This window comes from Pseudomonas sp. R32 (genome assembly GCF_009866705.1).
Lineage (GTDB): Bacteria > Pseudomonadota > Gammaproteobacteria > Pseudomonadales > Pseudomonadaceae > Aquipseudomonas > Aquipseudomonas donghuensis.
In genome coordinates this window covers 2,897,048-3,127,733 of sequence record NZ_CP019396.1, presented here as the reverse complement: position 1 = coordinate 3,127,733, position 230,686 = coordinate 2,897,048, and the positions used below count along the sequence as shown (strand labels likewise).

The following is a 230,686-nucleotide window of genomic DNA, read 5'->3' as shown; positions in this document are numbered from 1 at the left end:
AATCGCTTGCTCAAGCGGTGCGGCGACGGTTTCGCCGATCACTTTCGGGTTGGCACCGGGGAAGTTGGCGCGCACCACCACGGTGGGCGGTACCACTTCCGGGTATTCGCTGATCGGCAGCTGGAACAGCGAGATGCTGCCGGCGATCAGGATCAACAGCGACAGCACCGCGGCGAAGATCGGCCGGGTAATAAAAAACTTGGAAAAATTCATCGGACTGATCCCTTAACCGCGCGGTGCCGAGGCACTGGCGAGTTTTACGCTGGGGGTGGCCACGGCTTTGCCCTGGACACTGGCCTCGAGCACCTGGCGTTGTTGGGCGAGGGCGGCGATGGTCGCTTCACTGGCCATCGGCGTGTCCTGCGGGTCGACCGGCGAGCCCGGGCGCACCCGTTGCAGGCCCTTGACGACGATGCGGTCATCCTTGCTCAGGCCATTGCGCACGATACGCAGGCCTTCGAGTTTCGGCCCCAGTTCAACGGCGCGATACGCGGCCTTGTTGTCCTTGTCCATGACCAGCACGAACTTCTTGCCAAGGTCGGTGCCCACCGCTTCGTCGTTGATCAGCACCGCCGAGTAGGTGGCGCTGCCGACCAGTTTCAGGCGTGCATACAGGCCCGGGGTGAACTGGCCGTCGGTGTTGTCGAACACTGCGCGGCCACGGATGGTGCCGGTCTTGGGGTTGACCTGGTTGTCGACGAAGTTCATCTGGCCCAGGTGCGGGTTGCCGCTTTCGTTGGACAGGCCCAGGTACACCGGGGTGCTCTGGCCGCGCTGGCCGTCGCGCGCCAGCTGGGTGTACTTGAGGTACACGCGCTCGTCGGCGTCGAAGTAGGCGTAGACCTTGTCGGTGGAGACCACGCTGGTCAGCGGCGTCACATCGGCGGTGACGATGTTGCCGGCGGTGAACTGGGCGCGGCTGACCCGGCCGCTGATCGGTGCGGTAACGCGGGTGAAGCTCAGGTTCAGGCGGGCCAGGTCAAGCTGGGCCTGGATTGCGGCGACTCCGGCGCGGGCTTCGGCGGCGGCGCTGGTGCGCGATTCGGCAAGCTCGGCGGAAATCGCGTTGCTGCTGCGCAGGCGCTCGCCACGTTGGGCTTCGTTTTCACTGCGGATGGCGGTGGCGCGGGCTTGTTGCAGTTGGGCTTCGAGGCGGCGGACCTCAGCCTGGAACGGACGTGGGTCGATCTGGAACAACAGATCGCCTTTTTTCACCTGGGCGCCTTCGGTGAAGGCCACCTGGTCGATCTGCCCGGAGACGCGCGGGCGCACCTCGACGGTTTCCGGCGCTTCCAGGCGGCCGGTGAACTCGTCCCATTCGTTGATCGGTTGTTCCAGAACCTTGGCCACGCTGACCTTGGTCGCTGCCGGTGCCTGCACGGCCTCCGGGGTGCGACCGCAGGCACTCATCACCACTACAGCCAATAGAGCAAGGGGGTAACGCAAAGGTTTGAGTGACTGTTCCATGGGGAGTCCGCCAATTTATTGATAGTGGGCGGATTCTGCGATCTGGAACTATTAACGACGAATCGAATGGGGCGAAGGTTATTATCATTGGGAATGATATGAGGGCATCTGGCCTCATCGCGGGTCAAGCCCGCTCCTACAGGCCTGCATCAATCCTGTGGGAGCGGGCTTGACCCGCGATTGAAATTACAGCGACCGCAAAAACGCTCGCAACGCCCGGCGATCCTCAGCCAGCAGCGCCTTGAACCGCTCCCGCGCCACAGCCCCTTCACCACCATGCCACAACACCGCCTCCTCAAGCGTACGCGCGCGGCCATCATGCAGATAGCCGGCGCCAGGGTTGATCCGCTCGATCAGCCCCAGCCCCCACAGCGGCGGGGTACGCCACTCGCGGCCGGTGGCCAGGTAATCGTCACGGCCATCGGCCAGGCCCGGGCCCATGTCATGCAGCAACAGGTCGCTGTAGGGCTCGATCTGGCGCGCTGACAACAGCGGGTACAGCGGATGCTGCCCTGTGCTCAGGTGCGGGCGGTGGCACTGGGTGCATCCCGCTTCATTGAACAGCCGCTCGCCACGCTGCACCTCGGGATTGTCCAGGCCTCGCCGCGGCGGTGGCGCCAGATGCGCCAGGTAGAAATGCAGGTCGCCCAGTTGCACGGCATCGAGCTCCGGCTCACCGCCACTGACCGCCTGGCGACAGTCCTGTTGCAACGCCGTGCAGTTCTGTTCAGGGTACAGCGCCGAGGTAATCCCCAGATCACCGTGCAGGGCGCTGGCAACCTGCTGACGCAGGTCCGGCTGGTTGGATTTGAGGCCGAAGCGCCCGGGCTCAAGGCGTTGGCGCTCGACGCTCCACACCTGGTTGACGCGGCCCTTCACGCCATCAGGCTTGGGGGCGTCGGCCAGCGCTTGCAGGGTGCTGGTCTCGATGGCTTCGAGCAGGCCCAGGCCGAACACCGGTGAGCCGACCCGCATCGAGGTGTACACGTTATCCAACGGACCATAGCTCAGCTCGCTGAAGCTCAGCCGTGGCGAACGCAGGCCGATGCGCTCAGCATCCGCCAGGGTCACAAACTGCTCTTGCCAGCGGACATGCGCCCGGCCTTCACCGGCCACACCGGGAATCCCCGACTCGTTGAGCTGATCGCCATAGGCCGGATGCGGCAGTGGCCCGCCATGGACGTCGCGCCCGGGCAGCGAGAGGCGGACCAGCAGCGTGCGCAGCGGTTCGTGTTCGCTGGCAGGTGCCTGCCCGCGACCATTTTTCGGGTGGCAGGCAATGCAACTGATGCGGTTGTACAACGGCCCCAGGCCATCGACCGCTTCGTCCCGCGAGGGGGTGATCACCCAGGCCTGGCGGAACAGGCTGCGGCCGTGGAAGAAACGCTCCCGTTGCTGCGGGTCATCCAGGCCTGGCAAGGGTTGGGCGAAGGCCTCACGGGTGATGGCGGCAGGCTCGGCGCTTGCGTTCAGGCTCAGCAGCGCGCCAAACAGCAGCCAGAGACCGCAGCGCTTCACAGGCCCATGGCCGCAAGCAGGCGCTCGGCTTGCGCCTGTTGCCTGGCGCTATGGAACTGCCAGGCGATTTCCTCACGGCCCAGCGCATCCTGATCGCTGACCGGCTGGCGCAGCATGCCGTGATCCTGGCGTTGGCCAAACAGCGCCAGCAGCGTGGCTGAGGTGGCTTGATCCTCGTCGATGGGCGGCACGCTGAGGAACTCGCGCACGGCGGTCAGGTCACGGCCCTGGGCTTCACCGGCATGCACCCGCGCCCACAAGGCGCTGAGTTGCTCATGGGGCTGGCCGAGCCATTGCTCAAACAGTGAGGTGATCAGCGCCAGGCGTTCGCGCGAACTGTCGTTCGCGTAGGCATAGCTACCTTGGCGTGCAGCGGCAAAGGGGTCGTGATAATCCGCCGGCAGTTGCGCATAGACGCCGGGGCGCACCGGCAGTTTGCGAATGTCCGGATCGGCCAGCAGGGTTTGCCCCTCGGGCGACAACACAAAGCGCACGAAGGCCCTGGCGCCCTCGACCTGCTTGGCGGTCCGGGTGATGGCGATATGCGCCGGGTTGAGGCCGCCATGGGTGGGATAGACGAACTCGACCGGCTGGCCGTTGCTGACCGCCGAGGCAACGAAGAAGTCGATCGACACCCCCACCACCGAGCGCCCGCTGGCCACCTCGTCACTGACCAGGGTGCCGCCGCGGCTGACCAGCCGCGATTGCCCGGCGAGCTCGCTCCACAGTGCCCAGCCTTTATCCCAGCCGTAGGCCTGCAGGACGATGTCCAGCAGCACCGGGGCAAAGCCGACCTGGGCCGGGTCGGGCAGGGCGATGCGCCCGCGCAGGCGGGCATCGAGCAGGTCCGGCCAGTCCCGTGGGGCGCGCAGGCCCAGCGAGTGCAATTCGCCCGGGTTGATGGCAAAGCCGTAACCGGCGAGTTCCGTGGCCTGGTAGCACGCATCGCGATCGCGCAGGGCGATGCCACCCAGGCGTGGCGGCAAACCTTGCAGGTCGACACCCAGCGGCTGCCAGCCAGCATCCTTGGCCAATCGGCTGAAGTTGCCCGGTGACGGCGCCCAGTACACATCGACACCGCCTTGATCCGCTTGACGCAAATAGGGCAGGGCATCGAAGCCCTGGCGCCAGAGGATCTGCAGGCGATAGCCGGGGTTGGCGCGCTCGAAGGCCGCTTCGAAGCGCGTCATCATCTCCTCGGGGTAGCTGGTCAACACCACCACCGGCTGCGGCGCTGCGGCTTGTGAGCTGGCCGAGCCCAGCACCAGCGCCAGCAGCCAGGCCTTACAGCGGCACATTGAACTGTACGAAGTAGTTGCGGCCAATTTCCGGATACCCCTCGCTGTATGCATAAAGACGGTCGAACAGGTTGCGCACGCCCGCCTCGATGCGCAGGTCATTGCTGAAGCGGTAGCCGCTCTTGAGGTTGTACACCGCGTAACCGCCGCTCATCTGGCTGCCATCGGACAGGTTGTAGCGCCGCGACGCGGCTTCGACGCCGGCGGTGTGGCGCCAGGCATCGAGGTTCAGGCTGGCCGAGGCGAACAGGTTGTGGCGCGGTGTGTCGATCGGGTGCAACTCGGGGTTGCTGCGGTTTTCGCGATCGAGGTAGGTGTAGCTGGTGTTCAATTCCCAGTTGCCCAGGTCACCGCGCAGGCCCAGTTCAACGCCCTGGTTACGCGCCTTGGCGATGTTCTGGTATTGCCCGCACGGTGCAGCGCAACCGGCTACCGGGGCGACGGTGACCTGCTGGATGGAATCTTCGATGTTACTGACGAACAGCGCCGCATCCAGGGCCCAGTGCGCCGCCAGCGCACCGCTGTAGCCCAGCTCGTAATGGGTGGCGCGTTCGGATTTCAGGTCGGGGCTGGGGATGACCGTGCCAAAGCGCGTCGAGTAGCGATCCTTGATGGTCGCAAAGCGGCTCTTGCGCGCCACGGTCAGGCGCACCTGGCCGTTGTGATCGATGTTCAGCAGCGGGCCGGTGTTCATGAACAGGCCCAACTGGCTGTTGAGCGCATCATCGCTGCCGGTGGGTTCGTCATACAGGGTCTTGACCCTCGGCGACGCGGCGTTGGTGCCGAAGTTCTCGGCCTCCAGGCTTTTGCGGTAGTTGTACGAGACGCCGCCGACCACGCTGAAAATCTCGTTCAGGCGCAGGGTGTCTTCCAGGGCGATGGACTGGGTCTGGTCGCGAAAGTGCGTTTGCGGGTCGCTGCCATCGTGGGAGCGGTGCAGGTCTTCCTTGAAGTGATAGGCGATGCCCAGGCGATTGCTTTGGCTCAGGGCCAGGTCGCCTTCGACCGAGAAGCCGGTGGACTCATCGTCGTACTTGCTCGGAAAACCCGGCTGCATCGCGCCAGGGTTGCCGTTGTTGTAGACGAAGCTTTCCAGCGAGTTCTTGAAGGTGTCGCGGTACACCCGGGTTTTCAGGCCGTGCTCGCCGAAGCGGGTGTTGGTGGCCAGGAACAGGCTGGTCTTGTCCCATTGCGGCCACTCCCACCAGCGTTTGCGTTGGCCGCTTGCCGGCAGGTCGCCGGCGTAGGGTGGCTGGCCCTTGCGGCCTGCCTGCTGGACATAGCCGAGCACGTACTCGTCGGTGTCGTTGGGGGTAAAACCGAGCTTGAAGCTGAACTTGCCGTCACGTTTGTTGCTGTTTTCGCGGCGGCCGTTGCCTTGCTGATTGTTGCTCGGCTCGAAGTCGTCCGGCAGCATCGTGTAGTCATAGTCAACATAGGACACGCCGCCCTGCATCCACCAGGCACCCTGGTTGGAGCCGAGGTTGGCATAGCTGCGGTAGGCGTTGACGTTGCCGTGGTCGGTCAGCTCCAGGCCGCCGCCCACTTCACCTTCGAAGGCCTCGGTGGGCCGCCGGGTAATCAGGTTGATCGCACCGCCCAGGGTGTTTGGGCCGTACAGCAATGAGGCAAAGCCCTTGGCCACCTCGATGCGCGACAGGTCGTAGGTGGTGAAGCGGCCCAGGTCGATATTGCCGTCGTAGGGTACGTAGGTGGGGATGCCGTCGATATAGACCGGTACCTGCAGACGGTCAAAACCACGCACGTACACCACCTGCTCGGCGCGCCCGCCCATGTAGGCGAGGTTCACCCCGGGCGCCAGGGCCAGGGCGCGGTCGACGGTTTCACGGTCGTGCAGGCGCATGTCTTCGAGCTCGACGACGCTGCTGCCGGTTGCCAGGGCATCATCCTGCGGGGCGCCAATCTGGATTTCGCCGAGACTGAAGGTTTTTTTCTGCTCTGCCAGGGCGGCCTGGGCACTGATGGCAGCCAGGGCGAGCAGCAGGGTAGGCGGGGCGAACGGCTTCATGGCGCTCCTTTATCGGTATCGTTATATATTTTGTTATATAGCGCATGGCGCAAAACGGCCGACGGCTCCCTCCCCGGAGCAGTCAGGTCGTATCGGTCAAGCAGGCACGCGCATCGGCAGAACGCCGCAGATACTAGAGGCAGGCGTGGAAATTGACAACGCTATATAAAAATTAATATAGCGCTTTGCTCATAGGCTGGGTTCGGCTAGCGCTTGCACTCGGCCAGCACCACCTTGCAGGTCGCCGGCAAGCCGCCCGAGCGCCCGGCATAGCGCATGCAGTTGTTCATGGATTTTTGCCGGGCGATCTGCAAGGTCGCGCCCCAGGCCAGCCCCCCTTCACCCGCGCTGGGCACGGCTTTGGCGTGGCAGTTGGAGCCTGCGTTGGCGGCCTGGTAGGAGGCTTTGGGTTTGCTCGAGCAGCCGGGCAGCAGCGCCAGGCAGAGGGCGAGCAGGCAGGTGGTGAAAGCGGTGCTGTTCATATCAAAGGCTGTCCGGACCGCCGAAGAGGGCTGTACCCGGGTGTGCCCCGGTGCTGATCAATTATAGGCAGTGGGCAACAATGTTTGTCGGGTATTTTGAGCGCAAAGCGTTCGGCCTGAGAGAGCAGGGTAGACCTGCCCCCAGTGTGTTGCATTCACCGGTTGAATCCACAGCTCAAAGCGGACGGTCGAACGCGTACGTTCCTCGATGGCTATTGCAAAGGCTGGATTGCAGCGCTCCGAGTACCGGCGAACGCACTTGTGCCAAGCCAGCGCCACAAGTTTTGCGCATCCTGCACAGCGCCGTCCACACGCAGCTCTTGCGACTGAAGAACCTCCCTTGGTGTACGGTCGCCAGTCCACACCTCGGTCAATGCACGCACGCTAGAGTCCACGACGAGCGTGAGTTCGCGTCCGGGGTCGTCGCGGCACAGATCTGCCACACCATGTTCGACCACCAGCCACCACGCTTGCTCGCCGGACCGCGCGTCGCGGAACCTGAAGTGAATGACCACCGGTCGGGACGGGAACATCTCGATGCGCGCGAACCGGCGCACGTCCCACATGAGCAGGCCCGCGTCGAGCTCGTCATCGCGAAGACGACTACCTATCCAACGGGCGCCCCAATGGCCTAGCGCCATTATGATGGGGCGCAATGCCTCGCCTGCCTCGGTCAGGCTGTACTCCCAGACTTTGCCTGTGGCTGTGCGATGTACGACACCGATATCTTCCAAGTGGCGCAGCCGCTGTGCCAGCAAGCTGGTGGACATCCGTGGTACGCCGCGGTGCAGTTCATTGAAGCGCTTGCTGCCGCATAGCAGCTCGCGCACGACCAAAGGTGTCCAGCGCTCGCACAGTGCTTCAGCGCCGCGCGCGACCGTGCAGAACTGACCGTAGCTTTCGTCCATCGCCTGTACTCCGCAACTACAACGCTTCAGATTCTGAACTAGCCTCGCGACTGCGCCAGGTGCACGCTGAAACCTGCGAAAGCCACCGCCCGAGGAGAACGCCATGACCATGATAGCCATCATTCAGCGGCCGCCCGTGCTGCTCGATCGCAGCGCGACGATCGCTCGAGCCGTGCAATCAGTTGCTGAGGCTGCGGCGGCCGGAGCCGCGTTGATTGTTTTACCCGAATCGTTCATTCCAAGTTACCCGTCGTGGATCTGGCGGCTGGCGGCGGGAAAGGACGGGGCCTTGATGGGGCAGTTGCACACGCGTCTGCTGGCCAACGCCGTTGATATCGCCAACGGTGACCTGAACGAATTGTGCGAGGCCGCCAGCGCCCATGCCGTGACCATCGTATGCGGCATCAATGAATGCGAGCGGCGTAATGGCGGCGGCACGCTCTTCAACAGCGTAGTCGTTATCGGTGCGAACGGCGAAGTGCTCAACCGGCATCGCAAGCTGATGCCCACGAACCCCGAGCGCATGGTCCATGGTTTCGGTGATGCGTCCGGGTTGCGTACGGTCGATACACCCGTCGGGCGCATTGGTACGCTCATCTGCTGGGAAAACTACATGCCCTTGGCGCGCTATACATTGTATGCCCAAGGCGTGGAAATCTACGTCGCGCCCACGTACGACGCCGGCGAGGGCTGGATCAGTACGATGCGTCACATTGCACTCGAAGGTCGATGCTGGGTGCTCGGCAGTGGCACCGCGTTGCGCGGCAGCGACATTCCCGATGACTTTCCGGCGCGCATGCAACTGTTTCCCGATCCGCAAGAGTGGATCAACGACGGCGACTCGGTGGTGGTCAACCCGCAAGGCCGGATCACAGCCGGTCCATTACACCGAGAGGCAGGCATTCTGTATGCAGACATCGACGTGTCACTCGTGGCGCCAGCGCGGCGGACGCTTGACGTCACCGGTCACTATGCGCGCCCTGACATTTTCCAATTGCAGGTGCGCCGCGCGCCGGCGACAGCGGTGCACTTCATCGACGGATGAAGCCAACCGCCCCCCTGGCGGTCCATTCCAACCTCAGCGATGTGTGTAACAACTGATCAAGGAGTCATGTCATGAGCATTCAAAAGTCTTACAAGGGCAGTTGTTTTTGCGGCGCAGTCGAGTTCACCGTCAGCGGTGAGCCAGCGGCAATGGGCTATTGCCATTGCGAGTCGTGCCGACATTGGTCAGCAGCGCCGGTCAATGCCTTCACGCTGTGGAAACCCGAGGCGGTGCAAGTAACGCGGGGGGCTGACAACATTGGCACCTACAACAAGACACCGCAGAGTTCTCGCAAATGGTGCAAGCGTTGCGGCGGGCATATTTTCACCGAACACCCGGAGATGGGGCTCATCGACGTGTATGCCGCAGTCATCCCGGATTTCGCGTATTCGCCAGGCGTTCACGTCCACTATCAGGAGACCAGGCTGCGGATCAAAGACGGGTTGCCCAAACTGAGGGATGTCCCTAGCGAATTAGGGGGATCGGGCGTCAGCGTGGACGAATAGCGCTGGTACCGTCACGGACTTCAGTAGACCCGGTTTTATAGACGCTGCGACGGGTCGTTAAGGGTCGTTTGCTGCCTGTTGCGAAGGGCAGTAAACGGCCAAAAGCGGTCAGTTTTCAGCTCCGATAACTGCCTCAAGTAGCTGGCCATCGAAGTATTCCGTGTCATCGCGGGGCTCTGTATCCAACCGCCGCCTGGCCTCAGCCAACATTTGAGGAACTGCGATTCGCTGATTCAGAAAAGTAGCGACCATGAGATCTGAAAGCTCTTTAAAGGGCGTGTCCCAGGCATCTCGACAGCGTTGTAGTAACGTTGTCGGCGCCTCTCCTTTCCAAGGGCCAATGATGCTGGTTAGTGTCGTCGGTTGGGCCATTGGCATCTGTTCGTGCTGGTTGGGAAAAGGGATCTTACCGACAGTTCATACGCAGTGCGAAGGGCAGCTTCGGGTCGAAAGCCGTCTGTCGCGAACGGCTGCTATTGACCCATCTGGCCGGCGTTACCCCTTGGTCAGATCAACCAGCGGCGTCTGCCGCACCTCGGTTTCGCGCCCACCCTGGATCTCGCCCACCTGTTTCAAGGCCTTGTCCACAGCCGCCTTATCCGTCAATAAGCTGTAGCTGATGTGGAACTGCCTGTGTTCCTTCGGCCCGATTGTCGGCACCAGGTTCAGTGGCCGCTGGTAACGGCGGTTGTAGGAAAAACTCGTTCCTGGCTCCAGCCCTGTGACATAGCCCTGGCCTTGGGTATCGGTATTTTTCCACAGGGAAAACACGGGCAGTGTCCGAGTATTGAAACCGACTGAAACGCCCAGGCTGCCTGCCTTGTTATACAACACGGCCAACGTATCGCCCTTGGCATCGGCATACGGCACCACGTTATACACCGTTTCATCATAGTCCTTGGTGGGTGCGCGGTAGACTTGCCAGTCGGGCAGATCGCCCCTGGCCTTGTCGTTGAACGGCGACACCTGTTTCACTGGCGCGGCGAAACGAGCGTCCTGTTCCAGGAACGGGGTGCTGAAGTTGCTGTGATACAGCGCCTGGTATTCCTTCGGATAGTCGCCGTTGTTGGTTAGGGTGTCGTTGAGGGTGAACCCCACGCTGCCGGGTTCGGTGACCACTTCGGTAGCGACGGAGAAGTCGACCTTCTTGAATACCTGCTCTTTCAGTTCGCCACGCAAGGTGATGGCGTACGGTGGTTTCTCATCGATGTGCAGGGTGACTTTGTTCGCAGGAATGTTGGCGGCCCGGCCGTGCAGGGTCAGCAGTTCGCCGTTGTCGACGCCGGGGTGGCCGACCCATTCGTAACCGCAGCGGGCGACCAGCTCGTTGAAACCTTCCAGCCAGCCTAGACCATTGCGCCCATTGAGTTCGATGAAGGACGGGTTGACCACTTCCTTGACCGGCGAATCCCAGCCCATGCGCACATTACCGACCGAGGCCTGCAAGACGTTCATTCCGCGAGTCGGCACGACCGAAAGTTTCATCGTACCGTTATCGATGTCGACAATGCTGACACCCTCCTGCCGACCTCCGTGCAAGGTGCGCAGGGTAACGCTGAAGGGCTTATCGGTTTTTACGCCAAGTAGCTGGCTAGTGATCTGCCAGTGCTGGGCGGCTTTGTCGGTGTCGAGCAGGACGTAATCCCAGGCCATGGCGTGGGAGGCCGCGGACAGGGCGCTGAGAGCAACGAAGAGTTTGAGGGGGGACATGGCAGCAGCCTTTCTTGGAGTTGTGCCTTTTTATAGACTTACAGAAACGTTTCAGCAAGCTGAATAAGTGAGGCTTCCGGCAAATGTCAGGAATCATTTGGAGATCAACTACGCCAGAAATCTTCGGCGCATTTGTTGGCCAGCGCAGCCTGCGGCAGCGATTAAGGTACACAGGTTGCTTGACCGCTTTGGGTCGTTAGCTGTCGTTTGCGAGTGATGCTTTCGATCCAAAACTGCCCCAAAAACGGGCATTTCAGATAACCCAGCCTCACGATGTTACTGCCCGTCAAAGACGATGAACTTCAATCTGGAGCCCCTCACCCTCATCCGGGGCGCGAAAGTAGCTAGTGATCAGATCGAACTCCGCGTCAGTCGCCGCAAACTCATGTTCGGCGCGGTTGTTGCGAAGATGCAACCTGTCTCGACAGGTGTCATCGTCCACCTCGATGTAATGGACACAATGAGAAACCTCGGCTGCATCAGCCAAGTCACGCAACCATTGTCGATCTTGAGGAGTATTAGCGGGAAAATCCAAAACCACAGTCACGCCAGCCTTCAGGACATCGATGACGAGCGGGCCCAGTACTTCCCGCATCTGGCGTGCAAGGCGCACATAATCGGTCACTGACTTGATCTGATCAGGGTAAAGCCGTGAGAGCCAATGATCCTCACTCAGCAGGATTGCGGATCGTTCGGCTGCCAAGCTTTTGGCCAGCGTTGATTTGCCGGAAGCAATCTTGCCTGACATGAGATGAAGCACTGGTTTGGTCATGGGGACGTCTCCTTGTCGAACCCCGATGATGCTTATTGAAAAGTGTCGAAGCAACAACCGAGCCGACATTCAGGAGCGAGTTGGTTCTTTATACGCAATGAGTTCTCCATCACACGCTCACGTGTCGAGACGCTCGGTACGGCTGACAGCGACCTGCCGCCCGCGCTCCAGGTCGACTCCCGCCAGGATCAGCAGACCGACGACGAAATAGCTGCCAGTAATCAGCATCGCCAGGCGGTGATCGCCTGCGGACAGCCAACTGGTCAGGCCGTAAGTCATCGGGCCGAGGATTGCCGACAGTTTGACCGCCAGCCCCCAGAGGCCGAAGAACTCCGCCAGCCGTGTCGGCGGCGCAAGCAGGCCGACTATTGCCCGTCCGGCCGATTGGCTGGCGCCCATGCACAGACCGGCAAGGTTGGCGGCCAGCCAGAACAGCCCGGGGCCGCGCGCGACCCAGACCAGAGCGACCATGCCCAGCCAGCCCAGCAAGGTCAGCGCCAAGGTGGCGCGATGGCCGAGGCGGTCCTGCAGCCAACCGAACAGCACTGCACCGATGGAGGCCGTGATATTCACCACTAGTATCAGCAGCAGCGTGTCTTGGGTACTGAAGCCCATGACCTGATTGGCATAGATGGCAGCCAGGGTGATCACGGCCGAGATACCGGCCTGGTAGCAGACCGTGCAGGCAAGAAAGCGCAGCAGGTCGCGATAGCGCCCGGCTTCGCGTAGCGTCTGCGCGAAGCGCGCCAGCACCGCTTGCGCGACAGGCATGTCGCCGCACACGGGCTGCGGCTGGCTGTGTTCGCGCAGGAACAGGAAGGTCGGCAGGCTGGCGACGGCGAACAAGGACGCGGTGATCAGCATGCACACCGGCACGAACTGCGCCGCAGTCTGGCCCTGCGCCTGGGCCCAGCTGACGAAGGCCAGGCAGGCGCCCAGGCTGAACAGGCCACCGATATAGCCGAATCCCCAGCCCCAGCCGGACACCTTGCCCAAGGCCTCCACACGGGCGAGTTCGGGCAGGAAGGCGGCGATCAGGTTTTCGCCGCTGCCGAAACAGAAGTTGGATAGCACGATGAAAAGGATCGCGACACCGAGTTCCCCGGGTCCTGCCAGCGCGAGTCCAGCGGTAAATACGACACAACCGACGGTACTGAACAGCAGCAGGCGTTTCTTGCAGGCGAAGGCGTCGGCATAGGCGCCAACCAGCGGCGCGCTCAGGATGATCAGGGCGTAAGAGAGGGCTATGGCGCTGGTCCAGGCCAGCGTACCCCAGGCTTCGCCTTTGGCGACCACGGCGACGAAGTAGGCGTTGAACACGGCGGTGATCACCACCGTCGTGTAGCCGGAGTTGGCGAAATCAAACATCGCCCAGGCCCAGATTTCTCGGCGTGTCACTCCGGGGGCAAGGCTGGCTGGCATGGCGATCCCTCTACAGGGCTGTGGCGAGGGGAAAGCCCTCGCCACAGGTGCAATGTTCGTCTCAACGTCCTTAACCGACTGGTATTGAGCCTAGCCCTGGCCCACCCTTCCTGCGAGCGTATAATGGCAATTGGCAAGGATTTACACGCAGAGTTTCCTGTCATGAGGGGCCGCCGATGTCTCGTCCGCCTCCAGACCCCCGCGCCGTTCCCCATTACGATGGGGGCGCGGAAAAATTGCTCGAAATTGTCCAGCGCACCGTGGTCGAGCTGCACCCGCAAGCGGCAGAAGGGGTGCACGTTACCTTGCACAGCGTGCTGGACCGGGACCTGGGCGTCGACAGCCTGGCTCGAGTCGAACTGTGGTCACGTATCGAGCACGAATTCGGTGTGCGTTTGCCAGAACACCTGTTCGCCTCGGCGGACACCCCCGCCGATGTACTGCGCGTGCTGCACAGCAGTCATGGCGCCGAGGCCGTCCGTCCGTTGCCCGCCAGTGACGCTAGCGAAGCCCTGACAGCAACAGTGCAGACGCCGGACGCCGCGCGGACCCTGATCGAGGTACTGGACTGGCATGTGCGTCATCAGCCGCAGCATCTCCACGTACGCCTGCTAGGTGAAGGTGACCAGCAGGAAGCGATCAGCTATGGCGCCTTGCACCAGGGCGCCCTGGCCGTTGCCGCAGGGCTGCAACGCAGTGGCTTGCGGGCCGGTCAGACCGTGGCCCTGATGCTGCCCACAGGCCGCGACTTTCTCCAGGGTTTTCTCGGCATCCTGTTGGCCGGTGGGGTGCCGGTGCCCATCTACCCACCGCTGCGCCTGTCGCAGATAGAGGAGCATCTGCGCCGCCAGGCCGGCATCCTGCACAACGCCGAGGCCAAAGTGCTGATTACCGTGACGCAAGCGAAGCTGCTCGCCCGCCTGCTCCGGCCGCAGGTCCCGAGCCTGGTCCGTATCGCCAGCGTGGCCGAGTTGACGGGCGAGGGGGGCGAGTGTGTCACACCGTTGCGGCAACCGGATGACATCGCCTTCCTGCAGTACACCTCGGGTAGCACTGGCCAGCCCAAGGGCGTGATGGTCAGCCATGCCAATCTGCTGGCCAATCTGCGCGCCATGGGCAGGGCGCTGAAGGTGGGCCCGCAGGACGTGTTCGTCAGCTGGCTGCCCATGTACCACGACATGGGCTTGATCGGTGCTTGGCTGGGCAGCCTGTATTACGGCTACAACCTGGTGCTGATGTCACCGCTGGCTTTCCTGGCACGGCCGGAGCGTTGGCTAAGGGCCATCGATAGCTTGCGCGGCACCTTGTCGGCGGCGCCCAATTTCGCCTACGAACTGTGCCTGAACAAACTCGCTGACAGTGACCTCGAGGGCCTGAACCTGAGCAGTTGGCGGCTGGCCTTCAACGGTGCCGAACCGGTCAGCCCGGATACCTTGCAGCGCTTTACCGAGCGCTTCGTACGCTACGGCCTGGCGCCCACTGCGTTGACGCCTGTCTATGGGCTGGCCGAGGCCACGTTGGGCGTAGCCTTTCCTCCCCTGGGCCGAGGGCCGCTGATCGACCGGGTGCAGCGAGAGGCGTTCCAGACCCGTGGCACTGCACTGCCCGCCGAAGCGGACGCCAGCGCAACGCTGCGCTTTGTCTCCAGCGGCCGGCCGTTGCCGGGGCATCAGATTCGTATCGTCGATGGTCGCGGGGTCGAGCTCCCCGAGCGCAGCGAAGGTCACCTGCAATTCACTGGGCCATCTACCACCGCAGGCTATTACCGTAACCCCGAAGAGACCCGCCGGGTGTTGCGCGATGGCTGGATCGACTCGCTCGACTTCGCCTACATGGCCGCTGGTGAGGTCTACCTGACCGGCCGCGCCAAGGATCTGATCATTCGGGCCGGGCGCAACATCTACCCCTACGATGTCGAAGCGGCGGTCGGCAACTTGCCCGGTCTGCGCAAAGGCTGCATTGCGGTGTTCGGCAGTCCTGACCCGGCCACCGGCACCGAGCGCCTGGTGGTGTTGGCCGAAAGCTACGAGAAGGAAGCTGCCGCGCGGCAACGCCTGCAGCAGGAGGTCAACCGCATCGTGGTCGACCTCACCGGGGTGTCGCCCGACGATATCGTGCTGGCACCGCCGCATAGCGTACTGAAAACCTCCAGCGGCAAGATTCGCCGTGCTGCCAGTCGCGAACTGTATGAGCGCGGTGAAGTAGGCCGGCCACACCTCGCTGTGTGGCGCCAGCTGCTGCGCCTGGTGCTGCAGGCCGTACGCGGGCATTTCCGTCGCAGCTGGCGGAGCGGCCGCACGGCGCTATATGCCGCTTACATCTGGCTGCTGTTCTGGTTGGTCACCCCACTGACCTGGCTGGGCGTCGCGCTCCTGCCGCGCCAGCGTTGGTGCCGCAGCTTTACCCGCGCGGCCGCACGGCTGTTCGTGTGGTTGACGGGTGTGCCGTTCAGCGTCACAGGGCTGGAGCACCTGCCTGAGTCTGGGGCGAGCGTGCTGGCGGTAAACCATGCCAGCTACCTCGACGGCGTCATGCTCTGCGCGGCCCTGCCGCCGCGATTCAGCTTCGTTGCCAAGCGCGAACTGGCTGGACAGTGGATCGCCGGCCGGTTCCTGCGCAAGCTCGGTGCCCGCTTCGTCGAACGCTTCGACCTGCAGCGCAGCGCCGCGGACACCGGGCACCTGGCCGAGGCGCTAGAGGCTGGCCAGCCGCTGGTGTTCTTCCCCGAGGGAACCTTCACCCGCGAGCCAGGCTTGCGAACGTTCCATATGGGTGCCTTCGTGCTCGCCGCGCGTACCGGCGTGCCGCTGCTGCCGGTCGCAATCCGCGGCACGCGCCGGGTGCTGCGCGACGGTCAGTGGTTCCCGCGTTACGGTGCAATTCACGTCAACGTCTGCTCGCCGCTGTTGGCGCAAGGGCCGGACTGGACGGCGGCAATCAAGCTGCGGGACACGACGATAGCGATGCTGCTAGAGCATCTGGATGAATCGGAACGCGCCCAGCGCGCTGGATAGGCGACTACTGTGCTGTCGTCGTCTGTCCAGGGCCGGTTATAGCGTGGCATACGTCAACAGCGAAACTCACCGACACGAGCTGACCAGGGCGGCTGCAGGTGCCGAGCAATAGCACACTCCAACACCCTGGCCACCACCTGAGCAGGTCCGATGACCTTGCAGACAGCCAACACCGTGACGGTTGCAAGCCCCAGCATTGGCGGCTTCAGTTTTGCGCGGTCTTTTCACCTGCTTCCAGTTTCACTGTCTCTTCCAGGGTGAAGCGCCCCAGCGGGTTTTGCAGGAAGTTCTGGATATTGCTGCGCGAAATATTGATGTAGGGGCTGTAGTACAGATCGATCCAATGGACATCCTGTTTGGCCTGCTTCTGTAGTTCCTGGTAAATCTGCTTGCGTTTGCTCGGGTCGATCTCCACCCGGGCCGCGGCCACCAGGTCCTTGACCTTGTCGTTGTGGTAGCGGGTCATGTAGTTCATGTTGGTGTCGTGACCGAGCACGAAGGTGGTCTTCTGGTCCGGGTCCAGCACGTCGTTGGTCCAGTACATCACCGACAGGTCGTAATCGCCATCGACCAGCATCTGCCAGCTCTGGGTCGGGTCGACCTTCTGCAGGTTGGCGGTGATGCCGACATCGGCCAACTGCTTCTGCACCAGCACGGCGATCTGCTCGTCGGCCTCGTTGCCGGCGTTGACGACATAGTTGACCTTGAGCCCCTCGGCGCCAGCCTTCTTCAGCAGCTCGCGGGCCTTGGCCGGGTCGAAGGGGCGTTGTAGGTTGTTGGCGTTGTGATAGAGCGCGCCCTTGGGAATGTACGAATAGGCCACGTCGCCATGGCCGAAGGTCACGGTGTCCACCAGGGCCTTCTTGTCGATCGCCAGGTCGATAGCCTCGCGCACCTCGACCTGCCCCAGCAACCCCTTCTCGTGGTTGATCAGCAGGTGGTCCTCACGGGTCGACGGGTCGATGTGAATGGTCAGGCTCGGGTCCTTGCGCAGGGTATCGACACGGGAGAAGGGCACGAAGATCGCCGAGTCCAGTTCGCCGGCCTGGACCTTGAGCATGCGGGTGTTGTCGTCGGGGATGGAGATCCACTCCACGCCATCCAGGCTGACCTTGTCGGCCTCCCAGAAGTGTGGGTTCTTTTCCAGGATCACCCGGTCACCGCGCAGCCACTCCTTGACCTTGAAGGCACCGGAGGTCACCGGCTCCTGGGCGTAGGCGTCCTCGCCGATCGCGTCCATGGCTTTTTTCGACAGGATCGAGACGTTGGCGGTGGCCAGTTGCGAGAGGAACGGCACCGACTTGCTCTTCAGGGTCACCACCAGGGTGCGGTCGTCCGGGGCGTCGGCCTTGTCGATGATCTTGTAGGAGTCGGCCCACAGCGAGCCGGGGTTGTCGCGGATGCGCAGCAGGGAGAACGCCGCATCGCTGGCGCTCAGTGGCGAGCCATCGGAGAACTTGGCTTCGCGGATCTTGAAGGTGTAGGTCAGGCCGTCGTCGGAGACCTTCCAGCTTTCGGCCAGGCCCGGGACCAGCCGGGTGCCGCTGTTGTCGACCCGGATCAGCACGTCGTAGACGTTGGCGAAGACCCAGCTGTCGCGGTTCTGTGCGCTCTTGATCGGGTCGAAGGTAGTGCTCTCCTCACGGCAGCCGATGGTCAGCACGCCGGCTGCCAGGGTTGTGCCGGTGGCCAGGGTGCTGGCGGCCAGGACGGCGGCGGTGAGTAGCTTCAATGCTGTAGGTTTCATGCTCAAGCTCCGTTTGATGGTCATGGTTGTTGTGTCAGTACGGCGGTCGCGGATGGATGCAGGCATGGCGCCGGGCACCCTGTGAGTGGCTGGGCGGCGCGGTTTCGCTGCAGGTAGGCAGCGCCTGCGGGCAGCGTGGGTGGAAGGCGCAACCCGACGGCAGGTGCAGCGGGCTCGGTGGCTCGCCGGCCAGGGGGCGTTCTGGCAGGCGGCGGGCCGGGTCGATGTCGGCGATCGACTGGATCAGCGCGGCAGTGTAGGGGTGATGGGGCGCGTCGAACACCTCGTCCACCGGGCCTTCCTCGACAATCTGCCCCAGGTACATCACCGCCACCCGGTCGCACAACCGGCGCACCACGCCCAGGTCGTGGGTGATGAACAGCAGCGCCAGGCCCATGCGTTCGCGCAGCGTCAACAGCAGGTTGATGATCTGCCCCTGGATCGACACGTCCAGGGCAGCGACGCATTCGTCGGCGACGATCAGCCGCGGCTCGATGGCCAGGGCTCGGGCGATGCCGACCCGTTGGCACTGGCCGCCGCTGAGCGAGCCGGGCTTGCGTTCGGCCATCTCGGGGTGCAGGCCGACCAGCTCGAGCAGTTCGACGACCCGCGCCGGGATCCGCTCGGCGGGCACCTTGCGCTGCACCTGCAGGACTTCGGCGAGGATCTGGCCGATGCGCTGGCCTGGATTGAGCGCGCTGTACGGGTCCTGGAAGATCATCGCAGTCTCGCGGCGCAGGCGGGCGATATCGACCTTGCGGCCCTGGGTCATGTCGATGCCGTCGAACACCACTTGCCCGGCGGTGACCGGGTTCAGTTGCAGGATGGCCCGGGCCAGGGTGCTCTTGCCGCAGCCCGATTCGCCCACCAGGCCGAGGGTCTGGCCGGCGGCGAGGGTCAGCGAGGCGCCGTTGACCGCGTTGACTTTGCGTGGGCGCAGGCCGAACAGGCCGCCTCCGGCGGCGGAAAACTGCACATGCAGGTCCTTGACCTGCAACAGCGTGGTCATGACAGGCCTGCGGCCAGCAGCGGGGTGTGGCAGGCCAGGCGGTGGCCGGGGCCGCTCTCACGCAGCTCCGGCAGTTGCTCCCGGCACCTCGGCAGGGCCTGGGCGCAGCGCGGCTCGAAGCGACAGCCCGGGGGCAGGGCATCGAGCAGGGGCGGTTGCCCGGCAATGGTGTTCATCAGCCGCACCTGGCGTTGCGCCGCGGGGTGGCAGGCCAGCAGCCCGGCACTGTACGGGTGGCGTGGATGGGCCAGCAGCTGGTGCTTGGCGCCGTGCTCGCAGAGACGTCCGGCGTACATCACGGCGATGCTGTCGCAGGTCTGCGCCACCACTCCCAGGTCGTGGCTGATCAGGATCATCGACAAGCCGCGACGGTCACGCAACTCCAGCAGCAGGCGCAGGATCTGCGCCTGCACGGTGACGTCCAGGGCCGTGGTCGGCTCGTCGGCGATCAGCACTTTCGGGTTGCAGCCCAGGGCCACGGCGATCATCGCCCGCTGGCGCATGCCGCCGGAGAACTCGTGAGGGTAGTTGTCCACCCGGGATTTGGGATCGGGAATGCCGACCTGGCGCAGCACTTCGATGGCCTCGGCCCGAGCCTCGCGGCGCGAGGCGCCCTGGTGCAGGCGGATGCCCTCGGCGATCTGCTCGCCGATGCGCATCAGCGGGTCCAGGTGGCTGCTGGGGTTCTGGAAGATCATGCCCAGCTCGCGTCCGCGTAGGCGGCGCATGCCGGCCTCGTCCAGTTGCAGCAGGTCGTGGCCCGCCAGGTGCACGGCCTTGCCCTCGATCCGCAGGTTCGGCGAGGGCAGCAGGCGCATGAGGGCACGGCAGGCCAGGGTCTTGCCCGAGCCGCTTTCGCCCACCAGGCCGAGGATCTCGCCCTGGCCAAGGTCGAAAGACAGGCGCTCGACCAGGGTGATCTCGCGCAGGCCGTTGCGGGCGATCACGCTTAGCTCCCGGACCTGCAGCAGCGGTGTGCTCATGAGCGGTCTCCAAGGCGTTCGGCGACGCCATCGGCCAGCAGGCTGAAGCCCATGGCCAGGGTCACCACGGCAAGGCCCGGGAAGGTACAGATCCACCAGGCGATGGTGATGAAGCTCTGGCCCTCGGCCACCATCGAGCCCCACTCCGGGGTCGGTGGCTGCACGCCAAGGCCCAGGTAGCTGACGGCGGCGCCGTTGAGCAGCACCAGCACCGCGTCCGACATGCAGAACACAACCGAGCCGAACAGGGCATTGGGCAGCAGGTGGCCGAACAGCGTGCGCCGGTGGCTGAAGCCCAGGCTCCTGGCGGCCAGGGCGAAGTCGCTTTGCTTGAGCACGAGGATCTGTGAGCGGATCAGCCGTGCATAGGACACCCAGCCGACCAGGGCCATGGCGATATAGAAGCTGCCAAGGCCCGGGCCGAGAATGGCCATGATCGCCAGCATCAGCACCAGGAAGGGGAAGGCCAGAACGATGTCGATCAGGCGCATGCAGGCGTTGTCCAGCAAGCCGCCGATGTAGCCGGAAATGGCGCCGATGCAGGTGCCCAGCAGGAACGGAAAGATCACCCCGATCAGGGCCATCTGCAAGTCGATGCGCGCCCCCCAGATCACTCGCGACAGCACGTCGCGGCCGAAATTGTCGGTGCCGAAGGGGTGCGCCAGGCTGGGGGCGGCCAGGCGCAGCTCGCCGTTCTGCATCAGCGGGTCGAACGGGGCGATCCATGGTGCGCACAGCGCCAGCAGGCACCAGCCGAGGACGATGGCGAGGCCGCAGTACAGGGTCAGGCGACCGTTGCGCAGGCTCCAGACCAGGCGCCAGCGGAGGGAAAGCGTGGGGCTGGGACTGTGGCTCATTGGATCTTCACCCGCGGATCGAGGGCGGTGGTTGCCACGTCGGCGATGAAGTTCACCGCCACCGTGGCACAGGCCAGCACCATGGCCACGCCCTGGACCACCATGTAGTCGCGGGTGAAGATGCCGCGCACCAGCAACTGGCCGATGCCGGGCAGGGAGAACAGGCTCTCGATTACCACGGTGCCACTGATCAGCCAGCCGATGTTGACCGCCAGCAGGTTGATTGTCGGCACCATGGAGTTGGGCAAGATGTGGCGCCGCAACAGCGCGCCTTCGCCAAGGCCGCGGGCGCGGGCCGCGGTGACGTGGTCGGCCTGCATCTCCAGCAGGATGCTGGCGCGCAGGTTGCGCACCAGTACCGCCGAGAGCGCCAGGGCGATGGTCAGGCAGGGCAGCACCAGGTGATGCAGCTTGTCGGCCCAGGTCCGGCCATAACCGGATACCGGGAACAGCCCCCAGTGCACGCTGAACAGCAGGATCAGCATCAGGCCCAGCCAGAAGGCCGGCAGGCCCAGGCCGGCGGTGGTGAACAGGCGGATCAGGTTGTCGGTCCAGCCGCCCTTGTTGCGGGCGGCAAGCGTGGCTAGCGGCACGGCGATGAGCAGTGCCAGCAGCACGCTGCCCAGTACCAGCATCAGGGTGGGCTCGATGCGGCTGGCGATCAGGGGCAGGGCGTCGATCTTGTACAGCAGCGATTTGCCCAGGTCGCCGTTGAGCAGGTTCTTCAGGAAGTACAGGTACTGCATCCAGATCGGCTCGTCCAGGCCAAACTGGGCACGGATCTTCTGGATCGCATCCGGGGTGCTGCGCGCACCCAGCAGCACCCGCGCCGGATCGCCCGGAATCGAACGGACCAGCACGAAGGTGATGATGCTGATACCCAGCAGCACCGGCAGCAGTTGCAACGGCCGGATCAAGACGAACCGGTAGCGTGCCAGGTTCATCGATCAGCCCCGGTTGCGCTGCAGGAAATCCAGCAACACCGGGAAGTAGGCTTGCGGCTCTTCGTAGAACGGCATGTGGCTGCTGTTGGGGAACACGTGCAGCTCGGTCTGGTCATGCAGTGCCAGTTTCATGCGCAGGGCGCAGGCGGGGGACAGTTCGTCGTGCTGGCCGGTGGTGATCAGGACCGGCATCTGGAACTCGCGCATTTGCTCCAGGCGGTTCCAGTCCTTGAGGTTGCCGATATAGAGGAATTCGTTGGGGCCCTGCATGGTGGTGTAGGGGCCCATGTTCCAGTCGCCCAGCGAGCGATTGACCGGCGCCGGCCACTCGTCGAGGCGGCACACGTGACGGTAGTTGAGCAGGGTGATGGCTGCCTGGTACTGGGGATGGTCGAGGTTTCCCTGGGCCTCGTAGCGCTGCATCATCGCCACGGTTTCGCTGCCCAGGGCACTGCGCAGGCGTTCCAGCTCGCTGATCAGGTGCGGGATGTCGCCGACGGTGTTTTCCAGAATGAGGGTTTTCAGCGACTGCGGGTGGTGGATGGCGTATTCGATCGCCAGCCAGCCGCCCCAGGAATGTCCCAGCATGTGTACGCGGCCCAGGTCCAGGGCCTGGCGGACCTGCTCGACCTCGGCCACGTAGCGGGTGATGTTCCACAGGCTGTCGTCGTCGGGGCGGTCGGAGGCGCCGGTCCCCAACTGGTCGAAGGCGACCACGCGGATGCCCTTGTCCTTGAGCCAGGCATGGGCATCGCGAAGGTAGTCGCAGGGCAGGCCCGGCCCGCCGTTGAGGCACAGCAGCACCTCGTCCCCTTCGCCAAAGCTGTACACCACGAGATTGTGGCCATCGACCGATACGTTGAACTGCTGGTCAGGTTGCATCTCACGCCACATCGCTACTCTCCTGTTGGCCATGGCTTACAGCTATACCCTGCACAGGAGAATGCGCCGCCTACAAGCTAGTATTTCTTATAGGTTTTGTCTGGCAGTCCCGCGCCGAGCCGTGGCATTCTACTCGGCGGACTTCAAGATGGAAATCCAACAGGGTATACACAGGGAGTGTAAGGAATGCAGGCCAAGCTGGCTGATCTCCATACCCGTCTGGCGTCGGACAGTAACCTGGACGAACAGATGGACAGCGTCGCCGAGCTGGCGGCGCAACTGGGCTTCGATGCCCTCGTGTACGACTACAGCCCGGTGCCGCTGGATCACCTCGGCGAGTTGATCACCCCCTCCGTGGTCAGGCTGCGCCAGACCCCGAGGGATTGGCAGGACCTCTGGTGCTCCGATGGCTTCTACCAGATCGACCCGGTGCAGCAATTGGCCGTTTCCTCCATCGCGCCGTTCGCCTGGTCGTACCTGCCCAAGGGCGAGACCGTCCTGCAGCGCCTGATCGATCGCCGCCATGCGCCGGTGGTCGGTTACCTGCTCGATGCGCAGCTGGCCTGCGGCGTCACCGTGCCCATCCACCTGCCGCGCGGTGGGCTGGCGACCCTGACCGGCCTGCGTCCCCAGGCCAGTCAGCGTGACCTGGACGATGCCCGGGAACACCTCGCCGACTTCAGCCTGATCGCCCATGCTTTGCAGGAGGCGGCCTATCCCTTGCTGGGCAAGGAGGCCGCCAGCCGCGCAATCCGCCTGACCCGCCGTGAGCTCGAGTGCCTGCGCTGGGCTGCCGAAGGCCTGACCGCGGCGCAGATCGCCGAGATGCTCACCCGCTCGCTGGCCACGGTCTCCCTGCACCTGACTTCGGCCATGCACAAGCTGGGGGCGAAGAACCGGGTCCAGGCGGTCGCCCGGGCGGTGCACTATCGTCTGCTCGACAATTGAGTGGTAAAAAATCCGAAAACCTAGAGAACTCTCTAGTTATGCCTCGTCGTGCGTAGGGCTATTGTGTGCTCCACGATTCGCACGGAGCCGGATGAAATGGAACTCATCAAATCGCATGAAGGTTTTGCCCCGTTCGGCGACTATCAGACCTGGTACCGCGTCACGGGTGACCTGGATTGTGGTCGCACTCCGCTGGTCATCCTGCATGGCGGGCCGGGCTGCACCTACGATTATGTCGATGCCTACAAGGATGTCGCGGCCGGTGGCTATCCGGTCATCCACTATGACCAGCTGGGCAACGGCCGTTCGACCCACCTGCCGCAGATGCCGTCGTCGTTCTGGACGGTGAAACTGTTCATGGAAGAGCTCGACAACCTGCTCGAGCACCTGGGCATCAGCGACCGCTACGCCCTGCTGGGCCAGTCCTGGGGTGGTATGCTGGCCAGCGAGCACGCGGTGCAGCGCCCGGCGGGCCTGCGTTGCCTGGTGATCGCCAACTCGCCGGCAGACATGCGCACCTGGGTCAGGGAAGCCAACCGCCTGCGCGAGAGGCTGCCCGAAGATGTTCAGGCCACACTGTTGCGCCATGAAGCTGTGGGCGACTACACCGCCGCCGACTACATCGCCGCCACCCGGGTGTTCTACGACCGTCACGTGTGCCGCCTGAACCCCTGGCCGGATGAGGTGGCCCGCACCTTCGCCCAGGTCGATGCCGACCCGACCGTGTACCACGCCATGACCGGACCCAACGAGTTCCACATCATTGGCAGCACCAAGGACTGGACCATCGTCGACCGCCTGCCGCAGATCAACGTGCCGAGCCTGCTGATATCAGGACGCCATGACGAAGCCACGCCGCTGGTGGTCAAGCCGTACTTGGACCTGATCCCGGGCATCCGCTGGGCATTGTTCGAGAACTCCAGCCACATGCCCCATGTGGAGGAGCGGGTGGCCTGCATGGGTACCGTGGTCAAGTTCCTCGACGAGAGCCTGTAGCGTTCGCAGCGGCCCTCATTCCGGCGATCACTACCTTAGGATTGGTGTAGGCAGGATTTTCCATGTGTAGGTTGAAGAAAATCCTGCGTCGCCAATCTACCTTCCCATGCAGGCAATCGCTGCACCTTCGAGCCTCGGGCTCAGCCCCCCGCGGGCAAGCCACGAACCCGGTACATGACGTGCACCTGCTGCTCATCTCAAGATCATCGTGTTTTTGAAATCACACCACTCATGTATTGATGTAGATCGCGCAGGTCCTTAACACTCCAGGCGTGCGGCGGTATCTTTACACCGTTCTCCTGCAACGTCTTTGGAATTAAGTTTCCATTGGGGCGAAGTATTATGGAAGATACAATAACACCCGGGTAATCACTCAGCCGCCTCTTGAAAGCCGATGTTGTAAGGTCAGGGGTTGGCGGATTGCTTTTATTGGCCAATGGCCCTGTCCCCTTGATATCTGCTCCGTGACACACGGCACATCTCTGTAAATAGAGACGTTTCCCATTGGTATTATCCGCGAGGGCGGGTGATGTTTGAATGAGTGAAAACACCCCGAGTAAAGCAAGGAATGGTATTTTAATTTTTATTTGTCCGTGTTGTATGAGTAGCATCCGCATCGAGGGCAAACCCAGCGTTACCAATGCAACGCTCAATGCGCTCGATAACATTTGAACCCAGAGTGTTCATTAGGGTCTTTACGAAATATGCCTGCGCGACAAGGGTGGAAACCGACCCATGGCGGCCAATGGCACACGCTCGGTTGAAAGGGCAGCTAACGGTATGACAGCCGTCTTAGAGAACCGACTCCACTCGCCATGTCCAGCGCCCCAACGGGCTATTCTGCACCGCCTGCACAAACACCCCGTAGTCTTCGAGGTAGTGGTAGCTCTCGGCCCATTCAGAAGTAGCCGTTTTGTGCTTGGAACAGCTCAGCGGCTTGGCCATGCCTTGCAAGGCGGGGTTTATCTGACTGGCTGGCAGCGCGGCGCCGACCTTGCAGGTGACGGTAGTGGTGAAAGGCCCCGTGGTGGTGGCCTGGACCAGGTCATAGGCCACTTCGCTGTGTTCCGGCAGGCGTTGCCAGTCGCCTGTGAAGCTCAAGCCGATGACGTGCAAGGAGTCTTCTACCTGGTTGCCGTTGTTGCGGTCGAACGAGCGGTTGGCCAGCTCGATCAGGCCGCGGAACGTCAGCAGCAGCTTGGTGCCCAGCACCGAATCCACTGGCTGCAGCAGCAGCTGGCCGCTCTGCGGGTCACGGCTGAAGATGTCCTTGCGCTGCACGCCGGTGATCTTCATGCCGTTGAGCACCAAGGCGTCGTAGCGATAGTGCAAAGCCTGTAGCGTCAAGCGCGGTTCGGGCAGTTGCAGGGTATTGATCGCCGCCAGCACGGCTGGCGCCGTCTTGGGTGTATCGAGCTGCGGCGGCAGTGGCGTGCGCACAGGGGGCATCGCCATCTGGGCCCAGGTGGCAGCGGGCTGGCAGGCAGCTTCGATCAGGCGTTGTTGTCCGCTGTCGGCCTGTGCCTGCGGCATCATTGGGGTGTCCAGATTGACCTTGCCGTTGTACACCCGGCCATTGTCGTCCACCTTGAAGTCGCTCAACGGCTTGAAAGTGCGCTGCTTGCAGTCGATGGCCAGGCGCTCATGCAGTTGTGCAATCTGGCCGTACCCTTTGACTGCTTGATAGTTGGCAAGTTGAATGCTCGTCCAGATCTTGAGTACGCCATCCTCGTGAATCGCGCTGTTACGGTCCAACACCAGCCAGTCTTGAACTGGCGCGGTGTCCAGCGCTCGCCAGTCAGGCACGGCGCGATAGGCGCAGGCATTTTTGAGTTGTTCGCTGCGCTGCAGCACCTGCAACTGTGGTTGCGGAAGGTTGCTGGAATCGTCGTTGTCAGAAAACGCCTGCATGCCCCGTTTGGTGGGATAGAACATGCTGCCGCTGGGCTGGCTGCAGGAGGCGTCAAAGCGGGTGACCCAGGGGTTGCTCGCGGAGGGCGCGATCATGTAGGTGATCTGGTCGCCTTGACGGATGATCGAATCGGGCGCGGCCGATTCGTTGATCACTCGTTCGAACACTTCAAGGCCAGGGTGCTTGGCCGGTGGTTGCGGCTTGGGCGGGGTGCTGCAGGCGGCGAGGGCGAGCGGCAGGGCTAATGAAAGCGAGAAACGGGCATCCATGCAAAAAAGCTCTTGGTCAAAAAAAAGCGCGATTTTACCTGACCTGCACTGGTGCTCAACTGATGAAGATAATTTTCGACACCAGCTCTGCGCTGTTCTTGGCCTGAAGTTTCTTCATCAGCCGGGCGCGGTGGACTTCCACGGTGCGGTGGGAAATGCCCAGCTTGCGCGCCACTTCCTTGCAGGTCAGGCCATTGACGATATGCAGCGAAATCTCCCGTTCGCGCGGAGTCAGCTGGATGGTCGGCGCCGGCTGGCGATCCAGGCGCTCGAAATGCCAGACCATCAGTTTGAACGGGTCTTCCACCGTCAGGGAAAACCCGTGGGCCCGGGCCCAGAACACCTCGCCGTTGCGATGCTGCATGAAGCGCTCGTCGGAGTAGAAGGCGCCGGGGCCGTTGCGCAGCCAGTGCTCGCTGCGCTCGCCGATGCTCTGGTAGTCGGCCTGGGAGGGGTACAGCAGCAGGGTCAGGTGGCCCTGCAAATGCTCGCGCTCGTAGCCGAACAGGCGGACGAACGCCTGGTTGCAGTCGAGCATCCGCCGATGGCCGGTGATCATCTGCGGCGCGGGGGAAACCTGGAAGGCCAGGCGCTCGAGGTCCTGGAATCGCGGGTCGTGTACGGTCATCAGGCATCCTGCCTCGGGTTTATCTCGGGTACTACTTACTGGCGTAAGTAGTTGCCCCAACTAGCGTGTGATTCGGGCGCTGAATCATTGTATGGAATACGCGCTTCAAGGACAGAAGAAAATCACCATGACTCACGATTCCGTATCCATCGTCGCTGCCGCCCACAGCCCTTTCGGTCGCCTGGACGGCCTGAACCTCGAGGACCTGATCGTCCAGGTTACCCGCGAAGCCCTGGCGGACGCGGCGATCGACGCAGCAGAAATCGACGCGCTGTTTCTCGGGCACTTCAACGCCGGCCTGGTGGCCGATGGTTTCCCCGCTTCGCTGATGCTCCAGGCCGACCCGCAACTGCGCTTCAAGCCCGCCACGCGCTGCGAGAACGCTTGCGCCTCAGGCTCAGCGGCGATCCAGGCCGGGATCAACGCGATTCGCAGCGGTGCCGCCGAACTGGTACTGGTGGTCGGCGCGGAGAAAATGACCGGCAACAGCACCGTCGAAGTCACCCGGGCCCTGGCCGGCGCCGGCTACCAGAATGCCCTCCAGGAAGCCGGCCTGAGCTTCGCCCAGCTGTTTGGCCAGGTGGCGCAGCAGTACGCCGAGCGCTACCACAGCCCCTTGGCCTCGATGGCCGCGATCGCGGTGAAGAATCACGCCAATGCCATGGCCAACCCCCTGGCGCAGATGCACCGGGTGATGGACTTCGAACACTGTAACAATGTTTCCCAGGGCAACCCGCTGATCGCTCCACCACTGCGCCTGACCGACTGCTCGCTGATCAGTGACGGCGCGGCGGCGATCATCCTCGCCTCGCCGCGGCGCGCCCGTTCGATGCGGCGCCAGGTGGCGATCCGCGCCATGGTCCAGGTGAACGACTTCCTGCCCTTGTCGCGCCGCGACATGCTGGCCTTCGAAGGGCCGCAACGGGCTATCCAAGGGGCCCTGCGCGAGGCCGGGGTGACCCTCGGCGACTTGAGTTTCGCCGAGGTCCACGACTGCTTCACCATCGCCGAACTGCTGATCTACGAAGCCATGGGCCTGGCGCCCAAGGGCGAGGGCCACCGGGTGCTGGACGCGGGCATCGTACGCCAGGGCGGCCGCCTGCCGGTGAACCTCTCCGGCGGGCTCAAGGCCAAGGGGCATCCGGTGGGGGCCACCGGGGTATCGATGCATGCCCTGGGCTTTGCCCAACTGGTCGGTAAACCCATCGGCCTGGGGGTGCCCGGTGCCGAGTTCGGCTTGCTGTTCAACATGGGCGGCATGGCGGTGGCCAACTACGCCAGCGTCCTGCAAGCGGTCAAGGTCTGAGGATGAACATCGCCCATTGGCTGCACGCTGCGGCCCAGCGCTGGCCGCGGCGGGCGGCGCTGTTCGAGGGGTGCCGCGAGGTTGCCGACTACCAGGCGTTCGCCGCCCAGGCCCGGGCACGCGCCCTGCAACTGCGCCATGAGTACGGCATCGTGCCTGGTGACCGGGTGGCGTTGCTGATGAAGAACAGCTGCGGCTATCTCGAATTGCTGTATGCCATCTGGTGGAGCGGGGCGGTGGCGGTTCCGATCAACAGCAAGCTGCACGCACGGGAAGCGGCCTGGATAGCCGGCAATGCCGGGGCCCGGTTGGTCTATACCGATGAGGGCGAGGTCTTTGACCGCGCGTCGCTGCCGGCTGGCTGCCGTGAGCTGGCCGCGCCCGGGCTGGCCGATCCAGGCCAGCTGCCGGGCGATGAACTGCTGGCGCCGCACCCGCGGGAGGACAGCGACCTGGCCTGGCTGTTCTACACCTCCGGCACCACCGGGCGTTCCAAGGGGGTGATGCTGTCCCATGGCAACCTGATCGCCATGTCCTTGTGCTATCCGCTGGACGTCGATCCGGTGGCCGCAGAAGACGCGGTGGTCTATGCCGCGCCGATGTCTCACGGCGCCGGCCTGTACAACTTCATCCATGTGCGCTGCGGCGCCCGGCACGTGGTGCCGGCGTCCCGGGGGTTCCAGGCGGCGGAGTTGTTCGAGCTGGCGCAGGCGCTGGGCCAGGTCAGCCTGTTTGCCGCGCCGACCATGGTCAAGCGCATGGTCGGCCAGGCCCGGCAGCAGGGCTATTGCGGCGAAGGGATCAAGACCATCGTCTACGGCGGGGCGCCCATGTACCTGGCCGACCTCGCCGAGGCCCTGGACACCTTTGGCCCGCGCCTGGTGCAGATTTACGGCCAGGGCGAATGCCCGATGACCATCAGCGCGCTGTCGCGGGAGGCCATCGCCGACCGCGGGCATGCCGACTGGCCGGTCATTGCCGCCTCGGTCGGGCGTGCCCACGCCTGCGTCGAGGTGCGCGTGGTGGATGCGCAAGGCCTGCCCCTGGCCCCCGGCGAACCCGGGGAAATCGCCGTGCGCGGGGCGGCGGTGATGCAGGGGTACTGGGACAACCCGCAAGCCACCCAGGAGGCCCTGGTGGATGGCTGGCTGCGTACCGGCGACATAGGGTTCCTCAATGAACAGGGCTACCTGACCCTTACCGATCGCAGCAAGGATGTGATCATCTCCGGTGGCAGCAACATCTACCCGCGGGAAGTCGAGGAAGTGCTGATCCAGCACCCCGAGGTGTTCGAAGTGTGCGTGGTGGGGGAGGCCGATGCCCATTGGGGCGAGTCGGTGGTGGCCTTCGTGGTCCTGCGCACGCCCCACAGCCTCGATGCACAGGCGCTCAACGATTGGTTCCTGGCGCGCATGGCCTCGTTCAAAAAACCGAAGAAATACCTGTTTTGCGCCGAGCTGCCGAAGAACAGCTATGGCAAAATTCTCAAGACCCGCTTGCGTCAGTGGCTGCAAGACCCCACGGGGCCTTTGAGCAACCTCTGAAACACTGCATTTCATGGATAGCACTACGACAGGAGTCCCCACGATGGGTGTGTCATCTTTCAACTCCCAGCGCCAGCGGCGCCGGGCCTTCATCGGCGCCACTTCCGGCCACTTGATCGAGTGGTACGACTATGGCGTCTACGGTTTCCTGGCCTTGTACATCGGCAAGGCCTTCTTCGTCTCTGACGACCCCACCAGCAGCCTGCTGGCAAGCTTTGCGGCCTTTGCCTTGAGCTTCTTCATCCGGCCCCTGGGCGGCCTGTTCTTCGGCCCTCTGGCCGACAAGATCGGCCGACGCAAGACCCTGATCACCGTGCTGGTGATGATGGCCGGCTCCACCTGCCTGCTGGGCCTGTTGCCAACCTACGCCAGCATCGGCATTGCCGCGCCGGTGATGCTGGTGCTGATCCGCTGTGTGCAGGGCTTCTCCGCCGGTGGCGAAATCGGCACCATCACCAGCTTCATTTCCGAATATGCCGGCCCCGGGCGCCGGGGGTTCGCCACCTGCTGGCTGATGGTCACCGCCGTGCTCGGCCTGCTCCTGGGCGGCGCCGTGGCCAACGGTATGACCTGGGCCCTGGGCGCCGACCTGATGCAGGACTGGGGCTGGCGGATCCCGTTCCTGATCGCTGGGCCGCTGGGCTTCATCTCGCTGTACATCCGCCTGAAGCTTGAGGACAGCCCGGAGTTCCTCGCCCTGGTAGAGGCCGGGCAGACCTCGAAGGCGCCGCTGCGCGAGGTCTGGCAGTGGAAGCGCTCGATTGCCCTGGTGTTCTTCATCATCACCCTGCACAGCTCGATCTTCTACCTGGTGCTGACCTTCGCCTCGACCTACATGTCCAACACCCTCAAGTTCGACAGCGGTACCACCTTGCTCTACGTGTTCGTCGCCAGCCTTTCGGCGGCGGTGGTCATGCCCTTCGGCGGCGCCTTCACCGATCGTTACGGGCGCAAGCCGTTCCTGATGGTGATCGGCACCCTGGCGACCCTGGCCATGTACTGGTTCTTCAAGGCCGCGCCCGGCGCCACCCCGGCCACCTTGTTCTGGCCGTTGATGGCCGTGGCGATCCTGTTCGGGCTGTACGCGTCCTCGACCTACGCGCTGATGAGCGAGCTGCTGCCAACGCGCATCCGCTCCACCGGCATCGCCGTGGCCTACAACATCCCGGTGGCGGTGTTTGGCGGCAGTGCGCCGCTGATTTCCACCTGGCTGATCAAGCTCACCGGCGACATCACCGCGCCCTGGTACTTCTACGTGGCGACCGGGGTCGCGTCGTTGCTGGCACTGGTGGTGCTGCGCAAGGAGGATTTCGTTGCGTGTGGCCATGACGTTCGGCACGAGGGTAGCGCGGCGGTGCCAGGGTTGGTGAATCTGCAGCCTTGAGCGCGTCGGTCGGCGCCAGCGTTGGCTGGCGCCGCCTGTCACAATCGAAGTTACGGTGGCGGCTGCAGCGGGAACTTCAGGGTACTGGCCAGGTCAATGGGAGCCCTGTATCGGCAATGCCGAGCAGCACTGTGGTCTGTTTACGCCAGTGCCGTCCGAGATCAGTCGAGTCCGCCCCCTGATGCCAACCAAGAGTTTTCTCCCGGGTCTGATCCTGGTGTTCTGCGCCGTCGCGTCGCTTGGTTCGGTTGCGGCTGAGCGCAGAGCGCCAGCGCACAGTAACAGCGCATCAACCACCCTCATCGAAACCGCCTCGCGGCAATATGAAAATGGCCAGTTGGACCAAGCCGCTGCCACGCTGGAGCGAGCCCTGCATATCCAGCCGAACAATCCCGCGACGCTGCATTACCTTGGTGTCTTGCGTCTTCAGCAGGGGCAGTACCAGCAGGCTGAAACCTTGGCGGTGCGCTCGAACATGCGGGTTGGTCGCAACGTCGAGTTACGCAACCGCAACTTCCAATTGATCCAGGCGGCGCAGCAGGCCCGGTCTTCGGGTATCCCGCCCAGCGTCAAGGCGGACCTGGTCGCAGCACAGAAGAGGCCGCAAGAGCAGGCGCAAAGGCGCAGCGAGGCAGCACTGGGCGTTGCCGAACAATCCACGCAGCCTGGGTACGATGCAGTTGTAATTCCCCGCAGCCATTTGCCGCCTCCGGGTAAATGCCGAATCTGGTTTCCTGATCGCCCGCCGGGGCATCAGCCCGCACCCGGCAAATGCAAGAAACTGCGGTATCGGGTTCCGTCAGGGGCTTACCTGGTGCACGGGTGAGTTTCTGCGTATCCAGGTCTGGCCGCCGCCGGCCGGTAGCGTTGCCGGCCACGTTGTGGGAGGGACAAAGCGGACGTTCATATCTATTCCACCTCACCGCTGTAGCAAATGCACTGTCATACCAACCAGCGCGCAGGCTAACAGCACTTGAATGACTCCCCGTTTGAAGCGAAACAAGGCGACGGCGGCACCGACCGCGATCAGCGCGGATGGCCAATCAAACGTGCCGTTGAAGCCGTTTGGCCAAAGCACGTGATAACCGAAGAACAGCGCCAGGTTGAGGATTACGCCTACCACTGCGGCGGTGATGCCGGTGAGCGGGGCGGTGAACTTCAGCTCGTTATGAGTCGACTCCACCAACGGTCCGCCAGCCAGGATGAAAAGGAAAGACGGCAGGAACGTAAACCAGGTGACGAGGCTGGCTGCGATTGCGCCGGCAAGGAAAGGCTGATCGGCACCAAACATTGGATTGAGATACCCGCCGACAAACCCCACAAATGCCACCACCATGATGAGTGGCCCAGGAGTGGTTTCGCCCAACGCGAGCCCGTCAATCATCTGGGTAGGCGTCAGCCAGCCGTAATGACCAACGGCACCCTGGTAGACGTAAGGCAACACCGCGTAGGCGCCGCCGAATGTCAGCAAAGCGGCTTTGGTGAAAAACCAGCCCATCTGGGTCAGGGTGCTGTCCCAGCCAAACGACCCTATCAATGCCCCCATTGGCAGTAGCCACAACCCGGCACCAATCAGCGCCAGGCGCAGTAGATGCGCCCAGCGAAAGCGCGCGTGCTCGGGCGTTGGCGTGTCGTCATCGATCAGGGCGGGGCCGTAATTGGCTTTCGCAGCACCATGCCCGCCGCCAATGACGAACTTGTCCGCGGCAAAGCGGCCACCGATATAACCAGTGATACCGGCAACCAGCACGATCACCGGGAACGGCACGTTAAGCGCAAAAATGGCCACGAAGGAGGCTGCGGCAATCGCCCAAAGCCAAGCGTTCTTCAGGGCCCGAGAGCCGATCCGGTGAGCGGCGTGAACCACAATCGCCGTCACCGCAGGCTTGATACCGTAGAAGATCCCGGCCACCACCGGCACCTCGCCAAAGGCCACATAGACCCAGGACAATCCGATCAGGATAAAAAGCGACGGCAGCACGAACAGCGCCCCGGCAATCACTGCGCCCCAGGAGCGGTGCATCAACCAACCGATGTAAGTCGCAAGCTGCTGGGCCTCCGGGCCGGGCAGCAGCATGCAATAGTTCAGCGCGTGTAGAAACCGCTTTTCACTGATCCAGCGCCGACGCTCGACCAGCTCCTGGTGCATGATCGAAATCTGACCTGCCGGGCCGCCAAAGCTGATGAAGCCAAGTTTGAGCCAGAACAGCAATGCTTCAAACAAGCCGACAGGCGGCGGAGCAGCATGCGGCTGATCGCTAATTGCAGAGGTTGTATCAACCATTGGCAACATCCTCGCTTGCGAAAGCCGCCAGGAGGCCATCAAAGATGCCCCCGGCAACCTGGGTCAGTTGATCGTCATCGAGAATACTTTCCCGCAATCCGGTGAGGACACGCTCAATCCCTGGGGCTTCAACGGGCTGGCTCCCCCCCACGTCCAGGTAGTGAACGACGGCGGCAAGTCGCGATAGCCCCGATACTTCAAGGGCAAAGCTGGCAATGAGGGTCTCGAAGGAGACTCGCTGGCCGGTGTGGCTGAACTGCGCCCCATCGAAATCGAAGCCGAGCGCATCGCCAGGACAGTCCTTCGGGCTATCCAGCCAGATGATTTTGGCGTCCGTATCGATAAAGCGGCGGATCAACCAGGCGCAGGCAAGCCGGTCTACCCACGGGCGCTTTCGGGTCGCCCATTTACGCCCTTGAAACGCGCTGCGATCAAGAACGATGATCGGCTGTTCATAGGCTGTCGGCTCGTCGGCAGACAGCGCTCGACTGATTGCCGTCTCCAGGTCTTGAAGCGCTGAGTCGGCCTGGGCTTTGGGTGCGCCAGGGAAAAAATCGATGGTCGTCAACTGGCCATAGGCCTTCCTGAGCTTTCTCACCTGCCGCGCTACTTGAAGTGCATTGTCCTGAGTCAGCGCTGCTCGGCAGCCAGCAATGTCTTCCAGCAGCTTGGTGTAGTCATCGCTTCGGTCGAACAGCGCACTGAAGCGTTCTTCCGGCGCCGAAAACGTCAGCAAGTATGCCGTGCCATTGAGGCTAAGTACGTCTCGCTCAACCGTCTCGAATGCATCTTTGCTCACGCTGAACTCGGGGAGCAGATAGACACCGTCGCGCAAAACCGTCGCGCCTGAAGACTTCAGGGTCCTCCAGGCACGCATTCGCTCGGTCGCATTCGCTGTCGGTAGACCAAGAATCAATAGCGACCAACCGACCATGTAGATCTCTCAACAATTAATGTCATGTGCTCTACATTAAACTCGATCAGGCCGAAGTCAATCTCATCCTGCCGGGATAACCAGGACGGGCGGGAAAAAACGTGGTGTATGCGCCGTGCGAGCGCAGCAGTTCATCCGCGTTCATCAGCCAATCAGCTGCATGTGCTCTTGCAACGGTGAATCCGCTCCGCTCACTGGGCTCGTAAACGCTACGCTTGATCATTGGCTGACTATTGCCCAATGCTTTAGTCCAGTCCAGGGCCGTTCTGCAAGACGCATGGGTGGTAAGGGCATTGAGGACGCTATGACTGACCGCGAACAACTTCATCGAGATGGCTATGTGCTGCTCCGTCGAGCAATCCCGGACGAGTGGCTGGGTGACCTTCGTGCAGTGTTCGATGCGGGGGTGAAGCCATCGGGCCAATGGCCAGTGCCGCGTGGCATGGGCTGGCGCCATTCGCTGTTGGACACAGACTCGACGGTTCAGGCTGTGTGTCGCCTGCCGCGGGTGCTGGCGGCGGTTGGTGAGTTGATCGGAGAACGGTTCTTCCTCTCGCAGGTGGAGGGGCGCGAACCCCTTGCAGGTGACGGTCATCAGCAGCTGCACCGCGACTTGTCGGCCCAACGGCCAGGCGACATAGTGAGCGCGCTGGCTTATTTCGACGATTATGGTCCCGAGAACGGCGCGACACGTATCGTCCCCGGCAGCCATCGCCCTGGGCAGGGAGAGCCGCCATTCGACTTCAGTGACGAGTCCCGGTCTGTGCAGCTTTCAGGCTCCGCTGGCGACATCCTGGTGTTTGATGTCGATTTGGTGCATGCGGGCAGTCTGAACTCAATCGGCGCACGCCGTCGCTCCCTCCTGATTAGCTACTTTTCTGAGCTTCTGTACGCGTCACACCTGGAAACAGTGAGCCTGCGAAGTGTTCGGATGGACACGACCGATCGGTTCGATCCCTCGGACTTTGCCTTTGGGGCTATATAACCTGACCTACCTGACGCAAAAGCCAGTTATCCCTGGCAACGCAGACGGCCCGATGCGCTTGGCTATTGGTCCAGCAGCGGTGCCAGCAGTGCACACATGCCGCGCCAGTGCGAACCCTCCCAGTAAACCCGTTGACAGGCGTCGCAGCGCAGGAATTGCGAATAGAGGGCGCCAATGCGTGGCGGCACCTGCGGCCGGGCCAGTTCCGGGCTGATCTCGTGCAGCGGCTGGTTGCAGTGAAGGCACAGGCTGAATGGCCGCGCGCTACGCGCCAGGTCGAGGCGCTCGTACAATTCGCGCAGTTGCAGCGACGGCTTCAGGGCATGCACGTAACAGCCGTGGCTGATGATCCGCCGCTTGAGGAGTTCGCGGTCGCGGGTTAGCACGATGCGTCCTTGCTGCGCAGCGATCTCGGCAATCTCGGCGTCCTCGAAGCCATTGTCGTAGAGCGTGTCGAAGCCACTCATGCGCAGCAGGCTGGCCAGCCCGCCAAGGTGCGCATCAGCGATGAAGCGCAGCACCCGTAAAGGTTGCGCACGAACCTGTAGCAGCGGGCTGATGTCCAGCGCTTCGAACTTGGGATACACCGCCAGCCGGTCGCGGTCGAAGACCACCCGCTCGAAGCCCACCGACTCGTCGTTGAGCAGCACCAGCTCGACCTCGGTGTGCGGTATCCCAAGCGCCTCGATCATGTGCTTGACCGTGGCCCCGCGCGCGCACTCGCAGGTGAAGGACTGCCGCCGCCGTTCGGCCGGCAGGAAATCGTTGAGCTCTTCGTAGAAACGGAAGGTTGCACTGGTCATGCTGATCAGTATGGCAGGGCTGCAGGATGAGCGCGTCGAGCCCGGTCAACGACTATCCGGATCCCCTCATTCAGCAACGGAACAGGCGACGCACGCCTTGGTCGCCCGTTCTCCCTCCCAGGTAGGCTGAAACTCCCATGTTGCCTAGGAGTATCGGCCGATGCGCAATCCCCGGCGCTCGTTCACAGTGGTGGATGGTAGCAGTAAAGGTCCACGCTCCGGCCTCTGGGGCCGGGATTGCTCGGGAGAAAGCCATGACTATCCGCAAAAAAATCGCATCGCCGACGAGCGACCTTACCGATGACACGGATGCCAACCTGTTTCCCATCACGATCGCCTCCACCAACCCGACAGACGCCACCCCCGCCAGCACTGCCATCACCACCGCCTGCGCCCTGAGCGTCGAGGCGACAGGGGTGAACGTTTCGCTGGACGAAACCGCCGGGTTGCAAAACAGCACGGCCACCGCAAGCCCTGCGGGAGACGCTGACGACAATGACATTCTGATCTCGGCGCTGCCCTCGGTCTTCGCTACCCGCTTGACCGCGCTGGGGGCCGGTACCGTAACAGGTGCAGCCCTGAGTGGTTATACAGGTGCGGTGGGCAACACCGGCAGTGATGCGTTCACCATCACCGCTGCACCCGGCGGCAGCGTTACCGATGTCAGCTTCACCGACAGCCTGGGCGCACCGCTCAATGGCCTGGACAGCGGACTCGATACCCTCGATGGCACCAGCATCCTTCTCTATACCGATACCAACAACAACATCCTGCTGGGCCGAGCCGGGGGCCCAGCCGGCGCAATCGTGTTCGCGGCCTACATTGAAGAAACCGGATCGCCGGTCACCGGCGGCAAGATCTGGACCGTGGAATACCAGCCGCTCAAGCACCCGGATGCCAGTAACCCGGACGATGCCCTCAACCTGCTGGACAAGGTGTTCATCGGCGCCAGCCAGGACCTGGGATTCAGCCTGGCCAATGCGCCCTCCGGGCAGAACCTGTTCCTGATGTTCACGACGGCGAACCCGACCGTGGTTGACGACGGTGGGGTCCTGCGGATTACGGATCCGACCGTTATCGCCACCGGCAAGGACCCCGCCGACCAGTCAAGCGGCGCCAATATAACGACGGGCGACACGATCAACACCAGCCAGGGGGGGGGGCCGACCACCTTTGGCACCAACAATCAGATGATCGTGGAGCAGGAAGGCATCCGTTTTTCGTTCGTCACCGGTGCCAGGCAGAATGTGACCGTTCCCAACCTTAGTCAGAACGAAGCAGATGTTGAAGCCAACATCGACTTTACCGACGTCTTCAATACGAGGTCGGCCGCGTTCGACGTCGTGCAGTTGCAAAGCGGCAAGAGCGCGGTGGTAAAAATCAGCGCATTCAGCACCGCTGCTGAACCTGGCGTGAATTTCATCAACGGTTATGCCAATGATGCGTCGGTTGCAATCAGCAATGTTCGCGTCATCAACATCAGCACCGGGCTGGTGATCGAGAACTCGGACGGCTCGGTGAATGATCCGGCCATTGTCATCAGCTTTGCTTCCGGGGTTGCCACCATCACCGGCGTTAAGGCCGGCTACCAGATTGAGTACACCACAACGGCCGACCACAACCGCGTGCTCATCGAGAATGGCGCGGCCATCGACGCCAAGGGCAATAACCACGCCGATTTCGATATCGGTGGCTTCACGATGCGCCAAGCCTCTACCACGACCGCCGAAATCGGCTCGAAGATAATCTTCGAGGACGACGGCCCGAGCATTAGCACCACTGGCACCGAGCCGACGCTGACCGTCGATGAAACCGTGCTCGCAACCGACGCCACGCAGAACTTTGCCGCCAACTTCACCTCGGCGTTCGGCGCCGATGGCGCCGGCACGCTGACCTATGCGCTGGGCGTGGTGGCCGGAGCTTCCGGCTTGACCGACACTGCTAGCGGTGAGGCCGTCAACCTGTCGCTCAATGGCACAGTGGTGGAGGGTCGCACGGCGACGACCAATCAACTGGTGTTCACCGTCAGCGTCGCTGCCAACGGTGATGTCACCCTCGACCAGCTCCGCGCCGTGGTCCATCCCGACGCGACCGATCCGGATGACTCCACCAGCCTGACCTCGGACAACCTGGTGACCCTGACGGCAACCAAAACCGACGGGGACGGCGACAGTGCCCAGGCGACCCTGAACATCGGGCAGAACCTGGTGTTCAAGGACGACGGCCCGAGCATCAGCACCACCGGCACCGAGCCAACGCTGACCGTCGATGAAACCGTGCTGGCAACCGACGCCACGCAGAACTTTGCCGCCAACTTCACCTCGGCGTTTGGCGCCGATGGCGCCGGCACCCTGACCTATGCGTTGGGCGTGGTAGCCGGGGCCTCCGGGCTGACCGACACGGCCAGCGGTGAGGCGGTCAACCTGTCGCTTAATGGCACAGTAGTCGAAGGCCGTACGGCGACGACCAACCAACTGGTGTTCACCGTCAGCGTCGCTGCCAACGGTGACGTCACCCTCGACCAGCTTCGCGCCGTGGTCCACCCCGACGTGACCGATCCGGATGACTCGACCAGCCTGGCCTCGGACAACCTGGTGACCCTGACGGCAACCAAAACCGACGGGGACGGCGACAGTGCCCAGGCCACGTTAAACATCGGGCAGAACCTGGTGTTCAAGGACGATGGCCCGAGTATCAGCACCACCGGTACGGAACCGACGCTGACGGTGGACGAAACCGTGCTCGCAACCGACGCCACGCAGAACTTTGCCGCCAACTTCACCTCGGCGTTCGGCGCCGATGGTGCTGGCACCCTGACCTATGCGCTGGGCGTGGTGGCCGGAGCTTCCGGCTTGACCGACACTGCTAGCGGTGAGGCCGTCAACCTGTCGCTCAATGGCACAGTGGTGGAAGGCCGTACGGCGACGACCAACCAACTGGTGTTCACCGTCAGCGTCGCTGCCAACGGTGATGTCACCCTCGACCAGCTTCGCGCCGTGGTGCATCCCGACGCGACCGATCCGGATGACTCCACCAGTTTGACCTCGGACAACCTGGTGACCCTGACGGCAACCAAAACCGACGGGGACGGCGACAGTGCCCAGGCCACGTTAAACATCGGGCAAAACCTGGTGTTCAAGGACGACGGCCCAAGCATCAGCACCACCGGTACGGAACCGACGCTGACGGTGGACGAAACCGTGCTGGCAACCGACGCCACGCAAAGCTTTGCCGCCAACTTCACCTCGGCGTTTGGCGCCGATGGTGCTGGCACCCTGACCTATGCGTTGGGCGTGGTGGCCGGAGCTTCCGGCTTGACCGACACTGCTAGCGGTGAGGCCGTCAACCTGTCGCTCAATGGCACAGTGGTGGAAGGCCGCACGGCGACGACCAACCAACTGGTGTTCACCGTCAGCGTCGCTGCCAACGGTGATGTCACCCTCGACCAGCTCCGCGCCGTGGTCCATCCCGACGCGACCGATCCGGATGACTCCACCAGCTTGAGCGCCGACAACCTGGTGACCCTGACGGCAACCAAAACCGACGGGGACGGCGACAGTGCCCAGGCGACTCTGAATATCGGGCAAAACCTGGTGTTCAAGGATGATGGCCCGAGTATCAGCACCACCGGTACGGAACCGACGCTGACGGTGGACGAAACCGTGCTGGCAACCGACGCCACGCAGAACTTTGCCGCCAACTTCACCTCGGCGTTTGGCGCCGATGGTGCCGGCACCCTGACCTATGCGCTGGGTGTGGTGGCCGGGGCCTCGGGGCTGACCGACACGGCCACTGGTGAGGCGGTCAACTTGTCGCTCAACAGCGGTGTGGTCGAAGGCCGTACGGCGACGACCAACCAACTGGTGTTCACCGTCAGCGTCGCTGCCAACGGTGATGTCACCCTCGACCAGCTTCGCGCCGTGGTGCATCCCGACGCGACCGATCCGGATGACTCCACCAGCCTGACCTCGGACAACCTGGTGACCCTGACGGCAACCAAAACCGACGGGGACGGCGACAGTGCCCAGGCGACCCTGAACATCGGGCAGAACCTGGTGTTCAAGGACGACGGCCCGAGCATCAGCACCACCGGCACCGAGCCAACGCTGACCGTCGATGAAACCGTGCTGGCAACCGACGCCACGCAGAACTTTGCCGCCAACTTCACCTCGGCGTTTGGCGCCGATGGTGCCGGCACGCTGACCTATGCGCTGGGCGTGGTAGCCGGGGCCTCGGGGCTGACCGACACGGCCAGCGGTGAGGCGGTCAACCTGTCGCTTAATGGCACAGTAGTCGAAGGCCGTACGGCGACGACCAACCAATTGGTGTTCACCGTCAGCGTCGCTGCCAACGGTGACGTCACCCTCGACCAGCTTCGCGCCGTGGTCCACCCCGACGTGACCGATCCGGATGACTCGACCAGCCTGGCCTCGGACAACCTGGTGACCCTGACGGCAACCAAGACCGACAAGGACGGTGACAGCGCCCAGGCCACCCTGAACATCGGGCAAAACCTGGTGTTCAAGGATGATGGCCCGAGTATCAGCACCACCGGTACGGAACCGACGCTGACGGTGGACGAAACCGTACTAACAACCGACGCCACGCAAAACTTTTCCGCCAACTTCACCTCGGCGTTTGGCGCCGATGGTGCTGGCACGCTGACCTATGCGCTGGGCGTGGTGGCCGGGGCTTCCGGGCTGACCGACTCTGCCACCGGTGAGGCGGTCAACCTGTCGCTCAACGGCGGCGTGGTGGAAGGCCGCACGGCCACGACCAATCAACTGGTGCTCACCGTCAGCGTTGCCGCCAACGGTGACGTCACCCTCGACCAGCTCCGCGCCGTGATCCATCCCGACGCGACCAATCCGGATGATTCGACCAGCCTGGCCTCGGACAACCTGGTGACCCTGACGGCGACCAAGACCGACAAGGACGGCGACAGCGCCCAGGCCACCCTCAATATCGGGCAGAACCTGGTGATCAAGGACGACGGCCCGGCACTCGCATTCGGCAACCTGATCGGGACCGGTAGCGTCCTTGCGCAATACGGCTTCTGGAGCAAGTCGGCCGGTGCCGATGGGCTGGGGGCGACGGGCCTGAACATCTCGTTGGTCAATGGCCAGTTCACCCTCGTCAGGCCCGACAACTCGACCACGACCGGGACCGGCACGCTCACCGAGCTGGTGCCCTCGCCGGACCTCAATGGTGCGTACCAGTTCGCCGGGACCTTGACCGGTGACTTCGACAACAACGCCGCAACGGCGGACACCACCGTCGACTACACGCTGACCGCCTTTGCCAATGGCAGCTATGCACTGGATCTGGTGCAAGGCTTTGCTTCGACGATCGTGCTCAGCAGTGCCGACGGCGCACTCGCTGCCGGCGGTCCGGACCCGGTGCGCACCTTGTTGATTCCAGAGCCGGATGACCCGGCTATCCCTTCGCCCTCCGAGGAGATTGTGTTCTTTTCCGCCAAGGCGCTTGCGTCTACGGCGGACATCCTGACCGGCATCGGGCTCGGAGAACCCGACCCCACTGAAGCTGCGCTGCAGACCAACCCCTTGCCAGCGTACATAGACCCGGCGGCCATGAACGTCAGCACAGCCGGCATTGGCGTTGCCAATAACCTCTTTCAAGGGGACAACCTGGCAGCCATCAGCAACGCCGATGAAAGTTTCGTCATCAACCCGGAGAGCCTGCTGACAGCCATGAGGGTGTTCATCGACAACTCCGTGGGGGGATACAACACGGCGACTGAGGACCTGTACTACAGGATCTACTACGAGGATGGCACGTTCTCCAACCTCATCGAGGTCAACACCCTGACGCCGGAGGCCGGTGGACAGGTCTCCTTCCTCGTTGAGAAGCAGGGCACGGCGCTGATCGACGCGGTTCAGCTGACGATGGCCAGGGGCGAGATCAAGATCCCGGTGATCCAGTTCATCCAGGAGACCGAGAGCCTGGCCAGCGATGTCAAGCTGGCGTTCAATGCGACGCTGACGGACAAGGACGGGGACACAGCGACCAGTGCGTTCGACGCCAACCTGTTCGCCAACGACGCGGCCAACGCAACGTTCGACTTCACCCTGATCGGCACGGGCGGTGAGCAGGATGCCTTCAACATCGATCTGTCAGTCGCCGAGAACCTGTACCAGGTCACCGGCTTCGATGTGAGCCTAAGCCTGCGCGACACGCTGGTGCTCAACGGCGACCAGAGCGCCGTTGTCCAATCGATCGACAACAGCGGTGCAGACAGCATCGTGACGGTTGCCGAGACGGGCGGACAGACAACGACCATCACCCTGGTCGGGGTCGATCTGCTCAATAGCGACATTGTGTTTGGCGGTGCCTGAGGCCGCGCATGTGTGAAAGGATGCGAGGGTGGTGCAAACCACTCTCGCATTTTTTTGCAGTTCCAATATGAGCCTTTGCTCAAAGGCTATCCGGATCCCCGAAAAACATTTGGACAGGTCTCTAGGGCGGCGTTTTTGGTTTGCTGAATCAGAAATGTACCCCCAGAAATACCCTTGATACCCCCGGCAGGGTGCGCGATCGAGAATGGCGATTTCTGACAGCTGTCGAGGTGGCGCACACTGGACTTCAGTGTACCTCCATGGCGGGGTGGCCGGAAGCAGGGCGGGGCTGCGTCCGTATGGGGCCGTTTGTCACGATCGGCAGCTATCGGTTGAATCCACAGTTAATGGCGGACTATCAGTGGCTCTGTGCAGATCGACTTCCCCCGCCTCCAGGCGGCGTTGCCCGTTCGCTTACGGCATAGACGCCGCCAAATTACTTCGTCCATAGCTGTGCGGCAGCAGCCATGTCTTCGTCTTCAGCGGCAAGCACTTCTTTAAGTGGCGTCTCTCCCACTCCCATCGCTCGCTCGATCAGCAGTTCGCTTCCATTACCCTGAAGCATCGCCTGCAGACGCCCGAACTCGTTGCACCAGATCGTCTCGATATCCTTGTCGCGCTGCGTGTCGCGATCACGGCTCAATGCCACCGCACGCACCTGCATGCGGCCGTTCTCGGCCTTGCCTCCCAGCTCCACACCATAGCCTGGCGTGGCCGACTTGCGCAGCACTATCTTGCCCGAGTCGGCCCAGGCGGTGATCATGCCTTCGCGCACTTCGTAGCCGAGTTCGGCCAGCCCCTGGAGCATGGCTTCGCGACGGGCGAGGGCGGCTTGCGCTTGCACATGGGCGGCAAGAATTGCTTCGCAGCGGCTCGTCAGCTCGCTCACCATGGCTTGCGAGGTGCTGGTCGTGCACTGGCTGACATGCTCGAGCAATGCCTCGTTCCCTGCGTCCAGGTGGGTTCGCACTTCGTTTGCCAGGTCATGGAGCTTGGTGAGCGAATCGCGACTTAGCTGGAAGTCGCGGCTATTGTCGGCCAGCTCGATCACCAGGCTGTCGAGCAGCAAGTTGCGCTGTTGCGCCTGGGGCTGCGCTTCGGCCCGGGCCAAGGCTTGTACGAAGGGCGCCGCACAGGCTGCGCCTTGCAACAGGTACAGCTCGGCGATATGCCGGTCGATCTGCTGCAGGCGTGGGTCGCGGGTCGCTTGTGCTCGCTCGGCCAGCCATGTGTTGCGGTCGGGCGCGGGTGCGTCGTCCTTGAGCCGCTGAGCCAGCGCGCGTTGCTGCTCATCAAGGGTTTGCGCTTCGTTGCTGCTGCTCAATTGGGCGAAGCCTTGGGCAAGCAGCTGCTCGGCATTGTCCAGTTGAGCGCCATCGACTAGTTGTGTCAGGGCTTGCACTACCTGCGGGGCGGTGTCGGGGCGGCTGCCCAGGGCCTTGAGCAGAAGCGCTGCATTTTCCTGCATGCGGCGTTGATGCTGACGTTGCTCGGTCGCTTGCAGAACAGCGCGTTCCTCGCGGGCCAGCTGGTCGCGCCGCAGGTGCTCGATCTCGATGGGGATGACCTTCTGCAACTCTCGGAGCTGGTCCTCAGTGAGCAAGGCGCGCAACCGCGCTTGCCGTGCCCGCGTGGCCGCGCGCTCTTGCTCGTTCAGTTGGCCAAGCTTTTCGGCCTGGGCTTCCCAACGGGACACAGCCTGATCAAGGCGGCGCAGATGGCCTTCGCAAATGGCGATGATTTCTTCACGGGTGACGATGCGCACCACCTTCGGGCCACTCATTGGCAGGTCTCCTTGTCGTTGGATGCGGCCGCTGGCTGCCCGGCTTGCATGGCGCCCTCGATGGCCGCGCGTAGGCGGGCTCGCTCATTGTCGCCGTCGTGGTACCAGGCCTGGGACGAGACGCGGTGGATCTGCGGGATCGCCCGGCGCAGCACCGAGGGCCGCCAGACTTCCCGGGCCCGGGCGCGCTCGAGCAGGGCGTGGCTGGGCGCGTCGCATTCGATGCCGATGGCATAGGTGCCGGTCTCCGGGCTTGCGATGGCGAAGTCCAGGCCAAACGCGTCGCCTTCGCTGGCCGGGGCGGCATTCCAGCCCAAGGATGCGATGAACGCGCCAACGATCCTGGCGAAACCGTCGCGGCCCTGGTCGTGCCCATGCACCTGCGTGCTGCGGTCGGTTTGCAGGCGGCCAAGCAGCTTGCCGCTGTAGTCGAATTCGCCGGCACACAGCGCTCGTGCGTATTCCAGGTAGCCTTGCAGGTAGTCGCGTGGGCTGGCGGGGGCGCGTTGGGTGTTGAGCATGTCCGAAATGTCGGCGATGGGCATCGAGGTGATCATCACCACCTTGCGCCGAGCACGGGTCACCGCCACGTTCAGGCGGCGTTCGCCACCGGTCTGGCCGAGCACCCCGAAGTGGCGGCGGAAGGTGCCCTGGCTGTTGCGGCCGAAGGTGGAGGAAAACACGATCACGTCGCGCTCGTCACCCTGCACGTTCTCGACGTTCTTGACGAACACCGACATGTCTTCACCGTCCTCGCTGCGTTCGCGCTCCTGGGAGTACGCGGCGCGGAAAGCTTCGTTTTCAGTGGCGTGGGCTTCCAGGTGCTCCTCGATCAGCTCGGCCTGCTTGCGGTTGAAGGTCACCACGCCCACCGACGGGCGCTGCGCGTAAGGGAGCTGCCAGAGCGCCTCCAGGTACTGCACGACACGCTCGGCTTCGGTAGCGTTGCTCTGGTTCTGGTACAGGCCCTCGACCTGGATCAGTTCCAGCGGCTTGAGCTGACGAATGCTCGCTTGGGGGTGGCGCACCGGCACGTTCAGGCGGTTGCCGTAGAACGAGGCATTGGAGAAACCGATCAGTTCGCGGTAGGCCGAACGGTAGTGGATCTGCAGGGTGGTGCTGGGCAGGGCGTTGCGCGCCAGTTGCAGCAGGTCCGGGCAGTCCTTGATCTCGCGGCGGTTCCAGGTGTCCTCGAAGGCCTCGCGTTGTTCTTCGTCGGCGTCCTCGTCCGGCTCATCGCCATCGAACAGTTCGGCCTCGTCACTTTCGACCCGGCTGGAGAAGAACGCCGTCGGCGGCATCTGCTTCTCGTCGCCGCTGACCACGGTGACCCGGCCGCGGAACAGGGTCGGCAGGGCAAACTCCACCGGCATCTGTGATGCCTCGTCGTAGATTACCGTGTCGAACAGGCCGTTCTTCAGTGGCAGCACCCGGCTGGCCACGTCCGGGTTCATCAGCCATACCGGGCGCAATGACATCAGCCCCAGCGGAGCACCCAGTTCGAGGAATTCACGCAGCCGGCGCGAGCGCTTGCCGGTCAGCCGGGTCACATCCTCCCACTGCTTGCGGCTGCCCAGGCGCGTCGGGTCGATGCCTGTGGCCAGCAGTTGGCGATTGAGCTCACGCATCCGTGTATCGGCTTGAGCCAGGCTGGCAACCTTGGCCTGGGCCTCATCCTGGCTGAACAGCAGCTCCGGGTTGGCCTGTTCGATGCGGTGCTTCCAGCCCAGCCGCGCTTCGCGGTTGAGCAGGCGGCGCACGGCGGCGTCGAGCTGCTCTGAGGGCAAAGCGTCGAGTTGCGCCTGGCGCTGGCGCAGCAGGGCCAGCAGGTCCAGGTCAGCCTCGGTGAGCTGCCCGGTGCGGGCCCGGAAGCTCTGGTAGGCCGCCAGGTGGGGCAAGGCGTCGTGCAGGCGGCTGAGCGCCAGTTCGTTGCTCAGGTTGTGTTCCACGGCATGCCGCAGCTGTTGAGCCAGTTCGTTGCCGAGCCAGTCGTCGAGCAGCTTGAGCTGGTCAAGGCTGGACTGGCGCACGCCTTGGCGCAGCAGCGAGGCGTCCAGATCTCCGAGCAACGCCTCCAGGTGTTGTTTGTCGCCGGTAAGCACGGCGTCGTCTGCCTGGCGTGCGCGGGGCGACTGTGCCAGTGCCTGCGCCAAAGCCTGGATCTCGACGAGCTGGCGGATATCAGCCTTGACCAAGGCAGCCAGCTCCAGGCCTGCCTGCGGGGCGACGCTATCCAGGGCCAGGGCCTGGTGAAGTGCAGCAAGTTCGGCGCGCAGGGGGCGCCACTGCTGTTCCAGGTTGATGGCCGCGCGCAGCCCTGGCAGGGCTTCATCCATACGGCCGTCACCCCGAGTTTCGAGGAAGCCGTGCAGACGCTTGCGCCTGAGCAGGTGCAACGGGTTCATGCGCGTCAGCCAGGAGCGAGCGGCCATGACCTTGGCGCAATCGCTTTCCAGGCTACGCAGCGGCTTGCTGTCGACCAGGCTCAAGGCGGGCGACAGCGCTGGCAGGTAATCGCCTTCGGGCAGTTGGTCGAACTGCTGTTGCAGTTGCCGCAGCTCGTTCAGTATCGATTCGCCACGCGGCAGCTGCTCGCCGTCCTTGCTGCGGAACAGTGGCAGCCAGCGGGCCAGGCGCAGCCGCTGTTCCTGGCTCAGATCGAGCAAGGCCGCCACATGGGTGGCCATCCATGCCCGGTACGGCGCAGGGTCTTCGATCTCGAAGCTGGCCGGGTGTGCTTGCAGGGTCGCTTGGCGCTGTAGCTCAGCCTGGCTGAAGGCCTGCAGGCTGTCGGTAAAGGCCTGCAGGGTAGAACGGTCCGTGGCGAACGGCTGCAACTGCGCCAGGGGGCTGCCTTCGTAGCGGGCAGGCAGCCACAGGCGTATCAGCGGCGCGCAGTTTTCTTCCAGGCGGGTCAGGCTGGCAACGTCAAGCACGGCCAGGCGCTGGCGCAACGCCGGGAACTCGAGTGGTGCCGGCCCGCCTTCGAGGGCGATCAGCTCGCCCAGCAGGCGCCGGTAGCTCAAACCGGTGGCCGGGTCCGGGCGGTGCAGGCTCTGGTGGAAACGGTCCAGCTCGCCTTCGAGTGTCTCGATACGCGCCGCCACTTGTTCGCGCTGGCGGAGCAGGCCCTGGCCTTCATCGCCACCGATGAACAGGGTTTCCAGCTGTTCGCGAATACTGCGGATGATCGGTTCGCGGTCGCGGTTGACGTCGTTGAGCATGACGATACGTTGGCCCAGCCCTTCGGCCACCAGGCGCTTGTACACCACCTCCAGCGCCGCGTGCTTCTGGCAGACGATGAGCAGGCTGCGTTGGCGGCCGATGGCATCGGCGACCATGTTGACGATGGTTTGGCTCTTTCCTGTGCCCGGTGGCCCCTCGACCAGCAGGCCCGGGCCTTGGCGCGCTTGCAGCACGGCCGCCTCCTGGGAGGGGTCGCTGGCGACGGTAAAATAGCGGTGCAGTTCAGCCGGCGGGGCCACGGCCTCGGCTTCCTCGTCGGCCCTGAGCCGCAGTGCGGTCTCGAGCCCGCTGCCGGCAGGCGAGAGCGACTTCAGCTGGCGCAGGTCCTCGCCGATGGCCTGGCCCATGAAGGTGACGTGGAACAACACGCCGGCACATGCTAGTTCGTCCTGGTAAGGCACGACTTCCACGCTGCTGGCCGGCAGTCCGACGATGCTGCGCGAGCGCGCAGTGGCAAGCATGCCGAACGCATCCATCACATCGCTGGCGCGGATCGAGGAGCGGCCAAGCAACTCGTCGGCCGTCTTGCGCCAGCGCTTGCAGGCTTCGGCCCCGAGTACGCTTTCCAGCGCGGGGTTCAGTCGCACCTCTTCGCGTTCGCTGTCGAAGGCCAGGGCCGCAAGGCCGCGGCTGCCCACTTCCAGCAGCAGCTTCACCGGCCACAACAACAACGGAATGATGCGTGTGCGAGTGGTGCCGCGTGGGTCGCGACTGAGCAGGAATGGGAAGCCCAGGTACAGCCCGTCGATGCCGGTGTCGCGTTTGTACAATGCGCTCTGCCGGTGCAGCGCGTGCAGGCGCGAGGCAATCTGCGGCATGGCCTGGAAGCACTCCGGGTCCAGGTTCACGGCCCGTTCGTTGCGCAGCAGCAGGTGGTCGAGCAGGGCGGCGGCCGGGTGGCGCTCGCTGTGCAGTTCGTTGAGATCGACCCGGGCGGTGGTCTTGCCGATGCTCATGCGTACCAACGGGCCGCGCATCACTGCGGTTACCACCTTCTTCTCGAAGAACTCGAGGATCTGTGACACATACTGCTGCTTTTGCGGCTCAAGCCACTGGCTTGCCGGAATGGCCAGCAGCACCAAGGCCTGGGCCAGAGGCATGCGCCGTTCCAGGCGGAACTGCTCGGCCCATGCATCCACTGCGGCGACGCCGCTGCGGGCGAACCCGCGTATGCGCTCATCGACGCTGTGGTAAAGGTCCTGGCGCGGGTGCTGAAGCAGCGCTGTGGCAGCTTCGCTGTCGAACCAGCCGACCTCGACGCTGCTGGCCAGCTCAGCCGCTTCCTGGATGATCGCATCCACCGAACGGAATTGGCCGATCGAAGCGCTGAGCAGCACGATCAGGTCTTCTTCGGCGATGATCCGTCGCTCCGCCAACGCCAGCAGGCCGGGGTGCTCGGTATCCGGCAGCAGGCGTTGGCGCGCCTGCCATTCGCTGGTCAGCTTTGCCCGCGAGGTCGAAAGCAGGTATACCCGCAAGGTCTCCTCGACCAGTTCGATCTGCTGGTGCAGGGCGCGCTGGCGAACCTGCTCGGCGCGCAGTTTGAGGCGAGAAAGCCAGTTGTCGGTCTGCAGTTGCTCCAGCAGGTCGGGCACCGAGCCACTGATCAGTCGGTAGCCTTCCAGCGGATGCTCCAGCAACCAGCCCGGGGTGACGATATCACCACGGTGGATCAGCGGGATTTCCGGGTTGAGCAGTTTCAGCGCGAGCATCAAACGGAAATCGTCCTCCAGCCCGTCATGCTGCACCACTTGGCGAAGGCCGGCGAGCAATGAGGGGGGAAGGCCGAGCTGTTCGGCCCAGGTGACGATGACGCCGCGCAGCAGGTGGTCGAGTGCCTGCTGCCAGTGCTCGGCGTGCGCGGCGGCAAGGGCGAATACCGCCGGCTTGTGGTAGCGCGCCTCGCCCAGTTGCAAGGTGGCACCTTCGCCGTCGTCACGTTCGGCGAAGGCTGAAGCCGGCGCCTGCACCGGGCGACCGTCGAGCCAGGCCTCGACCTCGGGCCATTGCCAGCGCTGGTGCCGGTCGCGTGCCAGCAGGCCGCGCAACAGCAGGTTCAGCTGTGGGTCGAGGTCGTCGGGAATCGGGACACCGTTGGCCAGTACATGGATGAGGAAGGCATTGGCATGAATGCCCTCGAAGCAGGCCCCCCCGGTCAGTTGTTCGATCAGGATCATGCCCAGGCTCCACCAGTCCGAGGCGGCCGCCACACCGCCGGCGATGGCTTCAGGGGCCATGTAGCGGCTGGTCTCCAGGGGCGAGACGATGTCAAGGTCGAACTCCGACAGGCGCGCCGAGCCGAAGCCGCTGATCACCAGGTCCAGTGGCTCATGGGCACGTACCAGCAGGCTGGCCGGGCGCAGGTCACGGTGGCGCAACCCGGCCTCGTTGAACGCGTGCAGTGCCTGGCCCAGCTCGCGCAGCACATGGCGCACGCTGTGGGCTTCACGGATCACGCCGCCGAGGTCGTCCAGGCTGCCGCCGGTCAGTTCCTCGACCACTTCGAATGCACGGCCATCCCAGCGGCCGGTGGCGATAATTTCGGGCACATGCTCGCGGGGCAGGCGGCGGATCACGTCATATACCGCAGGGTCCGGCTCTGCGCCTGGTCGATAAAGGGTGAGCACCGCTTGGCGAGCGGTTTCCTGGTGCACTGCAAGATAGCGCTCGCGGACGCCGTCGGTATTGCTGATCTGGCGGATTAGCGACCAGCCTTCGATCAATGTTTCGTTGGCTGCGGGCGCATTGTCGACTGGGGCAACCGGCACACCGTTGGTTGCAGACTGGGCGGGCGAGGCATCGCACTGCAGGCACATCAGGTCGCCGGGGTCCATGGCATGGCCGTTTTCACAGACGATGCCGGGCGCCGGAGATGTGTTCGTCGGGGGGAGATTGTCCACAGTATGGATGATCTGCGGGCGCCAGCCGTCAGCGTGGATCGGCTCGCCGGCCAGGTCCCAGTTGCACGGGTGCTGGTCGACGGTGCCCTCGCAGAACATTTCCTGTACCGGGCGTGCGGTGTTGCAGTTTGGGCAATAGCGAATCATTGGGCGAATTCCGGTCAGTGGCGGTGCGCGCTGGTGCGAACCTGGTGGCCTTGCACGTTCAAAAGGTCGCGCAGACGCAGTACGTCGTCACGCCGAGGGATCCCCGCCATCCACACGCTGCCGTTCTCGTCGAACATGAGGTCGAGGGCCTGGTCGGCGGGTTGCAGGGGACGCTGGTAGCTGGCCAGGCGTTCATGGCCGAGCGGGGTCAGCAGGTTCAGGCGCTGATTATCGCTGCCACGCAGCGCCAGGGATTGTTCGCTGCGCTCGTCGAAGGGGTCGCTGATCAACGCATCGATCAGGCCTTCGGCTTGTTGTAGTTGGGGTTGCAGGTGCTCCAGCGAGTAGCCGCTGTACACCAGAATGTCCAGAGGGCTCGACTGGCGCAGCCCTTGGAGCAGGGTGAGCAGGGCTGGGAACTGGTCGAAGGGTTCGCCGCCGGAGAGGGTGATGCCTTCAGCCTCGACCAACCAGGGCGTCAGTTGTTCCAGCAGCTGTGCGATGCCCACGCGGCGCTTGCCTGGCCCCCAGGTGTCGGCGGAAATACAACCAGGGCAGCGGATGCTGCAGCCCTGAAACCAGATGCCCAGGCGACGACCTGGGCCGAGGGTGGTGACCGGGAAGTGCACGCGGGAAAGGCTCAGCTCCATGGTCAGCGACGTTCCAGGGTCAATCCGCCGAGACCCAGTCGGCTGATGGCGAAATGCTCGCCAGGTTGAGCGTCCTGGTCGAACAAGGCCCGCGCCAGCGGGTTGAGCAGATGCGCCTCGAGCTGGTTGCGGATGCCACGGCCGCCGTTGGACAGGTCGCGCAGGCACAGGGCGTGCAACGCTTGGCGCGCCTCAGGAGCGATGGCCACGTGCAGTTCCTGCTGTTGCAGGTCCTTGAAGGTGCCATCGACCATCTGTTCGAAGATCTGCAGGCCGACCTCTTCACGAATGAAGTCGAAAACGATGACGTTTTCGCCGATACGGTTGAGGATCTCCGGGCGATTGAGCACCAGCTTGAAATGCCGGTCGATCTCGCTGTGGACTTTCTCCCGTACCTGCTCGTAGGGCTCACCCGGCAGTACGTTGGCAACGCGCTCGCCGTTATCGCCCAGGCGGTAGATTCCCAGGTTGGAGGTGAACACGATCAGCGCTTCGGAAAAGTACACCCGGTCACCGCGACCGGAGGTCAGCACGCCGTCGTCAAGAATTTGCAGGAACTTGTCGAGGATGCGCGGGTGGGCTTTTTCGATTTCGTCGAATAGCACCACGCTGAAGGGTTTCTCGCGAATCGCATTGGTCAGTTCGCCACCGACGTCGTAGCCGACATAGCCGGGTGGTGCACCAATCAGGCGTTGGTCGGCATGCTCGGCGCTGAATTCCGACATGTCGAAACGGATATACGCGCTTTCGTCGCCGAACAGCAGGCTGGTCATGGTCTTGGCCAACTCGGTCTTGCCCACCCCGGTGGGGCCGGCCAGGAAGGCCACGCCACGCGGGCGGTTGCCCTTGCGGCTGGCGCCGACGCCGGTCATCGCCCGCTTGACGATGTCAAGCATGTGGGTCACAGCGTGGTCCTGGCCTTTCACCCGCTGGTGCACCAGCTCGTCGCCCCGGCGGATGCGCTGGCGGTCAATGCGCAGCCAGGGGTCCTCGGTGACACCCACTTTATATCGGCGAACGGCATCGGCGATCTGCACCATGGCCACACCCTCGACCCGCGCGAGTTGCGCGATGGCGCTGAGGTCGAGCAGCAGCAGGCCCTCGGTGTTCTGCACGAAGGCGTCCGCGGCCTGGGCGATGGCGTCCTGACTTGCCTCCTGGCTACCGGCGAGCCCCTTGAGCAGGGCCGGGGCCAAGGCGCGGCGGGCCAGTTGGTCGGGCCTGGAGACCGGAATGTGGCGGATTCGTGGATTGTCGACCAGCAGCCAGTCCGGTAGGTCGCCTTCTTTTTCCACCAGCCACAGCAGCGTATTGAAGAATGGCTTGCGCGTTTGTGGCTGCGGCCGGCTGCGCGCCTGGTGGGCATGCACCAGGGCCTGAGTGAACAGCTGGTGCTCGGCCGCGCTCAAGGAATCGCTACGTACCGCCAGGCGCGAGGCGAAGTCGATGATCAGGGCGACCGGCGTATCGGTGCGGGCCAGCAGCCGCTGCACGGTGGCTGCCAGCAGGTCGATACCCGCAGACGCGGCACCGTTCACCGGGGTCAGGCCGAGTTCCTGGAGTAGGGTTTGGCCCGGTGCCGGGTCGCTGCTGGGCTTGCCAAGCACACGAAAACCAGCCACCGGGTCCCAAGCCAGCACGTGGCCATAGCCGGTGTCGAGCAGGGCTTCGCACAGGGTCTGGTTGAAGCTCTGGGCCGTGACTGTGCCAGGGGCGACCTCGCAGGCCTGGAGGTCGCGGATGTTGCCCGACAGGACGAATTGGCTTTTCAGTGGCAGGAAGCGGACGAGGTCACGCATCCAACGCGGGGTTTGAAACGGTGTAATCCCTGACATGATCAACTCGTCTAGGTTGTATCCTTGGCAGGGTATTGTTCCTTGCGCGTATTTTCCAGTATTGCTGTCTGAAAGTTCAGCGCGTTGGATGGCAGCATTTCAGGTATGCCTCGATACCTCCTGCATACCTCGTAAATAAGCGGCATGCGAGGTCCGTTTTGGGTTGTGGATTCAACCGGTGGATGCAACACATTGGCTGAACCTGTCCGCCGGTTGAATCCACAGTCGATAGCGGGCATTCGCGAGATCGACAGATTTCGACGCGAGCTATCTCTCATTGAAGAGGGTGAGTCAAAGGCTCATGACCTAGAAAGATTCTCAGGTGTGTCAAAAATGTCAGGGTCGGCGAAAAACATTTTGACTGCGCTCTAGAACGGCAGTTTCAGGCAGGGAAAATTGATATTTTCCCCCATTATTGCCCCCAGCCGCACTGAATATGCGAGCGATCGCTCACGGCGATTCCTGACAATATTCAGCATGGCTCCGGGTGGCTTTCGGTGTGCGCCCAAACTGGGGATAGGGTAGGGCACTGATACGCCCAGACGCCCTCCCTCAGTGACCTGAAACCAAAGCAGGTTATGCGTACCCAGTTCTTGTTCGGCCCTGCTAGCGCAAAGTGGCCATAGCGGTTTTGACATGTTTCGGGTAGCTAGCCTAACCCTGTATTGCTTACCAAGAACCGACTACTGACACATCCTTGAGCTTCACGGTGGTCATCTGGCCTTTTTCATCACCCACCGTGATGGTCGGAGGAATTGTTTTCGGCGGCCGCCTATACCAGTCACAGCATCCCTTTATCACGTCACTGAGAAATCGGCTTTCCAGGACTTTCCGCACAAGGTTATCTGTCAGCACTGGATTCGGATTGAAGAAAAAATCACCAGCCTGTTCGAGCTCCATGGGCGATAGATTCATGGTGTCGAATTTTCGCTGAAAGGACTTGGCTGGTGGGGTGAATGCGTGGTGGGAAGATTTAGCAGTCTCAGGAAAAATCGGACTCATAAAGTCGATTAGATAGCCGTCGCACGCAACCATCGCGTGGAAGGCGCTGGGGCTGCTATGGGCTTCGCTCTCTTCAATTGTTGCGAAGCACATGACCTTCGAGTCTTCGACATCCGTCATCAGGCACATTGCGCCCGCGAGGGGGTGAGCCTCCCTCCTATAGTGCTGGCGGAGAATTGCAGCGCCCGCCATGCTGAAGTACCAGCAGGCGTGAGCAGTGTCTGCCTGACACGAGTCCAGCACGCTGCGGATGACACGATGAATCCGCAAATAGTCGAGTAGCGGTATTAGCTCAGGCGATTTCTTACTCATGGTTGTCCTTTTCAATGAGGGTGACCCGGTCCCCCGGACTCCACCGGTGCACAGAATCAGTAGCCAAGCTTGTTGCTCAGGTAATGAAAAAGCGTTCTGACCGCATTGACGAACAGGAAGGCTTCTGGCGCCTCGATGAGGTGTTCGTTTGGATGAGCGACGCTTCCGTGGTTGCGGACGGTGTTCAGTGCATCCAAAGGGTGACTTTTCGAGAAGGGAACTGTTGGGCGTTAGGCTGGGGGCATCCTTTTCAAACCATCCATAGCATGCCCTCAAATATGGCCCTGGGAGCCTCATCCTCTGGAAGTGGATGGATCTCCATGGACTATGAAAAGGCAGAAATGATCAGATTATCAGCCCGCTCGACAACGACTATAGACTCTCAGGGTCGCCAAAAAACATCTGAATCCGCGACCGTAACCACCGCTCCCCCGGATCATTATCCTGCGACCCGCGCCAAGCCATGTGCAGCTCGAAGGTCTGCACCTCCAGCGGCGGGTCCTCGGCGCGCAGGCCGCCGGCGGCGGTCAGGACTTCGGCGGTGTAGTCGGGTACGGTGGCGATGATGTCGGTGCCGGTCAGCAAACTGCCCAGGCCGTTGAACTGCGGCACCGCGAGGACCACATGGCGCTTGCGCCCGACCTTTTCCAGGATCTCGTCCATGAACCCGCCCAGGTCGCCGGCAAACGACACCAGGGCGTGGGGGCGGGCGCAGAAGTCGTCAAGGCTCAGGCTGCCCGGCATGCTGTCGGCCCGCAGTACCTTGGGTTTGCTGCGCCGCAGCACCTTGCGTTTGGCGTTGGCCGGCAGGTCGTTGGTCCAGCTGACGCCCACGGAGATTTCCCCCGAGGCCAGCAGCGCCGGCATCAGCAGGTAGTTGACCCGGCGCACCACCAGGACGATGCCCGGGGCTTCGGCGCGCACGCGCTTGAGCAATTGCGGCAGCAGGGCGAACTCGGCGTCGTCGGACAGGCCGATACGAAACACCGCGGTGCTGGTGGCCGGATCGAAGTCGGCGGCGCGGCTGACCGCGGTGGAGATCGAGTCCAGTGCCGGCGAGAGCAGGGCGAAGATTTCCATGGCCCGCGCCGATGGTTCCATGCTGCGCCCGGTGCGCACGAACAACGGATCATCGAACAGGTTGCGCAGGCGCGAGAGGGCGGCGCTGATGGCCGGCTGGCCGAGGAAGAGTTTCTCCGCCGCGCGGGTCACGCTACGCTCGTGCATCAGGGTCTCGAAGACGATCAGCAGGTTCAGGTCGACGCGACGCAAGTCGTTACGGTTCATCGGCTCGGCTTCACAAGGCGGTTGGGGCAGGGGTGAATCTTACGGGTAAAGGCTGGTACCCTGCACCGCATAAATTGATGAAGGCTGAACTAGCATCAATCAATGACAGGCATGTTGACTATTAATGGCCACTGATGGTCTAACCGTCAAAGCCCGGATAGAGTTCAGGGCATTAGAGGTTCAATTGGCGAGGTTTGCGATGTCCCGCATGATCCGTTTCCACAAGTTCGGCCCGGCCGAGGTGCTCAAGATCGAAGAGCAGGCTCAGGCGCAGCCGGCCGCCGGCGAGGTGCAGATTCGTGTAGAAGCGATCGGCATCAGCTGGTACGACGTGCTCTGGCGGCAGAACCTGGCGCCGTCCCAGGCGCGCCTGCCTGCCGGGATCGGGCACGAGATGGCGGGCGTGGTCACAGCCGTGGGCGAGGGTGTCGACGACTTGGCTATCGGTGACAAGGTCGCCAGCTTTCCGGCCAGCAGTGCCAACGAGCATCCGGTCTACGGTGAAGTCATCGTCATGCCGCGCAACGCGCTGACCCGTTATCCGGACATTCTCTCGCCGGTCGAGGCCAGCGTGCATTACACGCCGCTGCTGATCGCCTATTTTGCCTTTGTCGACCTAGCCCGGGCCAAGGCCGGGCAAACGGCGCTGATCACCGACGCCAGCCACTGCGCCGGCCCTGCTTTCGTGCAGTTGGGCAAGGCCCTGGGCCTGAAAGTGTTCGCCGCGACCAAAGAGGCCGACCAGCGTGACTACCTGATCAGGCTCGGTGCCGACAAGGTGATCGTCACCGAAGAGCAGGACCTGCTCATGCAGATCAACAAGTACACCGACAACCGCGGTGTCGACATGGTGCTTGACGGCCTCGGCGGCCCGCAGATGGCCCTGCTCGGTGATGCCCTGGCGCCGCGGGGCAGCCTGGTGCTGTACGGCCTGCAGGGCGGCAACCAGACGCCGTTCCCGGCCTGCGCGGCGTTCCAGAAGAACATCCAGTTCTTCGTCCATTGTATCGGCAACTTCACCGGCAAGCCGGAACTGGGCATCAGTCAGGACCAGGTGGCGCTGCAGCGTGCCCTGCGCGATATCAACCAGTTCACCGCCGACAAACTGCTCACGCCGCTGATCATCAAGACCTATCCGTTCGAGAAAGTGGTCGAGGCACATCGCTACATGGACGAGTGTCCGTGCGGCGGCAGGCTGGTGCTGGACCTGTCGTTGCCCGGGTAATACGCGCAACGAAACGCAACAACACTGAAGCCCGAGCCGTGACTCGGGCTTTTTTGTGGGTATTTCCTAGGCTGGTTTCGGATATTTCCACGGTGACTTTTCCCGGTGTTACGACAGTATTCTTGCTATGTTCAAACAAGAGGAAAAGTGCTGTGATGTTGTCTGAATAATAACTGTTGGGTGGCAGGTTCTGAATTGTTTTTTTACCCTGATCTGTATATTTTATTCGCCCGGCAACGCCCGATAATAGTTCGTCAATGGTCGTCTCATGGAGCGAGGCAAGATGGGTCGTAAGCCGAGGGTTAGAGGCGCTGTGCTGCCAGGCTGGGGAGGGGGAGCCAGGAGGAATAATAGTTTCTGAAGTTATTTTCCGTAGGAGGTTGTAGGAAGTTTCTTAGGATGAATTTTGTTTATCCTCCTTTGCTGATTGAAAGTTCTTCGCTGGGGTATTTTTCTTTCAGGTCGCCATATTCTGAATAGCGGGTATGTGTTATGGGCAGCATTCACGATCAGGCCATGCAATATATTTATCAGCAAGTGTTGCAGCGCTTGCTGGAGCACTTGTCACAAGCCCAGCGGGCGTCCTTGCAACTGCTGATACAGCGCTTGATCGTCGCAGCCGGCGGTATCGAACGCATTGGCGGGTTCAAGCTGATGTTCACCCAGGATGGCAGCCAGAATGCCAGCCATGCGCTGGCCTGCCTGCGCGCGGCGCAGTTGAGCATTGCTGCGCGGTCGCCGGGTACGTTTCAGCTGCGCGTTGCCGTGGTCCGCCAGCCGGGCATGAGCGCTACGGCGGTGAGCAATATCGAGCACGGCTTCTCGGCGTTGTTCCTGCATGACGACCCACGGGTCGAACTGTTGATGCTCGTCGATCAGCAGTTGCTGCCTTTTGACAGCCGGCACTGTCCTTCTGCCAGTCAACAGCAGGCTGAACGTCATGAACTGCTGCTGTTCGGTCATTTGCTGGCAGGGCTGCCACGCGCAGGTTTTGGCAGCCATGGCTACTTGCGCCTGGCCGAGTTGTGTCGCCAGGCCCTCGACTGGCGTGGCGGCGTCGACGCCATCATCAGCGCCCAGCCGCTGCTTGAGCGCAGGCGCTACCTTGCCTGGAGCCGCAGGGCCCTGCGTGAGGAGGACCTGCTGAGCATCAGGCCTATCCACAGTTGCGCCGCCTCACTGTGCGAGGGCTTGAGCGAACTGCGGCGGCGCTACCTGGAGCAGTTGTACGGCCAGGCGAAAACCTTCCCTCAGGCCGCGGTCGGTGACGTGTGTGCGCCGGCGATGCGCTTCATCACCATCGATGATCTGGTTCACGACCCCGACGTGCCTCATGACGAGCGCTTGAACCGCTTCCTGGGGTATCGCTTTGATGAGCAGTATTACGCCTGCGCACGCTCGGGCACGGCCAATCCGTTGCTGCTGGCGCACCTGAGCGGGCTGCATGCGCAGTTCATCGAAGACAGCGATTACCGTGAAGGTGTCGATGCCTACCTGCGCCAGGCGCGGTTGCTGATGCAGCGCAATGGTCTGCCGCGAGCCGTGCAGGTTCGCGTGTTGGGCCGCTGGCAGAACGCCGAGCAGTTGCAGCAACGCCGGGCCCAGGCCAATGAGTTTGCCTTGCAGGCCTATGGCCTGAGCGAGGCGCAACTGGTTTGCCAGCTGTTTGCGCCATTCGTCTCCCGTGGCTTGCGGCTCGAGGTATTTCTGCGCCGCTGTCATCCCGGCATGCTGGTGGCGTTGCCCTATCTGCACAAGGCGTTGCAGCAGTTGCCCGCGCCTGAGCCGGTGGTGCAATGGATGATCGACATCAGCGGCCTGAGTTTGCCACTGCTGCAGATGCTCTATCAGCGAGAGCCGCAGCCCAGTGCCCGGCCGCGTTCGCTGCTGGCGCGTATTCAGGGCCGCGGCGCGGACCTGCAACACCTGCGCCTGGCGCCGACGGCATGGACTTGGCTCAAGGCCGAGCAGCCTGGCGGCCATGGATGAAAGCGCCGGCGCACGGCGAGTTCGCCTATCGGGCAGTGTACCGTTACCTGGTCGAACTGATTGCTCAGATGGCACCGGGCAGTTACAGCAAGCTGCCTTCGCTGCGTGACCTTGCTCAACGCCTTGACGTGTCGATTTCCACGGTGCAGTACGCCTATTCACTGCTTGAGCATGAGGGCCGGGTACAGCCGGTGCCCAAGTCCGGCTACTTTGCCAAGGTGCCGGCACTGGACGGCCAGCCGCGCAGTGGCGGTGATTTGCTTCAGGACCTGCAGGAGCATGCCAACTCGCCGCAGATGCTGGTGCTCAGCGGCGGCCAGGCGCAGGCCTTGCCATCGATCGAGGCAACGCTGTTGGGTATCGAGCGCCAGCTGTTGCGTCAGTATCCGCGGCTTGCCGGTGCGCCCCAGCCATGGGGCGATCTGCAGCTGCGCACCGCCCTGGCGGCGCGCTACACCCGCTCGGCGCAGCTGTACTGGAGTGCCGAGGATGTCTACCTGGCGCTGGATGTACGTTCGTTGCTGGAGACCACCCTGGCGGCCCTTGAGTTGCATAACAGTGCGGTGCTGGTCACCACACCCTGTTCCTGGCGTCTGTTGCGGGTGTTTCAGGCCGCCCGGATTCGGGTCATTGAACTGCCCTTGGGCCCTGAGGGTGGCCTGGACCTCGAGCAGCTCGCCCGGCTGCTACGTGAAGAGCCGGTGCGCCTGGCCATGCTGTCGTCACGCCTGAGTGTCCCGCAGGGCAGCCTGATGCCGGAGGCTGACCGCAAGGCCATGGCGCAGCTCCTTGACGTGCACGGGGTGTGGTTACTGGAGAACGACCTGGAGGCCGAGCTGTGCTTCCAGCCTGCGGCGGCGGGCTATCTGCGCGAGCTGGTCGACCCGCAACGCTTGCTGGTGTTCTCTTCGCTGGAGCGCAGTGTCGGTGCCGAGGCGCCTTATGCCTACCTGCTGTCCCGGAACTGGCATGGGCCCTTGCACCGGCAGTTTCTGTTGCGCGGTTTTCGCTTGCCGCCCTTGCGCCAGCAAGCGGTAGCACGTTTGTACAGCAAGGGCCGCATCGACCGGCACCTGGAACAACTGCGCTTGCGCTTGCACGAGCGCCTGAGCCACCTGTACCGGCAGATGCAGCTGTACCTGGGGGGCCAGTTGGAGTTCCAGATGCCGGCGGGTGGCGCCTGTATCTGGGTGCGGGCGCCGGTGGATACCCGGCCGTTGTTCCATCGTTTGCTGCAGCAAGGCCTGGTAATCGCCCCGGGCGAACTGTTCAGCTTGCGTGGCGACTTTCGTCGGCATTTGCGCCTGGGCTGGCCGCTGGGGCCGCAAGGGGACCTGCAGTACGGCCTGAGCATCCTCAGTGACGAGCTGCGGCGCACCCAGCAGGCCAGCTGAGCCCCCGCGCATCGGCGTCAGCGGCGCAATGTCGCGCAGTAGTCCTGTTCCGGTTGCGCGGCGGTGTACCAGACAAAGTCCGCGCTTTCGGCGCTGACGGTCTTGCCGGCCTCGGCCAGTATCAGCACCGGGTCGCTGCCGGGTGCTCCCAGGTCGATCAGGTGCAGCGGTACGCCCAGGTCCTTGCGCACATGGAATGCCCCGGCCAGTAACAGCGCCGGGCTGGGCGCGGCCAGCAGGCGTTCGGCCATGCGCCGGTCGCGTTGTTGCTGCACCGCCAGCATTGCCGGCATCTGGGGCTCGGGCAGCAAACCGCAATGGGACGAGCGAATGTCAGCGAGCAGGGTGGCTTGAACCTGTTGGGTGGTGGAGGCGTGGCCTTCGAGCGTCGGGCGCTGTGTATAGACCTGCATTACCTGCGCCCGGTCCAGGTTGGCGGCCAGCAGGGCATAGGGCTGGCGCAGCGCATAGGTCACCAGCGGTCCGTACAGGCTCCAATCCCAACCGGCTTGCCAGGCCAGCGCCTGGATCGGGTCGGCAGGTGGCTGCCCTGCGCGCGATGCGGCCTGCACGGCATCGACCCGGTTCTGTTGGTCGGGGTTGAGCATTTCCAGCAACAGGCTGCCTTGCGGGCGCCGGGCTGCCAGTTCGCGCAACAGCCACAGTTGCAGGGCGTGATGGTCGGGGTTGTCGTGCTGCTCGCCGACCAGCACCCGTGGTGCCGCAGCCAGGCGCTCGACCAGTTGCTGCGGGGTCAGGGTACGGCCGCTGGCCAACTCGCGGATCATGCCAACGTCGGCGTGATCGCGCCCATGGGGCGCTATCGGTGCCGGTGGTGGCAGAACCTGATGGGATTGGCAGGCAGCCAGCAGGCCGACCAGGCAGAGCAGTCCTATGCGCATGGGATTTCCTTGTCGTCATGGATCGTAATCGCCAGCAAGAGCCTACGTTGGTCGCACGCAGGTTGCCAGACCAATGAGTCTGTATGTATAACCAGTGTTCCAGTTGCCAGCCCGTACTGTCCCGTGATCGCTCATTCCGTCGACGACCCGTTCTATTACCTGCACAACTTCCAGCAAGTGCTCGACTGGATCGAGTTGCGCTATGCCGACCTGCTCGACGACCAGGAGCAGGCCTTCATCCGCCAGTTTCGCCAGCAACCGCAGGCAGCCCGGGCTTTATTGGTGCGCATGGTGATGCGCAAGGGGCTGCTGTTTCGCCCGAGCAAGCTCGACTACGCCGAAATCGGCCCGGCACAGGCAGCGTTGGCGCCCTTGCTGGCTCTGGGCTGGGTGGCCGATGACAGCCTGCTGAGCCTGGAGCAATTGTTCCATCTGCTGCGCAAGGACGAGCTGGCCAGCGGCTTTGCCGAGTGGCTCGAGCGCCCGCGGGCCGCCAAGCGCGAGCTGCTGGCCCAGCTGCAGGCACTCGATCTGCAGCCCCGGCCGCTGCAGGCATGGCTGCCCGGCTTCGATGAGCCGATCATCGAGTTGCGCCTGCAGGCCTTGTGTGACCGCTTGCGTCTGCTGTTCTTCGGCAACCTGTACCAGGACTGGTCGGAATTCGTGCTCGCCGACCTTGGCTTGCTGCGCTACGAACAAGTGGCCTTCAGCGACGACTCGCGGGCGTTGCGCAAACGCAGCGATATCGATGTCGCGCTGGCCTTGCACCAGTGCGCCGAGTTGCTGGAGCAGGGCGTGGCCCTTGAGCAGGTGGTCGAGCACATCGAGTGCCTGGACAGCGACAACCCCTGGTTGCTGCGCCGGCGCTCACGGCTGCTGTATCAGCTTGGCCAGCACAGCGAGCGCCTGGCCGACTGGCAACTGGCCTTGCGCATCTACCCGCGTAGCCAGCATCCGCAGGCGCGCATTCGTCAGGTGCGGGTGCTGGAGCGTAGCGAGCAGTGGGCACAGGCGTTCGAGCTGGCCTCGCAGATTGCCCGGCAACCGGCCAATGGCCTTGAGGTCCAGGCCCTGGCGCGGATGTTACCGCGTTTGCAGCGCAAGCTGGGCGGGCCGGCGCAGCCACGGCGGGCCAAGCCGCAGGTCAGCCTGGTCGAGCTGCAGTTGCCGGCCGAGCTGGCGGCCCTGGGGGTGGAGCAGGCCGTGCAGTTGCACCTGGGGCAGGGCGGTGGGCAGGTGCATTACGTCGAGAACGGCCTGTTCAACAGCCTGTTCGGCCTACTGTGCTGGGAGGCGATCTTCGCACCGTTGCCTGGCGCGTTTTTCCACCCGTTCCAGAGCGCGCCGCAGGATTTGCATGACGCCGAGTTTCACGGGCGCCGCAGCGAGCTGTTCGCACGTTGCCTGGGGCAACTGGACGATGGCAGCTACCGGCAGACCATCCGCCGCCATTTCATCAGCAAGCAGGGCCTGCAATCGCCTTTCGTTTATTGGCAGCTGCTCAGCGAAGCGCTGCTTGAGCAGGCCCTGGCCTGCCTGCCCGCGGCGCACCTGAAAAGCTGCTTCGAGCGCCTGCTTGACGACATCCAGGGTAACCGTTCGGGCATGCCCGACCTGATCCAGTTCTGGCCCGAGCAGCAGCGCTACCGCATGATCGAGGTCAAGGGCCCGGGCGATCGCCTGCAGGACAGCCAGCTGCGCTGGATCGAGTTCTGCGCCGGGCACGGCCTGCCGGTGGAAGTCTGCCACGTGCAATGGGCACCATGAGCTACCGTGTGGCGGTGCGGGCGCTGTGTGAGTTCAGCGCCAAGGTCGGCGACCTCGACCTGCGCTTCACGCCGTCGCCCACCGCCGAGGAGGGCATCAGCGGCCATCGCCGGGTAGTGGCCGGACGGGGTGAGGGGTATGAGACCGAAGTCAGCCTTGAGGGGCAGTACGCGACCTTGCAAGTGCGCGGCCGTGCCGACGGTTACGATCTGCGGCTCAATCGCCTCGAAGAAATCAAGACCTACCGCGGCGACCTGGCCCGCCAGCCCGACAACCACCGGCAACTGCACTGGGCCCAGGCGCGGGTCTACGGTTGGTTGCTGTGCCAGCAGCGCCAGTTGCCGGTGTTGCGCCTGGCGCTGGTCTACCTGAATGTCGACAGTGATGAACAGACGCTGGTCGAAGAACAACGCAGCGCCCACGAGCTTGAGCAGTTTTTCAATGGCCAATGCGCGATCTTCCTGCACTGGGCCGAGCAGCAGATGCTGCGTCAGGTTTCGCGCAATCAGGGCTTGCAGGCCCTGGCATTCCCCCATGGGCAGTTTCGCCAAGGCCAGCGCGAGCTGGCCGAAACCGTGTACAAGGCGGTCAGCACCGGCCGCTGCCTGATGGCCCAGGCCACCACCGGCATTGGCAAGACCCTCGGCACCCTGTTCCCGTTGCTCAAGGCGATGGTCCCCCAGCAACTGGACAAAATCCTCTTCCTCACCGCCAAAACCCCTGGCCGTGCCTTGGGGCTGGAGGCGCTTCGGCAGGTGATGGCCAGCGCTACCCAGCCTGCGCTGCGCAGCCTGGAGCTGGTGGCCCGCGACAAGTCCTGTGAATACCCCGGCACGGCCTGCCATGGTGATGCCTGCCCGTTGGCCAAGGGCTTTTACGACCGCCTGCCCGCAGCGCGCCAGGCCGCCCAGGCCGTGGCAGTGCTGGACCAAGCGGCGCTGCGCGAGGTGGCCCTGGCCCATCAGGTCTGTCCCTATTACCTGGGCCAGGAGATGGCCCGGTGGGTCGATGTGCTGGTGGCCGACTACAACTACTACTTCGACCAGAGCGCCTTGCTGTATGGCTTGGCCCAGGCCAACCAGTGGCGCCTGGCGCTGCTGGTGGACGAGGCGCACAACCTGGTCGAGAGGGCCCGGCAGATGTACAGCGCCAGCCTCGACCAGGGCCAGTTGCTGGCCCTGCGCAAGCTTAAGCCCGCAGGCCTGAGCAGCGCCCTGGACCGTCTCAACCGCCAGTGGAACGCCCTGCACAAGGAGCAGGTGGCGCCTTATCGGGTGGTTGACGGCTTGCCCGAGGCGCTGCTCAGGGCCTTGCAGCAGTGTGTCGGGGCGATCCAGGAGCAACTGAACCAGAACCCGACCGGCATTGACCCGGCTGTGCTGCAGTTCTTTTTCCAGGCGCTGCAGTTCACCCGCGTCAGCGAGTTGTTCGACGAACACTTCCTGTTTGATATCAGCAAGCGCCCGGGCCCGGGCAAGCGTGCCTTGTCGACCCTGTGCCTGCGCAATGTGGTACCCGCAGCGCTGATCGGCCCCCGGCTGGCGGCAGCGCGCAGTGCCACGCTGTTTTCCGCGACCCTCAGCCCGCGCCACTACTACGCCGACCTGCTCGGCATGCCAGCCGATTGCGCCTGGCTCGAGGTCGCCTCTCCGTTTGCCGCTGAGCAATTGCAGGTGCAGGTGATCAGCAGCGTCTCGACCCGATACCAGCACCGGGAAGCCTCCCTGGCACCGATCGTCGAGCTGATTGCCGAGCAATATGGGCGTGCGCCGGGCAATTACCTGGCGTTTTTCAGCAGCTTTGAGTACCTGCAGCAGGTCTCGGCCTTGTTGGCTGCGCGCTATCCGGCCATCAGCCAATGGCGCCAGGCACCGGGCATGGATGAGCAGCAGCGCCAGGACTTTCTCGAACGTTTTGCTCCCCAGGGCCAGGGCGTGGGCTTTGCCGTGCTCGGCGGGGCCTTTGCCGAAGGCGTCGACCTGCCCGGCACGCGCCTGATCGGTGCGTTTGTCGCCACCCTCGGGTTGCCCCAGGTCAACCCGGTCAACGAACAGATCAAGCAGCGCATGGCCCGGTTGTTCGGCGCGGGGTTCGACTACACCTACCTGTATCCCGGGGTACAGAAGGTCATTCAGGCGGCAGGACGGGTGATTCGTGGCACGCAGGATCGTGGCACGGTATTGCTGATCGATGACCGCTTCGCCGAAGCCCGTGTACAACGCATGTTTCCGGCCTGGTGGGCGCCACAGTAGAAATAATTGCCACGCCAGGGATCGTCACCGTCGCAAGCTTGTCAAAGTGCCAGTAAACTGCCTGTTTTCATTACCCTGAACATCCTTTCTTGAGGTTTTGCATGAAGCTCAGTCCTTTGGCGGGCAAACCGGCCCCGGCCTCCGTGCTGGTGGATATCCCGCAACTGTTGACCGCCTACTACACCGGCCAGCCCGATGCCAGCATCGCCACCCAGCGCGTTGCCTTCGGCACCTCCGGCCACCGCGGCAGCTCTCTGGAGCTGAGCTTCAACGAACACCACGTGTTGGCCATCAGCCAGGCCATCTGCCTGTACCGTCAGGCCAAGGGCATCGATGGCCCGTTGTTCATCGGCGCCGACACCCACGCGTTGTCGACCCCGGCCGCAGCAAGCGCGCTGCAGGTCCTGGCGGCCAACGGCGTTGAGGTCATGCTGTCCAAGGATGACGAGTACACCCCGACCCCGGCGGTGTCCCATGCCATCATCTGCTACAACCGCGGACGCAGCAGCGGCCTTGCCGACGGTATCGTCATCACCCCCTCGCATAACCCGCCGCAAAGCGGCGGCTTCAAGTACAACCCGCCCAATGGCGGCCCGGCCGACAGCGATGTCACCAAGTGGATCGAGGCCAAGGCCAACGAGCTGCTGGCGGTGGGCCTGGCGGGCGTCAAGCGCATCTCCCATGAACAGGCGCTGGCAGCCAGCACCACCCATCGTCATGACTATGTCGCCAGCTATGTCGCCGATCTGGAAAACGTCATCGATTTCGACGTGATCCGCAGCGCCAACCTGCGCCTGGGCGTCGACCCGCTGGGCGGGGCAGGGGTGCGCTACTGGTCGGCGATTGCCGAGCACTACAAGCTGAACCTGGAAGTGGTCAACACCGAGGTCGATCCGACCTTCCGCTTCATGTGCGTCGACTGGGACGGACAGATCCGCATGGACCCGTCTTCGCCGTATGCCATGCAGGGCCTGATCGGCCTGCGCGAGCGTTTCGACGTGGCGTTCGCCTGCGACCCGGACCACGACCGCCACGGCATCGTGACCCCGAATGGCCTGCTGGCGCCGAACAACTACCTGGCCGTGGCCATCGACTACCTGTTCCAGCACCGTCCGCAATGGCGTAGCGACGCCGCCGTGGGCAAGACGGTGGTCAGCAGTGGCCTGATTGACCGCGTCACCGCGCGCTTGGGGCGTCGTTTGTTTGAGGTGCCGGTGGGCTTCAAGTTCTTCGCCGACGGTCTGTTCGACGGCTCCCTGGGCTTTGGTGGCGAGGAGAGCGCCGGCGCCTCGTTCCTGCGCAAGGACGGCAGCGTCTGGACCACTGACAAGGACGGCCTGATCCCGGCGCTGCTGGCGGCGGAAATCACTGCCCGCACCGGCCGCGACCCAAGCCAGGCCTATACCGAACTTACCGCCAAGCTGGGCGAGCCGTTCGCTACCCGCGTCGAGGCCAAGGCCAACCCGCAGCAAAAGGCCCTGCTGAGCAAACTGGCGCCCGAGCAGGTCAAGTCGACGATGTTGGCCGGTGAACCGATCGAGCAGATCCTCAGCCATGCGCCGGGCAACAACCAGGCCATTGGCGGCCTCAAGGTGATGACCGCCAACGGCTGGTTCGCGGCGCGGCCGTCGGGGACCGAGGACATCTACAAGATCTACGCCGAAAGCTTCATCGATGAAGCGCATTTGCAGCGCCTGGTGGCTGAAGCCCAGGAACTGGTGGATGCGGCGATTGCCTGACCGCTAAAAGCATCGCTGGCAAGCCAGCTCCCACAGGTGTTGCAAATATCTGAGAGATATCACCTGACCTGTGGGAGCTGGTCTTGCCAGCGATGGGCCGCATAGCGGCCCTAGGCTACATCGACCAGCACGATCTCGCTGTCCTGCACCGCCGTCACCCTGAGCACCGGCTCGTCCTCGATCGCCACCCCGTCACGGGCTTCGGCGCGCAAACCGTTGATTTCAACCAGGCCCTTGGCCGGCACCAGGTAGCCACGGCGCCCGGCTTCGAAGCGGTACTCGGCGGTTTCTCCTGCCTGCAAGGTCGCTGCCACCAGGCGTGCATCGGCACGAATCTGCAGGCTGTGCTCGTCGCCCTCGCGGCCACTGGCCAAGGTCACGAAGCCTTCACCGCGCTCGCCTTTGGGGAACGGCCGGGTCCCCCAGGAAGGCGCCTGGCCAACGCGCTCAGGGACGATCCAGATCTGGAAGATGCGCGTATCGACCTTCTCCAAGTTGTATTCGCTATGGGTGATGCCGGTGCCGGCACTCATCACCTGCACGTCACCGGCCTCGGTGCGGCCCTTGTTGCCAAGGTTGTCCTGGTGGCTGATGGCGCCTTCGCGCACATAGGTGATGATCTCCATGTCGCGGTGCGGGTGCGGCGGGAAGCCGCTACCCGCAGCAATCAGGTCGTCGTTCCAGACCCGCAGGTTGCCCCAGTGCATGCGCGCCGGATCGTAGTACTCGGCGAACGAAAAGTGATGATGGGCATCGAGCCAACCATGGTTGGCATGGCCAAGGCTCTTGAATGGGCGCAGTTTCAGCATGTTGGCTCTCCTCGAAAGGTAGTGGATGGAGGAGATGATCTATCAAATAATGATCGAAAATAAGCGTAAATTTCGGCTGAATACAATCAATATTGTCGATATATAGAGCTAGGGTAATTTGTACGCTTCATCGCCTAATTCACTGATCTGCAAGCAATCGGCTGGTGATTTTTGCCCGATGGAGCGAACATGGCCGCTGGTTTTCATTGTGTTGGAGTCGGTGTGTCTGAAGAGCGTCCCAAGCTACCCCTGGAGTTGATTGCGCCCGCGCAGCTGCCGTGGCTGCGTCGCCTGGCCGCGCGCCTGCTCGGGCGTGGCCTGAGCCACTTGCAGGCGCAGCATCGCGATTCCTGGTTCCAGGGCCATGCCAGCGGTCAGCGCACCGGTCATGCCGATGGCCTGCGCGAAGGCTACGAAGAAGGGCGGATCGACGGCTATGAGGCCGGGCGCCAGGTCCTGGTGATCCGCGACACCCGCCCCGACGCTCACGCTGTGCCCGGGCTGGACGACGCGCTGTTCGATGACTGGCGCCTGGCGCTGACTGCCGAGCTGAAGAAACGCTTCAAGGCCGACGTTGCCCAGCGCCTGCCGGCCCATGCCCAGCCAAGCGCGGCGCAGTGGAAGATGATCTTCAGCGACACGCCGTCAACCTGCGTGATTGCCGGCGCCGGCGCCGGCAAATCGACCTCGCTGGTGCTGCGCATCCTGCTGCTGCGCCATTACCTGGGCTACGAGCTGGACGCCATGACCGTGGTGACCTTCACCCGCGAATCGCGCAAGGATTTCATCAATCGCCTGGTCCAGGTATTTGCCCTGTGGCAACTGGACCTCAGCCAGGCCCAGGCCCGTGAGCTGGTGCGTACCTTCCATTCGCGCATCTTGCCGCTGGTGCGCAGCTTGCCGGGCTTTAGCCAGATGCGCGCGTTCGAGACCCTGGGCAGCGAAATGCCCGGCGACAGCGAAGCCAGCGCCGAGAGCAATCCGTTCGACCTGCGCATCAACGATGCCCAGCGTCAGCAGCTCAACCTCTGCTATCGCGACCTGCTGGGCAGCAGCCCGCGCTTTGCCGAGCTGATCGCCAGCCTGCGCCGCGAGGCCCTGCAGCTCAAGGCGCTGGACCGTGATCACCCCGACGTGCAAAAGCGCGTGGCAGTGACCCAGCTGTCCGCCAGCCGCGACGAAGAGCTGTGCGACACGCTCGAAGACCTGTGGTTCGCCGCCGGCGCCTGGCCGATCAAGGGCATCGAGCCGAGCCGCGAAACGGTCGAGATCAACGGCAGCCGTTTTCACTTCCACGGCCATATCGCCGAGCTGGACGCGTACGTGGTGCTCGGCTTCGACCCCAAGGAAAACCAGCAGTACAAGCGCCCAGGGGCCAAGCTGCCGGTGTGGGCGGAGTGGGTGATAAAGCGCACCCTGTTTCAAGCTTTTTGCGATAAGCCTGTGATTTGGCTAGAAAATTACTCCGCTGCCAAGCGCCTGACTTCCTCCCTGGCGGGTGATGCCGTGGCCGGCCCCGGCTTCGATTACAAGGTCAAGGGCGAGCTGGCCGCCGCGCCGCTGCTGGATGCCTTTGTCGGCGCCGCCGGCTTTATCGAGAACCTCGGGCTTGAGGTCAACAAGGCGGTCGGCGCCATGAGCTTCCCGGCGGGTGACAGCGATGCGCTGTTCTTCGAAGCCCTGGGCCTGTACTGGAAAGCCCTGGAAGCGCACCTGCTGGGCCAGTCGCCACCGATCATGAGCTACAACCGCATGTTCGCCCTGTTCGGCGAGAACAATCCGGAGAACCTGCAGCTGTTGCCCGACCCGCTGCTGCGCCCGCTCGCGCACCTGATGATCGACGAGTTCCAGGATGTATCACCGCAGATCGTTTCCTGGCTGCGCGCCTGCCTGCGCGAGATCCGCCGCCGTGGCCCGGCCATGCAGGTCGGGCGGGTGGCGCAGCATTCATCGTTGCTGTGCGTGGGCGACGACTGGCAGTCGATCTACGGCTGGCGCGGCAGTTCGCCCAAGTACTTCATGGAATTCGCCAAGGAGTTCCCGGCACCGAGCAGCACCCGGGTGATGCTCGCCGACAACTACCGCAGCCACCAGCACATCATCGATGCCGCCGAGCACATTGTGAAATCGGCGCCGGCCATCAGCGGCAAGAAGGCCAGGGCCTGTGGCCCGGCGGCCGAGACACCGCTGCCGGTCAAGGTGCTCGAGCGCGACGAGGCCAGTCTCGCCGAGACCCTGCTTGAGCACTACCGCAACGGCGAGTCGGTGATGCTGCTGTACCGCAAGAGCAGCGACAAGGCGGCGATTGCCGACCATTTGCAGGCATTGGTCAACCACGAGGCCGGGTTGCCGGCGGCACAACGGCGCCTGCGCCAGCTGACTTATCACAGCGCCAAGGGGCTACAGGCCGATGCGGTGTTCATGCTCGGCGATTGTCAGCACCTGACCAACTCACCCTACAAGAACCAGGTGTATCGCCAGGCAGGTCTAGGCCGCAACGGCGATGCCCAGGCGTTCGACAACGCGCAGAAGGATGAAGTGTTGCGTCTGGCTTACGTCGCCATTACCCGGGCGGCGAAGCATTGTTACTGGTATGTCGAGAAGCCGACGGCAGAGGCGGCCAACCTGCCACGGGCGTCGAGCCAGGTGGATGGGCGCAAGGTGTTCTTCGAGGATGGGCGGGAAATGGCCAGCAGCTGATTCTGGCGCTGTCTGGATTACGACCGCTGCGCGCTCGATCGCTGGCAAGGCCAGCTCCCACAGGTTGTGCAGACACAGATCCAATGTGGGAGCTGGCTTGCCAGCGATGAGGCGTGAATCAGGCCTTCAGTGCCGCATCCGGCGCCACCGCCGGCACCGGCTTGCCGGTGGCCGCTTCAACCCGGCGGGCGACCGCCGGGTCGTCGGCGAAGGGGATCAGGCTGGCTTGATCGTCCACTTCGCCGTTGTGGCGCTGCAGGCAGGCACTGGTGACCAGGTAGAAGAACAGTACGCCGCTCAGGCAGTACAGTGCATACAGCCAGTCATCCATCTCCGTGCCTCCTAGGCCAGGCTGGCGTTGTTCAGCGCCAGTTTTTCATCGGCTACCCGCACGGTGCGCCAGGTGTTGTAGGCCATCAGCAGCATGCCGCTCAAGAAGCACACGCCACCGACAAAGCGCACGATAAAGCCCGGGTGGCTGGCCACCAGCGCCTCGACGAACGAGTAGGTGAGGGTGCCGTCGTCGTTGGTGGCGCGCCACATCAGACCCTGGGCGATGCCGTTGACCCACATCGAGGCGATGTACAGCACGGTGCCGATGGTCGCCAGCCAGAAGTGCAGGTTGATCAGGCCGACGCTGTACATCTGCTCGCGGCCAAACACTTTCGGGATCATGTGGTACAGCGAGCCGAAGGTGATCATCGCCACCCAGCCCAGGGCACCGGCATGCACGTGGCCGATGGTCCAGTCGGTGTAGTGCGACAGGGCGTTGACGGTCTTGATCGCCATCATCGGGCCTTCGAAGGTCGACATGCCGTAGAACGCCAGCGACAGCACCAGAAAGCGCAGGATCGGGTCGCTGCGCAGCTTATGCCAGGCGCCGGAGAGGGTCATCATGCCGTTGATCATGCCACCCCAGCTTGGCGCCAGGAGGATCAGCGACATCGCCATGCCCAGCGACTGCGCCCAGTCGGGCAGGGCGGTGTAGTGCAGGTGGTGGGGACCTGCCCAGATGTACAGGGTGATCAGCGCCCAGAAGTGCACGATCGACAGGCGATAGCTGTACACCGGCCGGCCCACTTGCTTGGGCACGAAGTAGTACATCATCCCCAGGAAACCCGTGGTCAGGAAGAAGCCCACGGCGTTGTGGCCGTACCACCATTGCACCATGGCGTCAGTGGCCCCGGAGTACACCGGGTACGACTTGAACCAGCTCACCGGAATCGACAGGTGGTTGACCACGTGAAGCATGGCGATCACCACGATGAAGGCACCGAAGAACCAGTTGCCGACGTAGATATGCTTGGCCTTGCGGCGCATCAGGGTGGCGAAGAAGACGATGCCGTAAGCAACCCAGACGATCGCCATCCACACCGCGCCGGTGAATTCGATCTCGGCATATTCCTTGGTCGTGGTCAGGCCCAGCGGCAGGCTGACCAGCATGATCACGATGGTCGCCTGCCAGCCCCAGAAGGTGAAGGCGGCGAGTTTGTCGCTGAACAGCCGCACTTGGCAGGTGCGCTGTACCGCGTAATAACTGGCGGCGAACTGCGCGCTACCGGCGAAGCCGAAGATCACCAGGCTGGTGTGCAAGGGGCGCAGGCGGCCGAACGAGGTCCACGGCAAGTCGAGGTTAAGCTCGGGCCAGACCAGTTGCGAGGCGATCCAGACGCCCATGGCCATGCCGACGATACCCCAGACCACCGTCATGATGACGAATTGCCGGACCACCTTGTAGTTATAGGCCTGCGCCTGTTGATGTGTGCTCATGGCTAGTTTCCACAGTTCCTGTATGGCTCGCCCTGCCGTGGGGCAGGGGCACAGGCGCAGACTCTAGGAAGCTGCTGGCATACAAAACAGACTCAGAAACCGGCGTTAATACCGGATCAGATAAAACCCCCGTATTCATTGGACAATGGCGCACCTGTTATGGATTGGGTGCGGCGATTTATCTCTGTTCTGCATCGAACCTGCCGGCAAAAGCGTGTCGTTGTGTCGCAGACAAAACCCCGTGGAATTATCTTGACATCACGGCAAATGCGGACGCAGAATTTCACAAACTTTGCGCGCAAAGTTTTATGTCGGGCCCACTTACTCGCCCGGCAAGTGGTGCGCAACCAACTTTGACGCCATCCCGCTATACGCCCTTGTCTCGGTGCTCTCAAGCCGGGACGGGGTACGCGCGCAGCGGCGGCACACTATAAGAACGAAGGGAGCAACAGATGAAGCTTTCCAAGGAACTGGTCCTCCAGGCAAAAGCGACGTTCGGGACACCGACCTACCTCTACGATGAAGCCGTGCTACGCAGCAGTTTCAACGAGTTGCGCGATGCATTGCCGGACTGCGTGGATATCTTCTATGCGTTGAAGGTCAACCCGAACCTGTCCCTGGTGAAACTGATCCGCTCCTACGGCGGCAATACCGAAGTCTGCTCGCTGGGCGAGCTGGAAATCGCCCTGAAGGCCGGGGTCGCTCCTGAGGACATCATTTTCCTCGGGCCCTACAAGAAACCCGAGGAACATCGGCGCGCCCTGGAAGTTGGGGTGTTTGCCATCGTCGTCGAATCTGAAACCGAACTGCGCAAACTCTCGGCGCTGGCGGGCGAACTCGGCCGCGTGGCGCCGGTGGCGATTCGTATCAACCCTAACTTCTCCGCCTCCGGTTCCCCGTGGAAGATGGGCGGGCGGCCGACCCATTTCGGCATTGAAGAAGATACGGCCGTTGCCAATTTCGGCGACTACGCGGCGTTGCCAAACCTGCAGATCAAAGGCATCCACGTTTACAACGGGACCAAGATCCTCGATGCGCAGTCGGTGTACGACAACGCCAAGTACATTCTTGGCCTCTACCGTAGCCTGACCCGGCGCTACAACCTGGACATGAGCATGGTCGATGTCGGCGGCGGCCTGGGTATTAAGTACTACGAGAACGAGAGCGAACTCGACACCCGCCAGCTCAAGCAACTGCTGGCGCCACTGTTCGAGGCGTTCAATCAGCAGTTCCCGCAGACCCGGATCATTGTCGAGTCGGGGCGCTTCGTCGCCGGCAAGTGCGGTGCCCTGCTGGTGACGGTCGACAACATCAAGGAAAACCACGGCAAGACCTTTGCCGTCACCGATGGCGGTACCAATTGTCATGGCGCCGCCGCTGGCAGCGGCCAGGTGCTCAAACGCAACTTCCGTATTGTCCACGCCACCGGCAGCACCGGCGCGCCGCTGCGCGAATACCATATCTCCGGGCCGCTCTGTAGCCCCGATGATCTGCTGGCCCGTGACCTGCAGATCGAAACCCTGCACGAGGGCGACATCCTCGCCGTCACCGCCTCAGGTGCCTACGGCCCGTCTGCTTCGCCGACCCTGTTCCACAGCCATGGCCACCCGGCCGAAGTGATTGTCAGCAACGGCCAGCTGTTCCTCGCCCGTGCCCGGCAAACCGCCCTGGACATCCGTGACAGCCACGCCGATGTACCGCTGTCGGCCATGCTCGGCGCTGCCCCGGCGGCGAGCGAGCCGACGCCGATCGCCCAGGCGGCGACCCAGCGTCAGCTCGGCGAGATCTTGCGGGTGGTGCTGAAACTGCCGGCAAACACCGTGATCAGCGCCGACTCGCATTTGCGGGACGACCTGGGGCTGGATTCACTGACCTCCATGGAGTTGCTGGTCAATCTGGAAGACGATATCGAAGGTTTCTTCGTCAACCCCGACACCATCGCCCCCGGACACTTCAATACCGTCGCCACCCTGGCCGGCTATATTGACGCCCACCGTCAACCGGCGGCGGTGCGCCGGGCACGTTTCGAGGTGCAGCATGAAGGCGTCTGACGTCCTCTTGCAGCACGTGCTGGACCGTCCCAACGGCCTGTACCCGGACAAGGCAGCGATCATCTATGCCGATGAAACCTACACCTATGCCCAGCTCGACGAAGCCAGTGGGCGCCTGGCTGCCGGGCTGCAGGTCAATGGCCTGCAGCGCCAGGAGCGGGTGGTGGTGTGCCTGGGCAACCGGGTCGAGACCGTCTGTGCGTTCTGGGGCGTACTCAGGGCCGGCGGGGTGATGGTCAACGTCGGCCTGGAAACCCCGGCCGACAGCCTCGACTACATCATCCGCGATGCCGAGGCCTCGGTACTGATCACCACCTCGGAGAAATTCGCCAGCCTGCCGGCGGGCACCTCCGAGCTGAGCTACCTCAAGGCCATCGTGCTGCTCGACGGCGAAGCCGACTCCCCGGTTACCCAGACTGTCGAAAGCCTGTTGGGGCAGGGCGCCGGCGTGCCACTGCCGTGCGGTAACCTCGACCTGGACCTGGCTGCGATCATCTACACCTCAGGGTCCACTGGCGCGCCCAAGGGGGTGATGCTTACCCACCGCAACATGCTCGCGGCGCTCAACTCGCTGCATACCTACCTGGGGTACACAGCCACTGACAACGTGCTGTGCTCGTTGCCGCTGTCGTTCGACTACGGCCTTTACCAGATGATCATGGCCTTGAGCAGTGGTGCCACCCTGGTGCTGGAAAAGGAATTCACCTGGCCGATCTTCCTGATCAAAAAGATTCGCCAGTATCAGGTCACGGTCATTCCGTTCGTGCCGACCATGCTCATGCTCCTGCATGAATACGCGCACAAGCGCGAGGCGACTTTCCCCCAGGTGCGCATGGTGACCAACACCGGCGCGGCCCTCAAGCCGACCCACATCGCCCAAATGAAAGGCCTGTTCCCCCAGGCGCAGATCTTTTCCATGTACGGCCTGACCGAGTGCAAGCGCTGCACCTACTTGCCACCGGAAGATATAGACGACAAACCAGGCAGTGTCGGCATCGCCATCCCCAACACCGAGCTGTGGCTGGTGGACGACGAAGGCCGGCGTATCGACCAGCCGCATCAGGTCGGTCAACTGGTGATTCGCGGCGCCACTGTGATGGCAGGTTACTGGCGCAACCCCCAGGCCACGGCGCAAAAGCTCAAGCCGGGCCCTTACCCGGGTGAAAGCGTGCTGTACACCGGCGACTACTGCAGCCTTGATGAGGACGGTTACCTGTACTTCCAGGGCCGTATGGACCACGTGATCAAATCGCGCGGCATGAAGGTCAGCCCCAGTGAAGTCGAGAGCTTCCTCTATGCCATTGATGGCGTCGAAGCGGCGGCGGTGGTCGGTATCGAGCATGCGTCGGTCGGCGAGGCGTTATGGGCGTTCGTCACCTTGGGCCAAGGTGTGAGCCTGAGCGTGGAACAGTTGCTCGAACGTTGCCGGCACGGCCTGGAGTCGCACAAGGTACCCCTGTCGATCAGTATCGAAGGCACCCTGCCGCGTACGGCCAACGGCAAGTTCGACCTGCAGCAGCTGCAGCACACGGCGCGCAGCGCACAACTGGCGGTGGCCGGTTGAACGGCGCCTTTGATGGGTGATTCAGTCATACAGGAGGTACGGACATGAGTCTGGGCAATAGAGGCCGCGATCAATCGCTGGACGTTAACGGCAACCATGTTGCATTGCGTATCTGGGGCAATGAGCGTGGCCATCCGGTGCTGGCCGTACATGGCTGGCTCGACAACGCGGCGTCGTTCGAGCGCATTGCGCCGCTGCTTGATGAGTGTTTTGTGGTCGCCCCGGACCTGGCCGGCCACGGGCGTTCCGAGCACCGTCGCGGCGACAGCGGCTATTACCTGTGGGAACACGCTGATGACATGAACGCGCTGGTCGAATGCCTGGGCTGGAAGCGTTTTTCAGTGTTGGGCCATTCCATGGGCACGGGGGTCGCATCGATTCTGGCGGCAATGAACAAGTCGATCGACAGCATGGTGTTCATCGACGGCATGGGGGCGCCTTTTACCATCGCCGAAGAAGACACCGTCGAGCACCTGAAAAAGTCCCAGCGCCTGCTGCGCCTGGCCCTGCGCACCCGCCTGCATGGCTTCTCGGCAGCGCAAACGGCGCAGTTCGACAGCCTTGAAGCGGCCATTGGCGAGCGGCGCAACAGTATCGACGCCACGCTGTGCGCCGAGGGCGCGCGGTTGCTGGCCATGCGCGACCTGCTCAGCGTCGGCGACGGTTACCGCTGGCGCCATGACCCGCGCCTGGTGTTGCCCGAAGCAATGCAGCTGACCGAGCGTCAGGCCTGCGATTTCCTGCGCCAGATCAATTGCCCGCTGCACCTGATGCTTGGGCGCCAGGGGCTGTTTGCCGGCGCCCAGTTCGACAAAAGAAAACACGCCTTGCCCTGGGCCACCCAGGTGCACTGGCATGACGGCGGCCACCATTTTCACCTGGAGGAGCCGAGCGCGGCCTTGATCGGCCAGATCAACGCTGCGCTGCTTCAGCGTGAGTCGGGGCCGCGGCAACGATTAGTCAATGAGTAATGGAGTACACCCGTGAAAGAGTTCTGGATTGCACCATCGATTCTGGCGGCCGATTTCGCCCGCCTCGGCGCTGAAGCCGAGCAGGTGCTGGCCGCCGGTGCCGATGTCATCCATATCGATGTGATGGATAACCACTATGTGCCCAACCTGACCATGGGCCCGCAGTTCTGCAAGGCCTTGCGCAGCCACGGGATCACCGCGCCGATCGATGTGCACCTGATGGTCACCCCGGTGGATGCGATGATCCAGGCCTTCGCCGAGGCCGGCGCCGACTACATCTCGATCCATCCCGAAGCCACCCTGCACCTGGACCGCTCGCTGCAGTTGATCAAGGACCTGGGCTGCAAGGCAGGCCTGGTGTTCAACCCGGCCAGCACCCTCGACGCGGCTCGCTACGTGCTCGACAAGCTCGACCTGATCCTGCTGATGTCAGTCAACCCGGGCTTTGGCGGGCAGCGGTTCATCCCTTCGGTATTGCCCAAGGTAGCTGCAGCGCGCAAGCTTATCGACGACAGTGGCCGGGCGATCCGTCTGGAGGTAGACGGTGGCGTCAACCTCGAAACCATCGGCCAGGTGGCTGCCGCCGGGGCTGACATGTTCGTTGCCGGCACGGCGATTTTTGCCCAGAGCGATTACCGCGCTACCATCGAGGCCTTGCGCCGGGAGATTGCTCACGCTGTGCCCAACCGCCACTGATAGGCGGTCTTTCCAACGATTCTCGCGAATCCAGTACGAGTTACCTGTCCTTGCACACTACAACTTTAATCAAGGCCTTGCTGCGTCAGCCGACTGCGCACACACCGGTCTGGCTGATGCGCCAGGCCGGGCGTTACCTGCCCGAGTACCGAGAGTTGCGGGCCCGCGCCGGATCGTTCCTGAACCTGGCGAAAACGCCGGACTACGCCACCGAGGCTACCTTGCAACCCATGCGCCGCTTCAACCTGGATGCGGCAATCGTGTTCTCCGATATCCTCACCGTGCCTGATGCCATGGGCCTGGGCCTGTACTTTGGCACGGGCGAGGGCCCGCGTTTTCGCCATCCATTGCGCGACGAGCAGGCCATCAAGCGCCTGCGTGTGCCTGAGCCCGAGTCACTGGACTACCTGTACCAGACCGTGGCCCAGGCCCGCCGGGCGCTGGACCCCAAGGCGGCGCTGATCGGCGTTGCCGGCAGCCCCTGGACCTTGGCCTGTTACATGGTCGAAGGCGGGCCGCCGGGTGATTTCCAGCTGATCAAGAAGATGCTCTACCGCCGCCCGGAACTGCTTCAGCGCATTTTGCAGGTCACCAGCCAAGCGGTGGCGGCCAGCCTCAATGCGCAGATCGAGTCCGGCGCCCAGGCGCTGATGATCTTCGACACCTGGGGCGGGGCCCTGGCCGATGGCGCCTACCAGCGTTTCTCGCTGTTCTACATGCGCGAGGTGCTGGCGCGCCTGCACAAGACCCATCACGGTCAGCGGGTACCGTCGATCATCTACACCCCAGGTGGTAGCCCCTGGCTTGGCGAAATGGCCGACAGCGGTGCCGACGCCCTGAGCCTGGACTCGGCCTGTAACCTGGGCATGGCCCGGCAACTGGTGGGCCACAGCGTCGCCTTGCAAGGTAACCTCGACCCCAGCGTCTTGCTGGGCGATGAGGCCTGCATCCGCCGCGAAGTGCAGCGCACCTTGCAGGCCTTCGGGCCGCCGGCCGCAGGCTTTGGCCATGTGTTCAACCTGGGCCAGGGGATCTCGCCGGCAACCTCGCCAGAGGCGGTGGCGACCCTGGTCGAGGCGGTCCATGAATTGAGCCGCGTGCGCGGAGGTGCCTATGCTTGACCCGACCTTCGACTTCGACCGGATGCTGTGCTTCTCGCTGTATTCGACCGCCAATGCCATGGTCCGTGACTACGCCGAACCGCTGAAAAAGCGCGGTGTGACCTACCCGCAATTGCTGGTGATGGCCGGGTTATGGGGCCAGGACGATGTCTCGATCAGTGCCCTGAGCGAGCTGACCTTGTTCGACCTTGGCACCCTGACACCGATCGTCAAGCGTCTGGCCGACAATGGCTTCATCACTGTCTATCTCGACCCCAATGACCGCCGTCGACGTAACCTGCTGCTGACCGACAAGGGCCGTGAGCTCAAGGCCGAGGCGGCGCAGGTGTTCAGCAACATGGCGTGCAAGATCGACCTGGGCGAGGGGGAGGTGGAGCAGGTGCTGGACGTGTGCCACCGGATCAGGTCGCGGTTGCGCTGAAGCTGGACTTGTCAGCGATCTCCGGCCTCATCGCTGGGCAAGCCCGCTCCCACAGGTCCTGCATCAATCTGTGGGAGCGGGCTTGCCCAGCGATGACTAGGTGCGCAAAAACTCCGGGGTATTGAAATTGCTCAGGCGCAGGTCGCCCTCAGCGCACTCCACGGCCCGCACCGGGTGCTGGCGCAAGGTCCGTTGCACACCTCTATCGCCCGCATCCCAGGCTCGCTGAAAGTCAGCGCGCAAGGCGCAGGGAATCAGGCTGAACATCGGCTGCCAGTAGCCGCCCTGGCGGATCATCGCCGGCTGCTGTTGGTCATTGGCCAGGTGCATCAGGTCGAGGATCAGCGCCTGGTCGATCAACGGCGCGTCGCAGGCCAGCACCAGCATCCATTCATGCCGCGCCACCGCCAGCCCCGCCAGCACCCCGGCCAGTGGCCCGGGAAAATCCGCTTCGGCATCCCCCACCAACTGATCGGCGTAAGGCCGGTACAGGTCCTGGTTGCGGTTGCAGGAAATGATCAGGTCGTCGGTCAGCGGCCGCACCACGGCGTGGATGTGGGCGATCAGGGGTTGGCCCTGCCAGTCGAGCAGGCCTTTGTCCTGGCCGCCCATGCGCTGGCCGCGGCCACCGGCAAGGATGAGGATGGAGCAGGGGGGAGGGGCGGCGGGCATGGTCAGGGTTCCTGGCGGTATCAGCCGATCACCTTCCCATGCACGCCGCAGTCTGTCCAGATCAGCTGTCGCTGGCTACCGGCGCGCACGCTCGGGCGTGGCCCTTGGCCCGGCGCTTGCCGGTCAGGCGCATCACCACCACGAAGAACACCGGCACGAACACCACCGCCAGGGTGGCGCTGAGCATGCCGCCGATCACCCCGGTACCGATGGCCTGCTGGCTGGCCGAGCTGGCGCCGCTGGCAATCGCCAGGGGCACCACACCGAGGATGAACGCCAGCGAGGTCATGACGATCGGGCGCAAGCGCAAACGTGCGGCTTGCACGGTGGCATCGACCAGGTCGTGACCTTCATCGACCAGGCTCTTGGCGAACTCGATGATCAGGATGGCGTTTTTCGCCGACAGGCCGATCAGGGTGATCAGGCCGACCTTGAAGAACACGTCGTTGGGCATGCCGCGCAGGCTCACCGCAATCACCGCGCCCAGTACGCCCAGCGGTACCACCAGCAGTACCGAGGTCGGGATCGACCAGCTCTCGTACAACGCCGCCAGGCACAGGAACACCACCAGCAGCGACAGGCCCATGAGGATCGGCGCCTGGGCGCCGGACAGGCGCTCCTGCAGCGACAGGCCGGTCCATTCCAGGCCCATGCCCTGAGGCAGTTGATCGACCAGGCGCTGGATCTCGTTCATCGCCTCGCCGGAGCTGTAGCCCGGTGCCGGCTCGCCCGACACGGCAATGGCCGGGTAGCCGTTATAGCGGGTCAACTGCACGGGGCCAGTGATCCACTTGGCCTGGACGAAGGCCGACAGTGGCACCATCTTGCCGTTGCTGTTGCGCACGTGAATCTTCAACAAGTCGTCGACCTGGCTGCGCTGATCGCCTTCGGCCTGCACCACCACGCGCTGCATCCGCCCCTGGTTGGGGAAGTCGTTGACGTAGTTGGAGCCCACCGCAGTGTTGAGCACGTTGCCGATATCGGCAAACGACACGCCCAGGGCATTGGCCTGCTTGCGGTCGACTTCCAGCTGCACCTGCGGGCTCTCGGCCAGGGCGCTTTCGCGCACGTTGACCAGCAGCGGGCTTTTTTCCGCGGCGGCGAGCAACTGGTCGCGCGCCGCCATCAGCCCGGCATGGCCGAGGCCGCCACGGTCCTGCAGACGGAACTCGAAACCGCTGGACGTGCCCAGGCCATCCACCGGCGGCGGCAGCACCGAATAGGCAATGGCGTCCTTGAGCTGGCTGAACGCGGCATTGGCGCGGTCGGCGATGGATTGCGCGCTGTCGTCGCTGCCGCGCTCGGACCAGTCCTTGAGAGTGGTGAACGCCAGCGCCGCGTTCTGGCCGTTGCCAGAGAAGCTGAAGCCGAGAATCAGGGTGCTGTTACCGACGCCAGGCTCTGTGGCGTTATGCGCCTCGATCTGCGCCGCCACCTGTTCGGTGCGGGCGCGGCTGGCCCCCGGCGGCAGTTGGATGTCGGTAATGGTGTAGCCCTGGTCTTCGGTGGGCAGGAACGAGGAGGGCAGTTGGCTGAAACCGTATACCAGCCCGGCCACCAGCACCAGGTAGACCAGCAAATAGCGGCCGCTGCGCTTGAGGGCCTGGATCACCCAGCGCTGGTAGCCATTGGTCATGCTTTCGAAGCGGCGGTTGAACCAGCCGAAGAAGCCGGTTTTCTCGTGGTGCGAGCCCTTGGCGATCGGCTTGAGCAGGGTCGCGCACAAGGCCGGGGTCAGGCTCAGGGCGAGGAACGCCGAGAACAGGATCGACACCGCCATCGACACCGAGAACTGCTGGTAGATCACCCCCACCGAGCCTTTCATGAAGGCCATCGGCAGGAACACCGCCACCAGCACCAGGGTGATGCCGACGATGGCGCCGCTGATCTGGCTCATGGCCTTTTTCGTCGCCTCGCGCGGTGCCAGGCCTTCTTCGCTCATGATCCGCTCGACGTTCTCGACCACGACGATGGCGTCGTCGACCAGGATACCGATGGCCAGGACCATGCCGAACAGGGTCAGCACGTTGACCGAGAAGCCCAGCGCCAGCATCACCGCAAAGGTACCCATCAGCGCCACCGGCACCACCAGGGTCGGGATCAGGGTGTAGCGGATGTTCTGCAGGAACAGGAACATCACCGCGAACACCAGGGCCATGGCTTCGAGCAGGGTGGTGATGACCTGCTGGATCGAGACCTTGACGAACGGCGAGGTGTCGTAGGGGATGTCGAACTTGGCCCCCGGCGGCAGGTAGCGCGACAGCTCGTTGAGCTTGGCTTGCACCAGGGTCGCGGTTTCCATGGCGTTGGCGCCGGGCGACAACTGCACACTGAAGGCGCTGGTCGGCTTGCCGTTGAGGCGGGTGCCGTACTGGTACTCCTGGCTGCCGATCTCGACCCGGGCGACATCGCCGATGGTGACTGTCGAGCCATCGGGATTGGCGCGCAGGACGATGTCCTTGAACTCCTGCACGGTGCTGAGCTGGCCCTTGATCACCACGTTGGCGGTGATTTCCTGGGTGCCGGTACCCGGCAGGTCGCCGATGCTGCCTGGCGCCACCTGGGCGTTCTGCGCAGCGATGGCGTCGTTGACGTCATCCGGGGTGAGGTTGAAACCGATCAGCTTGGCCGGGTCGATCCAGATGCGCATGGCCCGTTCCGAACCATACAGCTGCGCCTTGCCGACACCCTTGAGGCGGCGGATTTCGTTCATCACGTTACGGGCGAGAAAGTCGCTCAGGGTCACTTCATCGAGGCTGCCGTCCATGGCGGTGAGGGTCACCATCAACAGGAAGCCGGTGGAGACTTTCTCCACCTGCAGTCCTTGCTGGGTGACCGGGCGCGGCAGGCGCGACTCGACCACTTTCAGGCGGTTCTGCACGTCGACCTGGGCCAGGTCCGGGTTGGTGCCCGGCTCGAAGGTGGCGGTGATGGTGGCGCTGCCCAGGCTGCTTTGCGAGCTGAAGTAGAGCAGGTTGTCGGCACCGTTGAGCTCTTCCTCGATCAGGCTGACCACGCTGTCGTCGATGGTCTGCGCCGAGGCGCCGGGGTACACGGCGTAGATTTCCACCTGCGGCGGCGCCACGTCGGGGTACTGGGCCACCGGCAACTGCGGGATGGCCAGGGCGCCGGCCAGCAGGATGAACAAGGCGACCACCCAGGCGAAGACCGGGCGGTCAATGAAAAACTGCGGCATGAATCAGGCCCTCACTGGCCGTTGGACTGAACGATGGGAAGGGCGTCCTTGCCCGCGTTGTCGACCTGTACCTGGTCGCCGGGGTTGATGTGCTGCAGACCTTCGACCACCACCCGGTCACCGGGGGCCAGGCCGTCGCTGACGATCCAGCGGTCGTTCTGCACACTGCCCAATACCACCGAACGTTCGCTGATGCGCTGTTCGGCATCCACCAGCATTACCTTCGGGTTGCCAGCACTGTCACGCAGGATGGCCCGTTGCGGCACGCTGATGCCTTGTTGCTTGACCGCCTGCTCCAGGCGCACGCGGATGAAACTGCCCGGCAGCAGGTCCAGGTCCGGGTTGGGGAACTCGCTGCGCAGGGTGATCTGCCCGGTGCTCGGGTCGACGCTGATGTCCGAGAACAGCAGCTTGCCCGGCAGCGGGTAGGGCGTGCCGTCGTCCTGGATCAGCGTCGCGCTGGCCTGGTCCTGGCCCACCTGCTGCAGTTCGCCGGCACGCAGGGCGCGGCGCAGGGCATTGAGCTCGCGGGTCGACTGGGTGACGTCGGCATGGATCGGGTTCAACTGCTGGATGGTCGCCAGCGGCGTGGTTTCGTTCTGCCCCACCAGGGCGCCTTCGGTCACCAGGGCGCGACCGATACGCCCGGAAATCGGCGCGGTGACGGTGGCGTAGCCGAGGTTGAGCTTGGCCCGCTCGAGCGCAGCCTTGGCAGCGGCGACATCGGCATCGGCTTGCAGGAAGGCGGCGCGGGCGTTGTCATGCTCCTGGCGGCTGATCGCATTGATGCCGATCAGCTCGCGATAGCGCTGGTCCTGCAAGCGCGCCTGGAACAGCGTGGCTTCGGCGCGGGCCAGGCTTGCGCGGGCGCTGTCGTAATCGGCCTGGAACGGCGCCGGGTCGATGCGAAACAGCACATCGCCCTGTTTGACGTCGCTGCCTTCGCGGTACACACGCTTGAGCACCACCCCGGCCACTCGCGCACGTACCTCGGCGGTACGTGGGGCAAGGATGCGGCCATTGAGCTCGGTGCTGATCGCCAGCGGCTGCACGCGCACGGTCTCGACCTTGACGGCGCTCGGCGGGGCCTTTTCTTCGGCCGGCGATTTGTCGTCGCAGGCGCTCAGGGCAAAGGTGATCAACAACAGCGGCGCCAGGGCGCGCAGACGGGCGGGACTTGTACTGGACATGCGGATCTTCCGAAAATGACCCGGCAATGCTAAGGCAGGCGACCGACGGGCAACAGTTAAGCTGTGTAGGCCATGTGTAAAAAAGTGTGAAGCTTTATCCTGCGAGCGCGTGAGCTCTTATATCCTGCCTGACTTTCCCAGCCTGTCAAACTACCCATGCCGAATATCCTCCTGGTCGAAGACGACTGCGCCCTGTCCGAACTGATCGCCAGCTACCTGCAGCGCAACGACTTCAGTGTCAATGTGATTGCCCGTGGCGACCATGTGCTGGCCGAAGCCCGGCGCAACAAGCCGGACCTGGTGATCCTCGACCTGATGCTGCCCGGCCTCGATGGCCTGCAGGTGTGCCGGCTGCTGCGCGCCGAGTCCCAGGCCTTGCCGATCCTGATGCTGACCGCCCGCGACGACAGCCATGACCAGGTGCTGGGCCTGGAGATGGGCGCCGACGACTACGTGACCAAACCTTGCGAGCCACGGGTGCTGCTGGCCCGGGTACGCACATTGCTGCGCCGCAGCTGCATCAACGAGCCCCGGCTTGAGAGCGACCTGATCGTGGTCGGCGGCCTGCGCATCGACCTGGCCGAGCGCAACGTGTTCTGGCGCGAACAACCCGTGGAGCTGTCCAGCGGCGAGTTCAACCTGCTGGTGGTGCTGGCGCGCAACGCCGGGGTGGTGCTCAGCCGCGACCGTATCCTCCAGCAACTGCGCGGCATCGAGTTCAACGGTACCGACCGCTCGGTGGACGTGGCGATTTCCAAGCTGCGGCGCAAGTTCGACGACAGCGCCGGCGAAGCGCGCAAGATCAAGACCGTGTGGGGCAAGGGCTACCTGTTCAGCCGGGTCGAGTGGGAGTTCTAGCGGCTCATGCTGAAGATCCTCATCCGTCTGTACCTGATCACCATCGTGGCCTATGCCGGGGCGATCTTCCTGATTCCCGACGCCATCGTCGGCGCCTTTCATCAGCGCTTCATCGCCTACAACCTTGATCAGGCGCGGGGCGTGCAGCGCCTGATCGTCAAGCAGTTCGAGCAGGTGCCGGCCAGCGAGTGGCCGGCCAAGGCCAGGGAGCTGGCGGCGGATTTCGCGCCCCTTGAGATCGAGCTGCGCCGCCAGGACCAGATCGGCCTGAGCCATGAAGAACGCGATCGCCTCAACGCCGGGCAGAACGTGGTGCGCCTGGGCGACTGGGGCTACTACGAAACCGCCCTGGCGCCGCTGGACGACACCTGGCTGGTGGAACTGAGCAACCCGCCCGACCCGATGGACATCAGCCTGCTGTCCTGGGTGGTGACCGTACTGATTGGCGCCGCCTTGCTCGGTTGCCTGCTGTTCTGGGTATGGCCGCACTGGCGCGACCTTGAGCGCCTCAAGGAAACCGCACGGCGCCTGGGCCAGGGCGAGTTGTCGCAGCGCACCCATATTCCGCCGCGCTCGAACATCGGCGAACTGGCCCAGGTGTTCGACACCATGGCCCAGGACGTCGAGCGCCTGCTGACCCAGCAACGCGAACTGCTCAACGCCGTGTCCCATGAACTGCGCACGCCGCTGACGCGCCTGGATTTTGGCCTGGTATTGCTGTTCGACGAAGTGCCGCCGAACTGCCGCAAGCGCCTGCTGGAACTGGTCGGCCATGTCCGCGAGCTGGATGAGCTGGTGCTCGAGCTACTGTCCTATAGCCGCCTGCAGAACGCCGACCAGGCGCGCGAGCGGGTCGAGGTGTCGTTGCTGGAGCTGGTCGACAGTATTCTTGGCAGCTTTGCCGAGGAGCTCGATGGCCGCGGCATCGAATGGCAGGTGCGCGCCGACGACAAACTGCCGCGCTTCATCCTCGACCCACGGCTGACCGCCCGCGCCTTGCAGAACCTGGTGCGCAACGCCATGCGCTATTGCGACGGGCAGATCCTCCTGCGCCTGAGCCTGGACCCGCAGGGCCATTGCCTGCTGACCGTGGAGGATGACGGCATCGGCATCCCGCCTGATCAGCGTGAGCTGATCTTCCAGCCGTTCTACCGCCTGGACCGCAGTCGCGACCGGACCACTGGCGGCTTTGGCCTGGGCCTGGCGATCAGCCGCCGGGCCATTGAGGGCCAGGGTGGCACGCTGACTGTCGGCCAGTCAGCGCTCGGTGGCGCGCAGTTCAAGATCAGGTTGCCACGGGGCTGACCTCACGTTTGACCACCAAGGTCAGAATGTCATAACTGGCCACCAGCTCTCCCAACTGGTTGGTCACCTCCACATCCCAGGCCACCACCCCTTGCGGGATGCCTTGCGGGCTGCTCTTGCCCTGGTCGATCTTGCGCTTGCAGGTCAACCGGGCCTGGATGGTGTCGCCAATGCCCACCGGGTTGATGAAGCGCAGGGTATCCAGGCCGTAGTTGGCCAGTACCGGACCGGGAGCGGCACTGACAAACAGCCCGGCCGCGGCCGACAGCACGAAGTAGCCGTGAGCGATGCGCTTGCCGAACTGCGAGTCCCTGGCGGCGATTTCGTCGAAATGCATGTAGAAGTGATCGCCCGACAGGCAGCCGAAGTTCACCAGGTCGGCTTCGGTGACGGTACGTCGGTGGGTCAGCAGCGACTCGCCGATGCGCAGGTCCTGGAAGTAACGGCGAAACGGATGCACCTCGGTTTCAATCACCTCGGCGCCGCGCACGTACTCGCCAGTGACCGCCGTGAGCATACTCGGCGAACCCTGGATCGCCGCCCGTTGCAGGTAGTGCTTGACCGCACGCAGGCCGCCGAGCTCTTCACCGCCACCGGCACGCCCCGGGCCGCCGTGCTTGAGTTGCGGCAGCGGCGAACCATGGCCGGTGGACTCCGGCGCCGCCTGCGGGTCGAGGATCAGCAGCCGGCCGTGCCAGGCGGCTGCTACCGGGATGACCTTGGCCGCCACCTGGCGGTCGCAGGTCACCAGGCTGGCGACCAGGCTGCCTTTGCCCCGTGCGGCCAAGGCCAGGGCTTCGTCGAGGTCGTCATAGGCCATCAGGGTGCTGACCGGGCCGAAGGCCTCGATGTCATGGGCGCCGCCTTCGGCATGCGGGTCGCGGGCCTGGAGCAGGGTCGGGGCAAAGAACGCCCCTTCGCTGACCCCTTCGCCACGCGGGGCGAAACCATCGCTGGCACCGAACAGCTGCTCGCAGCTTTGCAGCAGGCTGTGCAGGCGTTCACCGACATCGCGTTGCTGCTCATGGGAGGCCAGGGCGCCCATGCGTACGCCCTCGATCGACGGATCGCCCACCACCACCTGGCTCAGGCGCTCACGCAGGGCGCTGGCGACGGCGTCGATGTGCCGGGCCGGGACGATGGCGCGGCGGATCGCGGTGCACTTTTGCCCGGCCTTGGTGGTCATTTCGCGGACCACTTCCTTGATGTACAGCTCGAACGCCGGATCGCCCGGCTTGACGTCCGGGCCGAGGATCGCGCAGTTGAGCGAGTCGGCTTCGGCGCTGAAGGGGACCGAGTGACGGATCAGGTTCGGGGTCACGCGCAGTTTTGCCGCGGTGTCGGCTGAGCCGGTAAAAGTCACCAGGTCCTGGCCTTGCAGACGGTCGAGCAGGTCGCCGGTGCTGCCAATCACCAGTTGCAGGCTACCGGCCGGCAGCAGGCCGGATTGCGCCATCAGGCGCACCACCGCTTCGGTCAGGTAGCTGGTGGCGGTGGCGGGTTTGATGATGCAGGGCATGCCGGCCAGGAAGGTCGGGGCGAATTTCTCCAGCATGCCCCAGATCGGGAAGTTGAACGCGTTGATATGCACCGCGAGGCCCGCTCGCGGGACCAGAATATGGCTGCCGACGAACGAGCCCTGTTTGCCCAGGGGGATGGCCGGGCCTTCGTGAAAAATATTGCCCGAGGGCAGCTCCCGCGCGCCGATGCCGGCGTAGGCGAACAGCGTGGCGTTGCCGCCTTCGATGTCGATCCAGCTGTCGGCACGGGTGGCACCGCTGTGGTGGGAGAGGGCGTAGAGCTGCTCCTTGCGTTCGCTCAGGTACAAGGCCAGGGCCTTGAGGCGGGCGGCGCGTTGTTGGAAGTCCATGGCCATGAGGGCCTGCAGGCCCTGAGCGCGGGCATGCTCGATGGCCTCGGCAAAGTCCGGGCGCTCCTCGTGGCTGTAACCGATGATATGGCCGTCCAGGGCACTGCGCAGCGGCGTGGCGCCGTGCTGGCCGATCCATCGGCCGGCAATGAAGCTTTGCAAGGTAGGGGCAGCAGACATCGGGTGTCCTCCGGTTTCAGGTAATCGATTGCACACGGGCTTGGCGCTTACCACAGCGCCAGGGTGTAGCCGATGATCAGGCGGTTCTCGTCCAGCGCCGTGGTCAGGCCGTTGCCCGAGCGAAACATGACATTGCGCCAGCGCAGGCTGACGTTTTTCAGCAGGCCGCTCTGGATCACGTAGGTGATATCGGTATCGCGCTCGCGCTCACGGCCGTTGTCGATGGCCCCGGCCTTGGCGTGACGGCCGTCGGTATAGCGGGTCATGAAGCTCAGGCCCGGTACGCCGAGCGCGGCGAAGTCGTAGTCGTAGCGCAGTTGCCAGGAGTCCAGCCCCGCGCGGGTGTAGGTGTTGTAGGTGACCAGGTTGACGGTGTAGGGGTCGCCACCGTTGAGAAACGGAAAGGCGCTGTCGCCAGACATCTGTTGCAGGTTGGCGGTGAACTTGTGGGCGCGCACGCCGAGGGCGAAGCTGGCGTTGAAGTTGCGGTTGTCGATTTGTCCGCCACGTTCGGCGCCATCGCCGCGGCTGTCGAAGTAACGCAGGTCGCTGCGCAGGTTCAGGCCCTCGGCCAATGGCAGGGTATGCACCAGGCCGACAAACTGCTGGCGGTAGATGTGCTCAAGCTTGCCGTAGTAGTAGCTCAGGCTCAGTTGCGGGTTGAAGGCATAACTGCCGCCGGCAAAATCGAAGCCGTCGCTGCTGGCCGCGCCATAGCCGATATCGTCGCGGCTTGAAGAGTCGCGCAGGTTGGCCTTGGTCAGGCGCCCGGCATTGACCGTCAGGCCGTCGATTTCCTGGCTGCTGAGCAAGCCGCCCTGAAAGCTTGAGGCCAGCAGGCGGGTATCGTTGTACACCACCACCGGCAACAACGGCTGCAGGGTGCCCAGGCGCAACACGCTTTTCGAGGCGCGCAGCTTGGCGGTCAGGCCCAGTTCGCTGTAGTCGTCGGCCGGCTCCAGGCTGTTGCGCCCGTAGGGCAACAGGCCAGTGCCACGGCGGTCGCGACTGGAGTCGAGCTTGATCCCCAGTTGGCCCATGGCGTCGACGCCAACGCCCACGGCCCCCTCGGTAAAGCCCGACTCCAGTTTAGCCGTGAAGCCCTGGCCCCATTCTTCGGCCTTGGCCTGGGGCGCGTTGTCCTGACGAAAATCGCGGTTCAGGTAATGGTTGCGCAGCTCGAGCTTGGCGTGGCTGTCAGCGAAAAAGTCCGCCATGGCCGGTGCGGCGACCATGGGCAGGGCAAGGCTGGCCAGCAGCGAGGCTGGCTTGAGGCGAATGTGGTTCATTATTTTTATACCCGACAATCGTTTTTGTTGTTGGTGTCAGTGCTTGCTGGCGCCGGCGGCGCCGATCCCGGTCATGGATCGAATGAACTGCGCGAGATAACGGCCACGTTCCTCGGTGGCCCGCGCCGAGGTGTCGGTGACCGAGAACAGCCAGGCGCCGAAGAAGGCCAGGCTCATCGAGAACAACGCCGGGTTGCTGTAGGGGAACAGCGCCTGCTGGTGATGCAGGACGTTGACCCACACCGCCGGGCTGAGCACCAGCAGGACGATCGCCGAGATCAACCCGCTCATGCTGCCGACCACCGCGCCGCGCGTGGTCAGGCCTTTCCAGAACATCGACAGGAACAGCACCGGGAAGTTGACCGAGGCGGCGATGGCCAGCACCAGGCCGGAGAGGAAGGCAATATTTTGCGACTCGAACATCAGGCCGAGAATGATCGCCAGCACGCCAATCCCTAAGGTGGCAAGGCGCGAGACGCGCATCTCTTCCTTCTCGCTGGCCTGGCCCTTGCGGATCACGCAGGCATACAGGTCATGGGACACCGCCGAGGCGCCGGACAGCGCCAGGCCGGCGACCACGGCCAGGATCGTGGCGAAGGCCACCGCCGAAATGAAACCGAGGAACAGGTTGCCGCCCACCGCCTGGGCCAGGTGCACCGCGATCATGTTGCCGCCGCCGATGATTGCGCCGCTGGCATCGCGGTAGGCCGGCTCGGTGCCGACCATGACAATGGCGCCAAAGCCGACCACGATCAGCAACAGGTAGAAGTAGCCAATGAAACCAGTGGCATAGAACACGCTCTTGCGCGCTTCCTTGGCGTCACTGACGGTAAAGAAACGCATGAGGATATGCGGCAGCCCCGCCGTGCCGAACATCATCCCCAGGCCCAGGGATATGGCGTCTATCGGGTTGGACAGCAAGCCACCGGGGGCCATGATCGCCGTGCCTTTGGCGTGCACCGCCGCCGCGCCGGCAAACATCGCCTCGGTGCTGAAGCCGAAATGCTTGAGCACCATGAAGGCCATGAAGCTGGTGCCCGAGAGCAGCAGGACGGCCTTGATGATCTGCACCCAGGTGGTCGCCAGCATGCCGCCGAAGGTCACATAGAAGACCATCAGCACACCGACCAGCAGCACCGCATTGAAATAGCTGATGCCGAACAGCAGTTCGATCAGCTTGCCGGCACCGACCATCTGCGCCACCAGGTACATCAGCGCCACGGTCAGGGTGCCGAAGGCCGAGGTCAGGCGCACCGGCGTCTGCGCCAGGCGGTAGGACACCACGTCGGCGAAGGTGTATTTACCCAGGTTGCGCAGGCGCTCGGCAATCAGGAACAGGATGATCGGCCAGCCGGCCAGCACCCCCAGGGCATACAGCAGGCCATCGTAGCCATTGAGGAACATCATCGCCGAGATGCCGAGGAAGGAGGCGGCGCTGATCATGTCGCCGGCAATGGCCAGGCCATTCTGAAAACCGCTCAAGCCACCACCGGCGGTATAGAAGTCACTCGCCGAACGGGTGCGCAGTGCCGCCCAGCGGGTAATGCCAAGGGTGAACAGTACAAACAGCAGGAACATTGCGATCGCGGTCCAGTTCATTGTGCACACTCCCGCTTGACCTTGTCGTTCAAGGGGTCGAGCACATTGTTGGCGCGATGCACGTAGATCCCGGTAAGGGCAAACGAGGCCAGCACGATCAGCACCCCGACCAGCATGCCGACCGTGGTGACCCCACCGCTCAATGACTGGCCAAGGGTCTCGGGGGAGAACGCCACCAGCAGGACGAAGCCGTAATAGATGCACAGCATGATCAGGGTCAGGACCCCGTTCAGACGCCGTTTTCGTTTGACCAGTTGCTGGAAGTCAGGGTGCTGGCTGATGCTTTCGATGTCGTTGGGGGTCATGGCCGTACTCTTGTTATTTTGGTTGTTGTCAGGACACGCGAGGTACCACAGGGAAAGTCGTCTTCTGCTCCTTGGGCTTAGAGTTGGTCGAAGTCCAGCACCACCTTGGCGCTGAGTGGATAGCTCTGGCACGACAGCACATAGCCGGCGGCCACTTCGTAGTCTTCAAGGGCGTGGTTGCTGTCCATTTCCACTTCGCCTTCGATGACCTTGCACTTGCAGGTCGAGCACACCCCGGCCTTGCACGAGTAGGGCAGCTCGGCGCCGATGGCATTGCCGGCATCCAGCACGCTCAGGGTGTTGCGCGGCAGGTCGAAGGCCAGCGCGCGGCCGTCGCTGATCACGGTGATCTGGCTGCTCTGCGGGTTCTCGACCCGTGCCGCTTCGCGCTGCTGGCGGCGTTGCTCATTGCCAGCGGCAGCGAACAACTCGAAATGAATCCGTTCAGCTGCCAGGCCATTGGCCTTGAGGCTGTCGCGCACCATCTCGGTCATGCTCTGCGGCCCGCAGATGAACGCGGCATCCAGGCGCGGCGCATCCAGCCAGCGGCTGAACAACAGGTTGCATTTGTCGGCATCGATACGACCGTTGTACAGATCGATGTCCTGTTGCTCGCGGCTGAACACGAAGATCAGGTTCAGGCGTTGCAGGTAGCGGTTCTTCAGGTCTTCAAGCTGCTCGCGAAACAGTGCCGAGGTGCTGGCGCGGTTGCCGTAGAGCAGGGTGAAGCGGCTGTGCGGTTCGTGCTCCAGGGTGGTCTTGATGATCGACAGGATCGGCGTGATACCGCTGCCGGCCGCCACGGCCAGGTAGTTGCCCTGGCGCGCGGGGTCGAGCTGGACATTGAAGCTGCCGGCCGGCGGCATGACCTCCAGTACGTCGCCCGCCGCCAGCACATCGTTGGCAAAGGCCGAGAAGCGCCCGCCGGCGACGCGTTTGACCGCCACCCGCAACTCGCCATCATTGACCCCGGTGCAAATCGAATAGGAGCGGCGTACTTCTTCGTTGTCCAGGTGGGTACGCATGACCAGGTACTGGCCCTGGACGAAGTGAAACTGTTCGCGCAGGTCATCCGGTACGTCGAACAGGATCGACACCGCATCACGGGTTTCATTGCGCACTTGCTTGACGGTCAGGCTATGGAACTGGCTCATGGTCGTTCTCCATCAGGCGCAGCAATGTGCGCTCAGATGCATTTGAAATAGTCGAAAGGTTCACGGCAGTCGCAGCAGCGATACAACGCCTTGCAGGCGGTCGAGCCGAACTGGCTGAGCAATTCGGTATGGCTGCTGCCGCATTGCGGGCAACTGATCAGCGGGCTGTCACCCAGCAGGCTGCGTTTGCTGGCACTGCCCTGGGGCGCCGCGATGCCGTAGGCCTGCAGGCGCTCCCGGCCGCTGGCGCTGATCCAGTCGGTGGTCCAGGCCGGGTGCAATTGGCGCTTGAGCCGTGGCGTGACAAAGCCTGCGTCCTCCAGGGCCTGGCAGATGTCCTGCTCGATCACCTCGGTGGCCGGGCAGCCGGAGTAGGTTGGGGTGACCACCACCTGCAGGTGGCCGGTTTGCCAGCTCAGCTCGCGAACGATCCCAAGCTCCACCACGCTGACCACCGGCACTTCCGGGTCCATGACCTGGGCCAGTACCGCCCAGGCCCGGCTCAGGTCGTCGCCGCGCGCCGCCCGGGCGCCGCCATCGCTGGCAATCAGTTCACCAGGTTGCATCGGGGTAGGCTCGTGGCAGGAACTGCATTTCGGCCAGCAACAGGCCCAGGTGCTCGCTGTGGATGCCGCGGCGGCTGTCCAGGTAGAAGGGGCTGGCGGCGGCCGGGACGGGCAGGGTGGCGCTGGCGAACGTGCTGGCCACCTGCTGCTGCCAGGCGGCGGCGATGGCCTGCGGATCACCGATGATGCCGGCCTCGAACAGGCGTTGTTCGAGCGCGTCGCTGTTGACCAGCTCAACGGTAAAGCGCCACACCTGAGGGATGGCTGCCAGCATGCGCTGGTGGCTTTCTTCGGTGCCATCGCCCAGGCGTTCGATCCACTCGCCCGAGCGGCGCAAATGGTAGGTGACCTCTTTCAACGCCTTGGCGGCTATGCCCTGGATGCGCGGGTCGAGCGACTGGCTCAGTTGCTCAAGCACCTGGAAGTGCCAGGCGTCGTAGAGAAACTGCTTGAGCATGGTCACGGCGAAATCGCCGTTGGGCTGCTCGACCAGCAGCAGGTTGCGGTAGTCGCGCTGATCGCGACGAAACACCAGATGATCGGCGTCGCGGCCGTCGTTGCTCATTTCGGCCGCGTAGTCCAGCCAATTGCGGGCCTGGCCGACCAGGTCGAGGCCGACGTTCATCAGCGCCAGTTCTTCTTCCAGCGCCGGCGCATGGCCACACCATTCACACAGGCGCTGGCCCTGGATCATGGCACTGTCGCCCAGGCGCAACAGGTAGGGGATCAGGTCCTGGGTCATGTTACATATGCCCCACTTCGGCCGGCAGCTCATAGAAGCTGGCGTGGCGGTAGACCTTGTCCTGCGACGGATCGAACAGCGGCTCTTTCTCGTCGGGCGAGGAAGCAATGATCAGCGCCGAGGGCACCACCCACAGGCTGACCCCTTCGTTGCGGCGGGTGTACAACTCGCGGGCGTTCTCGATCGCCATGGTGGCGTCGGCGGCGTGGACGCTACCGACATGCTTGTGGTTCAGGCCGTGCTTGCTGCGCACGAATACTTCAAACAGGGTCCATTCGGACATGGCGGGCTCTCCGGTCAGGCGGCAATCTTGTTGTGTTTTTTGCGGGCATGGGCGACGGCGGCGGCGCGGACCCAGGCGCCATCCTCGATGGCCTGGCGTCGGGTGGCGACGCGTTCCTGGTTGCACGGGCCGTTGCCCTTGAGCACTTCGTAGAACTCGTCCCACTGGATTTCGCCGAAGTCGTAATGGCCGCGCTCGGCGTTCCACTTCAGGGCCGGGTCCGGGACGCTGCAGCCGAGCAGTTCGAGCTGCGGGATGGTCTGGTCGATGAAGCGCTGGCGCAGTTCGTCGTTGCTCTGGCGCTTGATCTTCCAGGCCATGGACTGGGCGCTGTTGGGCGAGTGCTCGTCGCTGGGGCCGAACATCATCAGCGCCGGCCACCAGAGCCGGTTGATGGCGTCCTGGACCATGTCCTTCTGTACCTGGGTGCCGTGGCGCATCATGGTCAGGAGCATTTCGTAGCCCTGGCGCTGGTGGAAGCTCTCTTCCTTGCAGATGCGAATCATCGCCCGCGAGTAAGGGCCGTAGCTGGTGCGCTGCAGCACCACCTGGTTGACGATGGCGGCGCCGTCCACCAGCCAGCCCACCACGCCCATGTCAGCCCAGCTCAGGGTCGGGTAGTTGAAGATGCTCGAGTACTTGGCCTTGCCGTTGTGCAGCTTGGCGATTTCGCTGTCGCGGTCGGCGCCCAGGGTTTCCATGGCGCTGTACAGGTACAGGCCGTGGCCGGCTTCGTCCTGGATCTTGGCCATCAGTTGCAGCTTGCGCTTGAGGGTCGGGGCGCGGGTTACCCAGTTGCCCTCCGGCAGCATGCCGACGATTTCCGAGTGGGCGTGTTGCGAGATCTGCCGGATCAGGGTCTGGCGGTAGGCGTCGGGCATCCAGTTCTTGGCTTCGATCTTAATTTCGTCATCGATCCGTTGCTGGAACGCGCGCTCTTGCGCGGACATCTCATCCAGGCTCTTGAGGCGCTTGACGCCGGTTTCTACCAGTTGTGCGTACATGGTGTTCTCCAGCCTTTTATGAAGGGGGCTTTGAGGCTGAAGACAGTTATATGTGATACAGGGCAAAATATCAAACATAAAAATGTGTATCGAGTTCGTCTTGTGTATCGCTTTATTCGGGCATGAAAAAGCCCCGACAGCGCGGGGCGTGACCTGCGAAGAGGTTGCGGGCAATGGGCCGCGAGGCGGCCCGCGGCTGTATTACTTGCGCTTGTCGAAGACGTGACAGGCCTTGCCTTCCGAGCGTTTGATCGAATAGGCGGGCTGCAGTACCACTCGCGAGCTGATACCGATATGCGTCTTGATATGCCGGCTCAGCTCGCTGCACAGGTCCTGCTGCCGGGCCGGGTCCAGGTGTTGGTGTTCGCTTTTCAGTTCGACATGCACGTCGACGCTGTCCAGATTTCCATTACGATACAGATGTATTTCGTAGACTTCTGAAAACTGTTTGATTTTAAGCAGCTGTTCCTCGACCTGCGTCGGGAACACGTTCACCCCGCGAATGATCAGCATGTCGTCACTGCGGCCGGTAATCTTGTCGATGCGCCGCATCGGCCGCGCCGTGCCTGGCAGCAGGCGAGTCAGGTCGCGGGTGCGATAGCGGATCATCGGCAGGGCTTCCTTGCTCAGCGAGGTGAACACCAGCTCGCCCAGCTCGCCGTCGGGGAGTACCGCGCCGCTCACCGGATCAATGATCTCGGGGTAGAAGTGGTCCTCCCAGACGGTCGGGCCATCCTTGCTTTCGGCGCACTCCATGGCCACCCCGGGGCCCATGATCTCCGACAGCCCGTAAATATCCAGGGCTTCAATACCCAGGCGTGCCTCCAGGGCGCTGCGCAGTTCCGGGGTCCAGGGTTCGGCGCCAAAAATCCCCAGGCGCAGGGCCAGCGAATGCGGGTCGATGCCCTGGCGTTCGATCTCGTCGGCCAGGTTGAGCATGTACGAGGGGGTGACCATGATGATGTCGGGCTGGAAGTCGCGGATCAGCTGCACCTGTTTTTCAGTCTGGCCGCCGGACATGGGGATCACCGTGCAACCCAGGCGCTCGGCGCCATAGTGCGCGCCCAGCCCGCCGGTAAACAGGCCGTATCCGTAGGCAACATGGACCTTGTCGCCACGCCGCCCGCCGGCGGCGCGAATCGAGCGGGCGACGACATTGGCCCAGGTGTTGATGTCGTTCTGGGTATAGCCGACCACGGTCGGCTTGCCAGTAGTGCCGCTTGAGGCATGCAGGCGCACCACATCGTGCAGCGGTACGGCAAACAGGCCATAGGGGTAGTTGTCGCGCAGGTCGGCTTTACAGGTAAAGGGAAAGCGCGCCAGGTCGTCGAGCGAGCGGATGTCATCAGGGTGCACGCCCAGCTCATCGAAACGTTGCCGGTACATGGGCACGTTCTGGTAGGCATGGCTCAGGCTCCAGCGCAGGCGTTGCAGTTGATGCTGGCGCAGTTCGTCGATACTGGCGGTTTCCAGCGGGTCGAGCACGGGGGCATTGGGGATCTGCATGTTCATGGTTTCACTCTAATTGTTGTTGTTTGTTGCCGTCTGCACGCGGCTTGAGTGTGGAGCTAGGGTACGGCTTCAGTCCTCCAGGCGCTCGATAATCAAGGCAATGCCCTGGCCGACGCCGATGCACATGGTGCACAGGGCATAACGCGCCTGGCGTTGCTCCAGTTCATGCAGCGCCGTGGTCACCAGGCGGGCACCGCTCATGCCCAGCGGATGCCCCAGGGCAATGGCGCCGCCGTTGGGGTTGACCCGCGGGTCGTCGTCGGCAAGCCCCAGCTCGCGCAGTACTGCCAGGCCCTGGGCGGCGAACGCTTCGTTGAGCTCGATCACCTCCATGTCGGCCAGGCTCAACCCGGCGAGGGCCAACGCCTTGCGTGTCGCCGGCACCGGGCCGATGCCCATGATCCGTGGTTCGACCCCGGTCGTGGCCATCGCCAGCACCCGTCCGCGGGCTTTGAGAGCAAAGCGCTCGGCCTGTTCGCGGCTGGCCAGCAGCAGGGCGCAAGCCCCGTCATTCAGGCCTGAAGCATTACCGGCTGTCACCGTGCCGTTGTCCCGAAAGGGCGTAGGCAGTTTCTGTAATTGCGCGAGGGTTGTTTCTGCGCGGGGGTGTTCATCATGCACGACCACGTGTGCCGGCCCTTTGCGCTGGGCGATGGTCACCGGCACGATCTCCCTGGCCAGGCGTCCGCTGGCCTGGGCCGCCGCGGCGCGCTGTTGGCTGCGCAGGGCAAAGGCATCCTGATCGGCCCGGGAAATGTTGAACTGCGCGGCGACGTTCTCGGCCGTTTCCGGCATGGAATCGATACCGTACTGCTGTTGCATCAGCGGGTTGACGAAGCGCCAGCCCAGGGTGGTGTCATGCAGTTCAGCCTGGCGGGAAAACGCCTGTTCGGCCTTGGCCATGACCAGCGGCGCCCGCGACATCGACTCGACGCCCCCCACCAGCAGCAGCCCGGCCTCACCGCAGCGGATGGCGCGGGCGCCGCTACCGATTGCATCCAGCCCCGAACCGCACAGGCGGTTGACGGTGGTGCCGGGCACGCTGGGCGGCAGGCCGGCCAGTAGCGCCGACATGCGTGCGACGTTGCGGTTGTCTTCGCCGGCCTGGTTGGCGCAGCCATAGATCACATCGTCGACGGCGCTCCAGTCGACCTGCGGGTGGCGTTGGCACAGGGCGCGCAGGGGCAGGGCGCCGAGGTCGTCTGCACGCAGGCTGCTCAGGGCGCCAGCGTAGCGGCCGATTGGGGTGCGCAAGGCGTCAATGATCAGGGCGTCGGTCATGCCTGGGGCTCCTCGGGCAACACAGTGCCGCGTACTTTGTAGGACTTGCCGTGAAACAGGGCGATCAACTGGCCCTGCTGGTTCTCGATGCGTACGGCGTAGTTGCCGGTACGCCCGCTGCGGCTTTGCTCGCTGCAGGTGGCGGTGAGGGTATCGTCCAGGTGCGCCGGGGCGACGTAGTCGATACTGCAGCCCAGGGCGACGGTGGCTTCGTTGTGGCTATTGCAGGCAAAGGCAAAGGCTGAGTCGGCCAGGGCAAACAGGTAGCCGCCGTGGCAGGTGCCATGGCCCTGGAGCATGTCCTTGCGCACGCTCATGCCGACCCGGGCGCTGCCGGGGCCGGCGGCCAGCAGGCGCATGCCCATGCCCTGGCTGGCCGGGTCGCGTTCGAACAGCGCCTGGGCGCAACGGCTGGCGAGGTCCAATCGTTCATTCATGAAAGCAGGCTCCTTCGGCCAGCAGCCGACGCAAGTGCAGGGAGGGGCGGTAGCGTTCTTCACCGTAGGCGGCCTGCAGGTTGCTCAGCACCTGCACCGTGTAGTCGATGCCCAGGGCGTCGGCCCAGGCCAGTGGGCCGCAGGGGTAATTGACCCCGGCGCACATCGCCAGGTCGATATCCGCGGCCGAAGCCACCCCGTGCAACAGGGCGTCGGCGCCTTCGTTGGCCAGGCAGACCACGGTGCGCAGCACGCACAGGGCCGGACTGTCGCGCAGAGCGGTTAGCGCAATGCCGGCGGCATTGAGCAGGGCCACCACCTGGTCGATGGCGGCGGGCGAGGTGTCGGCTGCCCAGCTGATGCCCAGGCGCCTGGCGCTGGCGTAGTCGAGTGCCAGATCGAGCAGGACCAGGTTGCTCAGGCCCTCATCCCTGGCCCGCTGGCTGGCCAGGCGGCCATCGCTCAGGGCCAGTGTCGCCTGGCCAATGCGCAACAGGCCGTTGCCGGGGCGGTGGCTGAGCACCAGGCCTGCGCTGGCCAGGCGCTCAAGCAGGGGCGCGAGCAAGCCAGGCTCGCCTTCGACGAACAGGGTGTCGGGCACGGCCTGGCTTTCCAGGCTCAGCGGTTGTGGGCGCAGTGCGTGTTGGTGATAGTCATAGAAGCCCCGGCCGCTCTTGCGCCCCAGGTACCCGGCGTCGACCAGCGCCTTTTGTACCAGCGACGGCGTAAACCGCCGGTCCTGGTAGTAGGCGTCGAATACCGAACAGGTCACGGCGTAGTTGACGTCGTGGCCGATCAGGTCGGTCAGTTCGAAGGCGCCCATGGCAAAGCCGCCAGCTTCGCGCAGCAAGGCATCGAGGCTGGCGCAATCGCTCACTTGCTCCTGGAGCAGGCGCAGGCTTTCGGCGTAGAACGGGCGCGCGACCCGGTTGACGATAAAGCCTGGGGTGGAGCGCGCCAGCACCGGCTGCTTGCCCCAGGCCAGGGCGGTGTCCTTGATGCACTCGGCGATCTGGCTGGCGGTGGCCAGCCCGCTGACCACTTCGACCAGGGCCATGACCGGTGCCGGATTGAAAAAGTGCATGCCCACCAGCCGTTGCGGGTGCGCAAGGCCGGCAGCCAGTTGCGTGATCGAGATTGACGAGGTGTTGCTGGCCAGGATGCAGTCGCTGCGGCACAGCGACTCCAATTGGCCTAGCAACTCACGTTTGACCTCAAGCTTTTCGACGATGGCCTCGATCACCAGGCCCGCGTCGGCCAGCTCGTCCAGCTGCGCGGCGGGCCGCAGGCGAGCCAGGCATTCGGCCCGGGCGCTGGCGGCGAGCTTGCCGTTGGCCACGCGTTTGCCCAGGTGCTGGTCTATGGCTGCAATGGCCTGGGCGGCGGCGCCGGGGCGGCTGTCGTACAGCTGCACCCGGTGCCCGGCCTGGGCCGCCACCTGGGCGATACCGGCGCCCATGGCCCCGGCGCCGATCACCGCGACCATGACGTTGTGACTGAGGGCAGTCATGCTCAACGCCCTTTGAACTGAGCAGTACGCTTGGCCATGAAGGCACTCACGCCTTCGCGATAGTCCTCGCTGCGCCCGGCCAGGCGTTGCAGGTCGCGCTCCAGGGTCAGTTGCTGTTCGAAGCTGTTGTCCAGGCTTGCATGCAGGCTGCGCTTGATCAGGCCCAGGCCGTAGGTGGGCTGGGTGGCCAGGTGGCGGGCCAGCTTGATGGCCTCGTCGCGCAGTTCAGCATCCTCGACGCAGCGGTAGATCAAGCCCCATTGCTCGGCTTGTTCGGCGCTCAGCCGTTCGCCGAGCATGGCCAGGGCTTTGGCCCGGGCCATGCCGACCAGCCGTGGCAAGGCGTAGGTGCCGCCCGAATCGGGGATCAGGCCGATCTTGCAGAACGCCTGGATAAAGCTGGCCGAGCGAGCAGCCAGCACCAGGTCGCAGGCCAGCGGTATGTTCGCGCCAGCACCGGCGGCGACGCCGTTGACGGCACAGATGACCGGGATCGGCAGGTCGCGCAGGGTGTGAACCAGCGGGTTGTAGTAGCGCTCGATGGATTCGCCCAGGTCGGGTGCCTCGGCGCCGGGGACGACATTGCGGTCGGCCAGGTCCTGGCCTGCGCAAAAGCCGCGGCCTTCGGCGGTCAGCAACAGGACCCGTACGTCATCGCTGCGGCGTACCAGGCGCAGCGCCTCCTGAACCTCTTCATGCATGTGGCCGTTGAAGCTGTTCAGTTGCTCGGGACGATTGAGGCTGAGCAGGGCGACGCCTGCATCGATGGAAAACAGGATGTGCTCGAAACTCATGGTATCTGCCTTTGGTTTCAGGTCAATCGAGGGGGTGGTGGGGCTTATTTGCCGCAGAAGCTGGCGCGGCGTTTTTCCTGGAAGGCACGGATGCCCTCGTTGCGGTCGGCGGTGCCGGCCAGCAGGGTGAAAGCGTGGCGTTCAAAGCGCAGGCCGCTGGCCAGGTCCAGGTCCTGGGCCTTGAGCAGCGCCTCCTTGGCCAGGCGCAGGGCCAGCGGTGCTTTGCTGGCAATGCGCTGGGCAATCTGCAAGGCGCGCTCGACCGTCAGCTCCGGCGGGGTGATTTCGCTGACCAGGCCGGCCTCGAGGGCGCGCCTGGCACTGATCGGCTCACCGCTGAGGACCATCTGCATGGCCAGCGACTTGCCCACCGCCCGCAGCAGGCGCTGGGTGCCACCGGCCCCGGGCATGATGCCGAGGTTGATTTCCGGCTGGCCGAACTGGGCGTCCTCGCCAGCAATCAGGATGTCGGCGTGCATCGCCAGTTCGCAGCCGGCGCCCAGGGCGTAGCCATTGACGGCAGCAATCAGGGGCTTGGCGAACTGGGTAATGGTTTGCCAGTGCACCTGACGCGGATCGTTGAGCATGCCCACCAGGTCGCGTCCGGCCATTTCATTGAGGTCGGCGCCTGCGGCAAAGGCCTTGCGGCTGCCGGTCAGGACCACGGCGCCAATGCTGTCGTCGCTGGCGCAGCGCTGCAGTTGCTCGGCGAGCTCGGCCAGCAGTTCACTGGTCAATGCATTGAGTGCTTGTGGGCGCTGCAGGGTGATCAGGCAAACCGCCTGGTGGGTGTGCACGGCAAGGGTATGCGGCATGGCGAAGGTCTCGCAGGGCGGTCGGGCGTCAAGGCCGGGATTTTTATTGGGCGGGCGGGAGCCGTTTCGTCAAAGTATAGGCATGAAGCGATACGAAAATACAACACGAAAAATAACAATGCGTGTCTAATTGTTTGTGGCTCTATGCCTGTGGTGTCGCCGAATCCAATAAATAGCGGAGGATTATAGGAGGGGGTGCACTGATGGTGACATGGTAAAACGATACATAAAATGTTATTGCTGTCAGGTGATTGCGGTTAAATGCTACGAGGAGATTCGCCATGCCCTGCTACAGCCTTGACGGCCTCACGCCGGTGGTCGACCCCAGTGCCTATGTACACCCGAGCGCCGTATTGATCGGCGACGTGATTGTTGGCCCGCGGTGCTACATCGGTCCTTTGGCCAGCTTGCGCGGTGATTTCGGCAGGATCGTGCTGGAGGAGGGCGCCAACCTGCAGGACACCTGTGTCATGCATGGTTTCCCCGACAGTGATACGGTGATCGAGCGCGACGGCCATGTCGGTCACGGCGCGGTGTTGCATGGCTGCCGGGTGGGCGCTGATGCGCTGATCGGTATCAATGCCGTGGTCCTGGACTACGCCCGCATCGGCGCGCGCTCGATCGTCTCGGCTGGCGCCCTGGTCAAGGCGCGCTTCACCTGCGCCGAGCAATCGCTGGTGGTCGGTTCGCCAGCCCGGGTTACCCGGCGCTTGAGCGATGAGGAAGTGGCCTGGAAGCAAGCCGGCACCCGCGAATACCAACTCCTCGGCCAGCGCTGCAGCAGCCTGGTGGAGTGCGCGCCGTTGTCGGCTGTCGAAGCCGACCGGCCACGGATCAGCCACAGCGAGCATCGCCCCAAGGCCGCCAGCAGCACCTGAAACCCTCGGGCAACAGGGCCGGCGTAGTCTTGAGCTGGGCGGCGGGGTATATTTCAACTTTTTCGATGGACCGTCTATGTCGTCCCTGACACCGCTCAATCAGCTGATCAACCGTTTTCAGCAACAGACACCCATACGGGCCAGCTCGCTGATCATCACCTTGTATGGCGATGCCATCGAGCCCCATGGTGGCACCGTGTGGTTGGGCAGCCTGATTCAGCTGCTCGAGCCCATGGGCATCAACGAGCGGCTGATCCGTACCTCGATCTTTCGCCTGAGCAAAGAAAACTGGCTGACCGCAGAGAAGGTTGGCAGGCGCAGCTATTACAGCCTGACCGGCACCGGCCGGCGGCGTTTCGACAAGGCTTTCAAGCGTGTGTACAGCGCCAACCTGTCGGCCTGGGATGGCTCATGGTGCCTGGCGATGCTGACCCAGCTTCCTGCCGACAAGCGCAAGCAGGTGCGCGAAGAGCTCGAATGGCAGGGGTTTGGCGCGATTGCACCCACGGTACTGGCCTCGCCGCGTTTTGACCGCGGCGACGTCAATGCCACCTTGCTGGAGCTTGGCGTGCAGGAAGACACCATCCTGTTCGAGACCACCACCCAGGATGTACTGGCCTCGCGGGCGTTGCGCATGCAAGTGCGCGAAAGCTGGAACCTTGAGGAGCTGGCGGCCCATTACAGCGAGTTCATCCAGTTGTTTCGGCCGCTCTGGCAGAGCCTGCGCGAGCAACCCACGCTCGACCCTCAGGACTGCTTCCTGGCCCGTATCCTGTTGATTCACGAGTACCGCAAGCTGTTGCTGCGTGACCCGCAGCTCCCCGACGAGCTGCTTCCGGGGGACTGGGAAGGCCGCGCAGCCCGGCAATTGTGCCGCAACCTGTACCGGCTGATCGTCGCCCCGGCCGAGCAATGGCTGGAAAGCGCCATGGAAACCGCCGACGGGCCGCTACCGGACGTCGGCGAGAACTTCTACAAGCGCTTTGGCGGCTTGACCTGATCTGTTGACACCGCCCGTGGCTGGCAAGCGCTGCGCAGCGGCGGTTGCGCCGCCACGGCCCTGACGGGCTGGCCTGCTGCGCGGGGCTGGCGAAAGGCTTCATTGACGATGCCGATGCTGCAGGGCAGGGCGTCCAGGTAGCTTTGGCGCACCAGCGGCGCCAGGCGCCCGCTGCCGGCACCGTCGTGCCACCAGACCTGCACATTGAGGCTGGCCAGTTGCTCCAGCCAGCGGGCATTGACCGCCGGGCTCAGGCGCCCGGTGCTGAAGGCGCTGATGTGCAGCGGCGCATCCAGCCGGCGGTTGAACGCCTGCAACTGGGTGTACAGCGCTTGGCGGCGGTCGGCACTGTGAAAGTGCAGGTCGTCCAGTTCCATTGGCAGGTACCAGCCTGCCACCGGCAATTGCCAGTCCTGGCGCACCTTGCGCTGCTGGGCCAGGGCGTTGCCCAGTTGGGCCTTCCAGTAGGCGGCAAGGCCGGCGCCGTCCAGCGCGTCGATGCGCTGGTAATAGGCGGCGTCCATGTACAGCCCCAGCACCAGTTGCAGCCCCTGTTCGTGGGCCAGGCGCAGGCTGTTGGCCAGCCAGCCCCGGGCACCACCGAAGTCGCTGTCGCCGTAGGCGCTCCACTGCACGATCAGGGTTTTGCCGCCCTGGGCCGCGCTGGCCTTCCATCGCGAGCGCCATTGTTCCTGGCTCAACTGGGCGTCGCGGTTCAGCGGTTGGTAGAACAGGTGTTCGTCGGCGCTGGCCTGCAGGCTCAGCACCAATAGCATCACAGCGATCAAGCGGCGCATCAGAAGGTCAACTCCGCACCCAGCAACACGCCATTGGCGTGTTCATAAAGATTACCGCCCAGCGCTTGCTGGTATTCGGCGCGTACTTTCAGCGAACCGCGATAGGCGTTGTAGCGGTCGTCGTCGAACCACCATTGCCAGCGCAAGCCCAGGCCGGTGCGCAGGTCCTGGCGCCAGTCGTTGCTCGGGTCCTGGCTTGAGAGCTCAAGAAAGCCATAGGGCATCAGGGTTTGTGGCGAGGTGCTGGGCAGTTTCCAGGTGTGTCCGCGCTGGTAGCGCGACAGCCATTGATGATCACCGGCGCGGGTCCACCAGGCGCCATCGAGGTAGAGGAAGCGCTCGTCCCAGTCGTCTTCATCGGCGCGCCAGTCGTTGCGCCATTTGCCCTGGTCGAGGAACGAGGCGGTGGCGCGCAGCAGCAGGTCGTTGCTCGACGCGGCGTGGCCGCGCAGGTCGCCATAGTTGTCGCCAGCCTTGCTCGGGCTGATCAGTTGGCCCAGGCTCAAGCCGCCGTAACGGGCATCGTCGATCTGGCGCTGGTGATAGAGCTCGCTGTAGAGGTTGAGGTTGGCCGTGCCGAACGGCTTGTAGCGCAGGCCGACGCCGGTGCCCATGCTTTGCGCGTAGTCGTTGCGGCCCGTGCCGCCAAACAACACCCGGCCATAGACCGAGAAGGTGCTGCCATTGCGGCTCGGTTCCTCGCCCAAGGCATGGTCCCACATCGCCAGCTGCACGTTTTGCGAGGTGGCACGGCGGTTCTGGCGCTCGTCACGCAAGTTGTCGTTGGTCGAGACGCCACCCGGCGACCAGGTACTGGCCAGGGTGATGCGGTCGCGTCGCGACAACGCTTCATGGTCGCGGCGCTGACGGTACTTGCGTGCTTGCAGGCTGCCGAACTGGTCATCGCCGTCGACCAGGTCCTGCTCGACATCCAGCACCCGGCGCAGCTCTTTGCGCGCGGCGGCGCTGTTCCCCACTTCGGCGTAGCGCCAGGCCAGGGTTTCGCCGAGGCGGTAGTCCTCGGGGAAGTCGTGAGTGGCGCGCTCAAGGTGGGCAATCGAGCGGGCTCGGGTCGCTTCCTCCTGCGAGCCTGACAGGCGCATGCCGTAGTCGGCGCGGTAGCGCGGCTGGTCCGGCGCCAGGCGTACGGCTTCGGCCAGCCAGGCGGTGCTCTGGCGCAGGTCGTCATTCTGCGCGGCGGTCACCGAGGCGGCGTAGTAGTGGTCGGGGCGCGGCTGGCGCTTGAGGGCCTCGCGCTGGTAGTTCATGGCGGCGTCGATCTGGCTTTGGCGCCGGGCAATGGCCGCGCCCAGCGCCCAGTCGTCGGCCGTTACATGCGGCGCCTGGTTCCAGTACTTTTCGGCCTGATACGGATCGTTGGCATTGAATGCACTGCGTGCGGCGGTGAGGCGCGCGTTGTCGGTCCACTCGCTGTCGGCCAGGTGCTTCCAGATTGGTTGCGCAGCGTAGGAATCGCCCGAGGCTTCCAGGGCGTAGGCCAGCGGCAGGCGGCTGCCGCTGTCGCCCAGGCTTTCGGCGGCCTGGTAGTAGACCACCGCCTCACCCGGGCGCTCGGGCATGGCGCAGTGGCCCAGGGCGCGCAGTTGGTCGACTTGGGTGGGGTTGGCGGGCGTTGCCTGACGCAGGCGCTCGCACTGGCCGATATCGGCTACGCCGGGGGCGGCGTAAAACCACAGCAAGACCGTGGCCAGTTGCATCGGCCCACGCAGGTGCTGGTTGATCGAGTGATGACTGACCCGCTTAGGTAGCGCGGCATCGTCCTGATGCAAGTCGAGAGCCGCGAGCATGAGCCGGGTCTCCTCCTTCTGCCAAGGGGCTGGGATAGGGGTGTTGCAAGCCGAGGGGCATGCCCTGCTGGTGCGATTGGCGGCACTCTGCAGTGCACGGCCAGGCGGCGGGGCAGCAGGGTAATCAATTTGTGCGCGAGTTTGAACGGATTTAATTCGCTCCAGCGCAAATAGCGCTGCCCAGCCAGTCCAGGAAGGCCCGCAAGGTAGGTTCGCGCTCACGCCCCGGCAACCACACTGCGCTGTACTGTGCGGCCGGCAGACGCACTTCATCGCGCCACGGCTGCAGCAAGCCCTGGCGCACGCTGTCGGCGACCAACACATTGCTCGCCAGCACCAGCCCATAGCCGGCAGCGGCCGCCTGCAGGGCATAGTGTTCATCGTCGTAGCGATGAAAGCGCGCCCGCTGCAGCCAGTCTTCACAGCCGGCCAATGCGCACCAGCGGGCCCAGTCGATGACCACGCCACTGACCGAACTCCACGGTACCTCAAGCAGCGACAGGGGCTGATCCGCAGGTGGCTCCTGCCAACCGGGCGGGGTATAGACCGAGAAATGCTCGGCCAGCAACGGCATCCGTTGCAGCCCGGGGTCGGGATTGAATTCGGCACGCAGGGCCAGGTCGAAACGCTGGTCGCGCTGCAGGTCGACCACCTCGCTGCCGGTCAGCACCCGGACCTGAATGTCGCCATGGCGATGATGGAAATCGCCCAGCCGGGGGATCAGCCACAAGCTGGCAAACGCCGCGGTGGTGGTCAGGGTCAGTTGCTGGCGATCGCCGGGTGGTTGCAACGCTTCGAGGCTGCGCTGCAGGTTTGCCAGGCTCTGGTGCACCTGCAGGTACAAGCGCTCACCGGCTTCGCTGAGCCTGACCCCCTGCGCGCTGCGCTCAAACAACAGCAGGCCAAGGTGCGACTCCAGGCGCTTGATCTGGTGCGAGACCGCCGCCGGGGTGACCGCCAGTTCGTCGCTGGCAGCCTTGAAGCCGCCCAGGCGGGCCGCCGATTCGAACGTGCGCAGGGCAGTCAGGGGCAGTTTGGCGAACACGGTGCTCAAGCCAATTGAGGGAGGCTCAATTTAGCTCAATTGAACCGCCGTCTCAACGCGGCTAGGGTGGGGCTTCATTGACGTTCAGGGAGGCAGACATGCAATGCAAGGCGCGCAAGATCGTTCAGGCCATACTCTACGAAACCATCGCCGTGCTGTGTGTGGCGCCGGTATTGTCCTGGGCCTTCGATGCCGGCATGGCCCATTCCACCGTGCTGTCGCTGATCCTCTCGGCGGTGGCCCTGGCCTGGAACATGTTCTACAACTGGGCCTTCGAGTATTGGGAGGCGCGTCAGGCACAGCGTCGGCGTACCCTGTGGCGGCGTTTTGTGCATGCGTTGGGCTTTGAAGGCGGGCTGGTGTTGATCCTCTTGCCGGTGGTCGCCGGCTGGTTGCAGATCAGCCTGTGGGCGGCGCTGTTGACCAACCTGGCGCTGTTCCTGTTCTTCTTCGTCTATGCCTTCGTGTTCCAGTGGGCCTTCGACCGGCTCTTCGATGTGCCGGACTCCGCCCGCGAGCCTGCTTGACTTTGTCTGCGCGGCTGCGCTAGTTTCGCTGCCATGAATACATTCCTGCAGTTGCCTCAGCACAGCATTATTACCGCCATTATCGTTTTGGCGGGCTAGCTGGCACTTGCACCGAACCCGCCCTGGAGGCGGGTTCTTTCTCTCTCTCCTGGGCACTTTAAAACACCAGGAGTCACTGATGACCAGCCTTGCCGTAAGCCCCCGTACACCGTCCGCACCGCTGAACCTGCTGTCTGACTACGTGCGGCGCATTCTTGCGGCACCCGTGTACGACCTGGCGATCGAAACGCCCCTGCAAGCTGCGCCGGCCTTGTCGCGCAGCCTCGGCAACCAGGTGTTGCTCAAGCGCGAAGACCTGCAACCGACCTTTTCCTTCAAGATCCGCGGTGCCTATACCCGTCTCAGCCGCCTGAGCCCGGCCCAGCGCCAGCGCGGGGTGATCACCGCGTCGGCCGGCAACCATGCCCAGGGGGTCGCCCTGGCCGCCCGCGAACTGGGCATGCGCGCGACCATCGTGATGCCAACCACCACCCCTGAGCTCAAGGTTGAAGGCGTGCGTTCGCGCGGCGGCCAGGTGGTGCTGCACGGCGAGAGCTTCCCGCACGCGCTGGCCCATGCCTTGAAACTGGCCGACAGCGAAGGCGCGACCTTCGTGCCGCCGTTCGACGACCCGGACGTGATCGCCGGGCAAGGCACCGTGGCCATGGAAATCCTCCGCCAGCAACCGGGCGAGCTGGATGCAATCTTCGTTCCGGTCGGTGGTGGCGGCCTGATCGCCGGCATCGCGGCCTACGTCAAATACCTGCGCCCCGAGGTCAAGGTGATCGGTGTCGAGCCGCACGACTCCAATTGCCTGCAAGCGGCCATGGCCGCCGGCGAGCGGGTGGTGCTGGCTCAGGTCGGCAGCTTTGCCGAGGGGGTGGCAGTGGCGCAGATCGGTGCCCATTGCTTTGAACTGTGCCGCCACTATGTCGACGAGGTGATCACTGTCAGCAGCGACGAGTTGTGCGCGGCGATCAAGGACATCTACGACGACACCCGCTCGATCACCGAGCCGTCCGGCGCCCTGGCGGTGGCCGGGATCAAGAAGTACGTGGCCCGCGAAGGCGTGCAGGGGCAGACCCTGGTGGCCATCGATTCCGGCGCCAACGTCAACTTCGACCGCCTGCGCCATGTGGCCGAGCGTGCCGAACTTGGCGAACAGCGCGAAGCGATCATCGCCGTGACCATCCCCGAGCAGCCGGGCAGTTTCCGCGCCTTTTGCCAGGCCCTGGGCAAGCGCCAGATCACCGAGTTCAACTACCGCTACTATCCGGGCAAGGAAGCGCGGCTGTTCGTGGGCGTGCAGACCCACCCGCAGACCGATCCCCGCGAGCAGTTGCTGGCCAGCCTGCGCGAGCAGGGCTACACGGTGCTGGACCTGACCGACAACGAACTGGCCAAGCTGCACGTGCGCCATACCGTCGGTGGCCACGCCGGGCCGGGTGCGGACGAGCGCGTGCTGCGCTTTGAATTCCCCGAGCGCCCGGGGGCCTTGCTGGGCTTTCTGGAGCGCCTGGGCAAACGCTGGAACATCAGCCTGTTCCACTACCGCAACCACGGCGCCGCCGAGGCGCGGGTGTTCGCCGCCCTGGAAGTGCCGCAGGACGAACAGGCCAGCCTGCCCGAGGCGCTGGACGCCATGGGCTACCGCTACTGGGACGAAAGCGACAACCCGGCCTACCGGCTGTTCCTCGGCTGAGCCAGGCCTTGCCCCAGATCAACACGGGGCAGGGCCGACAGGCGGATCCTCAAGGCAAAGGTACATTGCATGAGGATCTCGCCATGAGCAGCACGTTTTTCATCCCCGCCGTCAATATCATGGGCATCGATTGCCTCGAAGAGGCGATGGCTGCCATTGCCGGGTATGGCCTGCGCAAGGCCTTGATCGTCACTGACGCGGGCCTGGCCAAAGCCGGCGTTGCCGAGCGCATGGCCGAAATGCTGGCGATGCGCGACATCGACTCGGCGATCTTCGATGGCGCCAAGCCCAACCCGAGCATTGCCAACGTTGAGCAGGGCCTGGCGCTGTTGCAGCGCGAGCGTTGCGACTGTGTGATTTCCCTGGGCGGCGGCTCGCCCCATGACTGTGCCAAGGGCATCGCCCTGTGCGCCACCAACGGCGGGCACATCCGTGACTACGAAGGCGTCGACCGGTCGGCCAAGCCGCAACTGCCGCTGATTGCCATCAATACCACGGCCGGTACGGCCAGCGAGATGACCCGCTTCTGCATCATCACTGACGAAGCGCGCCACGTGAAAATGGCCATCGTCGACCGCAACGTCACGCCGCTGCTGTCGGTCAACGACCCGGCGCTGATGGTCGGCATGCCCAAAGGCCTGACGGCGGCCACCGGCATGGATGCCTTGACCCACGCCATTGAAGCCTATGTATCGACGGCGGCCACGCCGATCACCGATGCCTGCGCCATCAAGGCCATCGAGCTGATCAGCGACAACCTGCGCCAGGCCGTAGCCGACGGCAGCGACCTTCAGGCCCGGGAGAACATGGCCTACGCCCAGTTCCTCGCCGGCATGGCATTCAACAACGCTTCCCTGGGATACGTGCATGCCATGGCTCACCAGCTCGGTGGCTTCTATGACTTGCCCCATGGTGTCTGCAATGCGGTGCTGTTGCCCCATGTACAGCGCTTCAACGCCAGCGTCAGTGCCGCGCGCCTGCGTGATGTGGCCAAGGCCATGGGCGTGGAGGTCAGCGCCATGAACGCCGAGCAGGGCAGCGATGCGGCCCTGGCGGCGATCGAGAACCTGTCGCGGGCCATTGATATCCCGGCCGGGTTGGCGCTGCTGGGGGCGAAGGAGGCGGATATTCCGACCCTGGCCAGCAATGCCTTGAAGGATGCTTGCGGCCTGACCAACCCGCGGGTGGCCAGCCAGGAGGAGATCGAGGCGATCTTCAAGGCAGCTTTTTGATCTGATGTACTAGCAAGCCAGCTCCCACAAGGTCCTGTGTACACCGAACCTGTGGGAGCTGGCTTGCCAGCGATGGGCTGCGCAGCAGCCCGCAGATATTCAGACCACCAACGACAGCAGCATGATAAAGATGATGCCGACCACCGACAGGATGGTCTCCATCATGCTCCAGGTCTTGAAGGTCTCGGCCACGGTCATGTTGAAGTACTGCTTCACCAGCCAGAAGCCGGCATCGTTGACGTGGGACAGAATCAACGACCCCGCGCCGGTCGCCAGCACCAGCAGCTCGCGGTTGACCCCCGGAATCATGCCGATCACCGGCGCGACGATCCCGGCCCCGGTAATGGTCGCCACCGTCGCGGAACCGGTGGCGATGCGAATCACCGCCGCCACCAGCCAGGCCAGCATGATTGGCGATATCTGCGCCTGTACGGCCATCTGCCCGATCACATTACCCACGCCGGTATCCACCAGCATCTGCTTGAAGCCACCACCGGCACCGACGATCAGGACGATTGCTGCCGTTGGCGCCAGGCTCTGGTCGAGCAGCTTCATGATCTGCTGGCGGGAAAAACCGCGCGCCGCGCCAAAGGTGTAGAAGGCCAGGAGCAGGGCGGCAAGCAGGGCGCTGATCGGGTGGCCAATCAGGTCCATCCACTGACGGACGATATGCTCGGCCGGCAGTACCACGTCAGCGAAGGTTTTCAGCAGCATCAGGAACACCGGCAGCAGCACGGTGATCAGGGTGATGCTGAAGCTAGGCAGGTTGTGCTGGTCGGACTCGCGGGCGATCTGGTCCATCAGCTCCTTGTTCGGGTTGCCCGGGATGTACTTGGAGATGAAGTTGCCGTACAGGGGGCCGGCGATGATCGCCGTGGGCAGGGCGACGATCAGCCCGTAGAAGATGGTCTTGCCGATGTCGGCATTGAAGATGCCAATCGCCAGCAGCGGCCCCGGGTGGGGCGGCACCAGGCCGTGGACCACCGACAACCCGGCCAGCAGCGGAATGCCGATCTTGATCAGCGACACCCCGGAGCGCCGGGCGACGATGAACACCAGCGGAATCAGCAATACGAAGCCGATTTCAAAGAACAGCGGAATACCCACCAGAAAGGCGGCGAACATCATCGCCCAGTGCACCTTCTGTTTACCGAAGGCACGAATCAGCGTCTGGGCGATCTGGTCGGCACCGCCGGAATCGGCCATCAGCTTGCCGAGCATGGTGCCCAGGGCCAGGACGATGCCGACAAAGCCGAGCACGCCACCGAAGCCGTCCTGGAATGATTTCATCACCTTGGCCACCGGCATGCCGGAGGTCAGGCCAAGAAAGCCTGCGGCCAGGGTCAGGGCGACAAAGGGGTGGACCTTGAAGTGGGTGATCAGCAGCACCAGGCCGATGATGGTGATCACCGCGTCGAGCAGCAGGTAGGTATCAGTTGCCAAACCGAACATGGTTCAGTGCCTCATCTTGTCATTTTTGTGGGCGTAACGTTTGCAGCGTTTACGGGGCGAGACAGCGCTATCTTTGGTGAGCCGAGAAAACAGCCAGGGTCAGGCCGTTCGCGCCAGCAACGGTTCACCGCAGGGCTTTAGCCACTGGTCTACCTCGATGGCCAGCTTGTCCACCGGCAGGGTGGCGTCCAGTGGCAGGGTCAGTGGCTCGCCATGGGGCGGTTCGAGGGCGGCGAACTGGCTTTCGATCAGGCTGGCGGGCATGAAGTGGCCGGGGCGGGCCAGTACCCGGCGTTCGGCTTCTTCGGGGCTGAGTTCGAGGAACACGAAGCCCAGGTCCGGCACCGCGTGGCGCAGGGCATCGCGGTAGCGTTTTTTCAGCGCCGAGCAGGTGAGGATCGGCCGTGCGCCGCTTTTGAGGGTACGTTGCAGTTCTTCACCCAGAAGGATCAACCAACCCGCACGGTCGTCGTCATCCAGGGGAATGCCGGCGCTCATCTTCTGGATGTTGGCGGCAGGGTGAAAGGCATCGCCTTCGATCAGGCGGCCGCCGCTATGGCTGGCGATGGCGGCACCGACGCAGCTCTTGCCGCAGCCAGCTACGCCCATTACCACGATTGCGGACAAGGGGGGATTCATCGGTACCTCCTGCAGGGCAAGATAGCGCTATCTTGAAGTGAGACGGCTAAAGTCTCGGGCGCTTCCCACCCAGATGTTATTGATCTTGTAAAAGCAGTCTGGATGCTCATTCCTGGCCTCATGCAGTTTTGCATTGCCTGTGGTCTGAGACAGCGCTACCTTAGTGCCCGTTCCCCATTCTTTGCAAGTCGAAAATAAAACCTGTCATGACCCGCATTGGCTCCCGTACTACCGGTCGTCCCACCTTGGCTGAAGTGGCCAGGCTTTCCGGGGTTTCCCCGATCACTGCTTCGCGGGCGCTGCGCGGGGTCAGCACGGTTGCCCCGGAGCTGGTCGAGAAGGTCCAGGTGGCCGCTGCCAGCCTTGGCTACGTGGCCAATCCGGCGGCCCGGGCGTTGGCGTCGGCGCAAAGCCAGTCGATCGTGGTGTTGATCCCGTCGCTGTCCAACCACCTGTTCATCGACACCCTGGAAGCCATCCATGAGGTGATGCGACCGCGTGGGCTTGAGGTGCTGATTGGTAACTATCACTACGATATTGCCGAAGAAGAGAACCTGATCCGCAACTACCTGGCCTACCAGCCACGCGGCATCCTGCTCACCGGCTTTGATCGCAGCGACGCGGCCAAGCAGCTGCTGGCAGCCAGCGGCATACCTTGCGTGCACATGATGGAACTGGGCGGCGATGCCCAGGCCATGTCGGTAGGTTTCTCCCAACAGGAAGCGGGCAGGGCGGCTGCGCGGCATTTGCTTGAGCGCGGCTGCAAACGCCCGGGATTTATTGCCGCACAACTCGACCCGCGGGTGATGCAGCGCGCCGAAGGCTTTCGCCAGGCCCTGGCCGAGGCGGGCCTGGATGCCCATGCGCGGGAAGTGCTCGCCCCGCAGCCGTCGTCGATCGGCCTGGGCGGCGAACTGTTCGCCCAGTTGCTGCAACGTCATGCGGATGTCGACGGCATCTTCTTCTGCAACGACGACCTGGCCCAGGGCGCCATTCTCGAAGCGCTGCGCCAGGGCATCAAGGTGCCGCAGCAAGTGGCCATGGTCGGTTTCAACGACCTGCCCGCCTCAGCGTACATGGTCCCGCGCCTGACCTCGATTCGCACCCCGCGCGCGGCCATTGGCCGTTGCGCCGCCCAGGCGCTGCTGGGCCTGCTCGACGGCAAACGCGCGCAGGTGCAAAGCCAGGACCTGGGCTTTGAACTGATGGTCCGCGAAAGCAGCTGAAACCGCCAGTCGGCGGGCGTTGCACGGTGATGTCATAGTGCTTGCACGGTGCTAATCGCGATCTATGCTCAGCACATCCCGAGCATGGAGTGTTGCAAAATGTTTGATTTGCATCGTAAGTCCGATCTGGCTGAAATCGAGCGTTGCACCCAGGCCTTGGGGCACATGAGTGGCAAACTTGCGGCGATCAGCCGCTCGATGGCGATGATTGAATTCAGCCCCGACGGGGTGATCCTCGACGCCAACGAAAACTTCTGCAAAACCCTCGGTTATAGCGTCGAGGAGATTCGCGGCAAGCATCACCGCATGTTCTGCGAAGAAGCCTTCACCAAGAGCGAGGAATATCACCAGTTATGGCGTGACCTGGGCCGCGGTGAACCGCGCAGCGGCACCTTTGCCCGTGTCGACAAGCAGGGGCGCGAAGTCTGGCTCGAAGCCAGCTACATGCCGGTGCTCGGCGCGCAGCAGCAAGTCACCGGCGTGATCAAGGTCGCCTCGGACATCACCCAGCGGGTGCGCCACGAACACGAGACCGAAAGCCTGATCAATGCCATCAGCCGCTCGATGGCCATGGTCGAATTCACCCCGGATGGCAAGGTCATCGAGGCCAACCAGAACTTCCTCGACACCATGCATTACCGCCTGGACGAGGTGGTGGGCAAGCACCACAGCCTGTTCTGCCACAAGAGCGAAAGCGAGTCGGCGGCCTACAAGGCCTTCTGGGCCTCGCTCAACCGCGGCGAGTACCATTCCCACCGCTTTGAACGGGTCAACAAGCTCGGGCAGATGGTCTATCTGGAGGCTTCCTACAACCCGATCTTCGACACCCGCGGGCGGCTGTACAAAGTGGTCAAGTTCGCCAGCGACATCACCCGTCAGGTCAGTACCCAGCAAACCGCCGCCGAATCGGCCCACGCCACTTCGGTGCAGAACGACGCTTGTGCGCGCAAAGGCTCACAGGTGGTGCAGCAAACCGTGCAGGTGATCGAGGAAATCTCCCAGGACCTCAATGCCGCCGCCCGCAGCATCGATGCGGTGAGCAAGCAGTCGGAGCTGATCGGGCAGATCGTCCAGACCATCCGCAGTATCGCCGACCAGACCAATCTATTGGCACTCAACGCCGCCATCGAAGCGGCACGGGCCGGCGAGCACGGGCGCGGGTTTGCCGTGGTGGCCGATGAGGTGCGTAACCTAGCGGCACGTACCAGCAAGGCCACCCTGGAGATTGTCGAGGTGGTGCGCCAGAACCATGACTTGTCGTTGACCGCCGTGGCCAGCATGCAGTCAAGCCTCAGCCGTACCGGCCTTGGCGTGGAACTGGCTAACGAAGCCGGTGAGGTGATTCTGGAAATCCAGCAGGGGTCCCAGCATGTGGTCGATGCGATCAGCCAGATCAACTCGACCTTGCAGTTGCACTGAGCCGCTGGTTGAGCTGCCCCTCGAGGGTCTGCAGGCTGTGTTCCAGGGCCTTGGCCAGCACCTCTAGATCGGCGCTGCTGGCCTCGCCAACACAGGCTTGCTCGAGCGCTTCGCAGCGCCTTACCACGCCACGGGCCTTGAGCATCTTGGCGCCGCCCTTGATCCGGTGGGCCAGGGCGCGCAAGGCATCGCGCACAGGTTCCGGGCCCAGGGCACGCAGGGCCTTGAGGTCGTCGCTGTTGCTGTGCGCCAGTTCCCGCAGCAGGCGTTCGACCAGTTGCGGATCGCCCAGCGTCAGGTGTTTGAGGTTGTCGACATCGAAGCCGCTGGCATGCTCCGGCTCCTGCGCCTGCGCGGTAACTGCTGGCGCCGATGTCGGGCTGGTCACTGCGATCAGATGACGGCGCAACTCATTGAGACCGATCGGCTTGAACAGGCAATCGTTCATGCCGCTGGCCAGGCATCGCTCGCGCTCCTCAACCTGGGCATTAGCGGTCAAGCCGAGGATCAGGCAGGCGCGGCGTTGCTGCAGGTGTTCCTCGCTGCGCAGCCGGCGTGCCAACTGATGGCCATCCATGCCGGGCATGTGGCAATCGGTGATCACCGCATCGAACTGCCCTTGCAGCCACAGCCCCAGCGCGGCCTGGCCATCGCTGGCCTGGCTGACCTGATGGCCGAGAACACTGAGCTGGCGCTGCAGCAGCATCAGGTTGGCGGGGTAGTCGTCTACCACCAATATGTTCAAGGCACTGTCGGCCAGCGGTTGCTCGATTTCTGCCAGGGGCGCTTGCGCCAGGGTCGCAATCGGCAATTGCAACTCGATGTCGACCCGCGTGCCGACGCCCGGGGTGCTGGTCAGGCTCAGTCGGCCACCCATCAGCTCGCACAGGGTACGGCTGATCACCAGGCCCAGGCCGCTGCCCTGGCGTGCCTGTTGTTCGCCCACCCGGGTGAAGTTGTGGAACAGGCGCGCCTGGTCTTGAGCACTGATGCCGATGCCGCTGTCTTCAATGCTGAGCAAGACCCGTCGCACCTGCCCGGGCTGTTCCGCGCCCCAGCGCAGCGTGACCTTGACCTGGCCCTGCTCGGTAAACTTCAGGGCATTGCCCAGCAGGTTCGACAGCACCTGCTTGAAACGCAGCGGGTCAACCAGCACACCCTCGGTGACCGTGTGCAAGTCCGTCTGCAACATCAGGCCCTTGAGCCGGGCATTGCCTTCGAACACCCGTACGGTAGCGGCAACCAGCGCTGTCAGGTCGGTGGCGGTGGCGTTCAGTTCCATGTGTCCGGATTCGATCCGGGCGATGTCGAGAATGTCTCCGATCAGCGCCAGCAGGCCGTTGGCCGAGTCGAAGGCGACCTGCAGCGAGGCGCGATCGGCACGGCCCTGCTCGGCATCCTTGAGCGCAAGCTCGAGCAGGCCGATCACCGCGTTCATCGGCGTGCGGATTTCATGGCTCATGGTCGCCAGGAACGTACTTTTGGCCCGGCTGGCGTCGTCGGCCTGGTCCTTGGCCAGGCGCAGTTCGTCGAGCAGGCGCTTGCTGAACCCCAGTTCGTGCTGCAGCGCTTGCTGGGCCTCGCTGCGTTGGCGGATCAGGTTGCGCAGGTAGCGGTTCCAGAACACCACCACGGCGATCATCAGGCTGGCGACGATGAGAATCCGCAGGATCAGTGAGCGGTAGTTGTACCAGGGGCTGTCGCTGATCAGTGCGTTGGTGCGCCAGCGGTTGGTCAGTTGCGCCAGTTCGTCGGGCGGGATGCTGAGCAAGGCCTTGTCGATGATCGAGCGCAGCACCCTGGCGTCCTTGGGCGTTGCAAACGAGGCGGTAATCGGCCGGTCGCCATACTGGGAGGCGATACGCAACCGATCCTTGAACAGACGGCTGATGAAGTAGGCCGCGTTGATGCGCGAGCTCAGTACCAGGTCGACCTGTTTATCCTCCAGGGCTTCCATCAATGCCAGCGGGCTATCGACCTCGATCAGCGTCAGCGTCGGGTAACGCTGCAGCAATTGCGCCTTCAAGGGGGTGTCGCGAATGACCGCCACGCGCTTGCCATCCAGCTGTTCGGGGTTTTGCCCGAACTCGCTGTCGGTACGGCACACCAGCACCCAAGGGTCGGTCAGGTATGGCCGACTGAAGTTGACCAGCCTGGCGCGCTCGGGGCTATAGACCAGCGTACCGGCCAGGTCGGCTTTGCCCTGTTGCAGCAACGCGATCATGGTCGCACCGGCATCGGTCTCGATGAACTCGAACTTCAGCCCCGTGCGCAGGCTGATCTGCTCCAGGACGTCGGCGGTTATGCCGCGAACCTGCTGCTGGTCATCGTAGAAACTCAACGGCGCAAAGTATTTGTTCACCAGCACACGGGTAACCGGGTGCTGTTCGATCCAGCGCCGCTCCTCGTGGCTCAGGGTCAAGGCGCCGCGATCAAGCAACATACTGGTGCTGCCGCTGCTCCAGCGGCGCAGGATGTTCAAACGCTCGGTTTCACTGGTGACCGCCAGTGAACGGTTGAGCAGGTGCAACAGCCTGTCGTTGCCGCGGGCCAGGGCAAAGGCGAAGGTTTCCCGCTCGTGCTTGACGAAGTGGGAAATCTGCACGCTGTCCTGAAAGCTCTTGCCGATCAGGTAATCACTGCTGATCGCATCACCGAGAAAGGCGTCGGCCTGGCCCAGCGAGACGGCCGACAAGCCGGCCATGGTCGAGGTGTACAACTGCAGGCGGGCCTTGGGGAACAGATGCCGGACTTCTTCGTCCGGCAGGTAGTGATCGACCATCGCCAGGCGCAGCCCATCCAGCTCGTCATCGACGGCGCGGGTCTTGCCCTGGGGTGTGACGATCACCGGCAGATCATCGGCATAGGGCTGGCTCAGCACTAGCTGGGCATCGGCGGCTTCAAAGCCATTGGAACTGCCGAGCAGGTCGATGTCCCCGGCATGCAGGGCGGCGATCGCCTCTTTGCGGCTGGCGTAGCGGCGCACGTCGAAGGGGATGCCCAGCAGTTCGCTGATCAGCCCGGCATAGTCGGCGGTCAGGCCTTCGTATTCGCTCTGGCTGACATTGATATCGAAAGGCGGGTAGTCCGGGCTCGAGGTTCCCAGGCGCAGCACGGCTTTTTCCTTCAGCCAGCGCCGATCATCCGGCGACAGCGCTACGCCTTCGCCACCCACCACTGAGCGGGCCAGCAGCGTGCGCGGTTCACCGGGCTCATCGGCCAGGCTGCTGTTGAGCAACAACGCCGGCAGGCAGACCAGCAGCAAGAGCAGAAGAGCGGGGCGCAGGGTCATGGCCGGCTCAGATCACAAGATTGCGATTTGCCAGACCCATAAGGTCGACGAAAGATCCTACCTGAAGCTTCTCCATGATCCGGCTCTTGTAGGTGCTGATGGTCTTGGGGCTCAGCAGCATGCGAATGCCGATGTCGTTGTTGGAAAGGCCGGCGGCGAGCATGCGCAGCACTTCCATCTCGCGGTGGGAAAGGCTGGCCAGCCGCTCTTCTTCGCTGCCCAGCGGGCCGCGGCTGGCGGACATGTCAGGGAAGGTCGAGTAGCCCTTGAGCATGGCTTTCAAGGCAAACACCAGTGCGTCCAGGTCTTCGTCCTTGTGCACGAAGGCCGAGCTGCCGGCATCCAGGCAGCGACGGGCGAACAAGGCCGCGGGCTGACCGGTCAGGACCATGATTTTCGGCGGTTTTTCCAGCAGGTGCAGGCGTTTGATCACGCCCAGGCCATCCAGGCCGGGCAGGCCGATATCGAGGATGACCACATTGGGGCGCAGTTCGCGGGCCATCTGCACGGCGGCCACGCCGTCCCCGGTTTCACCCACCACTTCGTAGCGTTCGCGTTCCAGCAGAATACGCACCGCAAGACGAATTGTGGGGTGATCATCGACGATCAGTACCGTGGGCATTGGCGCAACTCCTTGACGAAGAGGGTAAGCCGTTTCCTGAATCATTCAGGAAGACGAAACGGGCCGGAGCCGGCGAGTCGCCAACGATACGTCGAATCAGGATGCAAGAGTATGGGAAGTATAGAGGCGTTGAAAATTGTGGTAGGAATTGTCGAATATTCCTACATATTGACTAGAGAGACCGCTACACGGACTGTCGCTAACCGATGTTGCCGGGATTGCGATCGCTTCGCGCTCGATCGCTGGCAAGTCAGTTCCCACAGGTCGGGTGCATGCAAGTCCACTGTGGGAGCCGGCTTGCCGGCGATGGGGCAGCAAGGCTGCCCTGCGGTCAACGCCGGGTTCAGAACGACGTGGTAAACGAGGCGAAGTACGCCCGGCCCGCCTCGTTGTAGGTCAAGGCCCCGGCTTCATCGGAGTTGCCTTCGCGGTACAGGCGCTTGTCGAACAGGTTGTTCACGCCCACGCGCATGCTCAGGTTCTTGGTGAATTCATAGCCCCCGCTGATGCCGACAATCCCGTAGGGATCGACGTCCTTCTGGACCTTCTTGTCCAGGGCTTCATTGGCCCGAGCGTTGTAGGTAGGTGCTTCTTGTTTGCCGTAGTAGGTGCCGTTGAGCTGGAACGACAGCTTGTCGGTGACGTTCCAGTCCAGGGTCGAGTTGACCGTGTACTCGGGAATGATGCTCAGCGGCTCGCCGGTTTTCTTGTCTTCGGACTCGATCATGTAGGTGAAGTTGGTGTTCCAGTCCAGCGCTGGGGTCAGCTCGACGAACAGGTTGCCCTCGACACCTTGCACCACGGCCTTGCCGGTGTTTTCCCAGCGCAGGATGCGGCGCCCGTTGGGCAGGCGGAACAAGGTCTGGTTGCCGGCTTCGATCTTGTTCTTGTAGTCGTTACGGAAGTAGGTTGCGCTGGTGCGCCAGGTGCCCTTGTCGTAGGCCAGGCCCAGTTCCTTGTTGACGCTGGTTTCCGGGTCGAGGTTGGCGTTGCCCAGCAGGTAGCAGCCGCCATTGTTGACTTCGCTGGAGTTGCAACCTGCGCCACGGCTGTACAGCAGGTAATTGGGGTTGGCCTGGTACAGGTTCGGGGTTTTGTAAGCGCGGGCGATACCGCCCTTGATGCTCAGGGCCTCGGTGATCTGGTGCGAGGCGTTCAGGCTCGGGCTCCAGTTGTTGCCGTAGTCCTCGTGGTGATCAAGACGCAGGCCAGGGGTGACAATGGTGTTTTCGCCGACTTCGATGTTGTCCTCGGCGTACAGGGCAAAACTGCGCGCGGTGGATTTGGTCTGGGTACGGTCGAAGTTCGGCAGTTCAGCGCCCGGGTCATAGCTTTGCGGGCGCAGCGAGCCCGGGTCGTTGAGCGATTCATAGAGGTATTCGCCGCCCAGGGTCAGCACCTGCTCCAGGCCGATGCTCAGTGGCAGGTTGACCTCGCCGGTGGCGCGGGTATTGCGCAGGCGCGACTCGAAGCGTCCGGCACCGCCCGATGGCGCACCTTCGCCCCAGCCGGCCAGGCCTTCATTGAGGCGGTCGTTACGGGTCAGGTCATAGGACAGCGACGCGGTGGAGGTACCCCAGTCATAGTCGCCGCGATGGGTCACGGCAAAGCTTGAGCGTTGCATGACGTTGGTTTCCTTGCCCACCTGGCTTTCGACGAACTCGCCGCCGGCGTTGAGCATGGTGTCGCCGGCAAAGATGTTGCCCTGGCGGCTGTAGCTGGACTCAAAATCAAGGGTGTTGGCCGGGTCGATCTTCCAGCTCAGCAGGCCGTTGATGTCCTTGTTGCGCACGCCTTCGCGGCCGGCCATCAAGGATGAATCGAAGGCCTGGTGCGCCGAGTTGATCTTCATGTCATCGGCGTCGGTCTTGTTCAGGTTGCCATAGACGCGGAAGATCAGGCTGTCGGTAAGCGGCCCGCTCAAGCTGAAGTTGACCCGCTTGCCCGTGCCTTCGGCATCGTCCTCGGGGAGCATGGTGTACAGGGTCATGGAGCCGCGCAGGTCCTGGGTCGGGCGCTTGGTGATGATGTTGACCACACCGCCCATGGCGCCGGAGCCGTAGCGCGCGGCGGCCGGGCCGCGCAGGATCTCGATGCGTTCGACTTCTTCGGCCGGTACCCAGTTGGTTTCGCCCCGGGTGTCGCGGTCGCCGCTCCAGCCATAGCGCACGGCGTTGCGTGAGGTGGAGGGCTTGCCGTCGATGAGGATCAGGGTGTTTTCCGGGCCCATGCCGCGCAGGTCGATCTGACGGTTGTTGCCGCGGGCGCCGCTGCTGCTGTTGCCGGTGAGGTTGACCCCGGGTTCGCGGCGGATGATGTCGGAGAGGTCATTGACTGGTGGGCGTTTCTTGATGTCTTCAGCGGTGATGATCGACACCCCGGGAGCTTGCTTCAGCTCCTCTTCGGCGGTGCCCAGTACCCGGGTGTTCTCCAGCTCGATCGCTTGCCGGCTGCCGTCCACTGGCAAGTCGGTCGGCTGCACCTGGACTTCGTCCGGCTGCAGTTCCAGCGGGGCTGCGGCGATTGCCGTGGAACCCAGGGTCGCCAGCAAGGCAATGCTCAAGCGGCTGAGGTTGAAGCGCGACACCATGTCAGATTTCTCCTGGAGCAAAGGGTGAGCGACCGGGACGGAAGGGCCCGGTCGCTCGGGAAGTCGAGAATGATAAGAATTACCATTCGCGTGTAAACCCTTAAGGAGAAAAATAAAATATTAACGAAGCAGGACGCACAGGCTCTGCTATACGGGGTTCAGCCCATCGCCGGCAAGGCCGACTCCCACGGGGTTGTGGGTGCACCAATCTATTGTGGGAGCCGGCGTTGCCGGCGAAGCGATGGTCCAGACACATCAAGTTTAATTGACCTGCCACCTGAGTGTTTCGATCGAGCTAGCCTGAAAGCTCGATTTTCAGGAGACCCAACATGGACAGTCCAGCCTCCCATCGCCTGAGACGTGGGCGAGTATCGACACTTGGCGGCTTATACCTGCTGACCAGCATCACCGAAAACCGCCAACCGGTTTTTACCGATTTTCACCTGGCTCGGCTGATGGTTGAGCAACTGCAATATGCACAGCGTCAAGCGTTGGCTAAATCCTTGGCCTGGGTGATCATGCCCGATCACCTGCACTGGTTGATCGAGCTGCGCCAGGGCACCCTTGCGTCACTGGTACGCCGGGTCAAATCTCGCAGTACCTGCCTGATCAACAAGGCCAGCCGGCGCAAGGGTCGTTTATGGCAGCACGGTTTTCATGATCGGGCGTTACGCCGGGAAGAGGATGTTCAGGCGGTGGCTCGCTACATCGTTGCAAACCCGTTGCGGGCTGGTTTGGTGTCCAGCATTGGTGATTATCCGCATTGGGATGCAATCTGGCTTTAGAGGCCTGGGGCTGCTGCCGCAGCCCATCGCCGGCAAGGCCGGCTCCCACAGGGTTATGGGTGCATGCATCGGTCTAGGGATGCAATCTGGCTTTGGAGGCCTGGGGCCGCTGGGGAAGCCCATCGCCGGCAAGGCCGGCTCCCACAGGGCGATGGCCGCGCAGCGGCCTGGTCGTTAGCCGTTACTCGCGTCCGCGCATGAAGAAGCCGGCGACATACTTGCGAAAGGTGTCCAGGCTCTTGAAGTCGGCATAACGCTTGAACGTCTCGCCCTCCGGCTCCGGCCCCAGCGGCTGCTCGGTCAGCGACACCGACAGCACCCGGTCCTGGTCGGAGCTGAGCACCAGCGCGTCCATGCCCTGACCACCGAGCACCGGCCGGCGCATGATCACCTTGACGCCCTTGCTGGCCATCCAGTCGATCAGCGAGATGAGCATCTTCAACGGCTCACGCTCTTCATCGCGATACACCGGGAACAGTTGCCCGCGCGACAACACCGGCACGCTGGCAACATGAATCAGCTCATAGAAATGACTGCCGGCACTGGCCGGCGAGTAGATCGCCAGGGCCAGCAACGGCCCCGGGGTCTTGCTGCCGCCCCAGAGCAGGTGATGGCCCTGGAAGTCGAAGCCGTCTTCACTGCGGTCGTTGAATACCTTGCGCGCCTTGATCTGGCTGACGCAGTCGAGCAGCAAGCCATGCCGGCGATGGTTGCCAAAGGCCGTAGACTCACGCAAACGCGCCTTGAGCATCATCATGTGCTTCATGTCCAGGCGGGTTTCCAGGTAGTTGCTGGCCGGCACCCGCTCGATCAACGGGTAACGGCTGGCGACCCCGCGCAATTCGGCGAACTGCCCGGTGAGGTCTTTTTTCAAGTGGGTGGCATAGACGTTCAAGCCACTGGCTTCGATCAAGGTCAGCAGCAGCGACAGCAGCCGATGCTGCTCGCGTTTGTCGCCACTGCCTGCAGACTCGCCAGCAGCGCCGCCGGCCGCTTTGAAATCACCGATCAGGCGCAAGGGGGTGTCCGGTGCGAGCCAGGCAGCCGGTGGCGAGTCGTTGTCGCTGTCGCGGCTGCCACTTTCCCGCTCATCCTTGATGAACGCGCAGTCTGGCGCGTGCTCGGCCGTGCCCGGGTTGTTCTTGAGGAACAGCGTGCCGGTGTTGCCATTGAGGTTGACGTTGAGCACCGGCATTGCTTTGGGCTGGCAGTCGCAGGCCAGCCAGTGGCCGGCGGCGCGCACCTTCATCAGCAACTGGTTGGCCTGCAACAGGCGCGGGCCTTCCAGGCCGCCCTGGACAAAACCACGCAACAGCGCGTCTTCAGCAGGGGTGAGGGTGCGCACCAGCGCGGCGTTTTTTTCGATGATTCGCATGGACAATCCTGGCCAGCCTTCCTGTGCCTGCCACCTTAATGCAAAGCCCGGCTGGCGAACATGCCCGCCAGCCGAGCCAGGTGCTGCTTACTGGCCGCCAAACAGCTTGGCGGCGCGGGCGCGGATCTCTTCCACGCTGAGGTCTTCCTTGTGGGTGGAGACGAACCACAGGTTGTCGAACGGGTCTTTCAGGGTGCCGCTACGGTCGCCGTAGAACTGGTCTTTGACTTCGGTGACCTGGGTGGCGCCGGCAGCGAGGGCCTGGGCAAACACTTTGTCGGCGTCCTCGACATACAGGTGCAGACCAATGGCGGTGCCATTGAGCGACTGGCTGCTGGTCAGCCCACCGGACTGGTCGCAGGGGTCGGCAAGCATCAGCGAGGAATCGCCGATTTTCAGCTCGGCATGGCCGACGCGCCCGTCTGGGCCGTCGAGGCGGAACATCTCGACGGCGCCGAAGGCCTTCTTGTAGAACTCGATGGCCTTGGCGGCATCCTTGATGCCCAGGTAAGGGGTAATGCTGTGCTGTCCTTCGGGGATTGGTTTGACTGCCATTTTATTGATCCTCCTTTAAGGCGCCGCAGGGAATGGCGCGAAACTGTATATTTATACAGTTTCGGCAATTGGGCAAATCAAAAGTCGCGGCGCTGGACGAGTGGCAGTCAGAAAATGTAATCGGTGGTCAGGAAACTCGACTCGCGGTTACGGATGATGTCGCTGATCAGTTGCTTGTTGCTCTCCTGGAATTTGGTCGCCACCAGGGTACGGATCGAAAACACCCGCAGGGCGTCATGCACCGACAGGGTACCCTCGGCCGAATTCTTGCGCCCGTTGAACGGGTAGGTGTCCGGGCCGCGCTGGCACTGGGCATTGAGGTTGATCCGGCCGACCTGGTTGGCGAAGGTATCGACCAGCATGCCGACTTCAGCCGAGTTGCTGCCGAAGATGCTCAACTGCTGGCCGAAGTCGGAATCGAGCACATAGTCGATCACCGTCTGCAGGTCGCGATAGGGCACCACCGGCACCACCGGGCCGAATTGTTCCTCCTGGTACACGCGCATCTGCGCATTCACCGGGTACAGCAGGGCCGGGTAGAAGAACGAGCCACGGCTGGCGCCACCGCCTTCGTTGATGACCTTGGCACCCTTGTCGACGGCATCGGCCACCAGGCCATTGAGGTAATCGATCTTGCCGGCCTCGGGCAGCGGCGTCAGGGCCACGCCCGGCTCCCAAGGCATGCCCGGCTTGAGCGCGGCCAGCTTGTGCTGGAATTTGTCGAGGAAATCATCGACCACGTCTTCATGGACGAAGAGGATCTTCAGCGCCGTGCAGCGCTGGCCGTTGAACGACAGCGCGCCGGTGACCGCCTCGTTCACCGCATTGTCCAGGTCGACCTCGGGCAACACGATCCCCGGGTTCTTGGCATCCAGGCCCAGGGCTGCGCGCAGGCGGTGCGGGCGTGGGTGAAGTTTTTTCAGGTCGCTGGCGGCCTTGTTGGTGCCGATGAAGGCGAACACATCGATCTTGCCGCTGGCCATCAGCGCGCTGACGGTCTCGCGGCCGCGGCCATAAATGACGTTGATGACCCCGGCCGGGAAGCTGTCGCGAAACGCTTCAAGCAGCGGGCGGATCAGCAGCACGCCGAACTTGGCCGGCTTGAACACCACGGTGTTGCCCATGATCAGCGCCGGGATCAGGGTGGTGAAGGTTTCGTTCAGCGGGTAGTTGTAGGGGCCCATGCACAAGGCCACGCCCAGCGGCGCGCGGCGGATCTGGCCAAGGGTGTCCTGCTCCAGTTCGAAGCGGCTGGAGCGGCGGTCCAGCTCCTTGAGGGCGCCGATGGTGTCGACGATGTAGTCGCAGGTGCGATCGAACTCTTTCTCCGAGTCCTTGAGGTTCTTGCCGATTTCCCACATCAGCAGCTTGACCACGGCTTCGCGTTGTTCACGCATCTTGGTCAAAAAGGTCTCGACATGCTGGATGCGTTCGGCCACCCGCATCGTCGGCCAGGCGCCACGGCCTTTGTCGTAGGCATGCACGGCGGCGTCCAGGGCGGTGAGGGCGGTATCGGCGTCCAGCAGCGGGGTATTGCCGAGGATCACCTGGCGCTCCTCAACGCCTTCCTTGAGCCACACCGGGCTGCGGACCGTGGCCAGCGGCCCGTGCCATTGCTGCAACTGGCCGTTCACCAGGTACTCACGTTGCACCAGGGGTTCACCCAGGCGGTACGCCTCGGGGATCTCGTTGGCGGTGGGGAACAGCGTATCGAGCAGACGGTCCATGGGCGCAGCACCTCTTTTTCTGTAATGGGTGAAACGTTTCAGTCCGAGCATAACGCCAGGGCGCTAAAAAAAGCCAGCCTCGCTCAACATTGCGCCCAAGGCGCCGATACAGCGTTAATCCGATGTGAATTACGGACCTATGAGCACAAGAATCCTCGCCCTTGATGACAATCTGGTCCTGCCGACGAACCTGCGTACCACCCTCAATCGCCTGCTGCCAGTGGGCTTTGCCCTGATCGGCATCGGCCTGTCGGTGGTGCTCGGGCGTCTGGATGTACAGCGCCAGGAAGCTGAAGTGATCGCCAATGCCAGCGCGCGCCTGTCGGGCGTGCGGGCCAGTATCGAGGCGCAGCTGCGCTCGGCGTTCGGTGAGACCGAGGGTATTGCCCAGCTACTCAGTGCCGATGGCGAAATCAGCCCCGAGCACTTTCACGACATGGCCCGCCAGGCGATCGCCTCGGTGCCGCACATCCGCCATATTGCCCTGGCCCCGGGTGATGTGATCGCCGACGTCTACCCGCTGCACGGTAACCAGAGCGTACTGGGCATGGATTACCGCCAGATGCCGGAGCAGTACCCGCTGCTGCAGCGCGCCCGTGACAACTACAGCCCGGTGCTGGCTGGTCCGGTGCAGCTGCGCCAGGGCGGGCGTGGGTTGATCTACCGGCGTCCGGTATTCCTCAAGGGGCACAAGGGCGTGAAACTATACTGGGGCAACGTGTCGATCGTCGCCGATATCGACCGCTTGCTCAGTACCGCCGGGCTGGACCTTGACCCGGGCTTCGAGCTGGCCCTGCGCGGCGCCGACGGCCAGGGTTCGGCCGGCGGGATGATCTGGGGCGACCCGAAGCTGTTCACCCAGCACCCGGTGACGGTCAATGTCGATGTGCCGGGCGGGCTCTGGCAACTGGCGGCCAGCCCCCTGGGCGGCTGGCCGTCCATGAGCCTGTTCGTCTCGCCGTTGTTCCTCTTTGCCCTGACCTGTACCGGCCTGTTCAGCGTGTTCGTCGCCCAGCTCAATCGCAGCAACCGCCTGATCAACCTGCGCAACCTCGAACTCAAGCAGTCCCAGGCCCAGCTCGAACGCCTGGCCCATTATGACGCGATCACCGGCTTGCCCAATCGCCTGCACTTTCATCAGCAACTGCTCGAGGAGATCAACCGGGGCCAGCGCCTGGCCGTACTGGTGCTGGATATCGACGGTTTCAAGCAGGTCAACGACAGCCTTGGCCACGCCATGGGCGACCTGTTGCTGCAACAGGCCACTGCACGTTTCATGCAGATCATCGAAGTGCAGGACAGTGTGTGCCGCCTGGGCGGAGATGAGTTCGCCTTTGTGCTCAAGGGGCCGGAGGCTGATTGCATCGAGCGCATCCAGAGGTTGCTGCAGGCCCTGCAACTGCCCTTCGACCTCAAGGGCAACGCCGCCCTGGTCACCGGCAGCATTGGCCTGGCCTGGTGCCCGGAGCATGGCCAGAGCGTCGATCGCCTGCTGCGCCATGCCGACACCGCCATGTACGCGGCCAAGGAGAGTGGGCGCAACGCTTACCGCCTGTACCAGCCGGAAATGACCCAGCGCCTGCAGGCGCGCCTGGACCTGGAGCACAACCTGCGCCGGGCCCTCAAGCACAATGAGTTCGAGCTCTGGTACCAACCCAAGATCGACCTGTTCAGCGGCCGCGTCGAAGGCGCCGAAGCGCTGCTGCGCTGGCGTGATCCAGAGCACGGGCTGGTATCGCCAGCGCAGTTCATCCCCCTGGCCGAACGCACGGGGCTGATCATCCCCTTGGGTGAGAAGGTACTGGATCTGGCCTGCGCACAGATCGCTGCCTGGCGCGCCGCCGACCGCCTGCCCGGGCCGGTGGCGATCAACGTCGCAGCCTTGCAGATCGAGCGCAGCGACTACGTCGCCAGCCTCAAGCGCTCGCTCAAACGCTACGACCTGCCGCCGACCTTGCTGGAGGTGGAAATCACCGAAAGCCTGCTGATGGAAAGCCAGCAGCATGCCTGTGCGGTCCTTGCACAGCTGCAGGAATTGGGCGTGACCACGGCGGTGGACGACTTCGGCACCGGTTACTCGTCACTGGCGTACCTGAAGATGCTGCCGATCGACCACCTGAAGATCGATCGGGCGTTTATCAAGGATCTACCTGAAGACGACGATGGCGTGGCCATTACCCGGGCGATCATTGACCTGGGCCACGCCTTGGGCTTCAAGATCACCGCCGAGGGCATCGAGACCGCCGAGCAATATGCGTTTTTGCGCAATGCCGGGTGTGATCAGGGCCAGGGCTTTTGGATGGGGCGGCCGATGCCGGTGGCCGAGTTTGATAGCTGGCTGGCCGCGCGTACGGCCCGCCAGCATGGCAGTCACTCTTCGTTGGGCGAGTCGCGATAAACAAGCTGTGTCAGTTCGCTGAGCAACTGGTGCTCTTCGGCCTCATGGCGGCGACGTATGAGTTGCTCGTTTAGTAGACGCTCGCCGGGGTTGGCGATTTCTTGCTGGACGGCCTGCAAGCGTTGATTCAGTTCGTCGCCCAACTCATCAAAGCGCTCGGCAAAGTGCAATCGCAAGTAGGTAGTCCAGTCCCGGTTAAGGTACTGGTGCTGTTCATTACGGCGCAACACCGCCTCGACCCCGGCGTCGCTGTCGGGGGTGAGCGCCAGCAACTGTTGGTGCAACTGCTCGACCCAGTCGGCGGGCAGTTGTTGCAAGGTGACCTGAATCGAGTCGGTTGCCAGTGCTTCGGCCGGCAGCGGCGTTTGCGCGATGATCATCGTCGGGTCTTCGGCCAGTTGCCGCAAGGTCCAGTAGTAAAGCGCCTCGAGACGCTGGGCGCGCGGCGCGAACTGTGCGTCCTCCAGCGGTGTTTGTCGCTCGACATGCTCCTGGATGGCCTGGCGCCAGGTACGCCGCTGCATGACCTGCAGCAGGTTGCGGCCGAGTTGCCGGTGGTCGTTGCCGCTGAGGGCGAGGACGCCATCGACCATGTCTTCCAAAAGCAGAATGCGTGCGCCACCGGCATACTGGGTGAGCCACTCATCGACAGGCGGCTGTGTTTCGACCACCTGCAGAATCCGCCACAGGCGCCTGCGCGTGGTGGCCGGCGCCAGCAGGTAGCTGAAGCTGTCATAGAGCTCGCGCAGGCGCCGGACGAAATCCAGGCGTTGCGGTACCTGCAGGCGCTCCCACAGTAGTACTTGATCGTCCGATGCCTGAAAAAGCAGATCGCTGTAGGCATCCTGAGACACCAGCAGATCGACCCGGTTATCGGTGAAGTAGCGTTGGATTTGCAACGCTGTCTCTTCCGTGAAAGGGTTAAGTTCCAGCTGTAACGCATGGCCGACCGCCCGGGGTGGGTCGAAGTGCTCTGGCAGGTGCGTCAATAGGTTATTCGACAGGTCGATCAGGGTTGGGGCCTGCAGGTTTTCCAGGCCGCCCGGCAGCTCCGTCAGGCCACAGCCGCTCAGCGTGAGGTGACGCAAATAGAGATGTCCGCCGAAGTTAGGGGCGGAGGCTATTGGGTTGTTATCCAGGTACAGGTGCTGCAGGTTCGGATAGGTTGCCAGCCTGGCCTGGTCGCGTGCTGTCCAGGCCACCTGGTTGTCCCCCAGCTCGAGCGATACCAGTTGTTCACCCAGGCCTTGGGGAACTTCGCTCAATTGGCTACCGCGCACTGACAGGTTGCGCAGGTGTGGAAAGTGCTGGGTGAACCCCCCGGGCAGCTGGCCCAGCGGGTTAAAGTCGAGCGACAGCAGTTGAACGTGAGCGAAGATACCGGGCTCGAGTTGCGCCAAGCCGTCAAGGTCTGCGCCAACCAGGTTCAGCTCGTCCAGGTACAGGGCAAACACCGGTTGCCCCTGGGCCGTGGGTGATGAATGCATGCGCTGCCAGGCTTCGATCAGATTGGGTATCGCTTCCTGGCGCTGCGGGTTGTCGATGGCCCACCTCTGTAGATTGTTGCGCAGGCGTTGCAACTGCATTTCAAGCCGTTGCAACGCTGCGGTGGGTTCGACGTTGGCGGCGCGCCAGCCTTCCATTGCTGCCCGCATCTGCGCTTGGCTGCTTCGCGGATACAGTGCCCAATAGCGTGCCATCAGCGAGGTGCTCGGTGACGTTGGCCCGTAACTCATCGGCGCGCCGCCGCGCAAACCGATAGAGTCCGACCAGCCTGGCTCGTACGACCACAACCATTGAGAAAGCTGGTCGCGGTTGGCCTGGGTCAGGCCCAGGATTCGCCTGCCAAGCTGGTCGCCGTCGCCGGCCTGTAGTGCCAGGGCCTGACGATCGGCGTCGGGCAGGGCATCAAGGATCGCCTGGTAGCGATTGCTACTTGATTCTGCTAGCGGCATGCCGGTCCGATAGGCGCGCCAACCGTGGGCATGCCGGTACTCGGCGGCTTTCACCAGCACCCGGTGCTCGCTGGCCTGCCTGGGGCCGACCTGTGCAATCAGCGGGCCGTCCGGATTGCCCCGGCGCAGTTCCAGGCGCAGTGAGTCCGGCCAGCCTGGCAAGCGCTTGAGGCAGGCAAATACCAGGCGCTCGCAGTCGTCGTTGGCCAGGCGGGGCTGGTACAGGCCCTCAAGGGCCCGCGGCAAGGCCAGTTGCACGGTGCTGACCCCGGCCGGTGGGCCGGCGTAGTGCTTGGCGAAGACGTCATCGAACGTGATGTCGCCAAGGCGATCGACCTCCGCATGACTAGTGTTTGCCGCCTGCAAGCGCTCAAGGCAGTCGAGGAGCAGCTCAGGGGGTTGCTCGTGTTGCACATGCACACGGCGCAGGGTGTCTTCGCTGGTGCCGCTGATCCATGCCGCCTCGCTCAGTTGCTGGTCGCTGTAGGCCTCGACCGGGTGCCCCAGGCGCCGCAGCAAGGTGGCCCGCGACCATTGCAGCGGCCGTTCGTACACATGCCGCCAGGCGCCCTGATTGTTGTGTAGCAGCGGCGGCTGGTAGGCCCCGGGGTCTTGGGGGTGGACGATCCGCCATTGCCGCGAAGCGGGATCCAGCTGCTGCTCGAACAGTTCGCCATCCAGGCGGATGTAGTATTTGCCGTCGGCTACATATTGGCCCATGGCGTTGGCCCGTAGCCCCTCAGGCAGGCGAATGTCGCTGCGGTAGCTGGCCAATGATGGCTGCCACAGGCGCGGGCTGCCGTCGGCCCGTTGCACCCTGAGCAAGGATTCCAGCCACTGGCCATTGACCAGCTTGCCGGCCACGCCACCCGCCACCGCCAGGCCACCGGCGACTGCCACATTGAGGGCGATGGACTGCAGGTGCGCCAGGGCCGTGTCGATGTCGCCATCCTCCCAGGCCTCGACGCCCTCAAAGGCGCTGTACAGCAGTTGCGCGGCGAATACCCCCATCATTACCTGGCCCAGGCCCGGGACAAAGAACGCGGCCAGGTTGAGGAAGTTCAGCCCCAGGTCTTCCAGGCCTTGCAGCAATACCTCACGGGCCTTGTCGTCGACATCGGCGGTGGGTACCGCCAGCAACCGGGCTTCGTTGCGCAGGCGATTGAGCTGGGCGGTCTGCTCATGGTTGAACAGCTCACCCTTGATCAATTGGCGCTTGACGTGCAGGTTTGCAAAGGCGGGTACTGGCCAGTGCGCATCAGCCGCTGCGTTCGCGGCCAGGGTGCGCTTGAGCACGCTGGCAAAGTGCGCGCGTTGCTCAAGGGGCACAAAGCGCATGAACACGGCGCGAAACTGCGCGTTGCACAGTTTGTCCTTGAGCGCGCGTTGCAACGCTTGCAGCGAGGGGTACTGTTGCACGGCGTGGGAAGTACCCGGCAGGCAAAGCAACACCGGGCCGACAGTCCTGAGCCTGTGGCGATCCAGTACGCCCTGACGTGGGGAAAAGATCGACAACGGATTGAACAGCGCCAGCGGCGTAGAGAGTTGCGCTGACACCTGGGCAATTCGCTCAGCCTCGGACTCGGCAGGGGCAAGCACCCAGACATCATGCAAGGCGATGCCGAACAGGCTCAGCGACCAGCAGTGCACTGGCTGTGTGCCGAGCTTCAGGGACTTGCTGCCGGCGAGCAGGTGGTCGAGGGTGCTCTTGCCGGCGTCACTGAGGCGCTTTTGCCCATGGGCCAAGAGCAGGTCCAGGCGCAGTTGGTCCTTGCTCACCTGCTCGAACGCGTTGCGTACCTGCCTGGCCTGCTCGCCATACACCAATAGCGCGTCGAGGTGATCCTGGTAGCGCCGGCCCAGGTCGAGCCGTCGGCACTCGGCAGCGAAGGCCAACCCACTGATCGCCAGGGCCTGGCCGCGCGCGTCGCGGATGGCGCTGGGTGGGTCCAGGTAAATGCCACTGAAGTTGTGCAGCGCGTATTGCAACAGGCTGGCGGTGGGCCCGGTGATATCGCGGCCGGTCAGCAGGCCACCGATGTTCGTGGTTACCGGTGTCAGCGTGCTGCGGATGACATCCACCTCCAGGCCGAAGGCGTCTTTCAGGCGTGCGCTGAGCAGGGGCTCGGCGAAGGCCATGACGCCTTGCAAAGGCTTGAGCAGGTGATGCAAGGCGTCGCGCGAACGGCGCAATTGCGCCTGGCTGGCGAGCACGGCCAGGTGCTGAGCAACGGGGGCGCCGGGGATCGCCTCGGTACTCGCCGCGTGCAGGCTCTGGCGCAGGTGCTGCCAGTTTTCCTGGTTGGCGTGGTGGGCCCAGCCGGGTAGGCACTGGCGGAGGAAGGCGTGGTGCGGGTTGATGTCAGGCATGCGGGTGCTCCTTTGGCGAGTAAGCCATCAGCAAGCCCCCGCACGCCTGGCATCGGGTGGTAGTTATTACTCTTCGTGGGGTTCGAACTCGATATTACGCGTCAGCTGTCGCATCAGCGCATCGAGTCGCTGCAGCTGCTGGTGCTCCAGGTCCTGGGTATACACCTGCAATTGCACGGGGTCGTCAATCATGCCCGCAGCCATTTCCAGTGTGCGTGCGTACTGGGTTTCCAGCTCGATGAAGGCCGGGGCAAAGTGCTGGCGCAGCAAGGCGGCCCACTCGCCATGGACAAAAATCCGCGTGTCGGTGTAGCGCTGCAAGACGGCGTTCAAGCCTGCTTCGGTGCCCGGGTTGAGCTGTTCAACGTGCTCGCGCAGCGGCTCCAGCCAGCCGCCTGGTTGTTGCTGCAAGTAGGGCTCGATCAGCTCGATGGACACCGGCTCGCCATTCAGCGGCGTGGCTGACATGACCAGCGTCGGGTCGTTGCCCAGCTGTTGCAGCATCCAGGAGAAAAACGCTTGCCGAATCGGCTCGCGGTTCGCCGTAGCGGCGGCATCGCCAAGAATCAACGCCGTACTGGCCTGGTCGGCGGCGTTGCGCACCGCCTGCAAGCGCACCCGCTCGACCACCACCTGTAACAATCGTTCGGCACGCAGCGTAAAGGTAGGCGCCGCCATGGCAAAAGCGCTTTGCGCCTGCGGCTCAAGGGCCAACAGGTTGCGGGCAATCTCCGGCACCATCAGCGCCTGATTGGCGGGCGCCTGCTCGAGCCACGCCAGTACCCGCCACCAACGGCGCAGAGTGGCATGGGGCGCGGTTAAATAATCCAGCCGTCCGTACAGCTCGCGCAGGTGGCGAACGAAGGGCCGTGGTGCGTTCAGTTGCAGGCGCCGCCACAGTGCCAATTGCTCGGGTGTCGCCGTGAACAACAGGTCCTGGTAATTGAAGTCGGAGACCATCAGGTCGACGCCGCTGGTTTCGAAGTAGTGCTCGATGCGGGTCAGGGAGACCTCATCGAAAGGGTTGTTCTCCAGGCGCAGCGCCCGTGCCACAGGCTCCGGCACCATGAAACCGACCGGCAGGCGTTGCAGTCGATTGGCGCTCAGGTCGATCAATTGCGCCTGGTGCAAACCGGGCAGGCCGGGTGGCAGCGCGCGCAGTTGCGCGTGCGACAAATCAACCCTGCGCAGTTGCCTCAGGGCGGTCAGGTCCGGTGGGGTTGCCAGCGGGTTGGCCGACAGCTGCAATTCCTCAAGGTTGGGGTATTGCTGCAACGCCAACTGGTCGGCAGGCGACCAGGTCAGTGCGCTGTCCGACAGGTCCATCACCCGCAGCTGCGCACCCAGGCCAGCGGGTACCCGGGACAGTTGGGTGCTGCTCAACGACAGGCGCTGCAGGTTGGGAAAATGGCGGCTGAAGGCCCGTGGCAGTTCATCCAGCGGGTTATCGTCCAGCGACAGCTCGCGCACGTGGGCAAATGACGCCTCGATGGCCGGGAAACTGCTCAGGTCTGCGCGGGTCAAGCCGCTCTCGTCCATGTTCAGCTGGAACACCCGACTGCCGTCGGGCAAGTACCGAAAGCGCTCCTGCTGCCAGACGCTGATCAGCTCCCGGCGCAGGGTTTCGCGGGCTTCGTTGCCCATGGACCATTGCACCAGGTCGTGCCGCAGGCGGGTGAATTGCGCCTCCAGGCGCACCAGCTGTTCGGCGGCATTGAGGTTGACCGCCGCCCAACTGTTCAGCGCCGCTTGTGCCTGGGCGTCGCTCAGCGCCGGGTACAGCCGCCGATAGCGCGCCACCAGCGAGGCCAGGGCCTGATGGCCCTGCGGATAGCCGCGACCACTGCCGCCGCGCAGGCCGCCCCCTTCAGCCCAGGTCAAGCGCGGGTACGACCACAGCCATTGGCTGAGCTGGTCGCGGTGTTGCAAGGCCAGGCTGCGCACCTGGGTTTTTAGCGCGTTGCTGTCGGCTAACGACATCGCCTCACGGGTATCGGGGGGCATTGCATTGAAGGTGGCCTCGAACAGATCATCGACCCTTGGCCCCGGTTGCGCGCCATCGTACGCCTGATAACCGCGCGTGGTCTTTACCACCACCTGGCGCTGGGCTGCCGAGCGCCAGCTGGCGGCCATCGATGCGCACATAGGTTTTATCCGCGACAAAGTACTGGCCCAGCGCTGGTCAGCGCAGCGTCCTAGGACCTATCCTACGCATTCTGTCGACCTCACAAGCTTGCCCGAGTCAAGCCAGCACACTAGGCTCCGTCGGTCACTGACACATTCAGTGACCGGGTTTGGCGACCCGGCATTCACTCGTGAGGCTTCCAATGCTGGCTGGCGCCGTCGACAGACGTGGCCGTCTGTTTTATGGCAGCTGTGCGTGGGAGGGCTTCGGCCCTGCCGGGTTTCCGAGTGTTCCGGTTCGCCAACCCGCGTACAGCTGCCACCCATTTGTTTGGCGACGAATGCGTGGTGGCTCCATTAACACTCGGAGTTGACCATGAAAAAGCCTGTTCCTGATCCACCATCGCTGCACCTCGTTGAAACCATCGAGACGCCCGTCAAAAGCTGCCCTGAACACCCCCCTCTGTTTTGCGTACGCGCTGGCGTGAGTGCCGAAGATGCACTGGTGCACGCGTTGCTGTATTTGCGCTGTGCCAGTTCGACCATTGCTGAAGCCCTGCAGTACAGCAGTGACGCGGGGAAGGGCTTTGTGTGGTCGACGCAGCACTCGGTGGAGATGGCGGTGGCGTTGATTGATGCGGTTTTGGATGGGGTGGAGGTGGGGAAGCAATCTATTTGAGGGTGTACGGCAGAGGCTGCTTTGCCTGGCTGGTTGCATGATAAAACTATCTTTTTTGCCAGTAGCAGAGCTGCGGTAGGAAGGGCACCCTGTTTGGGCCTGTCAGATTTTCTGTGTGCGGGTCGGTAATGGCCTGCCATCAGGCAGGCCTTGATTTCACCACGTCGGCCTGATGAACCGATCTCCGTACAGAATCGCAAACTGATTCATAGCATTCTTCCAATCATGAGCCGCTTTTCCCCAATTGGCGGTGATATTTCGTAGTCCCAACCAGATCAACTTTGTCGCCGCATCGTCCGTGGGGAAGTGGCCGCGAGTATTAATGATCTTGCGTAGTTGGGTGTTGATGCTTTTGATGGCTTTGGTGGTGTAGATCACCTTTCGGATCGCTGGCAGAAATACGAAAAACGAAATCACACGATCTCAGACACGCCTTCAAGCCGCCGCTGCCAGCGCTTCTGGCATGTCCTTGAGGCCGCCAGTGACAGCGATGAGCACGTCTTCGACACCACGCGTTTTGAGCTCATTGAAGACCTTTGTCCAGAATGTCGCGTCTTTAGTCGATGGGTTTGTATCTCTGAGCATAACCCCACTACAGAGGAAAGCCGGTGCGCTAGGTTTTCCACAGTCAGCGCGTGTGTGCTTAGAGAATGCTGTTAACGCGCTGGCAGTTTCTTCTCCGGGGCTAGCCTGTACTTGGAGACTGTATAGGTTAGTCGTGATCAATAGAAAAAAAGTGGATTTGCTATGAGTTTTATAATGAAATGCTCAGCGCGAAAAGTAGGTGTGAGCGAATAGCGGCGTGAATTAGTGTTCAGTTGTTATTCCATGCTTTGAGAAGGAGTACAACTGACAAAAAATGCTAGGTGGCACGTTTCAACTAATGCCTTGATATCTATACGCCTGGCATTTTACTAGTAGATAACTCTTGATATTTCTTGATTTTTACCGAACCACCCATCTGGGTTTTCACGCTACCTTATGCCTTCCTTTGAGGGGCTGAACTCTAAAAACTCGGCGCTTACAGCGCGGCAGTTGCAGTGCTCGGGATCTTGAAAAAACTAGCACTTTTAACAGTTGACAATTCTCTTCGCAGCATGCATGTGGGCACGCCTTTCGATTCAAAACTAGCATTTTTACTAGTAGCCAGAAATGAAAACGAAAAATACATTGTCTTGGCGGTTCAAATAGGGCTTCGGGCGTTTCTGGGCACTGGGTTTGCCGGCGACTGGACTCATGGAGTATCAGACTCTCGCTTGCCGACAGTGTGTCAATTGCTGCCCTGGATAATGTAAATCAGGAGACACCAAGCATGAGTGTATTATCCCGGATAACTTCTGCTGCTAGTGCATCCCTATTCGCGGGAGCTTGCCTGGCAGCCCCAACGGCGGATGAGGTAGGGCAACGAGTTGCGACGTCGTTAACCCAGCTTTATAACAATACAACCAAAGACTGCGGCTCACTCTCTCGAGCAGCCTATCTTTGTTCAGGTGTAGTGATTCGCGCAACTTATCCTTCTAATGATTATCATACTTGGGACTACAGCCCTTTATCGGAAAAATCAGGGGCCGTATCGTTTTCTTACTTGAGGAAGGATGCTGAATTCAGAAGGCTGGTGAGTAATCTTAATAGCGGATTTATTTTGTACAATACAGATATTGCCCCGCCAGGGAGGTTGGCGCTTGATTATTTGTGTTACTTCCCCGTTGATGGCGGAACTAACGGGCGAAATAACCGTGGCTGTGGGCAGAGCAATAAAGGCCCCGTGAGTGATCGGTGTGATAAGCAAGGTGTTACTACAGGGGCAGAGTGGTATAACAAATTTAACAAAGAAAATAAAGATAGACTTAGTCAGTGCAGTTTCTACCTTGCCGATGATGCAGCAAGCTACTCGGCCAGCACGTTTTGGGCGGGACTTCAAGGCGGTCGGTTGGCTGTGGACGAGACCATTACACAACAAAACGAACTGCGCATCGCTACTTGGCCAACATCCCCCCGCGGGACGTTTCCCATTAGAGCCTTCTTTTACACCTCAGGGGGGCTGGAAAATGCGAAAGCTGCTCAGTTGGACTATCAGACAACCTCCGGTCATTTTGCACCTATTATCCAACTAACATTGCCAACCCGTTCTGCAGAAGATGCAACTTTCAAATATAACAGTGCTGATCAGGTTGCCGCGCCCAAAGATACAGACACGGCGGAACTGACCAATAAGTGCTCAAGCTATATTCAAAGTGCGAGTTGGATAAAGCGCTACGACCCAGGCACTGAACAGGATGAATGGACGCTTTCATTGGTGCCTACGCCATGCGGCCGAGAAATTAAGGCTGATCAAACACAAGCATTTTACGACGAATTAGTTCAAAAATACGGATCCGATGCAGAGTGGCAGGAAAACGATGGTGGTGGTATGCGTCGGCAATTGGTCTGCCATTTGACGACAACCCGAAGTAAAGAGATGTGGAACCTAGAGCCTTTCCGTCCTGAAGTCTCTCATCAGGATTCCGTGGCCGCAGGTTGCAATGCTATTGCAAAGTTTATTAAGTCGGCCACTTGGATCAATCGATATGATCCTGGTACACAGAAAAATGAGTGGACGCTTTCTGTAGTTCCTAGCGTTCGGGGACGCAACATCACACCAGCAGACACCGATAATTTCTATAAGGAACTGCTTGCTTTAAAAGGGCAAGATTGGCAATGGCGTGACAACGAAAAGTCCTCGGGAAGTATGCGTCGACAACTGGTGTGCCTTGTCGATAATTACCGTAGCAAGCAAGAGTGGAATCTTGAGCCTTTCCGTCCATATGTGACGCATGAGCAGGCCACGGCAAAGCATTGTAATCCTCTTTAACTAAAGAAGCTTGGTTGCCGGTCGGATCGTCAATAAGTGCCGGCTTTTGCGAAATCAAAAATCGGTACTTCGACACCAGTTGACACCTGAACAGGAGCTACAAATGAACTCTAAAATAATGACCTTGGGCGTGCTTTGTACGCTGCCCATCTTCAACGCCTATTCAGATTTACAGACCAAACCTCTGCCTCCGCAAGATACCGTGCGACGGATATTATCCAATTACAACAGTGTAAAAAATGACTGTAAAGAGTCTGATACCGGCGCTGCCCGAGGGCACTATTACTGCAGTGGTGTAAGCATACGCATGGTTAACGACGGTCCCTTCAATCCTTGGGATTATAGCAATTGGGCAATTCAGACGGGAGCCACGTCATGGACATGGTTAAGACGCGATCTAAGTATCACTATGTTGATGCACCCGGCTGGCTTCATTATGCGAAACCCGGCCGACTCGGTTGCACTGAAGCTTCCGGTCAAAGAGGACGGGTTTACCTGCATTTATTCGTTTGATGCGGGTACCGGACCTGACCGAAAATGGTACGGTTGTGGGCAGTCTGGTGCCGGCGTTCCCAGCAATGCGGGAAAGCCGCCTATTAACAACAAGAACGGGCAATGGGCTTATGGTTCTTGTAAAGACCAAGGGGTTAGAACCACTCAAGAATGGATAAATACATACACTACCGGATGGTTCCGTTCTATCCAAAAAGAGCAATGCTCTTGGAGCGCAGAGGATCCTGCCGGCTGGGATGAGATGATTAAGATCCATGAGTATAGAACCAATACGGATTTGCTTAATCCTTACGCAATTAATACCGCTACGAATGAGTTCATGTTGCGCAATGCGTCCGCGACTAACGATGGTTCGCTCAATATGCAATACATAGATGCTTTTGTGTATAACGCAAAAAGCAACTACAACTACCAAACTATGGGGGATACTGCTGCGCAGAAACCTGAGGACGGGCTTACCGTTGCCAGGAACTTTCAGAAAAAGCTTTACGCGAAGGGCTACCACGTTCCGATTATATGGGTAGACTTCACTAAACCCGCTACGGAACGTTTCGGGTATTCAGCTGCTGACCAAGCCATACCTTTCGACACCAGTACTGAAACGGGTGGCCCAGATATTCCAGCAGCTCAATCGGGGACATATATTGCGTCTACCCAATGGGTCGAGCGCTTTGACCCTGGCACGCAAAAAAACGAATGGTCCCTGCAAGTTACTCCCACTGAGCGCGGCCGGAACATTGGCCCTGAAGAGACAGAGGCAATGTACAACGAATTGTGGGTGCGGAACGGCAGCAATCAACAGTGGCAGGAGAACGAGATGGCTAAAGGAAGTATGCGTCGACAACTCGTATGTCTCTTGACGCAATACAGAACTAAAGATCAGTGGTTTCTCGAACCCTTCCGACCTTATGTCACACACGAAGAGTCTGTAGCTGCAGAATGTAACCCCGTCGCTGCTTCAAGCGCTGGCCATTATATCTCGCAAGCTAAATGGGTCCTACGTTTTGATCCCGGTACTGGTAAAGACGAGTGGAGCCTGGAAGTGACCCCAACAGAGACTGGACGGTCAATCAGAGAGGATCAGACCGAAGCAATGTACAATGAATTGGTTGCGCGTAACGGCCAGGACCCTCAATGGCGTGATAATGAAAAGTCTCAAGGTAGTATGCGTCGTCAATTTGTTTGTTTGTTGACTGCATATAGATCCAAGCCGCAATGGTACCTTGAACCGTATCGTCCTTATGTCACGCATCAGGATGCCGTTGCTGCAGGGTGCAACCCCCTATAAATGGCGGCACAGGGGGCTGCGCAGGCCCCCTGTGCACTTTTACGCAGCTTCTTCTTTTGGCACTCCCACTGTGGAGTGTCTTAGTCCTCTCAGGCGAGTCTGTAACATAGGTTATATATTTTTGCAGGTTATATCGCATGGAGCCGGCTGGTCGAGCAATGCTTAGTTGCAGCAAGTGCCGGCTCTTATGAGTGCACCACGCAGCCTGCATTTATAGTGCAGTATTAGATTTTGACTTCAGAACGAAGGCTGCGTGAGCTAATTCTGGCCAGAGGAACAGTTGGGGATCTGATGAGCGGGACCTCAGGGGAGGGGTACCTATTATTTTTGTCAGGTGCGAAGGACATTTTTTAAGGCACTCTCTGTTTATCGATTTTGGCGACCCTTGATAGAGTACTAGGTAGCTAGGCGTTGAAAAAGATCAGTGAAATTCTGTGCATAAAAATCTGTAAAAAGTGAACAAGGATGGGCGGTGGCGTAATGATGGCGGGCTGGATCGACAAATGGTTGTCTATTCTTTACTGCTCGAAACGCTATCTTGCTCAATATATTCTCAATTTTTGCTACGCCTTAGGTAATTCCCAGGAGAGCATCATGAGCGAAATAACCGTTCAGTTGACTATGGTACAAGGAAGTCCGGTATTTTTGTGGGTGGGTGAACAGTATTTTGCTGTGAACACCGACAAAAGCTGGCACATTATTGAGCGCGATAAAAAATTCGGTTTAGCTTTAAACCCATGCCGAATGGCCAAGGATATTCCGGATCTACGGTAAATGCCAAATTTTTCAACGACCAGCTGAACAAAGGCGTGAAAGGTGACATTGTATTCTGGAGTGAGGACGGTTCGGAATATCAAAGAATAAAAAGCGGTTAAAGCAAAGATTTCAGTTTTCAAGTAGGTGCAGAATACAAAGTAGAGTTCTTATCAGTGTTGACCGGCTTGACCGTTATCCATCTAATGGACGATGTAAATTATTGGGCGACGTGACTGGAAGTGGATACACTCAGTACGTCTACAGAGGCGCTGACCTATGCCCTTCTGTCATCAGTAAATGGCGACAAAGTTTTAACCCTTGGTGGTGTCAGGCAGGAGTTGGATAAGACGCACGGCATTCACTACACTAGCATCAGCTCACTCGCTTTTCTTAACGACAAGACAAGTGCCGCTGCAGCGAAACCTTTTCCCAGTGCGATGGATAAAGTGTATTTTGCAACCGCGTGTAGTCTCGTGGCTAATCCATCTCAACGTCAAGGGTGGTCAAACAACAATAATGGAAAGGTATTCAATGATGGCCATGTTACATCTATGCCTTTGGGGGATAAATCGCTTGCGACGTTTGGTGTGGGAGTACATGGATATATTGTTGCCCAATGGGAGTCCGGTCCACGATCGCAATGGTCAATTGACTGGGCCTCGGTATTGATTGGCATTGTATTTAGCAGAAGGGGAGGAACAGAGATGAAACCCACGTAATAGGCAATCAGCGCTATAGGAGCAATGGAATAGTCTGTCGCCGACCAAGCGGATTGGCGACAGACTAAGCGCGTCCACCTACTTGCTCGTAAATATTAATGCTCCTCTAGGGTGGTGAGGTTAAAATCCTACGGCTTCAAATTGTTTCTGTCTGTAACTCACGATCGCCATTCAAAGCTTTATACCCCACCCGCGGCACCCCCGCCAACCTTAGCTCCACCAACGCCTTCAACGACTCCCCACTCCCCAAATACGCATCCCCAAAATCATGCCCCCCCAACGCACTCGGGTGCGCCACCACCTCCAGCAGCCCCTGCGCCGGCGCCAACCCCGCGCGTAAATCCGCAGGCGTGCACACATAATCCGCCGTTGCCCCCGCCAACTGCTTCAAGCGGCGATTAAGCAGCGTCTTGAACACCCGCTTGAGCGGCCCGATGTTGTGCCCCAGGTTACGCGCCAACCTCACCGCCACGCCCTCACGCGCAGCAAACCGGGCCACAATCACCCCGATCGGCCAGATGTTATGCACATGCTGGTGCGAGTCCAGGTGGCTGGGCATCAGGCCCTGGTTCAGGCAGTGCTGCCACTGCGCCTGCAACTCCTGCTCGACCGCTTCGCGCTCGGCCCGGCTCAGGCGCAGGGTGCGTTGCTTGAGGCGCAGGTCGAATTCGCCGTTCGCCGCGCAGAAGCGCGGTTGCTCAAGAATGGCCTGGCTCAAGGGCCGGCCATAGGTGAGGTTGAAGTGCAGGCCGATGCGCCCGCGCAAGGCCGGCAACTGCGCCAGGCTGCAGGCGGCGCTGAAGGCCGGCATGTTGGCCATGGCCGTGGCCGAGCTGATCAGCCCGGCCTGGAAGGCATGCAGGATGACCGCGTTGGTGTGGGCGCTGAGGCCGAAGTCGTCAGCGTTGACGATGACCTGTGAGGGCATCCGGGTTCTCCTGTGGTGAGTCGGGCTCGGCGGGCGTTGCCGAGGGTTTTTGGCACAGGTGCTGCAACTGCGGCTTGAAGCGTTGCCACAGGCGCAAGGCCAGGCCCAGGGCCAGGCCGCTGGGGCGCCAGCTGTAGAAGCTCTGGCGCTGGTGTTCAAGGGTGGCGCTCATGCGTTCGTGCAGTTGATGGCTGGAGTTGTTCAGGCTCACCCGCGAGGCGTCGACCCATTCCCAGCCGTCGTCCAGGCCCCAATGTATCCATTCTTCGAGCAGCACGCGGCCACTGCCAAGTTCGGCATGGGCAGGCACGAAGGCGAGGTTGTAGTCGTACACCCGGCCGCGTTCGAACACCCCCAGGCGGTAGCTGATGCAGCGGCCATCGAGCTCCAGCAGCACCAGGCGCACCAGGCCCTGGGCCGCCAGGGCGGTGAAGGCCTGGTACATCCATTGGCGGCGCAGGCGGCCAGAGAAGATGCCGACCTCGTCGTCGCCTTTCCAGCTGAGGTCTTCGACGGCGCTGATGGCATCGAGCAGTGGCGTGATGGTGTTTGCATCCGGGACAATCCTGCGTACCTGGGCGCCGCAGGCGGCAATGCGCTTGCGCGCGCGGCGCAGTTTGTAGCGCGGGTCGCCGCTGATTTCCTGGCGATCTTCGGGCACGATGCGGTGCACCGGCACCCGGCAGTTCAGGCGCTGTTCATGGGTGGAGCTGCGCCGCGCCCAATGTCTGAGCAGGCTGTGGGCCACCGCGCCGGCGGGCACTTCGTCCAGTTGCAGCAGGGCGTGGGGCAGTTGCTTGCGGATTGCCCGTAGCACCTGCGCGGCCGCCTTGGCCGGCAGGTCGCAGAGCAGGGCGATGCGGTCGCTGAGCGGATAACCCAAATGGCGCACCACCTGCACCGTCAGTGGCCCGAAGCGCTCATGGCTGCGAATCAGCGGCAGGCACAGGCTCAATCTGCCCTGATCGCGGCCCACCAGTACCTGCAACTGTTGCCCGGCTGTCAGCGCCGCTTCCGCCGCACGCAGCCAGTCGAGGTGGTTGAACGGCGTGCTGTCGGCCAGTTGCTGGCGCAGTTGCTCGTAGTCGGCGGCGGGGAAGTCCGCCGCCGCCAACGACGGGTACCACTGCAGTTCAAGGCTCATGGGCTCAGGTCACCGTGGCCGGGGCCGCGCTGGCTTCAGGTTTGCGCAGGGCCTCCAGGCGCGATTCGCTGTAGCGCGTTTCGCGGAAGAACTTCCAGCGCCCGAACAGGCAGTACACGTGCATGATCCGCCCCTGTTCCTTATAGCCCATGCGCAGGTGCAGCTTAAGCGCCGGGATGTTGTGGCTCTCGCACACGTCCACCACGGTGTCGCAACCCTGGGCAGCCATGGCTTTCCACAGCTCCAGCTGCACGTCGACCGACAGTTGCGAGCCCCAGTAGCGGCGGATCATTTCGCCTCCAAACTCGAAGAACTGCCCAGGCTCCACCGGGAACCAGCAGCCGTAGTAGTGGCGATCGTGGTAGTGGCGCAGGCTGCCCCAGATAAACGCCACGGTGTCGCCGGCGTCATCGAGGAACATCAGCCCGGTGTGGCCTTCGCCAGCCAGCTCGCGCATGGTCTCGATGCGCTCGCCAAAGTGTTTGGCGAAGGCCCGCACGTTGTGCACGGTGATGGTTTCGACGCGCAACGCCGGGTAGGGTTTGAGCTTGTGCGGCGGCACGGGGCTGACCAGGTCACGCTCCATCCACAGCAGTTCCCAGTGGTAGAACAGGTAGCGCTTGACCCCAGCGCGAATAGTATTGCGCAGTCCTTTGCGCTTGATGCGATCCTGGATTTTGCTCAAAGCACTCATGGTGCCTCCTGTTGCTGGCAGGTGAGGTGCGCGCTTATGACGCGCTCCAGGTCAGGGCGAACAGGGTCTGCCCCGGTAGTTGAAACTGAATACGGCCGCGTTCGCAGGTAAAGCGCGCGCTGCGTGGTTGGTTGTCGGGGCCAAACAAGGTCAGGGCGCCTTGCGGGCAGCTTTGCTCGGTGGCCAGGCTCACCTGCTGCAGGCGCTCGCCCTTGTTCACCCCGAGCAGGCTGCGCTGCTTGCCGCGGGCCATGGCCAGGGCATCGACTTCGAAGGCGTCGTTGTCCAGGGCCAGCACCTGGTCGAGCCAGTGCTGCTGGATGAACTGCTGGGCCAGGCCCACGGGCTTGAGTTCAAAACCGTTCTCGCCCAGCACCCGGACCATGCCCTTGGGCCACTCGGGCTCATCGGCAACGTGGAACCAGTTGAGCATGTCGAGCAGGCCGTCCTGGGAAGCGTTGATCACCACCGAGGCCCACCACAGTGCGGTGAAGTGGGTTTCCTGATCGTAAGGGCTCAAGGTCGAGCCGCTGGAGACGTTAGTCTGGTCGAGCAGCAGCGCCTTGTTCGGCCGGCCTTGGGCATCGAGGCCGACCAGGTCTGCGGCCTGGCGTACCGAGTCGCGGTAGCTGCGGGTGGCCAGCAGGTCGCGGACCATCCATTCGTGCCAGGCCAGGGCGTCGATCTGCTGGCCGTGGTCTTTGAGCAGGCGCCGCGCCCAATCGAGGCCGATGCGCGTTTCGCTGCTGCTGTGCAGGGGGCCGTTGACCAGCCGCGAGCTTGCCGGCATGGCGATGCGTACCCCGGCCTCGCGGGCCCCTGGGCTGTGTTGCACGTGCTCGGCCATGGCCTGGAAGTAGCGGCTGAAGCTCGGGTAGTCGCTGTAGTTGAGGTTCGGCTCATCGGCGAAGGCCAGGTAGTGCAGGGTGCTGCCGCCCAGGCTGCGGGTGGTGTTGAGCCAGTCGTCGAGGCCGTCGTTGCTGGTGCGGTTGGCGGCCAACACTGACTCGCGGCCGGTGCCGGCCAGCAGGGTGATGTCTTGTTTGATCGCATAGCGTTGCTGGTAGAAGCGACGGAACTCATTTTCGTAGCCGGGTTGGCGCGCCAGCAAGTCGGCAAAGCTGTAATAGCCGGCGGCTTGCGGGCGCAGGGCGTCGAGCGCGGCATAGCTGGAGGGTGGCGGCAGCACATAGGGCAGGTTGACGCCCAGGTCCGGGGTACGGCCCAGCACCTTGTGGCCCAGGGTTAGCATGACCTTGCCCTCGGCGTTGTGCAGCGGCCCCAGTTGTTCGGCCTGTTGGGCGAACAGGTTGGCGCTGCCGTCGAGCCAGAACGCTGCCTTGCCGCGGCCTTGCAACTGCAGGCGGAAGGTTTGCGCGTGACTGGACACCGGCAGCGGCAAACGATCGAACTGCCAGTAGGCCGGGTAGGGCTTGAGCGCCAGGCTCAGTTGCTGGTTATCGCCCAGGCGCTGCACCTGCAGACCGCGCACGCCGCCGTGGTATTTACCGGCCAGGGTGGCTTTTTCGCCCGCGGGCACACGAAAGTACAGCTCCACATTGGGCCCGACTTCGGCACTGAAGTGCACCTTGGCCGGGGCGAACAGGGCGCGGGTGCTGTCGGCGTGCTCGATGCGATACCGCCTGAAGCTGTAGCCGGGGATTTCCAGCTGGTAGTCGCTGGTGCTCGCCGCCAGTGGCCATTGCACCCGGCCACGGGGTTCATTGGCCTTGATCGGGCGATCGGCCTGCAAGTGGCCCTGGCCATTGAGCAGGAAGATGTGTTCGGGGTTGGCGTCGGCCTGCCAGGCCGGTTGCCAGCTGACCGTCACGGTGTCGGCCTTGGCCGCCTGCAGGTACAGGCTGCCATCGCGCAGGTCGCCCCAGTGCAAGGGCACAGCCTGCACGCTGGCGCTCAACAGCACGCCGCTCACCACCAGGGCCATGGGCTTCATGCTGGCCGCCGTTGCAGCATCTGCCGCAGTGGCGCCAGGTCGCTGGGCAGTACCAGCAAGGTTTGCCAGAACGCCACGCGACTGAGTTTGCAGTACAGCAGCAACATCGCCAGGGTCACCGCCAGGTAGGCGATGGACGAGGCCATGGCGGCGCCGACGATGCCGTAGGCGGGAATCAACAGCATGTTGAGCACCAGGTTCAGTGCCGCGCCCAGGCCCATCATCAGCGATACCGTGCCGGGGCGGTCCTTGCCCAGCAAGTCGAGGCGCAGGATGCTCGCATAGCACAGGCCGAACAGCCCCGGCAGCAAGGCCAGCAAGGCCGGGTAGGCCGGTTGGTATTCGGCGCCGAACAGGGTGACGATCAGCCACTCGCCGATCAGCGCCATGCTCAGGCAGGCGCCGAGCATCACCGTGGCGGTCAGGCGCAGGGCCAGCGGGGTGAGCTTGTCCATGCCGGCGTCCTGCTGCAGCAGGCGCTTCATCAACGGCGTGGTCACCGCTTCAGGGACGATCAGCAACAGTTCGGCCGCCGCGCTGGCCATGGCATAGTGGCCGAGGGCGGCGCTGCCGAGCATGGCGCTGATGAACAGGTAGTCCGAGCGCAGGATCACTTGCTGGAACAGCACGTCCGGGTGGCTTTTTGCGCTGTACGAGAGCAGCTCGCGCTGGCCGCTGCGATCCCAGCACAGGCGGATCGAGTGCTGCTTGCCGAGCCAGTACAGGCCCAGCAGCACCACCAGGCTCAGGCCCAGCAGCCAGCTGATCAGCGCCGCTTCCAGCGCTGCGCTCTGCCACATCCAGAACATCCCGACAAACAGCAGCAGCGGCACCAGCGACTCGGTCAGGCGCAAGGCGTTGAAGGCGCCGACGCCGCCGGTGGCGTTGTGCAGGGTCAACAGGCCGCTTTTGAGCACCGTCAGCGGCACCGCCAGCAGCAACAGCCAGGCCAGCAGGCCGAGCTGGGTGGTCACTTCAAGTTCGTTGCCGAACGCCCGGGCCAGGGCCACGCAGATCAGGGTCAGGGCGCCGGCCACCAGGCAGCCGTAGATCAGCACCTGGCTGAGCAGCAGGCCCATGCTGCGCTGCTTGGCCGCCTGGTAACCGACGGCGGTGTTGAGGCCGCCGCTGGTGGCGGCGCTGATCAGGTCGGGCAGGGTACTGAGCAGGGCGAACAGGCCGCGCTCGCTAGGGCCGAGAATGCGCGCCAGCAGCACGTTGCGCATCAGCCGCAGGGCGATCATCGCCAGGCGCGTGCCCATGCTCAGCAGCAGGTGGCGAACATAGTGGCTGCGGCTCATGGGCGGCCCCCGCGGCTGATCCGCCAGGCCAGCAAGGTGGGCCGGCTGGCGGTGCGCTGGCTGACGCTGATGCGTGGCAGGGCCAGGGGGTCGTCATGGCCCTGGCAGATCCCCGGGCGGGTGCTCAGGGCAAACGGGTAGCAGTGCGCCGCCAGGCGCTCGCGCACCCGTGCATCGTGGTCGCCGTTGGGGTAGCAGTACACTGGCAGCGGCTGCTTGCAGCCTTGTTGCAGGGCGTAGTGGCTGCGGCTCAGTTCCTCTTCCAGGCGCTGGTCGTCCAGGCCCGGCAGCAGCGCGTGGCTGGCACCGTGGGGGCCGAAGCTGATCAGCCCGGAGTTTTCCAGGTGGCGCACCTGGTTCCAGTCCAGGGCCTGGGGCAGGGATTCGGCCGGGCAGGCATCGGTGAGATGATGCAGGGCGATCGGGCTCAGGGTCTTCAGGCTTTGCAGGTATTTGCCCAGGGCCCTGCTGCGGGCATGGGCCTGTTCGTTCATGAAGTAGGCGGCCGGCAGCGGCCTGCCGATCTTGCGCAACTGCTCGATCAGCGCCCGGCGGGAGATTTCGCCATGGGTGCCCCAGAGGGTTTCGCCCAGGCTTTCCCACCAGAAGCGCTGGCGGCTGCCGATGTAGTCGGTGGACAAAAAGATGCTCGCCGGCACCTGGTATTGCTGCAGCAGCGGGAAGGCATTCAAGGCGTTGTCGCGCCAGCCGTCGTCGAAGGTCAGGGCGACCTTGGGGCGGCCGCCGTTGCGCGGCTGCTCGTGGGTTTTGAGCAGGTCCATCAGGTGCACGCAGTCAAAGTGACGTTGCAGCCAGCGCAGCAAGCGCTCAAAGGCCTGGGGGCCGACGCACAGTTCGTTGCGATGGGGCAGGGCGGCGCTGCTGTCCTCGGCCAGCACCCGGTGCAGCATGAGGATCACCCCGGCGCCGCGCAATTGGCTGCGACCCTTGGGCGAATTGAGGTACAGCCAACCGCTGGCACGCTTGATACTGGTTTTTATCGGCATGTCAGGTGCTCATCGAGTCTGGTCGGGGGTCCATTGGTTGTAGCTGTGCCCACGCAGGAACTGCCACAGGCCGACGCTCATTCCGGCCAGGGTCACCAGCACGAAGGCCGCCAGGCGAAACGGCTTGGGCAGGCGTTGGCGCACATCCAGCAGGCCGGCGATGGCAGCGCCATAGCCGAGCAATTGCGCGGCCAGGGTCAGTTGGTAAAAACCGTGGCCGTCGAGCAACCACAGGTTGGCCAGCAACAGCGGCAACAACAGCACCGGCGCCAGACGGCGGATCAGCTTGTGGCTGATCAGGGCAATGGCGTACAGGCCATGGCGCAGCGGGTTGAGCAGCTCACGACGGGCGGCCAGGCTGATCAGGCCGCCAACGGTGACGCGCTGACGGCGGCTGAACTGGCGCTCGGCCTCGTCCACGCCCTGGTCGAGCACCTGGGCCTCGTCGACGTAGACCACGCGCTTGCCGGCGACTGGCGCGCAGGTGTTGATATAGAAGTCGTCGTTGACCCGCGCCGGGATCGGCTGGTACAGCTCGCGGCGTAGCGCCTGCAGGGCGCCGTCGGCGGACACCGTGCAACCGGTGCGGCTTTCCACCCGCCGCAGCCAGGCTTCGTAGTGGCGGTACAGGCTTTCGCCCAGGCTCAGGCCCTTGCCGGGCACCGGGATGATCATCTTGCCCACCGTGCCACCGACCTGCGGGTCGGCAAAGGGCGTCAGCAACGCCGCCAGGGTGCCGTCGATCCAATGCACATCGGCGTCGGTGAACACCACGATGTCGCCCGTGCACTGGGTGACGGCGACGTTGAGCACGCTGTTCTTGCCCAGGCGCGGCAGGTCCAGGACCTGGATGCGCGGGTCGTCGAAGCCGCGCGCCAGGGCCACGGTGCGGTCAGTGGAGCCATCGCTGGCGACGACGATCTGCAAGTGTTCGGCCTGGTAGTCCTGGGCCAGCAGGTTGCGCAGCTTGTTGTCGATATTGCCTTCTTCGTTGTGCGCGGCCACCACCACGCTGACCCGTTGCGGCGCCAGCGGCGCAGGTGCATGCCGGCGGAACAGCGGCCCGACCAGGGTCAGCAGCAAGGGGTAGCCCAGCCAGGCATAAAATGGCAGTAACAGGCACAACCAAAAAATCAACTCAGCCACGGGCGGGCCTCCTTGCGTTCCAGTTGAACAGGCTGAACACGAAGGCCGCGCCGGCCAGGTGCAGGCGGATCCAGTGCAGCCCCCAGAGCTGCAGGGCAAAAAGCGGGTCGCGGTGTGTCAGGCTCTGGCGCAGGCTCAGCACCAGCGCCGGGGCACTGGCGATGAACAGCATGAACAGCGGCAGGCGCGGGTAACCAAAGAGCAGCGCCGACAAGGCCAGGGCATCGAGCATCCAGATACTCAGCGACAACAGCGGAAAGCGCAGCAGGCGCAGGCTCGGTCCGTTGCTGCGCAGCAGTTGCAGGTTGCTGCCCTGGCGCCACAGCTCCTTGCCCAGCCACTCGCTCCAACTGCATTCGAAGCCCCAGTGCAACGCCACCGGATTGCGCAGGGCCAACAGGCGTGCGCCGGCCTTGTTCAGGTGCCAGGTGAAATCCTTGTCTTCGCCGGTGCGCAGGGTTTCGCTAAAACCTCCGACCTTGTCGAACCAGTGGCGCTGCATCAGCAGGTTGGGGGTCGGCAGCCATTGCATACGGTGCAGTGCCGGCAAGCCTGCGCGCAGGGTGCGCCGTTGCCAGGCGCGGGCGAACCAGGGCGCCTGGCGCGGGGTGTCGCAGTCCAGGGCAAATACGTCGCCACGGCCTTCGGCATGCAGGTCGAGCAGCAGGCTCAGCCAGTGCTCGGGTACTTCGAGATCGGCATCGAGAAACGCCAGCCACTCGCCGCTGCTGGCCTGCACGCCGCGATTGCGCAGGGCGCCAATGGTCAGCCCGGGCAGCTCCAGCACCTGGGCACCGAGGCGGCGGGCGATCTGCGCGCCGTCGTCGCTGGAGCCGTTGTCGAGCACGATCAGCTCGCACTCTAGGCCGGCATCAGCGGCGGCGGTGAGCGCCGACTGCAGGGTTCGGCCAATATGCCGGGCCTCGTTGAACATCGGTACTATGACACTGACTTTCATGCCTTCACCTGTTTCAGGCGTGCCTGTTCAGCGTTAACGCGCAACACGCTGGACAGCGCCAGCATGATCCATAGGTACTTGTGGTTGGGCGCGCTGAGGAACATCAGGAACAGGCTGATGGCGAGCATGCTCATGCACAGGTGGGTGAGCAGGTCGGCCTGGTAGTGGTCGCCCTGTTGCAGCCACAGGCGCCGGGCATGCCAGACGTTATAGAGGGCCAGCAGCACCATGCTGGCGAACAGGATGCCCGCGGGGACGCCGACTTCGCTGAAGATCTCCAGGTAGGTGTTGTGCGCCCGGCGGTACAAATCGCCGACCTTGCGGTTGGCCGAGAAGGCCTTGGCGTAACCGGTGGTGGCATAGTGCAGGGGGAAGGTGCCGGGACCGCTGCCGAGCAGCGGATGCTCTCGGATCATCTTGCTGCCGACCACGATGTACGAGGAGCGCCTGCCCAGGGAATCATCCTTGAAGGCGTTGACCCCGGACTTGAGCAGCGCCAGCGACTGGATGCGCGCCACGTAGCTTTCCGGCATCAACGCCACCAGCGTGGGCAGCAGGATCGCCAGGCCGAGCATGGCAAAGCCCAGGTGCCGCGGGCGCAGGTGGGCGACCTGGGTGCGGTAGTGCACCAGCACGATGCCTAAGCTGATCAATAGCACCACCAGGCCCGAGCGCGAGTTGGTCTTGGTCATGCCCGCCAGCAACAGGATGCAGCAGGCGATCCAGAGCAGCTTCTGCACCCGCCCGGGGCTGTTGAACACCAGCCACAGGGCCATGGGCACGGCGATGGCGATGAACATGGCAAACACGTTGGGGTCTTCCAACAGGCCCGCGGCGCGGCCTTCGTCCTGGTACTTGGCCGAGACCATGGCCATGATGCAGGTCAGGCCGACGCTCAGGGTCACCAGCCGGTACAGCATCGGCAGGTCGAGTTCGCGGCCGATCAACAGGGTGATGCCGAACAGCAGCAGGCCTACCGCCAACTCACGCACATGGCCCAGGGACATCTCGCTGCTGTCGCTGGCCAGAAAGCTCAGCAGGTACAACGCCAGAAAGCCCAGCAACAGGCGCCACATGGTGCTGCGCAGGCGCTCGGCCGGCAGTTGCTTGATCGCCAGTTGCAGCACCAGCACCAGCGCCAGCGCGGCGCCGATCAGCTTGGTGGCGGTCAGTTGGCTGTCCTTGAACAGGCCTTCGAGCGGCACCAGGGTGATGATCGCCAACAGCCCCCAGGCCGGGCGCCTGTACAGCGCCAGCAGGCCGGCCAGGCCGATGACCGCGCCGGGCGCGAGGAATGGGTAGGGGCTGGCCAGCAGCGCCAGGCAGGCAATGGCCAGCAAGCCGATCAGGGACAGGGGAATGATCATGCGCAGGTCTCCGTGGCCGCGCCCAGGTATATCCGGGCCCAGCGTTGCGCCAGCGTCGGCAGGTGATAACGTTCGCGTTGGGTGTGCCGCGCCCGGGTAATCAGCTCACCGGCCTGGGCCGGGTCGAGCATCAACGCCTCAAGCTGCATTGCCAGCTCATCCACCGCCAGGGGCCGGGCCAGCAGACCGCTGTGCCCGTGTTCGATCACATCAGGAATACCGCCAACGCCAAAGGCCACCACCGGTACGCCATCCTGCATGGCTTCGAGCAGGATCATCGGCGTACCTTCGGTGCGCGAGCTGATCACCAGGGCATCCAGGCGCGCCATCCAGGCGCGCATGTCGGTCTGATAACCCGGCAGGCGAATACGCTCGCTCAAGCCAGCGGCATCGATGCGTGCCTGCAGGGCTTTGCGCTCCGGGCCGTCGCCGAGCATCACCGCAGCGAGCTGCGGATGACGCTGGCACAGCGGGATCAGGGCATCGAGAAACAGGTCCGGGCCTTTTTCGCGGCTCAAGCGCCCGACATAACCGGCCAGCCAGCGACCGTCGCCATGGCGGCGTTCGGGCAGCGCTTGGGCGTCGGGCAAACCGTTGGGAATCACCTGCAACTTGGCTTCGGCAACCCCCGCCTGGCGGTGGATGCGCTTGATGCTTTCGGCCACGCAGATCACCTGGCCGATGGTGGCGGTGCGGCACAGCTGCAGGCTGATCCAGGTATACAGGTGTTGCTTGCGGCTGGTGGGGGTGAAGCCGTGCTGGGTAGCGACCATGGGCAGGCGCCACAACCTGGCCCCCAGCCAGCCGAACAGCAGGCCCTTGAAGTTGTGGCTGTTGATCAGCGGCTGCTGGTCGTGGCGCTGGCGCAATTGGCCGAGCAGCTCACCCATGCCGTCGCAGGTCTGGCAGGCCACGCCGGCGGCGCGAAAGCGCGCCACCAGTTGGTCCGGGGCTCCGAGGAACAGCACCAGGTGCTGTCCGGGGGTGGACCGGCAGTGGTCCAGCAGCATGCGCTCGACGCCGTAGAAGCCACCACTGCTGAGCAGATGCAGGATGGGCCGCATGGGCGTCAGCGCAGCGTTCAATTGCGCACCCAGTGCACCAGCCGCGGCAGCGACCAGCCCTTGTAAGGGTTGGGAGTTTCCGGGGTCTGGTCGTTGATCACCAGCAGTACCGGCAGGTCCAGTTGATGGCTGATTTGCGCCGGGTGCTTGAAGCGCCGGTCAAAGAACTCTTTGACGTACACCAGGGCAATGGCCAGCAGCAGGCCGGTGAGCATGCCGAACGGCACGATCAGCAGCGGCCTGGGAAACGCCGGCTCCGCAGGTTCATACGGCGCGCTGAGGATCCGCGCGTTGGACAGACCGTTGAGCAGGTCGGCCCCACGCGACTCTTCGTAGCGCTGGGTGTAGGTAAAGTAGGCCTTGTGCAGGGCGTCGATCTCGGTGTCGAGCTGGCGCGCCTTGCTCTGGGTCTCTTGCAACTGGTGCACGCGGCCTTTGAAGTCAGCGATGCGCTGGGTCTTCTGGGCGATCACGTTCTGCACCACGGCCAGGTCCTTTTCACGCTCCTTGATGCGGTTGGCGACGATCTTGAGGAACTGCTGGCGGGTCTTGGCGATCTGTTCGCGCTGCAGCAGCATCTGCTCGCTGCCAGGCTGGAACACCGCCAGGTCGCTGACGTAGGTCAGCACCAGGGTGGTCAGCTGTTCACCGAGCTGCTTGATCTCGCGGTCCTCGAACGCCACGTTGTCGACCGTGGTGGTGAAGGTGTAGGGGAAGGCGAAATCGCGCATGCCAGCGTTGCCGGCCGCGGCCAGGCTGGTTTTCAGGTACTCCAGCCACTGCTGGCTTTGCAGCAGGCGGTCGCGGTACAGGTTCAGCGCCTGTTCTTCGGTGTTGATGGCGTTGAGGCGGAAGGTAATTTCTTCTTTGGGGTCCGAGGAGCCGATGCTCTCGAGCATCCCCAAGCGCTTGCCTTCGAGGTTATCCATGCGCACCTGGTACTGCAGTTTCTTCTGCTCGTAGAACTGCTCGGGCAGTTCGTTGGACTGCAGGTTCTGGCGGTTGCGCAGGTAGTTGTCGAGCAGGCGGCTGACGAACAGCGTACCCAGTTTCGGATCGGGGAAGCTGTAGGTCACCGAGACCACGTTGGAGCCCGGCAGGGTTTCGATTTTCAGGTCCTCGATGGCGTCATCGGTCAGGGTGTCGAGCTCGGTGTCGCGCACCGGGTCGACTTCCAGGCCGAACAGCGAGCGCAGCGGGTTGACCACGTACTCGCGCAGCGGGTTGGTAATGATGCTGCGGATCGGCCCGAGCACCATCCGTTGCATCAGGCTTGGCGGGACCTCGTACTTGCCCTCGGCGCGCAGCTGGCTGATGGTTTTGCGGATCAGGGTTGGCGAGCGCAGGATGTTGCTCTCGGTTTCCATGTCGGCCAGCGACGGTGGGATGAACTTGTCGGTCTCCTGGGCCAGGGCGGTGTTGGTATCGCTCTGGGACAGTTTTTTCGACTGCACGATCACTTGCGCCGTAATGTCGAAGCTCTGTTTGAGCACCAGCGGCAACAGCAAGGCGATCACTGCGAAGACCAGGAACACACGTTTGACCAACTGGCGGTTGGCAAAGAAGATCCTGAAGAATTCATGCAGGTAGTTTTCTTTTGTATTCATGCTCGGATACCCGCCTGGGATTAGTTGTTGTCGCTTTCTTTGTTGTCAACGCGATAACCGAAGCTGAAACCGACCCCCTGGAACAGCACCACGTCAGCCAGTTGCCGGGCCAGGTCGCCGGCGCTGGCGAGCTTGGTCTTGGGCACATAGAGCATGTCGTCCGGCTGCAGGTAGGCGACTTGCGCCGCGCTGGCGTCCAGGGCCTCGTCGACGTTGTAGGGCACAGCCTGCACCTGGTTGCCGTTGCGGCGCATGATCACCACCGAATCGAGCCGCGCCTTGACGTTCGGGCCTCGGGCCAGGGTCAGGGCTTCGAGCACTGACACCGGGCGGCGGATCGGGTAGGCGCCGGGCTGGCCGACTTCACCCAATACGTAGATTTCGTTGACGGCGGTGGACTTGAGCATCACGTCCACGGTCATCCGCCCCGGCAGGTCGGCATAGCGCTTGTTCAGGTAGGTCTGCAGCTGGGTGACGGTCATGCCCTGCAGCGGTACCGAGCCGATTTCCGGGAAGCTGGCCTGGCCGTCGCTGCCCACGGTGATCTCGCGGCTCATGCCGGTGGCGGGGTGGCTGAGGGCGCTTTTCAGCTGCTGCTCGTTGGTCAGCGGGCTGATCACCTGCACGGTGACGTTGTCACGCCCCGGCTGGAACAGGTGCTTGTTGCGGTAGGCCTGCTGGATGGTCCGCCGCGCTTCATCCGGGGTTTGCCCGGCGATGTTCACCGAGGTGTTGGCCCGTGGCAGCTCGATGGTGCCGTCCGGCAGCACCAGCTGGTTGCCGTTGAGCGAGCTGGCCGCCGGGAACTGCAGGCCCACGGTGTCACCGGGCTGGATGCGGTACGCCGCCGAACCGCTGGTACTGATGTGGAAGATCACATCGAGCACGTCCTGCGGGCGTAGCACCTGCTCGCTGCGCGGCAGTTCGGCATCCTGGGCGTTGGCCGGGTTGGCGGTCATGATCTGGACCGGCATCTGCCGGGTGTCTTGATTGGCGCAGCCGGCCAGGGTCAGCAGGCACAGCGCGAACGTCGTGTATTTCATGTGAGGCTCCTGGGCTGCTGGCCTAAAGGTTGTTGTACAGCCACTTGGGCATGTAGTACTTGCGCCGGTTGAACACGCTGCCGATCAACCTGGCGCCGGCTTGGGTCAGGCGCTGGGCGGTGGCCTGGGCCACTTCCCAGCGGGTGTCTTCGGCGCACACCACCAGGATCACGCCGTCGACCAGGGTGCCGATGATCAGGCTGTCGGCACTGGCGTAAACGGCCTCGCCGTCGATCACCACGAAGCGGTAGTGCTCGCTCATGTGCTTGAGCAGCACACGCAGCAGATCGGGGTTGAGCCGCTCCTTGCCGCGCTTGTAGGTGCCGGCCGGCAGTAGGTCGAACGGCTGGTCGGACAGGCGCACGATGCAGTCCTGCATCAGCGGCGGGGTGTCCTGGTCAAACATCAGGTCGCTGAAGCCGCGCAGTTTATGCAGGGCCAGTTGCTGGCTGAGGTTGTTGCTGCTTGGGCTGCTGTCGACCAGCAACACCGGGCCGCCACTCATCAACGCCAACTGGCTGGCGAAGGCCAGGGCGCAGGTGCTGGTGCCGCTGCCGGTGTTGGCAGCGGTGAGCAGCAGGATGCGCTGGTCTTCGTCGAGCACCGTGGAGGTCAGGTTGGTTTCGCTCGGGGTGGCGATCGTCAGACTTCTTGAAGTAGAACCGTCCATTCAACTTGCTCCGTGGCCGCTGAAGACTTTGAAGGGAGTCTTGAGGAGGATCTTCAGATCCAGCATCAAGCTCTGTTCGTTGATGTAGCTCAGGTCCAGTTCGACTCGCTGGTCGAAGTCTATGTCGCTGCGTCCGGATATCTGCCACAGGCCGGTCATGCCGGGGTGGATGCTCAGGCGAGCGAGGTGGTTGTCTTTGTAGCGATAGGCGTTGAACGAGGTGGGGCGCGGGCCGACCAGGCGCATGTCACCGCGCACCACGTTGAACAGGTTGGGCAACTCGTCCAGGCTGCTGCGCCGCAGCCACTGGCCGATCGGGGTGACGCGCGGGTCCTTGTCGATCTTGAAATCGATGGCATCGGCGCCGTGCTTGTTCAGGTGGCGCACCGAATCCTTCAGTGCTTCGGCATTGGCAACCATGGTGCGGAACTTGTACATGCCGAATGCACGGCCGCGGTAGCCGGTACGCTTCTGCACGAAGAACACCGGGCCGGGGCTGCTGAACTTGACCAGCACGGCCAGCGCCAGCAGCAACGGCGAAATCAGCAGGAGGATGCACAGGGCGCCAAAACAGGCGACCACCCGGTTGGTGCGCGACAGGGTCCAGGGACGCCCGCCCGCGCGGCCGGTCATCCAGCCACGGCCTTGCATGTGAATCGCCGCGTCGATGCGCTGGCGATGCGCGGGGTCCATGCGCTTGTCTTGATACAGTGCCTGCAGTTGCGCACTTTTAGGTTGGCCTGTCATACCGCCCTCCGCTGATGCACGGGCGCCTGCCCGTTTGCCCGCGCTACGTCCTGGTCAGGTCGCGGGTAGTACTGATGAAACCAGGCAATAAAACGCCCGAGCCCTTCATCCAGAGAAACCTGGGGGGTGAAACCGGTGACCTGCTCCAGCGTGCTGACATCGGCACAGGTGGCTAGCACATCGCCCGGTTGCAAGGGCAGCAGCTCGACCTCGGCCTTGCGCTGCAGGTGTTTTTCCAGCAGCGCCACGTAGTCGCTGAGTTCCACCGGGCGCTGGCCGCCGATATTGAACAAGCGCCATGGCGCCGGGCTGCTGGCCGGGTCCGGATGCTCGCGGTCCCAGGCCGGGTTGGCTTGTGGCGCCAGCGGGATCAGGCGCACCAGGCTTTCGACGATGTCGTCGATGTAGGTGAAGTCGCGCTGGTGCTGGCCGTAGTTGAACAGCTGGAGCGGTCGGCCCTCGGCAATCGCCCGGGCGAACTGGATCGGCGACATGTCCGGGCGGCCCCAGGGGCCGTACACGGTAAAGAAACGCAGGCCGCTGGCGGGGATGCCGAACAGGTGGCTGTAGCTGTGGGCCATGGCCTCGTTGGCCTTCTTGGTCGCGGCATACAACGACAGCGGATGGTCGACGGCATCCTCGACCCGGTACGGGATGTGTTGGTTGGCGCCGTACACCGAGCTCGACGAGGCATACAGCAGGTGCTGCACCGGATGGTGGCGGCAGCCTTCGAGAATGTTCAGGAAACCGCTGAGGTTGCTGTCGATGTAGGCCCTTGGGTTTTCCAGCGAGTAGCGCACACCGGCCTGGGCCGCCAGGTGAATCACCACCTCGGGTTGCTCGCTGGCGAACAGTTCGGCCATGCCGACGGCATCGTTCAGGTCAAGGCGCTGCAGGGTAAACGCGCCGGCTTCGGCTTCGACCCAGCGCACCCGCGCTTCTTTGAGCGCCGGGTCGTAGTAGTCGTTGAAGTTGTCCAGGCCGATCACTTGATGGCCATCGCGCAACAGCCGCAGGCTGCAGTGAGCACCAATGAACCCGGCGGCGCCGGTGACCAGGATCTTCATGGCGCCGGTACCTCGGGCTGGACCTGGCGCAGGCCGATGCCGCTGTAGCTCAGGCCGAAGGTGGCGACCTGCTCGGGGTTGTACAGGTTGCGTCCGTCAACGATCAGGCGGCTGCGCAGCTTCTTGGCCAGCAGGGCGAAGTCGACCACGCGAAAATTCTTCCACTCAGTGCAGATCACCAGGGCGTCGGCGTCTTCCAGGGTGTCGTCGCGGGTGGCGCACAGTTGCAGGTCTTTGCGGTAGCCGTAGAGGCGCCGGCATTCGGCCATGGCTTCCGGGTCGAAGGCGCACACGGTAGCGCCTTCGGCCCACAGCGCTTCCATCAGGTAGCGGCTGGGCGCTTCGCGCATGTCGTCGGTGTTGGGCTTGAAGGCCAGGCCCCAGACGGCGATCGACTTGCCGGCCAGGCTGCCGGGGAAACGCTGCTTGAGCTTGGCGAAGAGGATCTGTCGTTGGGCGTCGTTGACGTCGCTGACACTCTGCAGCAAGCGCAGGGGCATACCGCTGCGTTCGGCAGTGTGCAGCAGGGCGCGCAGGTCCTTGGGGAAGCACGAGCCGCCAAAGCCGCAACCGGGGTAGATGAAGTGGTAGCCGATGCGTGGGTCGGAGCCGATGCCCTTGCGCACGGCTTCGATATCGGCGCCCAGGTGCTCGGTGAGGTTGGCCAGTTCGTTCATGAAGCTGATGCGCGTGGCGAGCATGGCGTTGGCCGCGTACTTGGTCAGCTCGGCGCTGCGGTTGTCCATGAACATGAGCTTTTCATGGTTGCGGCAGAAGGGCGCGTAGAGTTCGGCGAGCTGGTCGTGGGCCTGGTCATCGGCAGTACCGACGATGATCCGGTCCGGGCGCATGCAGTCGGCCAGCGCGCTGCCCTCTTTAAGGAACTCGGGGTTGGACACCACCCGCACCTTGAGCGCGCCCTTGCCCAGGCGCTGCAGTTCTTCGCGGGCCAGGGCGGTGACCTTGTCGGCGGTGCCGACCGGTACGGTGGACTTGATGATCAGGGTGCGGTCGGCCTCCATCAGCCCGGCGATTTGCCGGGTCACCCCCAACACATGGGAGAGGTCGGCCGAGCCGTCTTCATCCGGCGGCGTGCCGACGGCGATGAAGATCAGTTCGGCGTGGCTGACGGCGTCACTGGCTTGCGTGCTGAACAGCAGGCGGCCTTCCTTGATGTTCTCTTCGAGCATGCTCGAGAGGCCGGGTTCGCTGATGGGCGGTACGCCTTGGCGCAGTTGATCGATCTTGTGGGTATCGACATCGACGGATAAAACCCGGTGTCCCACATCTGCAAGGGCTGCAGCTTGTACAAGACCGACATAGCCGGTGCCAAACACACTCACGTCCATGTCGGCGCGCCTCGTATGGAGTAAGGAGGATGAAACAGTGGTGTGATTTCGGTATAGCCCACCCGTGGAAAACTGTGTCAATCAAATGGCATGTTTCGTCGAATTTACAGTCGTCGCGATTTGGACTTTTTGCGATCAAGCTGTTCTAAATCCGAGGGTTAGCTTTGCTAAGCACTGGCCAATTGCCGCATCGCAAAACGATGAACGGTCGAAAGCCGTGATAAACAAGGTGTTCATGCATGCAGTTGCTACGCGAATGCAACGTTTTCGCGTTTTTGAATTGTCAGAATTGGCGCTGCCAAGTTTGGTCAGAAAATTGACGTTGTTCCGGTTTGCGCTTTGGGGGAGCGCTGCTAACGTGTCAATGTCCACGGCAATTTCAAGGTTTCCAGGTGAGGACGAGATGCACAGATACTTCAAGGAACTGCTGCTCGCGCTCTACCTGCTGAGCAACTACCCCTATTACCTGGAACGCTTTGAGGCCATCGGCCTGAACCCGGCATTGCTGCTGTATGCCGGCGTGCTGGTGCTGCTGGTGCTGGCCTTGCTGCTGAGCGCGAACATTCGTCAGGGCTGGTTACGCTGGGGCTTTGCAGGGGTGTTCAGCGCCAGCGCGGTGTTCTTCGATGCCTACACGCGCATTACCGCCGACTACCTGACCTACAGCGGCTTTATCTCGATGGTCTATTCCGGTGGTTTTATCGGTGAGGCCATAGAGCAGTACCACAGCGTAATCCTCCGCGTGTTGGGCAGCTCGCTGCTGTTGCTGTTGGGCCTGGGGCTCAAGCCACGGCACAGCGTGCCTGGGCCCGGGGCACTGCCATGGGTGGCGCCGCTGCTAGGCATCGCCTTGCTTACCGCGATTCTGTTCGTGCGCGCCGGCGAGGGTGCGCGCGGTTTGCCGATCATGTACACGCCGCTGGCGTATTCCAACCTAATGCTCTACGAGTCGCTGCACGACAGCGTCGGCCCCCGTGAACCGGTGACCCTGGCGCGCAGCGGCCCGGCCCTGGCCCGTGACATCGTGCTGATCATCGACGAAAGCGTCTCCGGCAATTACCTGGACCTGAACACCGCCCATGGCGTACGCAGCCAGCTCAACCAGGCCCGCCCCGGGGTCAGTATCTTCAACTATGGCTATGCCGCCTCGATTGCCAATTGCAGCTCCGACACCAACGTCACCCTGCGCTATGGCGGCACCCGCGACGACTACCTGCGCATCAACTCGACCTTGCCGTCGATCTGGCAATACGCCAAGGTCGCAGGGCTTGGCACCGTGTACATCGATGCCCAGCGCACGGGCGGCAACCTGCAGAACCTGATGAATGCGGCGGAAAAACGCGATATCGACCAGTTCATCCAGTTCGACAGCACCCCGGTGCGTGACCGCGACATGGCCGCCGTGGCCAAGCTCGGTGAGCTGCTGGGCGACGGCAAGCCGCAGCTGATCGTGATCAACAAGGTCGGCGTGCACTTCCCTGTGCACGACAAATACCCCGACGACTTCTTGACCTACCGCCCGGCCTTGCCGCGCGGGCAGTACACCGACATCACCGACACCGGCCGGCGCGATGGTTTCTCCGGCCAGCCCGAAGACTGGGTGCTGTACCGCAATTCGTACATGAACAGCCTGTTGTGGAATGTCGGCGAGTTCTTCAATCGCTTGTTTGCCAACGCCGATCTCAGCCAGGCGGTACTCATCTATACTTCCGACCACGGCCAGGACCTGCACGAGCGCGGCAACCCCGGCCTGAATACGCACTGCGACAGCAACCCGGTAGAAGAAGAGGGCCTGGTGCCGCTGGTGGTGATCCAGGGCCAGGGCTTGCAGACCCTCGACTGGCAAGCGCACCTGGCGAGCAACAAGGATCGTTCCAGCCACTACAACATCTTCCCCACCTTGCTGCAGTTGCTCGGTTACGATCCGGCCGGCATCGCCCCCATCTACGGGCGTTCGCTGGTGGTACCAACGAAGGACGACTTCAGCTTCAATACCCGCTTCAATGCACGCCTGGGGGCCAAGCCGGTGTTCAGGCGTATCGATCTGAGCCAGGTGGTCGTGCCCCAGGGCGGTCCGGTAGCGACCCAGGCGCAGATGCCGGTCGGCCAGGCCGACTGATCGGCCACAGGTTTACACCGGGGGGTGCAGGGCTCTGAAACCTTCGGCTTCTTCCACCAGCCAGTCATGCACCGCGCGTGCCCCTGGATGCGCCAGGCCACCGGGCGGGTACAACAGCACATAGCGCTTGTGGTTGGCGATCGGCAGGCCGAACGGCACGATCAACGTACCGCGCTCCAGCTCGTCGTTGAGCAGGGTGCGCCGGGCAATCGCCACGCCGATGCCGGCAATCGCCGCCTCAATGGTCAGGTGGTTGCGGTTGAACGTGTGCCCACGGCGCACATCCAGGCCGCTGGCGCCAATCCCTTCCAGATAGAACTCCCACTCGGCGTATTCCGAACTGCCACGCCAGGCGGTGATGTCGTGCAGCAGCGGATAGTGCGCCAGGTCCGCCGGGCCGTGCAGCGGTGGGCGGCCGCGCAGCAGAGAGGGGGCGCAGACCGGGAAGATCTGCTCGTCGAGCAAGGGCGTTGAGTGCATGCCCGGGTAGCTGCCGTCGTTGAGGTCGATGGCCAGGTCGAAGTCGCCTTCATGCAGGGCCTGGCTGCTGTCTTCGGCCACCAGGCGCAGCTGGATGTCCGGGTAGCGTTGCTGCAAGCGCGGCAGGCGCGGGGTCAGCCATTTGGCCAGGAACGACGGGATTGAACGCAGGCGCAGGGTGCCGCGGATTTCGCCGGCATCCAGGCGGCGCAGCTCGGCATCGATGCTGCCATAGGCTTCGCTGACGGTTTGCGCCAGGCGCTGGCCCTCGGCGGTCAGCTCCACGCCGCGCGCGCGGCGCAGGAACAGGCGAAAGCCCAGGCGCTCCTCCAGCTGGCGAATCTGCTGGCTGACCGCGCCGGGGGTGATGTGCAGTTCTTCGGCGCAGCGGGTGAACGATAAGTGCCGCGCCGCACAGGCAAACACATGCAGCCAAACGTACATCTGGCCATTCATTTGTCGCTTCATTGTTTAGCTCTGCTAAAGGCTTGCTTAGAAAGTTTCGTTGGTCAAGACGGCAGTGTCCGGGCAGTATCGCGCAACTTCGCGACACCCATCAATTTTTTAACAGCGCCGTTGCGTGACATGGAATGTTACCTCGGTCAGGCATTAGCATGGCTATCAGTGTTTTCGACCTTTTCAAAATTGGCATCGGGCCGTCCAGCTCCCACACCGTAGGGCCCATGCGTGCAGCGGCAACCTTTGCCCGGGCGCTGCGTGAGCACGGTGTGCTGGAGCAGGTGAACCGGGTCGAGGTGCGCCTGTACGGTTCATTGTCGGCCACCGGCGTCGGCCACGCCACCGACCGGGCCTGCCTGCTCGGGCTGATGGGCGAATGGCCCGACCAGATCGACCCGCAGAGCATCGAGCCGCTGATCGCGCAATTGCAGCAGAGCCAGGTACTGATGCTCGACGGCCGCCGGGCGATCCCGTTCGACTGCGCTACCGACCTGCTGCTGCTCGACGAAAGCCTGCCGTATCACCCCAACGCCATGACCCTGGAAGCCAGCGGTGCCAGCGGCTCGTTGCTGCAGCAAACCTATTACTCGGTCGGTGGCGGTTTTATCGTCGAGGCGGCGCAAGTGGGCGAGGCGGGCAACAGTGCCGAGCAGGTGCAGTTGCCCTATGACTTCGACAGCGCCGCCGAGCTGCTGGCGCTGTGCAAGCAGCACCAACTGCGGGTCAGCCAGGTGATGATGGCCAACGAGTTGGCCTGGCGTGAAGAGGCCGAGGTGCGCAGCGGCCTGCTGAAATTGTGGGCGGCCATGCGCGAGTGCGTCGACAACGGCCTGCGCAACGAGGGTGTCTTGCCCGGCGGGCTCAAGGTCAAGCGCCGCGCCGCCAAGCTGCACCGCAGCCTGCAGGAACTGGGCAAGCCCAACGTGATCGGCTCGACCCTGAGCGCCATGGAGTGGGTCAACCTGTTCGCCCTGGCCGTCAACGAAGAGAACGCCGCCGGCGGGCGCATGGTCACCGCGCCCACCAATGGCGCGGCGGGGATCATCCCGGCGGTGCTGCATTACTATATGAAGTTCAACCCCGATGCCTGCGACAACGACGTGGTCGACTTCCTGCTCAGCGCCGCCGCCGTGGGCATCCTGTGCAAGAAGAACGCGTCGATCTCCGGGGCCGAGGTGGGTTGCCAGGGCGAGGTCGGTTCGGCCTGCGCGATGGCTGCTGCCGGCCTTGCCGAAGTGCTCGGGGCAACGCCGATGCAACTGGAAAACGCCGCCGAGATCGCCCTGGAACACAACCTCGGGCTGACCTGCGACCCGGTTGGCGGCCTGGTCCAGGTGCCGTGCATCGAGCGCAATGCGATTGCTGCGGTGAAGGCCATCAACGCCGTGCAGATGGCCTTGCGTGGCGATGGCGAGCACTTCATCTCCCTCGACCGGGTGATTCGCACCATGCGCGACACCGGCGCCGACATGCATGCCAACTACAAGGAGACTTCGCGCGGCGGCCTGGCGGTCGCGTTCGTCGAGTGTTGATCCCATCGCGGGTCAAGCCTGCTCCTACATGTGGGAGCGGGCTTGACCCGCGATAGCTGCACCCCTGTTCCAAAGTTATTCATACGCAACAAAAACAACTACAAGGCAATATCGATGACTGATTTAAATAGCACCACGACCGTTCGTGTGGACTCGGCCGCGCCTGCGCAAAGCCGTGCCTGGAGCCGTCACGACACCACCTGGGTTCTGGGCCTGTATGGCACCGCCATCGGCGCCGGCACCCTGTTCCTGCCGATCAACGCCGGGGTAGGGGGCTTCTGGCCGCTGCTGGTGTTGGCGGTACTGGCCTTCCCGATGACCTTCTATGCCCACCGTGGCCTGACCCGCTTCGTGCTTTCGGGCAAGCGCGGCGCCAGTGAAGACATCACCGAAGTGGTCGAAGAACACTTCGGCGTCGGGGCCGGCAAGCTGATCACCCTGCTGTACTTCTTCGCCATCTTCCCGATCCTGCTGGTGTACAGCGTTGCCCTGACCAACACCCTGGGCAACTTCATGGAACACCAACTGCACGTGACCCCGCCACCGCGGGCGCTGCTGGCCCTGTTGCTGATCTGCGGGTTGATGATCGTGGTGCGCAGCGGCCAGGGCATCATCGTCAAGGTCATGAGCCTGCTGGTCTATCCGTTCGTTGCCGCGCTGTTGCTGCTGGCTCTGAGCCTGATCCCCAACTGGAACGGCGCCTTCTTCGCCCAGGCCAGCGAAGGCATGCCCCTGGACCTGTTCTTCAAGACCTTGTGGCTGGCCATCCCGGTGATGGTGTTCTCCTTCAACCACTCGCCGATCATCTCGGCCTTTGCCGTTGACCAGAAGCACCGCTACGGCGAACAGGCCGACGCCAAGAGCGGCAAGATCCTCGCCAGTGCCCACGTGATGATGGTGCTGACGGTGATGTTCTTCTGCTTCAGCTGCGTGTTGGCCCTGAGCCCGGCGGATCTTGCCGCAGCCAAGCAACAGAACATCTCGATCCTGTCGTACCTGGCCAACCACTTCCAGACCCCGGTGATCGCTTTCGTGGCGCCGTTGATTGCCCTGGTGGCAATCACCAAGTCGTTCCTCGGCCACTACATCGGTGCCAGCGAAGGCTTCCAGGGCATGATCGTGAAAAGCCTGCGCAGCCGCGGCAAGCAAGTCTCGGCCAAGCGCCTGGAGCAAATGACCGCGCTGTTCATGGTCATTACCTGCTGGGCCGTGGCGACCCTGAACCCGAGCATCCTCGGCATGATCGAGAACCTCGGCGGGCCGATCATCGCCTGCCTGCTGTTCCTGATGCCGATGTACGCCATCCACAAGGTGCCGGCGCTGCGCAAATACTCGGGCAAGGCCTCGAATGTGTTTGTAGTACTGATCGGCTTGATTACCCTGTCGGCGATCCTGTACTCGTTCTTCGCTTGACCCGAGCACCAAGCGCCGGGTTACTTGAGCACCACCCGGCGCTTGGTCAGCTCACCATCCTCGCCACTGGGCCAGTGCAGCTCCACCAGCACTTCGGTCTGCTGGCCATCCAGTGACGGGCGCACGCTGAGCAGGGCGAAGTTCTTAGCGCCGGCCATGGCGTACCAGCGCTCGCAGACCATGTTGGCAATGCCCGGCATCTCGCCACCGCCGCTGATGGCCATCTTCAGCATGTCCGGCGCCGGTAGGCGCGAGATGGCGCTGGAGGTGACCTGGAACACCTTGGCCGCCGGGTATTGCTTGTGCAACAGGCGAAACACCGCCGCGCAGTGCACGTCGCCACTGAGAAACACCACCGGCTTGGCACTCTTGCCCAACGCCGCATACACCTGATCGAGCAGTACCTTGCGTTCGGCCAGGTTGCTCTTGTGGTCCCACTCATCCATGCAGTCATCCTTCAGCGAGCCGAAATCGGCGCCGTTGGTGACCGCGTTCTTCCAGTGCATCACCGGCACCGGCGAGACAATGAACACCGCCTTGGCGCTCTGCACCACGGCACTGTTCAACCAGTCCTTGAAGCGCTTCATTTGCGCGCTGCCGAGGATCTTGTGCGGGTCGTTGGCCTCGATATCGTGATGGCCGCGCATGTCCAGCACATAGAAGGCCGAGCCGCCTTGCTCGAAGGCGTAGTCCCAGTGGCAGTCGTCGGGCTTGTCGAGGTTGATCGAGGTCACAGGGTTGTGGCTGTGCTCGTATTCATAATAAGCGCGGCAGGCGGCGCGCCACATGAGGTCGACGAGCATCTGGTTGGTGGGGCCGTTGCTGGTGCTTTCAAACAGCAGCGAGATGCGTTTTTGCCGCTCCTTGTTGGTCAGCGAGCCCCAACCGTCCATGATCTCGTGATCGTCCCAGATCATGTACTGGGGGAACTGCTCGTACACCTCGCGCAAGGTCGGGATGTTCCAGTACACCCGGTAGTACCAGCGGTAGATGTTCAGCAGGTACTGCTCGATGCCGGGTTTGTCGTAGCTGTTGCCTTTCTTGTAGTGGGCCAGCAGGGCCTGCTTGTTTTCTTTCAGCCATTCCCAGATATCCAGGAAGCCGTTTTTCTTGTTGGTGTCGACGTACATCTGGTCGCCACCGCCGATGACGAACTGCGCGCGCTGGTCGATCAGTTGCTGGTGCAGCAGCGGCCAGGCGCCGGCACTGCCGTCGGCGCTGATCGGGTCGTGGCAGCTGTAGAAGCCGAAGGTCAGGGTTTCGGGATTGATCGCCGGGGTGATGAAGTTTTTCGGCGAGTCGGCGCCGATTTCGGTGCGCCGACGGATGATCAGGTGGTCGGTTTCGCTGCTGATCAGGGCATAGTAATAGGTGCTTTGCGCCTTCAGGCCAGTCACTGCAAAGACACCGGTGAGGTCGCTGTCGAAGCTGAATTTTTGCGCCTGGACGAACACCGGCTTGATCTTGTGTTTTTTCAGGAAATCGGCCACGGGCAGCTCATCCAGGCGCTGCAGGTCGCCGCTCAACGGCGTGGTGGTGACCACCAGCACCCACTCGCCGGGCATGTACACGCGAAACCACAAGCGTACGCTGGTTGGCGTGATCGCACCGATGATCGCGGCGCTGGCCAGCTTGGCGTATTTGCTTTCATTGGAGGTGGGGTCCAGGAGCTGGGACATGGTCGATTTCCTTATCAGGTCAAGTTGTTGTCCCGGCAAGTAAAGCGGATTGGCCTGGTTCTGCCATTGTGCGTCGTTCTGCGCGCAGGACGCTGTAGTTCAACCGCGCGACTGGCGGCGGCGGGTCTTGGGCGCTAGGGTAGGCGGGTGTACCCATCTCCGATTAAGGAAGCTCATGAGCGCATCAACCGTTTACGCCGACCTTGGCGATGTTCCGTATCAGGTAAGCCTGGCTGCCGGTGCCCAGCAGTGGCTGGCTGATGAGGGCCGCGAGCTGGGCGGCCACGACAGCGGTCCCAATCCGCATCAATTGCTGCTGTCGGCCCTTGGCGCCTGCACCGCAATCACCTTGTCGATGTATGCAAAACGCAAGGAGTGGCCGCTGCACCATGTGCATGTGCAGCTGGACATCGTCAGTGAGGTGAAAAGCCCTGAAGTGCGCACCGAGATCAAGCGTGTGATCGAACTGCACGGTGATCTCGATGCGGCCCAGCGCGAGCGCCTGCTGGGCGTGGCCAATGCCTGTCCGGTGCACAAGCTGCTCAGCGGCAGCATCGTCATCGACAGTGAACTGAGCGACTAGCGTGATTCGCTCTTGAGCTTGGCGAAGCTTTTGCGCAGGTCGCTGGCCCAGCCGTCCAGCACTGGCTTGACGTTCTCCAGGGCCAGCTTGGAGGTGTTGTTTTCCAAGGCCTCGCCGGTGCCTTTGCGTACCACCTGAGCGATCACCTTGTTGTTGCCACCGTCGAGGAAGGCTGCCTCGGTGGCGATGTCCACTTCCTGGTCGCGGCCACCGGCGGCAGTGTTGACGGCGGCGGCCACCAGGGCGATGGGGATCACTTCGTAGGGCTTGAGGCCTTCGGTCTTGGTCGACACGGCGGTGATCGCCGGGCGCACCACCAGCACACCCGGGCCCGGACCCTGAGCCAAGGGCAGCTCGGCACCCAGTTCACGCTTGAGCGCGGTGTTGTAGTACTGGGTGATCTGCCCCAGGGTCTGCGGCGATATCGCCGCAGTGGGCTGGGGCTTGGGGTAGAACTGGCTGGGCTCGATATACACCTTGGTGAAGCGCGCGGCTTTCACCTGCGGGTCGATCCAGCGCATCACCGGCTGGCCGGAGATGCTTTCGGCGGGCTTGAGGCGGCTATAGTCCTTGAGAAACCCGGAATACTGGCTGGGGTCGACCCGGGAGCTGGCGCAACCGGCCAATACGATAAGGGCGGAGCAGAGCAGGGTGGAGCGCAAGGTGGGTTTCATCGACTTTCGTATCCTTGGCAATGACCGCACGGGACAGGGAGTTGATCGCCTGAACAACGCTAGCAGCTCTTGGCCAGGCCGCCAGCGATCGAGCGCAAAGCGCTCGTAAAGGATAGGTCTATGCAATACTTGTCGGTCCTTACCCACCTCAGGACCCCGCAATGGACTTGCCCCGCCGCCTGCGCAGCAAACAGCTGAAACTCCACGCCCCGGAACTGACCTTTGCCGCGCAACTGCAGGCTGTGCTCAACGCCAACTACGGCTTCCACCGTGAATTTTTGCCCTGGGCCCGCGACGACTGGACCCTGGAGCAGGCGCGGCAAAGCCTGCTCCAGGCCCGGCAGAACTGGGCAGCGCCCCAGGGCGAAAAACGCTACTACCTGTTCCTGGCCAGCGGCGAACTGATCGGCTGCCTGGGCGTGCGCCCGGATGCCCAGGGCAAGGTCGGCTTGGGCTACTGGATCGCCGAGGTCCATGCCCGGCAGGGCTTGATGACCGAGGCGCTGGAAACACTGCTGCCGGTGCTGGAAGGCTCGCTGCTGTGGCTGACCACGTCGCCGGCGAATGTGGCCTGCCAGCGGCTGGCGGAGAGGTTGGGGTTCCGGCGGGTGGCTGCGGCGAGTGGGGCGAATGCGCGGTTGCGGTATGAGTTGAGGTGCTGATTCAAAGTCGGCGTTGCCTGGGTTTACGAGCGCTTCGCACTCGATCGCTGGCAAGGCCAGCTCCCGCAAGTTCAGCGTTACGCCGGCCACTGTGGGAGCTGGCTTGCCAGCGATGAGGCCGGCAAAGCGCTAGCCAATCTCAGGTCCTAGGACCTATCCTAACCATTACGCTCTATGGTGGCTGTGCGCGGGAGGGCTTCGGCCCTGCCGGGTTCCTAACTTACCGGTTCGCCAACCCGCGTACAGCTGCCACCCATTTGTTTGGCGACGAAAGCGTGGCGGCTCCACAAGTTAGGAGTTGACCATGAAAAAGCTCGTCCCCGATCCCCCAAGCCTGCACCTCGCTGAAACCGTCGAAACCCCTGTCAACAGTTGCCCGGAGCACCCACCCTTGTTCAGCGTGTGCGCAGGTGTCAGCGCCGAAGACGCGCTGGTGCATGCCTTGCTGTACCTCAAGAGCGCCAGCGCCACTATTGGCCAGGCGGTGCAGCACTGCAGTGAGGAGGGACGAGGGTTTGTCTGGTCGGCCCAGCAATCGGTGGAGCTGGCCAGGGCGCTGGTGGATGCGTTGTTGGACGGGATTGAGTTGAGGGTGCTGAAAGACTGACTCGGTGTCGCCTGAATTTACGAGCGCTGCGCACTCGATCGCTGGCAAGCCAGCTCCCACAGGGTCAGCATGTGGGAGCCGGACTTGCCGGCGATGGGCTGCAAGGCAGCCCCGGGAGCGTCAATCCTTGACCAGTGTCCGCAACGCCGCTTTCGCCTCTGGCGTGTGCAGCCGCTCGATAAACAGCAAGCCTTCACGTTGAACAGTGACCTCCAGCTCCTGCCGATGGGCATCCTTGAGCAAGCGCTTGCTGATCCGTAGCGCATCCTGGGGCAAGGCCTGCAGGCGCTGGGCCAGTTTGCGTGCGGCCGCCAGGCACTGTTCGCCATCCTCATGCAGTTCATTGGCCAGGCCCCACTCGACGGCCTGTTCGCCCGTGAGCAGCTCATTGCACAGCAACAGTCGCGCCGCCCGCGCATGGCCGAGCAGCCGTGGCAGCAACAGGCTGGAACCAAATTCCGGGCACAAGCCCAACGGCACGAACGGCAGGCGCAGTTTGGCCGAGCGGCTGACCAGCACCTGGTCGCAGTGCAGCAGCAGGGTGGTGCCGATGCCGATGGCCGGCCCCGCCACCGCAGCGATCAGCGGTTTGTCCAGGGCCATGATCACCCGCATCAGGCGAAACACCGGGCTGTCCATGGCAGTGGGCGGGTTGTCGAGAAAATCCTTCAGGTCGTTGCCGGCGCAAAAGCACTGTGGGCCACCGGTGAGCAGGATCACCTCGACCTGCGCATCCTCGGCCGCTGCCCGCAACTGATCGCCCAACCGCGTGTACATGGCCGTGTTCAGCGCATTGAGCTTATCTGGGCGGTTGAGGGTCAGGGTCAGCAGGCCCTGGTGCAGTTCGCGTGTGATCAACTCGTTCATGGCGTGCCTGTGTTGTTGTAGGTATCAGAACGTCGGCGGGGTGATCACCCAGATCACCACCGCATCCACCTCGCCAGGGTTGCCGTAACGGTGCGGCTCCTGGCTGGAAAAACTGAAGCTGTCGCCTTCGCTCAGCTGAAAATGCCGCTCGCCGACCCACAGCTCGAAACTGCCGGACAGCAGGTAGCCGGCTTCTTCGCCATCATGGCTATAGCTTTGCTGGCTGTAGGTGCCCGGTGGGAAGCGCGAGTGAAGAATCTCTAGTTGGCGGTTGGGTTGCGGGGTGAGCAACTGGTCGACGATGCCGTCTTCGTAATGCACGCTCAGGCGGCTGTTCTTGCGTACCACGTAACCGTTGTCTTCCGGGGCGGTGCTGGCTTCGCTGGCGAAGAACCACTGGATGGTCACGCCCAGGCTGCGGGCGATGTTGAACAGCGCCGGGATCGACGGGTAGGAGAGGTTGCGCTCCAGCTGGCTGATGTAGCCGGCGGTGAGCTCGCTCTGTTCGGCAAGCTCGGCCAGGGTCATGCCGCGGCGCTTGCGCAGGCCGCGGATGCGGGTGCCGAGAAAATGCGGGGCGCTGGCACCTTCCTGGCTGGCGGCGGGCGGCATCTTGCTGCTGTTGCTCATGGCGTGCTCCGAACCGCACTGTCAAAGCCCCGGAGTATAAACAGCCTTACAGGCTCCAGGCGACCTTCAAACCGTCGTAGACGGCTTCTTCAACCGTGCGCGGGGCCAGGCAGTCGCCGATGCGTTTTACCTCGACCAGGCCGTGCAGTTGCGCCGCCAGGGTATCGACCGGCTGATGGCCCTGGCACAGCACCAGGGTGTCGATGTCTTCAAAGATCATCGGCTCGCCGCTGGCGGTGTGTTGCAGGTACACGGTGTTGTCGTCGCAGCCGTACAGGCGTGCATAGGGGGTGATCGGGATGCCCAGCTTGTGCAGTTCGCCAGCCATCTGGTCGCGTACGTACAGCGGCAGGCTTTCGCCGCAGTGGGTGCCGTTGACCGCCAGTTGCACCTGGTGGCCTTCACGCACCAGGCGCTCGGCGATGCCCGGGCCGATCCAGTCGCAGCGCCAGTCGACCACCAGCACCGAGCGCCCGGGCTTGGCCTCGCCACGCAGGATCTGCCAGGCATCGACCACCTGCAGGTCGCCGCCGCGCTCGAAGGCCGGCCAGTAAGGTTCGGCACCGGTGGCGACGATCACCAGGTCAGGCTGCTCGCGCTCGACCAGGGCGCGATCCACGCGCGTGTTGCGCACCACCTTGACCCCGGCCAGGTGCATCTCGCGCTGCAGGTTGGTGCTGGCACCGCCGAACTCGGCCCGGCGCGGCAGCAGTTGCGCGAGCAGCACCTGGCCGCCGAGCTGGGCGCTGGCTTCATACAAGGTGACGTCATGGCCACGGGCTGCGGCCACCGCCGCGGCCTTCATGCCGGCCGGGCCGCCACCGGCGATCATGATGCGCTTGCGTGTAGTCGCCGCCTGCAAGGTGCCGAACTGTTGCTCGCGCCCGGTTTCCGGATGCTGGATGCACGAGATCGGCAGGCCCTTGTGAAAATGTCCGATGCAGGCCTGGTTGCAAGCGATGCAGGCGCGCACGTCTTCGACGCGTTCGCTGCGGGTTTTGTTGGGCATCTGCGGGTCGCAAATCAGCGCGCGGGTCATGCCGCAGACATCGGCCTGGCCACGGGCGAGGATCAGCTCCGCTTCCTGCGGCTGGTTGATGCGCCCGGTAACGAACAGCGGAATGTTCAGCTGTGCCTTGAAAGTCCCGGCCTCTCGCGCCAGATAGGCCGCCTCGATGGCCATGGGCGGGACGATGTGCACCGCACCACCGAGCGACGCCGAGGTGCCGGCGACGATGTGCACATAGTCCAGCTCGGACTGCAGCATTTTTACCGCCGCCAGCGATTCGTCCTCGGTCAGGCCCTCGGCATCGCGCTCATCGGCGCTGATGCGCAGGCCGATGATGAAATCGTCTGCCGTTGCCGCACGTACCGCGGCGATCACTTCGCGGACAAACCGCAGCCGTTGCTGCAACTCACCGTTGTAGCCATCGCTGCGGCGGTTGACCCGTGGGTTGATGAACTGCGCCGGCAGGTAACCGTGGCTGGCAACCACCTCGACACCGTCGATGCCGGCCTGGTGCAGGCGCCGGGCCGCGGCGGCGTAACCGGCGATGATCTCGTCGATCATGCCCTGGTCGAGCGCCCGCGGCATCACCCGAAAACGCTCGTTGGGCACTGCCGACGCCGAGTAGGCCACCGCCAGCAGGCCATCGCTGGATTCCATGATTTCCCGCCCCGGGTGGAAGATCTGCGACAGCACCACGGTGCCATGGGCATGGCAGGTCTCGGCCAACTGGCGGTAACCCTCGATACAGGCGTCGTCGGTGGCCATCAGCACGTGGGAGGTGTAGCGGGCGCTGTCGTGCACCCCGGCCACCTGCAGCACGATCAGGCCGACGCCACCGGCGGCGCGGGCCTGGTGGTAGGCGATCAGGCGCTCGTTGACCAGGTTGTCGGTGGGCATCGAGGTGTCGTGGCCGCTGGACATGATGCGGTTCTTCAGGCGTTTGCCCCGGATTTGCAGCGGTTCGAACAGGTGCGCGAAGGTCGACATGCGGGTCAGGCTCCAGCGGGGTGTTGTTATTATTTTTCTATAGAAGTGTACCACCAGTAAAAAATCAACTTGTTTTTTTACTGGTCTTTGACTAGTTTGCAATCACCCCCGGGTCCTGGGGCACACCTCACAACAACAAGAAAACGGGCCACGCATCACGTGGTACCGGCAAGAGGAACCATTGATGAAATCGAACCTGCTCAAGCGCTCTCCCTGGCTGTTCGCCCTTGCTGTCGGCGCCGTCCAGGCAGCACCGGACATGGTCGTGGTCGCCTACGGCGGCGCCGGCCAGAAAGCCCAGGATGCGGCGATCTTCAAGCCGTTCAGTGCCCAGGACGGCAGCACGTTGATCCAGAGCGAGTACAACGGCGAAATGGCCCGGATCAAGGTCATGGTCGATACCGGCAACGTCGACTGGGACCTGGTGCAGATCGAAGGCCCGGACCTGATGCGCGGCTGCGACGAGGGCATGTACGAGCGCCTCGACTGGACCCGGCTCGGGCGTGCCGAGCAGTTGATCCCCGATGCCGCTCAGGAATGCGGCTCGGCGGTGCTGGTGTGGAGCGTGGCGATCGCCTACGACCGCAACAAGCTGGCCCAGGCACCGACCTCATGGGCGGATTTCTGGGACGTGAAAAAAATCCCCGGCAAACGCGGCCTGCGCAAGCGGGCGGTGTACAACCTGGAGTTCGCGCTGATGGCCGACGGGGTCAAGGTCGAGGACGTGTACAAGGTCCTGGCCACCCCCGAGGGCGTCGACCGCGCCTTCAACAAGCTCAGCGAGCTCAAGCCCTATATCCAGTGGTGGGAAGCCGGCGCGCAACCGGCGCAGTGGCTGAGCGCCGGCGATGTGGTGATGACCTCGACCTACAGCGGCCGGGTCGCCGTCGCCGCTCAACAGGGCAGCCCGTTGGCCCTGGTGTGGCCGGGCAGCCTATACGGCATGGATTACTGGGCGATCATCAAGGGCTCCAGGCATGTCGACCAGGCCAAGCGCCTGATCGCCTTCGCCAACCAGCCCGACACCCAGGTGCGCTATGTGAAGGAGATTCCTTACGGGCCGACCAACATCCAGGCCGCCGCCGAGCTTGATCCGCAGCTGGCCAGCTGGGTGCCGACCTCCAGGCAGAACCTTGAAGGCGCGCTGTCGATGAACGTCGAGTTCTGGGTCGATCATGGCGATGAACTGGAAGAGCGCTTCAACGCCTGGGCCAGCCGCTGAACCCTCGCCGAGGCTGGACATCGCACGATGTCCAGCCCTATTGTCTGGCCAGCCTTTCGCCTGAGGACAACAATAATGACCGAGACCGAAATCCACCTGCGCCAGGAGCTGGCCGCCTGCTACCGGTTGATCGCGCACTTTCGCATGACCGACCTGATCTTCACCCATATCTCGGTGCGCATTCCCGGCCCCGAGCATCATTTTCTGATCAACCCCTACGGCTTGATGTTCGATGAAATCACCGCCTCCAACCTGGTCAAGATCGACCTTGAGGGCAACGCGGTGCAGGCGTCGCCGTACCCGGTCAACCCGGCCGGTTTCGTTATTCACAGTGCCATTCATGGCGCCCGCGAGGATGCCCAGTGCGTGCTGCACACCCACACCAAGGCCGGTTGCGCGGTGGCTGCGCTGAAATGCGGGTTGTTGCCGGTCAACCAGATTTCCATGGAGTTTTACGGCAAGGTCGCCTACCACGACTATGAGGGCATCGCCCTGGACATGGCCGAGCAGCAGCGCCTGGTGCATGACCTGGGCGACAAGGCGGTACTGATCCTGCGCAACCATGGTTTGCTCAGTGTGGGCCGCAGTGTCAGTGAAGCCTTCCTGCGCATGTACTACCTGGAGAAAGCCTGCGAGATCCAGCTGACGGCGATGGCTGCCGGCGAGCTGGTGTTGCCGACGGAAGAGGTTTGCGCCCACACCGAACGCCAGTTCAACGAGCCAGCGCGGGCCTTGAAGGAAGGTGAGCTGAGTGACCCGGATGGCATGCAACTGGCCTGGTCGGCGTTGCTGCGCCTGCTCGATCGGGTGGCGCCGGGCTATCGCGACTGATCGGGACTTGTTGTACAGTTGTTCAACAGCATCGCGGGGCAAGCCCGCTCCCACCGGAATTGCCCATCCCCCTGTGGGAGCGGGCTTGCCCCGCGAAAAGTCTCCCACCCGAAGAGAACCGCCAATGAGCCAGGAAGCCCGTTACAGCCGTATGGTCCCGGAGTTGCGCAAGGCCAACCTGGTCGAAGCGACCCTGGTGTGTTTGAAGCGGCACGGCTTCCAGGGCGCCTCGATCCGCAAGATCTCCGCCGAGGCCGGGGTCTCGGTGGGGCTGATCAGCCACCACTATTCAGGCAAGGACGAACTGGTGGCCGAGGCCTACATGGCAGTCACCGGCCGGGTCATGGGCCTGATCCGCGAAGCCATGGCCCAGGCCGCGCCCAATGCCCGCGAGCGGCTGTCGGCGTTTTTTCGCGCCTCGTTCTGCGCCGAATTGCTCGACCCGCAGCTGCTCGATGCTTGGCTTGCGTTCTGGGGCGCAGTGAAAACCGCCGAAGCGATCAACCAGGTGCATGACCACTCCTACGGCGAATACCGCAACGAACTGGGCCGGCTGCTGGCGGACCTGGCCAAGGAGGAGGGCTGGCAGGCCTTCAACGCCGACCTGGCAGCCATCAGCCTGAGCGCCTTGCTCGACGGCCTGTGGCTGGAATCCGGGCTCAACCCGGGCACCTTCACCCCGGAGCAGGGCGTGCAGATTTGCGAGGCCTGGGTCGATGGCCTGCAGGCCGGTGGCCGCCGGCGCTTCACCCTGACCGAGGGCTGTTGATCGGTCGTTCAGTAATGGGTACGCTGCTGTCGTGAGTCATACAACAATTCCTATAAGAGACAACACGCAATGACGCCTCGGGTACTGGTCGTCGATGACGATCCGCTTATTCGCGACTTGCTGCACGCCTACCTGTCCCAGGAAGGCTACGACGTGCACTGCGCCGCCACCGCGGAGCAGGCCGAGCATGTGCTCGCCGAGCAGGCCGTCGACCTGGTCATGCTCGACATCCGCCTGCCGGGCAAGGACGGCCTGACCCTGACCCGCGAACTGCGGGTGCGCTCGGAGGTCGGCATCATCCTCATCACCGGCCGTAATGACGACATCGACCGTATCGTTGGCCTGGAATGCGGCGCCGACGACTACGTGATCAAACCGCTGAACCCGCGCGAACTGGTGTCGCGGGCCAAGAACCTGGTGCGCCGGGTCCGCCATGCCCAGGCCGGCAAGCCGCCCAGCGCCGGCAATCACCCGCTCAAGCAATTCGCCGACTGGGCCCTGGACACCGACCGCCGCCGCCTGATCGATGCGCAAGGTGGCGAAACCCTGCTGACCCACGGCGAATTCCAGCTGCTCAGTGTGTTCCTGCGCAACAGCGGCCATACCCTGAGCCGCGACCAGCTGATGGACCAGATCCGCAACCGCGAGTGGGTGCCCAACGACCGCTCCATCGACGTGCTGGTCGGCCGCTTGCGGCGCAAGCTGCATGACGATCCGGCCGAACCGCAGCTGATCATCACCATTCACGGCGCCGGTTATCTGTTTACTGCCAGCGTGGCGGCCTGATCACATGTGGCGGCTGCTCTGGCTCGCCATGCTGATGCCCGGCGCCCAGGTCCAGGCGGCCGAGCGCATCCGCTATTGCGACTACCCGGTGTACCCGCCGATTTCCTGGAGCGACGGCAAGCAGGTGCGCGGCCTGGCGCCGACCGTGGTGCGCCAGTTGTTCGCGCGCCTGGGCTATGAGGTGGAGATCGTCGTGCTGGGCAACTGGAAGCGCTGCCTGCTCGACGCTGCCGCCGGCCGGGTGGATGTGGTGCTGGCCTACAACAGCGATCAGCGCGACCAGGGCATGCGCTTTTCCACGGTGCCGGTACTGCGCGAGGAAGTGGCGGTGTTTTTCAATCGCCAGCGGCCGGTGACCTTCGAGCGCCTTGAAGACCTGGCCAGCTACCGCGGCGGGCTGTTGTTCGGTGAAAGCTACGGCGCGGACTTCGACCGCTTCGTGGCCCGCCACCAGAACATCGAGTGGGTCTCCGACAGCCAGCAGAACTTCGGCAAGCTGATTCGCGGGCGTATCGACTTCGTCATCCAGGAGCGGCGCACCGGCCAGCTGTTCGTCGAGCATTTGCCCGGCGCCGAGGATATCCAGGCCTTGCCCACCGCGCTGAGCGTTGACTACCTGCGGGTGGCGGTGTCGCGGCATTCACCCTTGAGCCAGCACATGGCGCAGATCGACGAGCAACTGCAGCGCATGCGCGACAACGGCGAGATCCAGCGCTGGCTGGAGCAGAGCGAAGTCACCTACCGCGACATGGTCAACCTGCCGGCAGACGCCAAATGATGCGCCTGCAACCCGGTGGCCTGCTGCGGCGCCTGCTGCTGTTCATCCTGTTGTTCAGCCTGTGCTTTACCGTGCTGGCCAGCACCGTGCAGCTGTATTTCGAGTACCGTCGCGAGATGCGCGACATCGACGCGCGCATGGCGTTGATTCGCGCCGGTTACCTGGCAAGCCTTGAACGCAGCCTCTGGGACCTCAACCAGGAGCAGTTGAACGTGCAGCTGCGCGGCCTGGTGGACTTCTCCGATGTGGCGCGGGTGCGCCTGAACAGTGCCGACTTCGACTTGCTGCAGGGCGAAGCGACGCCACAAGGGCCGCTGCGCATCGAGCGTTTCGCGCTGGACTATCAACCGCCTTCGGGACCGTTGCGCCACCTGGGTGAGCTGGAGATCAGCATCGACCTGGGGGCGGTGCACCGGCGCCTGTTCGCCACCGGGCTGACCAGCCTGCTGTGGATGAGCGTGTTCCTCTGCGGCCTGGCGGTGGCGTTGTCGGGCTTGTTTTACCGCCTGGTCACCCGCCACCTGCAAGTGATGGCCGAGTTCGCCCGGCGCATCGGCGCGGGCGACTGGCAGGAGCCGCTGCGCCTGGACAAGCGCCGCTCAAGCCGCGAAGACGAAATCGACACCGTGGCCCACGCCCTGGACGACATGCGCAGGAATATTCTCAGCGACATCGACCGCCGCGAAGTCGACCGCCTAGCCTTGCAGGACAAGCGCGACGAGTTGCAGAAGATGGTCGAGCGGCGCACTGCCAGCCTGATGCGCGCCAAGGAGGATGCCGAAGCGGCGAACCTGGCCAAGTCGCGCTTTCTGGCGACCATGAGCCATGAACTGCGCACCCCGCTCAATGGCATCCTGGGGATGGCCGAATTGCTCCGCGAAGCGGATCTGGACGCCCGCGACAGCAAGCGCCTGGATGCCCTGTACAAGGCCGGCGAAGGCTTGCTGAGCATCCTCAACGAAGTGCTGTACTTTGCCCGCCTGGAGGAGGGCGAAAGCCACCCGGAAGCGGTGGATTTCTCCCTGCGCCAACTGTGCGACGAGGTCATGACCCTGCTCGAACCGCGGGCCCTGAACAACGACACGGTGTTGCGCTGTCGTATCGATACGCAGTTGGCGCCACGTCAACACGGCGCCGAACAGTTCCTGCGCCAGGTGCTCAGCAACCTGCTGGCCAATGCCATCAAGTTCACCGAGGCCGGTGAGGTGAGTGTCGAGGTCCAGGTGCTGGGCCAGGAGCAGGGCCTGCAGCAGTTGCGGATCAGTGTTAGCGACAACGGCATCGGCATCGCCCCGGCGGTGCAAGGGCGGATTTTCGAGCGTTTCGTCCAGGCCAGCGACGCTGTGGCCCGCCGCTATGGTGGCACCGGCCTGGGCCTGGCGATCTGCAAGCACCTGGTGGAACTGCTCGGCGGGCGCATCGGCCTTGAAAGTGTCGAGGGGCAGGGCAGTTGTTTCTGGTTCGAGCTGGAGCTGCAAGCGGCGGCGGCCGAGGCGCCGGCGCTGCTGCCGGCAGCAGCGATCCAGGCCCTGGATGTCCTTGTAGTCGAAGACGTCGAGCTCAACCGCGAGGTGGTGCGCGGCCTGCTGCAGCGCGACGGGCACCGCCTGTGGATGGCCGAGGACGGTGAACAGGCGCTGGAGCTCTGTGCCCAGCGACGCTTCGACCTGATCCTGCTCGATGTGCACCTGCCGGGTATCAGTGGCGTCGAGCTGTGCCGGCAGATCCGCCGCACCCCCGGGCCGAACCGCGCTTGCCGGATCCTGGCGCTGACCGCCAGCGTGCAGCCGGCGCTGGTGCGCGGATTCCTTGCGGCCGGCATGCAGGGCATCCTCGCCAAGCCGCTGAAGCTCGACAGCTTGCGCCAGGCTTTGGCGCAACAGGGGCAGGTGATCGAGGCCGCAGCGGCCGGGCAGGGCATGGACTGGGCGCTGCTCGATACCCATCGCAGCCTGCTCGGTGAGCAAAAGCTCCAGGGCTTGCTAACAGTTTTGCGCGATGCCATCGAACAGCACCAGGGCGCGCTGGCCGAAGCGCTCAAGGCCGGCGACTGCACCGAGGTCGCGCACCTGGCCCATCGCCTTGCCGGCAGCAGCGATTCCCTGGGTTTTCGCGGACTGGCGACGGTACTGCGCGCGCTGGAAGAAGCAGCGCTGGGTAAGCACCAGGCGACCCTGAACGCCCTGCAAGTACCCTTGGCCGAGCAGATACGCCTGGCCGGCGAGACCCTGAAACAGCTGATCCAGTGCTGACGTACAAAAAACTTACGACTTTTTACATCTTCGATCTTCAGGTACAACGCCACCTTACATCGCTTTCCAATAATCGACGGCAACCGCTGCCCGCGGTCTTCGAAGCTTATTGGAGATAATAATAATGAACTGCCGTAAAGCTCAGCCGTCCCCGCACCACCGCCTGTCCCTTCCGCGCTTCAACCACTGTTGAGGTGCCGACATGACTGACTCTACCGAACGTAAAGGCATCCACCTCACCCGTGCGCTGAAAAGCCGGCATATCTTCATGCTGTCGCTGGGCGGGGTGATCGGCACCGGGCTGTTCATGGGCTCGGGGGTGACCATCAACCAGGGCGGGCCCATGGGCGCGATCCTCGCCTACCTGGTGGCGGGTTTCCTGATGTACCTGGTGATGGTCTGCCTGGGCGAACTGTCGGTGCAGATGCCGGTGTCCGGCTCGTTCCAGACCCACGCCACCAAATTCATCGGCCCGGCCACCGGCTTCATGATCGGCTGGGTGTACTGGATGAGCTGGGCGACCACCGTGGGCCTGGAGTTCACCGCCGCCGGCATGCTGATGGTGCGCTGGTTCCCGGAGGTGCCGATCTGGTACTGGTCGGCGCTGTTCGTGGTGGTGCTGTTCGGCCTCAATGCCCTGGCCACCCGTGCCTTTGGGGAAGCCGAGTACTGGTTCTCGGGGATCAAGGTGGCGGCGATCCTCGGCTTTATCATCGTTGGCGTGCTGGTGATCTTCGGCGCCATCCCGCTGACCAGCGGCGAGCCGGCGCCGATGATGAACAACCTGATCGGCGACTCGATGTTCCCCAATGGCCTCTCGGCGGTGTTCGCGGTGATGATGACCGTGGTCTATGCCTTCCAGGGCTGCGAGATCATGGGCGTGGCCGCCGGTGAAACCGACCAGCCGGAAAAGAGCATCCCGCGCGCGGTGCGCAACGTGGTGTTTCGCGTGCTGATCTTCTATGTGCTGGCCATCGTCGTGCTCTCGGCGATTGTACCGTGGCAACAGGCCGGCCTGATGGAGAGCCCGTTTGTGCAGGTGTTCGACATGGTCGGCATTCCCTACGCGGCGGACCTGATGAACTTCGTCATCCTTACCGCGATTCTGTCGGTGGGCAACTCCGGCCTGTATGCCTCCACGCGCATCCTCTGGGCCATGTCCAAGACCGGCATGGCGCCGAAAAGCCTGTCGCCCTTGAGCAAGCGCGGCGTGCCGTTGCGAGCGCTGAGCATCACCCTGTGCTTTGCCCTGGTGTCGCTGATGACCAGTTTCGTCGCCGCCGATACCTTGTTCATGGTGCTGATGGCGGTGAGCGGCATGTCCGGTACCGTGACCTGGATCGTCATTGCCCTGGCCCAGTACAAGTTCCGCCGCGCCTACCTGCAGGGCGGCGGCAAGCTTGCCGACCTCAAGTACCGCGCGCCGCTGTTCCCGCTGGTGCCGCTGCTGTGCATCGCCCTGTGCAGTTCGCTGTTCGTGTTCCTGGCGCTGGATGAGACCCAGCGGCCGTCGCTGTATTGGGGTTTTGGTTTCATCGCAGTGTGTTACGCGGCGTACTTCATCATTCACCGCAAGCGCCAGGGGGTGTTGGCGCCGTCGGTGTAAACCCGGCCACCTAGCATTTTTGTCAGTTGTTGGCCTCGATAACGAGGTATTGAATAAGGGTCGACTTTAACCAGGTCGGCCCTTTTTCATGGCGGTATGCACGCAGGGCCGAAACGTTGTTTCCCCGCACCGAGGCTGTCTGCCATGAATGACTTGCAAACCGATACCATCGAATCCACGACCACCAGCGAGCTGCCGGCACTGTCCCTGTTTGCCTCGGTCGCGCCGGTCAGTGGCTATGACGCGGGCATCAACCTTCATACTCTGAGCACCGACGAGCGAGGTGTGCTGGCGACCGTGCCGCCTTTCACCAACGTGCGCGGCGGTGACGAACTGCGGGTGTACATGGATGCCGACAGCATGCCGGTCGTCGCGCCGCTGGTGCTCGAAGGCTACGACCTCGGCCGGGCCCTGCTCCTGCACCTGCCCGCCGAGCGGTTTACCCCGGGCGCGCATACAGTGCACTACCGCTTCAGCCGCAACAACATCGAGTATGGCACTTCGCGCGACCTCTCGGTTCTGGTCAAGCTGGATCGCCCGGGCGGTTCCGAACCCGGGCACCAGGGCCTGGTCGCGGCAGATGTCGGTGTCAATCCGGTCACTGCTGAACACTTGGAGAACGGCGTCCAGGTGCAGGTCTATTTCTACGAGCACCGCGCCGTTGGCGATGTGATCCGCCTGAGCTGGGGCGGGGTGATGCTGAGCTATACCCTGGTCGAGGCCGATCTCAACCAGCCGGTGGTGTTCACGGTGCCCGGCAGTGTCATTCGCCAGGCCGGCGACAGCCCCAACCTGGTGGTGACCTGGGAAGTGCACGATATTGTCCACAACACCAGCCAGACCTGGGCTCCGCATGTATCGGTGGTGGTCGACACCGGTCATGCGCAATTGCCGGCCGTTTCGGTCACGGGGCTTGATAACGAGGGCTATATCAACCTCGAGGTGCTGGGCAGCGACGACTTGCAGATTCATGTGCAGGCCAGCGCGCCGGCATTCGCCACCGGTGACACGGTCAAGCTGCGCTTTACCGGCTACATCGATTCGGGCGTGCCGACCGTAACCGAGCTGGACCAGACCATCCGCGGGACCTTGCCGCAGACCCTGACGTTCACCATTGCCAATGACAAAGCCTGGGCCCTGGCCAGTGGCCTGGCGGTCGTGGGCTACAGGCTGGTGAAGGCTGGCGGCGAGCAGCACTCGCAGCGCCTGAGCATCGGTTTCAAAGGGCAGCCCAAGGCGTTGACTGTGCCGAGAGTGGCGCAGGCGGAGGAGGGCGTACTGGCCTACGATATTGCCCGGGCTGCGGTGATGATCCCTCATTACCAGGGACGTACGGCGGGCCACCAGATTACTCTGGTGTGGCAAGGCACCCAACTGGATGGCAGACCGACCCTGCATGAGGTTCGGCGTGTGGTGACCGCCTCGGAGGGGGCAGGGGACCGCGAGGTGGCGATCAATGTCGGCACGGAACACATCCGCCTGCTGGAGTCGGGCACGGTCAAGGTCTACTACCAGGTGCGCATGCTTAGCACGCGCAGTGTCGGCTTTCGGCAATCGAACCCGCTGGAGCTGCGCATCAGCGCCGCCGGACTGTTGCCGGCGCCGGAGGTGGACGAGCCGGTCAATGAACTGGACCCGCATTTCTACCCTCTCGGGGTCCAGGTGACAGTCAACTACCCGGGCAAGCACGTAGGCGACAAGGTCACGTTCACCTGGCAAGGCGCCGGACCGGAGAGCAGCTACAGCGAAGCCAAAACCGTCGACAGCAGCGGTGCGCTGCCAGCGTTCCGGGTACCCCAGGCCATCGCCAACGCCGGCCTGGGTAGCACGGTATTGATGCGCTACGAGGTCGAGCCGGCGCTGGGCGGGCGGCCGTTGCCGTCCCAGGAGCGGGCGCTGGTGTTGCGCTCGGTCGCGCCGGTGCCTGAACTGGCGCAACTGCTCGGTATGCAGGATGGCAGCTACGACCCGATGCTTGGCTTGCATGGCGCCCAGGTGCTGATCAGCTACCCCGGCATGCGCGCCAGTGACCGTATTGTCTTGTACTGGAAAGGCGCTGCGGGCGCCGGCTCACCGGTACTGCCTGAGCGCCCGGGCAGTGATACCGGCAGCATCACCATCAGCGTGCCGGCGGCGGCGGTGGCGGCGAACTTTAACGGCGCGGTGCAGTTTTACTATGAGGTGCTGCGCAATGAACTGGCGGCGCTTGAGTCGCCCAGGCAAACCGTGCAAATCGGCGCGCCGAGCGCCGATGATTTACCACGCCCGAGGATCGATGAGGCTAACGGCAGCGAACTGGACCTGGACCTGTTCGAGGGCGATGCCCACATCAGCGTCAGCGCCTGGCCGTTCATTGCCCTGGGCCAGCGGCTGTGGCTGGAGGTGCGCAGCGCCAATGCCACGCTGCCGTTGTTGGTGGACAGCCCGGTAGAGCAGGTGGCGGGACTGACCGTGGCGCTGCCGCGCGAGTTTCTCGACGAGCTCGACGATGGCAGCGCGTTGTCGCTGCACCTGAGGGTCAACTTCGGCGGCGCTGCGACGCTGGATTTCCCGGTCAGGACCTACACCGTGCGCCAGGGGCAACTGCACATCGGTGTCTCCGATTCGGGCCTGGCCAGTTCCGCTTTGCCTGAGGACTGGGCGCTGCCGACCCAGACCTGTGCGGTGAACCTGGTCGGGCGGCCGGGCGCGCAAGGCAGCCTCAGCGTCAATGGCTCGGCACACTTCGACAACGACAGCCAGCAGTTGGACTTCATTCTGGATGCCAAGGGTGAATATATCGCCTGGCTGGGCGACCCCTACGCCGAAACGGTGCTGGTCAGCGCGGTGATCGGCACCGGCCAGGCCCAGCATGTGCCGGTGCGCTTTACCGATGTCTTCCCGTTCGATCAACAGCAGGATGACCGGCGCGTGCGCGCCCGCGCCGCGAGCGGCGCGCTGGCCAACGGTCGCGCAGCCAACCGGGTATGTTTCGATGCCGACGGTTTTGCCAACGCCACCTATGTGCAGGTTGAGCTCAGCGGCAGCGCACGGATTGTCGGCCACCCCGGCCAGGTGGTCAGCCTGCCGTTGACCGAGCTGACCGGTGATTGCCAGTTCGACGTGGTCGACAACGTCGCCGAAGAAGTGACGCTGACCTTTCAACTGCCCCAGGGCGGCAGCTGGACCCGCTTCAGCAAGACCCTGTACTTCTCCAGCCTGGCTTCACGCTATGCGGTCCGGGGGGTGGCGGCCGACGGCATTCCCTGGTTCATGCGCGTCAACCAGATCACCAGTGTCGAAACCAGCCATGTGCGCATCCCGCACATGCGCGAGTTTAGCGATCATCCCGGGGGGCTGGATGGTGGCATTGGCGTACGCGCGATGGACGCCGACAAAAAGGGGCTGCTGGTATTGGTGGAGCCCTACCTGCAAATGGCCGCCGGCGACAAGATTCACGTGCACTTTGGTGATGATGAGGTGCCGGCTACGCCGTTGCCGATTGTGGTACTGCCCAACGAAGTGAATGAACTGGTCACCCTGTTCGTGCCCGCTGCCCGCATTCCCAACGGCGTCAGCGAGGTATGGTTCACGGTCGAGCCGCTCAGCGGCAACAAACGGGCGTCGGCGCGCTTGCGGGTCAAGGTCAAGGTCACCTTGCCCGGCGGCCCCAATCCGATCCCTGGCAGCCCTCATCATGCCGGCTTGATGTCGCCGGACGTGCCCTTCGGCCCGATCGACTGGGAGATGGCCCAGGACGGCGTCACGGTGTATGTCAACCGCTGGCGCTATATGGAAGTCGGCGACACCCTCAACTTGAGCTGGGGCGGGGCCAAGGTCACTCACGTCGTCCAGGAAGGCGAGGTGGGCAAGACCATACCGGTGTTCGTCGACTATGCCACCATCGAGGCGGGCGGCGATGATGAGCGCCTGCTGGTGCTGTACTGGCTGGAAGACGAGGTGGGCAACGAGTCCGATGGCGCCTCGTTGCCCAGCTATGCCTTTGTCGAAGTCAGCCTGCTGTTGTTGCCACGGCCAGGGGTGGCCGGGATTGACGAGGAAGGTTTCCTCGACCTGGGGGCGCTGCAGGGCGCCGATGTCGAGATCTCGGTAATTGCCGATCGGCCGGATTTTCGCGTTGGCGATCAGGTGGTTTTCACCTTCCGCGGTTACACCGAAGACGTGGCGGCGATCCCGCCACATGTCTCCCCCGCGTACCCGGTGGGCATCATTCCACCCCCGCGGACCATTACCCACAAGGTGCCCAACAGCATCGCCGAGTCGATCGCCGGTGGCCTGGCCTATGTCTCCTACAAGGTCACCCGCGACGGGCAGCAGATTCCATCCCGAACCACTGCCGTCGGCGTTCGGGGCAAGGCGGCCGAGTTGCTGCCGCCGGATGTCGACGATCGCCAGGAAGACTTCCTGCCCGACACATTGCCGCAAGCCGTAGTGTGGATTCCGCCGTGGGTGGGCATGTTCGCCGGTCAGCAGGTACGCCTGGTCTGGCAGGGCAAACGGGCCAATGGTCACACCTACGCCTTTATGCGCGACTGGTACCTGACCGGGTCCCAAGTGGACAACCCGGTCGTGCTTATCGTACCGGCCGAGCATATTGCCGCGCTGTCGGGCGGTAACCTGGAACTGTTCTACCGGGTGTACTTCGGCAGCAGCGAGCCGAGGGAGTCCCAGGTGTTGCCATTGTGGGTCGGTGAGCCGGCGCCCGAGCTGGTCGCCCCGAACGTGCCGGAGGCCGAGAACGATACCCTCGACCCGATCGGCATCGTCGTGGCTACCGTCGAGGCGCCCCTGTACGAAGGTATGGCCCCTGGGCAAACGGTATGGATGGAGTGGCTGAGCCCGGTCGCGGGGGCGGACATCATCGACTTCTTCCCGGTGCAAGTTGCCGATGATGTGGCGTTTCCCGTTTATGAGGAGGATATCGTGCCCAGCCTGGGGCACGAGGTGCGCATCCGCTACTATGTTAGCGAGCCGGCGGAACGCCGGCGCTATTCGGACTTCCTGCACCTGGGCATCGGCCCGGTGCTGAGTAACCCGCCACGGCCGCGGATCGAGGAGGCCAATGGCGATGTGCTCGATCTGCTGAGTTTTCAGGGCGATGCGCTGGCGACGGTGGCGAAATGGAACGGGATCAACGAGCGTCAGCGTTACTGGTTTCGTTGCCGTGGAACCGATGCACAAGGTAATGCCAAGACTATCGTCCTGGCTGAAGGGCAACGGGTGTCCGCAGGGGAGGTCAACCTGGGTGTACGCGCTACGCTGAACCGGGCAGATTTGCAGGCATTCGCCCACCAGAGCCGGATCACCCTGGAGATGGCGGTGGCGCTGCGTGAGGATGCCGAAGAATCGCAAGCTATCAGGTTCCCGGTGCGCGAGTACCAGATCCTTCAGGTGCAGATCAGCCTGACCGATCCTAAAATTCTCGAGGCGAGGGGCCAAGTGCTGGAACTGGCCGCCTTCTCCGGTAACGCCACCTTGAGGATTGATCGCTGGCAGGGGATTGTTGCAGGTCAGCAGGTCTGGGTGACACTTGAAGGCAAACTTCAAAGTGGAGGAGACTGGACGCTACCGCTGCTTGTAGCGCATCCGGTGTCTCCGGCTGAGGTGACGGGCGGCATTACTCGCCCGATTTCGCGCTCGGACCTTGAAAAGCTCTCTGACCGTTCGCGTTTGAACATCCACTTGCGCGTGGAAAACATCGAAGCGCCGGTGATTGCTTATGAGATGCGGGTGCGCAGTACGGCGGCCCTGGCGGTCTCTAACGGAGGCTATACCCGTAATATGGTGCCCTTTGTTTATGAAAAGGGCCCCGAGTCAAATGGTGTAACGGTCTTGGGAACACCGGGACAGCGAGTGACACTGCGTGTCAATCCTCCAGCGGGTTTTGTTGGCGGCGCAATCCAGAAAGATGTCACCTTGGACGGGTATGGCGAATGGCATGAAAAGGTTGGTATTCACGGTGCTACCAGCACGACATTTACCGCCGTGCCCCATGGGGGCGTTGCGGTCACCGCGCAGTTGCACTTCCGAGATTCAATGCCCCTAGACATTAGTAACTCCTATCTCCAAGCCCGTGGGGGCTCGGCTAATGGGGCAAGAGCCGACGGTCGGAGCTCGAATCGGGTCTTTTTCTCTAAATTTGCCTACCCTAATCGTCCGGACACCCATAGACGTTTTGTCACCGTCACTGTCTCGGGAGGAGCCAGGATTATTGGGCATCCCGGATCCACTGTGGTAATGCCGCTGTATCAAACGGGGGCGGGCAGCGGTTGGTACGGCCTATGTTGCGAATTTGACGTTACCCATACTCGAGCTGAAGAGGTTGTCATCACCTTTGGAGTATTCGACGGTGTATGGGGGTCGTTTAGTAAAATTATGAGGTTTACTTGATTTAAGCCAGCGCGTGCTGGTGAAGGCCGCCCATTGAGGCGGCCTTTTTTTGCCTGTAGCGAGTTGTTCGAAGTTGTAACAAGTATAGGGTAAGCAATAGGTGAAGATTACTGTTAATCATTTATAAACAAAGTGTTATAGGCGCTTTTTAGGTCTTTACATTGAAATCGGTCGCACTCTTTTCGCTTGTTGAACACTCGTTTAGTATGGCCTCACGCCCCACCCCTCATACCCACCACAATAATTCGAGGCCACCCATGACCCCTCCTGCGTCGCTGCTCAGCCAGGTCGAAGCCGGCATTGCCTGGATCACCCTCAACCGCCCCGACCAGCGCAACGCGCTGGACATCCCCAGCCTGAAAAACCTGCATGCCTTGCTCGATGCCCATAACGCCGACCCGGCGGTGCGCGTGGTGGTCTTGACCGGCACCGGCCGCAGCTACTGCGCAGGCGCCGACCTTGCCGAGTGGGCCGAGGCCCAAGCCCGCGGCGCGCTTGAAAGCTACGGCTGGACCGAAACCGCCCATGCCTTGATGCAGCGCCTGCACAGCCTCGACAAACCAACCATCGCCGCCATCAACGGCACCGCCGTCGGCGCCGGCATGGACCTGACCTTGTGCTGCGACCTGCGCATTGCGGCAGCTTCGGCGCGGTTCAAGGCTGGTTACACCAGCATGGCCTACAGCCCGGATGCCGGCGCCAGCTGGCACCTGCCACGGCTGATCGGCAGCGAACAGGCCAAGCGCCTGTTGTTCCTCGATGAGCTGTGGGGCGCCGAGCGTGCCCTGGCGGCCGGGCTGGTCGGCGAGGTGTGCGCCGACGATCAATTGTTGGCGGTGGCCGCAGAACTTGCCGGGCGCCTGGCCAAGGGCCCGACCTTCGCCTTCGCCCAGACCAAGCAGCTGATCCGCGACGGCGCCCAGCGCACCCTGGGCGAGCAACTACAGGCCGAGCTTGCCGCCGGGCTACTGTGCGGGCGTAGCGAGGATGGCGCCGAAGCGTTGCGTGCTGCCGTCGAAAAGCGCACTGCTAATTTCGTTGGTAAATAAACACTTACAAGTACTTCTTCAGGATCGACTCATGAATTTCCAACTGACCCAAGAACAACAAATGTTGGTGGAAGCGGTACGCAGTTTTGTCGCCAAGGAGTTACTGCCCCATGAGGAGGCCGTCGACCGCGCCGACGAAGTTTCGCCAGAGCTTGCCGCACAGATCCGCGGCAAGGCCATCGCCGCTGGCTTCTATGCCTTCAACATGCCCGAGGAAGTCGGCGGTGGCGGTCTCGATTACCTGTCCCAGGCGCTGATCGAGCGCGAGCTGTCTAAGGTGTCGTGGGCCCTGCATGTGTTTGTCGCGCGGCCGTCGAAGATCCTCATGGCCTGCAAGGACGAACAGATCAACGATTACCTGCTGCCGTGCATCCAGGGCGAGAAGACCGACTGCTTTGCCCTTACCGAGCCGGGCGCCGGCTCCGATGCCAATGCGATCAAGACCCGCGCCGTGCGCGAGGGTGACAACTTTGTACTGAACGGCAGCAAGCACTTCATCAGCCATGCCGGGCATGCCGATTTCGCCATCGTCTTTGCCGTCACCGACACCTACGAGCACAACGGCAAGACGCGCAACGCGGTGACCGCCTTTCTGGTCGACCGCGGCACCCCGGGCATGACCATCCGCCGCGGGCCCAAGTGCGTGAGCAACCGCGGCTATCACACCTTCGAGCTGTTCTTCGATGACTGCACGGTGCCGGCCAGCAAGGTGCTGGGTGAAGTCGGCAAGGGTTGGGAAGTGGCCAACGCCTGGCTCACCGCCGGGCGGGTGATGGTCGCGGCCAACTGTGTCGGCCAGGCCCAGCGCGCCCTGGACGTGTCGCTGCAATGGGCGGCCGACCGCAAGCAGTTCGGCCAACCGATCGGCACCTACCAGGGTATCTCGTTCAAGCTCGCCGACATGGCCACGCAGATTCGCGCCGCCGAGCTGTTGACCCTGCACACGGCCTGGAAGATGGACCAAGGCACGATGACCGATGGCGAGGCGGGCATGGCCAAGCTGTTTGCCAGTGAAGTGCTGGGCAAGGTTGCCGACGAGGCCGTGCAGATCTACGGCGGCATGGGCCTGATGGATGAAGGCCCGGTCGAGCGGATCTGGCGCAATGCGCGCATTGAGCGGGTCTGGGAGGGCACCTCGGAGATCCAGCGGCACATCATTTCCCGTGAACTGCTGCGCCCGCTGTTGCGCTGATCAGGAGCCTGCTCATGTTACGAGACAACCTCAAACGTCTGCTCGCCCCGCGTCACCTGGCGTTCGTCGGCGGGCGCAGCATGGCCCGGGCGCTCAAACGCTGCGCCGAGGGCGGTTACCAAGGGCCGATGTGGCTGGTCAACCCGCAGCACGACAGCCTCGACGGCGTGCCGTGCGTGCGCAGCATCGGCGAACTGCCCTGTGCACCGGATGCGGTATTTATCGCCACCAACCGCGAGCTGACCCTGACCTGCGTGGCCGAGCTGGCCGCCAAGGGGGCCGGCGGAGCGATCTGCTACGCCTCGGGCTTTGCCGAAACCGGCGCCGAAGGCCTGGCCCTGCAGCAGCAACTGCTCAAGGCTGCCGGCCACATGGCGCTGCTGGGCCCCAACTGCTATGGCCTGCTCGACTACCTGCACAGCTCGGCGCTGTGGCCGGTGGCCCATGGCGGCAAGGCGGTGGAGAAGGGCGTGGCGGTGCTGACCCAGAGCGGCAACTTTGCCTACAACCTGTCCATGAGCGACCGCTCGCTGCCGGTGGCCTACATGGCCTCGGTGGGCAACCAGGCGCAGATCGGCATCGCCGAACTGATGGACGCGCTGCTCGATGAGCCGCGGGTGACTGCCATCGGCCTGCACCTGGAAGGCCTGAAGAACGTGCCGGGCTTTGCCCGCGCCGCGCACAAGGCGCTGGTAAAGGGCATCCCGATCATCGCCCTGAAAACCGGGGTGTCGCAAATCGGTGCGGAACTGGCGCTGAGCCACACCAGCTCGCTGTCCGGCTCCGATGCGCTGTACGACAGCCTGTTCGAGCGCCTGGGGGTGATCCGCGTCAGCGGCCCGGTGAGCTTTGTCGAAACCCTCAAGGCCGCTGCCTGCGGCCACTTGCCCAAGGGCGGCAGCCTGATCGCCCTGGCTTGCTCCGGTGGCGATGCCGGGCTGATCGCCGACTATGCCGAACGCAACGATCTGAGCCTGCCGAAGCTGGAAGACGGCCAGGTCCGCGAGCTGGCCCAGGTGCTGCCAACCTATGCCAACCTGGTCAACCCGCTGGACTTCACCACGGCGATCTGGGGCGATGCCGCCGCGCTTGAGCGCATGCTCGACAGCGCCCTGCGCACCGAGGCCGATGCCGCCATGCTGGTGCTCGACTACCCGGCCGAGTTTACCGGCGAGCGCAAGGAGTGCGACCTGCTGCTGGAGCTGTACTGCGCGGCGCTCAAGCGTCATGGCAAGAGCGGTTTTGTCACCTCGGCCTTGCCCGAACTGCTGCCGGCCTTTGCCCGCGAGCGCCTGCATGCCCATGGCATCGCCGCGTTGCAGGGCGTCGAGGACGGCCTGGCGGCCTGGGGGCGGATTGCCGCTTACCAGGGCAAACGCCAGGCGCTGCTGGCGCTGGGCGAGTCGGCGTTGCCGCCGCTGTGCCCGCAGGCGCTGCAGGGCGAGGGCACACTGCTCAACGAGTGGCAATCCAAGCAAGCCTTGCAGGCGTTCGGCCTGCCGGTGCCCACGGGCGTGTTGAGCACCCCGGAACAGGCACTCAAGGATGCTGAAAGCGTTGGCTACCCGCTGGTGCTCAAGGCGGTCAGTGCGCAACTGCCGCACAAGACCGAAGCCGGTGCCGTCGCCCTCAACCTGCGCGACGCCCAGGCCCTGGGCGCGGCGCTGGAACAGATGCGTACGCGGATTGCGGCCTATGCGCCCGGTGTAGCGTTCGACCAGGTGCTGCTCGAACCCATGGCCAGCGCGCCGCTGGCCGAGCTGATCGTCGGTATCAAGCGCGAGAACGACTTCGGCCTGGCCCTGGTGATCGGTGCCGGCGGCATCCTCGTCGAGCTGCTCAAGGACAGCAAGAGCCTGTTGCTGCCGACCACCGACGGCGCCATCCGCAAGGCCGTGCTCGGCCTGCGCAGCGCCGCCTTGCTCCAGGGCTTTCGCGGCCGCGAGGCAGCTGACCTGGAGGCGCTGGTGGCAGCGATCCGTGCGGTCGCCGACTACGCCTGCGAAAACGCCGCGCAATTGCTGGAACTGGATGTGAACCCATTAATGGTCAGTGCCCAGGGCACCACCGCGGTCGATGCGTTGATTCGCCTCGGCCAGGTATAAGGAGATGAACATGCACAACAGCCCATTGACCGGTGGCCAGGCCCTGGTGCGCCTGTTGGCCAACTACGGCGTCGATACCGTGTTCGGCATTCCCGGGGTGCACACCCTGGAGTTGTACCGTGGCCTGCCCGGCAGCGGCATCCGCCACGTGCTGACCCGCCATGAACAGGGCGCAGGCTTCATGGCCGACGGTTATGCGCGGGTCAGCGGCAAGCCTGGGGTGTGCTTCGTCATCACCGGCCCCGGCGTCACCAACGCCGCCACCGCCATCGGCCAGGCCTATGCCGACTCGATCCCGATGCTGGTGATTTCCAGCGTCAACCATACCGCGAGCCTCGGCAAAGGCTGGGGCTGCCTGCACGAAACCCAGGACCAGCGCGCCATGACCGCGCCGATCACGGCGTTTTCCGCCGTGGCCCTGAGCGCCGAGGACCTGCCTGAACTGATCGCCCGTGCCTACGCGGTGTTCGACAGCGAACGCCCGCGCCCGGTGCATATCTCGGTGCCGCTGGATGTGCTGGCCGCACCGGTCGCCCGCGACTGGAGCACTGAAGTGGTGCGCCGCCCGGGCCGGGGCGTGCCGGCCAGCAGTGTGCTGGATCAGGCAGCCGGCAAACTGGCAGGCGCCAGGCGGCCGATGATCATCGCCGGTGGCGGCGCCCTGGCCGCTGCGCAGGAGCTGCAACAGCTGAGCACCCGCCTGGCCGCGCCGCTGTTCACCAGCGTTGCCGGCAAAGGTCTGCTGCCACCGGATGCGCCGCTCAATGCCGGTTCGTCCTTGTGCGTGGCGCCGGGCTGGCAACTGATTGCCGAGGCCGACGTGATCCTCGCGGTCGGCACCGAAATGGCCGACACCGACTTCTGGCGCGAGCGGCTGCAGCTCAACGGCGAGTTGCTGCGGGTGGATATCGATCCGCGCAAGTTCAACGACTTCTACCCCTGCGCGGTGGCTTTGCAAGGCGATGCCCGGCAAACCGTCGCCGCCTTGCTCGAGCGTTTGCCGCACGCGCCGCGCGATGCTGGCGCCGCCATGGATGCCGTCGCCAGCCTACGCCAGGCGGTCAAGGCCAGCCACGGCCCGCTGCAGGCGATCCACCAGGCGATCCTTGACCGGGTCGCGGCCGAGCTGCCGGCCAACGCCTTTATCAGCACCGACATGACCCAACTGGCCTACACCGGCAACTATGCCTATGCCAGCCGGGCCCCGCGCAGCTGGCTGCACCCGACCGGTTACGGCACCCTCGGTTACGGCTTGCCCGCCGGTATCGGCGGCATGTTCGCCACTGAGGACCGCCCGGGCCTGGTGCTGGTCGGCGATGGCGGCTTCCTCTACACCGCCCAGGAACTGGCCACCGCGGTCGAAGAGCTGGAGCGCCCGCTTGTGGTACTGCTGTGGAACAACGATGCCCTGGGACAGATTCGCGACGACATGCTCGGTTTGGATATCGAACCGATCGGCGTGCTGCCGCGCAACCCGGACTTCATCGGCCTGGCCCGGGCCTTTGGTTGCAGCGTGGCGCAGCCGCAAAACCTGGATGACCTGCAACGGGAACTGCGCAGCGGCTTTGCCCGCAACGGCGTAACCCTGATCGAGCTCAAGCACGCTTGCGCGCGCTGAACTTCAACCGCTTTTTTGGGAGACTGCCATGCGCTTTTCCGATCTGACCCAACGTATCGCCGGGGACGGCGCCGCCGCCTGGGACATCCACTACCGTGCCCTGGAACTGCTGGACAAAGGCGAAGACGTGCTGCTGCTGTCGGTTGGCGATCCGGATTTCGACACCCCGGCGCCGATCGTCCAGGCCGCCATCGACAGCCTGCACAACGGTCACACCCATTATGCCGACGTGCGCGGCAAGCTGGCCCTGCGCCAGGCCATTGCCCGCCGCCATCAGCAGCGCAGCGGCCAGCCGACCGGCGCCGATCAGGTGACGGTGCTGGCCGGGGCCCAGTGCGCGCTGTTCTGCGTGGCCCAGTGCGTGCTCAACCCTGGCGATGAAGTGATCGTCGCCGAGCCCATGTACGTCACCTATGAGGCGGTGTTCGGCGCCTGTGGCGCCACGGTGATCCCGGTACCGGTGCGCCCGGAGCACGGCTTCCGGGTGCAGGCCGAAGATGTCGCCGCGCGCATCACCCCCAAGACCCGCGCCCTGGCCCTGAACAGCCCGCACAACCCCTCCGGCGCCAGCCTGCCGCGCAGTACCTGGGAGGCGCTGGCCGAGTTGTGCATTGCCCATGACCTGTGGATGATCTGCGATGAGGTCTACAGCGAGCTGCTGTACGACGGCGAACACATCAGCCCCGGCAGCCTGCCGGGCATGGCCGAGCGCACGGCGACCCTCAACAGCCTGTCCAAGTCCCATGCCATGACTGGCTGGCGGGTCGGCTGGGTAGTGGGCTCGCCAGCGCTGGCCACGCACCTGGAGAACCTGGCACTGTGCATGCTCTATGGCTCGCCGGATTTCATCCAGGATGCGGCGGTAGTAGCGCTGGAGCAGCAATTGCCGGAGCTGGCAGCCATGCGCGAAGCCTACCGCCAGCGCCGCGACCTGGTCTGTGAGTGCCTGGCCGACTGCCCGGGCCTGCGTGCGCTCAAGCCCGATGGTGGCATGTTCGTGATGGTCGATATCCGTGAAACCGGTCTCAGCGCCCAGGCGTTCTCGAATCGCCTGCTCGATCACCATGGCGTGTCGGTGCTCGCTGGTGAAGCCTTCGGTCCCAGCGCCGCCGGGCATATCCGCCTGGGCCTGGTGCTCGGCGCCGAACCGCTGCGCGAGGCCTGCCAGCGCATTGCCCGCTGCACCGCCGAGCTGATGGAGGGCAAAACCCATGCGTGACTATTCGCGGCTGTTTATCGATGGCAGCTGGCAGTTGCCGTCGGGCCAGGGCCTGGCCGAAGTGATCAACCCGGCCACCGAAGCAGTGGCAGGCCGGGTACCGCTGGGCGACGAGCAAGACGTCAACCGGGCGGTGGCAGCGGCTCGCCACGCCTTTGGCCGCTGGTCGCAAACCCCGTCGAGCGTGCGCGCCGGCTACATTCGCGCCCTGGCCGAACAGCTCAAGGTCCGCGCCGATGAGATGGCGGCCGTCATCACCCGCGAGCTGGGCATGCCGGTGCAGTGGTGCCGGGCGGTGCAGGTCGATGGGCCGATTGTCGGCCTTGAGCAGTACATCGAACTGGCCGGGCTGATGGACGAGGTGCGTGAAGTCGGCAACTCGCGGGTGGTGCGCGAGGCGGTCGGTGTCTGCGCCTTCATCAACCCCTGGAACTACCCCCTGCACCAGTTGATCGGCAAACTGGCCCCGGCATTGGCCGCCGGTTGCACGGTGGTGGTCAAACCGAGCCAGGAAACCCCGCTGCACGCGTTTTTGCTGGCCGAGATGATCGAATCCATCGGCTTGCCGGCCGGGGTGTTCAACCTGGTCAGCGGGCCGGGGGCCAAGGTCGGTGAGGCGCTGGCCCGTCACCCGCAGGTGGACATGGTCTCGTTCACTGGCTCCACCGGTGCCGGCGTGCGCGTGGCTCAGGCCGCGGCGCCGACGGTCAAGCGCGTGTGCCTGGAACTGGGTGGCAAGTCGCCGCTGCTGATCACCGCCGATGCCGACCTCGACGCCGCGGTGCGTTATGGCGTGCAGGACGTGATGATCAACTCCGGGCAGACCTGCACGGCCCTGACTCGCATGCTGTTGCCGGCCAGCCGCTATGAAGAGGCCGTGGCAATCGCCCTGGATGAAACCCGCCAGCTGGTCATGGGCGACCCGCAAGACCCGAACAGCTTCCTCGGACCCATGTGTTCGGCGGCGCAGCGGCGCACCGTGCTGGACTACATCCGCATCGGCCAGGAGGAGGGCGCACGGCTGCTGTGTGGCGGTGACACGGGGCCGGGCTTTGAGCGCGGCTTCTATGTGGCGCCGACGCTGTTCGCCGACGTCGATAACCGCATGCGCATCGCCCAGGAAGAGATCTTCGGCCCGGTGCTGTGCCTGATCCCCTATGCCGATGAAGCCCAGGCGCTTGCCCTGGCCAACGACTCACCCTTCGGTTTGTCCAGCGCGGTGTGGGCGGCGGACCGCGAGCGGGCCCTGCAACTGGGCCGGCAATTGCGGGCCGGGCAGTGCTTCGTCAATGGCGCGGGGTTCAATTACCAGGCGCCGTTTGGCGGCTACAAGCAGTCGGGCAACGGCCGCGAGTGGGGCGAGGAAGGCCTAGCCGAGTTCGTCGAAGTTAAAGCGATTCAGTGCTGATGAGCCTGAAGGCGTCCCGTATTGCTGTGCACACCGTTTAAGGACTCCCCATGAATGTACTGATCGTTCACGCTCACCCCGAGCCGCAATCCTTTACCGCCGCCTTGCGTGACCAGGCTATCGAAACCTTCACCGCCCAGGGCCATCAGGTGCAGGTCAGCGACCTGTACGCGATGAACTGGAACCCGGTGGCCAGCGCCGATGACTTCGTCAGCCGCGAGAACCCCGATTACCTGGTGTATGCCCTGGAGCAGCGCCTGGGGGTCAAGAGTCAATCGATTGCCGCCGACATCCAGCAGGAGCTGGACAAGCTGTTGTGGGCCGACCTGCTGGTGCTCAACTTCCCGATCTTCTGGTTCTCGGCACCGGCCATGCTCAAGGGCTGGATCGACCGGGTGCTGGTCTCGGGGGTGTGCTATGGCGGCAAACGCTTTTACGACCAGGGCGGGTTGGTGGGCAAGAAGGCGCTGGTGACCGTGACCCTGGGCGGGCGCGAGCACATGTTTGGCGACGGGGCGATTCACGGGCCGCTGCAAGACATGCTGCGGCCGATTTTGCGCGGCACCCTGGCGTACGTTGGCTTCGAGGTGCTGGAGCCGTTTGTGGCCTGGCATGTGCCATATATCAGCGATGAGGCGCGCAAGGACTTCTTGCGTAGCTACCGGCAGCGCCTGGCGCATTTGTCCGATGACCAGCCGCTGGAGTTTCCGCGCTTGGCGCAGTTTGATGAGCAACTGTATCCATTGGCTTGAGGGTGGCTGTAGCGGCCTCATCGCCGGCCTTGCCGGCGATTGGCCGCAAGGTAAATGCTGCGCACCTACCCATTCGGGGTATGGTCCCCATTACCGGCTCCCTCGATAGTAACCCCGTCGGCTCACACCGAGCAGATCCTAGTGACACGACGGAGTGGCTATGCGAAAGACACTGAAGGTGATTTCCAGTCTGTTGCTCGCGCCCCTGGCAACGGCGGCGCTCGCCGCCGAGGGAGAGGCGGCCAACACACTCAGGCTGTACAACTGGACGGATTACATCGGCGAAACGACCCTCGCCGACTTTGAAACAGCCACCGGCATCAAGGTGATCTACGACACCTTCGACGGCTATGAAACGGTGCAGACCAAACTGCTGACCGGGCGCTCGGGCTACGACCTGGTGGTACTCAACGCCTCCCTGGTACCGCCGCTGATCAAGGCGCAGGTGTTCCAGCCGCTGGACAAAACGCAGCTGCCAAGCTGGAGAAATCTCGACCCGCAGGTCGTGAGCAACCTGCAAGGCTACGACCCGGGCCTTGCCTACTCGGCACCCTACACCTGGGGCAGTTCCGGGGTGACCTACAACGTCGACAAGATCAAGGCACGCATGCCCGACGCGCCCATCGGTTCGCTGGCCATGCTCTTCGACCCCAAGATTGTCTCGCGCTTTGCCGACTGCGGCGTGACCCTGATGGACGCGCCCAGCGAAGTGATCCCGCTGGCCCTCAAGTACCTGGGGCGCGACCCCAACAGCGCCACAGCCGATGACCTTGAAGCCGCCCAGGCGCTGCTGCTCGGCGTGCGGCCATTCATCAAGAAATTCGACTCGGTCAATTACCTGACCAGCCTGCCCAATGGCGATACCTGCCTGGCCCTGACCTGGTCCGGCGACTACGCCACCGCACAGGCGCGGGCAGAGGAGGCGAACAAGCCCATCAAGCTGGCGTTCTTCATCCCCCAGGAAGGCTCGCTGATCTGGTTCGACAACTTGTACCTGCCCAGCGACGCGCCGCACGCGGCCAACGCCCATCGCTTCATCGAGTTTTTGCTGCAGCCGCAGAACATCGCCAAGGTCACCAACTACATCCATTACGCCAACAGCAACGCCGCCGCCACGGCGCTGGTGCAGGCCGAGATTCGTGACGACCCGGCGATCTACCCGGACGCCGCCACCCGCCAGCGCCTGTTCGCGCAGAAGACCCAGAGCGGCAAGGACATGCGCGCCATTACCCGGGTCTGGAGCACGGTCAAGACCGGTAGCTGATTGCCATTTTCCCCTCGCCAAGGACACTGCCATGGCCACCCCAAACAAAACCTTTTCAGCACCCGCCGCCAATGATTGCCTGGTGGCGGCCGACAAAGCCCACTACATGCACGGTTACCACGTGTTCGATGAGCACGCCGAACACGGTGCGCTGAACATCGTCGAAGGCCAGGGCGCCTATATCTACGACACCGATGGCCAGCGCTTGCTCGATGCCGTCGGCGGCATGTGGTGCACCAACATCGGCCTGGGCCGTGAAGAGATGGCCCTGGCCATCGCCGACCAGGTGCGCCAGTTGGCCTATTCCAACCCGTTCTCGGACATGGCCAACAACGTCGCCATCGAACTGTGCGCAAAACTCGCCAGCCTCGCTCCGGGCGATCTCGATCACGTGTTCCTCACCACCGGCGGCTCGACGGCGGTCGATACCGCCTACCGGCTGATCCAGTACTACCAGAACTGCCGCGCCAAGCCGCACAAAAAGCACGTGATCGCCCGCTACAACGCCTATCACGGCTCCACTTGCCTGACCATGTCGATCGGCAACAAGGCCGCCGACCGCGTGCCCGAGTTCGACTATGGCCATGAGTTGATCCACCACGTCTCCAACCCCAACCCGTACCGGGCGCCGGATGGCATGGACGAGGCGGCGTTTCTCGACTTTCTGGTGGCCGAGTTCGAAGACAAGATCCTGTCCTTGGGCGCCGACAACGTCGCGGCGTTCTTTGCCGAGCCGATCATGGGCTCGGGCGGGGTGATCATCCCGCCCAAGGACTACTTCCTGCGCATGTGGCAGGTGTGCCAGTCCTACGACATCCTCTTCGTTGCCGACGAGGTGGTGACGTCCTTTGGCCGCCTGGGCAAGTTTTTTGCCTCGCAGGCGCTGTTCGGCGTGCAGCCGGACATCATCACCACCGCCAAGGGCCTGACCTCGGCCTATTTGCCGCTGGGCGCGTGCATCTTCTCCGAGCGCATCTGGAAGGTCATCGCCGAGCCGGGCAAGGGCCGCTGCTTTACCCACGGTTTTACCTACAGCGGCCACCCTGTGTGCTGCACCGCGGCGTTGAAAAACATCGAGATCATCGAGCGGGAGAACCTGCTGGCCCATGTCGATGAGGTCGGCGGCTACCTGGAGCAGCGCCTGCAGAGCCTGGCCGGGCTGCCGCTGGTGGGCGAGGTGCGCTGCATGAAGCTGATGGCCTGTGTCGAATTCGTTGCCGACAAGCGCAGCAAGGCGCTGTTTGCCGATGAGGTCAACATCGGCGAGCGCATCCACCGCCGGGCCCAGGCCAAGGGCTTGCTGGTACGGCCGATCATGCACCTGAACGTGATGTCGCCGCCGCTGATCATCACCCATGCCCAGGTGGACGAGATCGTTGAGACCTTGCGCCAGTGCATTGTCGAAACGGCAGAAGAACTGGTCAGTGAAGGCCTGTGGGAGTGGGCTTGACCCGCGATGAGGCTAGTCCATTCAATGCATCAAGTGTTGGCTGGACTACGACCGCTTCGCGCTCGATCGCGGGTCGAGCCCGCTCCCACAGGTCCGGCTACACAAACCCGCTGTGGGAGCCTAGACTGCCGGGCATGAGCCGAGCCACCGCCGACACCCCGATCTGCCTGTCTTTCTCTGCCCTGCAGCAATGGCATGCAGCGCTGCAGCACGCCTTTGCCCGCAGTCACGAGACGGACGCCCTGGCAACCCTCGCTGCCGCCCTGAGCCAGTTGGTGGCGGTCGAGTCGATGATGATCAGCCTCGAACGCCAGGGCCACCCGCCGCAGCTGCTCTACCAGCAAGGCATCCCCGAGCGTTACCGCGATGCGATCCTCAACCGCTACTTCACCGCCGGTTACCTGCTCGACCCGTTCTGCCTGGCGGTGGAGAAGGGCCTGGCGCAAGGCTTTTACCACCTGCAGGAGATCGCCCCGGACCACTTCTTCGACAGTGACTACTACAAGACCTACTACCTGGGCACGGGCTGCACCGAAGACAGCTACTACATCGTCGACATCGACCCACACAGCAAGATCTCCCTGAGCCTGTTCCAGGGCTACGGCGCCAGCCCCCTGAGCGTTGAGCAACTGCACCTGCTGCAGGCGGTGGAGCCGATGGTGCGTGAACTGATCAGCCGCTTCGCCCAGCACGGCCTTGCGCAAACCCGCGAAGCGGATAGCCAGGGCAGCGTCCAGGCGGCCTTCGACAGCTTTGGCTGCCAGGTGCTGACCGAGCGCGAGCGCGAAGTGGCGCAGATGATCCTGCGCGGTCACTCGGTGAAGTCCACCGCCGGCGAAATGGGCATCTCCCCGGAAACCGTGCGCATGCACCGCAAGAACCTCTACCTTAAACTGGAGATAAACTCCCAGTCCGAGCTGTTTGCGCGCTTTATCGACTGGTTGCGCCAAGGCTGACCCTCGGCCTTGTGGAGGCCCTGATGAACCGCACTACCGCGCAGCACCTGCAGGCCTTGAGCCGCGACGGCTTCGTGGTGTTGCCGGGCGTGCTCGACAGCGCGCAGGTCAACCTGCTGCGTCACGCCATCGACCGGCTCAAAGCGTTTCACTGGGATTACAGCGGCGGCCTGATCGAGCACTACAAGTGTGTGTTCAACCGCGACCCGCTGTGGCTGGCGTTCCTCGATCTGCCCGGGGTGATCGAACTGGCCGAGGCGGCGTTGGGTGAGGATTGCCATATCATCGGCCAGACCGCCTGGCGCTGCCATCCGGGTTACCAGGGCATGCCGTTGCACCTGGACTACCTGATGATGGAGGCCGCCCCGGCGCTGATGGCCGACCCGGCCTTTGAGCTGCCGATGCAGATCTGCACCGTGCAGTTGTACCTGGATGACATCGACGCCGACCTGTGCCCGACCCGGGTGATTGCCGGGAGCCACAGGGCAGGGCGCGCGCCACGCAAGGATGAGCACAGCTGGCAGGGCCGTCCCCCGCAGCCGGTGCTGTGCCAGGCCGGCGACGCCCTGGTGTTTCGCAGCGAGCTGTGGCACGCCGGTAGCGACAACCGCAGCGCAGAGCGCAGCCGTTACATGCTGCAGGTGCACTACGGCCGACGCATGGTCGCGCAAAAATTTTCGCCCTACCTGCACTTTCAGTTCAACCCGGCGGTGCTGGCCGCCGCCACGCCGCGCCAGCGCCGCTTGCTCGGCGATCACGCCGAAGCCGAGTACGACTGAAGCTCAAGCCGCGCCGCGGATCGCCAGCACGTTGCACAAGCGCTGTTCCAGCACGTGCTCGGTGGTGCTGCCGGTCAGGCGTTCGAGCAGCTTGCGCGGGTGGTTGCCCATCACCAGCACGTCGGCGCGGCTGTGGCTGACGAACTCGGCGATGCTGCGAGTAATAGGCGCCGACAGAAAGTGCTGGCGCTCAACCGGTACCGCGTGGCGCTCGGCCAAGCGCTCGAAGGCTTTGTGAATCGACTTGCGCACATCATCGCCAAAGCCCGGCATGGTCACGGTGCCAGCACCGAAGTCGGCCATGTGGGTGTGGGCGCTGTCGCACACATGCAACAGGTGCAACTCGGCGCTGCATTGGCGAGCCAGGTCGGCTGCGGCCTGGATCACGCTTTCATTGAGGTCGCTGTGCGGGTGTTCGGGGTGGGTCGGGTCGACAGCGGCGACAACGATGCGCGGCAGCGGGCAATGCACGTCGGTGACCAGGTGCACCGGGCACGGGCACTCGCGCAGCAGTTGCCAGTCCAGCGGCGCCACCACCAGGCGCTTGAGCAGGGCTTCGTGGTGTACATCCTTGATCAGCAGGTCCGGGCCGATTTCGGCCACCTGGGTCAGTACCGCTTGCAGCACGTCCCGGGCCAGGATCACGTCGGTGGTGACGCGGATGCCGTTTTCATGCAGTAAGGTGGCTTCATCGGCCAGCCACTGGCGGTTGTCCTGCATCAGCTTGTCCAGGTGCTGCTCGTCGCCGCTCATCAGGCCCAGGGTATCGACCTCGTCGATAAAGGCGCAGATATGCAAGGCGGCGCCCGTGGCGTGCGCCAGGGCGGCGGCACGTTCCAGTGCCGGGGTGTGGCGCAGGTCGCAGCCGACCATTAAGAATAGGCGTTGGTACTGGCTCATGGGCACCTCCGGTAGCGTTGTATTGCCAGCCCCCGTGCTTGAAGTCTAGTCCATGGTGCTGCCCGAAGCGCCTGGCGGCTCCAGTGCAGGCTCCTCGGCCGGGCTGTCGGCGGCCAGCGGCTGCGCCACCCAGCTCATGAACAGCTCGTAGCCCACGGCCAGCACCACCGGGCCGATGAACAGGCCGATGATGCCGTTGGTCAGCATGCCGCCAAGCGCCCCGATCAGCACCACCGGCATCGGCACGGCAACCCCGCGGCCCAGCAGCAACGGTTTGAGGACGTTGTCGCACAGCCCGGCGAGCAAGGTCCAGATGGCGAAGATCACCGTGCTGACGCCAACCCCGTCATGGGCAAACACGTAGATCACCACCGGCAAGGTAACCAGCAGTACCGGCAGTTGGGTGATGCCCAGCAGCAGTACCAGCAGGGCCAGCACGCCGGCCGCGGGTACGCCCATGACCACCAGGCCGATGCCAACCAGCAGCATCTGCACAAAGGCGATGCCGACCACGCCCTGGGCCACGGCGCGAATGGTCGCGGTGCACAGCGCGGCCAGTTGCTCGCCGCGCTGCGGCCCGGAAATGCGCTTGGCAATGGCCACGGCCGTGCGCTGGCCATTGTCGCCCTTGGCCATGATGACCCCGGCCACCACCAGGGCAACCACGAACACCAGGATGCCCGAGCCGATTCCGGCCAATTGGGTCAGCAAGGTCTTGCTTACGCCCTTGAGGTGTGGGGCCACCTGCGACAGCGCCCAGCTCAGGTCGCTGCTGGCATGGGCCCAGATACCGTACAGCGGCGCGCCGATCAGCGGCCAGTCGCGCACGTTGTCGGGCGGCGGCGGGATTTCGATGTGTTGGTCTTCGAAACCATGGATGCCCTGCTGCACAGTGTCGGCCACCGAAGTACCGAGCAGGCTCAACGGCCCGATCAGGCAGGCCAGGCCAATGATCACCAGCACCACCGCCGCCCAGCCCGGGCGCCCGCCAAGCCAGCCGCCCAGGCGCTGGTTGAGGGGGTAGAGGGTGATCGCCAGGATCACCGCCCAGAGCATCAGGCTGAGAAACGGTCGGAAGATCTCGAAGCAGAACATCACCAGGGCGGCGATCAGCCCGGCGCGGATCAATACATCGAGCAGTTCCCGGGCAGTGCCCAGGTGGAGTGGGTGATTGTTGGCCATCAGCGTGTCCTCGGGCAGGCAGTCCGGTCTTCAGCGCAGCGCCGGGCAACGGCTGGCGCCGCCGCTGGCAGCCTGGCTGACCAGCTCGGTGAAGCGTTTGAGGTTCTGTTGGTGGGCCAGCACCAGATCGTCGATGCTGGTGCCGGCCGGGGTCTGGATCACGCTGCGGCAGTTCAGCACCGCGTTGCCGGCACGCAAGCGCCAGCGGGCATCGAACAGGGCGTATTGCCCCGGCACCGAGTCAAAGCGCTGGACCTCCACGCGCAAGCCCTGGCGCGGTTGGGCAGTGCTGCTGACGAACTGGTTGACCAGGGCATTGCGCAACTCGTCGGCGAGGCTTGCGCCCCACCATTCGGTCTCGAGGATCGCCAGGCCGCTGTTGCCCTGGCGAATCACTACCTGTGGCCGATCGACCTGGGGCGGCACGCTGACCTGCTCCAGCTGTATATCGACGCTGCTGGCTGGCGCCGGTTGCTGCGGGATCAGCGTGTGGTAGTGGATCGGGTCGCTGCGGCAGGCGGCCAGCAACACCGCCAGGCTCAACACTGCAAACGGGGAGGCATGCGCCATAGGTGTGCTCCTGCGGTCAATTGCGCGACGAAGGTTTCAGCGAGTCAGCGGGTGCATCCTTGGGCCGGCCACGCAGCAGCGATTCAGGATTGCGTCCCAGGTAATCGGCCAACTCGCGCAGCGAGCGCGACATGCGCCCCAGCTCGTCGAGGGTCTGGGTCAGTTGCTCGCGCTGCGGCGAGTCCTCGGCCAGGGTCGAGTTGGCCGACTGCAGGGTCTTGCTGACTTCCTGCAAGGTGCCCTGGACGCCCGGCAAGGTGCGGCTGTTGAACTGCTGCAAGCTTTTGCGCAATTCCACCAGGTTGGCGTCGAGGTTGTTGGCGATGCGCTCGAGCGGCAGGCGGTTGAGCTTTTCGACCATGGCCTGGAACTGCTCCTGCAGTTGCTCCAGGCTACCCGGTACGGTGGGGATGGTAATCGGCCGGGCTGTGGGGTCGAACACCACCTTGGGCGCCTTGGGGTCGAAATCCAGGGCGATGTACAGCTGCCCGGTGAGCAGGTTGCCGCTGCGGGCCTGGGCGCGCAGGCCGTTGTCGACGAAAGAGCCGAGCAATTGCGCGGCGGCCTTTTCGTCGTCGGGGTCGTGGTTCAGTGCCTTGAGCAGCTTGGTGTGGGCCCGGCCCAGGCGTTGCGGGTAGATGACGATACCGACATTGACCGGGAAGGTGCGCTTTTCGACGTCGAAGTCGAGGTTCACCGAAACCACCGAGCCGATTTCCACCCCGAGGAATTCCACCGGGGCACCGACCTTGAGGCCGCGCAGGGCCTGGTCGAAGCGCAGGCTCAGGTACTGTGCCTTGCCATGGGGCGGGGCGAGCGCCCGGGCGCGGTCGTCGAACAGCTCGAACTGGCGGTCTTCGGCGGCCACCTGATCGTCGGGGCTGTAGTCCGGGGCGCGAAAGGCGATACCGCCGACGATCACCGACGACAGCGACTCGGTGCGAAAGGCAAAGCCGTTGGCGCCGACTTCGACATCGACACCGCTGGCGTTCCAGAACCGGGTGTTGTCGGTGACGAAGGCATCGTTGGGCGCGTTGATGAACACCTCGATACTGACCCCTTTGCCGTTCTCGTCGAGGCTGTAGGCCACTACCTGGCCGACCGGAATCTTGCGGTAGTACACCGGCGAGCCGACGCCCAGCGAGCCAAGGTCGCTGGCATGCAGGAAAAAGCGCTTGCCCGGTTCGCCATAGGTGATCGGCGGTGGCGATTCGAGGCCGATGAAGGCCTTGGCGCGGGTGTTCGATTCGCCGGAGTCAGCGCCGATGAAGTCACCGGACAACAAGGTATCGATACCCGACACGCCGCCGGCGCCGATGCGCGCGCGCACCACCCAGAACTTGGCGTCTTCACGGGTGAAGTTTTCGGCCTGCTTGACCAGCTTGACCGTGGCGGTGACGTTCTTCTGGTCCTTGCTCAGCTCCACGGCGGTGACCTGGCCGATCACCACGTTGCGGTACTTGACCGCGGTTTTGTTGGCCTCCAGGCCCTGGCCGGTCTTGAAGGTGATCTCGATGGTCGGGCCTTGCTGCATGACGTTGTGCACCACCAGCGACAACCCCACCAGTACGGCCACCAGCGGCACGATCCATACCAGCGAGATGCTGAAACGGCGGGTCTTGACCGCGGGTTGGCCGGGTTGTGGGCTGTCTTGGCGGGTATCAGTCATCGGCCTGCTCCTTGTCGCGCTGCCAGATCAGTCTAGGGTCGAAACTCATTGCCGCCAGCATGGTCAGCACCACGACCATGCCGAAAAACAGAATGCCCGGGCGTGGCGCGATGTCGCCCAGGGCCTGGAACTTGACCAGCGCCGCCACCAGGGCGACCACCAGCACATCGAGCATCGACCAGTAGCCGATCAGCTCGACGAAGCGGTACAGACGTGCCCGTTGCGTCTGCGCCCAGGTGCTCTGGCGCTGCACGGTGATCAGCAGCAGGGCCAGGGCGACGAACTTGGTTGCCGGCACGGCGATGCTGGCAATGAAAATGATCAGGGCGATGTCCCAGGCACCGTGCTCCCAGAACTCCATGACGCCGCTCATGATGGTGCTGTCGGCGCCGCTGCCGAACAACGTGGTGTTCATCACCGGCAGCAGGTTGGCGGGGATGTAGAGCACCAGCGAGGCGATCAGGTAGGCCCAGGTACGGGCCAGGGAATCGGGCTTGTGCGCATGCAGCGGCGCACCGCAGCGCTCGCACTCGTGCGGCTGGTTGCTGTTGTCGCAGGCCATGCCGCAGGCGTGGCAGAGCACCAGGTTGAGCTCGGCGGCGCGTGGCGGGCGGTTCATGGCAGCAGGTCCCAGAGTTCACGGATATCGCGCCCGGCGATGCGCAATATCAGCAGGCTCAGGGCCGCCAGGGCCAGCAGGCCGATGCCCGGCAGCACATCGAGCATGCCGGCCAGCTTGAACACCGCGACCATGGCGCCGAGCAGGCACACCTCGAGCATGCTCCACGGGCGCAGGGTTTCCAGCCAGCGCATGCACAGGCTGAAGCCCGGGGCGCGGCCGCCGGCCAGGGCAAAGCCGAGCACCCAGATCAACAACAGCAACTGGAACACCGGGGCGATGATGATCGAGATCGCCGCCACCAGGGCGATGAAGGTGATGGGCCCGGTGGCCAGGGCCTTGACCGAATCCCACAGGGTGGCGCTGTTGTGCAGGCCTTTGAGGCTGATGCTCATGATCGGGTAGAAGTTGGCGAACACCCAGAGGATCAGCGCAGTGACGCTCAAGGCCAGGCGCTGCTGTACGCTCAGGCCGTTATAGCGCTGCAGCACGGCGCCGCAGCACTGACACAGGGCTTTCTGGTGCTTGCCGAGGCTGGCCTTCTGGTACACGCAGTCGCAATGTTCGCAGATGATCAGCTGATGGGTATCCAGCATGGCGCGCGCTCTGGCTGCGGGCGGGGACTAGGTCAATATAGTCGGCGCTGGCGCGGGGCTGCGGATTTTTTCCCCCGCAGGCTCCCCACAGGTGCTGGCGTGGTGAAGCGGGCAGGTGCGCCAGTTTCAACGCCTGGGCAGCGGCGCGCGGCAGTTGGGCGAGAAACTCATCGAACCGCGCCTTGTCGGGGACATAGCGCCAGCCCGAGATACCGACGTGCAAGTGCGCTTTGCCAGGCTTCATAGGGTTCGGTCGCTCAATGTCCAGGACGCAGCCACCGGCACTTGTGAGTTCCATTGGAAAAACCGGAACCTCTGTCGTTGTCTGCGGTTCAGAACAGATAGTGGTCACAAAAAACCACCAAGCACCACTCCCAGACGAGGATTTTCATGATGAGTACACTTTTGCGCACCGGGGCCTTTGCACTGGCCTTCAGTCTTGTCGGCGCCGTCCATGCCGCCCAGGATGCCGACGACTTTGTCGAAGACGCCTCGGCCAAGGGCGTGGCCGAGGTTGAAGCGGGCAAGCTGGCCCAGGAGAAAGGCACCAGCAGTGACGTCAAGGCGTTCGCCGACATGATGGTCAAGGATCATCGAGCGGCCAACCAGAAGCTCAAGGTGCTGGCCACCAGCAAGGACATAAAGGTCTCCACCGATGCCGACCTGATCGACAAGGCCAAGGCCATGATCCTCGAGCTGCGCGGCGCCAAGTCCTTTGACCAGGCCTATGCCAACAACCAGGTCAAGGCCCACGAAGCGGCCATCGAACTGTTCCAGGATTACGCCAAGGACGGTAAGGACGCTGAACTCAAGGCCTTCGCCACCCAGGCCCTGCCGACCCTGCAGGCCCACCTGGAAAAAGCCCGGGCACTGGCCGCTGCGCACGGCGGGGATGAAGCCAAGCCTTGATCTGAAAGCCACGAAGACCGTCGCCGCAACGACGGTCTTCGTCGCCTTGCTATGGCCGTTGCGGCACTTGCGTGAGTCGTTGGCCTTGAGCCGCGCCCCGACCCTGTGGCACGACCAACGGTATGGGTGACCTGCCGGTTGCCAAGGCGTTGGGTGAACTACACTCAAGCCACTTCTCACAGCGCTGCGCTGGTAAGCAATCATGCTTGATTACTTCGCCTTGGGTTTGTTGATTTTTGTCGGCCTGGTGCTGTTCTACGGGATCATTGTGTTGCACGACATCCCTTATGAAATCGCCGTGCACCGCAACCACCCGCATCAGGACGCGATCCACGCCACTGGCTGGGTCAGCCTGTTCACCCTGCATGCGCTGTGGCCATTCCTGTGGATCTGGGCGATGCTCTATCGCGAAGATCGCGGCTGGGGGTTTGGCGACGGCAAGTCGCCGCAAAGCCATGTGCTGCGCCTGGAGCAACAGGTGGTCGAGCTGCAGCAGCGCATCGACCGCCTCGAGGGAACATCCGCCACTGTCGATGCCGGCGAAGGCATCTGAGCCATGGACCTGTTGCTGATCCTCACCTACGCCGCGATCTGCGTGGCGATTTTCAAGCTGTTTCGCATCCCGCTGAACAAATGGACGGTGCCCACTGCGGTGCTCGGCGGCATCGTCATGATTGGCGCCCTGATCTTCACCATGAACTACAACCACCCGTATTCGGAGGTGGCGCGGTCGTATTTCGTCTCGGTGCCGGTGATCCCGGTGGTGACCGGCCAGGTGATCGAGGTGCCGGTCAAAGGCAACCAACCGCTGGAGAAGGGCGATGTGTTGTTTCGCATTGATCCGACGCCGTTCGAGCACCGTGTGCGCTCGCTCAAGGCACAGATCATCGCCGCCAGGGGCGACCTGTACCGCATCAACGAGCTGATCAAGCGCAACTTCGGCACTCGCCGCGAGCAGGAAGCGGCCATCGCCCGGGTCGACGACCTGCAGGCGCAACTGGACAACGCCCAGTTCGAACTCGACAGCACCGTGGTACGGGCGCCAAGCAAGGGCTATGTCACCCATGTATCGCTGCGCGCGGGGATGATGGCCAGTGCCTTGCCGCTGCGCCCGTCAATGGTGTTCATCCCTGACGAAGGCCAATACTTCGCCGCCTGGATGCGCCAGAACAGCTTGTTGCGCCTGGTGCCGGGCGATGAAGCGGAAGTGGCCTTCGACGGCATTCCGGGCAAGGTCTTTCGCGGCAGGGTCAAGAATGTCATCGCGGTGATTGGCGAAGGTCAGGTGCAGCCCTCCGGCAACCTGGTCAGCTACACCGGTTCGCCCCCGCCCGGGCGCGTGCCGGTGATCATCGAGATCGACGATCCGGCGTTTGCCCAGTACGCCAAGCAGATGCCGGGCGGTGCCTATGGCCAGGCGGCGCTGTACAGCAAGCACTTTCCGCATATTGCCACGATGCGCAAGATTCTCCTGCGCATGGCGGCATGGATGAACTACATCTTCCCGTTTCATTGACGGCGTGCAAATGTGCGACCTGTGGGCGCGATGAGGCCGGTACAGCCAGCACATCAGATGGCGTCTGGATTACGACCGCTGCGCGCTCGATCGCTGGCAAGACCCGCTCCCACAAGTCCGGCGTACACAGATCCACTGTGGGAGCTGGCTTGCCAGCGATGGGGCCAGTACAGCCAGCACATCAGGTGGTATCTGGATTACGACCGCTGCGCGCTCGATCGCGGGCAAGACCCGCTCCCACAAGTCCGGTGTACACAGATCCACTGTGGGAGCTGGCTTGCCAGCGATGGGGCCGGTACAGCCAGCACATCAGGTGGTGTCTGGATTACGACCGCTGCGCGCTCGATCGCTGGCAAGGCCAGCGCCCACAAGTCCGGCGTACACAGATCCACCGTAGGAGCGGGCTTGACCCGCGATGAGGCCAGTGCTGCAGAACTAGGCCGCCCGCGCCTGACGTATTGGCAGCTCGATCCTGAATGTAGTGCCGGCACCGAGCTCGCTGTGCACGCGGATTTCCCCTCGATGGCGCTTGATGATCCCGTACGACAACGACAGGCCCAGCCCCGTCCCCTGGCCCACAGGTTTGGTGGTGTAGAAAGGGTCGAAGATCTTTTGCAGGCTGTCGGCGGCAATGCCACTGCCGGTGTCGGCCACTTCGATCCACACCTGCTCGCCATCGCAGCCGGTACGCAAGGTGATGGTGCCGCGCTCCGGGCCTATGGCCTGGGCGGCGTTGACCACCAGGTTCATGATCACCTGGTTGATTTGCGAGGGCAGGCACTCGACCTCCGGCATTACCCCATAGTCTTTGATCACATCGGCCTTGTACTTCAATTCGCTGGCAACGATGTTCAGGGTCGAGTCGATCCCCTGCTGCAGGTTGGCCCATTGCCAGTCATGGTTCGAGTCCACCCTGGAGAAGTCCTTGAGGTCTTTGACGATTCGTCCGACTCGGCTGATACCGTCCTTGGACTCGCGGATCAGCAGCGGGATGTCATCGAGGATGTAGTCCAGTTCGATCTCGGTGCGCAGTTCTGCCAGGTCCGCGCTGAGTGTTGTCGGGTCGATGGCCGTTTCCGCCTCGCGGTAGGCCTTGAGCATGCCCTGCAAGCGGCTGAAATACTCGTCCAGTGCACCTAGATTGGACGAGACGAAGCCGATCGGGTTGTTGACCTCATGGGCGACTCCTGCAGCCAACTGGCCCAGCGACGCGAGCTTTTCCGATTGCACCAGCTGGCTTTCCAGCAGCTTGCGCTCGTCGATCTCGCGCTGCAGGGCGGCGCTGGCCTGGGTCAGGGCCAGGGTGCGCTGCTCGACGCGCTGTTCCAGTTCGTTCATCTGCAACTGGGCACGGGCGGTCATTTCCCATTTGGTGGTGAGGGTGTTGGCCATCTGCAAGACTTCGATGTTGTCGAACGGCTTCTTCAGGATCAGCAGGCGGTCATGGCCGTTCAGACGGTCGAGCAGTTCATCCCAGGAATAGTCCGAGTAGGCCGTGCACACCACCACCTGCAGCAACGGGTCGTGCTGCCACAGCGCTTCAATGGTCTGCGCGCCATCCCAGCCATCGGGCATGCGCATGTCGACGAAGGCCAGGGCGTAGGGGCGCTGACGGCTCGCTGCCTCGAGCAGTTTGCCCAGGCCTTCCTCGCCGCCGTAGGCCGAATCGAGTTCGAACACGGTGGCGGCGGTCTTGGGCGTTTCGCCGAACAGGGCGCTTTCCAGGGCATCGAGGTCGGCGTTGACGGCGGATTGCGGCGCCAGGATCTTGCGAAAATCGTCATGGATCGCCGGCGTGTCATCGATCAGCAGGATGCGCCGGTTGCAGGGCTCGGACATGATTCACCTTCGGCGATTATCAACGGGATTTGCAGGACGAAGCGCGCACCCTTGCCAGGCCCGTCGCTGTAGGCAAGCAGATGGCCGTTCATTTCCACCGCGGCCAGGGCGCAGCTGTGCAAGCCGAAGCCGTGGCCTTCCTTACGGGTGGTAAAACCGTGGGCAAAGATCCGCGTGATGTTTTCCGGGGCGATGCCTTCGCCTTCGTCGGTGACGCTGATCTGCAGCGTGTCGTCATCGAGCCGTTTTACCCCCAGGGTCATGTTGCGGGCGTGGTTGCACACGTCCGACATGGCGTACTTGGCGTTGCTGATCAGGTTGATCAGAATCAGCAGCAGGCGGTGTTTGTCCCCCATGATCCGCGGCACCTCGTCGTATTCCTTGAGCACCGTGACGTGGTGGCGGGTGAGGGCGCCGGCGTTCATGCGCAGGGCGTCTTCGAGCAATGTGCTGACCTCCAGCGGCTCCAGCAACGTGCTGGCCCCGGCATAGGATTGCTGGGTGGCGACGATGTCCTTGATGTGATCGACGCTCTTGCTCAACTGGGTCAGCTCGTCGGCCATTTCCTTCTGTTCAAGGCTGATCGCCTCGACCAGCTGGTTGAGGTAGCCAGGGAGCATTTTGCCTTTGGCGTCTTCACTGAGGAAACGCCCCAGGTCGTCGGGGTGCTCATTGATCAGCTGCATGGCCTTACCCAGGCCCAGGGCCTTGCTGGTGCGCAGCTTTCGGGTCACCAGGTCGGCGGAAATATTCACGCTGTTGAGCACGTTGCCGACGTTATGCAGAACGTTGGTGGCGATTTCCGCCATGCCGGCCTGGCGTGCGGTATCGAGCAGTTCGCTCTGGGTGTCCTTGAGCTGGCGGGTGCGCTCCTCGACCCGTTGCTCAAGCTCGTCGTTGGCACTGAGCAGGGCGCGGTTGACCCGGTTGATCTCGCTAAAGCTGCGCATCAGGCGTATGGCCATGTAGATCAGCAGCAGGACCAGCAGGGTGGAGAACACCAGCAGGTAGAAATGGTACTGCTGGTCGACCAGGGCCACGGCGCGCTCGTCGCGATCGAGCATCAAGGTGATGTCGTCCAGGCGTACCGCCACCGGCACCGCCTCGATCTGTTCAAGCAACTGGTTGACCCTGGGTTGCTCGCGAAGGATCAAGGCGATGTGGTTGCTGAGGGTATCGATGGGGGCGTGGAACTCGATGGGCAGGCGGTCTTTGTTGATGGCCAGCTTGTTCAGCCCGACCAGTATGTCGGCGGCCTTGTCGTCGGTGGTCATCTGGGCGAATTCGAGGCTGCTGAGCATCAGGTCGTAGGTGTCGGTGGCGATGTTGTGCAGGCGCAGTTTGTCGGCATCGGCAAGCTGCCCCAGCTGGGCCTGGATACCATCTTCGGCGGTCGGCAAGAAGGCCAGGGAATTGCGCAGCACGGCGTTATGCGACTTGAACTGCTCCACCAGCCGGGACTTCTGCGCCAGCGCATCCCGGTAATCGGCATGGGCTGTGCGCCAGGCGGGTGTGTCGCTTTGGCCATGCAGGGCCTCTGCGGTCTCGAACGCTTGCCACAAGCGCGTCATCTCCACCAGCGGCGACACCAGCGGATCATAGTTGTGGCTGATGGTGATGCGCGCCTTGAGGATCTCGTTTTCCCATTGGGAGTTGTACTGCTTGATCTGCCGGACAAGGTCGCGCGCCTGGGCGTAGTTTTGTGTTTCGTCGGCCCTGGACATGAAGTACAGGTACACCAGGACCGAGGCCAGCAGCGCCGCACTGACGCCCAGCAGGAGCAAACCGCGTCGGTGGGTCAGTTTCATAATGGCTTGCCCTCCCATTCACCGGTCAGGGTCTTGAGGAACTGGACAATCAGCGCCTTGTCTTCGGCGCTTGGCGTGCGCCCGAGCTGGTAGCGGAACATGACATCGACCGCCGCTTCCAGGGTCGCCGCCGAGCCGTCATGAAAGTACGGTGCGGTGACCGCGACATTGCGCAGGCTGGGCACTTTGAACACATGCCGGTCGTCCTCCTCGCCAGTGACGTTGTAGCGCCCCAGGTCCGCCTCGGTCGGGTTGCCGCGGTCTTTGAAGTAGTCACCCAGCACACCGAACTTCTGGAACATGTTGCCGCCGATGTTCACCCCTTGGTGGCAGGCGATGCAGCCGTACTCCTGAAAGCGCTGATAACCGTATTTTTCCTCGGTTGTGAGGATCTCGGTGTTGCCTTGCAGGTAGCGGTCGAAGCGCGAGCCGGGGGTCAGCAAGGTGCGCTGGAAGGTGGCCAGGGCATTCTGGATGCTGTGCTCGCTGACGCCATCGCTGTAGGCCTGGGCAAAGCTGCTGCGGTACTGCGGGTCGGCGGCAATGCGTTGCACCACTGTCGTCCAGTCGCTGCCCATTTCAGTCGGGCTTTGCACCACCAGGTGCGCTTGCTGCTCCAGGGTTTGCGCGCGGCCATCCCAGAACTGGCGAAAATTCAGCGCGGCGTTGAACACGCTGGGCGTGTTGACCGGCAAGGGTTTGCCATCGACGCCGAGCGAGTGCGGCAAACGGTCGGCGCCGCCGTGGTCGAGTTGATGGCAACTGGCGCAGGACAAGTCGTTGTTGCTCGACAAACGGGGATCGAAGAACAGCTTGCGGCCCAACTCGACTCGTTCGGCGGCCACCTGCGGTAGCACCGGCAGTGGCATGAGTGGGCCGCCAACGCTTTGTGCCAGGCTCGTGGCGCTGCTGCCAAGGGTTGTTGCCAATACCAGCAAGGGGAGCAAGTGTGCCATCCATGTGCTCTCAGTCGTGGGGTTCGATGCGCTGTCCGGCGGTGAGCAGCAAGCGGGAAAACGCTACAGGGTCGAGCGGTTTGCTGAAGAGGTAGCCCTGGCCTTGCTCGCAGTCCTGGGCTTTAAGAAGCCGCAGTTGCTCGGCGGTTTCGATCCCTTCGGCGATAACGTTCAGGTTCAGGTTCTTGCCCAGGCTGATGATGCTGCTGACCAGCCGCGCATCGTTGTTGTCGCTGCCCATCTCGCGGACAAAGGACTTGTCGATCTTCAACACATCGACGGGAAATTTCTGCAGGTAGCTGAGGCTGGAGTAACCGGTACCAAAGTCATCGATGGCCAGGCGCACCCCCAGTTGCTTGATCGCCTGCAGGGTGACGACCGTGGCATCGACGTTGTGCATCAACACGCTTTCGGTGATTTCCAGCTCGAGCAGCGCTGGCTCGAGGCCGCTGTCGTTGAGGACCTCGGCGAGGTTGTCGACAAAGCCGCGCTGGCGAAAGTCGATGGCCGAGACGTTCACGGAAACACTCAGTGGCGCCATGGCTTGCGCTTGCCATGCGCGTGCCTGGGCACAGGCCCGGCGTAGCACCCACTGGCTGAGGGCAATGATCAGGCCGCAGTCTTCGGCCACCGGAATGAAATCGTCGGGGTACACCCAGCCGTGGCCAGGGCGTTGCCAGCGTATCAGCGCCTCGGCACCGACGATGGTGCCGCGACGCAAGTCCACCTTGGGTTGATAATGCAGAACAAACTCATCGCGCTTGAGGGCCAGGCGCAGGCCGCTTTCCAGTGACTGCTGGCGGCGGGCGCGCAGGTTCATGTCGTCGATGAAAAAGTTGAAATCGTTGGGGCCGTTGTCCTTGACGTTGCGCATCGCGGTCTCGGCTTTCTTGATCAGCATCACCGGGTCGCTGCCGTCATCGGGATAAAGGCTGATACCCATGCTCGCGGTCACCGTAAGGTCATGGCCCGCCAGGGCATGGGGCAGGCTGATCGAGGCCAGGAGCTTTTCGGCAACACCCTGGGGCTGCTGCGGATGCACGATGTCGCTGAGGATGACCACGAATTCATCGGCGCCGTAGCGGAACACCGAGTCCGATTCGCGTACGCTGCTGGTCAGCCGGGCAGCGACCTGCTTGAGTACTTCATCGCCGACCGGATGGCCAAGGGCGTTGTTGATTCGCTTGAAACGGTCCATGCCGAGGAACATCACCGCGGCCTTGCGCTCGTGACGACGCGCCTGCAACAGATGCTGGGTCAGGCGGTCGCCGAGCAGGGTGCTGTTGGGCAGACCGGTAAGCGCGTCGTAGTGCAGCAGGCGGGACACCTGCAACAGCTCCTGCACCCGCTCCTCGACGGTGCGTTGCAGATCATGCAGCTTGCGCGTGGCGTCCTGGGCCAGTTGCCACTTCCAGCTCAGGGCATTGGCCATCTGGCGGATTTCCAGGCTGTCGAAGGGCTTTTTCAGAATCAGCAACTGGTCGCCGAACTCGATGTGCTCGGCCAGCTCGTCCCAGGAGTAGTCCGAGAAGGCAGTGCACAGCGCAATCTGCAGGTGCGGGTCGGCCTTCCACAAGGCCTTGACGGTTTGCAAGCCATCCCAGCCGGGCGGCATGCGCATATCGGCGAATGCCATGGCGTAGGGCCGGCCTTGCGCGCGTGCGCGGGTGACCAGCTTCAGCGCTTCTTCGCCCTGGTAAGCGGAATCGAGTTCGAAGTTCAGGCGTTGCCGGGCAGGTGAGCCGAACAGCAGCGCCGTGGTATCTTCCAGCGAATCAACGCCCATCGGTTCGGGGCTGAGGATCTTGCGAAAGTCCTGATGGATTGCCGGGGTATCGTCAATGATCAGGATTCGCCGGTTGGCCGGTTGGCTGAGCGGGTTCATCGCTTTACCTGCATCAGTTGCGCGCTGTCGAGTTTCAGCAGCGCCAGTGCCTGGGCGCTGTCGAGGCACTGGCTCAAGGTATGGCCGAGCGGTTGGGCAGGCTCGCTACCGAGGCCATCAGGCACCTGCGGCAAGGCTTGCCGGTCGGTGATGATGCCGATGCCGACGTCACGGGCAAAGTTGATGATGGCGCGTAACGTCTGCGCGCAATCAGGGTCGTTGCTGGCACTGTCGAGCAATTGCGGCGCCAGCTTGAGATGGTTGACCCGGTAGGTCTTGAGGTAGTCGAACGAGGAATACTCGCTGCCAAAATTGTCGATGGCGATCGTCACCCCCAGTTCGCAAAGCCGGGGGAGAATATCGTTGTGGGTCCATTTGGTTTGCGCCAAGGTCGCCTCGGTGACGTCAAAGCGCAACTCCCAGGGGCAGAGGCTCCAGCGAGCGGTGGTGCGCAATACGTCGTAGATCAGGTCGGCGCCAGACTTGAGCTGGGTCAACGAGACCTTCAAGGCGATCAACGGTGGCGCGATACCCAGGTCATGCCACTGGCGCATCTGCCGACACGCCTGGTCCAGCAGCCAATGGCCAAGGGCAATGCTGACGCCGGTTGTTTCGGCCGCCGGCATGAACACCTCGGGTGCCAGCCAGCCGCGCTCGGGGTGCAGCCAGCGCACCCGGGCGGCCATACCGAGCACCTTGCCATTACTCAGGTCGACCTCCGGCAGGAACTGCAACTGCAGTTCATCGCGCTCCAGCGCCTGTTTCAGGTCGTTGGCCAGGGTGACCCGCTCGGTGACTTCGCGGGTGATCTCTTCGCTATGGAACTGGAACTGGTTGCGGCCTTTTTCCTTGGCCCGGTACAAGGCCATGTCCGCTTGTGCCAGTAAACTATCGGCGCTCAGGCACTGGTGGCTGTACAGGCTGATGCCGATGCTGGTCGACAGGCGCACGGCATTGTTGTCCAGCTGGTAGGGCTGGGTGAGGGCATCGCGGACCTTGCCGGCCAGGGCGGCGCAGTGGGTCGGCTCGTCCACGTCCAGTTGCACAATGGCGAACTCGTCGCCACCGAGGCGGGCAACCACATCGTTCTCGCGGGTGCAGGCGCTGATGCGTCGTGCCGCTTCCTGCAGTAACAGGTCACCGATCGGATGGCCCAGGGTGTCGTTGATCCGTTTGAAATGATCCAGGTCCAGGTAGAACATCGCAAATGGCGCTGCCCCTCGTCTGGCGGCGGCAAACGCCTGGTGCAGGCGCTCAATCAGTGTGGCCCGGTTGGCAAGGCCGGTGAGGCCGTCAGTGCGGGCCATCAGGGCGAGGTTCTCTTCGGCCAGGCGGCGCTCGGTGATGTCGAGGATGATGCCCTCGATTTCCACCAGTTGGCCCTGGGCGTTGCGTACCGGGATGTAGCGGTTCTCGACCCAGCGCAGGCCGCCATCGGCGGTGCGCAGGCGAAACTCGATGGAGGCTGCGGCAGCATCACGGTCCAGTACCCGCACCATGGCCTCGTCGAGCTTGCCCAGGTCATCGGCATGCACCAGGGTGCTGGCCCAATCCGCACTGCCGACCAGCTGGGTTGCCGAGTGACCGAACTTGGTGATGTTGTGCGAGATGTACATCAGGGCGAATGGCGGCTCGCCCCTGAGCCGGTAAAGAATGGTCGGGCTGTTCTGCACGATGATGTTGGCATCGGCCAGCTCCCGGGTGCGCGCTTCGACCGCCTGCTCCAAGCGTTCGGTCTTGAGTTCAGCCTGTTCGGTCATCTGCCATTTGACCGTGAGGGCGCTGGCCATCTGCCGGATCTCGATGGCATCGAAAGGCTTTTTCAGGATCAGCAGGCGGTCGCCCAGATCAAGCTGGCCGGCGATGTCTTCCCATGAATAGTCGGAATAGGCGGTGCAGAGTGCGACTTGCAATTTGGGATCGACTTGCCAGAGCCGTGCGACGGTCTGCAGCCCGTCCCAGCCAGGCGGCATGCGCATATCGATGAAGGCCATGGCATAAGGCGCCTGGGCGTCCAGGGCCGCCTCGACCTTGGCCAGCGCCTGCTCACCCTGGAAGGCTGAGTCGAGGACGAAGGGCTGGGCCGGCGCCGTCGGCGTGGCGCCGAACAGGGCGTATTCGGTTTCCCCCAGTGCATCGAAGGCGCTGGAGCCGCCGCCGAGGATCTTGCGAAAGTCCTCATGAATTGACGGCGTATCGTCGACGATCAGGATCCTGCGATTGATGTCGGTCAATGGCTGGCTCATCGCAACGCTCCGACGGCGCGCGTAACCGGCAAGTAGACGTGCATCGGGCAACCCTCCCTGGTAGCAATGCTTATGAATGCCTTCAGGGCCAGCATAGTCAGGCAAATGCCGGCGCGCGAGCCCGGACACAAAGGTCGACCGTTTCGGCAAATGTCATCTAGCCTGTGCTGAGGCGTTGTTGCGCTTGCCCACGGTACAAGGACGGCATCATGGAAGAACCCCTAGCGGATAGACCCAGCGTGCTGCTGGTCGACGACGAAGCCTCGATTCTCAACAGCTTGCGCCGCCTGCTGCGCAGTCAGCCTTACGAGCTGTTGCTGGCCGAAAGCGGCGCCCAGGCCCTTGAAGTGCTTGAACAGCGCCCGGTCAGCCTGGTGATCAGCGATGCACGCATGCCCAACATGGACGGCGCCACCTTGCTGGCACACATCCACCAGCGCTTTCCCGCGACCTTGCGGATCCTGCTGACCGGTTATGCCGACATGGATACCATCGCCAAGGCGATCAACGACGGTCAGATCCACCGCTACATCAGCAAACCCTGGAACGATGAAGAACTCCTGGTGACCCTGCGCCAGGCCCTGGCCTACCAGCACTCGGAAAGCGAACGGTGGCGCCTGGAGCAGCTGACCCAGGCGCAAAACCAGCAACTCAAGGCGCTCAACGCCAGCCTCGAACAGCGCGTCGCGGCGCGGACTGCAGAGCTGCAGCAAACCGCCGACATGCTCGACCTGGCCTACGAAGAGCTCAAGCGCAGCTATGTCACCGGCACTGAAGTGTTTTCGCTGCTGGCCAACCTGCGCCTGCCCAAGGCCAAGCAGACCAACCGCCAGGTCATCGAACTGATCCGCGTGTACTGCCGCCGCCACGGCCTGGACGAAAGTCGCAGCCGCGACCTGAGCATGGCGGCGGCGTTGTACAACATTGGCAAGATGAGCTGGAACGACAGCATGCTGACCTGCCCGGCAGACCTGCTGCCGCACGCCGAGCGTGACCTGTACCGGGCCTACCCGAAACACAGCGAATCGTTGGTGATGACCCTGGAACCGATGAAGGAAGCGGCGCGAATCATCCTCCACCATCAGGAGCGCTGGGATGGCAGTGGCTTCCCCGCACGCCTCAGGGGCGAAGCGATTCCAGTGGGGGCGCGCTGGTTGAAACTGGCGGTGGATTTCATCGAGCTGCAACGCGGCTTGATCCTCGAGCGGCACATGAACAGCGACGAAGCGCTGGTGTACATCCGCAAATACGCCGGCAAGCTCTACGACCCGGGGCTGGTGGAGGATTTCGTCAAGGTCTGCGCCGAGTTCCTCAGTGACGTGACCCTGGCCGACCCGTCGGTCAAGGTCATGACCACCCGAGAGCTGGCCGGCGGCATGGTCCTGGCGCGCAATCTCAATGCGGATAACGGCATGCTCCTGCTCAATGCCGGCAAAGTGCTGAGCGAGGCGCTGGTGGAAAAGCTGATTGCCTTCGAAGAGATGGAGGGCGGCAAGTACAGTGTTTTCGTCAAAATCCCCGAAGAGCAGGCGCTGCCTGTCGTCGCGGGGTAGACGGTTGATGCGCCGGAGTACAAATGTACTCCTGGGTGCCGGGCCACTCCTCGCGCCGCGCCGCCGCTCCCGCAAGGCGGCTACACTGTTTCTACTGCCCGCTACCCCGGAGTCCATCATGAACAGGTTGCCATCCGTTGGCCTGTGCCTGGCTTTGTCGGCTGTGTGCGCCCAGGGCTGGGCCGAGACCGTGGTGCCGCTCAAGGGCCAGAGCGCCGAGCAGGTACAGATCGATATCAACGATTGCCATAACATTGCGGCCAGTTCGGCCACCACCGAGGCGCATGTCGGTGGCCGGGTGCGCGGCGCTGCCGTCGGTGCCGCGGCCGGCGCGGCGGGCGCCGAGGTGCGGGGCCGTCAGCATGACGAGCTCTACGACCGGGTCGACGATGACGTCAAGCAGGACTACCGGCAGAACCGCGCGCAGGAGACCGCTGCTGCCGGGGCTGTGGTGGGTGGCGCGCGCCAGCGTCAGGAGCGTCGTCAGGACCGGCGCAGCACTGCATCGAGCAGTGCCTCGGCCTACACCAGTTGCCTGCAGGGCAAGGGTTATCAGGTCACGCCATAAGCGCCGCTGGTCGGCTAGTCTGCTGGTTTTGACCGGTAGGCAGGCAGCCGAAGATTACGCCGGTTTCAATTCGCTGCTGAGCAGTGACTGAACCTCGGCAAAGCACTTCTCGGCAATCGCCGAACGCGGTTCGGTTCGGCGCAGCAGCAAGCCGATCGGTGCGTGCACACTGGCAGCACTGATCGGCACGATGCGCAGGTGCTCGCTCAAGCCTTCCAGGCCGTAATCCAGCGGCATGATCGCGCAGCACATGCCGGCGCAGGCCGCCTGGATCAGCTGATAACTGGAGTCGCTTTCCAGCACCGCATGGGGCTGCAGGCCGCGGCTGCGAAAGCTCAGGTCGACCGACTGGCGATAGTGCATACCCTTGCTCAACAGCCCCAGGGGCACTTCGCTGACCGCTTCCCAGGGCAGTTCAGCCTGCTCGAACTGAAAATGGCGCACGTCATACAGCAGACCCATGCGCGTGGTGCCCAGCTCGATCACCTCGAAGTAGGTACTGTTGATCTGGTCCAGGTAGCAGATGCCCAGGTCCAGCTGGTTGCGGCTCAGGCCATCGGTGATCTGCTCCGAGCTCAAGGACGACAGCTGAAACTGCAGCTCCGGATAGCGCTGGGCCAGGGGCTGGAGAAACTGCATGGGGTTGAAGCTCGACAGCGGCACCATGCCCAGGCGCAGGCTGCCGACGATCTGCCCACGGCAGCTGGCCGCTTCGGCCTGCAGGCCGTCATAAGCGGCCAGCAGGGTACGGGCCCAGGCCAGGATGCGCTCGCCAGCCTCGGTAAAGCCTTCAAAGCGCTGGCCTCGGGTCACCAGCACAAGGTTCAGTTCGTCCTCCAGGTTGCGCAAGCGCATCGACAGTGTCGGCTGGGTGATGTGGCACAGTGCTGCGGCCTGGCCGAAGTGGCGGGTCTGGTCCAGGGCGAGGAGAAACTTCAGTTGTTTGATATCCATGGCACAGCCTGGCAAGTCAGTGGGGGCGGGTGGCAAAACGGTAAAGCAAAAGGGTCTGGGCCGTCCAATGAGCATTAGTGACCGGGTGATAGAGGCGCTTGATCAGCGGCGCTGTGCATAGACGATAGATCAACTCGATAAGCCGGTCGGATCTATCGATTGGACGCTGTTGGTGTTTGCCTCTAGCGTTGCTCGCAACTTCCTGTCTGCTGCCAAGGGGCTTTGCATGAGTATCAAACTGGATGCGGCGTTCGTGCCGTTGAATATCGCCGTACTGACCGTCAGTGACACCCGCAGCTTCGACACTGACACCTCCGGCGAGCTGCTCGCCAGCCGCGCGATGGAGATGGGCCATCGCCTGGTTGCGCGGGAGTTGCTCAAGGATGACCTGTACAAGATTCGCGCCCAGGTGGCGGGCTGGATTGCCGAGGATGACGTGCAGGTGGTGCTGATTACCGGTGGTACCGGTTTTACCGGGCGCGACAGTACCCCGGAGGCGGTGGCCTGTTTGTTCGACAAGCACATCGACGGTTTTGGCGAGCTGTTCCGCGCCTTGTCGATCCTGGACATCGGCACCTCCACCGTACAGACCCGCGCCCTGGCCGGCCTTGCCAACGGCACCCTGGTGTGCTGCCTGCCGGGCTCCACCGGCGCATGCCGCACCGCCTGGGAAGGCATCCTCGCCGAACAGCTGGACGCCCGCCATCGCCCTTGCAACTTCGTCGCCCACCTCAAGCCTGGCACGCTGTGCGAATCGCGTCAGTGAACTGATCGCGGGGCAAGCCCGCTCCTACAGGTCTTGCACTGATTCTGTAGGAGCGGGCTTGCCCCGCGATGAGGCGCTTCAGCTCAAGACAAAATCCACCGGCAACAGCGGCGGCGGCAGGTCCTTGCGCCCGGTTGCACCCAGCAGCTCGCGCTCCAGCGTACGCACCATGGCATCGGTGGGCAGGTCGTTCTCGTCACGGCCGAACGGGTCTTCCAGCTCGTCGCTGATCGCATCCAGGCCAAAGAAGGTGTAGCTGACGATCAAGGTGAAGATCGGTGCCAGCCAACCCAGTGGTTCGGCCATGGCGAATGGCAACAGGATGCAAAAGATGTAGATGGTGCGGTGCAGCAGCAAGGTGTAGGGGAAGGGCAGCGGCGTGGTCTTGATCCGCTCGCACACCGCCTGCGCTTGCGACAACCCGCGCAGGCGCTGCTCGAGGTTGACATAGCGCCACTCGCTGATCTGCTGTTGCTCGGCCAGTTGCGAGCAGGTCCTGCCGATGCCCTGGAGGATACCGTCGCTGACGTTGTGCAGCGGCAGGTTCCCCGCGTCTGCAACCCAGGGCCGCGCGGCGTGCAACTCATCTTCGCCACGCAACCTGGCATTGAGCGCATGGGCATAACCACACAGCGCCAGCAGCAATCCATCGCGGGTCTGGCGGTCGGCAATCACCACGCTTTCGCGAATGAACGAGCGCACCTCGATGATCATCTCGCCCCAGGCCTTGCGCCCCTCCCACCAGCGGTCGTAGCAGGCGTTGTTGCGAAAGCTCATGAAGATCGACAGGGAAATACCCAGCAAGGTAAAGGGGGTGGCGTTGACCTTGGCGAAGAACGCCGGGTGCAGGTTCTCCACCAGCACGATCAGTGACGCCAGGGCGGTGACCATCACGCTGCGCCGGGCAATACGCTTGGCAATCGAGCCTTTGAGGGACACCAGGACGTTGAGCAGGTTGGGTTTGGGATGGACGATCATCGGAGTCTAGCCGCCAGTCATGTTCATGAAGCGCAGGATCTGCACCTCACCGTTGATATCGAAGGTGTGGCTGTAAGGCTTGAGGGTAATGGCCTGGCGGATGGCCTTGTCCAGGCGCTCGGTATCGCCCGGGTGGGCACGCAGGACCTGCTTGAGGTCCGCGGAGTGTTCATTGCCCAGGCACAGCAACAGCCGCCCTTCGACGGTCAGGCGTACGCGGTTGCAGGTGCCGCAGAAATTGTGGCTGTGGGGCGAGATGAAGCCGATGCGGATCTCCGGGGCTTCGGCCAGGCGCCAGTAACGCGATGGGCCCTGGGTCGATTCGGCCGACTCGAGCAAGGTGAAGTGCTCGGCGATACGCGCACGCACTTCGTCGCTGGAGCAATAGGACTCGCTGCGCTGGTGTTCGTTGATCACGCCCAGGGGCATTTCTTCGATAAAGGAAATGTCCAGTTGGCGGTCGATGGCAAAGCGCACCAGGTCGACCACTTCATCATCGTTACGGCCCTTGAGCACCACGCAGTTGAGCTTGGTCCGGCGAAAGCCTGCGGCATGGGCGGCATCGATGCCGGCGATCACCTGGGCCAGGTCGCCGGTGCGGGTCAAGGCCTTGAAGCGCTGGGCATCGAGGCTGTCGAGGCTGATGTTCAGGCGCGACAGGCCGGCATCGAACAGCGGCTGGGCCAGGCGCGTGAGCTGCGAGCCGTTGCTGGTCATGCACAACTCGCGCAGGCCGGGCAGGGCGGCAATGCGTGCGCACAGGCCGACGATGCCGGCGCGCACCAACGGCTCGCCACCGGTCAGGCGGATCTTGCGCGTGCCCATGGCGACGAAGCGTTCGGCGACCTGGTACAGCTCCTCAAGGGTGAGGATGCGCTGGCGCGGCAGGAACTGCATGTCTTCGGCCATGCAATAGACGCAGCGAAAATCGCAGCGATCGGTCACCGACATGCGCAGGTAATCGATTTTACGACTGTAGCCGTCGACCAGTTGTTTGCCGGTTGCACTCATGATGGGCAGGGCCTCTTATATCGCGGCAGTGTTGCTGTTTGCGGAATAATTCTTTGCTGTTTATCGAGGGTAAATAGCCTGGGCAAGTGGGTCAAATCACTAATAATGACCAAACGATAAGGTTCATCTATCGGCGGCTTGAGAGCCCCGTATCCAGGGGCTTTCGGCGCGCTGATAGAGGGTTTTGATCAGTCCGTCAGTTCTTTTGATTAGACGCAAAAGTCCACGCTCAATAGGCTCAAAAGGGAGAAAACGAAGTTCGTCATTAACCACGATGTCATTAACACGTTGTGCGTTGGCGACACGTTAAAGATGCCCTGCGTGCCAAGCGAGGAAGCCCTGATGAGCCAAGATGAACATATAAAAAACTATGACGCCCCCGCCGCCGGTTGGGGCGCGCTGAAAAGCGTGACCAAGAGTTGGCTGGGCAGTGAAAACGCCTTCAAGAACCTGCGGGTGATGCTCAAGACCAACCAGAACGGCGGTTTCGACTGCCCCGGCTGTGCCTGGGGCGAGTCGCCGGAAAGCGGCATGGTCAAGTTCTGCGAGAACGGCGCCAAGGCGGTCAACTGGGAGTCCACCGGGCGCCTGGTCGATCCGGATTTCTTTGCCCGCTACAGCGTCACTGAGCTGGCCCGGCAAAGCGACTACTGGCTTGAGTACCAGGGCCGCCTGACCCACCCGATGCGCTACGACGCCGCCACCGATCACTACGTCGAAACCAGCTGGGAAGACGCTTTTGCCCTGATCGCCAAGCATCTGAACGGGCTCGAATCCCCCGATCAGGCCGAGTTCTACACCTCGGGCCGGGCCAGCAACGAAGCGGCGTTTCTCTACCAGTTGTTCGTCCGCGCCTATGGCACCAACAACTTCCCGGACTGCTCGAACATGTGCCACGAGGCCAGCGGTGTCGGCATGACGGAAACCCTCGGAGTCGGCAAGGGCACCGTGGTGTTCGACGACCTGGAGCACGCCGATGCAATCTTCGTCATCGGCCAGAACCCTGGCACCAACCACCCGCGCATGCTCGAACCGCTGCGCGAGGCGGTCAAACGCGGTGCCCAGGTGATCTGCCTGAACCCGCTCAAGGAGCGTGGCCTGGAGCGTTTCCAGCACCCGCAACACCCGTTCGAGATGCTCAGCAACGGCTCGGAACCGACCAACACCGCGTACTTCCGCCCGGCCCTGGGCGGCGATATGGCGGTGATGCGCGGCATCGCCAAGTATCTGCTGCAATGGGAACGCGAAGCCCAGGCCAAGGGCGAGCCCGCGGTGTTCGACCATGCCTTCATCGCCGAGCACACCTCGGGGCTCGACGCCTACCTGGCCGAAGTCGATGCCACCCGTTGGGCGCACATCGTCGAGCAGTCGGGCCTGAACCTGGCCGAGCTGGAGCTGGCCGCACGCATGTACCGCCGCGCCGAGCGGGTGATCATGTGCTGGGCCATGGGCGTGACCCAGCACCGTCATTCGGTGCCGACCGTGCAGGAGATCATCAACCTGCAGTTGCTGCGCGGCAACGTCGGCAAGCCTGGCGCCGGGCTGTCGCCGGTGCGCGGCCACAGCAACGTGCAAGGTGACCGCACCATGGGTATCGACGAGCAGCCACCGGCACGCCTGCTCGATGCCCTGGAAGCGCGTTTCGCCTTCAAGGCCCCGCGCCTGCACGGGCACAATGCGGTACTGGCGATCCAGGCCATGGAAGAACAGCGCGCCAAGGTGTTCATCGCCCTGGGCGGCAACTTCGCCCAGGCCACCCCGGATACCCCGCGCACCCACGCCGCCCTGCGCAACTGCGAACTGACCGCGCACATCGCCACCAAGCTCAACCGCTCGCACCTGGTGACTGGCCGCGATGCACTGATCCTGCCGTGCCTGGGCCGTACCGAAATCGACGTGCAGGTCGAAGGGCCGCAAGGCATCACCGTCGAAGACACCTTCAGCATGGTGCATATCTCCCACGGCCAGCTCAAACCCTGTTCGCCGCTGCTGCGCTCGGAGCCGTCGATCGTCGCCGGTATCGCCAAGGCGACCCTCGGTGACCGACCGATCGACTGGGAGTGGACCGTTGCCGACTACAGCCGCATCCGCGACCTGATTGCCGACGTCATCCCCGGCTTTGCCGACTTCAACGCGCGCCTGCAGCACCCCGGCGGCTTCCACCTGGGCAACACCGCGGCGCTGCGCGAATGGCACACGCAAAGCGGCAAGGCGCAGTTCACCCCCAGCGTATTGCCGGCGCAACTGGTCAACGAAGAGGTCCTGGCCCGTGGCAACACGCCGGACCTGATTCTGCAGACCCTGCGCTCCCACGACCAGTACAACACCACCCTGTACGGCCTCGACGACCGCTACCGAGGGGTGTTCGGCCTGCGTGACGTAGTCTTCGTCAACGAGCAGGACATCCAGCGCCTGGGCTTCAAGCCCAATGACAAGGTCGACCTGGTGTCGCTCTGGGAAGACGGCCGCGAGCGCCGGGTCAGCGGTTTTGTCCTGGTCGCCTACGACATCCCGCCAGGGCAGGCAGCGGCCTACTATCCGGAGACCAACCCCCTGGTACCGCTGGAAAGCTACGGCGACCGCACCTTCACCCCGACCTCGAAGTTCATCGCGATCAAACTCGAGAAAGCCAGCGCCGACAACCTGATTCCTTCAGCGCACGTCTGACGCCTTACTCGATTTCCACTCACTGACTGAAACCCGGACCCTGCAGCCGCCATTCGCTGGCGGTTGCAGGTGGGCCGGCGCTTTCTCGGGATACTGTCATGTTCAATCTGGATGCGTTGGATCTGGCGCGGATTCAGTTCGCCTTCACGGTCTCGTTCCACATCATCTTTCCGGCGATCACCATCGGCCTGGCCAGCTTTCTGGCGGTGCTCGAAGGTTGCTGGCTGAAAACCCATAACCAGGTCTACAAGGACCTCTATCACTTCTGGTCCAAGCTGTTCGCGGTCAACTTCGGCATGGGCGTAGTCTCCGGCCTGGTCATGGCCTATGAATTCGGCACCAACTGGGCGAGGTTCTCCGACTTTGCCGGGAGCATCACCGGGCCCTTGCTCACCTACGAGGTGCTCACCGCGTTCTTCCTCGAAGCGGGCTTTCTCGGTGTGATGCTGTTTGGCTGGGACCGGGTAGGGCGGCGCCTGCACTTTTTTGCGACGATCATGGTGGCGATCGGCACGCTGATCTCGATGTTCTGGATTCTCTCGTCCAACAGCTGGATGCAGACCCCGCAAGGCATCGAGATCGTCGACGGCCGCGTGGCGCCGGTGGACTGGTTCAAGATCGTCTTCAACCCGTCGTTCCCCTACCGGCTGATGCACATGGCCCTGGCGGCGTTCCTCTCCACCGCGTTCTTCGTCGGTGCCTCGGCGGCCTGGCATTTGCTGCGGGGCAACAACACGCCGCAAATCCGCACGATGCTGTCGATGGCGATGTGGATGATCCTGGTGGCCACGCCGGTGCAGATTGCCGTTGGCGATGCCCATGGCCTGAACACCCTGGAGCACCAGCCGGCGAAAATCGCCGCCATTGAGGGCCACTGGGACAACACCCCCGGCGAGCCGTCGCCGCTGGTGCTGTTCGGCCTGCCGGACATGCAGGCCGAAACCACCCGTTACAGCCTCGAAGTGCCGTACCTGGGCAGCCTGATCCTGACTCACAGCCTGGACAAGCAGATCCCGGCGCTCAAGAGCTTTGCCAAGGAAGACCGGCCCAACTCGACGATCATCTTCTGGAGCTTCCGGGTCATGGCCGGGCTCGGGATGTTGATGCTGCTGTGCGCCGTGGCTGCCCTGGTGCTGCGCCGCAACGGCGCGCTGTACCGCAACCGGGTCTTCTTGTGGCTGGCCTTGCTGATGGGACCGTCCGGGCTGATCGCCTTGCTGGCCGGCTGGTTCACCACTGAAATCGGCCGCCAGCCCTGGGTGGTGTACGGGTTGTTGCGCACCACCCAGGCGGCCTCCAACCACGGCGCCGTGCAAATGAGCGTGACCCTGGCGTTGTTCGTGGTCATTTACTTCTCGGTGTTCACTGTCGGCATCGGCTACATGATGCGCCTGGTGCGCAAGGGGCCGAACGCCGCCGATGCGCTGCACACCGTTGATGCCACCGCGCGCAGACCGCTGTCTGCGGCTGATTGAGAGAGGGTTTCAACATGGCAATTCAAGGCATTGACCTGTCGATCATCTGGGGCGTGATCATCGCCTTCGGGCTGATGATGTACGTGATCATGGATGGCTTCGACCTGGGCCTGGGCATCCTCTTTCCGCTCATTGAGGATTCCCGCGAGCGTGACGTGATGATGAACACCGTGGCCCCGGTGTGGGATGGCAACGAAACTTGGCTGATACTCGGCGGCGCGGCGTTGTACGGCGCCTTTCCGCTGGCCTATGCGGTAATACTCGAAGCGCTGTACCTGCCGTTGGTGCTGGTGCTGGCCGGGCTGATCTTTCGCGGCGTGGCCTTCGAGTTCCGCTTCAAGGCCCAGGCGCACAAGCGGCACCTGTGGGACAAGGCGTTCATTGGCGGCTCGATCGTTGCCACCTTTTTTCAAGGGGTGGCGATCGGCACCTATATCGGTGGCATCCCGGTGGTCGACCGCCAGTTCGCTGGCGGCGCCCTGGACTGGCTGGCGCCGTTCCCGCTGCTGTGCGGCGTCGGCTTGCTGCTGACCTACGCCTTGCTCGGCAGCACCTGGCTGCTGATCAAGACCGAGGGCATGCTCGAGTCGCGCATGCGCCATTACAGCCGGCCGCTGACTTACCTGCTGGCGTTGGTGATTGTGCTGATCTGCGCCTGGACGGCGTGGCTGCACGCCGATATCGCCCAGCGTTGGCTGGCCGGCAGCCACTGGATGCGCTCGCTGCTGATTGCCGTGCTGGCCGTCGGTGCAGTGGTGGTGATCCAGAAGACCCTGCGCAAACGTCACTCGCACCTGCCGTTCATTGGCGTCGTGGCCCTGGTGTTTCTTGGTTACCTGGGCCTGGCAATCAGCATCTGGCCGAACATCGTGCCACCCGGCGTCAGCCTCTGGCAGGCCGCTTCGCCGCCGTCCAGCCAGCTGTTTGCCCTGATCGGCGCGCTGTTCATCATCCCGGTGATCCTGGTTTACACCTTCTGGAGCTACCACGTGTTCCGCGGCAAGGTGAAAGTCGGCGACGCCTATCACTGAGGCCCATGGTGAATTTTTTTACCGGGGCACCAGGCCAGGGAACTCAAGGCTACTTGCGGCAATCCTAGTTGAGGTAGGTACACGTTATCCGGAGGCACCATCATGCGCCGTTTACTGTTCGTTTCCTCGCTTGTGCTCTGTCTGCCCTTCGGCTCGGCCCTGGCCCGTGTCGACGCGGGTGATGTTGCCACCTCGGCGGGGATTTCCGCTTCGCTGTATTCAACGTTCAAGGATGACAAACGGATCATCCCGGCACGTGACGACGCGTCGTCGTTCATCGCCAGTGGCGGTGCAATCCGCGGGGTGTATCTGGAGTCGATGCTGCAGAGCATTCGCGCGCAGAACCCGGACCTCAACGCCAGCGATGAAGCGTTGGCCCGGGCGATCCTGCTGCAGGACGCGTTTGGCGCCGGGC

The 230,686-nt window shown here is 63.3% G+C and carries 173 protein-coding genes and 4 pseudogenes (2 of these 177 cut by a window edge); 76 read left to right on the top strand and 101 right to left on the bottom strand.

The genetic code is table 11. From position 1 onward, the window contains the following. The 7 genes from PspR32_RS14560 to PspR32_RS14530 form a co-directional block, all read right to left on the bottom strand. Positions 1-213: the start of an efflux RND transporter permease subunit gene (locus PspR32_RS14560; RefSeq protein WP_159388762.1), read on the bottom strand. The gene continues 2,967 nt to the left of window position 1, outside the view; the window shows 213 of its 3,180 coding nt (coding positions 1-213); the start codon lies at positions 211-213; its stop codon lies off the left edge, out of view. A 12-nt stretch (positions 214-225) separates the two neighbouring features. Beyond that, a complete protein-coding gene (mexE, locus tag PspR32_RS14555) occupies positions 226-1,467 on the bottom strand; it encodes a multidrug efflux RND transporter periplasmic adaptor subunit MexE (RefSeq protein WP_159388761.1) in 1,242 nt (413 codons plus the stop codon). 186 nt (positions 1,468-1,653) lie between these two features. Further along, the gene (locus PspR32_RS14550) at positions 1,654-2,985 is read right to left on the bottom strand and encodes a di-heme oxidoreductase family protein (RefSeq protein WP_159388760.1); all 1,332 of its coding nucleotides are present in this window, start codon (positions 2,983-2,985) and stop codon (positions 1,654-1,656) included. Further along, positions 2,982-4,283 carry an ABC transporter substrate-binding protein gene (locus PspR32_RS14545; RefSeq protein WP_159388759.1) on the bottom strand — a complete coding sequence of 434 codons (1,302 nt, stop codon included), beginning with the start codon at positions 4,281-4,283 and terminating at the stop codon, positions 2,982-2,984. Before PspR32_RS14545 ends, PspR32_RS14550 begins: the two co-directional genes overlap by 4 nt. Continuing rightward, the gene (locus PspR32_RS14540; RefSeq protein WP_010223587.1) at positions 4,270-6,312 is read right to left on the bottom strand and encodes a TonB-dependent receptor plug domain-containing protein; all 2,043 of its coding nucleotides are present in this window, start codon (positions 6,310-6,312) and stop codon (positions 4,270-4,272) included. The genes PspR32_RS14545 and PspR32_RS14540 overlap by 14 nt, the downstream gene beginning before the upstream one ends. A 206-nt stretch (positions 6,313-6,518) precedes the next feature. Beyond that, complete coding sequence (locus PspR32_RS14535; protein WP_010223586.1) at positions 6,519-6,794, bottom strand: hypothetical protein; 276 nt, start codon at positions 6,792-6,794, stop codon at positions 6,519-6,521. Positions 6,795-7,006: 212 nt separating this feature from the next. After that, positions 7,007-7,702, bottom strand: a complete 696-nt coding sequence (locus PspR32_RS14530; protein WP_026001361.1) for a winged helix-turn-helix transcriptional regulator — start codon at positions 7,700-7,702, stop codon at positions 7,007-7,009. A 103-nt stretch (positions 7,703-7,805) separates the two neighbouring features. On the opposite strand from PspR32_RS14530, the gene PspR32_RS14525 reads away from it, so the two are divergent. Together PspR32_RS14525 and PspR32_RS14520 are read left to right on the top strand one after the other, a co-directional pair. Continuing rightward, the gene (locus tag PspR32_RS14525; RefSeq protein ID WP_159388758.1) at positions 7,806-8,747 is read left to right on the top strand and encodes a carbon-nitrogen hydrolase family protein; all 942 of its coding nucleotides are present in this window, start codon (positions 7,806-7,808) and stop codon (positions 8,745-8,747) included. A gap of 71 nt (positions 8,748-8,818) precedes the next feature. After that, positions 8,819-9,253: a GFA family protein gene (locus PspR32_RS14520; RefSeq protein WP_159388757.1), complete on the top strand. Its 435-nt coding sequence runs from the start codon at positions 8,819-8,821 to the stop codon at positions 9,251-9,253. A gap of 495 nt (positions 9,254-9,748) precedes the next feature. Here the strand turns inward: PspR32_RS14520 and PspR32_RS14510 are convergent, their stop codons facing one another. The 3 genes from PspR32_RS14510 to PspR32_RS14500 all read right to left on the bottom strand — a co-directional run bounded on the left by PspR32_RS14510 (position 9,749) and on the right by PspR32_RS14500 (position 13,157). After that, complete coding sequence (locus PspR32_RS14510; protein ID WP_159388755.1) at positions 9,749-10,963, bottom strand: aldose 1-epimerase family protein; 1,215 nt, start codon at positions 10,961-10,963, stop codon at positions 9,749-9,751. 286 nt (positions 10,964-11,249) lie between these two features. Next, a complete protein-coding gene (locus PspR32_RS14505) occupies positions 11,250-11,735 on the bottom strand; it encodes an AAA family ATPase (protein WP_010223580.1) in 486 nt (161 codons plus the stop codon). Positions 11,736-11,852: 117 nt separating this feature from the next. Beyond that, positions 11,853-13,157: an MFS transporter gene (locus PspR32_RS14500; RefSeq protein ID WP_159388754.1), complete on the bottom strand. Its 1,305-nt coding sequence runs from the start codon at positions 13,155-13,157 to the stop codon at positions 11,853-11,855. Between the two features lie 176 nt (positions 13,158-13,333). Between PspR32_RS14500 and PspR32_RS14495 the strand changes: the two genes are divergently transcribed. After that, entirely contained in the window at positions 13,334-16,171 is a 2,838-nt protein-coding gene (locus PspR32_RS14495; protein ID WP_036995128.1) for an AMP-binding protein, read from the top strand. A gap of 205 nt (positions 16,172-16,376) precedes the next feature. Here the strand turns inward: PspR32_RS14495 and PspR32_RS14490 are convergent, their stop codons facing one another. Genes PspR32_RS14490 through PspR32_RS14465 form a run of 6 tightly spaced genes read right to left on the bottom strand, consistent with a single transcriptional unit; the run spans position 16,377 to position 22,605 of the window. After that, a complete protein-coding gene (locus tag PspR32_RS14490) occupies positions 16,377-17,918 on the bottom strand; it encodes an ABC transporter substrate-binding protein (RefSeq protein ID WP_010223575.1) in 1,542 nt (513 codons plus the stop codon). A gap of 34 nt (positions 17,919-17,952) precedes the next feature. Continuing rightward, entirely contained in the window at positions 17,953-18,927 is a 975-nt protein-coding gene (locus PspR32_RS14485) for an ABC transporter ATP-binding protein (protein WP_010223573.1), read from the bottom strand. Continuing rightward, positions 18,924-19,910, bottom strand: a complete 987-nt coding sequence (locus PspR32_RS14480; RefSeq protein ID WP_036995126.1) for an ABC transporter ATP-binding protein — start codon at positions 19,908-19,910, stop codon at positions 18,924-18,926. Before PspR32_RS14480 ends, PspR32_RS14485 begins: the two co-directional genes overlap by 4 nt. Beyond that, entirely contained in the window at positions 19,907-20,767 is an 861-nt protein-coding gene (locus PspR32_RS14475) for an ABC transporter permease (protein ID WP_036995123.1), read from the bottom strand. Before PspR32_RS14475 ends, PspR32_RS14480 begins: the two co-directional genes overlap by 4 nt. Further along, on the bottom strand, positions 20,764-21,711 hold the full coding sequence (locus PspR32_RS14470) for an ABC transporter permease (protein ID WP_010223569.1): 948 nt from the start codon (positions 21,709-21,711) through the stop codon (positions 20,764-20,766). Before PspR32_RS14470 ends, PspR32_RS14475 begins: the two co-directional genes overlap by 4 nt. A 3-nt stretch (positions 21,712-21,714) precedes the next feature. Next, a complete protein-coding gene (locus PspR32_RS14465; protein WP_010223568.1) occupies positions 21,715-22,605 on the bottom strand; it encodes a proline iminopeptidase-family hydrolase in 891 nt (296 codons plus the stop codon). A gap of 174 nt (positions 22,606-22,779) precedes the next feature. Here PspR32_RS14465 and PspR32_RS14460 point away from each other — a divergent pair, with 174 nt between their 5' ends. After that, complete coding sequence (locus PspR32_RS14460) at positions 22,780-23,541, top strand: LuxR family transcriptional regulator (protein ID WP_010223567.1); 762 nt, start codon at positions 22,780-22,782, stop codon at positions 23,539-23,541. A gap of 96 nt (positions 23,542-23,637) precedes the next feature. Beyond that, the gene (locus PspR32_RS14455) at positions 23,638-24,537 is read left to right on the top strand and encodes a proline iminopeptidase-family hydrolase (protein ID WP_010223566.1); all 900 of its coding nucleotides are present in this window, start codon (positions 23,638-23,640) and stop codon (positions 24,535-24,537) included. A gap of 203 nt (positions 24,538-24,740) precedes the next feature. On the opposite strand, the gene PspR32_RS14450 is transcribed toward PspR32_RS14455, so the two are convergent. From PspR32_RS14450 to PspR32_RS14440, 3 genes are all read right to left on the bottom strand, one after another. Next, entirely contained in the window at positions 24,741-25,148 is a 408-nt protein-coding gene (locus tag PspR32_RS14450; protein WP_174242330.1) for a c-type cytochrome, read from the bottom strand. A gap of 181 nt (positions 25,149-25,329) precedes the next feature. After that, positions 25,330-26,718, bottom strand: a complete 1,389-nt coding sequence (locus tag PspR32_RS14445) for a hypothetical protein (protein ID WP_036995121.1) — start codon at positions 26,716-26,718, stop codon at positions 25,330-25,332. Between the two features lie 55 nt (positions 26,719-26,773). After that, entirely contained in the window at positions 26,774-27,346 is a 573-nt protein-coding gene (locus PspR32_RS14440) for a LuxR C-terminal-related transcriptional regulator (protein ID WP_036995119.1), read from the bottom strand. Positions 27,347-27,473: 127 nt separating this feature from the next. On the opposite strand from PspR32_RS14440, the gene PspR32_RS14435 reads away from it, so the two are divergent. From PspR32_RS14435 to PspR32_RS14420, 4 genes are all read left to right on the top strand, one after another. Beyond that, positions 27,474-28,652, top strand: coding sequence for an acetyl-CoA acetyltransferase (locus tag PspR32_RS14435; protein ID WP_010223562.1), 1,179 nt, complete (start codon positions 27,474-27,476; stop codon positions 28,650-28,652). Between the two features lie 2 nt (positions 28,653-28,654). After that, positions 28,655-30,196, top strand: a complete 1,542-nt coding sequence (locus PspR32_RS14430; RefSeq protein ID WP_036995117.1) for a class I adenylate-forming enzyme family protein — start codon at positions 28,655-28,657, stop codon at positions 30,194-30,196. 43 nt (positions 30,197-30,239) lie between these two features. Further along, positions 30,240-31,580 carry an MFS transporter gene (locus PspR32_RS14425; protein ID WP_010223560.1) on the top strand — a complete coding sequence of 447 codons (1,341 nt, stop codon included), beginning with the start codon at positions 30,240-30,242 and terminating at the stop codon, positions 31,578-31,580. 181 nt (positions 31,581-31,761) lie between these two features. After that, positions 31,762-32,406 (top strand): tetratricopeptide repeat protein, encoded by a 645-nt coding sequence (locus PspR32_RS14420; protein WP_036995114.1) that lies wholly within the window; start codon positions 31,762-31,764, stop codon positions 32,404-32,406. 93 nt (positions 32,407-32,499) lie between these two features. On the opposite strand, the gene chrA is transcribed toward PspR32_RS14420, so the two are convergent. Continuing rightward, entirely contained in the window at positions 32,500-33,864 is a 1,365-nt protein-coding gene (gene chrA / locus PspR32_RS14415; RefSeq protein ID WP_010223558.1) for a chromate efflux transporter, read from the bottom strand. Then, positions 33,857-34,798 (bottom strand): chromate resistance protein ChrB domain-containing protein, encoded by a 942-nt coding sequence (locus PspR32_RS14410; protein ID WP_081492804.1) that lies wholly within the window; start codon positions 34,796-34,798, stop codon positions 33,857-33,859. The genes chrA and PspR32_RS14410 overlap by 8 nt, the downstream gene beginning before the upstream one ends. A 304-nt stretch (positions 34,799-35,102) precedes the next feature. Here PspR32_RS14410 and PspR32_RS14405 point away from each other — a divergent pair, with 304 nt between their 5' ends. Beyond that, positions 35,103-35,783, top strand: coding sequence for a phytanoyl-CoA dioxygenase family protein (locus tag PspR32_RS14405; protein ID WP_026001358.1), 681 nt, complete (start codon positions 35,103-35,105; stop codon positions 35,781-35,783). A 62-nt stretch (positions 35,784-35,845) separates the two neighbouring features. On the opposite strand, the gene PspR32_RS14400 is transcribed toward PspR32_RS14405, so the two are convergent. Further along, positions 35,846-36,586, bottom strand: a complete 741-nt coding sequence (locus tag PspR32_RS14400) for a Mut7-C RNAse domain-containing protein (protein WP_010223555.1) — start codon at positions 36,584-36,586, stop codon at positions 35,846-35,848. A 254-nt stretch (positions 36,587-36,840) separates the two neighbouring features. On the opposite strand from PspR32_RS14400, the gene PspR32_RS14395 reads away from it, so the two are divergent. Beyond that, complete coding sequence (locus tag PspR32_RS14395; RefSeq protein ID WP_159388753.1) at positions 36,841-42,942, top strand: DUF5801 repeats-in-toxin domain-containing protein; 6,102 nt, start codon at positions 36,841-36,843, stop codon at positions 42,940-42,942. Between the two features lie 436 nt (positions 42,943-43,378). Here the strand turns inward: PspR32_RS14395 and PspR32_RS14390 are convergent, their stop codons facing one another. The 7 genes from PspR32_RS14390 to PspR32_RS14360 form a co-directional block, all read right to left on the bottom strand. Further along, positions 43,379-44,725 (bottom strand): hypothetical protein, encoded by a 1,347-nt coding sequence (locus tag PspR32_RS14390; RefSeq protein WP_159388752.1) that lies wholly within the window; start codon positions 44,723-44,725, stop codon positions 43,379-43,381. Next, a complete protein-coding gene (locus PspR32_RS14385) occupies positions 44,722-51,018 on the bottom strand; it encodes an AAA domain-containing protein (RefSeq protein ID WP_159388751.1) in 6,297 nt (2,098 codons plus the stop codon). Before PspR32_RS14385 ends, PspR32_RS14390 begins: the two co-directional genes overlap by 4 nt. A 14-nt stretch (positions 51,019-51,032) precedes the next feature. Beyond that, entirely contained in the window at positions 51,033-51,668 is a 636-nt protein-coding gene (locus PspR32_RS14380; RefSeq protein ID WP_159388750.1) for a 4Fe-4S single cluster domain-containing protein, read from the bottom strand. Positions 51,669-51,670: 2 nt separating this feature from the next. Continuing rightward, complete coding sequence (locus PspR32_RS14375; protein ID WP_159388749.1) at positions 51,671-53,503, bottom strand: AAA family ATPase; 1,833 nt, start codon at positions 53,501-53,503, stop codon at positions 51,671-51,673. A 669-nt stretch (positions 53,504-54,172) separates the two neighbouring features. Next, entirely contained in the window at positions 54,173-54,817 is a 645-nt protein-coding gene (locus PspR32_RS14370) for a DUF2026 family protein (protein ID WP_159388748.1), read from the bottom strand. Between the two features lie 56 nt (positions 54,818-54,873). Then, positions 54,874-55,014, bottom strand: a complete 141-nt coding sequence (locus tag PspR32_RS14365; protein WP_232531733.1) for an abortive infection family protein — start codon at positions 55,012-55,014, stop codon at positions 54,874-54,876. A 175-nt stretch (positions 55,015-55,189) separates the two neighbouring features. Beyond that, positions 55,190-56,104: a LysR family transcriptional regulator gene (locus PspR32_RS14360; protein WP_159388747.1), complete on the bottom strand. Its 915-nt coding sequence runs from the start codon at positions 56,102-56,104 to the stop codon at positions 55,190-55,192. 199 nt (positions 56,105-56,303) lie between these two features. Here PspR32_RS14360 and PspR32_RS14355 point away from each other — a divergent pair, with 199 nt between their 5' ends. From PspR32_RS14355 to PspR32_RS14345, 3 genes are all read left to right on the top strand, one after another. Continuing rightward, positions 56,304-57,329 carry a zinc-dependent alcohol dehydrogenase family protein gene (locus PspR32_RS14355; RefSeq protein ID WP_010225212.1) on the top strand — a complete coding sequence of 342 codons (1,026 nt, stop codon included), beginning with the start codon at positions 56,304-56,306 and terminating at the stop codon, positions 57,327-57,329. A 516-nt stretch (positions 57,330-57,845) separates the two neighbouring features. Next, the gene (locus PspR32_RS14350) at positions 57,846-59,318 is read left to right on the top strand and encodes a hypothetical protein (RefSeq protein WP_145959322.1); all 1,473 of its coding nucleotides are present in this window, start codon (positions 57,846-57,848) and stop codon (positions 59,316-59,318) included. Continuing rightward, positions 59,315-60,712 (top strand): aminotransferase-like domain-containing protein, encoded by a 1,398-nt coding sequence (locus tag PspR32_RS14345; protein ID WP_100783388.1) that lies wholly within the window; start codon positions 59,315-59,317, stop codon positions 60,710-60,712. The genes PspR32_RS14350 and PspR32_RS14345 overlap by 4 nt, the downstream gene beginning before the upstream one ends. A 17-nt stretch (positions 60,713-60,729) precedes the next feature. On the opposite strand, the gene PspR32_RS14340 is transcribed toward PspR32_RS14345, so the two are convergent. Then, complete coding sequence (locus PspR32_RS14340) at positions 60,730-61,614, bottom strand: ChaN family lipoprotein (RefSeq protein ID WP_036997038.1); 885 nt, start codon at positions 61,612-61,614, stop codon at positions 60,730-60,732. A gap of 123 nt (positions 61,615-61,737) precedes the next feature. Here PspR32_RS14340 and PspR32_RS14335 point away from each other — a divergent pair, with 123 nt between their 5' ends. The 3 genes from PspR32_RS14335 (at position 61,738) to pgm (ending at position 67,372) form a co-directional block, all read left to right on the top strand. Further along, on the top strand, positions 61,738-63,381 hold the full coding sequence (locus tag PspR32_RS14335) for a VRR-NUC domain-containing protein (RefSeq protein WP_159388746.1): 1,644 nt from the start codon (positions 61,738-61,740) through the stop codon (positions 63,379-63,381). After that, entirely contained in the window at positions 63,378-65,633 is a 2,256-nt protein-coding gene (locus tag PspR32_RS14330; RefSeq protein ID WP_159388745.1) for an ATP-dependent DNA helicase, read from the top strand. Before PspR32_RS14335 ends, PspR32_RS14330 begins: the two co-directional genes overlap by 4 nt. A 101-nt stretch (positions 65,634-65,734) precedes the next feature. Next, a complete protein-coding gene (gene pgm / locus PspR32_RS14325) occupies positions 65,735-67,372 on the top strand; it encodes a phosphoglucomutase (alpha-D-glucose-1,6-bisphosphate-dependent) (RefSeq protein ID WP_010225220.1) in 1,638 nt (545 codons plus the stop codon). A gap of 110 nt (positions 67,373-67,482) precedes the next feature. Here the strand turns inward: pgm and PspR32_RS14320 are convergent, their stop codons facing one another. After that, positions 67,483-68,181 carry a pirin family protein gene (locus PspR32_RS14320; protein WP_159388744.1) on the bottom strand — a complete coding sequence of 233 codons (699 nt, stop codon included), beginning with the start codon at positions 68,179-68,181 and terminating at the stop codon, positions 67,483-67,485. A gap of 189 nt (positions 68,182-68,370) precedes the next feature. Here PspR32_RS14320 and PspR32_RS14315 point away from each other — a divergent pair, with 189 nt between their 5' ends. Further along, the gene (locus PspR32_RS14315; protein WP_159388743.1) at positions 68,371-70,881 is read left to right on the top strand and encodes a UvrD-helicase domain-containing protein; all 2,511 of its coding nucleotides are present in this window, start codon (positions 68,371-68,373) and stop codon (positions 70,879-70,881) included. 118 nt (positions 70,882-70,999) lie between these two features. Here PspR32_RS14315 and PspR32_RS14310 read toward each other — a convergent pair whose 3' ends face one another. Further along, on the bottom strand, positions 71,000-71,212 hold the full coding sequence (locus tag PspR32_RS14310; RefSeq protein ID WP_010225226.1) for a hypothetical protein: 213 nt from the start codon (positions 71,210-71,212) through the stop codon (positions 71,000-71,002). Positions 71,213-71,223: 11 nt separating this feature from the next. Further along, a complete protein-coding gene (gene ccoN / locus PspR32_RS14305; protein WP_100783391.1) occupies positions 71,224-72,651 on the bottom strand; it encodes a cytochrome-c oxidase, cbb3-type subunit I in 1,428 nt (475 codons plus the stop codon). Between the two features lie 452 nt (positions 72,652-73,103). On the opposite strand from ccoN, the gene PspR32_RS14300 reads away from it, so the two are divergent. Genes PspR32_RS14300 through PspR32_RS14275 form a run of 6 tightly spaced genes read left to right on the top strand, consistent with a single transcriptional unit; the run spans position 73,104 to position 79,475 of the window. Then, on the top strand, positions 73,104-74,702 hold the full coding sequence (locus PspR32_RS14300; RefSeq protein ID WP_010225231.1) for a phosphopantetheine-binding protein: 1,599 nt from the start codon (positions 73,104-73,106) through the stop codon (positions 74,700-74,702). Beyond that, positions 74,689-76,266: a class I adenylate-forming enzyme family protein gene (locus PspR32_RS14295; protein WP_051636826.1), complete on the top strand. Its 1,578-nt coding sequence runs from the start codon at positions 74,689-74,691 to the stop codon at positions 76,264-76,266. The genes PspR32_RS14300 and PspR32_RS14295 overlap by 14 nt, the downstream gene beginning before the upstream one ends. Before the next feature lie 44 nt (positions 76,267-76,310). Beyond that, positions 76,311-77,237, top strand: coding sequence for an alpha/beta fold hydrolase (locus PspR32_RS14290; RefSeq protein WP_010225233.1), 927 nt, complete (start codon positions 76,311-76,313; stop codon positions 77,235-77,237). Between the two features lie 12 nt (positions 77,238-77,249). After that, the gene (gene rpe / locus PspR32_RS14285) at positions 77,250-77,933 is read left to right on the top strand and encodes a ribulose-phosphate 3-epimerase (protein ID WP_159388742.1); all 684 of its coding nucleotides are present in this window, start codon (positions 77,250-77,252) and stop codon (positions 77,931-77,933) included. A 44-nt stretch (positions 77,934-77,977) separates the two neighbouring features. Further along, a complete protein-coding gene (gene hemE, locus PspR32_RS14280; protein WP_100783393.1) occupies positions 77,978-79,054 on the top strand; it encodes a uroporphyrinogen decarboxylase in 1,077 nt (358 codons plus the stop codon). Next, on the top strand, positions 79,047-79,475 hold the full coding sequence (locus PspR32_RS14275) for a MarR family winged helix-turn-helix transcriptional regulator (RefSeq protein ID WP_010225236.1): 429 nt from the start codon (positions 79,047-79,049) through the stop codon (positions 79,473-79,475). Before hemE ends, PspR32_RS14275 begins: the two co-directional genes overlap by 8 nt. Positions 79,476-79,571: 96 nt before the next feature. On the opposite strand, the gene mobA is transcribed toward PspR32_RS14275, so the two are convergent. From mobA to PspR32_RS14260, 3 genes are all read right to left on the bottom strand, one after another. Next, positions 79,572-80,147, bottom strand: a complete 576-nt coding sequence (gene mobA, locus PspR32_RS14270) for a molybdenum cofactor guanylyltransferase MobA (RefSeq protein WP_159388741.1) — start codon at positions 80,145-80,147, stop codon at positions 79,572-79,574. Positions 80,148-80,208: 61 nt separating this feature from the next. Then, on the bottom strand, positions 80,209-83,343 hold the full coding sequence (locus PspR32_RS14265; RefSeq protein ID WP_036997054.1) for an efflux RND transporter permease subunit: 3,135 nt from the start codon (positions 83,341-83,343) through the stop codon (positions 80,209-80,211). 11 nt (positions 83,344-83,354) lie between these two features. Further along, positions 83,355-84,533: an efflux RND transporter periplasmic adaptor subunit gene (locus tag PspR32_RS14260; protein ID WP_159388740.1), complete on the bottom strand. Its 1,179-nt coding sequence runs from the start codon at positions 84,531-84,533 to the stop codon at positions 83,355-83,357. A gap of 156 nt (positions 84,534-84,689) precedes the next feature. Here PspR32_RS14260 and PspR32_RS14255 point away from each other — a divergent pair, with 156 nt between their 5' ends. Continuing rightward, positions 84,690-85,391 (top strand): response regulator transcription factor, encoded by a 702-nt coding sequence (locus PspR32_RS14255; RefSeq protein ID WP_010225242.1) that lies wholly within the window; start codon positions 84,690-84,692, stop codon positions 85,389-85,391. 6 nt (positions 85,392-85,397) lie between these two features. Next, entirely contained in the window at positions 85,398-86,696 is a 1,299-nt protein-coding gene (locus PspR32_RS14250) for an ATP-binding protein (protein ID WP_010225243.1), read from the top strand. Here PspR32_RS14250 and paaZ read toward each other — a convergent pair. The 15 genes and pseudogenes from paaZ to paaF all read right to left on the bottom strand — a co-directional run bounded on the left by paaZ (position 86,677) and on the right by paaF (position 102,037). Beyond that, positions 86,677-88,746: a phenylacetic acid degradation bifunctional protein PaaZ gene (gene paaZ / locus PspR32_RS14245; RefSeq protein WP_100783397.1), complete on the bottom strand. Its 2,070-nt coding sequence runs from the start codon at positions 88,744-88,746 to the stop codon at positions 86,677-86,679. The two genes, PspR32_RS14250 and paaZ, sit on opposite strands and share 20 nt — an antisense overlap. A gap of 47 nt (positions 88,747-88,793) precedes the next feature. After that, on the bottom strand, positions 88,794-90,035 hold the full coding sequence (locus tag PspR32_RS14240; protein ID WP_159388739.1) for an OprD family porin: 1,242 nt from the start codon (positions 90,033-90,035) through the stop codon (positions 88,794-88,796). Positions 90,036-90,071: 36 nt separating this feature from the next. Continuing rightward, positions 90,072-91,634: pseudogene (locus tag PspR32_RS14235) on the bottom strand (cation acetate symporter); the annotation flags it as partial. Continuing rightward, a complete protein-coding gene (locus PspR32_RS14230; RefSeq protein WP_010225248.1) occupies positions 91,631-91,939 on the bottom strand; it encodes a DUF485 domain-containing protein in 309 nt (102 codons plus the stop codon). The pseudogene PspR32_RS14235 and the gene PspR32_RS14230, both read right to left, overlap by 4 nt. 77 nt (positions 91,940-92,016) lie before the next feature. After that, complete coding sequence (paaE, locus tag PspR32_RS14225; RefSeq protein WP_010225250.1) at positions 92,017-93,093, bottom strand: 1,2-phenylacetyl-CoA epoxidase subunit PaaE; 1,077 nt, start codon at positions 93,091-93,093, stop codon at positions 92,017-92,019. Between the two features lie 32 nt (positions 93,094-93,125). Further along, positions 93,126-93,659 carry a 1,2-phenylacetyl-CoA epoxidase subunit PaaD gene (gene paaD / locus PspR32_RS14220; protein WP_010225252.1) on the bottom strand — a complete coding sequence of 178 codons (534 nt, stop codon included), beginning with the start codon at positions 93,657-93,659 and terminating at the stop codon, positions 93,126-93,128. Continuing rightward, positions 93,646-94,401, bottom strand: a complete 756-nt coding sequence (paaC, locus tag PspR32_RS14215; RefSeq protein WP_010225254.1) for a 1,2-phenylacetyl-CoA epoxidase subunit PaaC — start codon at positions 94,399-94,401, stop codon at positions 93,646-93,648. Before paaC ends, paaD begins: the two co-directional genes overlap by 14 nt. A gap of 1 nt (position 94,402) precedes the next feature. Beyond that, positions 94,403-94,684, bottom strand: coding sequence for a 1,2-phenylacetyl-CoA epoxidase subunit PaaB (gene paaB / locus PspR32_RS14210; RefSeq protein WP_010225256.1), 282 nt, complete (start codon positions 94,682-94,684; stop codon positions 94,403-94,405). 14 nt (positions 94,685-94,698) lie between these two features. Next, positions 94,699-95,688 carry a 1,2-phenylacetyl-CoA epoxidase subunit PaaA gene (gene paaA / locus PspR32_RS14205; protein ID WP_010225258.1) on the bottom strand — a complete coding sequence of 330 codons (990 nt, stop codon included), beginning with the start codon at positions 95,686-95,688 and terminating at the stop codon, positions 94,699-94,701. A 201-nt stretch (positions 95,689-95,889) separates the two neighbouring features. Then, entirely contained in the window at positions 95,890-97,200 is a 1,311-nt protein-coding gene (gene paaK / locus PspR32_RS14200) for a phenylacetate--CoA ligase PaaK (RefSeq protein WP_010225260.1), read from the bottom strand. Positions 97,201-97,269: 69 nt separating this feature from the next. Continuing rightward, positions 97,270-98,481 carry a 3-oxoadipyl-CoA thiolase gene (pcaF, locus tag PspR32_RS14195; protein ID WP_159388738.1) on the bottom strand — a complete coding sequence of 404 codons (1,212 nt, stop codon included), beginning with the start codon at positions 98,479-98,481 and terminating at the stop codon, positions 97,270-97,272. Continuing rightward, complete coding sequence (paaI, locus tag PspR32_RS14190; RefSeq protein ID WP_010225264.1) at positions 98,478-98,918, bottom strand: hydroxyphenylacetyl-CoA thioesterase PaaI; 441 nt, start codon at positions 98,916-98,918, stop codon at positions 98,478-98,480. The genes pcaF and paaI overlap by 4 nt, the downstream gene beginning before the upstream one ends. Continuing rightward, complete coding sequence (gene paaH / locus PspR32_RS14185; RefSeq protein WP_100783401.1) at positions 98,911-100,428, bottom strand: 3-hydroxyacyl-CoA dehydrogenase PaaH; 1,518 nt, start codon at positions 100,426-100,428, stop codon at positions 98,911-98,913. The genes paaI and paaH overlap by 8 nt, the downstream gene beginning before the upstream one ends. 2 nt (positions 100,429-100,430) lie before the next feature. After that, positions 100,431-101,222: a 2-(1,2-epoxy-1,2-dihydrophenyl)acetyl-CoA isomerase PaaG gene (paaG, locus tag PspR32_RS14180; protein WP_159388737.1), complete on the bottom strand. Its 792-nt coding sequence runs from the start codon at positions 101,220-101,222 to the stop codon at positions 100,431-100,433. 44 nt (positions 101,223-101,266) lie between these two features. Beyond that, entirely contained in the window at positions 101,267-102,037 is a 771-nt protein-coding gene (paaF, locus tag PspR32_RS14175) for a 2,3-dehydroadipyl-CoA hydratase PaaF (RefSeq protein ID WP_010225267.1), read from the bottom strand. Between the two features lie 281 nt (positions 102,038-102,318). On the opposite strand from paaF, the gene PspR32_RS14170 reads away from it, so the two are divergent. Together PspR32_RS14170 and paaX are read left to right on the top strand one after the other, a co-directional pair. Next, positions 102,319-102,915, top strand: coding sequence for a phenylacetic acid degradation protein PaaY (locus PspR32_RS14170; protein WP_010225268.1), 597 nt, complete (start codon positions 102,319-102,321; stop codon positions 102,913-102,915). Positions 102,916-102,991: 76 nt separating this feature from the next. After that, complete coding sequence (gene paaX, locus PspR32_RS14165; RefSeq protein WP_010225269.1) at positions 102,992-103,915, top strand: phenylacetic acid degradation operon negative regulatory protein PaaX; 924 nt, start codon at positions 102,992-102,994, stop codon at positions 103,913-103,915. On the opposite strand, the gene PspR32_RS14160 is transcribed toward paaX, so the two are convergent. The 3 genes and pseudogenes from PspR32_RS14160 to PspR32_RS14150 all read right to left on the bottom strand — a co-directional run bounded on the left by PspR32_RS14160 (position 103,888) and on the right by PspR32_RS14150 (position 107,565). Next, positions 103,888-104,712 carry a DUF4434 domain-containing protein gene (locus tag PspR32_RS14160; RefSeq protein ID WP_159388736.1) on the bottom strand — a complete coding sequence of 275 codons (825 nt, stop codon included), beginning with the start codon at positions 104,710-104,712 and terminating at the stop codon, positions 103,888-103,890. The genes paaX and PspR32_RS14160 overlap by 28 nt on opposite strands. After that, positions 104,712-106,385: pseudogene (locus tag PspR32_RS14155) on the bottom strand (NfrA family protein); the annotation flags it as partial. The gene PspR32_RS14160 and the pseudogene PspR32_RS14155, both read right to left, overlap by 1 nt. Before the next feature lie 286 nt (positions 106,386-106,671). Next, complete coding sequence (locus tag PspR32_RS14150; protein ID WP_174242299.1) at positions 106,672-107,565, bottom strand: LysR substrate-binding domain-containing protein; 894 nt, start codon at positions 107,563-107,565, stop codon at positions 106,672-106,674. Positions 107,566-107,663: 98 nt separating this feature from the next. Between PspR32_RS14150 and PspR32_RS14145 the strand changes: the two genes are divergently transcribed. The 3 genes from PspR32_RS14145 to yiaY all read left to right on the top strand — a co-directional run bounded on the left by PspR32_RS14145 (position 107,664) and on the right by yiaY (position 111,065). Then, positions 107,664-108,092: a PACE efflux transporter gene (locus PspR32_RS14145; protein ID WP_159388733.1), complete on the top strand. Its 429-nt coding sequence runs from the start codon at positions 107,664-107,666 to the stop codon at positions 108,090-108,092. Between the two features lie 178 nt (positions 108,093-108,270). Beyond that, entirely contained in the window at positions 108,271-109,833 is a 1,563-nt protein-coding gene (gene ilvA / locus PspR32_RS14140) for a threonine ammonia-lyase, biosynthetic (RefSeq protein ID WP_010225277.1), read from the top strand. 83 nt (positions 109,834-109,916) lie between these two features. Next, entirely contained in the window at positions 109,917-111,065 is a 1,149-nt protein-coding gene (gene yiaY, locus PspR32_RS14135; RefSeq protein ID WP_100783405.1) for an L-threonine dehydrogenase, read from the top strand. Between the two features lie 99 nt (positions 111,066-111,164). Here the strand turns inward: yiaY and PspR32_RS14130 are convergent, their stop codons facing one another. Beyond that, entirely contained in the window at positions 111,165-112,517 is a 1,353-nt protein-coding gene (locus PspR32_RS14130; protein WP_010225279.1) for a GntP family permease, read from the bottom strand. A gap of 99 nt (positions 112,518-112,616) precedes the next feature. After that, positions 112,617-113,156, bottom strand: coding sequence for a gluconokinase (locus PspR32_RS14125; protein ID WP_036997074.1), 540 nt, complete (start codon positions 113,154-113,156; stop codon positions 112,617-112,619). Between the two features lie 206 nt (positions 113,157-113,362). On the opposite strand from PspR32_RS14125, the gene PspR32_RS14120 reads away from it, so the two are divergent. The 3 genes and pseudogenes from PspR32_RS14120 (at position 113,363) to PspR32_RS26685 (ending at position 115,801) form a co-directional block, all read left to right on the top strand. Then, positions 113,363-114,382 carry a LacI family DNA-binding transcriptional regulator gene (locus PspR32_RS14120; protein WP_010225281.1) on the top strand — a complete coding sequence of 340 codons (1,020 nt, stop codon included), beginning with the start codon at positions 113,363-113,365 and terminating at the stop codon, positions 114,380-114,382. A gap of 84 nt (positions 114,383-114,466) precedes the next feature. Then, positions 114,467-115,264: pseudogene (locus PspR32_RS26690) on the top strand (PAS domain-containing protein); the annotation flags it as partial. Positions 115,265-115,306: 42 nt separating this feature from the next. After that, on the top strand, positions 115,307-115,801 hold the full coding sequence (locus PspR32_RS26685; protein ID WP_371128680.1) for a methyl-accepting chemotaxis protein: 495 nt from the start codon (positions 115,307-115,309) through the stop codon (positions 115,799-115,801). Here the strand turns inward: PspR32_RS26685 and PspR32_RS14110 are convergent. From PspR32_RS14110 to PspR32_RS14100, 3 genes are all read right to left on the bottom strand, one after another. After that, on the bottom strand, positions 115,776-119,093 hold the full coding sequence (locus PspR32_RS14110; protein WP_159388732.1) for a transporter substrate-binding domain-containing protein: 3,318 nt from the start codon (positions 119,091-119,093) through the stop codon (positions 115,776-115,778). The two genes, PspR32_RS26685 and PspR32_RS14110, sit on opposite strands and share 26 nt — an antisense overlap. A gap of 7 nt (positions 119,094-119,100) precedes the next feature. Further along, the gene (locus PspR32_RS14105; RefSeq protein WP_036997080.1) at positions 119,101-119,715 is read right to left on the bottom strand and encodes a response regulator transcription factor; all 615 of its coding nucleotides are present in this window, start codon (positions 119,713-119,715) and stop codon (positions 119,101-119,103) included. A gap of 343 nt (positions 119,716-120,058) precedes the next feature. Beyond that, positions 120,059-122,305, bottom strand: a complete 2,247-nt coding sequence (locus PspR32_RS14100; protein ID WP_010225287.1) for a FepA family TonB-dependent siderophore receptor — start codon at positions 122,303-122,305, stop codon at positions 120,059-120,061. Positions 122,306-122,634: 329 nt separating this feature from the next. Here PspR32_RS14100 and PspR32_RS14095 point away from each other — a divergent pair, with 329 nt between their 5' ends. Beyond that, complete coding sequence (locus PspR32_RS14095; RefSeq protein ID WP_010227025.1) at positions 122,635-123,090, top strand: REP-associated tyrosine transposase; 456 nt, start codon at positions 122,635-122,637, stop codon at positions 123,088-123,090. A 181-nt stretch (positions 123,091-123,271) separates the two neighbouring features. Here PspR32_RS14095 and PspR32_RS14090 read toward each other — a convergent pair whose 3' ends face one another. From PspR32_RS14090 to PspR32_RS14080, 3 genes are all read right to left on the bottom strand, one after another. Next, positions 123,272-124,465, bottom strand: a complete 1,194-nt coding sequence (locus tag PspR32_RS14090; RefSeq protein ID WP_010227024.1) for a hypothetical protein — start codon at positions 124,463-124,465, stop codon at positions 123,272-123,274. Positions 124,466-124,552: 87 nt separating this feature from the next. Further along, positions 124,553-125,020 (bottom strand): VOC family protein, encoded by a 468-nt coding sequence (locus tag PspR32_RS14085; protein ID WP_159388731.1) that lies wholly within the window; start codon positions 125,018-125,020, stop codon positions 124,553-124,555. Between the two features lie 107 nt (positions 125,021-125,127). Further along, entirely contained in the window at positions 125,128-126,747 is a 1,620-nt protein-coding gene (locus PspR32_RS14080) for an NADP-dependent glyceraldehyde-3-phosphate dehydrogenase (protein ID WP_159388730.1), read from the bottom strand. A gap of 139 nt (positions 126,748-126,886) precedes the next feature. Here PspR32_RS14080 and PspR32_RS14075 point away from each other — a divergent pair, with 139 nt between their 5' ends. After that, the gene (locus PspR32_RS14075; RefSeq protein ID WP_010227021.1) at positions 126,887-129,145 is read left to right on the top strand and encodes a putative bifunctional diguanylate cyclase/phosphodiesterase; all 2,259 of its coding nucleotides are present in this window, start codon (positions 126,887-126,889) and stop codon (positions 129,143-129,145) included. On the opposite strand, the gene PspR32_RS14070 is transcribed toward PspR32_RS14075, so the two are convergent. Then, the gene (locus PspR32_RS14070; RefSeq protein ID WP_159388729.1) at positions 129,118-133,470 is read right to left on the bottom strand and encodes a dermonecrotic toxin domain-containing protein; all 4,353 of its coding nucleotides are present in this window, start codon (positions 133,468-133,470) and stop codon (positions 129,118-129,120) included. The two genes, PspR32_RS14075 and PspR32_RS14070, sit on opposite strands and share 28 nt — an antisense overlap. Before the next feature lie 66 nt (positions 133,471-133,536). Continuing rightward, a complete protein-coding gene (locus tag PspR32_RS14065) occupies positions 133,537-135,615 on the bottom strand; it encodes a leucine-rich repeat domain-containing protein (RefSeq protein ID WP_159388728.1) in 2,079 nt (692 codons plus the stop codon). Between the two features lie 355 nt (positions 135,616-135,970). Between PspR32_RS14065 and PspR32_RS14060 the strand changes: the two genes are divergently transcribed. Continuing rightward, positions 135,971-136,273, top strand: a complete 303-nt coding sequence (locus PspR32_RS14060) for a DUF3077 domain-containing protein (protein WP_159388727.1) — start codon at positions 135,971-135,973, stop codon at positions 136,271-136,273. Between the two features lie 156 nt (positions 136,274-136,429). Here PspR32_RS14060 and PspR32_RS14055 read toward each other — a convergent pair. Next, a pseudogene (locus tag PspR32_RS14055) lies at positions 136,430-136,837 on the bottom strand (transposase); the annotation flags it as partial. A gap of 748 nt (positions 136,838-137,585) precedes the next feature. Here PspR32_RS14055 and PspR32_RS14050 point away from each other — a divergent pair. From PspR32_RS14050 to PspR32_RS14035, 4 genes are all read left to right on the top strand, one after another. Then, on the top strand, positions 137,586-139,124 hold the full coding sequence (locus PspR32_RS14050; RefSeq protein WP_159388726.1) for a DUF2599 domain-containing protein: 1,539 nt from the start codon (positions 137,586-137,588) through the stop codon (positions 139,122-139,124). A 103-nt stretch (positions 139,125-139,227) separates the two neighbouring features. Beyond that, on the top strand, positions 139,228-140,925 hold the full coding sequence (locus PspR32_RS14045) for a DUF2599 domain-containing protein (RefSeq protein ID WP_159388725.1): 1,698 nt from the start codon (positions 139,228-139,230) through the stop codon (positions 140,923-140,925). 594 nt (positions 140,926-141,519) lie between these two features. After that, a complete protein-coding gene (locus PspR32_RS14040; RefSeq protein ID WP_159388724.1) occupies positions 141,520-141,699 on the top strand; it encodes a hypothetical protein in 180 nt (59 codons plus the stop codon). Between the two features lie 221 nt (positions 141,700-141,920). Next, on the top strand, positions 141,921-142,400 hold the full coding sequence (locus PspR32_RS14035; protein ID WP_159388723.1) for a hypothetical protein: 480 nt from the start codon (positions 141,921-141,923) through the stop codon (positions 142,398-142,400). Positions 142,401-142,536: 136 nt separating this feature from the next. Here PspR32_RS14035 and PspR32_RS14030 read toward each other — a convergent pair whose 3' ends face one another. Genes PspR32_RS14030 through PspR32_RS13955 form a run of 16 tightly spaced genes read right to left on the bottom strand, consistent with a single transcriptional unit; the run spans position 142,537 to position 160,446 of the window. Then, positions 142,537-143,328 (bottom strand): carbohydrate deacetylase, encoded by a 792-nt coding sequence (locus tag PspR32_RS14030; protein WP_159388722.1) that lies wholly within the window; start codon positions 143,326-143,328, stop codon positions 142,537-142,539. Beyond that, entirely contained in the window at positions 143,300-144,472 is a 1,173-nt protein-coding gene (locus tag PspR32_RS14025; RefSeq protein ID WP_159388721.1) for a GNAT family N-acetyltransferase, read from the bottom strand. The genes PspR32_RS14030 and PspR32_RS14025 overlap by 29 nt, the downstream gene beginning before the upstream one ends. 4 nt (positions 144,473-144,476) lie before the next feature. Next, positions 144,477-145,166 (bottom strand): GNAT family N-acetyltransferase, encoded by a 690-nt coding sequence (locus PspR32_RS14020; RefSeq protein WP_010220527.1) that lies wholly within the window; start codon positions 145,164-145,166, stop codon positions 144,477-144,479. 34 nt (positions 145,167-145,200) lie between these two features. Next, positions 145,201-147,120 carry a hypothetical protein gene (locus PspR32_RS14015; protein WP_159388720.1) on the bottom strand — a complete coding sequence of 640 codons (1,920 nt, stop codon included), beginning with the start codon at positions 147,118-147,120 and terminating at the stop codon, positions 145,201-145,203. Then, entirely contained in the window at positions 147,117-148,421 is a 1,305-nt protein-coding gene (locus PspR32_RS14010; protein WP_100783107.1) for an oligosaccharide flippase family protein, read from the bottom strand. The genes PspR32_RS14015 and PspR32_RS14010 overlap by 4 nt, the downstream gene beginning before the upstream one ends. Then, positions 148,418-149,428, bottom strand: a complete 1,011-nt coding sequence (locus PspR32_RS14005; protein ID WP_010220530.1) for a polysaccharide deacetylase family protein — start codon at positions 149,426-149,428, stop codon at positions 148,418-148,420. The genes PspR32_RS14010 and PspR32_RS14005 overlap by 4 nt, the downstream gene beginning before the upstream one ends. 9 nt (positions 149,429-149,437) lie before the next feature. Continuing rightward, positions 149,438-150,574, bottom strand: a complete 1,137-nt coding sequence (locus PspR32_RS14000; protein WP_010220531.1) for a glycosyltransferase family 2 protein — start codon at positions 150,572-150,574, stop codon at positions 149,438-149,440. Next, positions 150,567-151,532, bottom strand: a complete 966-nt coding sequence (locus PspR32_RS13995) for a glycosyltransferase (RefSeq protein WP_036997094.1) — start codon at positions 151,530-151,532, stop codon at positions 150,567-150,569. The genes PspR32_RS14000 and PspR32_RS13995 overlap by 8 nt, the downstream gene beginning before the upstream one ends. Further along, positions 151,529-152,899: an O-antigen ligase family protein gene (locus tag PspR32_RS13990; RefSeq protein WP_036997095.1), complete on the bottom strand. Its 1,371-nt coding sequence runs from the start codon at positions 152,897-152,899 to the stop codon at positions 151,529-151,531. The genes PspR32_RS13995 and PspR32_RS13990 overlap by 4 nt, the downstream gene beginning before the upstream one ends. After that, positions 152,896-153,984, bottom strand: coding sequence for a glycosyltransferase family 4 protein (locus tag PspR32_RS13985; protein ID WP_374045207.1), 1,089 nt, complete (start codon positions 153,982-153,984; stop codon positions 152,896-152,898). Before PspR32_RS13985 ends, PspR32_RS13990 begins: the two co-directional genes overlap by 4 nt. Continuing rightward, positions 153,981-155,570 (bottom strand): GumC family protein, encoded by a 1,590-nt coding sequence (locus PspR32_RS13980; RefSeq protein ID WP_159388719.1) that lies wholly within the window; start codon positions 155,568-155,570, stop codon positions 153,981-153,983. The genes PspR32_RS13985 and PspR32_RS13980 overlap by 4 nt, the downstream gene beginning before the upstream one ends. 20 nt (positions 155,571-155,590) lie before the next feature. Next, entirely contained in the window at positions 155,591-156,613 is a 1,023-nt protein-coding gene (locus PspR32_RS13975; protein ID WP_010226851.1) for a polysaccharide biosynthesis/export family protein, read from the bottom strand. A gap of 22 nt (positions 156,614-156,635) precedes the next feature. Next, positions 156,636-157,283: a CpsD/CapB family tyrosine-protein kinase gene (locus tag PspR32_RS13970; protein WP_159388718.1), complete on the bottom strand. Its 648-nt coding sequence runs from the start codon at positions 157,281-157,283 to the stop codon at positions 156,636-156,638. Continuing rightward, positions 157,284-158,030: a sugar transferase gene (locus tag PspR32_RS13965; RefSeq protein ID WP_010226854.1), complete on the bottom strand. Its 747-nt coding sequence runs from the start codon at positions 158,028-158,030 to the stop codon at positions 157,284-157,286. It abuts the gene before it with no gap. Continuing rightward, positions 158,027-159,097 (bottom strand): NAD-dependent epimerase, encoded by a 1,071-nt coding sequence (locus PspR32_RS13960; protein ID WP_036997098.1) that lies wholly within the window; start codon positions 159,095-159,097, stop codon positions 158,027-158,029. Before PspR32_RS13960 ends, PspR32_RS13965 begins: the two co-directional genes overlap by 4 nt. Next, the gene (locus PspR32_RS13955) at positions 159,094-160,446 is read right to left on the bottom strand and encodes a UDP-glucose dehydrogenase family protein (protein WP_010226860.1); all 1,353 of its coding nucleotides are present in this window, start codon (positions 160,444-160,446) and stop codon (positions 159,094-159,096) included. Before PspR32_RS13955 ends, PspR32_RS13960 begins: the two co-directional genes overlap by 4 nt. 403 nt (positions 160,447-160,849) lie before the next feature. Here PspR32_RS13955 and PspR32_RS13950 point away from each other — a divergent pair, with 403 nt between their 5' ends. Then, a complete protein-coding gene (locus tag PspR32_RS13950; protein WP_010226861.1) occupies positions 160,850-162,565 on the top strand; it encodes a sulfatase-like hydrolase/transferase in 1,716 nt (571 codons plus the stop codon). Between the two features lie 12 nt (positions 162,566-162,577). On the opposite strand, the gene PspR32_RS13945 is transcribed toward PspR32_RS13950, so the two are convergent. Further along, a complete protein-coding gene (locus PspR32_RS13945) occupies positions 162,578-163,513 on the bottom strand; it encodes a LysR substrate-binding domain-containing protein (RefSeq protein ID WP_026001544.1) in 936 nt (311 codons plus the stop codon). 146 nt (positions 163,514-163,659) lie between these two features. Here PspR32_RS13945 and PspR32_RS13940 point away from each other — a divergent pair, with 146 nt between their 5' ends. Together PspR32_RS13940 and PspR32_RS13935 are read left to right on the top strand one after the other, a co-directional pair. Continuing rightward, entirely contained in the window at positions 163,660-165,036 is a 1,377-nt protein-coding gene (locus PspR32_RS13940) for an L-serine ammonia-lyase (protein ID WP_010226863.1), read from the top strand. A 114-nt stretch (positions 165,037-165,150) separates the two neighbouring features. Beyond that, on the top strand, positions 165,151-166,449 hold the full coding sequence (locus PspR32_RS13935) for a serine/threonine transporter (RefSeq protein WP_026001545.1): 1,299 nt from the start codon (positions 165,151-165,153) through the stop codon (positions 166,447-166,449). A 20-nt stretch (positions 166,450-166,469) separates the two neighbouring features. Here PspR32_RS13935 and PspR32_RS13930 read toward each other — a convergent pair whose 3' ends face one another. Further along, positions 166,470-168,128 carry an alkaline phosphatase D family protein gene (locus tag PspR32_RS13930; protein ID WP_010226865.1) on the bottom strand — a complete coding sequence of 553 codons (1,659 nt, stop codon included), beginning with the start codon at positions 168,126-168,128 and terminating at the stop codon, positions 166,470-166,472. 175 nt (positions 168,129-168,303) lie between these two features. Here PspR32_RS13930 and PspR32_RS13925 point away from each other — a divergent pair, with 175 nt between their 5' ends. After that, positions 168,304-168,711 carry an OsmC family protein gene (locus tag PspR32_RS13925; RefSeq protein ID WP_010226866.1) on the top strand — a complete coding sequence of 136 codons (408 nt, stop codon included), beginning with the start codon at positions 168,304-168,306 and terminating at the stop codon, positions 168,709-168,711. Here the strand turns inward: PspR32_RS13925 and PspR32_RS13920 are convergent. Further along, the gene (locus PspR32_RS13920) at positions 168,708-169,385 is read right to left on the bottom strand and encodes a DUF3313 domain-containing protein (RefSeq protein WP_010226867.1); all 678 of its coding nucleotides are present in this window, start codon (positions 169,383-169,385) and stop codon (positions 168,708-168,710) included. The two genes, PspR32_RS13925 and PspR32_RS13920, sit on opposite strands and share 4 nt — an antisense overlap. A gap of 161 nt (positions 169,386-169,546) precedes the next feature. Between PspR32_RS13920 and PspR32_RS13915 the strand changes: the two genes are divergently transcribed. Both PspR32_RS13915 and PspR32_RS13910 read left to right on the top strand, forming a co-directional pair. After that, complete coding sequence (locus PspR32_RS13915; protein ID WP_010226868.1) at positions 169,547-170,047, top strand: GNAT family N-acetyltransferase; 501 nt, start codon at positions 169,547-169,549, stop codon at positions 170,045-170,047. A gap of 304 nt (positions 170,048-170,351) precedes the next feature. Then, positions 170,352-170,654: a DUF6124 family protein gene (locus PspR32_RS13910; protein WP_159388717.1), complete on the top strand. Its 303-nt coding sequence runs from the start codon at positions 170,352-170,354 to the stop codon at positions 170,652-170,654. Between the two features lie 120 nt (positions 170,655-170,774). Here PspR32_RS13910 and PspR32_RS13905 read toward each other — a convergent pair whose 3' ends face one another. From PspR32_RS13905 to PspR32_RS13895, 3 genes are all read right to left on the bottom strand, one after another. Then, on the bottom strand, positions 170,775-171,521 hold the full coding sequence (locus PspR32_RS13905) for an enoyl-CoA hydratase (RefSeq protein WP_159388716.1): 747 nt from the start codon (positions 171,519-171,521) through the stop codon (positions 170,775-170,777). A 24-nt stretch (positions 171,522-171,545) separates the two neighbouring features. After that, the gene (locus PspR32_RS13900; protein WP_442967034.1) at positions 171,546-172,133 is read right to left on the bottom strand and encodes a helix-turn-helix domain-containing protein; all 588 of its coding nucleotides are present in this window, start codon (positions 172,131-172,133) and stop codon (positions 171,546-171,548) included. 64 nt (positions 172,134-172,197) lie between these two features. Continuing rightward, positions 172,198-174,147 (bottom strand): oxidoreductase, encoded by a 1,950-nt coding sequence (locus PspR32_RS13895; RefSeq protein WP_100783098.1) that lies wholly within the window; start codon positions 174,145-174,147, stop codon positions 172,198-172,200. Between the two features lie 184 nt (positions 174,148-174,331). On the opposite strand from PspR32_RS13895, the gene PspR32_RS13890 reads away from it, so the two are divergent. The 19 genes from PspR32_RS13890 to PspR32_RS13800 all read left to right on the top strand — a co-directional run bounded on the left by PspR32_RS13890 (position 174,332) and on the right by PspR32_RS13800 (position 202,573). Then, complete coding sequence (locus tag PspR32_RS13890; protein ID WP_010226873.1) at positions 174,332-175,369, top strand: ABC transporter substrate-binding protein; 1,038 nt, start codon at positions 174,332-174,334, stop codon at positions 175,367-175,369. A 75-nt stretch (positions 175,370-175,444) separates the two neighbouring features. Further along, complete coding sequence (locus PspR32_RS13885) at positions 175,445-176,200, top strand: class II aldolase/adducin family protein (RefSeq protein WP_159388714.1); 756 nt, start codon at positions 175,445-175,447, stop codon at positions 176,198-176,200. Between the two features lie 124 nt (positions 176,201-176,324). Next, positions 176,325-176,969: a TetR family transcriptional regulator C-terminal domain-containing protein gene (locus PspR32_RS13880; RefSeq protein WP_010226876.1), complete on the top strand. Its 645-nt coding sequence runs from the start codon at positions 176,325-176,327 to the stop codon at positions 176,967-176,969. Between the two features lie 69 nt (positions 176,970-177,038). Beyond that, positions 177,039-177,755 (top strand): response regulator, encoded by a 717-nt coding sequence (locus PspR32_RS13875; RefSeq protein ID WP_010226877.1) that lies wholly within the window; start codon positions 177,039-177,041, stop codon positions 177,753-177,755. Positions 177,756-177,759: 4 nt separating this feature from the next. Next, on the top strand, positions 177,760-178,533 hold the full coding sequence (locus tag PspR32_RS13870; RefSeq protein WP_159388713.1) for a substrate-binding periplasmic protein: 774 nt from the start codon (positions 177,760-177,762) through the stop codon (positions 178,531-178,533). Then, a complete protein-coding gene (locus PspR32_RS13865) occupies positions 178,530-180,785 on the top strand; it encodes an ATP-binding protein (RefSeq protein WP_159388712.1) in 2,256 nt (751 codons plus the stop codon). The genes PspR32_RS13870 and PspR32_RS13865 overlap by 4 nt, the downstream gene beginning before the upstream one ends. Positions 180,786-180,987: 202 nt before the next feature. Further along, entirely contained in the window at positions 180,988-182,391 is a 1,404-nt protein-coding gene (locus tag PspR32_RS13860) for an amino acid permease (RefSeq protein WP_159388711.1), read from the top strand. 144 nt (positions 182,392-182,535) lie between these two features. Next, entirely contained in the window at positions 182,536-188,781 is a 6,246-nt protein-coding gene (locus PspR32_RS13855; protein WP_159388710.1) for a hypothetical protein, read from the top strand. A gap of 257 nt (positions 188,782-189,038) precedes the next feature. After that, positions 189,039-189,830, top strand: a complete 792-nt coding sequence (locus PspR32_RS13850; RefSeq protein ID WP_159388709.1) for an enoyl-CoA hydratase/isomerase family protein — start codon at positions 189,039-189,041, stop codon at positions 189,828-189,830. A 31-nt stretch (positions 189,831-189,861) separates the two neighbouring features. Further along, positions 189,862-191,022, top strand: a complete 1,161-nt coding sequence (locus PspR32_RS13845) for an acyl-CoA dehydrogenase family protein (RefSeq protein WP_115086548.1) — start codon at positions 189,862-189,864, stop codon at positions 191,020-191,022. Positions 191,023-191,036: 14 nt separating this feature from the next. Then, entirely contained in the window at positions 191,037-193,127 is a 2,091-nt protein-coding gene (locus tag PspR32_RS13840) for an acetate--CoA ligase family protein (RefSeq protein WP_159388708.1), read from the top strand. Between the two features lie 10 nt (positions 193,128-193,137). Beyond that, on the top strand, positions 193,138-194,745 hold the full coding sequence (locus PspR32_RS13835) for a 5-guanidino-2-oxopentanoate decarboxylase (protein ID WP_159388707.1): 1,608 nt from the start codon (positions 193,138-193,140) through the stop codon (positions 194,743-194,745). Positions 194,746-194,773: 28 nt separating this feature from the next. Continuing rightward, on the top strand, positions 194,774-195,964 hold the full coding sequence (locus PspR32_RS13830; protein WP_159388706.1) for a pyridoxal phosphate-dependent aminotransferase: 1,191 nt from the start codon (positions 194,774-194,776) through the stop codon (positions 195,962-195,964). Further along, on the top strand, positions 195,957-197,372 hold the full coding sequence (locus PspR32_RS13825) for an aldehyde dehydrogenase family protein (protein ID WP_159388705.1): 1,416 nt from the start codon (positions 195,957-195,959) through the stop codon (positions 197,370-197,372). Before PspR32_RS13830 ends, PspR32_RS13825 begins: the two co-directional genes overlap by 8 nt. Positions 197,373-197,422: 50 nt before the next feature. Further along, positions 197,423-198,124 (top strand): NAD(P)H-dependent oxidoreductase, encoded by a 702-nt coding sequence (locus PspR32_RS13820; RefSeq protein ID WP_159388704.1) that lies wholly within the window; start codon positions 197,423-197,425, stop codon positions 198,122-198,124. A gap of 160 nt (positions 198,125-198,284) precedes the next feature. Continuing rightward, complete coding sequence (locus tag PspR32_RS13815; protein ID WP_159388703.1) at positions 198,285-199,388, top strand: polyamine ABC transporter substrate-binding protein; 1,104 nt, start codon at positions 198,285-198,287, stop codon at positions 199,386-199,388. A 31-nt stretch (positions 199,389-199,419) separates the two neighbouring features. After that, complete coding sequence (locus PspR32_RS13810; protein ID WP_159388702.1) at positions 199,420-200,838, top strand: aminotransferase; 1,419 nt, start codon at positions 199,420-199,422, stop codon at positions 200,836-200,838. A gap of 134 nt (positions 200,839-200,972) precedes the next feature. Then, positions 200,973-201,794, top strand: a complete 822-nt coding sequence (locus tag PspR32_RS13805) for a LuxR family transcriptional regulator (protein ID WP_159388701.1) — start codon at positions 200,973-200,975, stop codon at positions 201,792-201,794. A gap of 23 nt (positions 201,795-201,817) precedes the next feature. Then, positions 201,818-202,573: a phytanoyl-CoA dioxygenase family protein gene (locus PspR32_RS13800; RefSeq protein ID WP_036997141.1), complete on the top strand. Its 756-nt coding sequence runs from the start codon at positions 201,818-201,820 to the stop codon at positions 202,571-202,573. A gap of 3 nt (positions 202,574-202,576) precedes the next feature. Here PspR32_RS13800 and PspR32_RS13795 read toward each other — a convergent pair whose 3' ends face one another. Genes PspR32_RS13795 through PspR32_RS13770 form a run of 6 tightly spaced genes read right to left on the bottom strand, consistent with a single transcriptional unit; the run spans position 202,577 to position 208,109 of the window. Further along, positions 202,577-203,473: a universal stress protein gene (locus tag PspR32_RS13795; RefSeq protein ID WP_010227106.1), complete on the bottom strand. Its 897-nt coding sequence runs from the start codon at positions 203,471-203,473 to the stop codon at positions 202,577-202,579. A 45-nt stretch (positions 203,474-203,518) separates the two neighbouring features. Next, the gene (locus PspR32_RS13790; RefSeq protein WP_036997143.1) at positions 203,519-204,655 is read right to left on the bottom strand and encodes an AI-2E family transporter; all 1,137 of its coding nucleotides are present in this window, start codon (positions 204,653-204,655) and stop codon (positions 203,519-203,521) included. Between the two features lie 30 nt (positions 204,656-204,685). After that, positions 204,686-205,225: a PqiC family protein gene (locus PspR32_RS13785; RefSeq protein ID WP_159388700.1), complete on the bottom strand. Its 540-nt coding sequence runs from the start codon at positions 205,223-205,225 to the stop codon at positions 204,686-204,688. A 16-nt stretch (positions 205,226-205,241) separates the two neighbouring features. Then, positions 205,242-206,894, bottom strand: coding sequence for a PqiB family protein (locus tag PspR32_RS13780; protein ID WP_010227111.1), 1,653 nt, complete (start codon positions 206,892-206,894; stop codon positions 205,242-205,244). Then, positions 206,887-207,513: a paraquat-inducible protein A gene (locus PspR32_RS13775; RefSeq protein ID WP_010227113.1), complete on the bottom strand. Its 627-nt coding sequence runs from the start codon at positions 207,511-207,513 to the stop codon at positions 206,887-206,889. Before PspR32_RS13775 ends, PspR32_RS13780 begins: the two co-directional genes overlap by 8 nt. After that, positions 207,510-208,109, bottom strand: a complete 600-nt coding sequence (locus PspR32_RS13770) for a paraquat-inducible protein A (RefSeq protein ID WP_010227115.1) — start codon at positions 208,107-208,109, stop codon at positions 207,510-207,512. The genes PspR32_RS13775 and PspR32_RS13770 overlap by 4 nt, the downstream gene beginning before the upstream one ends. Before the next feature lie 393 nt (positions 208,110-208,502). Between PspR32_RS13770 and PspR32_RS13765 the strand changes: the two genes are divergently transcribed. The 3 genes from PspR32_RS13765 to PspR32_RS13755 all read left to right on the top strand — a co-directional run bounded on the left by PspR32_RS13765 (position 208,503) and on the right by PspR32_RS13755 (position 210,534). Further along, on the top strand, positions 208,503-209,018 hold the full coding sequence (locus tag PspR32_RS13765; protein WP_010227117.1) for a DUF4142 domain-containing protein: 516 nt from the start codon (positions 208,503-208,505) through the stop codon (positions 209,016-209,018). Positions 209,019-209,220: 202 nt separating this feature from the next. After that, positions 209,221-209,571 carry a DUF3302 domain-containing protein gene (locus PspR32_RS13760; protein WP_010227119.1) on the top strand — a complete coding sequence of 117 codons (351 nt, stop codon included), beginning with the start codon at positions 209,221-209,223 and terminating at the stop codon, positions 209,569-209,571. Positions 209,572-209,574: 3 nt separating this feature from the next. Then, complete coding sequence (locus PspR32_RS13755; RefSeq protein WP_010227121.1) at positions 209,575-210,534, top strand: HlyD family secretion protein; 960 nt, start codon at positions 209,575-209,577, stop codon at positions 210,532-210,534. 435 nt (positions 210,535-210,969) lie between these two features. On the opposite strand, the gene PspR32_RS13750 is transcribed toward PspR32_RS13755, so the two are convergent. Genes PspR32_RS13750 through PspR32_RS13730 form a run of 5 tightly spaced genes read right to left on the bottom strand, consistent with a single transcriptional unit; the run spans position 210,970 to position 219,268 of the window. After that, complete coding sequence (locus PspR32_RS13750; protein ID WP_159388699.1) at positions 210,970-212,373, bottom strand: ATP-binding protein; 1,404 nt, start codon at positions 212,371-212,373, stop codon at positions 210,970-210,972. Further along, positions 212,340-214,181, bottom strand: coding sequence for a DAHL domain-containing protein (locus tag PspR32_RS13745; protein ID WP_159388698.1), 1,842 nt, complete (start codon positions 214,179-214,181; stop codon positions 212,340-212,342). Before PspR32_RS13745 ends, PspR32_RS13750 begins: the two co-directional genes overlap by 34 nt. Beyond that, the gene (locus PspR32_RS13740; protein WP_026001130.1) at positions 214,178-215,137 is read right to left on the bottom strand and encodes a cytochrome-c peroxidase; all 960 of its coding nucleotides are present in this window, start codon (positions 215,135-215,137) and stop codon (positions 214,178-214,180) included. Before PspR32_RS13740 ends, PspR32_RS13745 begins: the two co-directional genes overlap by 4 nt. A 10-nt stretch (positions 215,138-215,147) precedes the next feature. Next, complete coding sequence (locus tag PspR32_RS13735; protein ID WP_159388697.1) at positions 215,148-217,022, bottom strand: putative bifunctional diguanylate cyclase/phosphodiesterase; 1,875 nt, start codon at positions 217,020-217,022, stop codon at positions 215,148-215,150. Further along, the gene (locus PspR32_RS13730) at positions 217,019-219,268 is read right to left on the bottom strand and encodes a putative bifunctional diguanylate cyclase/phosphodiesterase (protein WP_159388696.1); all 2,250 of its coding nucleotides are present in this window, start codon (positions 219,266-219,268) and stop codon (positions 217,019-217,021) included. The genes PspR32_RS13735 and PspR32_RS13730 overlap by 4 nt, the downstream gene beginning before the upstream one ends. A 209-nt stretch (positions 219,269-219,477) precedes the next feature. Between PspR32_RS13730 and PspR32_RS13725 the strand changes: the two genes are divergently transcribed. Continuing rightward, positions 219,478-220,821 (top strand): HD domain-containing phosphohydrolase, encoded by a 1,344-nt coding sequence (locus PspR32_RS13725; RefSeq protein ID WP_100783080.1) that lies wholly within the window; start codon positions 219,478-219,480, stop codon positions 220,819-220,821. Between the two features lie 118 nt (positions 220,822-220,939). Next, the gene (locus PspR32_RS13720; RefSeq protein WP_159388695.1) at positions 220,940-221,389 is read left to right on the top strand and encodes a YMGG-like glycine zipper-containing protein; all 450 of its coding nucleotides are present in this window, start codon (positions 220,940-220,942) and stop codon (positions 221,387-221,389) included. A gap of 54 nt (positions 221,390-221,443) precedes the next feature. Here PspR32_RS13720 and PspR32_RS13715 read toward each other — a convergent pair whose 3' ends face one another. Next, positions 221,444-222,343: a LysR family transcriptional regulator gene (locus PspR32_RS13715; RefSeq protein ID WP_010220134.1), complete on the bottom strand. Its 900-nt coding sequence runs from the start codon at positions 222,341-222,343 to the stop codon at positions 221,444-221,446. 226 nt (positions 222,344-222,569) lie between these two features. Here PspR32_RS13715 and moaB point away from each other — a divergent pair, with 226 nt between their 5' ends. Next, positions 222,570-223,109, top strand: a complete 540-nt coding sequence (gene moaB / locus PspR32_RS13710; RefSeq protein ID WP_100783079.1) for a molybdenum cofactor biosynthesis protein B — start codon at positions 222,570-222,572, stop codon at positions 223,107-223,109. Between the two features lie 78 nt (positions 223,110-223,187). Here the strand turns inward: moaB and PspR32_RS13705 are convergent, their stop codons facing one another. Together PspR32_RS13705 and moaA are read right to left on the bottom strand one after the other, a co-directional pair. Continuing rightward, positions 223,188-224,087, bottom strand: a complete 900-nt coding sequence (locus tag PspR32_RS13705; protein WP_159388694.1) for a bestrophin family protein — start codon at positions 224,085-224,087, stop codon at positions 223,188-223,190. Positions 224,088-224,093: 6 nt separating this feature from the next. After that, positions 224,094-225,098 (bottom strand): GTP 3',8-cyclase MoaA, encoded by a 1,005-nt coding sequence (moaA, locus tag PspR32_RS13700; RefSeq protein WP_159388693.1) that lies wholly within the window; start codon positions 225,096-225,098, stop codon positions 224,094-224,096. A gap of 342 nt (positions 225,099-225,440) precedes the next feature. Between moaA and PspR32_RS13695 the strand changes: the two genes are divergently transcribed. From PspR32_RS13695 to PspR32_RS13680, 4 genes are all read left to right on the top strand, one after another. Continuing rightward, the gene (locus PspR32_RS13695) at positions 225,441-227,765 is read left to right on the top strand and encodes an FdhF/YdeP family oxidoreductase (protein ID WP_159388692.1); all 2,325 of its coding nucleotides are present in this window, start codon (positions 225,441-225,443) and stop codon (positions 227,763-227,765) included. Between the two features lie 98 nt (positions 227,766-227,863). After that, on the top strand, positions 227,864-229,240 hold the full coding sequence (locus PspR32_RS13690; RefSeq protein WP_159388691.1) for a cytochrome ubiquinol oxidase subunit I: 1,377 nt from the start codon (positions 227,864-227,866) through the stop codon (positions 229,238-229,240). Positions 229,241-229,254: 14 nt separating this feature from the next. Beyond that, positions 229,255-230,271 (top strand): cytochrome d ubiquinol oxidase subunit II, encoded by a 1,017-nt coding sequence (gene cydB, locus PspR32_RS13685; RefSeq protein WP_036997167.1) that lies wholly within the window; start codon positions 229,255-229,257, stop codon positions 230,269-230,271. Positions 230,272-230,373: 102 nt separating this feature from the next. Then, positions 230,374-230,686, top strand: partial view of a DUF2388 domain-containing protein gene (locus PspR32_RS13680; protein WP_010220126.1) — the 5' portion only. 5 nt of this gene lie beyond the right edge of the window; only the first 313 of its 318 coding nucleotides appear in the window; its start codon is at positions 230,374-230,376; the stop codon falls past the right edge of the window.

Excerpts from the sequence above, each read along its gene's own strand:
- PspR32_RS14250 (WP_010225243.1), top strand. The coding sequence starts at position 85,398 with ATGCTGAAGATCCTCATCCGTCTGTACCTGATCACCATCGTGGCCTAT.
- ccoN (WP_100783391.1), bottom strand. The coding sequence starts at position 72,651 with ATGAGCACACATCAACAGGCGCAGGCCTATAACTACAAGGTGGTCCGG.
- PspR32_RS14050 (WP_159388726.1), top strand. The coding sequence starts at position 137,586 with ATGAGTGTATTATCCCGGATAACTTCTGCTGCTAGTGCATCCCTATTC.
- PspR32_RS14385 (WP_159388751.1), bottom strand. The coding sequence starts at position 51,018 with ATGATTCGCTATTGCCCAAACTGCAACACCGCACGCCCGGTACAGGAA.
- PspR32_RS13845 (WP_115086548.1), top strand. The coding sequence starts at position 189,862 with ATGAATTTCCAACTGACCCAAGAACAACAAATGTTGGTGGAAGCGGTA.
- PspR32_RS13950 (WP_010226861.1), top strand. The coding sequence starts at position 160,850 with ATGCACAGATACTTCAAGGAACTGCTGCTCGCGCTCTACCTGCTGAGC.
- PspR32_RS13815 (WP_159388703.1), top strand. The coding sequence starts at position 198,285 with ATGCGAAAGACACTGAAGGTGATTTCCAGTCTGTTGCTCGCGCCCCTG.
- PspR32_RS13810 (WP_159388702.1), top strand. The coding sequence starts at position 199,420 with ATGGCCACCCCAAACAAAACCTTTTCAGCACCCGCCGCCAATGATTGC.
- PspR32_RS13795 (WP_010227106.1), bottom strand. The coding sequence starts at position 203,473 with ATGAGCCAGTACCAACGCCTATTCTTAATGGTCGGCTGCGACCTGCGC.
- pgm (WP_010225220.1), top strand. The coding sequence starts at position 65,735 with ATGAAGCTCAGTCCTTTGGCGGGCAAACCGGCCCCGGCCTCCGTGCTG.
- PspR32_RS13775 (WP_010227113.1), bottom strand. The coding sequence starts at position 207,513 with ATGAACCGCCCGCCACGCGCCGCCGAGCTCAACCTGGTGCTCTGCCAC.
- paaB (WP_010225256.1), bottom strand. The coding sequence starts at position 94,684 with ATGTCCGAATGGACCCTGTTTGAAGTATTCGTGCGCAGCAAGCACGGC.
- PspR32_RS14060 (WP_159388727.1), top strand. The coding sequence starts at position 135,971 with ATGAAAAAGCCTGTTCCTGATCCACCATCGCTGCACCTCGTTGAAACC.
- PspR32_RS14170 (WP_010225268.1), top strand. The coding sequence starts at position 102,319 with ATGCCCTGCTACAGCCTTGACGGCCTCACGCCGGTGGTCGACCCCAGT.
- PspR32_RS14125 (WP_036997074.1), bottom strand. The coding sequence starts at position 113,156 with ATGAATCCCCCCTTGTCCGCAATCGTGGTAATGGGCGTAGCTGGCTGC.
- PspR32_RS14240 (WP_159388739.1), bottom strand. The coding sequence starts at position 90,035 with ATGAACCACATTCGCCTCAAGCCAGCCTCGCTGCTGGCCAGCCTTGCC.
- PspR32_RS14090 (WP_010227024.1), bottom strand. The coding sequence starts at position 124,465 with ATGCGAATCATCGAAAAAAACGCCGCGCTGGTGCGCACCCTCACCCCT.
- PspR32_RS14395 (WP_159388753.1), top strand. The coding sequence starts at position 36,841 with ATGACTATCCGCAAAAAAATCGCATCGCCGACGAGCGACCTTACCGAT.
- PspR32_RS13885 (WP_159388714.1), top strand. The coding sequence starts at position 175,445 with ATGACCGAGACCGAAATCCACCTGCGCCAGGAGCTGGCCGCCTGCTAC.
- PspR32_RS14290 (WP_010225233.1), top strand. The coding sequence starts at position 76,311 with ATGAGTCTGGGCAATAGAGGCCGCGATCAATCGCTGGACGTTAACGGC.
- PspR32_RS13780 (WP_010227111.1), bottom strand. The coding sequence starts at position 206,894 with ATGACTGATACCCGCCAAGACAGCCCACAACCCGGCCAACCCGCGGTC.
- PspR32_RS13805 (WP_159388701.1), top strand. The coding sequence starts at position 200,973 with ATGAGCCGAGCCACCGCCGACACCCCGATCTGCCTGTCTTTCTCTGCC.
- PspR32_RS14275 (WP_010225236.1), top strand. The coding sequence starts at position 79,047 with ATGCTTGACCCGACCTTCGACTTCGACCGGATGCTGTGCTTCTCGCTG.
- PspR32_RS13835 (WP_159388707.1), top strand. The coding sequence starts at position 193,138 with ATGCACAACAGCCCATTGACCGGTGGCCAGGCCCTGGTGCGCCTGTTG.
- paaX (WP_010225269.1), top strand. The coding sequence starts at position 102,992 with ATGTCGTCCCTGACACCGCTCAATCAGCTGATCAACCGTTTTCAGCAA.
- PspR32_RS13735 (WP_159388697.1), bottom strand. The coding sequence starts at position 217,022 with ATGAACCCGCTCAGCCAACCGGCCAACCGGCGAATCCTGATCATTGAC.
- paaK (WP_010225260.1), bottom strand. The coding sequence starts at position 97,200 with ATGAACATGCAGATCCCCAATGCCCCCGTGCTCGACCCGCTGGAAACC.
- PspR32_RS13980 (WP_159388719.1), bottom strand. The coding sequence starts at position 155,570 with ATGAATACAAAAGAAAACTACCTGCATGAATTCTTCAGGATCTTCTTT.
- PspR32_RS14420 (WP_036995114.1), top strand. The coding sequence starts at position 31,762 with ATGCCAACCAAGAGTTTTCTCCCGGGTCTGATCCTGGTGTTCTGCGCC.
- PspR32_RS14505 (WP_010223580.1), bottom strand. The coding sequence starts at position 11,735 with ATGACCAAACCAGTGCTTCATCTCATGTCAGGCAAGATTGCTTCCGGC.
- PspR32_RS14490 (WP_010223575.1), bottom strand. The coding sequence starts at position 17,918 with ATGAAACCTACAGCATTGAAGCTACTCACCGCCGCCGTCCTGGCCGCC.
- PspR32_RS13770 (WP_010227115.1), bottom strand. The coding sequence starts at position 208,109 with ATGCTGGATACCCATCAGCTGATCATCTGCGAACATTGCGACTGCGTG.
- PspR32_RS13865 (WP_159388712.1), top strand. The coding sequence starts at position 178,530 with ATGATGCGCCTGCAACCCGGTGGCCTGCTGCGGCGCCTGCTGCTGTTC.
- PspR32_RS14470 (WP_010223569.1), bottom strand. The coding sequence starts at position 21,711 with ATGAACCTGGCACGCTACCGGTTCGTCTTGATCCGGCCGTTGCAACTG.
- PspR32_RS14520 (WP_159388757.1), top strand. The coding sequence starts at position 8,819 with ATGAGCATTCAAAAGTCTTACAAGGGCAGTTGTTTTTGCGGCGCAGTC.
- PspR32_RS13820 (WP_159388704.1), top strand. The coding sequence starts at position 197,423 with ATGAATGTACTGATCGTTCACGCTCACCCCGAGCCGCAATCCTTTACC.
- PspR32_RS13960 (WP_036997098.1), bottom strand. The coding sequence starts at position 159,097 with ATGAAGATCCTGGTCACCGGCGCCGCCGGGTTCATTGGTGCTCACTGC.
- PspR32_RS13715 (WP_010220134.1), bottom strand. The coding sequence starts at position 222,343 with ATGGATATCAAACAACTGAAGTTTCTCCTCGCCCTGGACCAGACCCGC.
- PspR32_RS13690 (WP_159388691.1), top strand. The coding sequence starts at position 227,864 with ATGTTCAATCTGGATGCGTTGGATCTGGCGCGGATTCAGTTCGCCTTC.
- PspR32_RS14540 (WP_010223587.1), bottom strand. The coding sequence starts at position 6,312 with ATGAAGCCGTTCGCCCCGCCTACCCTGCTGCTCGCCCTGGCTGCCATC.
- PspR32_RS13935 (WP_026001545.1), top strand. The coding sequence starts at position 165,151 with ATGACTGATTTAAATAGCACCACGACCGTTCGTGTGGACTCGGCCGCG.
- PspR32_RS14310 (WP_010225226.1), bottom strand. The coding sequence starts at position 71,212 with ATGGATGACTGGCTGTATGCACTGTACTGCCTGAGCGGCGTACTGTTC.
- PspR32_RS14455 (WP_010223566.1), top strand. The coding sequence starts at position 23,638 with ATGGAACTCATCAAATCGCATGAAGGTTTTGCCCCGTTCGGCGACTAT.
- PspR32_RS14080 (WP_159388730.1), bottom strand. The coding sequence starts at position 126,747 with ATGGACCGTCTGCTCGATACGCTGTTCCCCACCGCCAACGAGATCCCC.
- PspR32_RS14375 (WP_159388749.1), bottom strand. The coding sequence starts at position 53,503 with ATGTCAGGGATTACACCGTTTCAAACCCCGCGTTGGATGCGTGACCTC.
- PspR32_RS14450 (WP_174242330.1), bottom strand. The coding sequence starts at position 25,148 with ATGCTACTCATACAACACGGACAAATAAAAATTAAAATACCATTCCTT.
- PspR32_RS14370 (WP_159388748.1), bottom strand. The coding sequence starts at position 54,817 with ATGAGTAAGAAATCGCCTGAGCTAATACCGCTACTCGACTATTTGCGG.
- PspR32_RS13785 (WP_159388700.1), bottom strand. The coding sequence starts at position 205,225 with ATGGCGCATGCCTCCCCGTTTGCAGTGTTGAGCCTGGCGGTGTTGCTG.
- PspR32_RS13705 (WP_159388694.1), bottom strand. The coding sequence starts at position 224,087 with ATGATCGTCCATCCCAAACCCAACCTGCTCAACGTCCTGGTGTCCCTC.
- PspR32_RS14390 (WP_159388752.1), bottom strand. The coding sequence starts at position 44,725 with ATGAGTGGCCCGAAGGTGGTGCGCATCGTCACCCGTGAAGAAATCATC.
- PspR32_RS14300 (WP_010225231.1), top strand. The coding sequence starts at position 73,104 with ATGAAGCTTTCCAAGGAACTGGTCCTCCAGGCAAAAGCGACGTTCGGG.
- PspR32_RS13790 (WP_036997143.1), bottom strand. The coding sequence starts at position 204,655 with ATGGCCAACAATCACCCACTCCACCTGGGCACTGCCCGGGAACTGCTC.
- PspR32_RS14020 (WP_010220527.1), bottom strand. The coding sequence starts at position 145,166 with ATGAGTGCTTTGAGCAAAATCCAGGATCGCATCAAGCGCAAAGGACTG.
- PspR32_RS14360 (WP_159388747.1), bottom strand. The coding sequence starts at position 56,104 with ATGAACCGTAACGACTTGCGTCGCGTCGACCTGAACCTGCTGATCGTC.
- cydB (WP_036997167.1), top strand. The coding sequence starts at position 229,255 with ATGGCAATTCAAGGCATTGACCTGTCGATCATCTGGGGCGTGATCATC.
- PspR32_RS14340 (WP_036997038.1), bottom strand. The coding sequence starts at position 61,614 with ATGCGCATAGGACTGCTCTGCCTGGTCGGCCTGCTGGCTGCCTGCCAA.
- PspR32_RS13745 (WP_159388698.1), bottom strand. The coding sequence starts at position 214,181 with ATGAAACTGACCCACCGACGCGGTTTGCTCCTGCTGGGCGTCAGTGCG.
- pcaF (WP_159388738.1), bottom strand. The coding sequence starts at position 98,481 with ATGACCGACGCCCTGATCATTGACGCCTTGCGCACCCCAATCGGCCGC.
- PspR32_RS13995 (WP_036997094.1), bottom strand. The coding sequence starts at position 151,532 with ATGAAAGTCAGTGTCATAGTACCGATGTTCAACGAGGCCCGGCATATT.
- PspR32_RS14410 (WP_081492804.1), bottom strand. The coding sequence starts at position 34,798 with ATGGTCGGTTGGTCGCTATTGATTCTTGGTCTACCGACAGCGAATGCG.
- PspR32_RS14430 (WP_036995117.1), top strand. The coding sequence starts at position 28,655 with ATGAACATCGCCCATTGGCTGCACGCTGCGGCCCAGCGCTGGCCGCGG.
- PspR32_RS14495 (WP_036995128.1), top strand. The coding sequence starts at position 13,334 with ATGTCTCGTCCGCCTCCAGACCCCCGCGCCGTTCCCCATTACGATGGG.
- PspR32_RS14350 (WP_145959322.1), top strand. The coding sequence starts at position 57,846 with ATGCAATATATTTATCAGCAAGTGTTGCAGCGCTTGCTGGAGCACTTG.
- paaF (WP_010225267.1), bottom strand. The coding sequence starts at position 102,037 with ATGCCGCATACCCTTGCCGTGCACACCCACCAGGCGGTTTGCCTGATC.
- paaA (WP_010225258.1), bottom strand. The coding sequence starts at position 95,688 with ATGTACGCACAACTGGTAGAAACCGGCGTCAAGCGCCTCAAGAGCCTG.
- PspR32_RS14295 (WP_051636826.1), top strand. The coding sequence starts at position 74,689 with ATGAAGGCGTCTGACGTCCTCTTGCAGCACGTGCTGGACCGTCCCAAC.
- chrA (WP_010223558.1), bottom strand. The coding sequence starts at position 33,864 with ATGGTTGATACAACCTCTGCAATTAGCGATCAGCCGCATGCTGCTCCG.
- PspR32_RS14530 (WP_026001361.1), bottom strand. The coding sequence starts at position 7,702 with ATGGACGAAAGCTACGGTCAGTTCTGCACGGTCGCGCGCGGCGCTGAA.
- PspR32_RS14065 (WP_159388728.1), bottom strand. The coding sequence starts at position 135,615 with ATGTGCGCATCGATGGCCGCCAGCTGGCGCTCGGCAGCCCAGCGCCAG.
- PspR32_RS13940 (WP_010226863.1), top strand. The coding sequence starts at position 163,660 with ATGGCTATCAGTGTTTTCGACCTTTTCAAAATTGGCATCGGGCCGTCC.
- PspR32_RS13915 (WP_010226868.1), top strand. The coding sequence starts at position 169,547 with ATGGACTTGCCCCGCCGCCTGCGCAGCAAACAGCTGAAACTCCACGCC.
- PspR32_RS14015 (WP_159388720.1), bottom strand. The coding sequence starts at position 147,120 with ATGAAGCCCATGGCCCTGGTGGTGAGCGGCGTGCTGTTGAGCGCCAGC.
- PspR32_RS13975 (WP_010226851.1), bottom strand. The coding sequence starts at position 156,613 with ATGAAATACACGACGTTCGCGCTGTGCCTGCTGACCCTGGCCGGCTGC.
- PspR32_RS13965 (WP_010226854.1), bottom strand. The coding sequence starts at position 158,030 with ATGACAGGCCAACCTAAAAGTGCGCAACTGCAGGCACTGTATCAAGAC.
- PspR32_RS14315 (WP_159388743.1), top strand. The coding sequence starts at position 68,371 with ATGGCCGCTGGTTTTCATTGTGTTGGAGTCGGTGTGTCTGAAGAGCGT.
- PspR32_RS14445 (WP_036995121.1), bottom strand. The coding sequence starts at position 26,718 with ATGGATGCCCGTTTCTCGCTTTCATTAGCCCTGCCGCTCGCCCTCGCC.
- PspR32_RS14510 (WP_159388755.1), bottom strand. The coding sequence starts at position 10,963 with ATGTCCCCCCTCAAACTCTTCGTTGCTCTCAGCGCCCTGTCCGCGGCC.
- PspR32_RS14485 (WP_010223573.1), bottom strand. The coding sequence starts at position 18,927 with ATGACCACGCTGTTGCAGGTCAAGGACCTGCATGTGCAGTTTTCCGCC.
- PspR32_RS14095 (WP_010227025.1), top strand. The coding sequence starts at position 122,635 with ATGGACAGTCCAGCCTCCCATCGCCTGAGACGTGGGCGAGTATCGACA.
- PspR32_RS14265 (WP_036997054.1), bottom strand. The coding sequence starts at position 83,343 with ATGCCGCAGTTTTTCATTGACCGCCCGGTCTTCGCCTGGGTGGTCGCC.
- yiaY (WP_100783405.1), top strand. The coding sequence starts at position 109,917 with ATGAGCAGCACGTTTTTCATCCCCGCCGTCAATATCATGGGCATCGAT.
- paaH (WP_100783401.1), bottom strand. The coding sequence starts at position 100,428 with ATGACTGCCCTCAGTCACAACGTCATGGTCGCGGTGATCGGCGCCGGG.
- ilvA (WP_010225277.1), top strand. The coding sequence starts at position 108,271 with ATGACCAGCCTTGCCGTAAGCCCCCGTACACCGTCCGCACCGCTGAAC.
- PspR32_RS13945 (WP_026001544.1), bottom strand. The coding sequence starts at position 163,513 with ATGAAGCGACAAATGAATGGCCAGATGTACGTTTGGCTGCATGTGTTT.
- PspR32_RS14110 (WP_159388732.1), bottom strand. The coding sequence starts at position 119,093 with ATGACCCTGCGCCCCGCTCTTCTGCTCTTGCTGCTGGTCTGCCTGCCG.
- PspR32_RS14010 (WP_100783107.1), bottom strand. The coding sequence starts at position 148,421 with ATGAGCCGCAGCCACTATGTTCGCCACCTGCTGCTGAGCATGGGCACG.
- paaD (WP_010225252.1), bottom strand. The coding sequence starts at position 93,659 with ATGCAACCTGGTGAACTGATTGCCAGCGATGGCGGCGCCCGGGCGGCG.
- PspR32_RS13875 (WP_010226877.1), top strand. The coding sequence starts at position 177,039 with ATGACGCCTCGGGTACTGGTCGTCGATGACGATCCGCTTATTCGCGAC.
- PspR32_RS14040 (WP_159388724.1), top strand. The coding sequence starts at position 141,520 with ATGAGCGAAATAACCGTTCAGTTGACTATGGTACAAGGAAGTCCGGTA.
- PspR32_RS14500 (WP_159388754.1), bottom strand. The coding sequence starts at position 13,157 with ATGCCAGCCAGCCTTGCCCCCGGAGTGACACGCCGAGAAATCTGGGCC.
- paaZ (WP_100783397.1), bottom strand. The coding sequence starts at position 88,746 with ATGTCTGCTGCCCCTACCTTGCAAAGCTTCATTGCCGGCCGATGGATC.
- PspR32_RS13760 (WP_010227119.1), top strand. The coding sequence starts at position 209,221 with ATGCTTGATTACTTCGCCTTGGGTTTGTTGATTTTTGTCGGCCTGGTG.
- PspR32_RS14120 (WP_010225281.1), top strand. The coding sequence starts at position 113,363 with ATGACCCGCATTGGCTCCCGTACTACCGGTCGTCCCACCTTGGCTGAA.
- PspR32_RS14005 (WP_010220530.1), bottom strand. The coding sequence starts at position 149,428 with ATGCCGATAAAAACCAGTATCAAGCGTGCCAGCGGTTGGCTGTACCTC.
- PspR32_RS14145 (WP_159388733.1), top strand. The coding sequence starts at position 107,664 with ATGCAATGCAAGGCGCGCAAGATCGTTCAGGCCATACTCTACGAAACC.
- PspR32_RS13930 (WP_010226865.1), bottom strand. The coding sequence starts at position 168,128 with ATGTCCCAGCTCCTGGACCCCACCTCCAATGAAAGCAAATACGCCAAG.
- PspR32_RS13730 (WP_159388696.1), bottom strand. The coding sequence starts at position 219,268 with ATGAGCCAGCCATTGACCGACATCAATCGCAGGATCCTGATCGTCGAC.
- PspR32_RS14260 (WP_159388740.1), bottom strand. The coding sequence starts at position 84,533 with ATGTCCAGTACAAGTCCCGCCCGTCTGCGCGCCCTGGCGCCGCTGTTG.
- PspR32_RS14355 (WP_010225212.1), top strand. The coding sequence starts at position 56,304 with ATGTCCCGCATGATCCGTTTCCACAAGTTCGGCCCGGCCGAGGTGCTC.
- PspR32_RS13725 (WP_100783080.1), top strand. The coding sequence starts at position 219,478 with ATGGAAGAACCCCTAGCGGATAGACCCAGCGTGCTGCTGGTCGACGAC.
- PspR32_RS13990 (WP_036997095.1), bottom strand. The coding sequence starts at position 152,899 with ATGATCATTCCCCTGTCCCTGATCGGCTTGCTGGCCATTGCCTGCCTG.
- PspR32_RS14105 (WP_036997080.1), bottom strand. The coding sequence starts at position 119,715 with ATGCCCACGGTACTGATCGTCGATGATCACCCCACAATTCGTCTTGCG.
- PspR32_RS13830 (WP_159388706.1), top strand. The coding sequence starts at position 194,774 with ATGCGCTTTTCCGATCTGACCCAACGTATCGCCGGGGACGGCGCCGCC.
- paaG (WP_159388737.1), bottom strand. The coding sequence starts at position 101,222 with ATGAGTTTCGAGCACATCCTGTTTTCCATCGATGCAGGCGTCGCCCTG.
- PspR32_RS14025 (WP_159388721.1), bottom strand. The coding sequence starts at position 144,472 with ATGAGCCTTGAACTGCAGTGGTACCCGTCGTTGGCGGCGGCGGACTTC.
- PspR32_RS13905 (WP_159388716.1), bottom strand. The coding sequence starts at position 171,521 with ATGAACGAGTTGATCACACGCGAACTGCACCAGGGCCTGCTGACCCTG.
- PspR32_RS14330 (WP_159388745.1), top strand. The coding sequence starts at position 63,378 with ATGAGCTACCGTGTGGCGGTGCGGGCGCTGTGTGAGTTCAGCGCCAAG.
- PspR32_RS14465 (WP_010223568.1), bottom strand. The coding sequence starts at position 22,605 with ATGTGGCGTGAGATGCAACCTGACCAGCAGTTCAACGTATCGGTCGAT.
- PspR32_RS13765 (WP_010227117.1), top strand. The coding sequence starts at position 208,503 with ATGAGTACACTTTTGCGCACCGGGGCCTTTGCACTGGCCTTCAGTCTT.
- PspR32_RS13750 (WP_159388699.1), bottom strand. The coding sequence starts at position 212,373 with ATGTCCGAGCCCTGCAACCGGCGCATCCTGCTGATCGATGACACGCCG.
- PspR32_RS14380 (WP_159388750.1), bottom strand. The coding sequence starts at position 51,668 with ATGGAGCTGAGCCTTTCCCGCGTGCACTTCCCGGTCACCACCCTCGGC.
- PspR32_RS13880 (WP_010226876.1), top strand. The coding sequence starts at position 176,325 with ATGAGCCAGGAAGCCCGTTACAGCCGTATGGTCCCGGAGTTGCGCAAG.
- PspR32_RS14480 (WP_036995126.1), bottom strand. The coding sequence starts at position 19,910 with ATGAGCACACCGCTGCTGCAGGTCCGGGAGCTAAGCGTGATCGCCCGC.
- paaC (WP_010225254.1), bottom strand. The coding sequence starts at position 94,401 with ATGACCCAGGACCTGATCCCCTACCTGTTGCGCCTGGGCGACAGTGCC.
- mobA (WP_159388741.1), bottom strand. The coding sequence starts at position 80,147 with ATGCCCGCCGCCCCTCCCCCCTGCTCCATCCTCATCCTTGCCGGTGGC.
- PspR32_RS13825 (WP_159388705.1), top strand. The coding sequence starts at position 195,957 with ATGCGTGACTATTCGCGGCTGTTTATCGATGGCAGCTGGCAGTTGCCG.
- moaB (WP_100783079.1), top strand. The coding sequence starts at position 222,570 with ATGAGTATCAAACTGGATGCGGCGTTCGTGCCGTTGAATATCGCCGTA.
- PspR32_RS13890 (WP_010226873.1), top strand. The coding sequence starts at position 174,332 with ATGAAATCGAACCTGCTCAAGCGCTCTCCCTGGCTGTTCGCCCTTGCT.
- PspR32_RS13895 (WP_100783098.1), bottom strand. The coding sequence starts at position 174,147 with ATGTCGACCTTCGCGCACCTGTTCGAACCGCTGCAAATCCGGGGCAAA.
- PspR32_RS13720 (WP_159388695.1), top strand. The coding sequence starts at position 220,940 with ATGAACAGGTTGCCATCCGTTGGCCTGTGCCTGGCTTTGTCGGCTGTG.
- PspR32_RS14320 (WP_159388744.1), bottom strand. The coding sequence starts at position 68,181 with ATGCTGAAACTGCGCCCATTCAAGAGCCTTGGCCATGCCAACCATGGT.
- paaI (WP_010225264.1), bottom strand. The coding sequence starts at position 98,918 with ATGAATGAACGATTGGACCTCGCCAGCCGTTGCGCCCAGGCGCTGTTC.
- PspR32_RS14535 (WP_010223586.1), bottom strand. The coding sequence starts at position 6,794 with ATGAACAGCACCGCTTTCACCACCTGCCTGCTCGCCCTCTGCCTGGCG.
- PspR32_RS14400 (WP_010223555.1), bottom strand. The coding sequence starts at position 36,586 with ATGACCAGTGCAACCTTCCGTTTCTACGAAGAGCTCAACGATTTCCTG.
- moaA (WP_159388693.1), bottom strand. The coding sequence starts at position 225,098 with ATGAGTGCAACCGGCAAACAACTGGTCGACGGCTACAGTCGTAAAATC.
- PspR32_RS13910 (WP_159388717.1), top strand. The coding sequence starts at position 170,352 with ATGAAAAAGCTCGTCCCCGATCCCCCAAGCCTGCACCTCGCTGAAACC.
- PspR32_RS14525 (WP_159388758.1), top strand. The coding sequence starts at position 7,806 with ATGACCATGATAGCCATCATTCAGCGGCCGCCCGTGCTGCTCGATCGC.
- PspR32_RS14545 (WP_159388759.1), bottom strand. The coding sequence starts at position 4,283 with ATGTGCCGCTGTAAGGCCTGGCTGCTGGCGCTGGTGCTGGGCTCGGCC.
- PspR32_RS14425 (WP_010223560.1), top strand. The coding sequence starts at position 30,240 with ATGGGTGTGTCATCTTTCAACTCCCAGCGCCAGCGGCGCCGGGCCTTC.
- PspR32_RS14440 (WP_036995119.1), bottom strand. The coding sequence starts at position 27,346 with ATGACCGTACACGACCCGCGATTCCAGGACCTCGAGCGCCTGGCCTTC.
- PspR32_RS13900 (WP_442967034.1), bottom strand. The coding sequence starts at position 172,133 with ATGCCGCCCGCCGCCAGCCAGGAAGGTGCCAGCGCCCCGCATTTTCTC.
- PspR32_RS13860 (WP_159388711.1), top strand. The coding sequence starts at position 180,988 with ATGACTGACTCTACCGAACGTAAAGGCATCCACCTCACCCGTGCGCTG.
- PspR32_RS13850 (WP_159388709.1), top strand. The coding sequence starts at position 189,039 with ATGACCCCTCCTGCGTCGCTGCTCAGCCAGGTCGAAGCCGGCATTGCC.
- PspR32_RS13920 (WP_010226867.1), bottom strand. The coding sequence starts at position 169,385 with ATGAAACCCACCTTGCGCTCCACCCTGCTCTGCTCCGCCCTTATCGTA.
- PspR32_RS14100 (WP_010225287.1), bottom strand. The coding sequence starts at position 122,305 with ATGGTGTCGCGCTTCAACCTCAGCCGCTTGAGCATTGCCTTGCTGGCG.
- PspR32_RS13855 (WP_159388710.1), top strand. The coding sequence starts at position 182,536 with ATGAATGACTTGCAAACCGATACCATCGAATCCACGACCACCAGCGAG.
- PspR32_RS13695 (WP_159388692.1), top strand. The coding sequence starts at position 225,441 with ATGAGCCAAGATGAACATATAAAAAACTATGACGCCCCCGCCGCCGGT.
- PspR32_RS14345 (WP_100783388.1), top strand. The coding sequence starts at position 59,315 with ATGAAAGCGCCGGCGCACGGCGAGTTCGCCTATCGGGCAGTGTACCGT.
- PspR32_RS14075 (WP_010227021.1), top strand. The coding sequence starts at position 126,887 with ATGAGCACAAGAATCCTCGCCCTTGATGACAATCTGGTCCTGCCGACG.
- PspR32_RS14070 (WP_159388729.1), bottom strand. The coding sequence starts at position 133,470 with ATGCCTGACATCAACCCGCACCACGCCTTCCTCCGCCAGTGCCTACCC.
- paaE (WP_010225250.1), bottom strand. The coding sequence starts at position 93,093 with ATGAGCCAGTTCCATAGCCTGACCGTCAAGCAAGTGCGCAATGAAACC.
- PspR32_RS13755 (WP_010227121.1), top strand. The coding sequence starts at position 209,575 with ATGGACCTGTTGCTGATCCTCACCTACGCCGCGATCTGCGTGGCGATT.
- PspR32_RS14130 (WP_010225279.1), bottom strand. The coding sequence starts at position 112,517 with ATGTTCGGTTTGGCAACTGATACCTACCTGCTGCTCGACGCGGTGATC.
- PspR32_RS14435 (WP_010223562.1), top strand. The coding sequence starts at position 27,474 with ATGACTCACGATTCCGTATCCATCGTCGCTGCCGCCCACAGCCCTTTC.
- PspR32_RS14475 (WP_036995123.1), bottom strand. The coding sequence starts at position 20,767 with ATGAGCCACAGTCCCAGCCCCACGCTTTCCCTCCGCTGGCGCCTGGTC.
- PspR32_RS14085 (WP_159388731.1), bottom strand. The coding sequence starts at position 125,020 with ATGGCAGTCAAACCAATCCCCGAAGGACAGCACAGCATTACCCCTTAC.
- PspR32_RS13840 (WP_159388708.1), top strand. The coding sequence starts at position 191,037 with ATGTTACGAGACAACCTCAAACGTCTGCTCGCCCCGCGTCACCTGGCG.
- PspR32_RS13955 (WP_010226860.1), bottom strand. The coding sequence starts at position 160,446 with ATGGACGTGAGTGTGTTTGGCACCGGCTATGTCGGTCTTGTACAAGCT.
- PspR32_RS14255 (WP_010225242.1), top strand. The coding sequence starts at position 84,690 with ATGCCGAATATCCTCCTGGTCGAAGACGACTGCGCCCTGTCCGAACTG.
- PspR32_RS13870 (WP_159388713.1), top strand. The coding sequence starts at position 177,760 with ATGTGGCGGCTGCTCTGGCTCGCCATGCTGATGCCCGGCGCCCAGGTC.
- PspR32_RS13740 (WP_026001130.1), bottom strand. The coding sequence starts at position 215,137 with ATGGCACACTTGCTCCCCTTGCTGGTATTGGCAACAACCCTTGGCAGC.
- PspR32_RS14160 (WP_159388736.1), bottom strand. The coding sequence starts at position 104,712 with ATGCGCCGCTTGATCGCTGTGATGCTATTGGTGCTGAGCCTGCAGGCC.
- PspR32_RS14030 (WP_159388722.1), bottom strand. The coding sequence starts at position 143,328 with ATGCCCTCACAGGTCATCGTCAACGCTGACGACTTCGGCCTCAGCGCC.
- PspR32_RS13925 (WP_010226866.1), top strand. The coding sequence starts at position 168,304 with ATGAGCGCATCAACCGTTTACGCCGACCTTGGCGATGTTCCGTATCAG.
- PspR32_RS13970 (WP_159388718.1), bottom strand. The coding sequence starts at position 157,283 with ATGGACGGTTCTACTTCAAGAAGTCTGACGATCGCCACCCCGAGCGAA.
- PspR32_RS14460 (WP_010223567.1), top strand. The coding sequence starts at position 22,780 with ATGCAGGCCAAGCTGGCTGATCTCCATACCCGTCTGGCGTCGGACAGT.
- PspR32_RS13800 (WP_036997141.1), top strand. The coding sequence starts at position 201,818 with ATGAACCGCACTACCGCGCAGCACCTGCAGGCCTTGAGCCGCGACGGC.
- PspR32_RS14405 (WP_026001358.1), top strand. The coding sequence starts at position 35,103 with ATGACTGACCGCGAACAACTTCATCGAGATGGCTATGTGCTGCTCCGT.
- PspR32_RS14045 (WP_159388725.1), top strand. The coding sequence starts at position 139,228 with ATGAACTCTAAAATAATGACCTTGGGCGTGCTTTGTACGCTGCCCATC.
- mexE (WP_159388761.1), bottom strand. The coding sequence starts at position 1,467 with ATGGAACAGTCACTCAAACCTTTGCGTTACCCCCTTGCTCTATTGGCT.
- PspR32_RS14230 (WP_010225248.1), bottom strand. The coding sequence starts at position 91,939 with ATGACCCCCAACGACATCGAAAGCATCAGCCAGCACCCTGACTTCCAG.